Here is a 230,686-nt window from a genome sequence, read left to right as displayed (position 1 = left end):
CGCATATCGGTGCCGCGCGTGGAGAGCGAGGTCTCCACCTCCTGACCAATCACCAGCCGCGCGTTGTTTAAATCCCCGGGCTGTCCGACCAGGTGCAGCAGGTCACCCTGCTGAATAATGGTCCCGGGCGCAGGTACCATCAGCATATCGTCACGTTTAAGGCGTGAGCAGATAATATTGGCGCTGTTCAGGATCGGCACATCCTGAATCGCCATATTGTTGAGGTTGGGGTTATCGACGCGAATGTTGATGGTTTTGATCGGCATATGGCCGTTGGTGAGCGTGGTTTCGTGGTCTTTTGCCTCGTTTTCGACGTTAATGCGAAAGAGTACCCGCACCAGCCACATGGAGAGCAGAATGCCGCAAATCCCAAACGGATAGGCCATGGCGTAGCTCATCCCCATCTGGTCGACAATACCGGGAGAGATGCCAAGGTCGCGCAAAATTTGCTGCCCTGCACCCAGTGCAGGCGTATTGGTGACCGCCCCGGAGAAAATACCCAGCACCACCGGCAGCGGAATATCGAAGAGCTTATGCAGAATGGCGGTGACCAGCCCTCCCATCACCACAATGCCGAAGGCAAACAGGTTCAGCCGTAATCCGGAGACCCGAAGGGAAGCGAAAAAGCCAGGCCCCACCTGAATACCAATGGTGTAGACGAAGAGGATCAGACCGAATTCCTGGATGAAATGGAGCATTTCGGCGCTGAGTACCAGCCCAAGCTGGTCGGCAAAATGGCCGACAAAAATCCCGCCGAACAGCACCCCGCCTATCCCAAATCCGACGCCGCGGATTTTAACATTGCCAATCCACAGACCCACCACTGCGACCAGGGCCAACACGCTAACGGTTAACGCGATATCACTCATGATCCACTTCCTGTGCATAACCTTAGTTATGCTACGGATTCTCTCAGAGCCGCACGCGGTTGTATGGGCGATGGCGCACAAAAAAGCCCTGCCGGGGCAGGGCGTTATCTTTTCATCCTCTCCCTGTGGGAGAGGCAACAACCCGCAGAGGGTTAACTGTTCAGCGCAGGACGCTCGCTAATGGCGATACGCTGCGGTGCAATGGCTTCCGGCACGTTGCGGGTCAGGTCGATATGCAGCAGCCCGTTGGTAAATGTCGCACCGGACACTTCCATATGGTCAGCCAGAGTAAAGCTCAGGCTAAACGGCTGATTAACCAGGCCCTGGTGCAGCCATTTGGTCTCGGTTTCTTGTTTTTCCGGCGTACCTTTCACGGTCAGGCGCGTGCCTTCGAGCTGAATATCCAGATCGTCCTGGCGGAACCCGGCCAGCGCAAGGGTGATGCGATAGTGGTTGTCATCGCTTTTTTCGATGTTGTACGGCGGAAACGTCTGTTGCTCGGTGGTGCTTTGCAGGGCATTAGCCAGTTTGTCAAAACCAATCCACTGACGCAGCAGGGGGGATAAATCGTAGTTACGCATACTAAATCTCCTTCTGAGAAGCGAGTTCGGCACAGTTTATTTTTGTGCGCAGTTGTTCCTGCAAATCCTCATGGATTCACATATGCTCCCATTACGGCAAGCAATTCTGGGTGGGCCGCTCGCGCGACCCGCATAATCAGTTGATCTCGATACGGCGCGGTTTTTTCTCTTCCGGAATCACACGTTCCAGTTCGATAAACAGCAGGCCGTTGACCAGGTTCGCGCCTTTCACGTGAATGTTCTCGGCTAACTGGAACTTGCGTTCAAAGTTGCGCTCGGCGATACCCTGATAAAGGTAGGTACGTTCTTTCTGCTCAGCCGTATGTGAACCTTTCACCACCAGCAGGTTGTCCTGCGCGGTGATCTCCAGTTCGTTCTCTGCAAAACCGGCGACGGCAATGGCGATGCGGTAGTGGTTTTCATCAACCAGTTCAACATTGTATGGAGGGTAGCCGTTGCTCTGGCTTTGGTTATTTTCTAAATGGTTAAACAGGCGGTCAAAACCAATTGCAGAACGGTATAGCGGGGAAAGATCAAAGTTACGCATAAATAAAAGCTCCTGAAATCAGCGAGAAATTGTAGCCTTCCACCATGGACAGGCCAGTGTGCCCCTGAACACCCCGCAGGCGTGTTCGTTATCGGGTTACATTCTTAAAATGGGTCTGGAACCGGTCTTTTCAAGCGCAGCGGACGCACTTTTTTTTGCACTTTCGTGCATCTCGCTTAGACTGGGACAACAGCACAAAGGGTTAAATTGCGATGGCTGCCACAGTGCGGGGTTATCGGGCTATCCATTTTGAACGAGGCTCGCTATAACCCTGAGTTGCAGGTTTATGCAGTGCCATTAACGATGACTGAGTGATGATGAAAAATGTTCTGATAAAGCTGACGACGTTCAGCGGGGTTGTTTTACTTTGCGGGTGTTCGAGCGTGATGTCTCACACCGGCGGTAAAGAAGGAACATATCCGGGGACGCGTGCCAGCGCTGAGATGATCTCCGATGACGATACCAACTGGGGCACAAAATCCCTGGTCATCCTGGATATGCCGTTTACGGCTGTGGCCGATACGCTTTTGCTGCCGTGGGATATGTTCCGTAAGGACAGCTCCGTGCGCTCGCGGGTAGAGAAAAGCGAGCAGCAAAATCTGGCCACCAATTCCGTCATTCCACCCGCTTAACGCCAACGCGTTAACGCTGCCCGGTTTCCGTTAGCCAAAGCTGACGGAAACCTTCTGTCTCTTCCATCCATGCAATAAAACGCCCGTCCGGGGAAAACACGACCGCATCACCAGACGGTGGATTGCCGTGATCGAACGTCAAAAACGTCACCTCTCCGGTTTGCGCATCACAGCAGGCAATCCGCTCTTCCAGTACAAATCCAAGACGGTGACCGGCTGGGTGCCAGGTAAATGCCGACTGAATGTCACTTTCGTTATGCGTCAACTGGCGTAGTTCGCCGCCCTCAGGGGCGATAAGCCACAGCTGCACAATGCCCTTATCATCACGCATCAGAAACGCAATCTGCGTCCCCTGCGGGTTGCAGCGCACCCAGTGACGCGGCACGTTTACCAGCCCCGGGAATGCCCGCTGGTGGGTAAAGGTCAGCCGGCGCTGCATGACACCCGCCGGGGGCGCAGGCAGCGTCTCAGGAGTCCCCTGCAGCGGCGCATCGCCCGCGCGTTTCCATCCCTGCTCGTCGTTGGGCAGATCCACAATAAACAGTTCTGGCACTTTCTCGCCTGTCGCAGACACGGTATCGCCGATAAACGCCAGCCTGTCATTGCCCACCCAGCCCTCTTCATAGGCTCGGTTGATCTCATCGCTGCCGGGCTGAGGCGCGGGCGTCGTGCGGCTCACCAGCACGCTCCAGAAGGTGCCGGAATATTCACGTGGATGCGTCCCTTGCGGCGTCACCGGGCCAAAAGGCGCTGCGACGCCGACGTTACGTAAATCGAGCTTCGGGTCACGCTCATGCAATACATGGTCGTTGTAGGTAAAGCTCACGAACTGTCCGTCAGGGCTAAAAACGTGCACGTGGCTGCCGCCACGCAGCGCGCCTGCGGTATAAGGCGGCGTGATATCCATGGCATCCAGGTTACTCACCTGACCGTTGTGTACAACCACGCCCTGACGATGATGAAAATCGTAGTGCCAGTCTGCATCCGGGTTTTCCGGGCCGTGGATAAAGACATATTTGTCCTGCTGCGGATGAACGGTCACCACGCCAACATGCGCACCGTGACTGGCGCGATAGATCACCTCGACGTCACCCGTAATAACATTGACCCGCTCAATGGTTTCACCGGTAAACGATGCGCCGGACGGACGCACATCGTAGGCCAGCCACTGGCTGTCCGGCGTCCAGGTATTGATATTGGTAAGCTGGTGATGACGGGAGGCGAAGGTGATTTGTTTCATGGCGTTACCCTGATGCGCAGTTATCGCATCAGGGTAAAACATTGCGGGGAATTAGCCTACACGTTTGACGTCACCCACCAGCAGGATGTAGGAGAGCGCACCGAGCAAGGCCACTGCGGAGATATAGATCAGTGCCGGGCCAAAGCCATAGTCCTGAGCCAGATAACCGATGACCAGCGGAACCGTGATCCCCCCCAGGCCGCCGACAAAGTTGAACACGCCACCGGTCAGACCAATCAGGCGCATCGGGGCCAGCGAGGAGACCAGCGACCAGGTGATGGAGGCAAAACCGTTACCGAAGAACGCAATCGCCATCAGCGTCATAATCCAGACCGGATCGTTGGTGTAGTTTGCGCCCATGATGCAGGTGGAGATCAGCAGCCCGCAGATAATAGGCGTTTTACGCGCGACACCCAGCGAGAACCCTTTTTTCACCAGCCTGTCCGCCAGCCAGCCGGAAAGCAGCACACCAAAGAAGGCCGCCAGGAACGGTACGGTGGTCATAAAGCCCGCTTTCAGCGCGGTGATGCCTTTTTCCTGGGTCAGATAGTTCGGGAACCAGGTCAGGAAGAACCACAGCGTGGAGGTCACCGCGAACTGCCCCAGATAAACCCCCACCAGCTTGCGGTGGAAAACCAGCTTCCAGTCAGCTTTAGTCAGCGGCTGACGCGCCTCTTTTTTCACCGGCGCATCGCCATCCACCAGACCGCCACCGTCGCGGATATAGTCCAGTTCAGCTTTGCTGATACTTTTGGTGAGACGCGGCGGTTGATAGACCTTGAACCAGATTAACGACCAGATAATGCCGATCCCTCCGGTCACAATAAAGACCCAGTGCCAGCTCAGCAGTTCCTGGATCCAGATCAGCAGCGGCGTCAGGAACGCCAGGCCGACAAACTGCCCGGAGGTGTAGAACCCAACGGCCGAGGCGCGTTCATGCTCCGGGAACCAGCTGGTCACCATGCGGTTATTGGTCGGAAACGCCGGGGCTTCGAAAATCCCGGTGATCGCACGCAGGCCAATCAGCGACATCAACCCGGTGGCAAAGCCCTGGAACAGGGTCGCCACAGACCAGCCAAAGATGGCAATGAAATAGGTCAGGCGCGAGCCGACACGGTCAAGGAACCAGCCGCCGGGGATCTGGCACAGCGTATACAGCCAGGCAAACGCCGAAAAGACGTAGCCCATTTCCGCTTTGCTGATCCCAAACTCCTCCTGAATATGGGCTGAAGCCACGGCAAGGTTGGCGCGGTCAACGTAACAGATGACCACAGTAATAAAAATCATGACCAGCGTCAGGTAGCGCCGACGCCCGGTTTTTGCAGCAGTAACGGGAATATCCATCGCAATCTGTCTCCAGATTTTGGGCATAGCGAAGCCGCTCACCATGCCCTGTAATTTACAGAGGGTGTGTTTGTTATTGTTGAAATTACTTTTTAGTGGCGATGTGCTTTGGCTGAATTACCACTCAGCGACAGAGCCATCTTCATGACGCCATAACGGGTTGCGCCAGTCCGGCGCGTTTTTACTCAGCTCAATGACTTTGGCTTCGTCGATATCCACGCCAAGGCCCGGCTTCGTTAACGGTTTAAAGAAACCGCCTTCCATGCTGAAATCATCTTTGTTTTTCACAAAGTCGAGCAGTTCCGCGCCCTTGTTATAGTGAATGCCCATGCTCTGTTCCTGGAACACCGCGTTGCGCGAGACAAAATCGACGTGCAGACAGGCTGCCAGTGCGATCGGCCCCAGCGGACAATGCGGTGCCAGCGCCACGTCGTAGGCTTCCGCCATCCCGGCGATTTTGTAGCATTCCGTGATGCCGCCGGCATGCGACAGATCCGGCTGCAATATCGCCAGGCCGCCAGCTTCCAGCACGCGTTTGAACTCGAAGCGCGAGAACATGCGCTCACCGGCGGCAATCGGGATATGCGTCTGTGCGGCCAGTTTCGGGTAGTACTCCGCCTGCTCGGCCAACACTGGCTCTTCGATAAACAGCGGACGGTACGGCTCCAGCTCTTTAATCAGCACTTTGGCCATCGGCGCGCTGACGCGACCGTGGAAGTCCAGGCCAAACTCAATCTCGTTGCCGAACGCTTCACGGATCTGCGCCACGGTATTTACCGCGCGGTCTACCGCCCGTGCGTTGTCGATGACGCCCATCTCTTCGCAGCCGTTCAGTTTAAAGGTGTCAAAACCAATATTGCGCAACTGCCTGATACCGTCGATCACTTCCGCGGGACGGTCGCCGCCTACCCAGCTGTAGGCTTTGATTTTGTCGCGCACCAGGCCGCCCATCAGCTGCCAGACCGGCGCATTCAGCACTTTGCCTTTGATATCCCATAACGCCTGGTCGATACCGGCGATGGCGCTCATCAGAACCGGTCCGCCCCGGTAGAAACCCGCGCGGTACATCACCTGCCACAGGTCGTTGATGCGGGCAGGATCTTGTCCTGTCAGGTACTCGCCCAGCTCATGCACCGCCGCTTCCACGGTACGCGCACGCCCTTCAATGACCGGTTCGCCCCAGCCGACCACGCCTTCATCGGTTTCGATTTTCAGGAACAGCCAACGCGGCGGTAAACGGTACGTGGTGAGTTTGGTTATTTTCATTTCACTGCCTCTCGATACGCTTTCACAAATGCGGCCGCCTGCTGTGCGGTACGTTCGACGGATTGCCCGGCGCGATAGAGATCGCTGCCCAGACCCGCCCCGACACAACCTGCGTTGATCCACTGCGCCAGGTTTTCTGGCGTCACGCCCCCCACGGCAAAGACCGGTACGCTGGCGGGCAATACCGCTTTCAGCGCGCTGATATAGGCCGGACCAAAAGCCGATGACGGGAAAATTTTGAGCGACTGCGCGCCCGCATCGAGAGCCGCGAACGCTTCTGTTGCCGTTGCGCATCCCGGGCAGACGGTCATGCCGTAGCCCACTGCGCGGCGGATCACCTCAGGGTGAATATTCGGCGTCACAATCAGCCTGCAGCCCGTCTGCGCAAGCTGGTCCACCTGCTCCGGTTGCAGAACGGTGCCAGCGCCAATCAGCGCCTTATCACCAAACGCGTCCACGACCGCCGGTATGCTCTTTTCCCACTCTGGGGAATTAAGCGGTATTTCCACGGCGTCAAAACCGGCGTCGATCGCTGCGCCTACGTGCGCTAAAACCTCGTCGGGCGTGACGCCGCGCAGGATAGCGATGAGGGGAAGATTAGTTTGCCACTGCATGAGCGATGCTCCTTATTCCTGCCTGAAATGCCGTGTCGCCTTCTATCGCCGCCACATCCCGCCCGATGGCATTGAACGCCTGGCGGTAGCGAGAGGTCAGCGATGAACCCGCGACGAGGGTGATGGTCTGTTGCCCGGCGAACTGCTCGCTCAGGCTGGCGACTTCCGCGCCAATCAACAGGCCCGATAAAAATTCACTGACCTGCGTACGGGGAAGCGTGCCCAGTACATGCGAAGCGCGAACTTCAAAAAGTTGCAGCAAAACGGCAGGGCTGGCGATACCCCGCTCCAGCCCGGCGGCAAAGGCCTCAGGCGAAGCGTCCTGCTCCGGCAACCCCGCGCCCACCAGCGAGTGCGTCAGCAACAAGTGGTGCAGCTCACCGGTCATCACGGTGCGAAAATCGTGGATGTGCTCAGCGTCGGCCTGCACCCATTTACAGTGCGTGCCGGGCATGACGTAGACAGAAGAAGGAGAGAGCGTGCGCGCGCCAAGGAGCTGGGTCTCTTCGCCGCGCATCACATTGTGGTTATCGTTCCGGGAAACGCACAATCCTGGAATAATCCAGATATTGTCGCCAACGGACGTTAACTGCTCACCAATGGCAGCGAACGCGGCAGGTACGGGCAGATAAGGCGCGACCTTCCAGCCCACGTTACTGCCCACCATGCCCGCCATAACCACCGGCGTGGCGCCCTCGCGCCAGTTGTGTGTCACCTCTGCTAACACCGCCTCGGGGGATTTACCGTTCAGGCGCGTCACGCCTGCTTCTGATTGCCTGCTTTCCAGGCACTGCTCGCCCTGATACAGCCAGGCGCGCAGATTGGTCGATCCCCAGTCAATAGCGATGTAGCGAGATGTCATGTGATTTCCTTCAACCTTCGTGTCGAGCTGGCGATCATCGTAAGTGCCGCCTGCTCTGCCGCGTCGCCGTCCTGATGCCGGATAGCATCGAACAGCGCTTTATGTTCCTGGAGCGTTTTTGGCATGTTGGCCTCATCGCCCATCCAGGTTCGTTCAAATACCGCGCGCTGTAGCGAGCTGATGGCAACGCTAAGCTGCTGTAATACCGGGTTATGAACCGACTGCAGCACCGCTTCGTGATAGCGGATGTCCGCTTCGTTGAACGCATCCCGGTTCTGGTTATTGGCAATCATGTCGTTCAGGGCGGACTCAATCTGAGCCAGGTCTCCTGACGTTGCACGTTCCGCAGCCCAACGGGCGATGGCCGGCTCTACCAGGTTTCGTACCTCACTCATCGCGCCAATCAGCCTTGGGTCGTAGTCGTTTTCCAGCACCCACTGCAGGACATCGGTGTCGAGGTAGTTCCACTGATTACGCGGGGCGACAAAGGCGCCGCGGTAGCGCTTCATTTCAATCAGCCGCTTTGCCATGAGCGAGCGAAACACTTCCCGAATGATGTTGCGCGAGGTTTCAAACTCCTCACACAGCTCTGCCTCAGCAGGCAGCGGTGAACCGGGAACGTACTTTCCACCCACGATCTGGGTGCCCAGCGTGATGACGATGCGATCGGTTTTATTGAGAGTCATGGAGAGTCCTTATGCTCTGTATGTTCAGGACTACTTTACCTCGACCGCTGAATTTCGCCTCACTTTTGCAGTACAAACGTGACGCCTTTCGTCATTACCGTGGCTGTAATGTAGTACAATCAATTAATGTTGTACTACAATCCAGATCACAAAAAGAACAATTCGATAAATTCAGAGCAAAAAAAAGCCCCGGTTGATAACCGAGGCTGATGAGCGTGAAACGCTGTTACTGCAGAACAAATTTCTCGATCGCGTAGGCAACGCCGTCTTCGAGGTTAGATTTGGTCACGAAATTGGCCACGTCTTTCACCGACGGGATCGCATTGTCCATTGCCACACCCATGCCCGCATATTCAATCATCGCAATGTCGTTTTCCTGATCGCCCAGCGCCATGATCTCGTCCGGTTTGATGCCCAGCGTATCTGCCAGCGATTTCACACCTGTGCCTTTATTAACGCGTTTATCCAGGATTTCGAGGAAGTACGGCGCACTTTTCAGCACGGTGTATTTCTCTTTTACCTCAGCCGGAATGCGCGCAATCGCTTTATCCAGGATGTCAGGCTCATCAATCATCATCACTTTCAGGAACTGGGTGCCCGGATCCATTTTCTCAGCTTCGCAGAACACCAGTGGGATCGTCGCGACATAGGATTCATGTACGGTGTAATAGCTGATATCACGGTTAGCGGTATAGAGCGTATTGCGATCGAGCGCGTGGAAATGGGAACCGACCTCGCGGGACAGTTTTTCCAGGAACAGGTAATCGTCATAGTTCAGCGCGGTTTGCGCCACCGTGCTGCCATCCGCCGCCTTCTGTACCAGCGCACCGTTATAGGTAATGCAGTAATCGCCCGGCTGATTCATGTGCAGCTCTTTCAGGTAGCTGTGCACGCCCGCATACGGACGACCGGTGGTCAGTACCACATTCACGCCTTTTGCGCGCGCTGCGGCAATCGCGTTTTTAACGGCTGGAGAAATAGTGTGGTCTGGCAGCAACAGCGTGCCGTCCATGTCGATAGCAATAAGTTTGATAGCCATAGGGTCCCCGGGATAAATGAGTGCTGCCTCATGCTAACGCGATTAAGCCCACAAAAATAGAGCTACATTGCGCAACAAAAGCCCCCTTTTACGCCTGTCCCGGGGATAACGGCTTACTCGCGGGTGAGGACTATTTTGCCAAAAGCACCGCGGTCGAGGTGTACAAGCGCCTCTTCAAGCTGGTTAAAACGGTAGCGGTGTTCAATCACCGGTTTCAGCCCCGTGACATCGACCGCGCGGACAAAGTCTTCCAGCGCACGGCGGTGCCCGACACCAATCCCCTGAATCACCGGTGATTTCAGCAAGAGTTCGCTGGCAGGCAGCGAGATTTCACTCCCGGCCAACACGCCAATGACGGATATGCGCCCGTGAACGGCAACGGCCCGCAGGGAATGTCTCAGGTTCTCCCCGCCAACGGTTTCAATAATATGGTCGATACCGCGATCCTGCGTCAGCGCGTAAATCTCGTCAGCCCAGTTCCCTTTAAGCCGGTTGATGCCCCGATCGGCACCGAGCGTTTTAGCCAGCGCCAGTTTTTCATCACTGCCCGACGTCACAAAAACTTCTGCACCGTGTGCTTTGGCGATTTGCAACGCGAAGATTGCGACACCGCCTGTGCCTTGCACCAGCACCGACTGTCCGGCACGTAACTGTCCGCGCTCCACCAGCGCAAACCATGCGGTAAGCCCCGCGCAGGGTAAGGTGCTGGCCTCTGCGTCATCCAGCGTTTCCGGGGCGGCCACCAGCCAGTTTTCACGCATGATCACGTATTCAGACAGCATCCCCTGAAAGTAACCGCCCAGCGTCTGGTAGGGCAAATTGCGGGCGTCGCCTTTCGGTTTACCGTCTACCCACTCCGGAGAGAAGGTGGAGATGACGCGAGCACCGGGTTTAAAGCGGGTAACGCCTTCACCCGTACTGTCCACCACGCCTGCCATGTCAGATGCCGGAGTAAACGGGAAGGTGAGCGCGATCGGCATGTTGCCTTCGATGACCATTTTATCGCGATAGTTGAGCGCAACAGCGTTTACCCGCACGCGCACTTCACCCGGGCCCGGCTGGGGTACTGGCGCCTGAGTGAGTCTGAGGTTTTCACGCCCAAGGGCGTCCATTGACCAGCGTTGCATCATCTCTGTCATCTTTTTCTCCTGTTATCAAATGCACTTCAGTACTGACAGTCTAACGTTGACTCACGGTCGCCAGTGGCGATATCTTTTCCCACTATTGATTCCTGAATAACGACAATCCATGACCGATACGCTGAAGGATATTCCCGTTTTTGTCGCCGCCGTAGAGGCAGGCAGTTTTGCTCAGGCCGCGGTGCGTTTGCATTTGTCGCGCTCGGCGGTAGGGAAAAGCATTGCTCGCCTTGAAGCACGGCTGGGGGTACGCCTGTTTCAGCGCACAACGCGTAGCCAAAGCCTGACCGATAACGGTGCCCTTTTTTATGAACGCTGCCTGCGAGCACTCCAGGAAATCCGTGGCGCGGAGTCGCTGCTGGAAACAGGGAAACATCAGGTGAGTGGCCGTCTGCGTGTTGCCATGCCGGTGCTGTTTGGCCGCCAGTGCATCGCCCCGCTGCTGATAGCCTTGACGCAGGAGCATCCTGCCCTTGAGCTGGAAATGTCATTCAGCGATCGCGTAGTGGATATCGTCGAGGAAGGGTTTGATATGGCGGTGCGAAACGGCGCACTGCCGGACAGCACCATGCTGGTCGCCAGACGCCTGGGGGAACACCGAATGGTGCTGTGCGCCGCGCCGGAATACCTGAGGAATAACGGCCAGCCTGAAACCGTTGCCGATTTACGCCAGCATAAGGCCATTAACTACCTGCGTGCCGGCAGGGTATTACCGTGGGAACTGGCGGACCACGAAGGCACGCAGCACACCCTAATTCCCCGCTCATCCCTCAATATGGACGATCTGCAGGCTATCTGCGACGCAGCGCTGGCCGGGCATGGTATTGCATGGTTACCCTGCTGGATGGTGCGCAAAGAGCTGCAGAATGGAAGGCTCATCCCACTCTTAAAACAGGCACCGGATGTGCGTTTCGACGTTCACGCGGTCTGGCAGCAGACGCCGCATCTGCCCCTGCGAGTCAGGATTGCGGTCGACATGCTGGTCAGCCGGTTACCGTCAGTCCTGTCGCTGGAGCTGGATGCTGATAATTCTGCGCCCACAAAAAAGCCGCGCTAAATGCGCGGCCTCTGACTTGCGGTGTAACAACCCTTAGATATCGATATTCGCCGCTTTCAGGGCGTTCTCTTCGATAAAGGCACGACGTGGTTCAACCGCATCGCCCATCAGGGTTGTGAACAGCTGATCGGCTGCAATCGCGTCTTTAACGGTCACGCGCAGCATACGACGGCTTTCCGGATCCATGGTGGTTTCCCACAGCTGATCCGGGTTCATTTCACCCAGACCTTTATAACGCTGAATAGACAGACCACGACGGGACTCTTTCACCAGCCATTCCAGCGCCTGCTCGAAGCTTGCTACCGGCTGACGACGTTCACCACGTTCGATAAACGCATCGTCTTCGATAAGACCACGGAGCTTCTCACCCAGCGTACAGATACGGCGATATTCCGGACCGGTCACAAACTCGTGCTCCAGGGGGTAATCGGTATCAACGCCGTGAGTACGCACGCGCACAATCGGTTCGAACTGCTGCTGAGCGTTCTGCTGGACATCAAACTTCCACTGGCTGCCGTGCTGCTCTTTCTCGTTCAGCTCGGTTACCAGGGTGTTCACCCAGCGGGTAACAACCTGTTCATCGCTCAGATCGACTTCCGTCAGGGTTGGCTGATAAATCAGCGCCTTCAGCAGCGATTTAGGATAACGACGCTCCATACGACCAATCATTTTCTGCGCCGCGTTAAACTCGGACACCAGACGCTCCAGCGGCTCACCGGCCAGTGCAGGGGCGTGAGAGTTCGCATGCAGGGTCGCACCATCAAGCGCGATCGCGATTTGGTACTGATCCATCGCTTCGTCGTCTTTGATGTACTGTTCCTGTTTGCCTTTCTTCACTTTGTACAGCGGTGGCTGTGCAATGTAGACGTGGCCACGTTCAACAATTTCTGGCATCTGACGATAGAAGAAGGTCAACAGCAGCGTACGGATGTGCGAGCCGTCGACGTCCGCATCGGTCATGATGATGATGCTGTGGTAGCGCAGTTTGTCCGGGTTGTACTCGTCACGGCCGATGCCGCAACCGAGCGCGGTGATCAGCGTTGCCACTTCCTGAGAAGAGAGCATCTTGTCGAAACGGGCCTTCTCTACGTTGAGGATTTTACCCTTCAGCGGCAGGATAGCCTGATTCTTACGGTTACGGCCCTGCTTCGCAGAACCGCCCGCGGAGTCCCCTTCCACGAGGTACAGTTCGGACAGCGCCGGGTCGCGTTCCTGGCAGTCAGCCAGTTTGCCTGGCAGGCCAGCTAAATCCAGCGCGCCTTTACGGCGGGTCATTTCACGGGCTTTACGCGCCGCTTCACGGGCACGTGCCGCATCGATAATTTTGCCAACCACGATTTTCGCGTCTGACGGGTTTTCCAGCAGGTATTCGCTCAGCAGTTCGTTCATCTGCTGTTCAACCGCCGATTTCACCTCAGAAGAGACCAGCTTGTCTTTAGTCTGAGAGGAGAACTTCGGATCCGGTACCTTCACGGAGACAACCGCAATCAGGCCTTCACGGGCATCATCACCGGTGGCGCTGACTTTCGCTTTTTTGCTGTAGCCTTCTTTGTCCATGTAGGCATTCAGGGTACGGGTCATTGCCGCACGGAAGCCCGCAAGGTGAGTACCGCCGTCACGCTGTGGAATGTTGTTGGTGAAGCAGTAGATATTTTCCTGGAAACCGTCGTTCCACTGCAGCGCCACTTCCACGCCAATACCGTCTTTTTCGGTAGAGAAGTAGAAGATATTCGGGTGAATTGGCGTTTTGTTCTTGTTCAGATACTCAACGAACGCCCGGATACCGCCTTCGTAGTGGAAGTGGTCTTCTCTGTTGTCGCGTTTGTCACGCAGACGAATCGAGACGCCGGAGTTCAGGAACGACAGTTCACGCAGGCGTTTCGCCAGAATCTCATATTCGAACTCGGTAACGTTGGTGAACGTTTCAAGGCTCGGCCAGAAACGCACCATGGTACCGGTTTTGTCGGTGTCACCCGTAACAGCCAGCGGTGCCTGCGGCACGCCATGCGTATACAGCTGACGGTGAATTTTGCCTTCGCGCTGGATAACCAGCTCCAGTTTCTGCGACAGGGCGTTAACCACGGACACACCTACACCGTGCAGACCGCCGGAAACTTTATAGGAGTTATCATCGAACTTACCGCCTGCGTGCAGAACGGTCATGATAACTTCCGCAGCCGATACGCCCTCTTCCGGGTGAATACCGGTTGGGATGCCACGACCGTCATCGGTGACGGAGACGGAGTTGTCCGCATGGATCGTGACCACGATGTCTTTACAGTGACCCGCGAGCGCTTCGTCGATAGCGTTATCTACCACCTCGAATACCATGTGGTGCAGACCGGTGCCGTCATCCGTGTCGCCGATATACATACCCGGGCGCTTACGCACCGCATCCAGCCCTTTCAGGACTTTGATACTGGAGGAGTCATAAGAATTCGACATCAACGTTTCTCGCTCATTTCAACTTGGGTTAATCCGTTATTTTACCCTTTTCCACGGTAAACATCTTCGAATTTTCGTCCGACATGTCTATAACGTGTTCAGCGCTAATCGCACTGACGAAAACCTGTGACTGCGTGGCTTTTAAGCGGCTGGCAAGTAGCCCGCGCCGCGCGTCGTCAAGTTCCGAGGCAAAATCATCTATCAGGTACAGGCAGCGTCGCCCGCTCTCGCGGGTCAAAAACTCTCCCTGCGCCAGGCGCAGCGCACACATCAAAAGCTTGAGCTGCCCACGCGACAGCGTGTCTTCCACCGGCGCACCGTCGGCACGAATGCGGAAATCCGCCTTGTGCGGGCCATGTGCGGTGTAGGTCAGCATGCGGTCGCGCTCGAAATTTCTCTCTAACACTTCGGCATAATCTGTCTCTTTCTCCCAGCCGCGCTGGAAGGAGAAGGTGAGAGAGAATTCAGGTAAAAACTGTTTGCAGGTGTCGGCCATATCGTCGGCGATACCCGCGCTGTATTCGGCACGCCAGCAGCTGATTTGTTCCGCAAGGGGAATTAATTCCTTGTCCCACGGGCGCAGCTGGGCGTAGCGTGTCACCTGGCGCAGTGCAGCGTTACGCTGCTTAAGCAGGCGCTTCAGGTTGCTCCAGGCATTAAAGAAGCCGGCTTCGTTGTGAAAGCATCCCCAGTCAAGGAAGGCTCTTCTGTATTTGGGGCCGCCATTGAGTAAAGTAAACCCCTCCGGCGTAATCAGCTGCATCGGCATCAGCAGCGCGAGCTCAGCCACTTTGTGGCCGTCAGTACCGTCGATACGAACCTTGCTGTCGCCCTGCTTGTCTTTGGTCAGACCGATGGCCGTTTCACGCTCCTCGCCCTGCAAACGCCCGTGCAGAACAAAGGCTTCCTGTTCGTGGCGAATGACGCGGCCAATTTGCAGACTGCGAAACGCCCGGCCATGGCCGAGCGTATAGATGGCCTCAAGCACGCTGGTTTTGCCGCTGCCGTTCGCGCCAACCAGGAAATTAAAGCCAGGGGATAAAGCGAGATCCGCGTTTTCGATATTGCGGAAATCTTTAATTAAAAGGCGCGTCAGTGACATATCTGGATTTCTTCGGGCCAGGGCGTAATCGGCTCAGCCCGTTTCAACGCGGACTGCACGCAGACCCTGGCGCGTACACAAAGTACGAGACAGGGGCGAGCACAGCCCGGGTTGAAAAAGGCAAGAAAGATAGCCCGATAGCGTTCACTACAGCCTCATCGGCATGACAACATAAGCCGCACTTTGGCTGGCCGCATCTTCAATCTGTACACTCGAAACGGAGTCGGTCAGCAGAATGCGAACGTTCTCGCATTTAAGCGCGTTCAGCACATCCAGCACATAGCTGACGTTAAAGCCGATTTCCATCTCAGTCCCGGCATAGGTGACGTCCAGAATCTCTTCTGCCTCTTCCTGCTCCGGGTTGTTGGCGGTGATTTTGATCTGATTTTCGCTCACATACAGACGCACCCCGCGGAATTTCTCGTTAGAGAGAATCGCGGCGCGGGCAAAGGCCTGCTTGAGGCTGTCGCAACCGGCTTCCAGCGTTTTGTCCGGATTCTTCGGCAATACGCGGCGATAATCGGGGAAACGACCGTCAACCAGCTTCGATGTGAAGACAAAATCACCCACGTGAGCACGGATGTTATTGCTGCCGATCTGCACGCGCAGTGGTGTATCACCACCGTCGAGCATACGCATCAGCTCAATCACCCCTTTACGCGGTACGATCACCGAATGGTTTGGCAGCGAGTCGCCAATGGGCATGGAACAGACTGCCAGTCGGTGACCGTCGGTAGCCACGGTACGCAGCTCTTCACCTTCGGTTTCGAACAGCATGCCGTTTAAGTAGTAACGAACGTCCTGATGCGCCATTGAGAACTGCGTGGCTTCAATCAGACGCTTCATCGTTGCCTGCGGCAGGGTGAATTCAACTTCACTCTGCCAGTCGTCCAGGTTCGGGAAGTCCGCGGCAGGCAGCGTGGAGAGCGAGAAACGGCTGCGGCCAGAGCGCACCAGCATACGGTCGCCTTCCAGCTGCACGGCAATTTCAGCGCCTTCCGGCAGCCCGCGGCAGATATCAAAGAATTTACGTGCCGGAACAGTGGTCGCGCCCGCTTCATGCGGCTGAGACAGCGTAACGCGCGCGATCATTTCCATTTCCAGATCTGTGCCGGTCAGCGACAGCGTACCGTCCGCGACCTGAAGCAGCAGGTTTCCGAGAATTGGCAGCGTTGGGCGGCCACCTAATGGGCCACTCACCTGTTGCAGCGGTTTTAATAAATGTTCACGTTCAACGGTAAATTTCATAGCGTCACGATGATAATGTTCTGATTAAATTGGAAAAATCTTCTTTTATGTCGTGGCTTTCTTCGCGTAACTGCTCAATCTTACGACAAGCGTGCAGCACGGTCGTATGGTCACGGCCACCAAACGCATCGCCGATCTCCGGCAGACTGTGGTTGGTTAACTCCTTTGCCAGCGCCATCGCCATCTGACGCGGACGCGCCACCGAGCGGGAACGACGTTTAGACAGCAAATCTGCCACTTTGATTTTGTAGTACTCGGCCACCGTCTTTTGAATATTGTCGATAGTGACCAATTTTTCCTGCAGTGCCAGCAAATCGCGCAGCGCTTCACGCACAAAATCGATGGTGATCGCACGGCCGGTGAAGTTGGCATTGGCAATCACGCGGTTCAGTGCCCCTTCAAGCTCACGGACGTTGGAGCGCAGACGCTTGGCAATAAAGAACGCCACTTCACCCGGCAGGCGAATATCGTTTTCATCGGCTTTCTTCATCAGGATCGCGACGCGGGTTTCCAGTTCCGGTGGCTCGATCGCCACGGTCAGGCCCCAGCCAAAACGTGATTTCAGACGATCTTCAACGCCGTTGATCTCTTTTGGATAACGATCCGACGTCAAAATGATCTGCTGATTACCTTCCAGCAGCGCATTAAAGGTGTGGAAAAACTCTTCCTGGGATCGTTCTTTGTTGGCAAAGAACTGGATGTCATCGATAAGCAGTGCGTCAACAGAACGGTAGTAGCGTTTAAACTCTTCGATCGCATTGTTTTGCAGGGCTTTTACCATGTCCTGAACGAAGCGCTCGGAGTGCATATACACCACTTTCGCATTTGGCTTACGCGCCATAATGCCGTTGCCTACCGCATGCAGAAGGTGCGTTTTACCCAAACCCGTGCCGCCATAAAGGAACAGCGGGTTGTAGGCACCACCGGGGTTATCTGCAACCTGGCGTGCCGCCGCGCGCGCCAGCTGGTTCGATTTACCTTCAACGAAGTTATCGAACGTGTGTTTAACATTGACGTTAGAACGGTAGGTTTGCTCTGCCGGAGCAGGCACGTTGTCCCAGCCCGAACGGGTCGCCGGAAGGGCGCGCGGTGCCGGAGCGGGGGCTGCCTGAGCAGGTATTGCCACATTTACCGTTTCACGCACGGTCTGCGTGACCGGTTTTGTTCCCACTTCAAAGCGTAGCTGTGGCGCATCGGATCCGCAGAAATCATTCAGCAGTCCATTGATGTTATTAAGGTATTTATCCCTTACCCAATCGAGCACAAAACGGTTTGGCGCATACAAAGCCAGCGTGTTATCGCTCAGTTCCGCCTGCAAGGGGCGGATCCACATACTGAATTCTGTGGCTGGTAACTCATCCTGCAATCGGGCAAGACACTGCTGCCAAAGCGAAAGTGACACGGCGGACTCCACTCGAACAATAAAAGAAAACTATTGAATATTCATGATTGTTGGCGCACATCGACATGACCCTGTGCAAAAGGGTGATGTGCGAACCGCTATCTGCGGTTATACCCGGCCAGGATCGCTGGATCCCGATCGGGACCGCGGATCATAGCCTAAACTGAGCCAGAGATCTTCTGTTTCTCACAGATTCTTCCCGATTTATCCACAGGAAGATCGGAAACCGGGTAAGTGTAAACGATCCTGGGGCGAGTACCCTACGATTTAGCCCGCATATTGGAAAAATTAATGAGCACAGACAATTTCTTGCTTAAATGATCTAACGAAGATCCGGGACGATCCTTGCGCTTTGTTTGGGAGGCCGTATAATCCTCGACCCGGCGCGTGATGCTCATCTTCCTGCGTCGTCCGTTGCTCATTTTCCACGCGAAAACGTGCGGAAATACGCGGGAAATAAGGAAAGAGAATTGACTCCGGAGTGTACAATTATTACAATCCGGCCTCTTTAATCACCCACGCTGAGGCGTTAGTCGTTCGAAACTCGTTCGGGTATACGCAAAAGTCAGTGAATTTATTCAAGTTTAGGTAGAAATCGCCATGAAACGCACTTTTCAACCGTCTGTACTGAAGCGCAACCGTTCTCACGGCTTCCGTGCTCGTATGGCTACTAAAAATGGTCGTCAGGTTCTGGCACGTCGTCGTGCTAAAGGCCGCGCTCGTCTGACCGTTTCCAAGTAATAAAGCTAACCCCTGAGTGGTTAAGCTAGCATTTCCCAGGGAGTTACGTTTGTTAACTCCCACTCATTTCACTTTCGTCTTCCAGCAGCCACAACGGGCTGGCACGCCGCAAATCACCATCCTCGGCCGCCTGAATTCGCTGGGGCATCCCCGCATCGGTCTTACTGTCGCCAAGAAAAACGTTAAGCGTGCGCATGAACGCAATCGGATTAAACGTCTGACGCGTGAAAGCTTCCGTTTACGTCAGCACGAACTGCCTTCAATGGATTTCGTGGTGGTGGCTAAAAAAGGGGTTGCCGACCTCGATAACCGTGCTCTCTCGGAAGCGTTGGAAAAATTATGGCGCCGCCATTGTCGCCTGGCTCGCGGGTCCTGATAGCCCTCATTCGGGTCTATCAACGCCTGATTAGTCCGCTACTCGGGCCGCACTGCCGTTTCACGCCAACATGCTCAAGCTACGGAATTGAGGCATTGCGCAGGTTTGGAGTGATAAAAGGCAGTTGGTTGACGGTGAAACGCGTATTAAAATGCCACCCTTTACACCCAGGTGGAGACGATCCCGTCCCGCCAGGACCCTTTGATACCAGAGAACACTAACGATGGATTCGCAACGCAATCTTCTTATCATCGCTTTGTTGTTCGTGTCTTTCATGATCTGGCAGGCATGGGAGCAGGATAAAAATCCTCAACCCCAGCAGCAGACCACGCAGACTACGACCACCGCAGCGGGTAGCGCCGCCGACCAGGGCGTACCGGCCAGTGGCCAGGGGAAACAGATTACGGTTAAGACCGATGTGCTTGAGCTGACTATCAACACCCGTGGTGGTGATGTTGAGCAGGCGCTGCTGTTGACCTACCCAAAAGAGCTGAAGTCTAACGAACCGTTCCAGTTACTGGAAACCACGCCTGAGTTTATCTACCAGGCCCAGAGCGGCCTGACCGGTCGTGATGGCCCGGATAACCCGGCTAACGGTGCGCGTCCACTGTACAACGTCGAGAAAGAGACCTTCGTACTGGCTGATGGTCAGAACGAAATCGCTATCCCGATGACCTACACCGACGCCGCGGGCAACACCTTCACCAAAACCTTCACCCTGAAACGCGGTGAATATGCGGTGAACGTGGGCTACAGCGTTCAGAACACCGGTGCGAAACCGCTGGAACTGTCGACCTTTGGTCAGCTGAAGCAGTCCATCAATCTGCCGTCTCACCGTGACACAGGAAGCAGCAACTTTGCGCTGCATACCTTCCGTGGCGCGGCGTACTCCACGCCTGATGCGAAGTACGAGAAATACAAATTCGACACCATTGCCGATAACGAAAACCTGAACGTCAGCGCTAAAGGCGGTTGGGTGGCAATGCTGCAGCAGTATTTCGCCACTGCGTGGGTGCCAACGAACGACGGTACTAACAACTTCTATACCGCGAACCTGGGTAACGGTCTTGCAGCCATTGGCTACAAATCTCAGCCGGTTCTGGTACAGCCGGGTCAAACCGGTAAGCTGGCAAGCACCCTGTGGGTCGGTCCAGAAATCCAGGACAAAATGGCTGCCGTTGCGCCGCACCTGGATCTGACCGTGGACTACGGCTGGTTGTGGTTCATCTCTCAGCCGCTGTTTAAGCTGCTGAAGTTCATCCACAGCTTCCTGGGTAACTGGGGCTTCTCCATCATCGTTATCACCTTCATCGTACGTGGCATCATGTACCCGCTGACTAAAGCGCAGTACACCTCCATGGCGAAGATGCGTATGCTGCAGCCGAAGATTCAGGCAATGCGTGAGCGTCTGGGCGATGACAAACAGCGTCAGAGCCAGGAGATGATGGCCCTGTATAAAGCAGAGAAAGTGAACCCACTGGGTGGTTGCTTCCCGCTGCTGATTCAGATGCCAATCTTCCTTGCGCTGTACTACATGCTGATGGGTTCCGTTGAGCTGCGCCACGCGCCGTTCGCCCTGTGGATCCATGACCTGTCTGCACAGGACCCATACTACATCCTGCCGATCCTGATGGGCGTAACGATGTTCTTCATCCAGAAGATGTCGCCGACCACCGTGACCGACCCGATGCAGCAGAAGATCATGACCTTTATGCCGGTCATCTTCACCGTGTTCTTCCTGTGGTTCCCGTCAGGTCTGGTGCTGTACTATATCGTCAGCAACCTGGTGACCATTATCCAGCAGCAGCTGATTTACCGTGGTCTGGAAAAACGTGGCCTGCATAGCCGCGAAAAGAAAAAGTCCTGATTCGGTAAGTTAACGCTAAAATAAGGGCGGTCGATTGACCGCCTTTTTTATTTGTATTGAACGAGACCAACCATGAGCCATAACGACACTATCGTCGCCCAGGCAACCCCACCGGGACGCGGTGGTGTAGGCATTCTGCGTATCTCCGGCCTGAAGGCCCGCGAGGTCGCCGAAGCGGTGCTGGGTAAACTGCCAAAGCCGCGCTACGCTGATTATCTGCCGTTTAAAGACACTGACGGCACGCCGCTGGACCAGGGCATTGCGCTGTGGTTCCCGGGCCCGAACTCCTTTACCGGAGAAGACGTGCTGGAGCTGCAGGGCCACGGTGGCCCGGTCATCCTCGACCTGCTGTTAAAACGCATTCTGACGCTGCCGGGCCTGCGCATTGCAAAGCCAGGTGAGTTCTCCGAGCGTGCCTTCCTGAACGACAAGCTCGACCTCGCACAGGCAGAAGCAATTGCTGACCTGATCGACGCCAGCTCCGAGCAGGCAGCCCGCTCCGCACTGAACTCGCTTCAGGGCGCATTCTCGGCGCGCGTGAATCATCTTGTGGAAGCACTTACTCACCTGCGCATCTATGTCGAAGCGGCTATCGATTTCCCGGATGAGGAGATCGACTTCCTCTCTGACGGTAAAATTGAAGCTCAGCTGAATAGCGTGATGGCCGATCTCGATGCGGTGCGTGCCGAAGCACGTCAGGGTAGCCTGCTGCGCGAGGGGATGAAGGTCGTGATTGCGGGCCGCCCTAACGCCGGTAAATCGAGCCTGCTCAACGCCCTGGCGGGCCGTGAAGCGGCGATCGTCACCGACATCGCCGGTACCACCCGCGACGTGCTGCGTGAGCATATTCATATCGACGGTATGCCGCTGCACATCATCGACACGGCAGGTCTTCGCGACGCCAGTGACGAAGTAGAGCGCATCGGTATCGAACGTGCCTGGCAAGAGATTGAGCAGGCTGACCGCGTGCTGTTTATGGTGGACGGTACCACGACCGATGCCGTTGATCCGGCGAACATCTGGCCCGACTTTATTGCCCGCCTGCCGGCAAAACTGCCGATCACCGTGGTGCGTAACAAAGCGGATGTGACCGGCGAAACGCTGGGTATCAGTGAAGTGAATGGCCACTCACTTATTCGCCTGTCGGCCCGTACCGGTGAAGGCGTTGACGACCTGCGCAACCATCTCAAACAGAGCATGGGCTTTGATACCAGTATGGAAGGCGGCTTCCTTGCGCGCCGTCGTCACCTTCAGGCGCTGGAAGACGCGGCACGCCACCTCGATCAGGGGAAAGCGCAGCTACTTGGCGCATGGGCGGGTGAACTGCTGGCGGAAGAGCTGCGTCTGGCGCAGCAAAATCTGAGTGAGATAACCGGCGAATTTACCTCGGACGATCTGCTGGGACGGATTTTCTCGAGCTTCTGTATCGGCAAGTAATTACCGCTGATGAAGGGTGATTTCCTCCCGGGAAATCACCTTTGTCCAAATGGCAACTCGCCTAATCCCTTTTATCCCCCTATTCTGCTTGCCTGCATCTATGGGGGGTTTATGGCTCGTTTTCTGTTTTGTAGTTTTGCGCTGGTTCTGCTCTATCCATCGGGTATTGATATGTATCTGGTGGGGCTGCCGCACATTGCCCGCGATCTGGGTGCCAGCGAGGCGCAGCTGCATATTGCGTTTTCGGCCTATCTCGCCGGGATGGCATCATCGATGGTATTTGCCGGGAAAATCGCGGACAAAGCGGGTCGTCAGCCCGTGGCCATTACCTGTGCCATCATCTTCGCGCTGGCGTCAATGCTCTGCTCCCTGGCCCAGGACAGTACCCTGTTCCTGACAGGACGCTTTATTCAGGGGATAGGTGCCGGTGGCTGTTATGTAGTGGCCTTCGCCATCCTGCGCGATACCTTAAGCGCCCAGCGCCGTGCCAAAGTGCTTTCCATGCTCAACGGTATTACCTGCATCATTCCGGTGATGGCGCCGGTGGTGGGCTATCTGATCATGCTGAAATTCCCGTGGCAGAGCCTGTTCTGGACGATGGCGGCCATGGGTGCGCTGGTCTTTATCCTCTCGATCACGGTGCTGAAAGAGACCCATCCAGGCTCGCAAAACGCAGGCCATACGGCAACCCTTCATCCGGCCGAGACGCTGCTAAACCGCTTTTTCCTGAGTCGCCTGGCCATTACCACACTGAGCGTGGCGGTGATCTTGACGTATGTAAACGTTTCCCCGGTGTTGCTGATGGAGACCATGGGGTTTGATCGCGGTGAGTATTCCACCGTGATGGCACTCACCGCGATGGTCAGTATGGCCGTCTCGTTCTCGACGCCGTTCGCACTGAATATCTTCCGTCAGCGCACGCTCATGCTAACCTCTCAGGTGCTGTTCCTCGCTGCGGGGGGGATTCTGGCGACCACCAGCACACATGCGCTGATGCTGGTAGGGATTACGCTGATTTGCGCCGGCTTCTCCGTCGGCTTTGGCGTGGCGATGAGTCAGGCACTTGGCCCGTTCTCGCTGCGCGCGGGTGTGGCAAGCTCGGTACTGGGTATTGCGCAGGTCTGTGGTTCGTCGCTGTGGATATGGCTGGCGGCGGTCATCGGCCTTAATGCGCTCAATATGCTGATCGGGATTCTGATTGGTTGTAGCATGCTCTGCATCACCTTACTTATGGTCATCCAGCCCGCGGCCCATTATGAAGAAGCCAATCAGCAGTCTCGATCTTAACCTGTTGTTGTGTCTGCAGCTTTTGCTGCAGGAGCGCAGCGTAACCAAAGCCGCGAAACGGATGAACGTGACCCCGTCCGCGGTAAGTAAATCGCTGGCGAAACTGCGCGACTGGTTTGACGATCCGCTGTTTGTGAAAACACCGTTAGGCCTGCTGCCGACACCGCTGACGATGAGTCTGGAGCAGGATCTGGCCGACTGGATGCAGATTGGCAATCAGATCCTCGATAAATTCCATCATGACTCCCCGGGCGGGCTGACGTTCGTGCTGGCCGCGGAAACGCCTCTGATGCTGATCCGCTTTAATGCCCTGCTCGAGCAGGTCAATCAGCGCTATCCACAGGCCAGGGTAAAGATGCGCCACTGGGATTACGACTCGGTGGATGCCATTACGCGCGGAGAAGTCGATCTTGGCTTCACGGGCCGTGAAACGCATCCGCGCTCCCGCGAGCTGTTGAAGCTGATGCCGTGGTTTATCGACTACGAAATTCTGTTCAGCGACCGCCCCTGCGTCTATTTGCGCGAAGATCATCCGGCTCTTCAGGAAGAGTGGAACCTGGAGACTTTCCTGCGCTATCCGCATATCAGCATCTTCTGGGAGCGCAGCGACACCTGGGCGCTTGATGAGGTGCTCAGAGAGATGGGACGTGAGCGTAATATCGCCATGAGCCTGCCCGGTTTCGAACAGTCGATGTTTATGGCGGCGCAGCCAGGCCATAACTACATCGCCACGGCGCCACACTACTGCCATCACTATAATCAACTCCACCAGCGTAAGCTGATCGTCCTGCCCATTCCCATTGATGAAGCCCAGGCTGAAAAACTGACCGTTCCTTTCACGCTGATCTGGCATAAACGAAACAGCCATAATCCGAAAATCCTCTGGCTCCGTGAGACAATCAAAGCGCTATATGCCGCTCCAGCGCTTATTTTTGCCTAAGAAAATGTAAAGTTGGGTGCTCAGGCTTCTCTTACTCCCATTTACTGATTAAAACAGAAGGCAAGTTAAGCGATAATCATGTAACCGTTTAACCGAATACGACCATTATCAAGGAGCGAAAAATGGCAACGCACTTTGCAAGAGGGATACTGACAGAGGGACATCTCGTATCGGCCAGAATTTCATCCGCGTGTCACCAGGAAGCACGTAAACTGCCGGAGCATCGCCGGACGCGGTTTTTGGCATCCCGCGCGCTTCTCGCTGAGCTGATGTTCATGCTGTACGGCACCAGTGAACTGCCGGATATCCTCACCCAACCTGAAGGCCGCCCGGTCTTTGCCGACCCGGAGCTGCCGCGTTTCTCCATTGCCTACACGGGCAATATCATTGGCGTCGCGCTCACCACTGAAGGGGATTGCGGCCTGGACATGGAGCTTCAGCACGCAACCCGCGGCTTCCACGGCGCGAACCCGCACGATGACTACCCGCTTTCCAGTAATGAAAAGCTGTGGGTGCGTAACCAGAACGATCCCATCGAGGCCAGAGCTCAGCTCATTACCTTACGCCAGAGCATTCGAAAGCTCTGTGGCTGTGCATCAGACGACGCCAGCCTGCTGCAATTGCTTCCAGGCTCCGGACGTCTGCGTTCCGCTAAAGCCACGCTGGTAGAGGCGCTCAGCGATGCCGAAGACGTACTGATTTGGTCCATCGCGGTGACCCCCGCCATCGAACGATTGAAAATCTGGGAATTTGACAGTCAACACGGATGGAGTAGCCTTCCGGATGTGCCCGAGCGAGCCAACGAACCCGCCGCGCGCCTGATGAGATTAACCAGTTTACCGGCAGAAAAAGCATATACCCTTAGCTGATCCATTCAGGGTCATCATGATGAAACAGGAGTAATCATGTCTGATACGTTGAAAGTTGTTACGTTACTGGGAAGCCTGCGCAAAGGTTCATTTAACGGGATGGTTGCCCGCACGCTGCCTCAGCTGGCACCGGCAGGTATGGACATTAGCGCCCTGCCATCGATTGGCGACATTCCGCTTTACGACGCGGATGTGCAGCAGGAAGAAGGGTTTCCACAGAGCGTAGAAGCGCTTGCAGAGCAGATCCGCCAGGCAGACGGCGTGGTCATTGTTACGCCTGAATATAACTACTCCGTCCCGGGTGGCCTGAAGAACGCCATTGACTGGTTATCCCGTCTCCCGGAGCAGCCGCTGTCGGGTAAACCGGTGCTGATCCAGACCAGCTCTATGGGCGCGATTGGCGGGGCACGCTGCCAGTACCATCTGCGTCAGATCCTGGTCTTCCTGGATGCGATGGTAATGAACAAACCGGAATTTATGGGGGGCGTGATTCAGAACAAGGTCGACCCGCAGACGGGTGAAGTGGTGGATCAAAGTACGCGTGACCATCTTTCTGGCCAACTGACCGCGTTTGGTGATTATATTAAGCGAGTGAAAGCTTAAACGTAGCCTGACCCCCTCACTCTGGCCCTCTCCCACAGGGAGAGGGCGCAAACACAAAAGCCCTTTTCGACGAAAAGGGCTTTCTGTTTATTTGGCATCAATAAAAACAATCTTCAGCACAAACAGCAGCGCCACAATGATGACGCACGGGCTGAGGTCGCGGAAGCGACCGGTACCAATCTTCATGACGCAGTAGGAGATAAAGCCCAGCGCGATACCTTCGGTAATCGAGAAGCTAAACGGCATCATCACCGCGGTAATAAACGCAGGCACCGCTTCGGTTAAATCATCCCACTTCACGCGCGACAGGCTGGAGGTCATTAACACCCCCACGTAGATCAGCGCGCCGGCTGCTGCATACGGAGGCACCATGCCCGCCAGCGGCGACAGGAAGATCACCAGCAGGAACAGGATACCCACCACAACCGCCGTCAGACCGGTACGGCCACCCACAGAGACACCTGAAGAGGATTCAATGTAAGCGGTAACAGACGATGTACCGATAAACGCACCGGTGACAGAGGAGACACTGTCAACAAACAGCGCCTGCTTCATGCGCGGGAATTTCCCATTCTCATCCGCCAGGCCGGCTTTGTCGGTCACGCCAATCAGCGTACCGGAGGAGTCAAACAGGTTAACCAGCATGAAGGAGAAAATCACGCCCGCCAGACCCAGGTTCAGGGAGCCTGCCAGATCGACGTGCCCAATGACGGTAGATACGCTCGGTGGCGCGGAGACAATCCCTTTGTACTGCACATCGCCCAGCATCCAGCCCAGCAGCGTGGTGACCACGATGGAAACCAGCACGGCCGCATGAATATTGCGCGAGGCCAGGATAGCGATGATAAAGAAGCCCAGCACGCCCAGCAGCACGTTGTGCGAGGTCAGGTGACCGATGCTCACCAGCGTGTCCGGGTTAGCCACGATAACGCCTGCGTTTTTCAGACCCATCATGCCGATAAACAGACCAATACCGCTGGTAATCCCCACGCGCAGGCTCACCGGAATATTGGCTATCATCCAGTAACGTACGCGGAAAATGGTCAACAACAGCAGGCCAACCGCGCCCCAGAAGATAGCGCCCATGCCGACCTGCCATGGCAGACCCATCGCCTGGACGACCACGAACGCGAAGAAAGCGTTCAGGCCCATTGCCGGGGCCAGCGCCACGGGCAGGTTAGCGAACACGCCCATCAGGATACTGCCCAGCGCAGCGATCAGACAGGTGGTCACGAAGACGGCGCTGGTGTCCATGCCAGCAACGCCAAGAATTTGTGGGTTAACAAAAACGATATAGACCATCGTCAGGAAGGTGGTGAAACCGGCGATCACTTCGGTGCGTGCCGTTGTGCCGTGCTCACGCAGTTTAAACACGCGCTCAAGCAGACCCTGACCAGATGTCTGGGTAGTGTGTTGTTGACTCATCATCAATTTCCGAACAAGGAGGGAAAATTCGTCGCTATCCTATACCAAAATGCGACAATAGTGGCGGTTACAAGATACTTTTTTCATTGATTTTGCTTATACGGCAACGATTGCGTCTCATTAAACTGCCGTACGTAAACGTTAAACTTGTAAAAAGGGAAAGGCATGTCCGGAATTGAAGCGGTATTTTTCGACTGCGACGGTACGCTGGTCGACAGTGAGGTCATTTGTTCCCGCGCGTATGTGACCATGTTCAGGGAATTTGGCATTACGCTGGATCTCGAAGAGGTGTTTAAACGCTTTAAAGGTGTGAAGCTCTACGAGATCATCGACATCATTAACGAAGAGCACGGTGTGGATCTGGCGAAAGCAGATCTGGAGCCGGTCTACCGCGCCGAGGTCGCACGCCTCTTCGACTCCGAACTGGAGGTCATTGCCGGGGCGAATGCGCTTCTGGATGCGATGACGGTGCCCATCTGCGTGGTCTCGAACGGTCCGGTCAGCAAAATGCAGCACTCGCTGGGTAAGCTTGAAATGTTGCACCACTTCCCGGAAAAACTGTTCAGCGGCTACGATATCCAGCGCTGGAAGCCAGACCCGGCGTTGATGTTCCATGCAGCAAAAGCGATGAACGTTAACGTGGCGAACTGCATTCTGGTGGATGACTCTTCTGCGGGAGCGCAGTCGGGGATTGATGCGGGTATGGAGGTGTTTTACTTCTGCGCCGATCCGCACAACAAACCGATCGATCATCCAAAAGTGACGACCTTCACCGATCTGGCGCAGCTGCCAGAATTGTGGAAGGCTCGCGGGTGGAATATTACTCGCTAAAAAAAGCCGGATAGCGCTGACGCTTATCCGGCCTATAAGGCTCGCAGGCCCGGTAAGCTCAGCAGCACCGGGCATGTTAGCGCATCACTCTTTCGGATCTTTACCCGCCAGCAGCTTGTCCAGCTCATCGCCGCCAACGTGACGGAAATCCTGTCCTTTCACGAAGTAGAAGATGTATTCGCAAATGTTCTGGCAACGGTCACCGATACGCTCGATTGAGCGCGCGCAGAACAGCGCGGTCAGGACGCTTGGGATCGTACGGGAGTCTTCCATCATGTAGGTCATCAGCTGACGCACGATGCCTTCATACTCCTGGTCGACCTTTTTGTCTTCACGGTAGATACGTACCGCTTCGTCCAGATCCATACGCGCAAAGGCATCCAGTACGTCATGCAGCATCTGCACGGTATGACGACCCAGCGACTCGAGGCTCACCAGCAGTGGCTGGTGCTGCTGAGAGAATTTCTCCAGCGCGGTGCGGCAGATTTTATCTGCAACGTCACCAATACGCTCCAGCTCGGCGATGGTTTTGATGATCGCCATAACCAGACGCAGGTCGCTCGCCGTTGGCTGACGCTTGGCGATAATACGCACGCAGGCTTCATCAATGGCGACTTCCATCATATTGACGTTTTTATCACCTTCGATAACGCGCTTTGCCAGCTCGCTGTCCTGGTTGTGCATCGCGGTAATGGCATCGGAAAGCTGCTGCTCAACCATGCCACCCATGGTCATCACCTGAGTGCGAATACTTTCCAGCTCTGCGTTGAACTGGCCTGAAATGTGTTTGTTAAGATTGAGATTGTCCATAGCGCGCTCCTGAATCAACCGTAACGACCGGTGATATAGTCTTCTGTTTGCTTTTTAGCGGGCTTGGTGAACAGATCGTCCGTATTACTGAACTCAATCAACTCGCCCAGGTACATAAACGCCGTGTAATCGGAACAACGCGCAGCCTGCTGCATGTTGTGGGTCACGATAACCACGGTGTAATCCTGCTTCAGCTCGGTGATCAACTCTTCAATACGGCCGGTTGAGATCGGGTCCAGAGCTGAACACGGCTCATCCAGCAACAACACTTCCGGGCGAATGGCGATACCACGCGCAATGCACAGACGCTGCTGCTGACCACCGGAGAGAGAGTAACCGCTCTGGTGCAACTTATCTTTGGTTTCGTTCCATAATGCGGCCTTGGTCAAAGCCCACTGAACGCGCTCATCCATATCCGTACGGGAGAGCTTTTCAAACAGACGTACGCCAAAGGCGATGTTGTCATAGATGGACATCGGGAACGGCGTCGGTTTCTGGAACACCATCCCGACTTTCGCACGCAGCAGGGCGATATCCTGGCTGTTGGTCAGAATGTTATCGCCGTCCAGGATGATTTCACCTTCGGCACGCTGCTCCGGATAGAGCGAATACATTTTGTTAAAGGTACGCAGCAGCGTGGATTTACCACAGCCAGACGGACCGATAAATGCCGTGACCTGGTTCCTGGCGATATCCAGGTTGATGTTCTTCAGGGCATGGAATTTGCCGTAGTAGAAGTTCAAATCACGAACCTGAATCTTACCCGGGGCAGTATCAACCATACTCATTGACTCATTTCCTCATTCGGCGCCGCGATCTGCCGCGCCGTAAAAATTTAACCGTGTTTCTGCTTCGCGAAAATGACGCGCGCCAGAATGTTCAGCAACAGTACGCAAAGGGTAATGATCAGCACCCCGGCCCAGGCCAGCTGCTGCCATTCCGCGAATGGGCTCATCGCAAATTTAAAAATCGTCACCGGCAGGTTGGCGATCGGCTGCATCATGTCCGTACTCCAGAACTGGTTGGAGAGGGCAGTAAACAGCAGCGGCGCCGTTTCGCCTGCAATACGGGCAATGGCCAGCAGGATACCGGTCATGATCCCGGAGACGGAGGCTTTCAGCGTAATCGCAGAGATCATTTTCCACTTCGGCGTGCCCAGCGCGTAAGCCGCTTCACGCAGGCTATCCGGCACCAGTTTCAGCATGTTCTCGGTGGTACGAATGACGATAGGTACCTGCAGCAGCGCCAGCGCAATCACGCCGGCCCAGCCGGAGAAGTGTTCCATCTGCGCCACCACAATGGTGTAAACAAACAGACCGACCACGATAGACGGCGCAGACAGCAGGATGTCGTTAATGAAACGAATCACCTCTGCCAGCCAGGATTTACGCCCGTACTCCGCCAGATAAATCCCCGCCATAATGCCAAGCGGTGTACCAACTACCGTCGCCCAGAGGATCAGCAAACCGCTTCCCGCCAGGGCATTCGCCAGGCCGCCGCCCGCCGTATTTGGCGGCGGCGTCATCTCGGTGAACAGTGAAAGCGACATCCCGTCGATGCCGCGCACAACGGTCGAGAACAGGATCCAGACCAGCCAGAACAGACCGAACGCCATCGTTGCCATTGAGAGCGTCAACGCAACGCGGTTTTTGAAACGACGCTTCGCCTGCATTTTGCGACGGGATTCCGCCAGCGCAGTGGTGCTTTGCATTTCGAGAGTTGCCATTAGCGTGCCCCCTCATTTTTTGCGAGACGCAGGATCATCAGCTTGGAGATCGCCAGCACAATGAAGGTAATCACAAACAGGATCAGGCCCAGTTCCATCAGCGCCGCGACGTGCAGCCCGGATTCCGCTTCGGCAAATTCATTCGCCAGTGCGGAAGTAATACTGTTACCCGGCATGTAGAGGGAGGCGCTGTCGAGCTGGTAGGTGTTACCGATAATAAAGGTCACCGCCATGGTTTCACCCAAAGCACGGCCTAAACCCAGCATGACGCCGCCAATCACCCCATTTTTGGTGAACGGAAGGACGATGCGCCAGATAACTTCCCAGGTGGTGCAGCCGATGCCGTAGGCCGACTCTTTCATCATCACCGGGGTTTGTTCGAAGACATCGCGCATTACCGCCGCAATGTACGGAATAATCATAATGGCGAGGATCACCCCCGCAGCCAGAATACCGATACCGAAAGCCGGGCCAGAGAACAGGGTGCCGACAAACGGAATGGCGGAGAGAACATTACCCACCGGTTCCTGGAAGTACGTTGCGAACAGGGGAGCAAAGATAAACAGGCCCCACATGCCGTACACGATACTTGGAATAGCGGCCAGCAGTTCAATGGCGATACCCAGTGGACGACGCAGCCAGCCCGGCGCCAGTTCCGTCAGGAACAGGGCAATACCAAAGCTCACCGGCACCGCAATCAGCAGGGCGATAAACGACGTCACCAGCGTGCCGTAAATCGGCACCAGCGCACCGTAGATATCGTTCGGCGCATCCCACTCTTTGGTCCACAGGAAGGAGAAACCGAATTTCTGGATGCTCGGCCAGGAGGAGAAAATCAGGGACACGATAATGCCGCCCAGCAGCAATAGCACAATCAGCGCAGCCAGTTTGACCAGCGCGCTGAAAATCATGTCACCTTTTTTACCCGGAGGGTTAAATGCAGGCTTTGTTGCAGCCATAAATCACTCTTCTGTTAAACGCGTTTACGAAATCGGCGGGTAGCGCGAGCGCCACCCGCCATTTTCGTCAGAATACTAAATTAATACAATGCTTTACCGCTGCTGTCTTTCACGTTGGTTTTCCATGCAGCGCGAATCTGCTCAACCACGTTGTCCGGCAGGGTGGCGTAATCCAGCGCGTTAGCCTGTTTGCCGCCGTTTTTGTACGCCCAGTCGAAGAACTTCAACACTTCAGCGCCCTGCTCAGGTTTCTTCTGCTCTTTGTGAACCAGAATGAAGGTGGTAGAGGTGATTGGCCACGCACCATCGCCTTTCTGGTTAGTCAGATCCTGAGCGAAGGATTTGCTCCAGTCAGCGCCTTTTGCAGCGTTAGCAAAGTTCTCTTCAGTCGGGCTGACTGGCTTGCCATCGGCAGAAACCAGTTTGGTGTAGGACAGGTTGTTCTGCTTAGCGTACGCATACTCTACATAGCCGATAGAACCAGGCAGACGCTGTACGAACGCGGCGATACCGTCGTTACCTTTACCACCCAGACCGGTTGGCCAGTTAACGGTAGAGCCGGAACCGACTTTAGATTTCCACTCTTCGTTCACTTTCGCCAGGTAGCTGGTGAAAACGAAAGAGGTACCGGAACCATCTGCACGACGAACCACTGCGATGTTCTGCGAAGGCAGTTTGACACCCGGGTTCAGTTTGGTGATGGCTTCGTCATCCCATTTTTTGATTTTACCGAGGTAGATGTCACCCAGGGTTTTGCCGTCCAGGACCAGCTCGCCTGATTTCAGGCCTGGAATGTTAACGGCCAGCACAACACCACCGATAACGGTCGGGAACTGGAACAGGCCTTCCTGCGCCAGTTTGTCATCAGACAGTGGAGCGTCTGATGCGCCGAAATCAACGGTATTCGCGGTAATTTGTTTTACGCCACCGGAGGAGCCGATACCCTGATAGTTAACCTTGTTACCGGTTTCTTTCTGGTAGGTATCCGCCCATTTGGCATACACCGGCGCAGGGAAGGTTGCACCAGCGCCAGTCAGGCTTGCTTCTGCAAATACAGAGAACGCGCTCAGAGATAAGGTCGCGGCGACAACAGTTGCGACAGTGGTACGCATAACTTTCATAATGTCTCCTGCAAGATTTTCGTAAATCGTTGTTTAGTGGCTACGATGAGCAAAATAGGACAAACAGGTGACAGATAAATGTACGAATTATGACAGTTTTATGACAATGAAAATTTAGCTTAAATATCAGTAAAAATTCATTTAATTATCATCTAGTTAACCACTTACATGACAGCAAGTTTTCAGAAATATTTTCTTTATGTGACACTGAAAAAAGTAGCTGAAGATGACAGATTGTCATAAATAAAAATGCGGATGGGTTGATTAAAAACAAACCAGGAAGGGTAAAAAAGCTCCACCCGAAGGTGGAGCCTGAGGGGATTATTCTACGGTGACCGATTTCGCCAGGTTACGTGGCTGGTCAACGTCAGTGCCTTTGATCAGCGCGACGTGATAGGCCAGCAACTGCAGCGGAACGGTGTAGAAGATAGGGGCAATCACCTCTTCCACATGCGGCATATCGATGATGTGCATATTGTCGCTGCTCGCAAAGCCGGCGTCTTTATCGGCGAAGACGTACAGTACACCACCGCGGGCGCGGACTTCTTCGATATTGGACTTCAGTTTTTCCAGCAGTTCGTTGTTAGGTGCCACAACGATGACCGGCATGTCTGCGTCAATCAGCGCCAGCGGGCCGTGTTTCAGCTCGCCTGCTGCGTAAGCTTCCGCGTGGATGTAGGAGATCTCTTTCAGCTTCAACGCGCCTTCCAGCGCAATTGGATACTGATCGCCACGGCCGAGGAACAGGGCGTGATGTTTGTCAGAGAAATCTTCCGCCAGCGCTTCAATGCGTTTGTCCTGAGACAGCATCTGCTCAATACGGCTTGGCAGCGCCTGCAGGCCATGAACGATGTCATGCTCAACAGCCGCATCCTGTCCTTTCAGACGCGCCAGTTTCGCCACCAGCATCAGCAGAACGGTCAGTTGAGTGGTAAACGCTTTGGTGGAGGCCACACCGATTTCCGTGCCTGCGTTGGTCATCAGCGCCAGATCGGATTCACGAACCAGCGAAGAACCCGGCACGTTACAGATGGCCAGAGAGCCCAGATAGCCCAGCTCTTTAGAGAGACGCAGCGCCGCCAGGGTGTCCGCCGTTTCGCCAGACTGGGAAAGGGTGATCATCAGGCTATTACGACGCACCGCGGATTTGCGGTAGCGGAATTCTGAAGCGATTTCCACGTCACACGGAACACCGGCCAGGGATTCAAACCAGTAGCGGGAGACCATACCGGAGTTGTAGGAGGTACCGCAGGCCACGATCTGAATATGCTCAACCTTACCGAGCAGCTCATTGGCGTTGGCACCCAGTTCGCTCAGATCCACCTCGCCGTGGCTGATGCGCCCGGTCAGGGTGTTTTTGATGGCGTTCGGCTGCTCGTAAATTTCTTTCTGCATGTAGTGACGGTAAGCGCCTTTGTCGCCTGCGTCGTACTGCAGATTGGATTCGATCTCCGGGCGTTTCACCTGCTCGCCTTTGGTATCGAATACCGTCACGCTGCGACGCGTCACTTCCGCGATATCACCCTCTTCCAGGAAGATAAAGCGACGGGTAACCGGCAGAAGTGCCAGCTGGTCAGAGGCGATAAAGTTCTCGCCCATGCCCAGACCGATAACCATTGGGCTACCGGAACGTGCGGCCAGCAGCGTGGACGGATCGCGTGAATCCATGATTACCGTACCGTATGCACCGCGCAGCTGAGGGATCGCGCGCAGCACCGCTTCACGCAGTGTACCGCCCTGCTCCAGCTCCCAGTGAACCAGGTGAGCAATAACTTCGGTGTCGGTTTCAGAGACGAAGGTATAGCCGCGCGCTTTAAGTTCTTCGCGCAGCGGTTCGTGGTTTTCGATAATGCCGTTATGCACGACCACGATGTGTTCGGACACATGCGGGTGCGCATTGCCTTCAGACGGTTCGCCGTGGGTCGCCCAGCGGGTGTGCGCAATACCCGTGCCACCGTGCAGCGGATGATCTTCCGCAGCCTGGGCCAGCATCTGCACTTTACCGAGACGACGCAGACGGGTCATATGCCCTTCTGCATCCACAACTGCCAGACCGGCAGAGTCGTAACCACGGTATTCCAGACGACGTAAACCTTCGAGAAGGATTTCAGCAATATCACGCTGCGCAACTGCGCCAACAATTCCACACATAGTTTAATTTCCTGATTATGGCGTTATGCCATGCGTTGTCGCTGACCTGTATTTGCCCTTTCCGGGCACCCCGAGCCTTGTAGAGAGTGGGGTTATTGTTATAAGTACTGCCTTTGGGGGGAGGATTATGTTATCCCCTCACCCCATCCCTCTCCCCAGAGGGGCGAGGGCGAAAAACACCGCACCGAACGAGCGCTCTCCTCGCGGGAGAGAGCAGGGTGCAGGTCGTTACTTTTTCTTCACCGGGCGTTTCCAGCCCTGCTTGTGAACCTGCGGCACGCGGCTCAGCACCAGCTCATTGTCGGCAACATCGCGCGTCACGGTCGTCCCGGCGGCAATGGTTACCCCGTTCCCGACCGTCACCGGTGCCACCAGTTGTGTATCAGAACCGACAAACACATCATCACCGATGATGGTTTTAAACTTGTTGGCACCGTCATAGTTGCAGGTGATTGTTCCTGCACCAATGTTCACGTTATCGCCAATCTCTGCATCGCCCAGGTAGGTTAAATGGCCGGCTTTGGAACCTTTGCCCAGACGCGCTTTTTTCATCTCAACGAAGTTGCCAACATGGGCGCCTTCGAGCAATTCAGCGCCAGGGCGCAGGCGTGCGAACGGCCCAATGGTGCATGCCGCGTCCAGATGTGCATCTTCAACCACGCTGTACGGGCTAATGTCGCAGTCGTCACCGATGACGCTGTTTTTGATAACACAACCGGCACCAATTTTGACGCGGTGGCCAAGCGTGACGTTGCCTTCAAGGATAACGTTAGTATCGATTTCAACGTCGCGCCCGTGAGATAAGGTCCCGCGCAGATCGAAACGCGCCGGGTCGCGCAGCATAACGCCTGCCAGGAGCAGTTTTTCAGCCTGTTCGGACTGATAAACGCGTTCCAGGCGGGAAAGCTGAAGGCGGTTATTCACCCCTTCGGTTTCGCTAATCCGTGCCGGATGAACCGCCGCAATCTCACGCCCTTCCTGATAGGCCATAGCGATGATGTCGGTGATGTAGTACTCACCCTGCGCATTATTGTTGTTGAGCTTCGACAGCCAGCGCTTCAGGTCCGCGCCATTGGCAATCAGGATACCGGTGTTGATCTCCTGAATCTGACGCTGTGCGTCGCTGGCATCTTTATGCTCAACGATACCCGTTACGTTACCGTTTTCGCGGGTAATGCGGCCATAGCCGGTCGGATCGTCAAGCACGACGGTTAACAACCCGATACCACCCTGCGGTTTAGCTTCACGCAGGCGGGCAAGGGTGTCGACAGAGATCAGCGGGACGTCGCCGTAAAGCATCAGAATATCTTCGTCATCCGCAAAGAACGGGGCGGCCTGCTGCATGGCGTGTCCGGTCCCCAACTGTTCTGCCTGAAGCACCCAGTTGAGTTTGTCATCGTTCAGCGTCTTTTTAAGCAGATCGCCGCCGTGACCATAGACCAGATGGACCTGACGAGCACCCAGTTCATTAGCGGCATCAATGACATGCTGCACCATCGGCTTTCCTGCCAGCGTGTGCAGTACCTTTGGAAGATCGGAATACATGCGGGTACCTTTACCGGCGGCAAGGATGACCACGCTCATTGTATTGTTCAACATACGCGTCCTGACTGTAATTTGAGTAAGAAGTTAAACCCGTTGACGTTGAAAATTCTACATATTTTGCGTCATAAAATGGAATGGCGGTAAAACGTTCAACATCAGCCAATAATGGCTATTTGAGGCGATTTTTAGGGGCAGAGTAAACCCCTTTTTCTCTGGAAAATAGCCTTCTCGCGATAAGTCGCTAGCACACACAATAGCTTAGCTATTCTTTTGGATCATGAATAAAGATCGGTGTGATACGAAACCATAAAAAAAGCCAGCCTGGAAACCAGACTGGCTTTGTGCTTTTCAAGCCGGTGTTACATCGCTTTTTTGGTCAACTCGATAACGCGCAGTTTCGCGATCGCTTTGGCCAGCTCCGCAGACGCCTGAGCGTAATCCACGTCACCATGAGAGCTGCTAATGTGCTCTTCAGCCTTACGCTTCGATTCCAGGGCTCGTGCTTCGTCGAGATCCTGGCCACGAATAGCGGTATCGGCCAGAACGGTCACGCTGCCAGGCTGCACTTCAAGAATGCCGCCGGACAGATAGATAAACTCTTCATGACCGAACTGTTTAACGATGCGGATCATACCAGGCTTAATGGCGGTGAGCAGCGGTGCGTGACCCGGGAAAATACCCAGTTCACCTTCACTACCCGTTACCTGGATTTTCTCGACCAGACCAGAGAACATTTGTTGCTCTGCGCTGACGACGTCCAGGTGGTAAGTCATTGCCATATCACCCTCCGATTAAGGCGTTAAAGTTTTTTGGCTTTTTCCACGGCTTCGTCGATGGAACCAACCATGTAGAACGCCTGCTCCGGCAGGTGATCGTATTCGCCTTCCATGATGCCTTTAAAGCCACGGATGGTGTCTTTCAGGGAAACGTATTTACCCGGAGAACCGGTGAATACTTCCGCAACGAAGAACGGCTGGGACAGGAAGCGCTGGATCTTACGCGCACGTGCTACCACCAGTTTGTCTTCTTCAGACAGCTCATCCATACCCAGGATGGCGATGATGTCTTTCAGTTCCTGGTAACGCTGCAGCAGGGACTGTACGCCACGCGCGGTGTCGTAGTGTTCCTGACCCACAACCAGTGGATCCAGCTGACGGCTGGTGGAGTCCAGCGGGTCAACGGCCGGGTAAATACCCAGAGACGCGATCTGACGGCTCAGTACCACGGTTGCGTCAAGGTGCGCAAAGGTGGTGGCTGGGGATGGGTCAGTCAAGTCATCCGCAGGTACGTATACCGCCTGAACGGAGGTGATAGAACCGGTTTTGGTAGAGGTGATACGTTCCTGAAGAACACCCATCTCTTCCGCCAGCGTCGGCTGATAACCTACCGCTGAAGGCATACGACCCAGCAGTGCAGATACTTCAGTACCGGCCAGGGTGTAACGATAGATGTTATCAACGAACAGCAGAACGTCACGGCCTTCGTCACGGAACTTCTCAGCCATAGTCAGGCCAGTCAGCGCAACGCGCAGACGGTTTCCTGGTGGCTCGTTCATCTGGCCGTAAACCAGGGATACTTTGTCCAGAACGTTGGAGTCGGTCATTTCGTGGTAGAAGTCGTTACCCTCACGAGTACGTTCACCTACGCCCGCAAATACGGAGTAACCGGAGTGCTCGATCGCGATGTTACGGATCAGCTCCATCATGTTTACGGTTTTACCTACACCCGCACCACCGAACAGACCAACTTTACCGCCCTTCGCAAACGGACACATCAGGTCGATAACTTTGATGCCGGTTTCCAGCAGTTCCTGAGAGCTGGACAGCTCTTCGTAGGAAGGTGCTGCGCGGTGGATAGCCCAACGCTCTTCTTCACCGATGTCGCCTTTCATGTCGATTGGTTGACCCAATACGTTCATGATACGACCCAGTGTTGCTTTACCTACCGGGACTTCGATCGGGTGCTCAAGGTCTTTAACTTCCAGACCACGACGCAGACCGTCGGAAGAACCCATCGCGATGGTACGCACGATACCGCCGCCGAGCTGCTGCTGAACTTCCAGCACCAGGCTCTCGTTACCATTCTGTACCTCAAGCGCGTCGTACACGCGTGGTACGGCGTCCTGAGGGAACTCGACGTCCACCACGGCGCCGATTACCTGGACAATCTTTCCAGTAGCCATCTTGAATCCTCTACGTAATTCGTAAACCTGGTTAAACCGCGGCGGCCCCCGAGACGATCTCGGTGAGTTCCTGAGTAATGCTGGCCTGACGAGCTTTGTTGTAAACCAACTGCAGCTCTTTAATCAGGCTGCCGCCATTATCGGTCGCGGCTTTCATCGCCACCATTCGTGCGGCCTGCTCGCTGGCCAGGTTTTCTACAACGCCCTGATAAACCTGAGATTCAACGTAACGACGCAGCAGGGTATCCAACAGCGGTTTCGGATCGGGTTCATACAGGTAATCCCAGGATTTTTGCTTCAGCTCGTCATCTTCTGATGCCGGTAAAGGCAGCATCTGAGTGAGCGTTGGAACCTGAGACATGGTGTTAATAAATTTGTTGCTGACAACGTACAGTCTGTCCAGACGGCCTTCATCGTAAGCCTGCAACATCACTTTAACCGGGCCGATCAGCTCGGACAGGGAAGGGTTATCACCCATACCCGTCACCTGAGCGACAATGTTGCCACCAACGGAGTTAAAGAAAGAGACGCCTTTAGAGCCGATCATTGCGATATCGCACTGAACGCCTTTTTCAGACCATGCTTTCATATCCGCCAGCAGTTTTTTGAACAGGTTAATGTTCAAGCCGCCACACAGACCACGGTCGGTCGACACCACCAGGTAGCCCACGCGCTTAACGTCGCGTTCTTCCAGGTAAGGGTGCTTATATTCCAGATTACCGTTTGCAAGGTGACCAATCACTTTGCGCATGGTTTCTGCATAAGGACGGCTGGCCGCCATGCGATCCTGCGATTTACGCATTTTGGAAGCGGCGACCATCTCCATCGCTTTAGTGATCTTTTGCGTGTTCTGGACGCTTGCGATCTTACTACGTATCTCTTTTGCGCCGGCCATGAGCTTCTCCTCAATGCCAGGCGGCTTGTCCTGAGACAAGCCGCCGGACGATTACCAGGATTGGGTTGCTTTGAAGGAATCGAGGATAGCTTTCAGCTTGCCTTCGATTTCGTCGTTATAGCCACCGGTCTGGTTGATCTCTTGCATCAGCGGAGCGTGATCACGGTCGACGTAAGCCAGCAGAGCGGCTTCGAAGCTACCGATTTTCGCCAGTTCCACATCTTCGAGGTAACCGCGTTCAGCCGCGAACAGAACCAGGCCCTGCTGAGCAACAGACATTGGTGCGTACTGTTTTTGCTTCAGCAGCTCGGTCACTTTCTGACCGTGGCTCAGCTGTTTACGGGTTGCTTCGTCCAGATCGGATGCGAACTGAGAGAACGCAGCCAGTTCACGATACTGTGCCAGCGCGGTACGAATACCACCGGACAGTTTCTTGATGATCTTGGTCTGAGCAGCACCACCCACACGGGATACGGAGATACCCGGGTTAACTGCCGGACGAATACCGGAGTTAAACAGGTTGGTTTCCAGGAAGATCTGACCATCGGTAATGGAGATTACGTTGGTCGGAACGAACGCAGAAACGTCACCCGCCTGGGTTTCAATGATTGGCAGCGCGGTCAGAGAGCCGGTTTTACCCTTCACTTCACCTTTGGTGAAGTTCTCGACATATTCCGCGTTAACGCGGGAAGCACGCTCCAGCAGACGAGAGTGGAGGTAGAATACGTCGCCAGGGAACGCTTCACGTCCAGGTGGACGACGGAGCAGCAGGGAAACCTGACGATATGCAACGGCCTGTTTAGACAGGTCATCGTATACGATCAGCGCATCTTCACCGCGGTCACGGAAGTATTCGCCCATTGCGCAACCGGCGTATGGTGCCAGGTATTGCAGTGCAGCAGATTCAGAAGCGGTCGCCACAACAACGATGGTGTTAGACAGCGCGCCGTGCTCTTCCAGTTTACGAACCACGTTAGAAATGGTGGACGCTTTCTGGCCGATAGCCACGTACACACATTTGATGCCGGAGTCACGCTGGTTGATGATGGCGTCGATAGCCATCGCGGTTTTACCGGTCTGACGGTCACCGATGATCAGTTCACGCTGGCCACGACCGATTGGAATCATGGCATCAACGGACTTATAACCAGTCTGCACTGGCTGATCAACGGACTGACGGTCGATAACGCCTGGTGCGATAACTTCGATTGGGGAGAAGCCATCGTGCTCAACCGGACCTTTACCGTCGATTGGTGCACCCAGGGTGTTAACAACGCGACCCAGCAGGCCACGGCCAACCGGCACTTCCAGAATACGGCCAGTACACTTAACCTTCATGCCTTCGGCGAGGTCAGCGTATGGACCCATCACAACTGCACCTACGGAGTCGCGCTCCAGGTTCAGTGCGATAGCGTAACGGTTACCCGGCAGGGAAATCATCTCACCCTGCATACAATCGGCCAGGCCGTGGATGCGGATAACACCGTCACTTACAGAAACAATAGTACCTTCGTTGTGAGCTTCGCTCACAACACTGAACTGAGCAATGCGCTGCTTGATCAGTTCGCTGATTTCGGTGGAATTCAGTTGCATGCTCCAGTCCCCTTAAGACTGCAAGACGTCTGCAAGGCGTTCAAGACGGCCGCGTACGCTGCCATCAATGACCATATCACCCGAACGGATGATTACGCCTGCCATTACAGACTTATCGATTTTGCAATTCAGCTTAACTTTGCGTGACAGACGTTTTTCCATCGCGGCGGTAATTTTCGCAAGCTGTTCATCACTCAGTTCAGTCGCAGAAGTCACTTCGACTTCAGCGGTAGCTTCACTAAGGGCACGTAAGTGCTCAAACTGCTCGAGAACATCCGGGAGCACACGGAGACGACCATTTTCTGCCATTACCTTAATCAGGTTCTGACCATTGGCATCCAGTTGCTCTCCGCACACGGCGATAAACGACGCGGCGAGAGTTTCAGGCGCTAACGCACCAGAAAGCAACTCGGCCATTTGTTCGTTTTTCGTCACCTCAGCGGCAAACGCCAGCATATCCTGCCAGCGATCGACATTTTGGTGTTCGACAGCAAAGTCAAAAGCTGCTTTGGCGTAGGGGCGAGCTACCGTAACAAATTCAGACATCAGCCCCTCCCTCCTTACAGTTCAGCGACAAGTTTGTCCACGATGTCGCTGTTAGCAGCTTCATCCACGGAACGTTCGATGATCTTCTCGGCGCCAGCAACAGCCAGAATCGCAACCTGCTTACGCAGTTCTTCGCGAGCACGTTTACGCTCAGCTTCAATTTCAGCCTGAGCTTGTGTCACGATCTTAGTACGTTCCTGTTCTGCTTCAGCTTTGGCTTCGTCCAGGATCTGCGAACGGCGTTTGTTAGCCTGTTCGATGATAACCTGAGCTTCCGCTTTCGCTTTTTTCAGCTGGTCTGTCGCGTTGGCCTGTGCAAGGTCCAAATCTTTCTTAGCGCGTTCTGCAGAAGCCAGACCGTCAGCAATTTCTTTCTGACGTTTTTCGATGGCAGCCATTAAAGGCGGCCATACATACTTCATGCAGAACCAGACAAAGAGAATAAACGCGATGGCCTGGCCGAGGATTGTTGCGTTCATGTTCACAGCACAATACCTCTTTAATATCTGTGGCTTAGGGTTTTAAAACTACTACTACGCGACAGCAAACATCACGTACAGACCCAGACCTACAGCGATCATTGGGATAGCATCCACCAGACCCATAACGATAAAGAACTGAGTACGCAGCAGAGGAATCAGATCAGGTTGACGCGCTGCGCCTTCCAGGAATTTGCCCCCGAGGATGCCGATACCGATCGCAGCACCGATAGCCGCCAGACCCATCATCACAGCGGCAGCCATGTACAGCAGATCCATATTCAGGTTTTCCATGACAGTCTCCAGTTTGTTTCAATTAAAACGTAGTAGTGTTGGTAAAAAATCAGTGCTCTTCAGACGCCATCGACAGATAGACGATCGTCAGAACCATGAAGATAAAGGCTTGCAGCGTAATGATCAGGATGTGGAAAATGGCCCAAGGCACATTCAGAATCCACTGTGACCACCACGGCAGAAGACCCGCGATCAGAATGAAAATCAGCTCACCCGCATACATGTTGCCGAACAGTCGCAGACCCAGTGAAACAGGTTTGGACAGCAGGCTAACGCCTTCCAGGATCAGGTTGACCGGAATAAACGCCCAGTGGTTGAACGGCTGCAAGGTAAGCTCTTTCACGAAGCCGCTTACGCCTTTCATTTTGATGCTGTAGAAAAGAATCAGGATAAACACGCCCAGCGCCATCGACAGGGTGATGTTCACGTCAGCGGACGGCACCACGCGCAGTGCTGGCAGACCGAGGACATGTTCGCCAATCCACGGCAGGAAATCGATTGGCAGCAGGTCCATCAGGTTCATCAGGAACACCCAAACGAACACGGTCAGGGCCAGCGGAGCAATCAGCTTGCTCTTACCATGGTACATGTCTTTGACGCTGCCATGGACGAAGCCGATGATCATTTCGATGAACGTCTGGAATTTCCCTGGAACACCGCTGGTCGCTCTTTTCGCAACACCGCGGAACATGGCCAGGAACAGAAGACCCAAAACGACCGAGAAGAACATGGAGTCGATGTTGATCGTCCAGAAGGTGGCCGGGGGGTTATGCGGATCCACCAGCGAGAATGTACGCAGGTCCAGCTGAAGGTTATTCAGATGGTGACCTATGTAATCCTGCGGCGTCATATTTTCTGAAGCCATGATGCCTTTTACCCTTTGTTGTTGATTACAGCTGGAGCCAGAACTTGTACCACCAGCACCAAAACCCACGTTGCTATCAGCGGCATGAATACCACTTTCAAAACCGCCAGCGCCATCACCAGTAGAGCAAAGGTCAGCAACACCTTACACACTTCACCGAGAGCGAAGGACCAGGCCACACGGCCTTTGGCGGGTGTATGCGCCTGATGACGCCAGGCAAAAATCATAAACAATACGTTTGGCAGAACAACCGCCAAACCCCCGCACACGGCGGAGATGCCCCAGAAGGGGTCTTTGAGGCTAAACAGCAATCCACTTGCTATCACAGCCAGAAACTGAATGAACAGAAGCTTACGAGCAACGTTTCTACTCAAGAGCGACACAGACATCACGTTTTTACTCCTGCTCCCTTCGAGGTATGCCGCGTGTCGTATAAAACGTCCTTTAAGGCTCAGAGTCAAGCATCAAAAAGCGGTCAAATTATACGGTGCGCACCCGTGATTTCAAACATTAAGTAGCGAAAAGGTGAATAAATGTTTAAATATTTTTCCCCGCCGCTATTTTTTAACTTTTCCTGAAAGCCACGACCTTCGACCAAAACTGCAAACAGCGCGAAAACGTTGGCTACAAAGCGTGCACGAGATCACAAAATACACATTTGCGATAAGGGTGTATTTATCAAAGACGCAAATCGGTTTATTTCATCTTTATGAAATTAAAGACAAATTATCGTAACTATTTTCAAAACAGCCCGGTATACAATAAAAACCTTTTATTGACATTCTTAATAAATATTTAACATTCGATTCTGGTTGCCGTATTCCACTTTTAGCAGGCTGATATTTTCGATGTTGACTATCTTCATGCTGAACAATGGCTGTTACGTTAACCGTTAGAAAAACCTTAGTAACACAGAGGTTAAACTCTCTTCGGTAAAACCCGAGAATTTGTGCTGTTATTTAACATGGTCAGAACAGCACGAATTCCACAATTTTTATTAAATATTTAAAAATTGTTTGGCTTAATTATCACCAGATGGCGTTCACCCTCAAGCTGAGGAATGTTTAATTTCTCAACGGATTCGACAGCAAAACCTTCCGGAAGCTGTTCAATTTCATCGCCCGGCAACTGCCCTTTCAGGGCATAAAAGCGGCCATCTTGTGCAGGCAAGTGCTTACACCAGCTCACCATATCATTGAGCGACGCAAACGCGCGGCTGATAACACCGTCAAACGGCGGCTCCGCGGGGAACGCCTCTACCCTGCTCTGTACAGGGGCGATGTTCTCCAGTTTCAGCTCATGCTGGACCTGACGTAAAAAACGGACGCGTTTGCCAAGGCTGTCTAGCAGCGTGAAATGGCTCTCAGGGCGGACAATCGACAGCGGGATCCCCGGCAGGCCAGGACCTGTGCCCACATCGATAAAGCGCTCCCCTTTAAGATACGGCGCAACCACGATGCTATCGAGGATATGACGAACCAGCATCTCGTTGGGGTCGCGAACAGACGTCAGGTTGTACGCTTTATTCCATTTGTTCAGCATATCGACATAGGCCACCAGCTGAGTTTTCTGGTGATCGGTGAGCGAAATACCTGCCTGTTCCAGCAGACGAGAGAGTTTATTGAGCACAGTGGGTACCTGTTTAGACATAAATTGCCCGGTGGCGCTTACCGGGCCTACGAATTAGCAGGGCGGGTAGCGAAGCGCCACCCGCCAAAAGCACTGGATATTATGCGCTACGGCGCAGCATACCTTGCTTTTTCAGCCACACCAGCAGAATCGAAATCGCGGCAGGTGTGACACCGGAGATACGGGATGCCTGACCGATCGACACAGGCTTGTGATCGTTCAGCTTGGCGATCACTTCATTGGAAAGCCCCGTCACCTGACGGTAGTCCAGCATTTCCGGCAGCAGCGTATTTTCGTTGCGCTGCTGTTTTTCAATCTCATCCTGCTGACGCGCGATGTAACCTTCGTATTTGACCTGGATCTCAACCTGTTCAGCCGCTTCAGCGTCTTCAAGGCCAGGCGCGAACGCGGTCAGTTTCACCAGGTTCTCGTAGGTCACTTCAGGGCGACGCAGCAAGTCTTCGCCGCTGGCTTCGCGCGAAAGCGGCGCAGTTAAGTGAGCATTCACTTCTGCAGCGGTTTCCGCCTGTGGATTCACCCAGGTGGTTTTCAGACGCTGACGTTCCTGCTCAATGCGTTCCAGTTTTTCGTTATAGCGCGCCCAACGTTCGTCATCCACCAGACCCAGTTCACGACCCACTTCGGTCAGACGCAGGTCGGCGTTATCTTCGCGCAGCATCAGGCGATATTCCGCTCGAGAGGTAAACATACGGTACGGTTCTTTGGTACCCAGGGTGCAAAGATCGTCGACCAGCACGCCCAGATAAGCCTGAGAACGCGCAGGTGCCCAGCCCTCTTTCTCCGCAGAGAAGCGTGCTGCGTTCAGACCGGCAAGCAGACCCTGAGCGGCAGCTTCTTCGTAACCGGTCGTGCCGTTAATCTGGCCGGCGAAGAACAGACCGTGGATGAATTTGCTCTCCAGGGTTGGCTTCAGGTCACGCGGATCGAAGAAATCGTACTCAATAGCGTAGCCAGGACGAACGATTTTCGCGTTCTCCATACCCTGCATTGAGCGAACAATTTGCATCTGCACATCGAACGGCAGGCTGGTGGAGATGCCGTTCGGGTAAATTTCATTTGACGTCAGTCCTTCCGGCTCCAGGAAGATCTGGTGCTGGTTACGATCGGCAAAGCGCATCACTTTGTCTTCGATCGACGGACAGTAACGCGGGCCGATCCCTTCGATCACGCCAGCGTACATTGGGCTGCGGTCAAGGTTATTGCGGATCACATCATGGGTTTTTTCGTTGGTATGCGTGATGTAGCACGGTACCTGCTGCGGATGTTGAGCCGCATTGCCCATGAACGAGAACACCGGCATGGGGTTATCGCCGTGCTGTTGTGCCAGCACGCTGAAATCAATGGTGCGCGCATCAATACGCGGTGGCGTGCCTGTTTTCAGGCGACTGACGCGCAGCGGAAGTTCACGCAGACGACGAGACAGCGGAATGGACGGCGGATCGCCAGCACGGCCACCGCTGTAGTTATCCAGACCGATATGGATTTTGCCATCCAGGAAGGTCCCGACAGTCAGTACGACGGCTTTCGCGCGGAACTTGAGGCCCATCTGGGTTACGGCACCCACAACGCGATCGTTTTCAACGATAAGATCTTCTACCGCCTGCTGGAAGATCATCAGGTTTGGCTGATTCTCCAGGGCAGTACGTACCGCCTGACGGTAAAGCACGCGGTCTGCCTGAGCACGGGTGGCGCGCACAGCGGGACCTTTGCTCGCGTTTAGTATCCTAAACTGGATGCCGGCATGATCGATCGCTTTCGCCATCAGGCCGCCAAGTGCATCCACTTCTTTTACCAGGTGTCCTTTCCCAATGCCGCCAATCGCCGGATTACAGGACATTTGTCCCAGCGTGTCGATATTGTGTGTCAAAAGCAGGGTCTGCTGACCCATTCGCGCTGCGGCCATTGCGGCCTCAGTGCCTGCATGACCCCCGCCAATGATGATGACGTCAAAAGGATCCTGATAAAACATGGTGGTCTGCCTCGCGTAAAGCGGTATGAAAATGGATTGAAGCCCGGGCCGTGGATTCTACTCAACTTTAGTCTTTCGAGAAAGCATTGGGATCCTGGGCTATTAAAAAGAAGATCTTTTTATTTAGAGATCTGTTCTATTGTGATCTCTTATTAGGATCGAGTACCTCTGTGGATAAGCCCGATCTCACGATGAAGATCATGCAGTTAGAAAGGATCGTTTGCTGTGAATGATCGGTGATCCTGGCCAGTATAAGCTGGGATCAGATCGCGACTTTATACACAGGGCCAAAACGGCCTCAGAGTTATAACTTGGATAACTACCGCTTAATACGAGCTTTTAACCAGAGTTATCCACATCTGTTCGCGCGATCTTTAATCGTTTTTGAGTAAATTTTTCCATTCACCCAGCCAGATCTCCGCTGGATCTTCCGGAATGTCATGATCGAGGATGTTGATCTTCAGTGTTTCACCCAGCTGTTTTGCCCCACAGGCAGTCACAGCGGCTTCGACTTTCTCTATTGCACCGCAAAAGGTGTCATATTCACGACTGCCGATACCCACCGCGCCAAAACGGACGTTTGACAGGTCAGGCTGCTGTTCCAGCAGTTCGTCATATAAAGGTTGCAGATTATCCGGCAGATCGCCTGCGCCGTGCGTCGAGGTGATCAGTAGCCAGACCCCATCAGTCGGGAGATCGTCAAGCAACGGGCCGTGCAGTGTTTCGGTGGAAAAGCCCGCGTCTTCCAGCTTCTCAGCCAGATGTTCCGCAACGTATTCCGCGCCGCCCAGGGTGCTGCCACTGATAAGGGTAATGTCTGCCATTGATCGCTCGCTCAAATAAAGAGGGGCTCATTGTACGCTGTGAACGAGCTGGGATCTACCTGTGGAAAATGTGGGAATGAATTTGCCCGATCAGGGGCGGATGGTACGCATGATCGGGTTCTGCAGGGAGATCAATGTTTCAGTGGACTGAATTTCATCAATTGTTTGGATCTTGTTGATAAGTACCTGCTGGAGGGCATCAATGGAGCGGCACATCACCTTTATAAAGATACTGTAGTGCCCGGTGGTGTAGTAGGCCTCCGTGACTTCTTCAAGCGCGTTGAGCTTCGCCAGGGCTGACGGATAGTCTTTGGCGCTTTTGAGAATAATGCCAATAAAGCAGCAGACGTCATAACCCAGCTGCTTAGGGCTGACGTCGATACGTGCGCCGGTAATGATCCCCGCCTGTTTCATCTTTTCCACGCGAACGTGGATTGTGCCCGGACTGACGCCAAACTGTTTCGCCAGTTCCGCGTAGGCAGTACGTGCATTGGCCATTAAGGCCTCCAGGACGCCGCGGTCCAGATTATCGATCTGATAATTTTCCATAGCTTTTTCTTATGAACATTAATGAATCTCTCTATTCTAGCGCCTTATTTTAATGAATCAAAAGTGAAGAGGGCTTTTTGTTGATGGGTTATTGAATAACAGGCCATTTCTGTTGCTTAATCTCTATCAACAGGACGCAGGAGTATAAATAATGAAAACCGCTTACATCGCAAAACAACGCCAGATCAGCTTCGTTAAATCCCATTTTTCACGTCAGCTGGAAGACAAGCTTGGTCTGATCGAAGTCCAGGCGCCCATTCTCAGCCGCGTGGGTGACGGGACGCAGGACAACCTTTCTGGATGCGAAAAAGCGGTACAGGTGAAAGTGAAAACACTGCCAGACGCCCAGTTCGAAGTGGTGCATTCCCTTGCGAAGTGGAAACGTCAAACCCTGGGACAACACGACTTCAGCGCGGGCGAAGGGCTTTACACGCACATGAAAGCCCTTCGCCCCGATGAAGACCGTCTTACGCCAATGCACTCCGTCTACGTCGATCAATGGGACTGGGAGCGTGTCATGGGCGATGGCGAGCGTCACGTCGGTACGCTGAAATCCACCGTAGAGGCGATCTACGCCGGGATCAAAGCGACCGAAGCGGCAGTGAGCAAAGAGTTTGGTCTGGCACCGTTCCTGCCGGAATCGATCCACTTTGTCCACAGTCAGGAACTGCTGAGCCGTTATCCCGATCTGGATGCCAAAGGCCGTGAGCGTGCGATCGCCAAAGAATTGGGTGCTGTGTTCCTGATCGGGATTGGCGGCAAATTGTCTGACGGTAAACGCCATGATGTGCGTGCGCCGGATTATGATGACTGGAGCACGACGGGTGAGGGCGAACTCGCCGGTCTGAACGGCGATATTCTGGTCTGGAACCCGGTGTTGGAAGATGCGTTCGAGCTCTCTTCAATGGGGATCCGCGTGGATGCTGACGCCCTGAAGCGTCAGCTGGCACTGACCGGGGATGAAGATCGCCTCACGCTGGAGTGGCACCAGGCGCTGCTGCGCGGAGAGATGCCGCAGACCATTGGCGGTGGTATTGGCCAGTCCCGTCTGACCATGCTGCTGTTGCAGCTGCCTCATATTGGTCAGGTGCAGTGCGGTGTCTGGCCACAACAGGTACGCGATCGCGTTGAATCTCTTCTGTAATTAGCGCTGCCAGCGTCTTAGCAGGCGGCTACGTAACCCGGTATCAAAGCGCCAGATATGATCGAAGATGCGCATGATGCCGGGCTTTCCATGGGCAGACATCGCCACAGCATGGAAACGGTGCTGATGCACTCGCTGTAGCTCCTTCACTTTATTCACCACGTCATCCGGTAGCCGCTGGGCAATAAAATCGGAGATGACCACGGCGTCAGCGTCATACCAGTCTCCGCCCTGCATCCGCTCAACGATGCTTCGAAAACAGCTGGCCAGATCGGTACCGCCACGAAAGCGCTGGCTTAAAAAGCGGATCGCCTGCTCAATACCCTGCTGATGGGTCAGTTCATACCCCACAACTTCGCTGGAAAAGAGCATGATGAAGCAGCGACGTCGATCGGCGAGCGCCACGCGCATCAGAGCCAGGCAGAACGCTTTCGCGCACTGTTCGTTAAACCCTCCCATCGAGCCGGACGTATCCACGCACACAATAAAGGGCCCGCGCGGTTGCTCGTCAAAATCCTGATGGATGACCGGGCGCTGGCTGAGCTTTTCACGCCAGGCTTCGCCATGCAACCGGTAGGTCAGAAGCTGTTTTTCCACCAGCCGGCGATAAAACTCGTACTCAAGCTCAGTCATCCCCAGCGTACTCAGCTCCGTGGGCAGCAGGCGCAAAATATCGTCGCTTTGCTGGAGCCCATCCACCTGCTCAGGCACGGTGGCCGGTTCACGGACCAGGGTGCGGAAGGTCTCCATTGGGGCATCTTTCTTTGGGACCGATTTGGCCTCCCGTGAGCGACCCAGCTGTTCGGCAAGCTTCATCAGCTCTGGCTGCTGTGCCAGAAAATCGCCGTACTTGACGATGAGCTGGTAATCTCCGCGCCGCAGCTGACCGGCGCTCATATCCCAAAGACGCCCGGCGGCGTTTTCATTTTCCACCAGCACCTGCTCCAGCTGACCGCTTAAGGTCATGCGTTCCTGCACTTCGCTAAGCAGCTGTTCACGCTCCTCATCCAGCAACTGCTGGTTCAACGTTGTGGCCTGCACAACCAGGCTGAGGCGCCAGCGTTGTAAAAAGAGGGTGTGTAGCGCGGGGGTAAACGTGGCGTTATCCGTGACCAGCGCTCGCGCCTGGCTGGCAAACGGAGAGTGTACCGTGTCGAGTAACGTCAGGGTTTGCGGGAGCTGGGCGATAAACTGTGCTGTAGAGAGCCGCTGGCAGTGCTGATAGCAGGCCACCTCGTCAGTTAATTCAGGGGGGACTTCGGTCTCTTTAAACCGCTGACGCAGGTTTTCGCGCCAGCGCGGGAGATCGTCGGTCATCGCCTTTTTGAGCCGCGGGAATTTTTCAAAAAAAGCCGCCAGTTGCGGGGAGGCCAAAAGGGTGATGACCACCTCTTCGATCAACCCCTCTTCGCTGACGGCCAGCATGACGTTAAGCGTATCCAGCGTTAGCATTGACGAGCCTGTTTGATCTGCGCGCTGACATCCTGCAGGCTGGCTTCGATGCGACCTAACCAGTCGCTATGAATAAAGAGGCATTTTTGCTGCTCGCTGAAGCGCGTATGTTGCTGGTGCCATTCCGTATCCAGCGCTTCAAGCTGGTGTTTAATCTCTTCCGGCACGCTGTCAGAGGCGGTTCCCGGAAGCGCAAGACGTGATCCCTGCAGGCTGACGTCGCGGATCACCAGATGCTGGCTGCTGTCCACTTCCAGCGTCAGCGGCTGGGCAAAACCGATGCCGTTGAGTTTGCCGCGGATCTCCCCGCCCTTATCAAGCCACTGAGCCAGTGGCTCTCGCTCCACGGTGATATGGACCACCTGCATGTCATGAAGCTTAAGGGGCTGCTGAAGCAGGAGCGTCAGCGTTGTACTGGTCAGTTCGGACGGCAGCTCATAATGCGCTTTGCGGGCGAACATGCCGCCAAGGCGGTTTACTTTCAGCGCTGTTTTGTCGCTTTGTTGTTGCTGCAGCTGAATGCGCCGTTGGGCAATCGCCCCGAGCTGGTTGAGCATCGACTGCTGGCCCCAGGCGTGTCCGGTCATCAATACGTCAAGCTGCTGCTGCATCAGGTTCATGCCTTCCGCGTCGTGCCAGAGACAATCTTTTAAAAGGATCAGATCGATTGGCGCAACGGCATCGCGGCCACTGAACAGGGCGCTGGCCTGCAGCAGGCGGATCGCTTTTTTCCAGCGACGATCGGAGACATACGGCGCAGAAGGCAGTAAATCGAGCTGCTGGCGCAGCAGATAGATCAGCTCAAACACCGAATCCGGCAGTGTGATTTTGCCGATATCCTCCTGCCACTGGTAATACTCCTCATCCGTGACCTGCAGCGAAGCGGGGACCGGGTTTTCATTCTCATCCTGCTGGCTGATCAGCATTGAGCGGAAGTTGGATTTATCCTGCACTTTGTCGAGCCACAGGCGGATCAGCATGCGGTCATACAGCGCTTCAAGGCTGCTGTCGGCTTCCGGGAGTTCGTTAGAAGCCGCCACCAGCAGGCGCATCGGGATTTTCTCTTCGCTGGCACCGTTGCGGAATCGGCGTTCGTTTATCGCCGTGAGCAGGGTGTTCAGAATAGCCGGCCCCGCTTTCCAGATCTCATCAAGAAAAACAATTTCCGCTTCCGGAAGATACCCCTCAGTCAGGCGCTGATAGCGCCCCTCATCTTTTAGCGCCTGAATGGAAAGCGGGCCGAAAACTTCTTCTGGGGTGGAAAAGCGGGTCATCAGGTATTCGAAAGCGCGGGCGTTCTGAAAGGCAAATTTCAGCCGGCGGGCAATCAGGCTTTTGGCGATGCCCGGAGGACCAAGCAGAAAGACGCTTTCACCGCTCAACGCCGCCAGTAAACAGAGGCGAATGGCGTGGCTACGCTCGAAAAGGCCTTTTTCCAGCGCGCCGCTGAGGCGGGAAATTCTTTCTGCTATTAAATGTGAGTGAGCCATAATAGTTTTGCATCCTTTCGCCGTCGTGGCGGCCAATTGAAGCGAGTATAGACGTTTCAGTCAGGGCTGGTAATAGACTGAAGTGCGGCGCTATTTTCTTTGCGCTACATTAATGCGGTTGCATTTAGGGGTACGATTTTGCATTGAATCGTGCATACTGTGCGCTTTTTGTGGGCCAAGGGACTAAGCACACATTTGTTATTTAAACGAAAAGACTAGTCTATGAGCACTGATAATAAGCAATCATTACCCGCAATAACGCTTGCGGCGATCGGGGTTGTCTACGGTGATATCGGCACCAGCCCGCTTTATACGCTTCGTGAATGTCTGTCCGGTCAGTTTGGTTTTGGTGTTGAGCGCGATGCCGTCTTTGGCTTCCTGTCCCTCATCTTCTGGCTGCTGATCCTGGTGGTTTCAGTGAAATACCTCTCCTTCGTTATGCGTGCAGATAACGCCGGTGAAGGGGGGATCCTGACTCTGATGTCCCTTGCCGGGCGGAATACCTCCGCCAGAATGACGTCGGTGCTGGTCATTATCGGCCTGATTGGCGGCAGCTTCTTCTATGGGGAAGTCGTCATTACGCCCGCGATTTCGGTTCTCTCGGCGATAGAGGGGCTGGAGATTATCGCGCCACAGCTTGATTCATGGGTTGTTCCGCTGGCGATCCTTGTTCTGACGCTGCTGTTCATCATCCAGAAGCACGGCACCGGGCTGGTGGGCAAGCTGTTCGCTCCGATTATGCTGGCCTGGTTCCTGGTCCTGGCGGCACTCGGTTTACGCAGCATTATTGCTAACCCGGATGTGCTGCATGCGCTGAACCCTTACTGGGCCGTGCATTTCTTCCTGGAATACAAAGTGGTTTCCTTCGTTGCGCTCGGTGCCGTCGTGCTCTCTATCACCGGTGTTGAGGCGCTGTATGCCGATATGGGGCACTTCGGGAAACTGCCTATCCGCGTGGCGTGGTTTTTAGTGGTCCTGCCGTCGCTGGTGCTGAACTATTTCGGTCAGGGTGCGCTGCTGTTGCAAAACCCGGAGGCGATTAAGAACCCATTCTTCCTGCTGGCTCCGGACTGGGCGCTGGTGCCCATGCTGATTCTGGCGACGCTGGCGACCGTTATTGCCTCGCAGGCGGTAATTTCAGGCGTGTTCTCTCTGACGCGTCAGGCCGTGCGTCTGGGGTATCTCTCGCCTATGCGCATTATCCATACCTCCGAGATGGAGTCGGGCCAGATTTACATTCCGTTCATCAACTGGCTGCTCTATTTCGCCGTGGTGATTGTCATCGTCAGCTTCGAGCACTCCAGCAACCTGGCGGCGGCGTACGGTATTGCGGTAACCGGTACGATGGTACTGACCTCGCTGCTCTCCACCACGGTAGCGTACCGAAACTGGCACTGGAACAAATTCCTCGTGATGATGATTCTGGTCGGCTTCCTGTGCATTGACGTGCCGCTGTTCTCCGCCAACCTCGACAAGATTGTCTCCGGTGGCTGGCTGCCGCTGACGCTCGGTCTGGTGATGTTCATTGTCATGACCACGTGGAAAAGCGAACGTTTCCGCCTTCTGCGCCGTATGCATGAGCACGGTAACTCCCTGGAGGCTATGATTGCCTCGCTGGAGAAATCGCCGCCGGTACGCGTGCCGGGCACTGCGGTGTATATGTCGCGTGCGCTGAACGTTATCCCGTTTGCGCTGATGCATAACCTCAAGCACAACAAAGTGCTGCACGAGCGCGTGATCCTGCTGACCCTGCGCACCGAAGATGCCCCGTACGTCCACAATGTCCGCCGCGTGCAAATCGAGCAACTGTCGCCGACCTTCTGGCGCGTAGTGGCAAGCTACGGCTGGCGTGAGACACCAAACGTCGAAGAGGTGTTCCATCGCTGCGGTCTGGAAGGTCTGAGCTGTCGCATGATGGAGACCTCGTTCTTTATGTCCCACGAGTCGCTGATTATCGGCAAGCGCCCCTGGTATTTGCGTCTGCGCGGCAAGTTGTACCTTATCCTGCAGCGTAACGCCCTTCGCGCGCCTGACCAGTTTGAGATCCCGCCTAACCGTGTGATTGAGCTGGGAACGCAGGTCGAAATCTAGGTCCTCGTGTGGCCTGATGCCCTCTCCTGGATGGAGAGGGTGCAACCCTAAAAAAGCGGTAACCAAAGGGTTACCGTTTTTGCATTTATCGCCTTCTCATTTCACGTAGCGAAACGTTTCGACGCCGATCACAAATCTGTTATGTCATGGTGGTTTTCTGAACACCGTTAAGACTAAACTGATTTCAGCGAAACGTTTCGCTAGTGGAGCAAGAAAATGAAGAAAGGCACCGTTCTTAACGCAGAAATCTCATCGGTTATTTCCCGTCTTGGGCATACCGATACGCTGGTGGTTTGCGATGCAGGCTTACCGGTTCCACGCAGCACAACCCGTATTGATATGGCGTTAACGCAGGGCGTGCCCTCGTTTATGCAGGTACTGGACGTGGTGACGGCGGAGATGCAGGTTGAGGCGGCCATTCTCGCGACGGAAATTAAACACCATAATCCGCAACTCCACGAAACGTTGCTCAGCCACATTGAGCAACTGCAACAACACCAGGGAAACACCATAGAAATTCGTTACACAACGCACGAGCAATTCAAACAACAAACCGCAGACAGTCAGGCGGTGATTCGCAGCGGGGAGTGTTCCCCGTATGCGAATATCATTCTCTGTGCTGGCGTCACCTTCTGAGGCCATCATGGACGCATTACTGCAACTGAAAGGGATCGATAAAGCGTTCCCGGGCGTAAAAGCCCTCTCTGGCGCGGCACTGAACGTTTATCCCGGACGCGTAATGGCGCTGGTGGGCGAAAACGGGGCCGGCAAATCCACCATGATGAAAGTGCTGACCGGTATCTATCAACGCGATGCCGGCTCGCTGCTGTGGCTGGGTAAAGAGACCACGTTCAACGGCCCGAAATCTTCCCAGGATGCGGGGATCGGTATTATCCACCAGGAGCTGAACCTGATCCCGCAGCTCAGCATTGCGGAAAACATCTTCCTCGGACGCGAGTTCGTTAACCGGTTTGGCAAAATCGACTGGAAAACGATGTATGCCGAAGCGGACAAACTGCTGGCGAAGCTAAACCTGCGCTTCAAGAGCGACCGTCTGGTGGGCGACCTTTCCATTGGCGATCAGCAAATGGTTGAAATCGCGAAGGTGCTGAGCTTTGAGTCGAAGGTCATCATTATGGATGAACCGACGGACGCGCTGACCGACACCGAAACCGAATCTTTATTCCGCGTTATCCGCGAGCTGAAATCGCAGGGACGCGGGATTGTCTATATCTCTCACCGTATGAAAGAGATTTTCGAGATCTGCGACGACGTAACGGTCTTCCGCGACGGGCAATTCATTGCCGAGCGCGAAGTCGCCACGCTGACCGAAGATACCCTTATCGAAATGATGGTGGGACGTAAGCTCGAAGACCAGTATCCGCATCTGGACAAAGCACCGGGTGAGATCCGCCTTAAGGTGGATAACCTCTGTGGCCCGGGCGTGAACGATGTCACCTTTACCCTGCGCCAGGGGGAGATCCTTGGCGTGGCGGGGTTAATGGGGGCAGGCCGTACCGAGCTGATGAAAGTGCTCTATGGCGCACTGCCGCGTACCAGCGGTTATGTCACGCTCGACGGTCATGAGGTGGTGACTCGCTCTCCACAGGATGGCCTGGCAAACGGCATCGTCTATATCTCCGAAGACCGCAAGCGTGACGGCTTAGTGCTGGGGATGTCGGTAAAAGAGAACATGTCGCTTACTGCCCTGCGCTATTTCAGCCGCAGCGGTGGCAGCCTGAAGCACAAAGATGAACAGCAGGCGGTCAGCGATTTTATCCGTCTCTTCAACGTTAAAACGCCGTCGATGGAGCAGGCGATTGGCCTGTTGTCCGGTGGTAATCAGCAAAAAGTGGCCATTGCGCGCGGTCTGATGACGCGCCCGAAAGTGCTGATCCTTGATGAGCCAACCCGCGGCGTGGACGTGGGGGCCAAGAAAGAGATCTATCAGCTGATTAACCAGTTCAAGGCCGACGGCCTGAGCATCATTCTGGTCTCTTCCGAGATGCCAGAAGTATTAGGCATGAGCGATCGCATTATCGTCATGCATGAAGGGCATCTCGGTGGTGAATTCACTCGCGAGCAGGCCACCCAGGAAGTTCTGATGGCTGCCGCTGTGGGCAAGCTTAATCGCGTGAATCAGGAGTAAGAAGATGACTACCCAGGCTGTTTCTGGTCGCCGTTATTTCACAAAGGCATGGCTGCTGGAACAAAAATCGCTGATTGCCCTGCTGGTGTTGATCGCGATTGTTTCGACCATGAGCCCAAACTTTTTTACCGTTAATAACCTGTTCAATATTCTTCAGCAGACGTCGGTTAACGCCATTATGGCGGTAGGGATGACGCTGGTGATTTTGACATCGGGTATCGATCTGTCCGTCGGTTCCCTGCTGGCGCTCACCGGTGCGGTTGCGGCTTCAATTGTAGGGATTGAAGTCAACGCGCTGGTGGCCGTTGCAGCTGCGCTGGCACTTGGGGCGGCAATTGGTGCCGTGACCGGTGTGATTGTGGCGAAAGGCCGCGTTCAGGCGTTCATTGCGACGCTGGTCATGATGCTCCTGCTGCGCGGTGTCACCATGGTTTATACCAACGGCAGTCCGGTAAATACCGGCTTTACGGATAACGCCGATCTGTTTGGCTGGTTCGGTATTGGTCGTCCGCTGGGTATCCCGACGCCGGTCTGGATCATGGCTATCGTTTTCCTCGCGGCGTGGTACATGCTGCATCACACCCGTCTGGGTCGTTATATCTATGCGCTGGGCGGTAACGAAGCGGCAACGCGTCTGTCCGGGATCAGCGTCAATAAAGTCAAAATCATCGTCTATTCTCTGTGTGGTCTGCTGGCCTCTCTGGCAGGCATCATCGAAGTGGCGCGCCTCTCTTCAGCGCAGCCAACGGCGGGGACGGGGTATGAGCTGGATGCCATTGCGGCAGTCGTTCTGGGCGGTACGAGTCTTGCGGGCGGTAAAGGTCGCATTGTTGGGACATTGATCGGCGCACTGATCCTTGGTTTCCTGAATAATGGTTTGAATTTATTAGGTGTTTCCTCCTATTACCAGATGATCGTTAAAGCAGTGGTGATTTTGCTGGCGGTTCTGGTAGACAACAAAAAACAGTAACTGACGACACTACAGGACATCTTAGATATGAACATGAAAAAACTGGCTACCCTGGTTTCTGCTGTCGCGCTGAGCGCAACCGTAAGTGCTAACGCAATGGCGAAAGACACCATCGCGCTGGTTATCTCCACGCTGAACAACCCGTTCTTCGTCTCTCTGAAGGACGGAGCACAGAAAGAAGCTGACAAACTGGGCTACAACCTGGTGGTGCTGGACTCTCAGAACAACCCGGCGAAAGAGCTGGCAAACGTTCAGGACTTAACCGTACGTGGCACCAAAATCCTGCTGATCAACCCAACGGATTCTGACGCTGTGGGTAACGCCGTGAAGATGGCAAACCAGGCGAAGATCCCGGTCATCACCCTTGACCGTCAGGCGACGAAAGGCGACGTAGTCAGCCACATCGCTTCTGATAACGTACTGGGTGGCAAAATCGCGGGTGACTACATCGCGAAGAAAGCGGGTGAAGGCGCGAAAGTTATCGAACTGCAGGGTATTGCCGGTACGTCAGCGGCGCGTGAGCGTGGTGAAGGCTTCCAGCAGGCTGTTGCAGCGCACAAATTTAACGTACTGGCCAGCCAGCCTGCTGACTTCGACCGCACGAAAGGTCTGAACGTGATGCAGAACCTGCTGACCGCGCACCCTGACGTGCAGGCTGTGTTCGCACAGAACGACGAAATGGCGCTGGGCGCGCTGCGTGCTCTGCAGACCGCAGGTAAATCTGATGTGATGGTTGTCGGATTTGACGGCACGCCGGATGGTGAAAAAGCAGTAAAAGATGGCAAACTGGCGGCGACCATCGCTCAGCTGCCTGAGCAGATCGGCGCAACGGGCGTGCAGACTGCTGATAAAGTGCTGAAGGGCGAAAAAGTTCAGGCCAAATATCCTGTTGACCTGAAACTGGTCATCAAGCAGTAAAAGGCGAATCAGGCAGTTGCTGGCTGCCTGAGGGACACCCTATAAAGAAAAGTGTGGCATACGCCACCGGGTCACACCGGTGGCGCTCTCAGATGGACACCTCAACCATGAAAACCGCAGGCAATCTTGTCGTCCTTGGCAGTATCAATGCCGATCACATTCTTAACCTTGAATCGTTCCCGACACCGGGCGAAACCGTCACCGGTAATCAGTATCAGGTAGCGTTCGGCGGTAAGGGCGCCAACCAGGCCGTCGCCGCAGGACGCAGTGGGGCGAAGATCGCCTTTATTGCCTGCACGGGTGATGACGATACCGGTGAGCGCGTACGCAAACAGCTGGCCAGCGATAACATTGATATTGCGCCTGTCAGCGTTGTCGAAGGGGAGTCAACCGGCGTGGCGCTGATTTTCGTCAACGCGGAAGGTGAGAATGTCATCGGTATTCATGCGGGGGCTAACGCCGCGCTGACCACTGAGCGGGTGAACGCGCAGCGCGAGATCATCGCGAATGCCGAAGCGCTTCTGATGCAGCTGGAATCACCCGTTGAAAGCGTCCTGGCGGCCGCAGAGATAGCGCATCAAAATCATACCACTGTCGTACTCAATCCTGCGCCTGCGCGGGTATTATCAGACGAGCTGCTGGCGCTGGTGGATATCATTACCCCGAACGAAACTGAAGCGGAGAAACTGACAGGCGTTCGCGTTGAAAATGATGACGACGCCGCGCGGGCGGCGAAAGTGCTGCACGATAAAGGCATCGGCACCGTTATCATTACCCTTGGCAGTCGTGGAGTGTGGGCCAGCGTAAACGGGGAAGGCCGTCGCGTGCCGGGCTTTAAGGTTAAGGCGATTGATACCATCGCGGCGGGAGATACCTTTAACGGTGCATTGGTGACTGCGCTGCTGGAAGGCAAGAGAATGGATGATGCTATTCGCTTTGCCCATGCCGCCGCGGCGATTGCCGTAACGCGCAAAGGTGCCCAGCCTTCCGTTCCGTGGCGTAAAGAGATTGATGAATTCTTAAGTCAGCAGGGGTAACGCTTGGCCACAATGAAAGATGTCGCCCGCCAGGCGGGCGTTTCTACGTCGACAGTCTCCCACGTCATTAATAACGATCGCTTCGTTAGCGAGGCGATTCGGGAGAAAGTCGAAGCCGCGGTTAAAGATCTCAATTATGCGCCGTCCGCGCTGGCGCGCAGCCTCAAGCTCAACCAGACGCGCACCATCGGCATGCTGATCACCGCCAGTACCAACCCCTTTTATTCTGAACTTGTTCGCGGTGTCGAACGCAGCTGCTTCGAGCGTGGTTACAGCCTGGTGCTGTGCAATACCGAAGGGGATGAGCAGCGAATGAACCGCAACCTGGAGACGCTGATGCAAAAACGCGTCGACGGGTTACTGCTGCTGTGTACCGAAACACATCAGCCCTCGAAAGAGATTATTCAGCGCTACCCTTCTATTCCCACGGTGATGATGGACTGGGCGCCGTTCGACGGTACCAGCGATCTCATTCAGGATAACTCGCTGCTGGGAGGTGACATGGCCACCCAGTATCTGATCGATAAAGGCTATACCCGCATCGCCTGCATTACTGGCCCCCTGGATAAAACCCCGGCGCGTTTGCGTCTTGAGGGGTATCTTTCTGCGATGGCGCGGGCGGGGCTTACTGTTCCGGATGGCTACCGTATTACCGGTGATTTCGAATTTAACGGCGGCTTTGAAGCTATGCAGAAACTGCTGTCGCAAGCGCAGCGTCCGCAGGCTGTGTTTATCGGCAACGATGCGATGGCGTTTGGCGCGTACCAGGCGTTATATCAGGCGGGGCTGCGTGTTCCACACGATTTGGCGGTGATTGGTTACGATGACATTGAACTGGCCCGCTACATGACGCCGCCGCTCACCACGATTCATCAGCCAAAAGATGAACTGGGCGAGCTGGCCATCGATGTGCTTATCCACCGAATGGCCGAGCCCGGCCTGCAGCAGCAACGTCTGCAGCTTACTCCTGTTCTGATGGAACGGGGTTCGGTTTAGCTTTTGCTTTGTGGCGCTCTTTGATCAGGTTGCGGCCATCTTTGGGTTTTAACAGCATAAAGACCAACGCCGACACGACGGTGAGTGCGCCCATGGTAATAAAGGTATAGTGAAACTGTTCGACGGTGTTCGCACTGTCAAAACCTTCATAAAACCGCAGCACCGCCGCACTGACGGCCACCCCCAGACTGATCGACAACTGCTGAGTCACTGCCAGCACGCTGTTGCCGCTACTGGCGTTATCATCGGTCAGGTCGGCGAGGGTGATGGTGTTCATCGACGTGAACTGTGTCGACATGGCCATTCCCAGCACAAACAGGGGCAGAATCAGCATCCAGACCGGTAAAGAGGCGGATTGCAGGGAGAACTGCGCGATCATCAGCCCGATAAAGACCGTTACACCTACCAGCGTCTTACGATAGCCAAACCAGCGCAACACCTGCGTGACGGTTGATTTGGCCAGAATAGAGCCCATCGCCGTGGGGGCCATCATGCAACCGGCAATCAGAGCCGGGTAGCCGAAACCCACCTGCAGCATCAGTGGCATCAGGAATGGCACGCAGCCCGTCCCCAGGCGTGAGGCAATGTTACCCGCAATCCCCACGGAAAACGTTCGGGTGTTAAACAGCGACAGAGAAATTAACGGCGTAGGGTGACGGTGTGCATGACGTATATAAAGAAGGAACAGCAAAATACCGCCGAGGATGACGGAGAGTGCAATCCATGTCGCGACGATCTTCTCACCAAACAGCTCCATCCCGCTGGAGAAGAGCACCAGGCTCAGGCCAAACAGGAAAAAACCACGCATATCGAAACGGCGTCTTGGGGTGGTGAAGTTCGGCATATATTTGCGGGCATAAAGCAGCCCCGCGACGCCAATGGGAATATTAATCAGGAAGATCCAGTGCCAGCTTGCCCAGGTAACGAATACCCCGCCGAGAACCGGACCCAGTATGGGGCCGACCAGGCCCGGCATCGTGACGAAGTTGAGCACAGGAAGCAGTTCACTGCGCGGATAGGCGCGCAGTAACGCCAGACGCGCCACGGGCATCATCATCGCCCCGCCAACGCCCTGAAGAACACGGAAGATGACCAGCTCTGTAAGAGACGTTGACAGCGCACAGGCCAAAGAGCCGAGCGTAAAGAGCGTCACGGCCAGCATGAATATCTTGCGGGTGCCGAAGCGGTCAGCCAGCCAGCCGCTCACCGGAATGAGCATCGCGACAGTCAGGGTATAACTGATGATGGCGGACTGCATCGCCAGCGGGGATCGGTTAAGGCTTTGTGCAATCGCGGGTAGCGCTGTGTTGAGGATGGTGGCATCCAGTGCCTGCATAAAGAACGCCATGGCTGCAATCCACGGCAATCCGGCCATGCTGCGCGCTTTTCTCTCTCTCATTTATGTACCTGCTGGTGGGTTGGCGCGGCCAGCAATGCCTGGCATGCATCCTGGGCTCGCTGCCCGTCGCTCTCCTGAATGGCATCAACAATCGCCTGGTGCAAATCCAGCTTTACCACTTCGTCTTGCGTAATAGAGGTAAAGTAGGTGTGGTATACCGAATGGAATAAAGAGGCAAAGGATGTCAGGAACGGATTGGCGCTCATCATATAGATGTGTTCATGCCAGGCCATATCGACCTCAATCCAGCGTTCGCGGTTGAAGTGTTTTTTCAGGAACACCATCTCTTCCATCAGGGCATTGAGCTGCGCTTTCTGTTCTGCCGTCCCGAGCGTGGCGGCAAGGAGGCAGGCCTGAGGTTCAAGACTGCTGCGCATCACCAGGAAGTGATCGACGACCTGATGAAAGTTATCCTCCGTCATCCACCATGAGAGCAGTTCCTGATCGAGGAAGTTCCAGTTGCTCTGTGGCATCACACGCGTACCAATGCGAGGACGCGGAAGCACCATGCCTTTTGCCGTTAAGGTTTTCACCGCTTCGCGAACGGCGGTACGGCTCACCCCAAACTGCTCACCCAACTCCATTTCACCCGGCAGGATGCTCCCCGGGGCATATTTACCCGCTAAAATCAGCTGAGCCAGTTTTTCTGCCAGCACATACGACAGGTTTTTTTGGGCAGCCAGTTGTTGTGCGCTTAATGGCATCGCGTTTATTCCTTAAAGATTCATGCTGATAATTATGCCACCTCGGGTGTTATTGTGGTTGCAGATACATCAAATAGAACAATTTGTAGCTTGATTTCACCCCTGTTGGTGAAAAAAAACACGGACAGAAACTTTTTTTGAATTTCCTCTTGTCACTTCAGAATAACTCCCTATAATGCGCCTCCACTGACACGGAACAACGGCACACACGCCGCCGGGTCAGCAGAGATAAGCGAAAATAAATGCTTGACTCTGAAGCGGGAAAGCGTAATATGCACACCCCGCGCCGCAGCGAAAACGAAGCGGCACTGCTCTTTAACAATTTATCAGACAATCTGTGTGGGCACTCAAAGTGACATGGATTCTTAATGTCTTCGGACAAAAAATGAATACCAAGTCTCTGAGTGAACATACGTAATTCATTACGAAGTTTAATTCACGAGCATCAAACTTAAATTGAAGAGTTTGATCATGGCTCAGATTGAACGCTGGCGGCAGGCCTAACACATGCAAGTCGAACGGTAGCACAGAGAGCTTGCTCTCGGGTGACGAGTGGCGGACGGGTGAGTAATGTCTGGGAAACTGCCTGATGGAGGGGGATAACTACTGGAAACGGTAGCTAATACCGCATAACGTCGCAAGACCAAAGAGGGGGACCTTCGGGCCTCTTGCCATCAGATGTGCCCAGATGGGATTAGCTAGTAGGTGGGGTAACGGCTCACCTAGGCGACGATCCCTAGCTGGTCTGAGAGGATGACCAGCCACACTGGAACTGAGACACGGTCCAGACTCCTACGGGAGGCAGCAGTGGGGAATATTGCACAATGGGCGCAAGCCTGATGCAGCCATGCCGCGTGTATGAAGAAGGCCTTCGGGTTGTAAAGTACTTTCAGCGGGGAGGAAGGTGTTGTGGTTAATAACCGCAGCAATTGACGTTACCCGCAGAAGAAGCACCGGCTAACTCCGTGCCAGCAGCCGCGGTAATACGGAGGGTGCAAGCGTTAATCGGAATTACTGGGCGTAAAGCGCACGCAGGCGGTCTGTCAAGTCGGATGTGAAATCCCCGGGCTCAACCTGGGAACTGCATTCGAAACTGGCAGGCTAGAGTCTTGTAGAGGGGGGTAGAATTCCAGGTGTAGCGGTGAAATGCGTAGAGATCTGGAGGAATACCGGTGGCGAAGGCGGCCCCCTGGACAAAGACTGACGCTCAGGTGCGAAAGCGTGGGGAGCAAACAGGATTAGATACCCTGGTAGTCCACGCCGTAAACGATGTCGACTTGGAGGTTGTGCCCTTGAGGCGTGGCTTCCGGAGCTAACGCGTTAAGTCGACCGCCTGGGGAGTACGGCCGCAAGGTTAAAACTCAAATGAATTGACGGGGGCCCGCACAAGCGGTGGAGCATGTGGTTTAATTCGATGCAACGCGAAGAACCTTACCTACTCTTGACATCCAGAGAACTTTCCAGAGATGGATTGGTGCCTTCGGGAACTCTGAGACAGGTGCTGCATGGCTGTCGTCAGCTCGTGTTGTGAAATGTTGGGTTAAGTCCCGCAACGAGCGCAACCCTTATCCTTTGTTGCCAGCGGTCCGGCCGGGAACTCAAAGGAGACTGCCAGTGATAAACTGGAGGAAGGTGGGGATGACGTCAAGTCATCATGGCCCTTACGAGTAGGGCTACACACGTGCTACAATGGCGCATACAAAGAGAAGCGAACTCGCGAGAGCAAGCGGACCTCATAAAGTGCGTCGTAGTCCGGATTGGAGTCTGCAACTCGACTCCATGAAGTCGGAATCGCTAGTAATCGTAGATCAGAATGCTACGGTGAATACGTTCCCGGGCCTTGTACACACCGCCCGTCACACCATGGGAGTGGGTTGCAAAAGAAGTAGGTAGCTTAACCTTCGGGAGGGCGCTTACCACTTTGTGATTCATGACTGGGGTGAAGTCGTAACAAGGTAACCGTAGGGGAACCTGCGGTTGGATCACCTCCTTACCTTAAAGAACCTGCCTTTGTAGTGTCCACACAGATTGTCTGATGAAAAGTAAATAGCAAGGCGTCTTGCGATTGAGACTTCAGTGTCCCCTTCGTCTAGAGGCCCAGGACACCGCCCTTTCACGGCGGTAACAGGGGTTCGAATCCCCTAGGGGACGCCACTTGCTGGTTCGTGAGTGAAAGTCACCTGCCGACATATCTCAAAACTCATCTTCGGGTGACGTTTGAGATATTTGCTCTTTAAAAATCTGGATCAAGCTGAAAATTGAAACGACACACATGTTATGTGTGTTCGAGTCTCTCAAATTTTCGCAAGCCGGTGATGAATCGAAAGAAACATCTTCGGGTTGTGAGGTTAAGCGACTAAGCGTACACGGTGGATGCCCTGGCAGTCAGAGGCGATGAAGGACGTGCTAATCTGCGAAAAGCGCCGGCGAGGTGATATGAACCTTTGACCCGGCGATGTCCGAATGGGGAAACCCAGTGTGTTCCGACACACTATCGTTAACTGAATACATAGGTTAACGAGGCGAACCGGGGGAACTGAAACATCTAAGTACCCCGAGGAAAAGAAATCAACCGAGATTCCCCCAGTAGCGGCGAGCGAACGGGGAGCAGCCCAGAGTCTGAATCAGCTTGTGTGTTAGTGGAAGCGTCTGGAAAGTCGCACGGTACAGGGTGAAAGTCCCGTACACGAAAGCACACAGGCTGTGAACTCGAAGAGTAGGGCGGGACACGTGGTATCCTGTCTGAATATGGGGGGACCATCCTCCAAGGCTAAATACTCCTGACTGACCGATAGTGAACCAGTACCGTGAGGGAAAGGCGAAAAGAACCCCGGCGAGGGGAGTGAAAAAGAACCTGAAACCGTGTACGTACAAGCAGTGGGAGCCTCTTTTATGGGGTGACTGCGTACCTTTTGTATAATGGGTCAGCGACTTATATTCTGTAGCAAGGTTAACCGTATAGGGGAGCCGAAGGGAAACCGAGTCTTAACTGGGCGTTAAGTTGCAGGGTATAGACCCGAAACCCGGTGATCTAGCCATGGGCAGGTTGAAGGTTGGGTAACACTAACTGGAGGACCGAACCGACTAATGTTGAAAAATTAGCGGATGACTTGTGGCTGGGGGTGAAAGGCCAATCAAACCGGGAGATAGCTGGTTCTCCCCGAAAGCTATTTAGGTAGCGCCTCGTGAACTCATCTTCGGGGGTAGAGCACTGTTTCGGCTAGGGGGCCATCCCGGCTTACCAACCCGATGCAAACTACGAATACCGAAGAATGTTATCACGGGAGACACACGGCGGGTGCTAACGTCCGTCGTGAAGAGGGAAACAACCCAGACCGCCAGCTAAGGTCCCAAAGTCATGGTTAAGTGGGAAACGATGTGGGAAGGCACAGACAGCCAGGATGTTGGCTTAGAAGCAGCCATCATTTAAAGAAAGCGTAATAGCTCACTGGTCGAGTCGGCCTGCGCGGAAGATGTAACGGGGCTAAACCATGCACCGAAGCTGCGGCAGCGACGCTTATGCGTTGTTGGGTAGGGGAGCGTTCTGTAAGCCGTTGAAGGTGTCCTGTGAGGGGTGCTGGAGGTATCAGAAGTGCGAATGCTGACATAAGTAACGATAAAGCGGGTGAAAAGCCCGCTCGCCGGAAGACCAAGGGTTCCTGTCCAACGTTAATCGGGGCAGGGTGAGTCGACCCCTAAGGCGAGGCCGAAAGGCGTAGTCGATGGGAAACAGGTTAATATTCCTGTACTTGGTGTTACTGCGAAGGGGGGACGGAGAAGGCTATGTTAGCCGGGCGACGGTTGTCCCGGTTTAAGCATGTAGGCGGAGGTTCCAGGTAAATCCGGTTCCTTGTTAACGCTGAGGTGTGATGACGAGGCACTACGGTGCTGAAGTAACAAATGCCCTGCTTCCAGGAAAAGCCTCTAAGCATCAGGTAACATCAAATCGTACCCCAAACCGACACAGGTGGTCAGGTAGAGAATACCAAGGCGCTTGAGAGAACTCGGGTGAAGGAACTAGGCAAAATGGTGCCGTAACTTCGGGAGAAGGCACGCTGATATGTAGGTGAAGTCCCTGCGGATGGAGCTGAAATCAGTCGAAGATACCAGCTGGCTGCAACTGTTTATTAAAAACACAGCACTGTGCAAACACGAAAGTGGACGTATACGGTGTGACGCCTGCCCGGTGCCGGAAGGTTAATTGATGGGGTTAGCGGCAACGCGAAGCTCTTGATCGAAGCCCCGGTAAACGGCGGCCGTAACTATAACGGTCCTAAGGTAGCGAAATTCCTTGTCGGGTAAGTTCCGACCTGCACGAATGGCGTAATGATGGCCAGGCTGTCTCCACCCGAGACTCAGTGAAATTGAACTCGCTGTGAAGATGCAGTGTACCCGCGGCAAGACGGAAAGACCCCGTGAACCTTTACTATAGCTTGACACTGAACACTGGTCCTTGATGTGTAGGATAGGTGGGAGGCTTTGAAGCGTGGACGCCAGTCTGCGTGGAGCCAACCTTGAAATACCACCCTTTAATGGCTGGTGTTCTAACGTAGACCCGTGATCCGGGTTGCGGACAGTGTCTGGTGGGTAGTTTGACTGGGGCGGTCTCCTCCCAAAGAGTAACGGAGGAGCACGAAGGTTAGCTAATCCTGGTCGGACATCAGGAGGTTAGTGCAATGGCATAAGCTAGCTTGACTGCGAGAGTGACGGCTCGAGCAGGTGCGAAAGCAGGTCATAGTGATCCGGTGGTTCTGAATGGAAGGGCCATCGCTCAACGGATAAAAGGTACTCCGGGGATAACAGGCTGATACCGCCCAAGAGTTCATATCGACGGCGGTGTTTGGCACCTCGATGTCGGCTCATCACATCCTGGGGCTGAAGTAGGTCCCAAGGGTATGGCTGTTCGCCATTTAAAGTGGTACGCGAGCTGGGTTTAGAACGTCGTGAGACAGTTCGGTCCCTATCTGCCGTGGGCGCTGGAGAATTGAGGGGGGCTGCTCCTAGTACGAGAGGACCGGAGTGGACGCATCACTGGTGTTCGGGTTGTCATGCCAATGGCACTGCCCGGTAGCTAAATGCGGAAGAGATAAGTGCTGAAAGCATCTAAGCACGAAACTTGCCCCGAGATGAGTTCTCCCTGAGACTTTAAGTCTCCTGAAGGAACGTTGAAGACTACGACGTTGATAGGTCGGGTGTGTAAGCGCAGCGATGCGTTGAGCTAACCGATACTAATGAACCGTGAGGCTTAACCTTACAACGCCGAAGATGTTTTGGCGATGAGAGACGATTTTCAGCTGATACAGATTACAGAATTTGCCTGGCGGCTTTAGCGCGGTGGTCCCACCTGACCCCATGCCGAACTCAGAAGTGAAACGCCGTAGCGCCGATGGTAGTGTGGGGTCTCCCCATGTGAGAGTAGGGAACTGCCAGGCATCAATTAAAAGAACCCCGTACCGTATGGTGCGGGGTTTTTTGCTTTGGTTTTTTCCCGCCGCCGGAGAGAGCATCAGACAGCACACCAATTCAAAATAAACGCGGCGATCTCCTCAACGTTATTCAAATCCAGTACCGGTACCTCCAGATCCAGGGCTACGTCACTGGCGACTGCAATCACATGCTCATCGAGCGTCAGCTCGTGAACATCATGCCCGGCATGGCTTCTGAACAGTAGGATCTTTGCCACCGCGTCATGCTTAAACCCCTCAACCAGCACCAGATCCAGAGTAGAGTGATCCATCCGGCTAACCAGATACATGAGATCCAGCGGCGCTTCATCCGGTGTTTCAGTCATCAATGCCCAGCGCTGATCACTCGCCACCATCGTTTGGGCTGCTCCCGCCTTACGCAGCTCATAGCTGTCTTTTCCCGGCTTATCGACATCCATATTGTGATGCGTATGCTTAATTAATCCGGGGCGAACACCTTTAGCACAAAGCGCAGGGATCAGTTTTTTCAGCAGCGTCGTTTTCCCGGTACCACTCCAGGCTGAAATGGCCAAAACAGGTATCATTTTTTCTCCTGCATCATCTGCAAATCTTCTGTGGTATTGACGTTCATAAACGCCGATTTCAGATCGCTAAAATCGACGGGATGGCCGCCTGACTGGCGCATAAAAGCCATCACCCTGCGCTCTCCTGCCGTCAGGTACTCCTGTAACGCCGGAACTAACGAACGGTGGATCAACGCAACAGCAGGGTGGTCGCGCTCACCGTCATGGGCCCAGACAACGGGTGCGCTACCACGAAGCCGTACCATGCGTTCGACAAGACAAGACGGAATAAACGGGGTATCACACGGACAGAAGATAAACCACTCCCCGTGCGACTGCTGCATAACCGAAAGCATACCGGCCAGTGGCCCGGGGTAATTCTCCTGCGTATCCTCGTAAACGGGATACCCGCTACGCTGATAAACATCTCTATGCCTGTTAGCGCTGATGGCCATTGTCATGACCTGGTCCGCAAGCGTATCAGCGACATGCTGCCAGAGTGGCTTACCGTTAAGGAGCTGAAGACCTTTATCTTTCCCCCCCATTCGGGTTGCCTTGCCACCCGCCAGAACAACGCCGATTATTTGCTGGCCATGATTCATGAATATCGCCTCTTTTATTGTGGGATTGACCCTGCTAACGTGTCACTCTCAATGAAAGGAGCACCACCATGAAATGTAAACGTCTGAATGAAGTCATTGAACTCCTCCAGCCGGCCTGGCAAAAAGAGCCAGAGCTTAATCTGATGCAATTTTTACAGAAACTGGCGAAAGAGTCAGGTTTTGACGGTGAACTGACAGACCTTTCTGACGATATCCTGATCTACCATCTCAAAATGCGCGACTCTGCCAAAGACGCTGTTATTCCTGGTATTCAGAAAGATTATGAGGAAGATTTTAAAACCGCGTTGCTGCGCGCACGTGGCGTAATTAAAGAGTAAAAGCTTGTAAGCGGCGGCACCGAAATCGCCACAAGATGATATCCTGAATCATTCGTATAATTTCCGGATGATCGGATGAACGACCAGGCTTTTACTTTCCAGACATTACACCCGGATACCATTATGGATGCGCTGTTTGAACAGGGTATTCGGGTGGATTCCGGGTTAACTCCCTTAAATAGCTACGAAAACCGCGTCTATCAGTTTCAGGACGAGGATCGTCAGCGCTTCGTCGTAAAGTTCTATCGCCCTCAACGTTGGTCCGCAGAACAAATTCAGGAAGAGCACCAGTTTGCTCACGATCTGCTGGATGATGATGTTCCCGTTGCCGCGCCGCTTAAATTTAATAACCAAACGCTGCTCACCCACGAAGGGTTTTACTACGCCGTATTCCCAAGCCTGGGGGGCCGCCAGTTTGAAGCGGATAATATCGATCAGATGGAGTGGGTTGCCCGATATCTGGGACGCATTCACCAGACGGGACGCAAAGAAGACTTTATTGCCCGTCCGACAATCGGTATTCAGGAATACCTGCTTGAACCTCGTCAGGTATTTGAAACCTCGGCGCTAATCCCCAAAGCGCTTAAGGATAATTTCCTCAACGCGACCGATAAACTTATTGATGCGGTGAAAACCTGCTGGCGCGATGATATTTCCGTTCTGCGTCTGCACGGCGATTGTCACGCTGGTAATATTCTCTGGCGTGATGGCCCGCTGTTCGTCGATCTCGATGATGCACGTATGGGGCCTGCGGTTCAGGACCTGTGGATGCTGCTCAATGGCGATAAAGCTGAGCAACGGATGCAGCTTGAAACGATTATTGAGGCCTATGAAGAGTTTAGCCCTTTTAATTCAGACGAAATTGTCCTGATTGAACCTTTACGCGCGATGCGTTTTGTTTATTATCTCGCATGGTTAATCAGGCGTTGGGACGATCCTGCATTTCCCCGTAATTTCCCGTGGCTTACCGGAGAGGATTACTGGCGCAGCCAGATATCCACATTTACTGAGCAGGTTAAGGTTCTTAAGGAGCCCCCTCTGCAATTAACGCCGATGTATTAATTGGACACACCCAGGAGAGAGTTAATCATGAAAAAAATTTGGCTGGCGCTGGCAGGTATGATTCTGGCATTTAGCGCTTCTGCTGCGCAGTTTACCGACGGCAAACAGTATACGACACTGGAAAAGCCAGTCGCTGGCGAGCCTCAGGTTCTGGAGTTCTTCTCGTTCTATTGCCCACATTGCTATCAGTTCGAGCAGGTGCTGCATGTTTCCGATAACGTGAAGAAAAAGCTGCCAGAAGGCACCAAAATGACCAAGTATCACGTTGAGTTCCTGGGCCCATTGGGTAAAGACCTGACTCAGGCATGGGCGGTAGCTATCGCGCTGGGCGTGGAAGATAAGATCACTGCACCAATGTTTGAAGCAGTCCAGAAAACCCAGACAGTTCAGACGACTGCAGATATCCGTAAAGTCTTCGTGGATGCCGGTGTGAAAGGTGAAGAATACGACGCGGCATGGAACAGCTTTGTGGTGAAATCTCTGGTAGCCCAGCAGGAAAAAGCCGCCGCAGACCTTCAGCTGCAGGGCGTTCCGGCGATGTATGTTAACGGCAAATATCAGCTGAACACGCAGGGCATGGACACCAGCAGCATGGATATCTTCGTACAGCAGTACGCGGATACCGTGAAATATCTGGTCGAGAAGAAGTAAGATCAATAAAGAAAAAAACGCCGGTCACTGACCGGCGTTTTTGTATGAAGATTTAATCTTTTCTATCTGTTCATCTTTCTCATTCCAGAGCGTATTGAGCCAACGCTGGAAAAGACGTTTGAAATTCTTATCGTTAACGTAATCCCCGTGCAACCCGTCATCAACCGGCACCAGCTCGATGCGTACAACGATCCGCGTCAGCTTGCCGCTGAGCATATCGAAGAAGGGTGTCCTGTCGTTTTCCGGATAGCAGAGCGTGACGTTGAGTAATTTATCGAACTGCGCGCCCAACACGTTAAGCGCCATCGCAATGCCCGCAGCCTTGGGCGGCAGCAGGTGCTGATAAGGAGAGCGAGTTTGTTGACGCTTCTCTTCCGTAAAGCGCGAGCCTTCCACGAAGTTCACAATGGTTGTCGGATGCGCGCGAAATTTTTCGCAGGAACGGCGCGTGGTTTCCACATCTTTACCACGACGCTCCGGATGACGAAGCAAATAGCTGCGCGAATAGCGTTTCATAAACGGCATATCGAGCGCCCAGCAGGCCAGACCGATAAAAGGTACCCAGGCGAGCTGCTGTTTCAGGAAGTATTTGTTCATCGGGATATGTTTGCGGAAAAGCACGCATAACACCACGATGTCAGCCCAGCTGTGGTGGTTGCAGATAAGCAGGTACCAGTTCTTTTTGTTGAGGCCTTCAAGCCCTTCCACATCCCACTTCAGGTGTGGGTTCAGGTACAACAGGAACGCCAGTCCTTCACACCAGCAGTACATCATAAAATTACAAAATGCGGATACGGCTCGCCATACCACGGGCACGGGCAGCAGCAACTTAATGATGCCGGCAATAATGATCGGCACAGAACAGGCGACAGTCACCAGAATAGTTAAAATGATGCTTAAAGGTAATGTTATTGCTGCGAGCAATCTCGACATGATGAGCTTTTTCAGATGGTTAGCTGTAAGTGAGCGGCCGGCTATCCGGTGCAGGGCGCTGATTTTATCAGAAATCAGACAAAATAAGGGTGCTTTCATGCCAGGCGTTGCGGGATAACGCCCGGGAGCAGAAGATTTCGCTATAACGGCATGCGGCCCTGGGCTTATATCCACATAGACTAAATTGTCATCAATTGGCCATGAAGATCAAATGAAACATAATAACTCTATGATATATAGCATCTATTTATTATGAGGTATGTACTTTTAGCGTCTGTTATTCCTGTGACGTAAAAGTATGCACAAACTTATCCACAGATTTATTTTTGCGAGCGATCCTCACGATCGCAAAATCTTTTCCTGTATCTGGCGCTAATAACTGATGTTTTCATCCTTCTGTGGCATCCTTTACGCATAAATTGATTAAAGGCACGGACATTATGGTTCAGATCCCAGAAAACCCTCTTATTCTCGTCGACGGCTCTTCTTACCTGTATCGGGCGTATCATGCGTTTCCTCCTCTGACCAATAGCGCAGGGGAACCTACCGGCGCAATGTACGGCGTGCTAAACATGCTGCGCAGCCTGATTCTTCAGTACCAGCCAACCCATGCGGCAGTGGTGTTTGATGCGAAAGGTAAAACCTTCCGCGACGAGCTTTTTGAGCATTACAAATCTCACCGTCCGCCAATGCCTGACGATCTGCGTGCGCAGATTGAACCGCTGCACGCGATGGTAAAAGCGATGGGCTTGCCGCTGCTGGCCGTCTCTGGGGTCGAAGCCGATGACGTAATAGGTACGCTGGCACGTGAAGCAGAAAAAATGGGTCGTCCGGTACTGATCAGTACAGGGGATAAAGATATGGCGCAGCTGGTAACGCCAGGTATCACCCTGATTAACACCATGACCAACACCATCCTGGGGCCTGAAGAGGTGGTCACAAAATATGGCGTGCCGCCAGAGCTGATTATCGACTTCCTCGCGCTGATGGGCGACTCCTCGGATAACATCCCAGGTGTACCTGGCGTGGGTGAAAAGACCGCACAGGCGCTGCTTCAGGGATTGGGCGGGCTGGATACGCTGTACGCGGAGCCGGACAAAATCGCCGGGCTCTCCTTCCGTGGTGCAAAAACCATGGCCGGAAAGCTGGAAGAGAACAAAGAGGTGGCTTATCTCTCCTATAAGCTGGCAACCATTAAAACCGATGTTGAACTGGAACTGGGTTGTGAGCAGCTGGAAGTGCAGCAGCCTTCCGCAGACGAACTGCTAAGCCTGTTTAAGAAATACGAATTCAAGCGCTGGACCACGGACGTGGAAGCCGGTAAATGGCTGCAGGCAAAAGGGGCCAAACCGGCTGCTAAGCCAAAGGAGACGATTGTCGTTGATGCCGAAGAGCTGGCAGAAGAAGAGGCCATCGCGCTCTCTTTCGACAATTACGAAACCCTCCTTGAAGAGTCACAGCTGGTGGCGTGGATTGAGAAACTCAAAAAAGCGCCGTTCTTTGCCTTCGATACGGAAACCGACAGCCTCGATAACATCTCCGCCAATATGGTCGGCCTGTCATTTGCGACGGAGCCGGGAATGGCGGCCTATGTGCCCGTTGCACATGATTACCTCGATGCACCTGATCAGATCCCGCGTGAGCGTGTGCTGGAGCTGCTGAAGCCGATTCTGGAAGATGACAAGGCGCTTAAGGTTGGGCAAAACCTCAAATATGATCGCGGCATTCTGCAAAACTATGGTATTGAGCTGCGCGGCATTGCGTTCGATACCATGCTGGAATCTTACATTCTCGACAGCGTGGCGGGTCGTCATGATATGGACTCCTTATCCGACCGTTGGCTCAAGCATAAGACCATTACCTTTGAAGAGATTGCCGGAAAAGGTAAAAACCAGCTCACCTTCAATCAGATTGCCCTGGAAGAAGCGGGTCGCTACGCGGCCGAAGACGCCGATGTCACGCTGCAACTGCACCTGAAGATGTGGCCAAAACTGCAGAAGCACGAAGGTCCGCTGAACGTGTTCCAGCACATTGAGATGCCGCTGGTACCTGTGCTCTCGCGCATTGAGCGCAACGGCGTAAAAATTGATCCGACGGTGCTGCATAACCACTCCGGAGAACTGGCGCAGCGGTTGACCGAGCTTGAGCAGAAGGCGCATGAGCTTGCCGGCGAACCGTTTAACCTTTCGTCTCCGAAACAGCTTCAGACCATCCTGTTTGAAAAACAGGGAATTAAGCCGCTGAAGAAAACCCCTGGCGGCGCGCCATCAACGTCTGAAGAAGTGCTTGAGGAACTGGCGCTGGATTACCCGCTGCCAAAAGTGATTCTCCAGTACCGTGGTCTGGCGAAGCTGAAGTCTACCTATACCGATAAACTTCCGCTGATGATCAACCCTAAAACGGGCCGCGTGCATACCTCGTATCATCAGGCTGTGGCGGCGACCGGTCGTCTCTCCTCGACCGATCCAAATCTGCAGAACATTCCGGTACGTAATGAAGAAGGCCGTCGTATCCGTCAGGCGTTTATCGCGCCAGACGACTACCTGATCGTCTCGGCCGACTACTCGCAAATTGAGCTGCGTATTATGGCGCACCTGTCACGCGACAAGGGGCTGCTGACGGCCTTTGCGGAAGGAAAGGATATCCACCGTGCAACGGCGGCTGAAGTCTTTGGGCTGCCGCTGGACAGCGTGACTCACGAGCAACGTCGCAGTGCGAAGGCGATCAACTTCGGTCTGATCTACGGCATGAGCGCCTTTGGCCTTTCGCGCCAGCTCAACATTCCGCGTAAAGAGTCGCAGAAGTATATGGATCTCTACTTCGAGCGTTATCCGGGCGTGCTGGAATATATGGAGCGCACCCGTGCGCAGGCGAAGGAGAAAGGCTACGTCGAAACCCTGGATGGTCGTCGCCTTTATCTGCCGGACATCAAATCAAGCAACGCCGCGCGTCGTGCCGGTGCAGAACGTGCTGCCATCAACGCCCCGATGCAGGGGACGGCGGCAGACATTATTAAGCGCGCGATGATTGCGGTTGATGCCTGGCTGGAAAAAGAGAAGCCACGCGTGAAGATGATCATGCAGGTACACGATGAACTGGTATTCGAAGTCCACAAAGATGATCTGGACACCGTGTCGAAGAAGATCCACGAACTGATGGAAAGCAGCATGACGCTTGACGTGCCGTTGCTGGTGGAAGTGGGCAGCGGTGAAAACTGGGATCAAGCTCACTAAAGGTTCTGCCAATAACGCGCTTTTTATGTAAGTTAGCAACATAACAAAGTGCGTTTTGTGACGATCATTAGAATTCCCTATGTAAAGAATGAAAAAAAACTACAAAAAGTGCTTTTTCTACAGCAAAAAAAGGGGTAGAGTTATTCGCGTAGGGTACAGAGGTAAGATGTTCTATCTTTCAGACCTTTTACTTCACGTAATCGGATTTGGCTGAATATTTTAGCCGCCCCAGTCAGTAATGACTGGGGCGTTTTTTATTGCGGCAAAGAAAAATCCAGGCAAAAAAAAGCGCGGACATCGCCGCGCTCGGTATTACTCTTCTTCCGCTTCCGTCGCGGGTTCCAGCTCGTTGAACCAGCTATCGAGCTTCTGACGCAGCTTGTCGACACCCTGCTTTTTCAGCGAGGAGAACGGCTCTACCTGTACGTCGCCGTTAAAAGCCAGCACCGCTTCGCGAACCATATTCACCTGCGCTTTACGCGCGCCGCTCGCCAGCTTATCCGCTTTAGTCAGCAGTACCAGCACGGCTATCTCACTTGAGACAGCCCAGTCGATCATCTGCTGATCGAGATCTTTCAGGGGATGGCGGATATCCATCAGCACCACCAGACCTTTCAGGCACTGGCGTTTTTCCAGGTATTCACCCAGCGCACGCTGCCATTTGATCTTCATCTCTTCCGGTACTTGCGCGTAACCATATCCCGGTAAGTCGACCAGGCGTTTGCCTTCTGCCACTTCAAACAGGTTAATCAGCTGAGTACGGCCAGGTGTTTTTGAGGTACGCGCCAGGCTCTTCTGATTGGTCAGCGTATTCAGGGCGCTGGATTTCCCCGCGTTAGAGCGGCCAGCAAAAGCCACTTCAATGCCAGTATCAGAAGGAAGGTGGCGGATATCGGGCGCACTGGTGACAAAATGCGTCTGTTGGTAGTTCCAGGTAGTCACGTGGTCGTCTCCAAAATCGTAATCTGAGGGGGATTATACCTGAATGCCGGCAAAAGACTTTTTTGATTGCACAGTGCCTGTAGGTTAAAACCCTGGCGGTTGTGAGAGATCGGCTATGAATACTATGGGAGATTTCAGAGAATTCGCAGGCGTTAAAAAAGCCAAATTGTTTTAAATCATAAGTTTATTCTCGGGTAATTATCTGAAAATCCGTTTTTGTGCCGTTTCGTTGCTTGTCAGTTTAACTGAACAGGGTAAAGTGTGCGTCAGGGCGAGGAAGCCAACAGGAAACAGACTTAAGGATTAGGGTCAGGAGCGCCAGGAGGCGAAGACGCAGGATTGTCAGGATGACCAACGCCTGGAGGCGTTTTAACAGGAAACGGAACCGTATCACGGATGGTATTAGCCAAGGGATAAACAGGGTTTGTTGTTGGCAAACACGGAATGTCTGACCCGTTAAGGGTTGTGAGTCAGGAAAAAAGGCGACAGATTGCTCTGTCGCCTTTTTTCTTTGCTTGCTTTCTGCTAGATTTCGCCGCAATTCTATACTGAAGAAAACGACTTAAAGATAAAACATCATGAAAAAACCGACCTCCGCTGCGGGCGCTAAACGCCCTGCAAAAGCACACCGCAAAACGCGCGAAGAACTGAACCAGGAATCGCGCGATCGCAAACGCGATAAAAAACATCGCGGTCATGCTGCGGGTAGCCGTGCAAACGGTGGTGATGCTTCTGGCGCTTCTGCGAAAAACAAGCAGCAGAAAGACCCACGTATTGGCAGTAAAACACCTGTTCCACTGGGCGTGACAGACACCCCGGTCACTAAGCAGCACAAACCAAAGAGCGAGAAACCTATGCTTTCACCGCAGGCTGAGCTGGATTTGCTGGAGAACGATGAGCGCCTGGACGCGCTGCTGGAACGTCTTGAAGAGGGTGAAACCCTGACCGCCGAAGAGCAGTCATGGGTTGATGCCAAACTGGACCGCATTGATGAGCTGATGCAGAAGCTGGGTCTGTCCTACGACGATGACGAAGACGAAGAAGAAGACGAAAAGCAGGAAGATATGATGCGTCTTCTGAAGGGTGGAAACTAGCATTTGCATCCGGCAGGGACGATAGTCCTGCTAATAACCCTTCCGGTTATATGTTATCTGGTGTGGTTATTCGTTAAACTACGGCGGTTGTCGCGGCGACAGAAGTGGCTGCGCACCCGAGTGATGGCCCGCGATGGGGCCAGAACGGGCCGCCGTATGCGAACGCGACACCAACGGAAGGAGTGAGCATGTCTGTACCAACTATCGACTGGGATTTGGCCCTAATCCAGAAATATAACTATTCCGGGCCGCGTTATACGTCATACCCCACTGCGCTGGAGTTCTCCGATAGTTTCGGCGAAGCGGCGTTTCAGCAGGCTGTCGCGCGCTACCCCGAGCGCCCGCTGTCGCTCTATGTCCATATTCCGTTCTGCCACAAGCTCTGCTACTTCTGCGGCTGCAATAAAATCGTTACCCGTCAACAACATAAAGCCGATCAGTATCTGGATGCGCTTGAGCAGGAAATTCTGCACCGTGCCCCGCTGTTTGCCGGCCGTCACGTCAGCCAGCTTCACTGGGGTGGGGGGACGCCAACGTATTTGAATAAAGCGCAGATCAGCCGTTTAATGACGCTCCTGCGCAACAACTTCCGGTTTAACGACGATGCTGAAATCTCGATCGAGGTCGATCCGCGCGAAATTGAGCTGGATGTACTGGATCACTTACGCGCTGAAGGTTTCAATCGCCTGAGCATGGGCGTGCAGGACTTCAACAAAGAGGTGCAGCGGCTGGTGAACCGTGAGCAGGATGAAGAGTTTATCTTTGCCTTACTCAACCACGCCCGCGATATCGGCTTTACGTCGACCAATATCGACCTGATTTACGGCCTGCCTAAGCAAACGCCGGAGAGCTTCGCCTTCACGCTGAAACGCGTGGCCGAACTCAACCCGGACCGCCTGAGCGTCTTTAACTATGCGCATCTGCCGACGCTGTTTGCCGCTCAGCGCAAAATCAAAGATGCCGACCTGCCTTCTGCCCAACAGAAGCTGGATATTCTGCAGGAAACCATCGCCTCGCTGACCGAAGCCGGTTATCAGTTCATCGGCATGGATCACTTTGCTCGTCCGGATGACGAGCTGGCTATTGCCCAGCGCGAAGGCGTACTGCACCGAAATTTCCAGGGCTACACCACCCAGGGCGACACCGATTTGCTGGGGATGGGCGTCTCCGCCATCAGCATGATCGGTGACTGCTACGCGCAGAACCAGAAAGAGCTGAAGCTTTACTATCAGCAGGTAGATGACGCGGGCAACGCTCTGTGGCGCGGTATCGCATTAACGCGCGATGACTGCATCCGTCGTGATGTGATTAAGGCGCTCATCTGTAACTTCCGTCTTGATTTCAGCGAGGTGGAAACGCAGTGGGATCTGCATTTCAGCGATTACTTTGCTGATGACCTGAAGCTGTTAGCGCCTCTGGCAAAAGATGGGCTGGTGGATGTTTCAGAACGTGCAATTGACGTGACACCCAAAGGGCGCCTGTTGATTCGTAATATCTGCATGTGCTTCGACGCCTATCTGCGTCAGAAAGCGCGTCTGCAGCAGTTCTCACGCGTCATTTAAGACGTGCCAAAATATTTGGCCGGGTAAGGCGAAGCCGCTACCCGGCTTTTTTGTTAGCGACTCTCTAGCTAAACAGCCCAACCAGCGCCGCGCACAGCACAGCAGCAACGGCTGTTTGTGGCGTGTGGCTTTCAGCTGCTCCACTTGAGAGCATATTCACTAATGTTTCCAGCATGATGATCACCCTCACTTTCCGGGCACGATCATACAAAAATCATTGATACAGTAAAGCGCAAAATAGCAGCAATTTGCGCTCAATTAATAACCTTTACACAAGGGTAAAGATCACTCCATGCCAAGCTCTTTCAGCTTACGCGTCAGGGTATTACGTCCCCATCCCAGCAGGCGTGCCGCTTCCTGCTTATGGCCCTGTGTATGGCGGAGTGCGGTGGTCAACAGCGTGCGCTCCATCTCGGGCTGGGCCTCAGACAGCAAGTTTTGATGACCGGAACGCAGCGCGCGATCGGCCCACTGTGCCAGCAGCGTCGCCCAGCTGTCCGGCAATGTATGTCCGGTGCTGCTTTCTGGCGCAGTCGCTTCAAACAGTTCAGCCGGTAAATCCTGAATCAGGACTTCCTGTCCGGCGGCCATTACGGTCAACCAGCGACAGGTGTTTTCCAGCTGACGCACGTTGCCCGGCCACGCCAGGCGGGTGAGGGCGGCATCGGTTTCCGGGTGCAACTGCTTGGCTTCCACGCCCAGCTCACGGGCAGCGACCTGCAGAAAATGACGAGCCAGGCGGGGAATATCTTCACGGCGTTCACGTAGCGGTGGCAAATGAACGCGGATCACGTTCAGGCGATGGAATAAATCCTCACGGAATTTACCTTCCTGGACGCGCTGCTCCAGATTCTGGTGCGTCGCGGCAATAATGCGTACATCGACCTTCACCGGCGCATAGCCACCTACGCGATAAAACTGTCCGTCGGCCAACACGCGCAGCAGACGGGTCTGGACATCCAGCGGCATATCGCCGATTTCATCCAGGAAGAGTGTTCCACCGTCAGCCTGCTCGAAGCGACCCTGGCGAATGGTATTCGCGCCGGTAAAAGCCCCTTTCTCATGGCCAAACAGTTCGGATTCAATTAAATCCTTTGGGATGGCGGCCATATTGAGGGCGATAAACGGTGCTTTTGCCCGCGGGCTGTGGCGATGTAAGGCATGCGCTACCAGCTCTTTACCGGTTCCCGATTCGCCATTAATCAGTACGCTGATGGACGAGCGTGACAGACGGCCAATGATACGAAACACATCCTGCATGGCTGGCGCTTCGCCAATGATGTCCGTCGTGGGCCCGAAGTCAGGCGTGTGACGAGGCTGCTGCTGCTCCTGGTAGTGGCTGATCGCGCGCTCAACCAGGGCGACCGCTTCGTCGATATCAAACGGTTTGGGCAGGTAATCGAACGCCCCTTGCTGATAGGCGCTCACCGCGGCGTCCAGGTCGGAATGCGCCGTCATTATGATGACCGGAAGCATAGGATGGCGTTGTTTGATCTGCTTTAAAAGCGCCAGCCCGTCCATTCCCGGCATGCGAATATCCGAAAGCAGCACATCCGGCGTTTTGGTGGTGAGTGCGTCGAGCACTTCGCTGCCGCTCTCAAACGTCGTGCAGCTTAATCCTGCCCCTGTGAGCGCGCGTTCAAGCACCCAACGGATGGAGCTATCGTCATCGACTACCCAGACTATCCCTCGTTGCATAAACGTCACCTTTATTTTTTAATCGGCAGGAAAACCGAAAACTCGGTATGTCCCGGCCAACTGGTAAATTCAATTTTTCCAGAGTGTTGATCGATCAAACTACGGGCAATGGATAACCCCAGGCCGGTACCGCCTTCGCGACCGCTGACCATCGGGTAGAACAGGGTGTCCTGAAGATGCGACGGAATACCCGGCCCGTTGTCCTCAACGTCGATGCGGGCAGCCAGACGATAGCGCACGCCGTGCAGTGTGAGCTGGAACGCGGTGCGGGTGCGCAAAATAATTTCGCCCCCTTCCGGCCCCAGTGCCTGCAGGGCATTACGCACAATATTCAGCAAGACCTGCTCAATCTGATCCGGGTCGTGCGCCAGTTCCGGCAGGCTTGGGTCGTAATCACGGACCAGCGTGACGTTCTCCGGCAGCTCCATTGAGACGAGTTTCACAACCCGCTCAGCCACTTTATGAATACTTTCTGAAACATGCATGCCGGGCTGTTGCGGCCCGAGCAGACGGTCAACCAGGTTACGCAGGCGGTCTGCCTGCTCAATGATGACGTTGGTGTACTCCGCCAGCGCAGGGTCGGGCAGCGCTTTGGTCAGGAGTTGTGCCGCACCGCGTAAGCCACCCAGCGGGTTCTTGATTTCATGCGCCAGGCCTCGCACCAGGTCACGGGCGGCAATTTGCTGAGCATGTTGAAGTTGTTCCTGGCTCAGGCGGCGCTGATTATCCATCGGCGCCATTTCAAGCAGGATCAGCCCTTCTGGAAGCCGTTGTGCGGTAAGCGATAAAATATGTGAGCGCCCGTCGATCACCAGCGTGACTTCGTTATCGGTAAAGCCCTGACCGGCCTGCAGACTTTCCTGCATCAGGCCAATATTCAGCGAGAAATAGCTCAATAATTCCGGAAGCGGGGTGCCAAACAGTTTGCGTGAGCTCTGGGCGAGCAGCTGCTGCGCCGCCGGGTTGGCGTAATGTACGGCCAGCTCGTCGTCGACCAGCAAAATACTGTTAATCAAAGAATTGAGGATCTGCCCAGCATCGGGCAGCGTGCCAGTTGCCATTCAGCAGTCTCCTGGTGTTGGTTGCACTAATTTAGTGCAGTATAGCTTTTTCGTCGTAAAAAGCGCGTGAGATCAGTTTGTTGGTGGAGAAAAAAGCCCATCCGGAGATGGGCTGAAAGTTTCCACGGCAACAAATAAAAGCTTGTGAGATCGCGCGTAAAAGGGCGCGCGAAACTCATTGAAACTTAAACGCTGTAGTACAGTTCGAACTCAACCGGGTGTGGCGTCATACGCACACGGTCGTTCTCTTCAGTACGCAGGGCGATGTAAGCATCGATAGCGTCGTCAGTGAACACGCCACCCGCAGTCAGGAACTCGCGGTCTGCGTCCAGCGCCTGCAGGGCTTCTTCCAGAGAGCCTGCAACCTGTGGGATCTCTTTCGCTTCTTCTGGCGGCAGATCGTACAGGTTTTTGTCCATAGCTTCGCCTGGGTGGATCTTGTTCTTGATACCGTCCAGACCCGCCATCAGCAGTGCTGCGAAGCACAGGTATGGGTTAGCAGCTGGATCCGGGAAGCGAACTTCGATACGACGCGCTTTAGGAGACGCCACCACCGGGATACGGATAGAAGCAGAACGGTTACGGGCAGAGTACGCCAGCATTACCGGTGCTTCGTAGCCTGGGACCAGACGCTTGTAGGAGTTAGTGGTTGGGTTCGCCAGGGCGTTGATCGCTTTAGCGTGTTTGATTACGCCGCCAATGTAATACAGAGCCTGCTCAGACAGACCGGCATATTTGTCACCAGAGAACAGGTTGGTTCCGTTCTTGGACAGAGACATGTGGCAGTGCATACCGGAACCGTTATCGCCAAACATTGGTTTTGGCATGAAGGTCGCGGTTTTACCGAAACGGTGCGCAACGTTGTGCACAACGTATTTGTAGATCTGAATTTCGTCTGCTTTTTTGGTCATGGTGTTGAAGCGGGTTGCCACTTCGTTCTGACCCGCAGTCGCCACTTCGTGGTGGTGAGCTTCAACCACCAGGCCCATCTCTTCCATCACCAGACACATGGTGGAACGGATGTCCTGAGCGGAGTCGACCGGAGGAACCGGGAAGTAACCGCCTTTAACGCCAGGACGGTGACCTTTGTTACCACCTTCGTATTTGGTGGAGGAGTTCCATGCACCTTCGATATCGTCGATGGCAACGTGGGAGCCAGAAATAGAGGCACCGAAACGGATGTCATCAAACAGGAAGAATTCTGGCTCTGGCCCGAACAGTACGGTGTCTGCGATACCGGTTGAACGCAGGTACTCTTCAGCGCGTTTCGCGATGGAGCGTGGGTCGCGGTCGTAGCCCTGCAGTGTGCCTGGCTCGAGGATGTCGCAACGGATGATCAGGGTTGGTTCTTCGAAGAACGGATCAATGACCGCAGTGGAAGCGTCAGGCATCAGAACCATGTCAGATTCGTTGATACCTTTCCAGCCGCCAATGGAGGAGCCGTCAAACATTTTGCCTTCTTCAAAGAATTCGGCGTTTACCTGATGAGCAGGAATAGTGACGTGCTGTTCTTTACCTTTGGTATCGGTGAAGCGCAGATCAACAAACTTCACTTCATGTTCGTTCAGCATCGTCAAAACGTGTTCAGCGGACATACTTAACTCTCCAGATTGGTCATTGTCGTCGTGGTAACGAGGTCTTCAATTTCTGTCTTGGGCTGGCTGTGTGCCATTTTTTTGCCGTATTTTTATAAAGCGAAATCTGTGCCAACTTTTAAAACACCCCAAAAAGGCGTTATCATGCGCACCATAGTGCAAAAGTGCTGCACCACAATGGTTATGTTGCACCAGTATAGTGCTTCAGTGTGAACACTGAGCACCATATTGGTGCAATTTTCGTTAAAGTGCCCTTTTTACGCTCCGTGAAAGCGATCACAAAGCATCTCTGCAATACTTGTTTGCGGGGGATGTTTGTGATCCTGTTTTGTAGTGCGATTAATCCGTGTACAATAACGCGCTATTTCTAATGCCTGAGGCAAAGTTGTGATCGAAAATTTGCGTAACATCGCCATCATCGCGCACGTCGACCATGGTAAAACCACCCTGGTTGATAAGCTGCTGCAGCAGTCCGGTACGTTTGATGCTCGTGCCGAAACTCAAGAGCGTGTGATGGACTCCAACGATTTGGAGAAAGAGCGTGGGATTACTATCCTCGCGAAAAACACCGCTATCAAATGGAATGACTACCGTATCAACATCGTTGATACCCCAGGGCACGCCGACTTCGGTGGTGAAGTTGAGCGCGTGATGTCCATGGTGGATTCCGTGCTGCTGGTAGTTGACGCATTTGACGGCCCAATGCCGCAAACGCGCTTCGTGACCAAAAAAGCATTTGCCCATGGCCTGAAACCTATTGTTGTTATCAACAAGGTTGACCGTCCGGGCGCGCGTCCTGACTGGGTTGTTGATCAGGTGTTCGACCTATTCGTTAACCTCGACGCGACCGACGAGCAGCTGGACTTCCCTATCATTTACGCTTCGGCGCTGAATGGTATCGCGGGTCTGGATCACGAAAATATGGCGGAAGACATGACTCCGCTGTATCAGGCGATTGTCGATCACGTACCGGCTCCGGATGTTGATCTTGATGGTCCGCTGCAGATGCAGATCTCCCAGCTGGACTACAACAACTACGTTGGCGTTATCGGTATCGGCCGCATCAAACGCGGTAAAGTGAAGCCGAACCAGCAGGTTACTATCATCGATAGCGAAGGCAAAACCCGTAACGGTAAAGTGGGCAAAGTGCTGACTCACCTGGGTCTGGAGCGTATCGACAGCGAACTGGCTGAAGCAGGCGACATCATCGCGATTACCGGTCTGGGCGAGCTGAACATCTCTGACACCATCTGCGACCCGCAGAATGTGGAAGCGCTGCCAGCCCTGTCTGTTGATGAACCAACGGTAACCATGTTCTTCAACGTCAACACCTCTCCGTTCTGTGGCAAAGAAGGTAAATTCGTTACCTCTCGTCAGATCCTTGACCGCCTGAACAAAGAGCTGGTGCACAACGTTGCGCTGCGCGTTGAAGAAACTCAGGATGCTGACGCATTCCGCGTTTCTGGTCGTGGTGAGCTGCACCTGTCTGTTCTGATCGAAAACATGCGTCGTGAAGGTTTCGAAATGGCGGTTTCCCGTCCGAAAGTTATCTTCCGCGAAATCGACGGCCGTAAACAAGAGCCGTTCGAGAACGTAACGCTGGACGTTGAAGAGCAGCATCAGGGTTCTGTTATGCAGGCTCTGGGTGAGCGTAAAGGCGACCTGAAAAACATGAATCCAGATGGCAAAGGCCGCGTACGTCTCGACTACGTGATCCCAAGCCGTGGTCTGATCGGTTTCCGTTCAGAGTTCATGACCATGACGTCCGGTACCGGTCTGCTGTACTCCACCTTCAGCCACTACGACGACGTTCGTCCAGGTGAAGTTGGTCAGCGTAACAACGGCGTTCTGATCTCCAACGGTCAGGGTAAAGCGGTTGCGTTTGCGCTGTTCGGTCTGCAGGATCGCGGTAAGCTGTTCCTGGGTCACGGTGCTGAAGTTTATGAAGGCCAGATCATCGGTATTCACAGTCGTTCTAACGACCTGACTGTAAACTGCCTGACCGGTAAGAAACTGACCAACATGCGTGCGTCCGGTACTGACGAAGCAACGGTTCTGGTTCCACCGATCAAGATGACCCTGGAGCAAGCTCTGGAGTTCATCGATGACGACGAACTGGTAGAAGTGACCCCACTGTCTATCCGTATCCGTAAACGTCACCTGACCGAGAACGATCGTAAACGTGCAATGCGCGGTGCGAAAGAAGAGTAATACGGTCAATCCGTAGGCCGGGTAAGCGCATGCGCCACCCGGCACGTAAAAAGCCGCTGAGCGATCAGCGGCTTTTTTTATTATCAGAACGAATACCTTAACCCCAGGCGGATACGGTACTGCTCGCGGTTGTAATCATTCCATCTGTCCAGCCACTGGAGCTCGAGATAGGGCAGCCAGTTTTTATCGATTTTATAGCTAAATTTGTGAGTGATTTCCCAGTGATGGTCTTTGCCATTTTTGCTGTGGTAATCGTTCACGCGCTGGAAAAAATGCGGTTCAAAGGTATAGAAAAACGCATCCGTGACCTTGAAATTCCAGTAGTTAGCGAATTCGTGGGTGTCGTTTTTATCCATCTGGCCGTTGTAGTCCGGCGTATCGTAATTGTTGTGGTTATAGCGATAGCGGAAGGTCAGGTTAAACCAGTCGAGAAATTTATAATTGGTATCCAGATAGATAGCGCCTCCGGACCCGGCGCTGCTGTCATTCAGTAAACCGCCAGGCTGAAAGGTGAGTTTATCGGTCGGTTTAAAAAGCGGATACCACCCTTCAATTTCGTTATAGCTGTGCTTAAGCTCGTCCCATTTGCCCACGTTATAGGCGTTAGTGAACATCAGCCCCGCGCCCTTATCGAAGTTATAGCCGGCACGCAGGATCACTTCGTGCAGTTCAGAGGCCGTATTATAGGCTTCGCGCGTTTCGACATAGGCGCCGGCAACTGCCGAGCAGGACACAGACGACACAACCAGTGCAGTAACGATTCTTTTCATAATCAGTCCATGTATGAGGTACAGAAAGGCCCCCCTCCTGTTACACAGGAAGGGAATTAGGGCCGGATTTATTGTTATAAAGTGACTGCTGACGCTTTATTGTTGGTGGTTAACTCAGGGGGTTTTGCGGGTTGTTTTTTCCGTTTTCCAATCTCCTCAATAATAAAGGCGAAGCGTGCTTCGTTGAGTTTATAAAAGAGTCCCATGATTATCGCGGCAACGATCGCCAGGCCGCACGGCCAGAGAAAAATTAGCTGACGGAGCCCCAGTAGCGTGCCCGCACTCTGCACGGCGTGTGGAATGTAGCCAATCTGCGTCAACATAATGCCCGGCAGGAAACCGGCGAGGGCGGCGGAGATTTTGCGTGAGAAGGTATAACCGGTATAAACCGACCCTTCGGCGCGAATGCCTGTTTTCCACTCGCCATAATCCACGGTATCGGGCACCAGCGCCCAGTTGAGGCTGTTTACGAATGCCGTACCGAAAAAGGCCATGCAGGAAAAGAGCACAAAGAGCAGGGAGCTGGTTCCCCAGAGGAAGTTCATCACGTCGCCCACGGCCCACAGCGTCAGCCCGCCAAGGTAGACCGGCTTCTTGCCGAAGCGCTTAACCGCGCCAGGCACCAGAAACACGCCAACCAGAATGCAGCCCATACTGAAAAAACCCATCCACGACAGCAGATGCAGATCGTTTAGCACGTACTGGGTGTAGTAGACCTGAATCGCCAGTTTGATATTAAACGCGGCGAGGGTGCAGAGGTTGGCGATACACAACACCAGCAACGGCGGGTTGCGGAAAATGGCACAGAAGGATTTCAGGATACCAGGCTTATGATGATCGGGCGTAACCTCCACATAGCGCTCTTTCACACCGCTGTAGCACCACCACATGCAGAACAGACCACCGGTGACGAACACCAGTGCGGCCACCAGATAGCCGAGGGAGGGCTGGCTGACAAACAGCGCCTGAATTGGCATAAACCCCACGGTGCAGAGCAACAACCCAACCGTTGCGCCACCCTGACGCCAGGCCGCAAGCTGCGCCCGCTCGTTCGGATTTTTAGTGATGGCGGGAACCATCGCGCCATAAGAGCAGTTCATCAGGCTATAACAGAGGCCAAACATCATGAAGAGCAGGGTGGCAATAGCGGTTTTCACCGTCAGGCTAAAATCGGTGGCCACAAACTGCGCCGTGGCCACCAGGGCAACCGGCACCGAGGCATAAAGAATAAACGGCCTGAATTTGCCTCTGGCACCGATGTTACGCCGCGAATCCAGCAACACCCCGGTCAGCATGTCGGTGAATGCGGTAAAGAACTTCGCCACCAGGAAAATAATGCCGCCATAAAAAGCGGGCATGCCCAGTTCATCAGTATAAAACTTCAGCAGATACAGCGTGCCAATACAGAGCATCAGGTTAGAGCCAAAATCGCCCATCCCGTAGGCGCACTTTTCGCGCAGGCTCAGCTTCAGGGTTAACGGATCACTCTTGTGTGTCATGGTCGATCCTCACAGCGCCCCGCAGGGCGCTCTCTCAAGTCAGTTATGCTGTACGTTTGCGCAGTTCAATTTCTTCCACGATGCGCACATACATCTTCTCGTTGAGGTTGTAGAAACAGCCCATCGCCACGATGGTGATGACGGCCAGCAGACTGGGGTAGATAAATATCAGCTGCCGCAGCCCTTCAACCGTTCCGGCGGATTGCACCACGTTTGGCACATAGCCGATTTGCGTGAGCATGATGCCGGGGAAGAAGCCGGCCAGCGCCTGTGAGACCTTCCGGAAGTAGGTAAAGCCGGTATAGACCGTCCCTTCGGATCGCACGCCGGTGCGCCACTCGCCGTACTCCACGGTATCGGACACCAGCGCCCAGTTGAGGCTGTTCACGAAGGCTGAGCCGAAGAAGGCCAGACAGGAGAACGCCACAAAGCTCACCGAACCACCGCCAAAGAAGTAGTTGAGCAGGTCGCCTGCCACCCAAATCAGCAGCCCGCTGATATAGACCTTTTTCTTGCCGAAGCGACGCACCGCGCCGGGCATCATAAAGACGCCGATGAAAATGCAGCCCATGCTGAAAAAGCCCATGTAGGACAACAGAATAGGGTCGTTCAGCACGTACTGCGTGTAGTAAACCTGAATGGCGAGCTTGACGTTAAAGGCCCCCAGCGTGCACAGGTTGGCGATGCAGAGAATAAACAGCGGTCGGTTACCGGCGATGGCGCGAAACGACTGCAGCAGGCCGGGCTTCTGGGCTGGATTGGCGGGCTGCATCTCAACGTAACGCTCGGTCACGCCCTTATAGCACCACCACATAAAGAACAGCCCGAACAGCGAGAAGAGGGTCGCGGCAAAGATATACCCAAGCTGGTCATTGCCTTCAATCAGGTTCATTACCGGCACAAACCCGACGGTACAGAGCAGCAGGCCAAGCGTGGCGCCGCCCTGACGCCAGGCGGCCAGCGAAGCGCGCTCGTCCGGGTTTTTGGTAATGGCCGGCACCATCGCACCGTAGGAGCAGTTCATCATGCTGAAGAACAGGCCGTAAAGCATGAACAGCACGGTTGCCATCACCGTTTTGCCGGTGATTTCAAACGGCGTGCCGACAAAGTTTGCGATGGCCAGTAACGTCACCGGGAACGCCGCATACAGCACGAACGGGCGGAATTTGCCCTTAGGACCGATCTTGCGTCGGGAATCAAGCATGATACCCGTGCCCATATCGGTGAAGGCGGTGAAGAACTTGGCAATCAGGAAGATGATCCCGCCGTAGGTACCAGGCAGGCCAAGAACGTCGGTGTAGAACTTCAGCAGATACAACGTGCCGATATCCAGAAGGATGTTAGAGCCGAGATCGCCCATCCCGTAGGCGAGTTTCTCTTTAAACGGCAGGCGTAGCGTTGCCGGATCGGAAGCGTGTTGACGCATTATTGTTCTCCATCTGCCCGCAGGTTTCCCTGCGGGCGAGCCTTATCAGATATGACGTAAGGTGCTAAACAGGTCTGCCCATTCGCTTTGCTGGCGATAAAACACCGGCGGTTTGCCGAGCGGAGCGTCAACGGTGATGTCACCGCCCTCATGCGTTTCACCCGTCCAGGCATTCACCCAGGTGTCCTCAGGCAAATAGAGCGTCCAGTCACGACGGCCTTCTTCATGGACCGGTGCCACCAGCAGATCGCGGCCAAACAGATACTGGTATTTCAGCGTGTAGCTGCGCGCATCGTTTTCGTAATGCAGGAACAGCGGGCGCATCACCGGCAGGCCGCTTTTCGCGTTCTGCGCAACGGCGGCTTTGATGTAGGGCTTCAGGGTAGTGAAGACGGTCGTCATACGCGCAAAGTGGGCGATGGTTTCGCCGTCGCCATCAAACTGCCAGTTATCGCCAGGGCGGTTGCCCTCGTGGGTACGCATCATCGGTGTGAAGGCGCTGAAGTCGCACCAGCGCAGCAGCAGCTCTTTGCTGCGTTTCATCTCAAACAGCGTGGTATAACCGCCGATGTCGCTGTGATGCAGCCCGTGCCCGGTCATTGCCAGTGAGAGTGCCGCAGGAACCACTGACGCCAGACCGTCGTCCAGGCTCCAGTCGACGTTCTGATCGCCGGCCCACATCATCACCGAGTGTTTCTGGCTGCCGGTATAACCCGCGCGCATAAAGAACAGGATCTCGCCGAGCTTGCCGGTCTCTTCCAGCGCCTCGTAGTTACATTTCGCCCATAGCGCAGGCCAGGCGTTGTGCATGATTTCCGCGCTCACGCCGTTGTGCAGGAAGGTATCAGTCGGCAAATATTCACCAAAATCAGCCATCCAGCCGCCACAGCCCAGTTCTATCAGGTTCTTTTTGATGATCTCTTTGTACCAGTCGTAGGCTTCCGGATTCGTCAGGTCGATAACGCCCGCATAGAACTCGCCGAACTCGACGTGATAGTCCTGACCGTCGGCGTTTTTGGTCAGATAACCGCGTTTCGCCGCCTCTTCACAGAGGTCTCTGTCGCTCGCCACGTAAGGGTTGATATAGGAGAGGAACTGCACGCCTTCCTGCTTCCACTGCGGGATACGTGTATCCAGCTGCGGATACAGATCGCTGTTCCACTTCCAGTTCCACATCACGCGTTTGCCAAAGGAGGTCATCCGGATGCCGGACCAGTCCTGCGCCCAGATACCGTTCACCTTCACACCGCCGTTGCGCATGGTGTCGAGCTTTTGCTGGCACACGTCGGTGCCGCCCTGAACGCCCAGCGTTACCCCGTCGTAAACCCAGTCCGGCAGTTCGGGCTGGCGGCCCAGTAACCCGGTCAGTTTTTCCAGCAGATCGACATACGTTTGGGCACATTCGAAGCGCAGCGTGGCGTTATCTTCCCAGAAGGCCAGCTCATGGAACGCCGGCGCGCTGAAGTCGAAATTCATATAACAGCTGTTATCCACGTGGCAGTAGTACTTCTGGGTACTCACAAAGGTGGGTTGCGGGAAGAAGGTCCAGTAGTAATCGCCGCCCGCGTTCTCTTTGCAGTCTGCCTGCCAGGTGACGTAGGTCTGCTTATTACGGCCCACGCCCTGCTCGCTGGTCCACAACGGGAACGGCTTGCCGCGCAGGTCGAAGTAGGAGAACTGCTCTCCGCAACCATAGATATGATCCTCGGGCTGGGCCGCCAGCCGCAGCCAGATGCGGTTATGGCTGGAGGCATCATTTTTGAGTTTCAGCTCCAGGCGTCCTTCGGCATCCACACCCACCAGTAGCGTGGCGCTGACGGCGTCACCCCGGGTAAAGCGAATCGCCCAGCCCGCATTTTGCGGCGCGACGGTGGCCTCGGTCAGGGCAATTTTTTCGTTGAGTTTGTCTTTGATGCTGAAGTTGCCGCGAAACATCTCGATATCGGCTTCACCTGCGCCGATCCACAGGCACGGGGTGTCGGCGGTGTGGGACAGAATCAGACGATCCTGCCAGCTCAGGGTGAAACCATGTTCACTGCTTTTAAGAATAATATTGTGTAGGGTACGCATAAGATCTCCGTTTTTATTATTTGGCCTGGCTATCCAGTAATCCGGCGGCAACGGCCGGGGCTAACCCTGGCGCCAGCGGTAAGCGAGGGATCACCAGGCAATGCAGCAGATGATAAATATCCTGCTTGCCGTCCCAGACTTTGGTGGTCACTTCGTTATGGATATCCAGCTCCTGCCACCATGAACCGTTCTCGTAGTCGATCAGGTATTTGATGCAGTAATCCCACCATTTCTGATACCAGGCTTCGTACTGCGCCTCGCCGGTGACGGTATAGAGCGCATAGGCCGTTCCCATCGCTTCGACAATCGGCCAGCGCACGCGCTCGCGAACGATGGGTTTACCATCCCAGCCAACGGAATAGACAAAACCGTCGGCACCATCGGGTGCCCAGGCGTCGCGGATTGTGGCGTGGAACAACCCTTTTGCATCTTCCAGCAGCCATGCGGGGGGTGTTTCAAAACGCGCTTCCAGCGCAGCGCGCAGGTGCAGCATCAGGCGGCCCCACTCGATCCAGTGGCCTGGCGTACCGCCGTAGGCGCGAAAACGGTGAGCGGGGTTATCAATGTTGTAATCGCGGATGGGGTTCCATTGCGTATCGAAATGCTCATTAACCCGGTACTCGCCCTTGCGTGCCACGTCGTGAATGATCACCGAGGCAATGCGCAGGGCGCGGTCGAGCCATTTACGGTCATGCGTCACGTCATACACAATCAGGAAGGCTTCGACAGCGTGCATATTGGCGTTGCCACCACGGTACTCTTCGGTTTTGCTGAAGGCCTCATCCCAGGATTCCAGGCACATCTGTTCCTGTTCGCTCCAGAAATAACGCTCAATCACCTCGATGGCATCGTCCAGTAACTTGCGAGCCTGTGGATGGCCGGTGGTGACGGCGCTGGCCGCGCCCAGCAAAACAAAGAAGTGCTGATAGCCCTGCTTGGAGGCATCCATAACGCCTTCATCGTTAATACAGGCGTACCAGCCGCCATATTGCGGGTCACGCAGCGGACCGTTCAGGGCGTTGATGCCATGCTCCACCAGGGCATATGCGCCGGGACGCCCCATGTTTGCCGCCACGGCATAAACGTGCAGCATACGGGCGGTGATCCACAGATGCGTGCCCATATCGCTGCGCACCTGACCGTTATTGCCCAGCCAGCCAAAGCCGGTCGGCACGGCGGCGTTTTTACCGAAATCGAGAATGCGGTCAGTCTCTTGTTCAAGCCAGCGGTTATGGCTCAGGGTGTTAAACCATTTCATGTTCGGGTCCTTTCTTAACGGCGAGCCATCATTTCGTCGACGATCTCACCCAAACGCTGCAGTTTCGGCACAGAAATATCACGGAGCATCAGTTCCGTGTCCGGCAGGCCAATCACTGATGACCAGACGGCGCGGCCAGCTAAAAAGCCGGATGCACCCGCCTGCATCGCAACACTCACCGCCCTTGGGAACAACTTATCGTCCACGCCGGATGAGAGGATCACCCACGGCATGGCGATGTTCTCGTTCAGTTTTTGCGAGGCAGTCAGCAATTCCTGCTGAGAGCCTTTGCCGAACAGGGGCATCTCCACTTTGTAAAGGTCAGCTCCGCTGTCTCCCAGTTCTTTTGCCGCGTCGATAATGGCCTGTTCACGATTAAACGTCGCGCCGCGACGCGGCGGGCGGACTACCGGCTCAATAATGCTGAGCAGTCCATTGTCATGGCACAGCTGATTGAACGCTTTCACCATCTCCAGACGCTGCTGCGGATCTTCGTCGCTACGCCACAGCACCAGTAGCTTCAGCGCTTTACCGCCATCGCGCCTGACCGCCTGGGCATCAACGTTTTTATCGATGACGACGCTATCAACGGGGATCCCGTTTCCCGGAATAAATTCGTCTGCTGCCACAATCATCGCGCAGCTTTTGGCAACGGCCTGTTGCTCAACGATCTGCTGGTAGCAAAACTGCTGATCGACAAGAATGGCGGAGGCATACGGCGACAGAATCTTGGCCGCGTTGACCTTAAAGTCGGTGAGATGCCGATCGGTGACCGGCACCGGTGCGCCAGCCGCAGCAAACATCAGGCGCATCGCTTCGCGCTGGTCAACGGCCAGCATCGCAAAACCGCCGGAAGGTCGGGTGATATCTTTCAGGGTGTACATCGTCATTCCTCAGTCCTTTCGTATCAGTGTGTTTTTTTCAGCCCGGCGGATGCGCGAACCTGTTCAAGAATGGCTGTCCAGTCTTCGCGCCCGCGTCCGGCGGCCCGCGCCTGGTTGTAGACTTCACGGGAGGCGGCGCCCAGCGGCATCGGGACGTGGAGCTGGTTTGCCACGTCCAGCGCGATCCCCAGATCTTTATGCGCGAGGTCGATCATAAAGGCCGGTGTAAGATCGCCTTTGAGCACCTTGTTAGGCCATGAGGTGGTGAAGTGGCCTTTGCCTGCTGGCGTACCGCTCATGACGCTGAGCGCCACATCGAAAGAGAGGCCGAGGGCTTCACACAGCACGGCGGCTTCAGCGGACAGCGCGTTCAGGGCAATGCTCATGTAGTTGTTAATAAGCTTCACGCGGATGCCCATGCCTGGCCCACCTGCGTTTATCAGTTCATTGCCCATCGCCATCAACACCGGCGTGGCACGTTCAACCTGCTGCGCGGTGCCGCCAGCCAGAAGGAGTAATGTTCCGGCGACGGCATGGTCCGATGTGCGTCCGACAGGCACATCCATCATGCTGAAACCACGTTCAGCCATGTCGCGGATCAGGGCATCGGTCTGTAGCGGGTGAATGGTGGACATATCAATGACCAGCCCTTCGCGGGATAACCCTTCGCAGACGCCCTGCTCACCAAACAAGACTGTGCGAACCAGGTCTCCGTTTGGCAGCATGGTAATGACAAATTCGGCCTCCTTTACTGCCTGTGCAGGCGTGGCTGCAGCCCGGGCTCCACGCGCCACCAGAGCCTGTATCGCCTGCGGGTTTACATCAAAAACGTGAAGCTGGTGGCCCTGTTTAAGCAGATTCGTTGCCATGGGCGCACCCATCTGTCCTAACCCGATAAAGGCAATTGCTGACATGCTTCTCTCCTGTCACATCGTGTCAATTATTGAGCGTTTGCGTTGTCTGTTTTTGATCGTATTTGTAATTTATAGTCAAAAAATTGACAGGGGTCACTTTTTAAACATTTCGTGAAATTAAAATGAGAGCATCAGAAAACGCAGAAGGAATCACCATGACTCGCATCGTTTGTGTCGGCATTACCGTGCTGGATCGCATCTGGTATCTCGATGATTTACCGAAAGAAGGTGGCAAATATGTCGCAAAAGACTATACGGAGGTGGGCGGTGGTCCCGCGGCGACTGCGGCGGTGGCGGCAGCGAAACTGGGGGCTGAGGTGGACTTTATTGGCCGGGTGGGTGATGACGATACCGGCAGAAGACTGCTCGCGGAGCTGGAGTCCCTGGGGGTAAACACGCGCTATACGCGGATGGTGAAAGGAGCCCGTTCATCGCAATCGGCCGTGCTGGTGGATGGCCACGGGGAGCGAGTTATTGCTAACTACCCCAGCCCCGATCTCCCGGCTACGGCGGCATGGCTGCAGGATATCGATTTTTCGCAATGGGATATCGTATTAGCCGACGTGCGCTGGCACGAAGGGGCTAAACAGGCGTTCACCCTTGCCCGCCAGCAGGGCGTCAGCACGCTGCTTGATGCCGATGTCACCCCGCAGGACATTGCTGAGCTGGTCGCCTTAAGCGATCACGCGGCCTTCTCCGCGCCGGGTTTGCGGCGTTTAAGCCAGCTGGACGATACGGAAAACGCACTGAGAAAAGCACAAACGCTCACAAATGGACATGTCTACGTCACGCAAGGGTGTGAAGGGTGTTACTGGCTGGAGCAGGGCGCGCTGCGTCATCAGCCGGGATTTGCGGTCGACGTGGTGGATACCACAGGTGCAGGGGATGTCTTTCACGGCGCGCTGGCGGTGAGTCTGGCGCAGCAGGGGGATGCAACAGACGCGGTACGTTTCGCGAGTGCGGTTGCGGCACTGAAATGTACCCGGACCGGAGGACGGGCGGGTATACCTGACTGTGATCAAACCCGCTCTTTTTTGTCACTTTTTGTATAAAATGCGGGGCGTGATGGTTTTCAGAGGACAGCCCATGAGCCTTACCGAACTGACCGGCAACCCGCGGCACGATCAACTGCTTACGTTGATTGCTGACCGCGGCTATATGAACATTGATGAACTGGCGCAACTGCTGGACGTCTCAACGCAAACCGTGCGCCGGGATATCCGCAAGCTGAGTGAGCAGGGGCTGATCACGCGTCATCATGGCGGCGCGGGCAGGGCATCCAGCGTGGTGAACACCGCATTTGAGCAACGTGAAGTCTCCTTGACCGAAGAGAAGCGGGCCATTGCCGAAGCGATTGCCGACTACATTCCCGATGGTTCAACCATCTTCATTACTATCGGGACGACGGTGGAGCACGTTGCCCGGGCGCTGCTCAACCATAATCATCTGCGCATCATCACCAACAGCCTGCGGGTGGCGCATATTCTGTATAAGAACCCGCGCTTTGAAGTGATGGTGCCTGGCGGTACGCTGCGTCCGCATAACGGAGGCATTATCGGGCCTGCAGCGACGGCGTTCGTGTCAGGCTTCCGTGCCGATTACCTGGTGACCAGCGTCGGAGCAATTGAACACGACGGCGCGATGATGGAGTTTGACGTTAATGAAGCCAGCGTGGTGAAAACCATGATGGCCCACGCGCGACATATTTTACTGGCGGCCGATCATACGAAATACCACGCCTCTGCTGCCGTTGAAATTGGTAACGTGTCGCAGGCAACCGCGCTCTTCACCGATGAGCTACCGGGATCTGCGCTGCACAATCATCTCAAATCCAGCAAGGTTGAAGTCGTTGAGGTGAATTCAGGCGACGAACAGCAGGCAGGCTAACCCTTCTTAATGGCCCGATATTCAGGCTCGGGCCTTTCCTTTCTGTAAGCTGAATCTGGCGCATAGCCAAACCTTATCTTTCCCGCTACAGTTACTTTTCCACGGCGAGCAGGAGATAAAAAATGCTTTATATCTTTGACTTAGGAAATGTAATCGTCGATATCGATTTTAATCGGGTGCTGGGCGCATGGAGCGACTTTAGCCGTGTCCCGCTGGCGACGTTAAAGCAGAGTTTCGCCATGGGCGAGACCTTCCATCAGCACGAGCGCGGCGAAATTAGCGATGAAGAATTTGCTGAACGTCTGTGTCATGAAATGGATGTGCCGTTAAGTTACGAGCAATTTTCCCATGGCTGGCAGGCAGTGTTCGTCGCGATCCGCCCGGACGTGATCGCCATTATGCATAAACTCCGCGAGCAGGGGCATCGGGTTGTGGTGCTGTCGAATACTAACCGTCTGCATACCACGTTCTGGCCTGACGAGTATCCTGAGGTGCAGGCGGCGGCCGATAAAATCTACCTCTCCCAGGAGATGGGGATGCGTAAACCCGAAGCGCGTATCTATCAGGCGGTTCTGCAGGCGGAAGGATTCACCGCGGCCGATGCGGTCTTTTTCGACGACAATGCCGATAATATAGAGGGAGCTAACCAGTTGGGTATTACGTCAATTCTGGTGACCGGAAAGGAGACGATACCAAACTATTTTGCGAAGCAGTTATGCTAAAAACCGTTCATCAAAAAGCCACGCATCATACTCGTCCGCTCAGGGCGTGGCTGAAACTGCTCTGGCATCGCATTGATGAGGACAACATGACCACGCTGGCGGGTAACCTCGCCTACGTGTCACTGCTCTCGCTTGTGCCGCTGGTGGCCGTCATTTTTGCGCTATTTTCCGCTTTTCCAATGTTTGCAGATGTCAGCCTGCAGCTTCGCCACTTTGTCTTTGCGAATTTTATTCCCGCCACCGGGGATGTCATACAGAACTACATTGAACAGTTTGTCGCTAACTCCAGCAAAATGACGGCGGTCGGGGCGTGCGGCCTGATCGTCACGGCGCTGTTATTGATGTACGCCATAGATAACGCGCTGAATGCCATCTGGCGGAGTAAAAAGGCGCGGCCCAAGGTTTATTCCTTTGCGGTGTACTGGATGATCTTAACGCTGGGGCCCTTGCTGGCCGGTGCGAGTCTGGCTATCAGTTCGTATCTGCTTTCGCTGCGCTGGGCCAGCGATCTCAACGGCGTTATCGATAACCTGTTGCGTATCTTCCCGCTGATTTTATCGTGGCTCTCTTTCTGGCTGCTGTACAGCGTGGTACCGACCACGCGCGTGCCTAACCGCGATGCGGTCGTGGGCGCGCTGGTCGCGGCATTGCTCTTTGAACTGGGCAAAAAAGGGTTTGCCCTTTACATCACCATGTTCCCGTCTTATCAGCTGATTTACGGCGTGCTGGCGGTGATCCCCATTTTATTTGTCTGGGTCTACTGGACCTGGTGTATCGTCTTGCTTGGTGCCGAAATAACTGTCACTCTCGGCGTATACCGCGAACTTAAAAAAGCAGCAGAAGCTGAAAAACAACAAGAAGCAGACCAACCATGATTGCATTGATACAGCGCGTAACCCGTGCCAGCGTCACCGTGGAGGGAGAGGTGACGGGTGAAATTGGCCCAGGACTTTTAGTGTTGTTAGGTGTCGAAAAGGATGATGACGAACAGAAAGCCAACCGCTTGTGCGAGCGCGTGCTGGGCTACCGCATTTTCAGCGATGCGGAAGGTAAGATGAACCTGAACGTTCAGCAGGCGGGTGGCAGCGTGCTGGTGGTCTCCCAGTTTACGCTGGCGGCCGATACCGAGCGCGGCATGCGCCCGGGTTTCTCTAAAGGTGCCGCACCGGATCGTGCAGAAGCCCTTTACGAGTACTTTGTGGCGCGTTGTCGTCACCAGGACATGAATACGCAAACCGGACGATTCGCTGCAGATATGCAGGTATCGCTGGTGAACGATGGCCCCGTCACATTCTGGCTCCAGGTATGAGCCAACTGGCGGCGTGGCCGCGGGTAACAAGAGAGAGTACAGCTATGTATCACCTTCGAGTACCGCAAACGGAAGAAGAGTTAGAAGCCTATTACCAGTTCCGTTGGGAAATGTTACGCAAGCCATTACATCAGCCAAAAGGGTCTGAGCGCGACGCCTGGGATGCGATGGCCCATCACCAGATGGTGATGGACGAAGAGGGTAACCTCGTCGCCGTCGGGCGTTTGTACATCAATGCCGATAACGAAGCTTCAATCCGCTTTATGGCGGTTCATCCTTCCGTGCAGGATAAAGGCCTCGGCACCTTGATGGCGATGACCCTCGAGTCCGTCGCCCGTCAGGAAGGGGTTAAGCGCGTCACCTGTAGCGCCCGCGAAGACGCCGTCGAATTCTTCGCCAAACTCGGTTTTGTTAACCAGGGGGAAATCACCGCCCCGCAAACCACGCCGATTCGTCACTTTTTGATGATCAAACCCATCGCTACGCTGGATGATATTCTCCATCGCGCCGACTGGTGTGGGCAGCTCCAGCAGGCCTGGTATCAGCACATTCCCCTGAGTGAAAAAATGGGCGTGCGTATTCAGCAGTACACCGGGCAAAAATTCATTACCACCATGCCGGAAATCGGCAATCAGAACCCCCATCACACCCTGTTTGCCGGCAGCCTGTTTTCACTCGCCACGCTGACCGGCTGGGGGCTTATCTGGCTGATGCTCCGCGAACGCCATCTTGGCGGCACCATTATTCTGGCCGATGCCCATATACGTTACAGCGCGCCGATCAGTGGTAAGCCGAGCGCCGTTGCCGATCTTGGCGCACTTGGTGGCGATCTCGACCGCCTGGCGCGCGGGCGTAAAGCGCGCGTACAGATGCGCGTTGAGCTGTTCGGCGATGAAACGCCGGGTGCCGTCTTTGAAGGTACCTACATCGTTCTTCCTGCGAAGCCGTTTGGCGCGTTTGAAGAGGGTGGAAACGAAGAAGAGTAGGCTCCGGCGTCCCGGCATGATTGCCGGGCTAATTCCCCGCGCCGATCCGTCTGGCAATATCCCTCAGAAGATCGCGCGCAGACGGGCTGACCCCGCCAAGCTGGAAAAATCCATGGATAACCCCCAGCCACCGCTGAGCCGTACACGTGACGCCTTGCTCAGTCAGGCGCTGATATAGCGCTTCACCTTCGTCGCAAAGCGGATCAAACTCGGCAGTAATGATGTGCACGGGAGGCAGGCCGCTAAAATCCTTTCGCCAGAGCGGGCTCGCTTCAGGATGCTGGCGTTCCGTGTGGGCCAGATAGAGCTCATATCCGCTCAGCAGCGTATCGCGGGTGATGACGTAATCCGCGCCGTTACGGGTATAACTTTCAAAAGAGGCCGTGGCATCCAGCATTGGGTAGATAAGAATGAGCTGCGCCGGCTGCCAGAGTCCGGAAGACGTGAGCCGCAGGGCAGTCACCAATGCCAGATGGCCTCCTGCGCTGTCCCCGCACAGGGTGATACGGTTTTTATCCACGCCAAACATATCCGCGTATTGCCAGACCAGATGTGCGCCTCTTTCTGCATCATCATGGGCGGCAGGGTAGGTATGTTCAGGAGCAAGTCTGTACTGGATCGCAATGACGCGGCAGTTGCCATAAAACGCTAACTGGCGCAGTTGATTATCGTGAGTATCGAAGCCGCCGCTTATGAAGCATCCCCCGTGGTAGTAGATAACGGTCGGCAGCTTTTCAGCAGCATCTGGCGGAGAGAAGACGCGATATGTGATGCCTTCGAGGTTCAGCGTTTCTACGTCAACGCGCGTTTCTGTCTCACCGGCAAGCGCCGTGCTGGCAATATAGCCTGCTCTCCGGTCATCAATACTTTGGCTACGCGCAGAAGGACGTCCTGCTGCGATGAACGCCTGAACCAGCGTATCAATCCCTTTTTCGAGTGCCATGTGGGTCCCTTTAATCTGTATAAATATACAGTGTTATAACTCAGTTTGTTGTCGAGTGAAACAGGGAAAACGAGGCTGAAAACGATTCTGGAAAGCGGCTCGCAAAAGTAAACATGGATATTAAATTTGGCTTTAGTCCTGAATAACGCACGTGTAGTTTGCCTGAACAGTGATGCTGGAAGATATGCGAGAGGAAGGCGAGGATGTTGCAGTCAACCAGATACAGGCCGGGCAAACCAACGTTGCCCGGCACTGTGAGTGGGGATTACTCCCCTTCACCCGGGAACAGGAACGGGTTAATAGAGCTGCGGGCAAAGCCCTCTTGCTCCATTTTGGCGTCCAGAATCAGCGAGGCGAGATCGTCGGCGACGGCTTCGACTTTCGGGTCTTTTTCCTGATAAAGGATCTTCAGGTAGGTACCGCAGTCACCGCAGCTTTCAGCTTTGACCGCCGCGTCTTCATTTTCCAGCGACCAGTAGTTGAGATCGCGCGTCTGTTCGCAGTTGCTGCATTTAATGCGCACCACGTGCCACTCGGTTTCACACAGGTTGCAGTGCAGATAACGCAGCCCCTGAGTGGTACCGATCTGCACCATGCTGGACACCGGCATTGAGCCGCATACCGGGCAGAATTGACGCGCTTCGCCGTATTCGGCGCGGGCTTTACCCGGGATCAGGCTGGCCATTTGCGCCCAGTAAAGCGACAACGCCGCCCAGATGAACGGCGCTTTGTCGCTGCTGACCAGGGAGAAATCGGACGCAAACAGCGCGCTCGCCATCTCTTCCAGCTCCTGATCGGAGGCTTTTTCCAGATTCTCAATGACCGCCAGCGCGGTACCGCTCATCTCGGGTTTCAGCTCGGCAATCAGGGAGTGCAGCAGCGTATGCCAGTGCTTATCGCGCGGCAGAACGTGAATATCCAGCGGAGGCTTACCCTGCTCGCTGGCCTCTTTGATGCGCGCGGTCAGGTCAATTTGCAGCGGGTGGTCGTAGAGCACCACTTCCTGCGCATGGGCAACCAGCGCGGCAAAACGCAGAAAATCACCCAGTGGGTTGTTCTCTGCCAGCTCGCGCAGACGCTCTGCGCGGCGGTTATAGAGGTTCTTGAGTCTGGGGAATAACAACGGCGGAATATAATCCGCCGTGCGTTTCTCGCTCGAACCCAGCTCATCTTGCGGGATTATGCGAATACTCATTCAGATGACTTTTCCTGTTTCTGGCGGACCTCTCGGTACCAGCGCGGGTGATGTTTCTTCGCCCACGTACTGGTTACCCAGCCTTCCACCATCGCGGTAATGGTGCCTTTCACCCAAAGGGCGGCGTAAATATGCACCATGATAACCACAATTAACGCCACTGCGGCAAATGAATGCAGCATCAGCGCGAATCGGATCACCGGGATTGAGAAAGCAGGCGCAAAATACGGACGCCAGATGATCACGCCGCTCACCAGCAACAGGACCAGGAAGATAATCGCCGCCCAGAATACGCACTTCTGGCCGAAGTTATAACGCCCGGTATCACCCACTTCCTCGTTGACGACGATCTTACGAATATTCTTCGCCCAAAAGATATCATCCCGATTGATTAGGTTATGGTGCCAGTATCGGAAAAACATGATGATGAACGACGCGAACATGATGACGCCAACAAACGGGTGCAGTATACGCGCCAGCTGTGGTGTCCCCATGATCTGCATCAGCCAGTTGAAGGAGGGGAAGAAGAACCCCAGCCCGCTTATCGCCGCCAGCATGAAGCAGAAGGCGGTGACCCAGTGGTTGATGCGTTCCGGCGCGGTATAGCGCACGATGGTGTCACGTTTTTTCATTTGCGCACCTCGTCTTTCTCTTCATGCAGGTTGTCGTCTTCCTCTTCCGCGCGGTTCGGACCGACACCGACATAGTGGAAAATGCTCGCTGCGAAGGTGGCAGCAAAACCCACCGCTGCCAGCGGTTTCCAGATGCCTTTCCAGAACTTCACGGTCGCGCTGATTTCCGGGTTCTCCGGCAGGCCGTGATACAGATTCGGCTTGTCTGCGTGGTGCAGCACATACATCACGTGCGTGCCGCCCACGCCGGCCGGATCGTACAGGCCTGCGTTGTCGTAGCCACGGGTTTTCAGTTCGCCCACGCGTTCAGCCGCCAGCGTTTTCATATCCTCTTTGGAACCAAAGTGGATAGCGCCCGTCGGACAGGTTTTCACGCACGCAGGCTCCTGGCCGACGTTTACGCGGTCTACGCACAGCGTGCATTTGTAGACGCGGTTGTCTTCCGGGTTCATGCGAGGGACATCGAACGGGCAGCCCGCTATGCAGTAGCCGCAGCCAATGCACTGCTCGGACTGGAAGTCGACGATACCGTTAGCATACTGAATGATAGCCCCTTCTGACGGACATGCCTTCAGGCAGCCCGGATCCGCACAGTGCATACAGCCATCTTTGCGGATAAGCCATTCCAGTTTGTCGTTCTGTTCCACTTCCGAGAAACGCATCACCGTCCAGGACTTGGCGGTCAGGTCAGCCGGGTTGTCGTACACCCCGACGTTGTGACCCACTTCATCACGGAGGTCGTTCCACTCAGAACAGGCCACCTGGCAGGCTTTACAGCCGATACAGGTGGTCACGTCGATAAGCTTCGCCACTTCCTGCTGGTGGTCCCGCGCCTGAGGCGCGGGCGTGAAACCGTTAGTCGCGGAACGACGGATAATGTCTTGAGATTGATAAGCCATAAGTCGTCTCCGTTACACCTTTTCCACGTTCACGAGGAAGGCCTTAAACTCCGGCGTCTGCGTGTTCGCATCACCGACGAACGGCGTCAGGGTGTTCGCAATGAACCCTTTCTTCGCCACGCCCTCATAACCCCAGTGAATCGGAATACCGATGGTATCCACCTGCTGACCGTGAACGTTCAGCGTGCGAATACGCTTGGTCACCACCGCCTTGGCCTTGATGTAGCCACGGTTAGAAGAGACCTTCACGGTATCGCCATGGGCAATGCCGAGCTTGTTCGCCAGCTTCTCGCCGATCTCCACAAACTGTTCCGGCTGCGCGATAGCGTTAAGCAGCGCGTGCTTGGTCCAGTAGTGGAAGTGTTCGGTCAGACGGTAAGTGGTGCCCACATACGGGAACTTGTCTTTTTTACCCAGCGCGTCGAAATCGCCCTTAAAGATGCGGGCTGCCGGGTTAGAGACCACGTTCGGGTGCAGCGGGTTGGTGCCCAGCGGCGTCTCAAACGGCTCGTAGTGTTCCGGGAATGGCCCTTCCGCCATCTTATCGATAGCAAACAGGCGTCCCATCCCTTCAGGCTGCATGATAAACGGCCCGACATCGCTGCCTGGAGGGGCAGTACTGTAGTCCGGAATATCCACACCGCCCCATTTCGCGCCGTCCCATTTCAGCAACTGACGCTTCGGATCCCACGGATTACCCTGCGGGTCAGCGGAAGCACGGTTGTAGAGAATGCGGCGGTTCAGCGGCCATGCCCAGGCCCAGCCCAGCGTATTGCCGAGTCCTGACGGGTCAGCATTATCGCGGTTGGCCATCTGGTTACCTTTCGGCGTCCAGCTACCGGCAAAGATCCAGCAGCCACTGGCGGTCGTGCCGTCATCACGCAGGTGCGCGAAGGTACTGAGCTGATCGCCTTTCTTCGCCAGCACCGTTCCGGTGGCCGGGTCGATAACATCTGCCAGCGCTTTACCGTTGCTCTCCATCGCCACTTCTTCCGGCGCTGGGTTTTCCGGCGTCGAGTAGTTCCAGGTCATGTTCAGCACCGGTTCCGGGTTCGCACCGCCTTCTGCCGCATACATCTTACGCAGGCGTAAGAAGATACCGGCCAGGATCTCGCCGTCGTTCATGGCGATGCCCGGGGCGTCCGCACCTTTCCAGTGCCACTGCAGCCAGCGGCCAGAGTTCACGATGGAACCGTTCTCTTCCGCGAAGCAGGTAGAAGGCAGACGGAACACTTCAGTCTGAATCTTCGATGGGTCAACGTCATTCGACTCACCGTGGTTCTGCCAGAAGGTCGACGTCTCGGTGTTGAGTGGGTCAATCGTCACCAGGAACTTCAGTTTCGACAGCGATTCAACCACCTTGTTCTTGTTCGGGAATGAGGCGACCGGGTTAAAGCCCTGGCACAGATAGCCATTCACCTTGCCCTGATGCATCATCTCGAAGTACTGCAGAACGTCGTAACCTTTGTCCCACTTCGGCAGCCAGTCAAAGCCCCAGCTGTTTTCCGCTGTCGCTTTGTCACCGAAGAAGGCTTTCATCATCGAGACGAAGAACTTCGGATAGTTGCCCCAGTAGTTCACCTGACCTTCGAGCAGCGGTTTAGGCGTACTGGCTGTGAGGTAGGTTTGCAGGTCGGTCTGTTTTTCGCTTGGCAGGTTCATGTAACCTGGCAGGCTTTGAGACAGCAGACCAAGGTCGGTCAGACCCTGAATGTTGGAGTGACCACGCAGGGCGTTCACGCCGCCGCCTGCCATCCCCATGTTGCCGAGCAGCAGCTGAACCATCGCCATGGTACGGATGTTCTGCGCGCCGACAGAGTGTTGGGTCCACCCGAGTGCGTAGAGGAACGACGCCGTTTTGTCTTTCGCGCTGGTTTCGGCGATAAGCTCGCACACCTTCAGGAAGTCTTCCTTCGGCGTACCACAGATGTTTTCGACAACGTCCGGCGTGTAGCGGGAAACGTGCTCTTTCAGCAGGTTCCACACGCAGCGCGGATGCTGCAGCGTCGTATCACGCTTCGCAAAGCCTTTCTCGTCCAGCTCATAGTTCCAGCTGGTCTTGTCGTATTTGCGTTTTTCGGCGTCATAACCGCTGAACAGTCCATCTTCGAAGTGGTAATCCTCACGCACGATCAGGCTGGCGTTGGTATAGGCTTCGGTGTATTCGCGGTTATATTTTTCGTTGGTCATCAGGTACAGCAATACGCCTGACAGGAAAGTGATGTCAGTACCTGAACGAATAGGGGTGTAGAAATCCGCCACTGACGCAGTACGCGTAAAGCGGGGATCGATCACAATCAGTTTCGCACCGTTGTGGATTTTGGCTTCCATCGCCCAGCGGAACCCGACAGGGTGCGCTTCAGCGGCGTTACCGCCCATCACCACAATAAGGTTGGCGTTCTTGATGTCGACCCAGTGGTTGGTCATCGCACCGCGACCAAATGTTGGAGCAAGACTTGCTACCGTTGGTCCGTGTCAGACACGCGCCTGGTTGTCGACCGCGAGCATACCGAGTGCACGCGTAAATTTCTGGGTTAAATAGCCGGTTTCGTTACTGGAAGCAGACGCACACAGCATCCCGGTGGAGAGCCAGCGGTTGACGGTGACGCCTTCAGCGTTCTTCGCAATAAAGTTGGCATCGCGGTCTTCTTTAATCAGTTTAGCGATGCGGTCAAATGCGTCTTCCCAGCTGATTTGCTGCCATTTATCGGAACCTGGCGCACGATATTCAGGGAATTTCAGGCGGCTTTCGGAGTGGATAAAGTCAACCAGGCCGGCACCTTTCGGGCACAGCGCACCGCGGTTGACCGGATGGTCCGGGTCACCTTCGATATGGAAGATAGACGCTTTGGCGTTTTTAGCACCGTCGCCGAGGCTATACATCAACAGCCCGCAACCGACAGAGCAGTACGTACAGGTATTACGGGTTTCACGGGTGCGCAGCAGTTTATATTGCCGCGTCTCCGCCAGCGCTACACCGGGTGCAAAACCCAGTGCCGCCGCCGTGGTGCCTGCCATACCGCCAGCGCAGATCTTAAAGAACTGCCTTCTGCTGACCTGCATGGGTCACTCCTTGTTTCGACATTGCTTACATATGTAGTTTTGACTTCGCGGTTGAACGGTGACCGCAAAGGAGAAAAATTTGCGTTAATCCCTCAGTTCTACGAGGGATATCATCAGAATACCACAATGTCGGTACGCCTGTTCCAATGGCGTTAATACAAAGTGAACGTATTATCACTGTGTTGATTATAAAGTGTGACACGAGTCACATTATTGCCCCGGCATGTTAAAGGGCTGTATCACCGCCTCGGTTGCGCCTCTCCCAAATGAGTAGGTAAACTTGATGAGAATGGGTGCTGAAAAGTTGATCCATACTATGCGTATGGCCTGTGGTTTGTGATGCAATAGCAGGCTCACCTCCGTGGTTGTTCAGGAATACCGCTGTGTCTAAACAAAACCGTGTTACCCACTCGTCGCCACTGCCTGCCGGTATCGTGGAACTGTCGGTACACAGACCGCCCCACATTACCCACACCACGCCTGATTTTCTGGCGGAGGAAGTGCCCGTTGCTCTGGTTTACAACGGTATTTCCCATGTGGTGATGATGGCCTCGCCGAAAGATCTGGAGCTGTTCGCGATTGGTTTTTCCCTCTCGGAAGGCATCATTGAGCACCCGCAAGAAATTTACGGTATGGATGTGGTGAAGGCCTGCAACGGCCTTGAAGTGCAAATCGAACTCTCAAGCCGCCGCTTTATGGGGCTCAAAGAGCGGCGACGCGCGCTGGCCGGGCGTACCGGATGCGGGGTTTGCGGGGTAGAGCAGCTCAATGATATCGGTAAGCCTGTCGCACCTCTGCCGTTTACCCAGACCTTCAATCTGGCCCATCTCGACCATGCCCTTGAACATCTGAATGACGTGCAACCTGTCGGCCAGCTGAGCGGATGCACGCATGCGGCGGCATGGGTTCTGCCATCGGGCGATATTGCCGGCGGACATGAGGATGTCGGCCGCCATGTGGCGCTGGATAAACTGATGGGCCGCCGGGCGCGCGAAAGCGACCTCTGGCAGCAGGGGGCGGCACTGGTCTCCAGCCGCGCCAGCTACGAGATGGTGCAAAAGTCGGCGATGTGCGGCGTTGAAATCCTTTTTGCCGTATCGGCCGCGACCACGCTGGCGGTAGAAGTGGCGGAGCGCTGTAACCTGACGCTGGTGGGGTTCTGTAAGCCGGGAAGGGCGACGATTTATACCCATCCGCAGCGATTAATAGTTAATCAGTAAATTTGAAAAAGAATAGCAAATCCTTCCGCTTTTAGTTGTTCATGATGAGGTCTACTATTTACCTCATCAAGGCACGGTGCCTTAAAAAAACAACTAATTGAAAGGGTTTATATCATGAAAAGCATCAAAATTTTTGTCGCAGTAATCGCTCTGGCTACGTCTTTCGGTTCTTTCGCTGCACAAACTGTGACCGCAACCGCCACTACCATTGATGGCGCAGAAGCCAAAATTGCTGCACAGGCTCAGGAAGCGGGCGCGTCATCTTACAAAATTACGCAGGCGTTTACCGGTAACCGCGTACACATGACCGCTGAACTGAACAAATAAGCTGCCACACCGTCGAAAGAGCGCCCCCGGGGCGCTTTTTTTTATTGGATACCCGCCAGACGCAGCAATGCAGTCACGACCGCTGCCGCCACGATCACCACAATTAACGGCATTTTTCGCCATGCCAGAAACACTGCAAACGCCACGCCCAGTACGCGCGCCATACCGGCAAAATGCTCACCTTCATAGAAGGTGGTCGCCAGCGCGACGGAAAACAGCAAAACCGTTGCCGCATCTGAAAGCAGAGCCTGAGAGCGGTCTGACAGCGCCAGTCGGTTGCCGAGTTTTGCCCCGCCGAGACGCATTAAATAGGTTCCCACAGAAAGAAGGGCGATACCGAGAATAAAGACCGTCATATTCCCCATTATTTTTTCCTCGCAGCAAGACCCAGTAAAGAGAGCAGAACCGGTAAACCCACCGGGGCAAACGGCACGGCGGCCAGTGACAATGCAGCACCGCTGCAGGCGCGGATCAGGGTGGTGCGATTTTTAAAAGCCGGCACCACTAACGCCAGTAAAATCGCCGGGAATACCGCATCCAGCCCGATGGTTTCAAGGTCCGGCAACAGTTTGCCAACCATGGTGCCCAGCAATGTACCCAGCGGCCAGACGATCGCCACGCCTAATCCGCATAACCAGTATGCCGCCTTACGCTGTTCGGGCGTTTTTTGCGACAACCCGAATACCACGCTTTCGTCGTTCATGATGTGGCAACCCAGAAAACTCAGGCCACGTTTACCCACCAGTTCACGCACCGTCACCCCAAACGGTACATGGCGTGCATTAACCAGTAATCCGGCAGCAGCCGCCGCCAGAGGGTTACCGCCGCTTGCCACAATGCCGATAAACATAAATTCAGAGGCACCCGCCAGCACGGTAATGGAGAGTAAAAACGGGACCCAGACCGGGAAACCGTAGGCCATTGCCAGCGAGCCATAGGACATCCCGACGACGCCTACCGCGAGACACACCAGGATGATTGCTTTTATCGTGTCGCCTTTCAGGGTTGAGAGATGATGCTTCATACAATTTTAGCCATATCGAACGTATTTCCATTATAATGAACGCATCAGAACCGTTTTTCAAGACGAACGATTCGTTCGATTTATAGAACAAAGGGGCCGTTTTTATGACGCAGCCAATCAGCGTGATCGCTAAAAGTCTGGTGCGAGAACGCCTGCGAACCGGACTTTCACTGGCGGAAATCGCGCGCCGTGCCGGGATCGCTAAATCCACGCTGTCGCAGCTGGAGTCCGGCAACGGGAATCCCAGCCTGGAGACGCTCTGGTCACTCTGTGTGGCGCTGGACATTCCTTTTGCCCGTTTGCTCGAACCGCAGCAGCCGACCACTCAGGTGATCCGCCGTGGAGAAGGAACGAAGGTGGTTGCCGGACAGGCCAACTATGAAGCCATTTTGCTGGCGGCGTGCCCGCCGGGCGCGCGTCGTGACATCTACCTGTTACTCACCCAGCCGGGTGCCGACCGCATTTCTCAGCCACATCCGGCAGGCTCAGTGGAGCATATTATTGTGACGCAGGGTAGAGCGCTGGTTGGTCTGATCGACGCGGCGGAAGAGCTTGGCCCGGGGGATTACATTTGCTATCCCGCTGACCAGCCGCATATCTTTAAGGCCCTGGAGCCGGATACGCACGCGCTTCTGGTGGCTGAACAAAATTAACGCAGATACGGAAAATCATGTCGCTTAAAGCCATTGCCAAAGAACTGGGGCTGTCTGTTACCACCGTCAGCCGCGCCCTTAACGGGTATGACGATGTCTCCCGCGAGACGCGCGCCCGCGTCGAAGCGGAGGCTCAGCGCCGTGGCTACCGGCCAAACACCTTTGCGCGTCGCCTGAAGATGGGCAAAATCGACGCCGTGGGTCTGGTTTTTCCGGTGCATCCTGTTCCGCTCAATAACAGCGTCTTTATGGACATGGTCGGCGAAATTAGCCACGAACTGGCGCGACATGAAATCGATCTCCTGCTGATTGCCGATGACGATCTGGCGGACAAGCACAGCTATATGCGTATGGTGCAAAGTCGTCGCGTGGATGCGCTGATTGTGGCGCACACGCTGGATCATGACCCGCGGCTGGAACAGCTTCAGGCCGCCGGTTTTCCCTTTCTCGCGCTCGGGCGCAGCCAGCTGCCGCAGCCCTATGCGTGGTTTGATTTCGACAACTATGCCGGCACGTATAATGCCACCCGCTGGCTGATTGAAAAGGGACATCGCCGTATCGCCTTGTTGGGCGAAAGCAACAATCAGGCCTTCATCACCCAGCGCCGCCAGGGTTTTCTGGATGCGCTACGCGAAGCCGGGTTATCCAGCGAATGGCTGCGCGCCATGCCGCCTTCGCGCCGCGTGGGTTACGCCACGACGAATGAACTTCTCTCCTTGCCGCAGCCCCCCACGGCCATCATTACCGACTGCAACACTCACGGCGACGGCGCGGCCATGGCGCTGGCGCAGCGGGGTCTTCTCTGCGGTGAAAACGCCGTTTCGCTGGTGGTTTACGACGGCTTACCGCAGGACAGCATTGTCGATGTTGATGTGGCGGCGGTTATTCAGTCCACCCGCCAGGGTGTCGGGAAACAGATCGCTGACATGGTGCGTCAGTTGATTAACGGCGACGATATCGCTCAGCTTCAGGTGCTCTGGCAGCCAGAGTTCTTCCCGGGCCAGACGGCCTAAACACAGCAAAATTCCAAAGCCGATCACAGATCCGAAACGTTTTGGTTTGTATCCGAAACGTTTCGGATCAACACTCAGATCATCCCGATGACAGGAGAGGTCTGATGCACGATTCCATTTTTCGACTCGAAAGTAAGGCGGTTGACCTGGTGATAACCACGCACCCGTTCGCCGAAATTCTCTACTGGGGGCCGCACCTTCACCACTTTTCACCGCAAGATGTGGTAAGTCTGTCTCGTCCTGTGGCGAACGGCAGGCTCGACGTTGACGCCCCGGTGACGCTGATGGCGGAGCTGGGACACGGTCTGTTTGGTTCGCCCGGTATTGAAGGGCACCGCCAGGGGCTGGACGGGTCGCCTGTCTTTAAAACCACCCATGTGCAGCACCAGGGACAAACCCTGACCTTAACGGCGGAAGATGAACATGCCGGGTTGCGTCTGACCAGCGAGCTGGCACTGGATGCAAGCGGGGTACTGGTGGTGCGTCACGGTTTAACTAACCTACGGGCGCAGGCGTGGCAGGTTGATCGTTTTGCCGTGACGCTACCGGTCGCTGAACGCGCGCAGGACGTGATGGCGTTCCACGGACGCTGGATCCGTGAGTTCCAGCCGCATCGCGTGAAGCTTGAACACGACAGCGTTGTGATTGAAAACCGCCGCGGCAGGACCTCTCACGAACACTTCCCGGCGCTGATCGCCGGTACGTCCTCATTTAACGAAATGCACGGCGACGTCTGGGGCGTGCATCTGGGCTGGAGCGGCAACCACCGCCTGCGTGCGGAAGTCAAAACCGACGGACGCCGCTATCTGCAGGCCGAAGCCCTCTACCTGCCGGGAGAAATGGCGATTGAAGAGGGGGAAACGCTCTGGACACCACGCCTGTATGCGAGCTACTCCGCACGGGGTCTGAACGGCATGAGCCAGTCGTTCCACCGGTATCTGCGCGACAACGTTATCCGCTTCCCTGAAAACAAACCGCGCCCGGTACATCTCAATACCTGGGAGGGGATCTACTTCAGCCATGACCCGGCGTACATCATGCGCATGGCCGATGAGGCTGCGGCGCTGGGCGTGGAGCGTTTTATCATCGACGACGGCTGGTTCAAAGGCCGTAACGATGACCACGCGGCGCTGGGTGACTGGTACCTGGACGAGAAAAAATACCCGGACGGGCTGACGCCGGTGATTAACCATGTGAAAAAGCGCGGCATGGAATTTGGTATCTGGATTGAGCCGGAGATGATTAACCCGGACTCAGATCTGTATCGTGCCCATCCCGACTGGGTGCTGGCGCTGCCGGGCTACACCCAGGCAACGGGCCGTCATCAACTGGTGCTCAACCTGAATATTCCGCAGGCTTTTGATTATCTGGTCGAGCGCATGAGCTGGCTGCTGGGCGAACATGACATCGACTACGTTAAGTGGGATATGAACCGCGAACTGGTACAGCCCGGGCACCACGGCAAAGCCGCTGCGGATGCGCAGACGCGGCAGTTTTATCGTCTGTTAGACGTGCTGGGCGAGCGTTTCCCGCACATTGAATTTGAGTCCTGCTCCTCGGGCGGCGGGCGAATCGATTATGAAGTCCTGACCCGCAGCCACCGCTTCTGGGCCTCTGACAACAACGACGCGCTGGAGCGCAATACCATCCAGCGTGGCATGAGTTACTTCTTCCCGCCGGAAGTGATGGGCGCGCATATCGGTCATCATAAATGTCACGCCACATTCCGCCAGCACAGCATTGCTTTCCGCGGCCTGACGGCACTGTTTGGCCACATGGGACTGGAGCTTGACCCGCTCACCGTCGATGCTCAGGAGCGTGAAGGCTATCGCCATTACGCCGCGCTGCACAAGCAGTGGCGGGAAGTCATCCATCACGGTACCCAGTGGCGCGTGGATATGCCGGATGCCAGCACGCTGGCGCAGGGTATAGTGAGCGAAGACAAAACGCAGGGGTTGTTTATGGTCAGCCAACTGGCCATGCCGGATTACACGCTCATGATGCCGCTGCGCATGCCGGGGCTCGACGCGCAGGCGCAGTACCGCATCACGCTGCTCGACCACCCCAACATTCGACTCACCGGTGAGGGCGGGCACACCATGCGCAAGCTACCGGCGTGGATGGAAACGTCCCAGACGGCCAGCGGTGAGTGGCTGATGCAGGCGGGGATCGCACTGCCGATTCTGGACCCGGAAACCGCCATTCTGATTGGCGTTGAACGCGTGTAAGGGTGATGGGCCGGGAGACTGGCCCTCCGTTGAGGATAAAAATAATGAACACAACAACCTGTACCCACAAAGACAACCCTAACTTCTGGATCTTCGGGCTGTTCTTCTTTCTCTACTTCTTCATTATGGCCACCTGCTTTCCGTTTCTGCCGATCTGGCTGTCGGATGTCATCGGCCTGAACAAAACCCATACCGGGATCGTATTCTCCTGTATCTCGCTTTCGGCCATCGCCTTCCAGCCCGTACTTGGGGTCATTTCGGATAAGCTGGGGCTGAAAAAACACCTGCTGTGGATTATCACGGTGCTGCTGTTTCTGTTCGCGCCGTTCTTCCTGTATGTCTTTGCGCCACTGCTGAAAAGCAGTATCTGGCTGGGGGCATTGAGCGGCGGTCTGTATATCGGTTTTGTCTTCTCCGCAGGTTCAGGCGCGATTGAGGCCTACATCGAACGCGTGAGCCGTAACAGCGTGTTTGAATACGGCAAGGCGCGCATGTTCGGCTGTCTCGGCTGGGGGCTGTGCGCTTCAACGGGCGGTATTCTGTTTGGCATCGACCCGTCGTATGTCTTCTGGATGGGATCAGCGGCTGCGCTGCTGCTGATGCTGTTGCTGGTGGTTGCGAAACCGAAGCCAAACCAGACTGCGCAGGTGATGAATGCGCTGGGGGCCAACCAGCCGCAGATCACCGCCAGGACGGTCTTTAACCTGTTCCGTCAGCGTAGAATGTGGATGTTCATTCTGTACGTCATCGGTGTGGCCTGCGTGTATGACGTTTTTGACCAGCAGTTTGCCACCTTCTTTAAAACCTTCTTCGCAACGCCGCAGGAGGGAACGCGAGCCTTTGGTTTTGCCACCACGGCAGGGGAAATTTGCAACGCGATCATCATGTTCTGCTCGCCGTGGATCATCAACCGTATCGGCGCGAAGAATACGCTGCTGATTGCCGGGCTGATTATGGCGACGCGCATTATCGGCTCGTCGTTCGCCACCACCGCGGTGGAGGTCATTGCCCTGAAGATGCTGCACGCGCTGGAGGTTCCGTTCCTGCTGGTGGGGGCGTTCAAATACATCACCGGCGTGTTCGATACCCGTCTGTCGGCCACTATCTATCTGATTGGCTTCCAGTTTTCCAAACAGTCGGCGGCGATTTTCCTCTCTGCTTTAGCCGGGAATATGTATGACCGGATCGGTTTCCAGGAGACCTACCTGATGCTGGGCTGTTTTGTACTGGCGATTACGGTGGTCTCGGCCTTTACGCTGAGCAGTAAGCAGGAGATTGCGGCGCGCCGCGCTGCGGTGGAGGCAAACTAACGCAGGACGCTGCCGCGGATGCGGCAGCGTTAACGCTTTAGGGCAGGTAAAACACCGCTTTCAGTTCGGCACTCACCGGGCTGTTGTCGGGGTTCGAGGGCATTACCTCACCCATGTATTTCCACCAGCGCTGACAAACGTCGGTCTTTGCCACCGCGTTCCAGCGCGCTTCCGATTCAATCTCAACGCTCGCAAACAGCAGGTTACGCGCCTCATCGAGATAGATAGCGTAGTGGTGCGCACCGTGGTCTTTTAATACCGCCTCCAGCTCTGGCCAGATGGGGTTATGGCGACGCGCGTACTCGTCGTGCGCGTCAGGGTTCACCTGCATCACAAATGCTTTGCGGATCATCATGCCTCCAGCCGCTTTCGCGGGCCGCTATGGGTACAAATCCAGTGCCGACTGCATCGGCGTGACGCCAAAGCGTTTACCGAGTGCAATCAGCTCTTCCCGGGTGATGGTCTGCTTCATGCCGCCCATCGACAGAACCTTCACCAGCACCTCGGCGGACTTCTCGGCGGTATCAATCAGACCAAACGTTTCGTCGAGCGTCGGCCCGCTGCCGAATACCCCGTGGAACGGCCACAGCACCAGGGAGTGGGACTGCATTTCGATGGCGGTGGCCTGGCCGATTTCGTCGGTACCCGGCACCATCCACGGCAGAATGCCGACCCCGTCGGGGAAGACCACCAGACATTCGGTGCTGCCTTCCCACAGCTTCCGCGTGAGGTAGTCGCTACTGTTTTCCAGCACGTAGGTCAGGGCGATCAGGTTGGTGGCGTGACAGTGCATGATCACCCGGTCTTTGCCGTGGGTTGCCTTGATACGCTCACAGTGAGAGAGGAAGTGCGCCGGGAGTTCAGACGTGGGCACTGCATCGTCCGTCAGCCCCCAGAGGATGTGATAGCCTGCGCCGTCGCTGTCCACTCTCACCACCCCGAGGTTGGCCTGCGGGTCGAGCTGCACGTTACGGAAGAATTTACCGGAACCGGTGACGATAAACGGCGTACTGGCGAGCTGCGGCATTGGCTGGCTCAGGGCGATATAGCGCGGCTTCTGATGGAACTCGGCGGCGAACGGTTCAATGTCGGCATCATCCAGGCGCAGCGTCAGGTTACCGCCGTTGCGCTCGTCCCAGCCTTTTAGCCAGGCGTCGGAGGTGGCTTTAATCATGCCCTGGACGAACCAGGCGTTAGTGATGGTCTGCATAGTGTTTCATTTCCCGTGATCGCGGTGAGCGTTTCCCTCACCCCGGCCCTCTCACACAGGGAGAGGGGGTAAAAGTGGCCTCTTCCACAGGAAGAGGGTGAGGGCATATTTATCCGCGCTGACTCAGCACGTCTTTCTCATACATCCGCACGTTATCCAGCCACTGACTGCCCGCTGGGGTGTCGTTACGCTGGCAGTACATCTCCCACACCGCCTGCCATGGCAGGGTTTTCTGCTCTTCCAGCAGCACCAGGCGCGCGGTGTAATCGCCGTTCTCTTCCAGCTGTTTCAGGGCGCTGGTGGGCTCCAGCAGCGCACGCAGCAGGGCTTTTTTCATGTTGCGGGTGCCAATCACCCAGGCTGCGATGCGGTTGATGGAGGCGTCAAAGAAGTCGAGGCCAATGTGCACGCGGTCAAACAGATCGTGGCGAATGATTTCGCTGGCAATGGCCTGGGTTTCGTCATCCAGCAGCACCACGTGGTCGCTGTCCCAGCGTACGGGACGGCTCACGTGCAGCAGCAGGCGGGGTACGTAGAGCATGGCGGCGGAGATTTTGTCGGAGATCACCTCCGTCGGGTGGAAGTGGCCGGCATCCAGGCACAGCGCGGTCTGGCGGCTGGTGGCGTACCCCATGTAAAACTCGTTCGAGCCCACGGTGTAGCTCTCCGCACCAATACCGAACAGCTTGCTCTCTACGGCGTCGATGTGGTGCGCCGGGTTCAGTTTTTCGCTGATGGCTTCATCCAGCGCCGCCAGCAGGCGTTGACGCGGGGCCAGACGGTCAACGGTGATGTCTTTCATGCCGTCCGGGATCCAGATGTTCATCACCGACGGCGTGCCGAGCTGCTCGCCAAAGTACGCGGAGACGCGGCGGCTGGCTTTTACGTGGTCAATCCAGAACTGGCGGATGTCGTCGTTCGCGTGGGCAAGGGTAAAACCGTCGGCGCTCAGCGGGTGCGAGAAGCAAGATGGGTTGAAATCCAGGCCCAGCTGGTTGGCTTTCGCCCACGCCACCCAGTTTTTAAAATGCGCAGGTTTGATCTCGTTACGCGCGACCGGCGTGTCAGATTCCAGATAGATAGCATGCAGGTTCAGCCGCTTAGGCCCCGGGATCAGGCTCAGCGCCAGCTCCAGGTCGGCGCGCAGCTCGGTGGCGTTACGCGCTTTGCCCGGATAGTTGCCGGTGGCCTGAATGCCCCCCGTCAGCGAGCCGCCCGGGTTTTCAAAACCGGCAACGTCGTCGCCCTGCCAGCAGTGCATGGAGACCGGCAGACGATCGAGCTGGCGCAGCGCCTCATCGACATCCACGCCGACGGCGGCGTAACGCTGTTTAGCCAGGTCCCAGGCTTGTTCAAGTTGAGTGGTCATGCGCAAAGCTCCTTAGTCAGTCGGTTTTGCTGAAACTGCGCCCGATAGCGGGCAATTTCATGGCAGGGATTGGGGATGAACGTGGTCAGCGTGGCGTTCGCCGACACCACCGTGCGGAAATCGTCCACGCTGGCGAGTTCGTCCAGGGTCATGAGCTGAATGCCAATATTGCCGAGCGTCGACGCTTCAATCGGGCCCGCCACCACGGTGATCCCGCAGGCATCGGCGCAGAGCTGGTTCAGAAGCTGGTTCTGGCAGCCGCCGCCGACAATATGCAGCTGAGTGAACGGCCGGCCGCGAAGGTCGGCCAGCTCGCTCAGGATCTCGGCATACAGCAGGGCGAGGCTGTCGAAAATACAGCGTGCCAGTTCTGCCGGTTTCGATGGCACGGGCTGCCCGGCGTCGACGCAGGCGGCCTGGATTTCGGCGCTCATGTCCGCCGGGTTGATAAAGCGGTCATCATTGGGATTGATCAGGAAACTGCAGGCTTTCAGTCTTTCGGTGTCGGCAATAAGCGCAGGCAGGTCGGTAATGTTCTGCTCTTTAAGCACGCGCTGGAGCAGCCACAGACCCATGATGTTCTTCAGCACGCGGTAGCGCCCCTCGGCACCGCCTTCGTTGGTGATGTTCGCGGCCAGCGCGGCATCGCTGGTGTAGGGGGTTTTGCTCTCAAAGCCCATCAGCGACCAGGTCCCGGAAGAGAGGTAGGCCGCGTCGTTACCGGCAAGCGGTGACGCAATGACGGCGCTGGCGGTATCGTGACTCGCAACCGCCACCACCGGGATCGCATTACCCTGCGGGCACATCCATTGCCCGATCACATTGCCAGGATGCGTCGGCGTGTCGAACCAGGAGGGTGAAGCCCCGGTCCAGGCCAGCAGGTGTTCATCCCAGTTATCGGAGTTGATGTTCACCAGTTGCGTGGTGGTGGCGTTGGTGTATTCCCAGTTCATGTTGCCGGTCAGGCGGTAGCTGAAGTAGTCCGGGATCAGCAGTGCATGCGCCACGCGGGGAACCAGCGCCGGCTGCTGTTCGACCAGCGCGCGCAGTTGATAGAGCGTATTGAATGGCAGGAACTGAATGCCGCTGCGGCCATAAATATTCTCTTTGCCAAGCCCGGCAATCGCACGCGCCATCAGGCCGTCGGTGCGGCTGTCGCGATAGGCTATCGGCAAACCAACGCGTTCACCGTTGCTGTCCAGCAGTACATAATCGACGCCCCAGGTATCGATGCCGATACTGTCGATACGGATCCCCGCATCGCAGACCTTCTGCAGTCCGGTGCGGATCGCTGCCTCAAGGCTGTCGATATCCCACACCTCACAGCCGTCCTGCTTTTGCAGGCAGTTAACAAAGCGGTGCATCTCGCGAAGCGAAAGCGTCTGCCGCTTGCCGTCATAAGTGGCCAGCATTACACGGCCGCTGGATGCACCGAGATCTACAGCCACGCAATGGCGAAAAGTCATGGTTGTGTCCTTCTTAAAGTCATTAGCGGTGAGTGTAAAAAAAGGAACCCATCACCACCTTCTCGCCAGTGACAGCGGTTTTCCGGGGCTGGCAAGAAAGCAAAGATGAACGTGAGGGAGTTCACAGTTTCCAGGCGTGACGGGGTTTGCAGGCAGTGTGACGCTTACCGCATTTCCTGATCTTTCAGCCTGTTTCTTGAAAAACGGACAGTTTTTGCGAGGTTTACGGTCGAAAATTTAAGGTGAGGGGGCGGGGCCTTAATTACTATTTTGAGAACATTTCTCATTGGTGGGGGCCGTTATGACCGTACTGCACAGCGTGGATTTTTTTCCTTCGGGTGGGTCGTCTGTCGCGATTGAACCGCGACTCCCTCAGGTGGCGTTTCCTGAGCATCATCATGATTTTCACGAAATTGTGATTGTTGAACACGGAACGGGGATCCATGTGTTTAACGGCCAGCCGTATACCATCAGTGGTGGGACGGTCTGCTTTGTGCGCGATCATGACCGGCACTTATATGAACATACCGACAACCTGTGCCTGACTAACGTGCTTTACCGTTCGCCCGATGCGTTCCAGTTCCTGTCCGGGCTGAACCATCTCCTGCCGCAGGAGAAGGACGGCATCTATCCTTCGCACTGGCGGGTGAATCAGTCCACGCTGCAGCAGGTGCGTCAGCTGGTGAGCCAGATGGAACAGCGCGACGAGGGACAGGAGACCCACGTCATCGCCACGCGTGAGCTGCTGTTTATGCAGCTGCTGGTGCTGCTGCGGCGCAGTAGCATGGTGGCCGGGCTGGGGAATAACGATGCGCGTTTGACTCAACTGATGGCCTGGCTGGAGGACCATTTCGCCGAGGATGTCTGCTGGGAAACGCTGGCGGATGATTTTTCGCTGTCGCTCCGGACCTTGCATCGTCAGCTGAAGCAGCAAACCGGGCTGACGCCCCAGCGCTATCTGAACCGTCTGCGCCTGATTAAAGCGCGCCATCTGCTGCGTCATACCGATGAGAGCGTCACGGATATCGCCTATCGTTGCGGTTTCGGCGACAGTAACCACTTTTCGACCCTGTTTCGCCGGGAATTTAGCTGGTCACCGCGCGATATTCGCCAGGGAAAGGACGCGTCACTGCAGTAACGCGAGGGTTGTCACCGTTTCCCGTGGGCAAAAACGCTAATAATGTCAGGTTATTTGCTGTCGAGGTGGTGTCGTGGTTGCTCAGCTAATGCTTCGCAAAGTGGATTTTTTTGCCTCCGCCGGCCAGGCCGTCGCGGTGGCGGATCGCTATCCGCAAAACGTCTTTGCCGAGCACACTCATGAGTTCTGCGAGCTGGTGCTGGTGTGGCGGGGCAATGGCTTGCATATCCTCAACGACCGGCCCTACCGCATTACGCGTGGGGATCTGTTTTACATCCGTGCTGAAGACAAACACGCCTACGCTTCGGTCAACGACCTGGTCCTGCAGAACGTGATTTACTGCCCCGACAGGCTGAAACTCAACGTCGACTGGGCGGCTTACATTCCGGGTTTTAATGATACGAAGTGCGCGGCGCACTGGCGACTGAGCAGTAACGGCATGACGCAGGTGCGACAGGTGATTTCTCAGCTGGAGCAGGAGAGCCAGAAAAGCGATCCTGAGGCTCACCAGATGGCAGAACTGCTTTTCGCCCAGCTGGTCATGACGTTGACGCGCCATCGCTACGCCATTGATAACCCGTCGGCTACCGCGCAGGAAGCCCTGCTCGATAAGCTCATTACCACCCTGGCGGGCAGCCTTAACAAAAGCTTTGTGCTGGAGAAATTCTGTGAGCAGGCGCAGTGCAGCGAGCGCGCGTTGCGCCAGCAATTCCGCACCCAGACCGGGATGACGGTGAACCACTATCTGCGCCAGCTGCGCATCTGCCATGCCCAGTACCTGCTTCAGCATACGGAACTGATGGTCAGCGATGTGGCGATGCGCTGCGGCTTTGAGGACAGTAACTATTTTTCGGTGGTCTTTAACCGCGAGGTGGGGATGACGCCGGTTCAGTGGCGTCATCGCAGTCGTAACGCGGCGTAATCAGTTCGCCATGCCGAGACCCACAATGTTGGCCGCAATAATGATCACCACGCACCCCAGACTCAGCACGCCCACCGGGCGACGCCCGGCGTTGTTCCACTCTTTCAGAAGCAGACCAACCAGCCCACCGCACAGCACGTAGAAGCTCATGTGCAGCATCCAGCTCATATAGTCATACTGCGCCGGAATACTGGCGTGACCCCACGCGTAGAAGAAGAACTGGAGATACCACATCAGCCCGCCGAGCGCCGAGAGCAGCACGTTCCCGATAATCATCTGTTTAGCCAGCGAGAAGTCGGCTTTCAGCGACAAGGTCTTCACGTTTGCCAGACGGAAAAAACAGAAACCGAGGTTAACCACCGCTCCGCCACCCATGATCACCACGTAGCTTGGCAGTGCCACGTACAGCGGGTCTACGCCCAGTGCGGCAGCAGCTTCATGCATCGGTTTGGCGGCGTTCATCGCGAATGACATGCCTGCGGAGAAGATCCCGCACATCACCGCCAGCAGCAGGCCTTTCTTCAGGTTAAACTCTTCGGCTCTGATGCCCATTTTGCGCTCTTTCAGCTGCCCTGCGCGGGTGACAATGCCCACGCCAATGACGGCCACCAGCACGCCCAGCAGCGTCATCTGGCCGCCTTTGGTGTTGATCAGCACGTCGACGTTACCGTTGAGGATCGGCGTCATCAGAGTGCCAACAATCAGCGTAATACCAATCGCGATGCCAATGCCCATCGACATGCCGAGGTAGCGCATGGTGAGGCCATAGTTAATGTTACCGACGCCCCACATGGCGCCAAAAAGAAAGACCGGCAGCAGGGTGGAGGCGTTAAAGGAGGAGAAGTAGCCCCAGAAATCCGGGAGCAGCATGGCGCTGATGGTCCAGGGAAGAATTATCCACGAGACCACACCGCCGACGGACCACATGGTTTCCCATGACCACTGTTTGACCTGTTTAAACGGGGCATAGAAACAGGCTGCACTGGCCGCGCCTATCAGATGCCAGAAAATACCCATCGTAATCGCATGATTCATGTTTACATCCTCATCGTTTTTATATGCCGGTGGCTTCCCACCAACCCGATGAGTGTAAAAATTAAGCAGTCGGGTAACCTTCGGAAGGTTGCCGCACTTTGGTTTTGAATGGCAATCAACGCGTTAACCGGGTGAGCAGACTCACAATTTCAGCAATAACCGAAAACCGAATAACCTTATAAAAACTACGGCATTGATAATCATTTTCAATATCATTTAATTAACTATAATGAACCAACTGCTTACGCGGCATTAACAGCTGTGCCGCCCGACAATAATGGAGAGGATTATGAGTTATACACTGCCATCCCTGCCGTATGCCTACGACGCACTGGAACCGCATTTCGACAAGCAGACGATGGAAATCCATCACACTAAACACCACCAGACCTATGTGAACAACGCGAACGCCGCGCTGGAAAGCCTGCCAGAGTTCGCTAGCCTGCCTGTTGAAGAGCTGATCACTAAACTGGACCAGCTGCCAGCTGACAAGAAAACCGTTCTGCGTAACAACGCAGGTGGTCACGCTAACCACAGCCTGTTCTGGAAAGGCCTGAAAACCGGTACCACGCTGCAGGGCGACCTGAAAGCGGCTATCGAGCGCGATTTCGGTTCTGTAGACAACTTCAAAGCGGAATTCGAAAAAGCCGCTGCGACCCGTTTCGGCTCTGGCTGGGCGTGGCTGGTTCTGAAAGGTGACAAACTGGCGGTTGTTTCAACGGCTAACCAGGACTCCCCGCTGATGGGTGAAGCAATCTCTGGCGCATCCGGTTTCCCTATCCTGGGTCTGGACGTGTGGGAACACGCTTACTATCTGAAATTCCAGAACCGTCGCCCGGACTACATCAAAGCCTTCTGGGACGTGGTGAACTGGGACGAAGCAGCAGCGCGTTTCGCCGCGAAAAAATAAGGTTGCATTGACGCCTGTGAGAAGCGAGTCTGATGACTCGCTTTTTTTGTATCTGCAGAAAGGAGCAGCGATGCATTTTCCGGTGAATGTCTTTACAGGCAAGGTAAGGGAGTACGACGGCAGCCGCCCGAGCGCCATCGCCAAAATTCAGGTCGACGGCGAGTTGACGTTAACCGACCTCGGGCTGGTGGGCGATGAGCAGGCCGAAAAGAAAATCCATGGCGGGCCTGACCGCGCGCTGTGCCACTATCCGCGGGAACACTATCAGCACTGGATAACCGAGTTTCCCGAACAGGCGGATATGTTTGTCGCGCCCGCGTTTGGTGAGAATCTCTCAACGGAAGGGCTGACCGAGAAAAACGTCTTTATCGGCGATATCTACCGCTGGGGCGATGCCCTGATTCAGGTGACGCAGCCGCGCTCGCCGTGCTTCAAACTAAACTATCATTTCGGCATCAGCGACATGTCTGCCCGGCTGCAGAGCGCGGGTAAAACGGGCTGGTTATATCGGGTGGTGCTGGCAGGTCAGGTATCGGCAGATGCGCCGCTGGTGCTGGCATCGCGCCTGAGTGATGTCTCGGTATATGACGCCTGCGCGATCGCCTGGCATATGCCGTTTGATGACGACCAGTACCATCGGCTTTTGTCCGCTGCAGGGCTGTCCACGAGCTGGACCCGAACGATGCAGAAACGCCGTTTAAGTAGCAAGATCGAAGATAATTCGCGGAGATTGTGGGGGAAATAGTTTCCCCGCAGAAGAGGCAAGCCGGGTCAGCGATACCGCCGCCCGGCTAAACGGCTACGAACGTTTATACAACGGCAGCCACAGCGTTAACCGCAACCCACCCAGCGGGCTGTCGTCGGCTTTCACCCAGCCGCGATGCTGCTGCATGGCGGTTTCCACAATCGCCAGACCCAACCCCGTGCCGCCAGATTCACGGTCACGCGCCTCATCGGTACGGTAGAACGGACGGAAAATCTGTTCGCGGTCTTCCGGGCTTACCCCAGGACCATCGTCATCAACGATGATGGTGATCCCGTCTTTATCCACCGAGAAGGCTACTTCAATCTTCGTGTGCGAATAGCGCAGGGCGTTACGCACGATGTTCTCCAGCGCGCTTTCCAGCGTGTTGGGGTTACCGTACAGCGGCCATGGCCCTGGCGGGAAGTTGACGGTAAAGGATTTCCCCATCTGCTCCGCTTCGAACGCCGCGTTATCCAGCACTTCATGCCATAGGTGGTTGGCTTTCACCGTTTCGCTCACCAGCGCATTTTTCTGCTGATTGCGCGACATGACCAGCAGGTCGTTAATCATGCTGTCCAGACGATGCGCTTCCGTTTCAATACGTTCCAGCTCTTTGCTCTCACCGCTGCGGCGACGCAGCAGCGCGGTACCGAGCTGTAAGCGCGTGAGCGGCGTGCGCAGCTCGTGCGAGATATCCGACAGCAGGCGTTGCTGTGCCGTCATCATGCGGTCGAGGGCGCTCACCATCTGGTTAAAACTGGTCCCGGCGGCAAGGAACTCCTGTGGACCGGCTTCCAGTTCAGGGTGTTGTCGCAGGTTACCCTGCGCCACTTCGTCCGCCGCGTTTTTCAGCTTACGCGCCGGTTTCGCCAGACTCCACGCCAGCCACAGCAGCAGCGGTGAGCTAACCAGCATGGTGACAATCAGCAGCAGCAGCGGACGGTCAAACAGCAGGTTGATGAAATCGGACTGGGAGTTGCTCGCCGGGCGGATCAGGTAAAGCTGGTAATTATCCTCGCCATCTCTGACGGAGAAGGGGCCCACCATCTCAACCCGACCGTATTTTTTCTTCTGAGGATGGTCGGCGTTATCCGCCTGACCAATGAAGTTACGGATGATCTGCATTTCATTGCGATCGGCGCCAATCACGCGCCCTTCGCTGGTCACCAGCAACAGGCGCTGGCCTGGCGGTGCCCATTTGTCGATAGCGCGAAACAGCCTGCGCCACCACATTAAATCGTTCGGCGGGTCGTTTGCCAGCTCGGCTTCCACGTGCTGCTCGATCATCACGCCCTGACGTTGCTCGCTGTCGAGAAGCTCCGTCATCTGGCGTGAGTCGAGTTTTGGCAACATCAAAACGAGCATTAAAACCAGTGCCAGCGTCAGCCAGAAAATGGCGAAGATGCGGGCTGTTAAGCTTCCTATCATGAAGCGGAAACCATCAGATAACCGCGACCACGCAGGGTTTTAAACCACGGGTGCCCGTCCTTGCGTTCCGGCAGCTTGCGGCGCAGGTTCGAGATATGCATATCGATGGCGCGATCAAACGGAGTGAGGCGTTTGCCAAGCACTTCCTGGCTCAAATGTTCACGCGATACCACCTGGCCGAGGTGCTGGGCCAGCAGATACAGCAGGGTGAACTCGGTGCCAGTCAGTTCCAGCGTTTCACCGTCAAAACTCGCTTCCTGACGGCCCGGATTCAGGCTCAGGGAGTCGACTTCCAGCGTCGGTGAACTGTTGTCGCTGTTCTGCTGCTGTTCGCTCCAGTGAGAACGACGCAGGATAGCGCGAATACGGGCAACCAGTTCACGGTCGTTAAACGGCTTTGGTAAATAGTCATCCGCGCCCAGCTCAAGGCCAAGTACACGGTCAAGTTCGCTGCCGCGAGCGGTCAGCATAATTACGGGCGTCTGGTGTGTCTGGCGAAGCTCTTTCAACGTATCAATGCCGTTTTTCTTCGGCATCATAACGTCGAGCAAAAGTAAATCGATGCTGTCGTCAAGGAGACTCAGCGCCTGCTCGCCATCATGGGCAACCAGAACGTTGAAACCTTCCATGTCGAGCAACTCCTTTAAAAGGGATGTGAGCTCTCGGTCATCATCAACTAACAGGATTTTATTCATTGTTTAAATACCTCCGAGGCAGAAATTACGACATCAAGGCTATCTAATCCATGACTTTACGTTGTTTTACACCCCCTGACGCATGTTTGCAGCCTGAATCGTAGACTGTCTCTCGTTGAATCGCGACACGAAAGATTTTGGGAGCAAGTGATGCGCAAAGTTACCGCTGCCGTCATGGCCTCAACGCTGGCGTTCAGTACATTAAGCCAGGCCGCTGTAGCTATCCCCGGCGATAACGGGCCCTCAACGGAGGGGGCAACGCAGCACAGCAGCCAAAGCCATATGTTTGATGGCATAAGTTTAACCGAACATCAGCGTCAACAGATGCGAGATCTGATGCAGAGGGCACGACACGACCAGCCCCCTGTTAGTGTTAGCGAAATGGAGACAATGCACCGTCTTGTCACCGCAGAAAAATTTGACGAAAGCGCTGTACGCGCTCAGGCCGAAAAAATGGCACAGGAGCAGGTTGCCCGCCAGGTAGAGATGGCGAAGGTCCGCAACCAGATGTTCCACCTGCTAACGCCCGAGCAGCAAGCGGTTTTGAACACAAGACATCAGCAGCGAATGGACCAGTTGCGTGAGGTTGCACGGATGCAGCGAAGCTCAGAAACAACGTTTTTCAGTAGCAATAGCAGTACCCGTAGTAACCAGTAAACCCTGTTTTCCTTGCCATAGACACCATCCCTGTCTTCCCCCACATGATGTGGGGGTTTTTTTGCCCTTCATTCTGCTTCGTTAACCGTTTATTCATCCTTTGACTCCCCATGCTTCCGTTATACTAGCGGCATGACATGACAGGAGCGTTTATGAATCAATCCTATGGAAGACTGGTAAGTCGGGCAGCGATTGCAGCGACGATCGTGGCTTCAAGCCTGTTAGTGATTAAAATTTTTGCGTGGTGGTATACCGGCTCAGTCAGTATTCTCGCGGCGCTGGTGGACTCGTTGATGGATATTGCCGCCTCGCTGACGAACCTGCTGGTTGTGCGTTACTCGTTGCAACCGGCAGATGAAGAACACACGTTTGGGCACGGGAAAGCCGAATCGCTGGCCGCGCTGGCGCAAAGCATGTTTATTTCCGGCTCCGCGCTGTTTCTGTTTTTAACCGGTATTCAGCATCTCGTCTCGCCGTCACCGATGAACGATCCCGGCGTGGGCGTGGTCGTGACGATTGTGGCACTTATATGCACACTTGTTCTGGTAACGTTCCAGCGCTGGGTTGTTCGCAAAACGCAAAGCCAGGCTGTACGGGCGGATATGCTTCATTATCAATCTGATGTTATGATGAATGGCGCTATTCTTATTGCGCTCGGTCTGGCCTGGTATGGCTGGCATCGGGCCGATGCGTTGTTTGCGTTAGGGATTGGCATCTATATTTTATATAGCGCCTTACGGATGGGGTATGAAGCGGTGCAATCGCTTCTGGACCGCGCCCTCCCGGACTCAGAACGTAATGAAATTTTTTCTATCGTGACCTCCTGGCCTGGTGTCAGAGGTGCACACGATCTTCGAACGCGGCAGTCAGGGCCGACCCGCTTTATTCAGATTCATATTGAAATGGAAGACAACCTGCCACTGGTTCAGGCTCACATTATTGCTGAGCAGGTCGAGCAGGCGATTTTGCAGCGTTTTCCTGGTTCAGACGTCATTATTCACCAGGATCCCTGCTCGGTTGTACCCGGACATGTTGAGCTTTCGTAATTGGTTGTAAAAAAGTGAGCCAGGCCAGCATTTTGTGTATAAATTACCGCCATTTGGTCTGACCTGAATCAATTCAGCTGGAAGTGATTGATATACTATTTGCAGTATTCGTTGGTCGATAAATTCTTCCGGCAACAGATTTCAATTTTGCATTCCTAAGTTCAGAGGTAGTCATGATTAAGAAAATCGGTGTGTTGACAAGCGGCGGTGATGCGCCGGGCATGAACGCGGCAATTCGTGGGGTTGTCCGTTCAGCGCTGACGGAAGGCCTGGAAGTTTTTGGTATCTATGATGGTTATCTGGGCCTGTATGAAGATCGCATGGTTCAGCTCGACCGTTACAGCGTGTCCGACATGATCAACCGTGGCGGTACCTTCCTCGGTTCTGCGCGCTTCCCGGAATTCCGTGATGAACACGTCCGTGAAGTGGCTATTGAGAACATGAAAAAACGTGGCCTCGACGCACTGGTTGTTATTGGTGGTGACGGCTCGTACATGGGTGCAAAACGTCTGACTGAAATGGGCTTCCCGTGCATCGGGCTGCCGGGTACGATCGACAACGACATCAAAGGCACTGACTACACCATCGGTTATTTCACCGCACTGGGCACCGTTGTTGAAGCGATTGACCGCCTGCGCGACACCTCTTCTTCCCACCAGCGTATCTCCATCGTGGAAGTGATGGGCCGTTACTGTGGTGACCTGACGCTGGCTGCGGCCATCGCCGGCGGTTGTGAGTTCGTGGTGGTTCCGGAAGTGGAATTCAGCCGTGAAGATCTGGTGGCTGAAATCAAAGCGGGTATCGCAAAAGGCAAGAAACACGCCATCGTAGCCATCACCGAGCATATCTGTGACGTTGACGAGCTGGCGAAGTACATCGAAACCGAAACCAAACGTGAAACGCGTGCTACCGTTCTGGGCCACATCCAGCGTGGGGGTTCCCCGGGTCCATACGACCGCATCCTGGCATCACGTATGGGTGCATACGCCATTGAACTGCTGCTGCAGGGTCATGGCGGTCGTTGCGTGGGTATTCAGAACGAAAAACTGGTTCACCATGACATCATCGACGCCATTGAAAACATGAAGCGTCCGTTCAAGGGTGACTGGCTGGACTGCGCAAAAAAACTGTACTGAGCGGTGACTTTCCCCCGGTCGCGCTGAGTTAACCGGGTCCGCAGTCCACGCTCATAAAGACCGGGTAAGGCGATATCGCCACCCGGTTTTTTTATGCCTGCTCGTTTTTTATTCCTCTACGTTATAGCCAATCTTTTTTTATTCTTTAATCATTGGTTAGCTTTCTGGCACGCTGCAAGCATCAAAACACTACACAAGAGATCCGGGCGATGAATAAATGGGGCGTGGGGTTAACATTATTGCTGGCATCGACCAGCGTTCTGGCTAAGGACATCCAGTTACTGAACGTGTCATACGACCCGACGCGTGAGCTGTACGAGCAGTACAACAAAGCCTTCGCGGCACACTGGAAACAGGAAACCGGCGACAACGTGGTGGTGCGTCAGTCTCATGGTGGCTCCGGTAAGCAGGCGACCTCAGTCATCAACGGGATTGAGGCCGACGTGGTTACCCTGGCGCTGGCCTATGACGTCGACGCCATCGCCGAGCGTGGGCGTATCGATAAAAACTGGATCAAACGCCTGCCGGACAACTCAGCGCCTTACACCTCGACCATTGTTTTCCTGGTGCGTAAGGGCAACCCAAAACAAATTCATGACTGGAACGATTTGGTTAAGCCGGGCGTTTCCATTATCACCCCGAACCCGAAAAGCTCGGGTGGCGCACGCTGGAACTACCTGGCGGCCTGGGGCTACGCGCTGCATCACAACAACGGTGACCAGGCAAAAGCCCAGGCGTTCGTGAAAGCGCTGTATAAAAACGTTGAGGTGCTGGACTCGGGCGCACGCGGTGCCACGAACACCTTCGTTGAGCGTGGGATTGGCGACGTGCTGATCGCATGGGAAAACGAAGCCCTGCTCGCCACCCACGAACTGGGTAAAGACAAGTTCGAGATCGTTACGCCAGGCGAATCTATCCTCGCCGAACCTACCGTTTCTGTGGTTGATAAAGTGGTTGAGAAGAAAGAGACCAAAGCGGTGGCGGAAGCGTACCTGAAGTATCTCTACTCGCCAGAAGGCCAGGAAATTGCGGCGAAAAACTACTATCGTCCACGCGATCCGGCAGTGGCGAAGAAATATGAAAGCGTCTTCCCGAAACTGAAGCTTTTCACCATTGATGAAGAGTTCGGCGGCTGGGCGAAAGCGCAGAAAGAGCACTTCTCTAACGGCGGAACTTTCGACCAGATCAGCAAGCGCTAAACGTTAGCAGGACAGACACGGTGACCCGGCGCGAGAAATCCGCCGGGTTTTTTATTTGGTCATCATTTTGCGTTACTCTTTCGCCACTATCGAAAACAGGGAACGCATTGTGAAAAAAATACTATTACTGATTCTGGTTGTCATCATTCTTGCCGCGGGTGGCTGGTACTGGATGAAAGCGGGTAATCCGAATGCGTTGCGTCATATCGTTCTCGACCAGTGTCTGCCGAATCAACTCCAGCACCGTAACCCGGCCCCGTGCGCGCAGGTGAAGCCTGATGCGGGTTATGTGGTGTTTAAAGACCGCAACGGGCCGCTGCAGTATCTCCTGATGCCGACTTACCGTATCAAAGGAACCGAAAGCCCGCTGTTGACCGAACCGAATACGCCCAACTTCTTCTGGCTGGCCTGGCAATCACGCAACTTTATGAGCATGAAGCGCGGGACCGAGGTGCCGGACAGCGCAATTTCGCTCACCATTAACTCCCCGACAGGCCGTACGCAGAACCATTTTCATATCCATATCTCCTGCCTGCGCCCGGACGTGCGCGAGAAGCTTAATGCCGCGCAGGGGCAAATCAGTACACAGTGGTTACCGTTCCCGGGCGGGCTGGAAGGGCATGAGTACCTCGCCCGTCGCGTGACGGAAAATGAGCTGGTACAGCGCAGTCCGTTTATGATGCTGGCTGAAGAGCTGCCGGAAGCGCGTGACCATATGGGGCGCTTCGCGCTGGCCATGGTGCAGCAGTCGGATGGATCGTTTGTCTTACTGGCGACCGAACGTAACTTGCTGACCCTGAATCGCGCGTCGGCTGAGGAATTGCAGGATCATCAATGCGATATCCTGAAGTGACATCACCATAAATAGCGTTTACTCGTCCTGCCTGTCGCCGTAGACTTGCTGAAAAAAACGACAGGAGACAGGAATGTCGCTCTGGTTAACGCATCCTCTGTTTGTGCCCTCATTGATAGTCGGCGTCACCATCGTGCTGTGGGCGACGTCGCTATTGCCGGAATTTATCACCGCGCTGCTGTTTTTCACGGCGGCGATGGCCGCCAGAATCGCCCCGGCGGAGGTGATTTTTGGTGGTTTTGCCTCGTCTGCATTCTGGTTAGTGTTTAGCGGCTTCGTGCTGGGGGTGGCAATCCGTAAAACCGGTCTGGCGGACAGGGCCGCACGGGCGTTGTCGGCAAAACTCACTGATTCGTGGGTATTGATGGTGGCAAGCGTGGTGGGGCTGAGCTACGCGCTGGCGTTTGTGATGCCGTCGAATATGGGCCGTATCGCGCTGCTGATGCCGATTGTCGCCGCCATGGCCAAAAGGGCCGCCATCCCCGACGGTTCCCGCGCGTGGTATGGCCTGGCGCTGGCCGTCGGGTTCGGAACCTTCCAGCTCTCGGCGACCATCCTGCCTGCCAACGTGCCGAATCTGGTGATGAGTGGCGCCGCGGAGGGCTCGTACGGGATCCATCTGAACTATGTCCCGTATCTGCTGCTGCATACACCCGTCCTCGGGATCCTGAAAGGGGGCATTCTGATCGGCCTGATCTGCTGGTTGTTCCCCGGCAGCCCGAAACCGGCCACCGATCTTACGCCGTCTGAACCGATGGGGCGGGATGAAAAACGTCTCGCCTGGCTGCTGGCGGTGGTGCTGGGGATGTGGGTGACAGAGAGCTGGCACGGCGTTGGACCGGCGTGGACGGGTCTTGCGGCATCGGTCATCGTCATGCTGCCACGCGTTGGGTTTATCACCGGTGAAGAGTTTTCTGCGGGAGTGAACATGCGCACCTGCATTTACGTGGCGGGGATTCTCGGGCTGGCGATTGTAGTGACCCAAACGGGTATCGGTTCCGCGGTGGGGGAGGCGTTATTGCGGATTATGCCGCTTGATGCCAGCAGACCGTTCACCAGCTTCCTGGCGCTTACCGGTATTACCACGGCGCTCAACTTCATTATGACCGCGAACGGTGTACCTGCGTTGTACACCACGCTGGCACAGAGTTTTTCGGACGCCACCGGTTTCCCGCTGTTGTCGGTGATCATGATTCAGGTACTGGGGTATTCCACGCCGCTGCTGCCGTATCAGGCGTCGCCGATTGTGGTGGCAATGGGTTTAGGGAAGGTGCCTGCAAAGGCGGGGATGTTGCTCTGTCTGGCGCTGGCGATTGCAACGTATCTGGTGCTGCTGCCGCTGGATTATCTGTGGTTTAGCGTGCTGGGGAAAGTGTAATTTCCCTCCCCGGTGGGGGAGGGAAGTCGGTTTTTACGCCTGTTTAGCCGCTTCTGCTGCTTTAACGATCACCGCGAAAGCGTCAGCTTTCAGGGATGCACCGCCAACCAGCGCGCCATCGATGTCTGGCTGGGTGAACAGCTCAGCAGCGTTGGATGCGTTAACGGAACCGCCGTACTGAATAATTACCTGCTCAGCCACTTTCGCGTCCGCTTTAGCAATGTGGTCACGGATAAATTTGTGAACCGCCTGTGCCTGCGCAGGGGTCGCTGATTTGCCGGTACCGATCGCCCAGACTGGTTCGTACGCGATAACCGCGCCTTCGAATGCGGCAGCACCCTGTGTTTTCAGCACGGCGTCGATCTGACGAGCACACACTTCTTCCGTTTTGCCTGCTTCGTTTTCGGCTTCGGTTTCACCGATGCACAGAACCGGGATCAGACCCTGCTCTTTCAGCACCGAGAATTTCTTCGCGATAAATTCGTCGGATTCTTTGTGGTAAGTGCGACGCTCAGAGTGGCCGATGATGATGTATTTCGCGCCGATATCTTTCAGCATTTCAGCAGAGGTTTCACCGGTGAATGCGCCTGACAGGTTAACGTCAACGTTCTGTGCGCCCAGAATGATGTGGCTGCCGTCAGCGGCATGTTTAGCCAGATCCAGGTACATATCCGGCGGAGCGATAGCAACCGCGCAGCCCGTCACGCCCGCCAGCTCTTTACGCAGGTTCGCAACCAGTTCGTTTACCATGTGGCGGCTGCCGTTCAGTTTCCAGTTACCCATCACTAAAGGATGTCGCATTTCAATTCTCCACGCTAAATTAGCGAATTAAGGAATATGGCCGCCCTGTCGGGCAGCATGGTCTGTGAATCAGTATAGAGATTTTCCCTCGAAAGGCTTTGCTTTTTGTCATTAATTCGCCCCGCCGAGTGTGTCTGATAGTGCCAGCTTAATCGGTTCAACAGCGAAGGTCAGTCCTTTTTCACCGTTATCTGCCACCACATAGCGTATGGCCCCTTCGGTATCGGCGTAGTAACGCTTGTTTTTACCGGCGGTGAGAAGTTTTTGCAGCTTTTGCTGGCTTTGCTTTTTGGTCAGCGCGGGCGTAAAAGCCTGCAGTATCGCGCTCATGTACTCGAGCGCTTTTGCCTTAGCGGCTTTCTGCTCTGGCCCCTGAATCGGCAGCCAGGTTATCTGCATGCTTTTGATTTTTAGCGTGCCGCGCTCCAGCGCAGTGGAGGCATATAAATTCTCGTTAATCTTGCTCGCAGCCCGGGTCAGGGTTGGCGTATCCCGGGAGCTGTCAATGGCGCGGAATTCATCCAGCGGTAGCGTGGGGTTGGTTTTATTGAAGGTTTCACGAAACTGGCTGATTGACTGATCGAACGAGGGCGCACCTGCCAGCAGATAGGGGGCTGTCGTCGGGGCAGTGGTTTCGGCGGCGTGCAGGGGAACACCCGCGATGAGCATCGCTAAACACAGGAAAAGAGAACGTGCCGAACTTTTCATCAACATTGCCCCTGGCCGTAAGTGTTCATGATTAAATCGATATCTGGTCGGCTTGTCAAAAGGTCACAACTCCAGGGTAAAATGCGCGCTATATGATAATAAGGAACCTTACATGACCATACAGCAGTGGTTGTTTTCATTCAAAGGGCGTATTGGACGCCGTGACTTCTGGATCTGGATGGCGACGTGGATCGTTGCCATGCTGCTTCTGTTTTTCGTGGCCTTCAACGCATGGCTCAGCACACAAACGGCGGCGTTTGCGCTGGTCTGTTTACTGTGGCCAACTGCGGCCGTGGTGGTGAAACGTCTGCACGATCGCGGCCGTTCCGGCGCGTGGGCTTTTCTGATTATTCTGGCGTGGATGCTGGTGGCCGGGAACTGGTCGATACTTCCGTCCATCCTTCCCTGGGTGGTGGGCAGACTGCTACCAACCATTATTTTTGTCATGATGGTGGTCGATCTGGGCGCGTTTATCGGCACCCAGAGCGAAAACAAATACGGCAAAGACACCCTTGAGGTGAAATACCGCTGATCACCAGTAGTGTTCGGCAGTCATATGGCCCGGCCGGCGGCGAAGATGTTTCGTCATCTGCCGGGTATCCTTCAGAAGCTGCTGCGTGTCGCGAACCATCTGCGGGTTGCCACACAGCATGACGTGGCTGGTTTCAGCGCTCATCGGCAAGCCAATTGCGTCTTCCAGTGCACCACTCTCAATCAATGCCGGCACGCGGCCCGTCAGTGAACCTGCTGCGGTTTCGCGGCTGACCACGGTCTGAATTTTCAGTTTCCCGCCGTACTGCTTTTCCAGCGCCTGCATCTGCGGAAGATAGCTCAAGTCTGCGGCATAGCGCGCGGCGTGAACCAGCACGATGTTTTTAAAGCGCTCAAGGTCTTTGCCGTACTGCAAAATAGAGAGATAGGGGCCAATGGCCGTGCCGGTTGCCAGCATCCAGAGGGTGTCGCAGTCCGGGATTTCGTCCAGCACGAAGAAACCGGCCGCTTCACTCACAATTTGCACATCGTCACCGGGCTTAAGCGCGGCAAGGCGTGGGCTGAGTTTGCCGTCCGGGACGGTGACCAGATAGAACTCGAGATCCGGGTTATCGGGGGCATTAACGTAGGAATAGGCGCGCTGCACGCGCTCGCCGTCAACATCCAGTCCCAGCTTCGCAAATTGCCCGGCCGTAAACGGGTGGACGGGAGCATGCAGGGTGAGACTAAATAGCGCATCGGTCCAGAACTGTATCTTTGTGACTTTACCTGTTACCCAGTCCGCCATGATCTTCTCCTGTGCTTTTTCTCTGTTCTATCTTCCGGACTTGTGGTGAAGATTTCCAGCCCATATGGGCCGGAAAGCTCTATCGATCAAACGGTTTTACAGAATGTGCGCCTGCACGTCAGGGTCTTTACGATCCAGATAGTGAACAGACCGAATGCGGCGAATGGTGCGCGATTTACCGCGGATCAGCAGGGTTTCGGTGGTGGCCATATTGCCCTTACGGGTGATGCCATCCAGCAGGTCACCTTTGGTGATGCCGGTTGCGGAGAAGACAACGTTGTCGCTGCGCGCCATGTCATCCAGCGCAAGCACCTTGTTGGCTTCAATACCCATCGCTTCGCAGCGTTTCAGCTCTTCTTCGCCAATACGGCGATTCTCTTCGCTGTCGCCTTTGACTTCATGACGGGGCAACAGACGGGCCTGCATGTCGCCATCCAGAGCGCGGATCACCGCGGCGGAGACCACACCTTCCGGCGCGCCGCCGATGCCGTAAAGGACATCCACTTCGCTGTCTGGCATGCAGGTCAGGATAGACGCTGCTACGTCGCCATCCGGGATGGCAAAGACGCGAACGCCGAGCTGTTGCAACTGGGCAATGGTGGCATCGTGGCGCGGTTTCGCCAGAATGGTCACGGTGAGCGCGCTAAGCGGTTTTTCCAGCGCCCTGGCAACGTTACGCAGATTCTCTTCCAGCGACAGGCTCAGGTCGATAGCCCCTTTGGCGCCGGGGCCGACAATCAGCTTTTCCATGTACATATCCGGTGCGTTGAGGAAACAGCCTTTGTCCCCTACCGCCAGCACGGCCAGCGCGTTGGCCTGGCCCATTGCCGTCATGCGGGTACCCTCAATCGGGTCAACCGCGATATCCACGGCATCACCTTTGCCGGTGCCCACTTTCTCACCGATATAGAGCATTGGCGCTTCGTCGATCTCGCCTTCGCCAATGACGATGGTGCCATCGATATTGACCTGGTTAAGCACAATGCGCATGGCATGGACAGCCGCACCGTCTGCGGTATTTTTGTCGCCACGGCCGAGCCATTTATAGCCCGCCAGTGCGGCAGCTTCGGTGACGCGGGAAAACTCGATAGCCAGTTCACGTTTCATGAGGTACTCGTGCAATCAAAAGGAATTGCACGAAGTTTATCACAGAGTGGGGGTGGGTGCGGTCGGTCCCCTCTCCCCGGCGGGGTGAGGGGACGGGTGAGAGGAGAAATTACTGCTCGTGCTCTTCCCACGCCAGGGCGCGTTTCACCGCTTTCTTCCAGCCGCTGTAGCGGTAGTTACGCTCAGTGGTTTCGATGCCAGGGCGGAATTCGCGTTCGATAACCGCTTTTTCCTGCAGTTCATCCAGATTCTGCCAGAAGCCGACAGCCAGACCCGCGAGATACGCCGCACCCAGCGCGGTGACTTCACGTACTTCCGGGCGCTCTACGCGGGTGCCCAGAATGTCGGACTGGAACTGCATCAGGAAGTTGTTGGCAACGGCGCCGCCGTCCACGCGCAGGGCGTGCAGACGAATGCCGGAGTCAGCCTGCATCGCTTCCAGTACGTCGCGCGTCTGATAAGCGATGGATTCCAGCGTAGCGCGGATAATGTGGTTCGAGTTTACCCCACGGGTCAGGCCGAAAATCGCGCCGCGTGCATACGGGTCCCAGTAGGGTGCGCCCAGACCGGTAAAGGCCGGAACCACATACACACCGTTGGTGTCCTTCACTTTGGTTGCGAAATACTCGGAGTCAAACGCATCGCTGATGAGTTTCATCTCGTCACGCAGCCACTGAATAGACGCACCTGCCATGAACACCGCACCTTCCAGCGCATAGTTCACTTCACCGCGTGGGCCGCAGGCGATGGTGGTCAGCAAGCCGTTTTCTGATTTCACCGCTTTCTCACCGGTGTTCATCAGCATAAAGCAGCCGGTACCGTAGGTGTTTTTCGCCATCCCTTCCTTAACGCACAGCTGGCCAAACAGCGCCGCCTGCTGGTCACCGGCAATACCGGCAATTGGAATACGCGTGCCGCCTTTGCCGCCGATATTGGTCTGACCGTAAACTTCAGAAGATTTACGGACTTCTGGCAACATCGCGCGCGGGATATCCAGCGCGTCCAGCATCTTGTCATCCCACTCCAGGGTATTGATGTTGAACAGCATGGTGCGCGAGGCGTTGGTGTAATCAGTGACGTGGACACGCCCCTGGGTCATCTTCCAGATAAGCCAGGTGTCGACGGTACCGAACAGCAGCTCACCGCGTTTTGCACGTTCACGTGAACCCTCAACGTGGTCGAGGATCCATTTCACTTTGGTACCGGAGAAATACGGGTCAACGACCAGACCGGTTGCGCTACGCACATAGTCTTCCATACCGTCGCGCTTCAGCTGTTCGCAGATTTCTGACGTACGGCGGCACTGCCAGACGATGGCATTGTAAATGGGCTTACCGGTTTCGCGCTCCCAGACGATAGTGGTTTCACGCTGGTTGGTAATACCGATAGCGGCAATCTCGTCGGAACTGATATCGGCTTTCGCCAGCACTTCTACCAGCGTGGAGCTTTGTGAAGCCCAGATCTCCATAGGATCGTGTTCAACCCAGCCTGGACGAGGATAGATTTGCTCAAATTCGCGCTGTGACACGCTGACGATATTCGCGTCATGATCCATTACGACAGCGCGGGAGCTGGTAGTGCCCTGGTCGAGCGCAACGATATATTTTTTTTCGGTCATGGTATGTGTCCCGTAGTCAGATTACAGCGAAGCTTTTTGTTGTGCGGTAGAAGTCGTTTCCTTCTCCTCTTCCACACAGGTGTCGCACGGTAAATGGCGACCAATTAATTTGCGGTAGCTAAATGCACCCAGCGCAGCCCCGACAACCGGTGCAAACAGCGGTACCAGGAAGTAAGGGATATCTTTACCGCCGGTGAAGGCCACGTCGCCCCATCCTGCGATAAAGGCAAAAGCTTTAGGTCCGATATCACGCGCCGGGTTCATCGCAAACCCGGTCAGCGGGCCCATGGATGCGCCGATCACCGCAATCAGCAGGCCAATCAGCAGCGGTGCCAGCGGGCCGCGCGGAATGCCGTTTCCGTCGTCGGTCAGCGCCAGGATAACGCCCATCAGAATAGCGGTAATCACCATTTCAACTGCGAACGCCTGCACAAAATTGATATGCGGGTTGGGATAGGTTGAGAAAATGCCTGCCAGATCCAGACTTTCGACACTGCCACGCACCATATGATGTGTCTGTTCGAAGTCGATGAAAAGATTGTAATAAAGCCCGTAAACTAACGCCGCTGCGCAAAACGCGCCGGCAAACTGAGAAAGGATGAAGGGAACAACTTTGCGTCCGTCGAAGCACGCGAACAGCCACAGCGCGATGGTCACCGCCGGGTTAAGATGTGCGCCGGAAACCCCTGCGGTCAGGTAGATGGCCATCGCCACGCCCAGACCCCAGATAATACTGATTTCCCACTGACCGAAACTGGCACCCGCCACTTTCAGTGCAGCAACACAGCCCACTCCGAAGAATATCAACAACCCGGTACCAAGGAACTCGGCAATGCACTGGCCTTTTAAGGTTGATGTCTGACTCATAATCGGAATCCTGAAGAAATTGATGTTTATTGTTAGCATGACCGCCCGTGACAGCCACGATGCCCTGTAGACATAGTGTTAATTTATCGTTAACGAGCAAAAACGAGAAATATCGAAATCAAAATGTGTGGTCTGCGTCAATAAAATGAGCGTTTTCGCGCCATAAAGCGCATTTTTACACCAATAGCAAAATGTGAGCTGAATCATTTCATTAACGAATCAGTTAACAATTTAGGGGTATATGCCGCGAACGCACCAGGACGAGGCCGAAAAGTGTTGCAAACCACGATCTGCGCGGTCTGCCGCTGGACAGGGGCGACGGGGCTTCATACAATCGGCATATCTGTTGTGCGCGTTTACGTTAAAGCGTCGCCTTGCAATTCAGGAGAGGTAGGATCATGTCTTTAGAAGTGTTTGAGAAACTGGAATCGAAAGTACAGCAGGCGATTGACACCATCACGCTGCTGCAGATGGAAATTGAAGAGCTGAAAGAGAAGAACAACAGCCTGGCGCAGGAAGTTCAGAACGCCCAGCACAGCCGTGAAGAACTGGAGCGCGAAAACAACCAGTTGCGTGAACAGCAGAATGGCTGGCAGGATCGTCTGCAGGCGCTGCTGGGGCGTATGGAAGAAGTGTAATTTCTTTCGGGAAATGCAGAACAGGCCGGGTAAGGCGTCGCCGCCACCCGGCTTTTTTATTACTCGATATCCAGCGGATCTTCGGAAAGGATAATCCCGGTGTTATCGGCATAGAGATGGTCACCGGAGAAGAAGGTCACGCCGCCGAAATTGACGCGCACGTCGCTTTCGCCGATACCTTCACCCGCAGCACCCACCGGAATGGCCGCGATAGCCTGAATGCCAATGTCCAGGTCTTCGAGATCGTCCACCTGGCGCACTGAGCCATACACCACAATGCCTTCCCACTCGTTCTGTACGGCAAGACGGGCGAGCTCAGCATCAATGAGGGCACGACGTACGGAGCCCCCGCCATCAACCAGCAGAACGCGGCCACGGCCGTTCTGTTCGAGCAGATCATAGAGCAACCCGTTATCCTCGAAACATTTCACCGTGACGATTTGTCCGCCAAACGACGACCGCCCACCAAAGTTGGAGAACAGCGGTTCAACGACGTTGACATCTTCCTGGTAGATGTCACAAAGCTCGGAGGTATCGTATTTCATAGGTTTAACGCTCAGTTGCTGCGAATGTGTTCAGTATATCGTGCTAAATGCGTTGTTGGCAAAATCATCAATTGTTAATTGATATTTGTCAGTTAACCCAGCGTCTGACTTAAGACAATCCCGATGACGAACAACAGGTTAGTCAGCAGTGCCCCTTTTACCGTACGCTCCAGCATTGGCGGCATGGCCGCAGGGCTGAGTTCACGCATGACGAATCGCGCCTGCTTAATCAGCAGCGGTGCGGCGAGTACAAACAGCCAGCCCCATATGCTGTGCAGCGAGATAACGTTAAACAGCGCCAGGCACAGCAGAGCGCCCAGCAGCAGACACGCATGATAACGGCGTGCATTAACGGGCCCCAGACGCACGGCCAGCGTGTTTTTGCCGTTCTCACGGTCGCTGTCGATATCGCGCAGGTTGTTGATGTTAAGCACCGCCGTCGCCAGCATGCCGCAGGCGGTTGCCGGCAGGAACAGGGCCGGGATCAGGGTATGTGCCTGTAAGTACCCGCTCCCCATCACGCTCAGCCAGCCGAAGAACACCAGCACGGAGATATCACCCAGCCCAATATACCCGTAAGGGCGGGTACCGACGGTATAGGTAATGGCGGCAATAATGGCGAGCAAACCCAGTACCAGGAAACCAATGAAATCGCTGGGGGTTTTAGACGCGACCGTTACCAGCGCCAGGCCGGAAAGACAAATCAGCGCCACGGTGATGATCAGCGCGCGCTTCATCTGCGCCTGGGTAATGACCCCTTTCTGCATACCGCGCAGTGGCCCGATACGGTCGGGTTTGTCGCTGCCTTTAACCGCATCGCCATAGTCGTTGGCGAGATTGGAGAGAATTTGCAGCAGACCGGCGGTAATCAGTGCCAGCCCGGCAACCAGCGGATCGAAATAGCCTTGCCACCAGGCAAGCGCCGTACCGACGATAATGGCGGCAAAGGCCAGAGGAAGAGTTTTAGGGCGCAGACTTTCGAGCCACGCCTGAGTACGGCTGATGTCAGTCATAGTAATTTAGCCAATAAAAATGGGGGCATTAGCCCCCATTAAACGTGATGAGAATGCAGTAACCGCGATTATAGGATAAAACGGCTCAGATCTTCATCTGCCACTAACGCATCCAGGTGTTTACCCACATATTCTGCGTCAATGGTAATGCTTTGACCGTTCAGGTCGCTCGCATCATAAGAGATATCTTCCATCAGGCGCTCCAGCACGGTGTGCAGACGACGAGCACCGATGTTCTCGGTGGTTTCGTTGACCTGCCAGGCGGCCTGGGCGATGCGTTTGATACCGTCTTCAGTGAACTCGATGTTCACACCTTCGGTTGCCATCAGCGCTTTGTACTGTACGGTCACAGAGGCATTTGGCTCGGTCAGGATGCGTTCGAAATCTTCAGTGGTCAGCGCCTGCAGCTCCACGCGAATCGGCAGACGACCCTGCAGCTCTGGGATCAGGTCAGACGGTTTCGCCACCTGGAATGCGCCAGAGGCGATAAACAGGATGTGGTCCGTTTTGACCATACCGTGTTTGGTGGAGACGGTGCAGCCTTCAACCAGCGGCAGCAGGTCGCGCTGAACGCCTTCACGGGAGACATCCGGGCCTGAGGATTCGCCACGCTTACAGATTTTGTCGATTTCGTCGATAAACACGATACCGTGCTGCTCAACCGCGTCGATAGCATCCTGCTTCAGCTCTTCCGGGTTCACCAGTTTCGCCGCTTCTTCTTCGATCAGCAGCTTCATCGCGTCTTTGATTTTCAGCTTACGCGCTTTCTGCTTCTGGCCGCCCAGGTTCTGGAACATGGACTGCAGCTGGCTGGTCATCTCTTCCATGCCAGGCGGTGCCATGATTTCCACACCCATAGGGGCAGCAGCAAGATCGATCTCAATCTCTTTGTCGTCCAGCTCGCCTTCACGCAGTTTTTTGCGGAACGCCTGACGCGCCGCTGACGGCTCAGCCTGCTGTTCAGCCTGGCCCCAGTTGTTTTTCGCCGGTGGGATCAGGACGTCAAGAATGCGCTCTTCCGCCATCTCTTCGGCACGGTAGCGGTTTTTCTCAATCGCCTGGACGCGCACCATTTTGATCGCCGAGTCGGTCAGATCGCGAATGATGGAGTCCACTTCTTTACCCACATAGCCCACTTCGGTGAACTTGGTGGCTTCGACTTTGATGAACGGGGCGTTAGCCAGTTTCGCCAGACGACGGGCGATTTCGGTTTTACCGACACCGGTCGGGCCGATCATCAGAATGTTTTTTGGCGTCACTTCATGGCGCAGCTCTTCTTCGAGCTGCATGCGGCGCCAGCGGTTACGCAGGGCAATAGCCACGGAACGCTTGGCGTTGTCCTGGCCGATAATATGTTTGTCCAGTTCGCTGACAATTTCGCGTGGGGTCATTTCAGACATGGGAGATCCTTACGCTTTAGACGGTAATTCTTCGATGGTGTGGTTGTGGTTGGTATAGATGCAGATATCACCTGCAATATCCAACGCCTTCACCGCGATATCGCGCGCGTTCATGTCGGTATTTTCCAACAGCGCACGGGCTGCAGCCTGGGCGTACGGGCCACCAGAGCCAATAGCAATCAGATCGTTTTCAGGCTGAATGACGTCACCGTTACCGGTGATGATAAGCGAAGCGGTTTCATCGGCCACCGCCAGCAGCGCTTCAAGTTTGCGCAGCATGCGATCGGTACGCCAGTCTTTCGCCAGCTCAACGGCGGCTTTCACCAGGTGACCCTGGTGCATTTCCAGTTTGCGTTCAAACAGTTCGAACAGCGTGAAGGCGTCAGCCGTGCCGCCTGCAAAACCGGCGATCACTTTGTCGTTGTATAAACGACGAACTTTCTTCACGTTGCCTTTCATTACGGTATTACCCAGCGTGGCCTGGCCATCACCGGCGATTACCACGTGGCCGTTACGGCGTACACTTACTATTGTTGTCACGAGCAGACCCCCTGGTTACAGAATCGGGAAACAGAAGCCCTGAGCCTGTGCTCAGGGCTGAATAGAATGATAGATGGGGGGGAATTTGGGGGTTTCAACCCCCGGTAGCGAGTCGAATGCAGTTTGTGTGTCCCGCCACTTTCAAACGGGAAATGGTTCCGTCAGCATTTTCTTTGCCTTTGACCGGGCCAATCACCACGCGATTCCAGCCGTTATTGGTGGTAATGCGTGAATCAAATCCTTCAAAAGCCAGCTGTGCGCGCACCGTTTCCGCCTGCTCAGCACCTTTGAATGAACCACATTGGACCATCCAGCGGCGTTCGTCTTTTTTCTCAGCAGTCTGCTTCGGCGCATCGGTCTCTTTAGTTACCGGTGCGGCCTGCTGCGTTTTCGGCTGCTGCGCAGTGGTATGCGCCGGCGTCTGCAGCAGATCCTGGTACGGCTGAGCCGCCTGTTTCTGCGGCTGGGCCTTCGGCGGTTGCTGCACTGGCTGGGACTGCGCCGTTCGCGTTTGCTGCTGATACGGCTGTTCCGTCACCCGCGGCTGCGTTTTAGGCTGCTGCACTGGCTGGGTTTGCGCCCACTGCTGTTGTTGCTGTTGTTGCTGCTGTTGCTGTTGGAGCTGCTGCTGCGCCTGACGACGCTGCAGCGTTTGCTGGCGCTGTTCCGGCGTCTGCTCGTTCCACGGCACTTCGTTCAGCTGCGTAGGCTGCTGGCGCATATCGGCCTGCATTTGTGCCAGCAACTGACGCTGTTCATCCGTCAACTGGCTGGCATTTTGCACTTCACCACCCGCTGAAGGTTCGGTCGGCGCACGTACGCCAGGCTGACGGCTTTCCAGCTCTTTGATATAGCGCCAGCGCTCTTCAGGCTTCGGCGGGAGGCCGTTTCCGGCAACCTTGCTGGCCTGAAGCGCCTCGGACTCTTCTTTTTTATGGTGCGTGATAAAGTACAGACCACCAATAAAGGCCACGACTACAGCCGCAGCAATAGCGACCATCGCTGGCGAGACAGCAGGCAGGTTACGTTGCTTTTTCCTTGAGCTACTCTTTTTGCGTCGCGAAGGTGCCGGCTGGCCGCGACGTACATAATCTCGTTGTGCCACTATCGTTTCGCTGTATTTATTCGTTCGTCAGCCCGCCATGTTACTTAAGCGGCGGGGCTTTGACCAGATAAGGGTGTCTGAAAGACATTTACTTTAAGTCAATGCCTGGGTAGAACCGCGCACAATCAATTCACAGTCCAGCAACCGCGAGCCGCTGTTAACTGTTTGACCATGCAGCTGATCCAGCAGAAGAAGCATCGCTTCACGCCCAATATCATAGCGCGGCTGCGCCACGGTCGAGAGTGGAGGATCGCAAAATTCTGACAGCGAAATATTATCGAATCCGATGATCGACAAATCTTTCGGTATGCGCAGGCCGCGGCGCTTCGCATACGATAATGCCCCCAGTGCCATCACATCGCTGTGACAGAACACCGCGGTCGGCGGCTCGGGCAGATCCAGCAGCTTCTCCAGCGCCTGTCCACCGGCTTCAAAGGTGAAATCCCCGCGAGCAATGTAGTGCGGATCGACGGTGACGCCGGTACGGCGCAGCGCCTGAACGTAGCCCTGCAGGCGGTAGTGGCACAATGGCATCTCTTCCGGCCCGGCAATGCAGCCAATACGCTTGTGCCCCAGCTCCTGAAGATAGTTGACGGCGTTGAACGCGGCGGTCAGGTTATCAATATGTACCGTCGGCAGCTCCAGCTCGGGTGCAAACTCGTTGGCCATCACCATCGGCGGTAAATTGCGCTGCTCTTCAATGCTGGCATCAAACGGCAGGCGAGACCCAAGCAGCAACATGCCGTCGATCTGCTTGGTGATAATGAGGTCGATAAAGGTTTTTTCCTGCTGGTTCTGGTGAGCACAGTCGCCAATCAGCACCAGATAACCTTGTTCTGCCGCCGTCACTTCGATACCGCGAATAATCTCGCTGAAGAAGGGATCGCAGATGTCCGGCACAATCACCAGGATGGTGCGCGACTCATTGCGTTTAACGTTTCGTCCCATCGCCTGCGGGAAATAGCCCACTTCCAGCGCAGCCTGCTCTACCCGGTTACGGGTCGCCTGGGAGACTTTATCCGGGTTCATTAATGCGCGGGACACGGTTGCCGTAGAGACTTGTGCTTTCTGGGCAACGTCTTTCATGGTCGCCGTGGCAACCTCTTTCCTGGACTTCAACGTCTTCTCCTCGCCTGAACACCGAACTTCTGACGCCACCATTTTTACAGATAGTTAATGGAATCGGTTACAGAATTTTCATAAAAAGTGTGAGGAGCGTTAAATTTTTCGATCCGTCTTCAGCCTTCGATAGGATCAACGTCCAGCACCCACTTCACTTTGCGCGCTTCCGGTAGGGTATTGATCAGCACCAGCGCGCCGCTGACGATATGTTGCAGGCGGATGCGCGAAGGGTGCTGGAGCAAAATCTGCCAGCGGAAACGTCCACCACGCTTTGGTGCCAGCGCCGGCACCGGCCCCAGTATCCACAGCGGGTTATCCACCAGCGGACTGGCCTGCAGGAGGTTTCTCAACTGCTGCAGGAAAAGCGGTGCCTGCTGGTTGTTGTGATCTTCTGCGCGAATGATGACGTGGCTGGTCCACGGCGGAAGCTGCATCGTCTGGCGTTCTGCCAGCGCCTGCTCCGCAAACGCGTCATAGCCTTTATGCAGCAGGGTTTGCAGTAACGGATGTTCAGGATGGTGGGTCTGTAAAACCACCTCACCCTGTTTGCCTGCGCGACCGGCACGTCCGGCAACCTGGGTATAAAGCTGGGCAAAACGTTCTGCTGAGCGAAAATCGGCCGAAAACAGCGCGCCGTCTACGTCCAGCAGGGCGACCAGCGTTACGTCCGGGAAGTGGTGCCCTTTGGCCAGCATCTGCGTGCCAATCAGAATGCGTGCGCCACCGCGATGCACTTCCGCCAGCTGCTGTTCCAGCGCCCCTTTGCGGCTGGTGGTGTCACGGTCGATGCGGGAAAGAGGAACGTCAGGGAAGAAAGGCTTAAGGGCCTCCTCCAGTTGCTCCGTCCCCAGACCGACCGGCACGATATGCGTTGAGCCACATGACGGACACTGGCGTGGTACCGGCCGCTGGCTGTCGCAGTGGTGGCAGCGCAAATGGCGCTGGGCCTGATGGAACGTGTAGTAGTGGTCGCAGCGCGGGCATTCGGCAATCCAGCCGCAGTCGTGACACAGCAGCGCCGGGGCAAACCCGCGGCGGTTAAGGAACAAAATGACCTGATTACCGGCCTGCAAATGCTGGCGCATCCGGGTGATAAGCGCAGGCGCTAACCCCGCCTGCACCTGCTGGCCTTTTAGATCCAGCACATGCTGAATAGCAGGGCGTGCGTTCCCTGCGCGCCGCGTCAGGCGCAGCATGTGGTATTTACGCTGGCGAACGTTATGCAGCGTTTCGAGGGCGGGCGTCGCGGAGCCAAGAATAATCGGGATTTGCTCGCTATGGGCGCGATAAACGGCCAGATCGCGGGCGTGATAGCGCCAGCCTTCCTGTTGCTTATAGGAGCTGTCATGCTCTTCATCGATGACGATAACGCCGAGGTTTTTAAACGGCGTAAACAGCGAGGAACGGGTGCCAATCACAATCGCCGCTTCGCCGTTTTTGGCTTTCAGCCAGGCGCTGAGGCGCTCGCTGTCGTTCAGGCCCGAGTGTAACACTTCAACCGGCGCATTAAACCGCTCGCGAAAACGGGCGATGGTTTGTGGCGTGAGGCCGATTTCCGGAACCATCACCAGCGCCTGTTTACCCTGCGCAAGCACGTTTTCCAGTACGCTGAGATACACTTCTGTTTTGCCGGAGCCGGTGACCCCTGCCAGTAGCCAGGCGGAGAAATGATCGGAGGCGCTGTGAATGGCTCCTACGGCGGTGGCCTGCTCGGTGTTGAGTCGCAGACGATCCCCTGAAACGGAGAAACTGTCCCGCCAGTCATAAAGGGCAGGCGCCTCGCTTGCCAGTTCGCTCAGCCCTTTTTTGCGCAGGGCCTGTAGCGCCGTTTCACTCACCTCAAGCTCGTCAACCTGATGTCGCCAGATTTTTCCCTGACGCAGGGCCGCCAGCGCCTGCTGCTGTTTCTGCGAGCGTTTCAGGCTATTGATATCGACCGCCTGGCCCTCTTCAGTGGCAAACCAGTACCAGAGGGGAGCGTGGCTGGCACTTTTACCCTGACGAAGCATAATAGGCAGGGCGTGGAACAGGACATCGCCGATAGGGTGATGGTAGTAATCTGCCGCCCACAGCAGGAGCCGCCAGATGCTGGTGGAGAAAACGGGCTCGCTGTCCAGTACCTCTGCGACGGCTTTCAGCTCATTGAGTGGCAATTCGCTCTTATCGCTCACCGACACCACAATCCCAATACGCTGCTGTTTGCCAAATGGCACGGTCACGCGACAGCCCGCTTTGGCGCTCATGCTGTCAGGCAGCAGATAGTCAAAGGTGCGGGGAAGCGGAACGGGCAGGGCAACGTGAGCGACGGGCATCGAATCTTCCTGACTTGAAAAGTGGCGCGTTAGTATACACATTAGTGAAAGCGGCGTGCGGATCAGTTTGCATACGTTGGTCAAATTCTGTATGATTCGCCGCCTTTGGTGTACTTTACGCCAAAGAACTTACATTCAACATCGCGTGGTGTCTGGCGTTAGGGCTGGAAGAGCGACGCGGCCTTAACTGAGGTTCTCCCATGAAAAAAGATATTCACCCGAAATACGAAATGATTACTGCAAACTGTTCTTGCGGTAACTCTATCCAGATCCGCTCTACCGTGGGTCACGATCTGAACCTGGACGTGTGCGGCAAATGCCACCCGTTCTACACTGGTAAGCAGCGTGATGTTGCAACCGGTGGCCGTGTTGACCGCTTCAACAAGCGTTTCAGCATCCCGGGCGCTAAGTAAGTTTCCCGAAAAAAAGGCACCGCAAGGTGCCTTTTTTGTATCCGCTTCTCAGTATTCCCACGTATCCGGGTCGATACCCAGTTCACGCATGATCACCTTCGCCTCTTCCGGAATTTCATCACTACGCTCTTTGCGCAGATCTTCATCGTTTGGCAACGGTTGACCGGTAAACGCATGCAGAAACGCTTCGCACAGCAGTTCGCTGTTGGTTGCGTGGCGCAGGTTGTTCACCTGACGACGCGTACGTTCATCGGTGAGGATCTTCAACACCTTCAGAGGAATGGAAACCGTAATTTTCTTTACTTGCTCACTCTTCTTACCGTGCTCAGCGTATGGGCTGATATATTCGCCGCTCCATTCAGCCATGAGATACCTTTAATCCTCTCAGTCATTAATCTAAAGGTGCAAAACCCGTCATCGCCAGTTTTGACCGTAATCCAGCGTAGTTTACCGTAGAGACGATACCGTGGCACGGATATTGCCGCTGCAGCGTGCACTAAAGCATATAATTTTAACGGCTATTTGCGCATTGCTCAATCTATACGCAAAGAAGTTTAGATGTCCAGATGTATTGACGTCCATACTTTCAGTGTTTACTCTGGTGCCTGACTTTTCACCTCTTTTAGCCAGGAAGCCTTCACCATGACGCGTAAACAGGCCACCATCGCAGTGCGTAGCGGATTAAATGATGACGAGCAGTACGGCTGTGTTGTCCCGCCAATTCATCTTTCCAGTACTTACAATTTTACCGGTTTTAATGAACCCCGTGCGCATGACTACTCCCGTCGCGGCAATCCGACGCGTGACGTAACCCAGCGCACGCTGGCGGAGCTGGAAGGCGGAGCAGGCGCCGTGTTAACCAACACCGGGATGTCTGCGATTCACCTGGTGACGACGGTATTTCTGAAGCCGGGCGACCTGCTGGTGGCACCGCACGACTGTTACGGTGGTAGCTATCGTCTGTTTGACAGCCTCGCAAAACGCGGGTGCTACCGCGTGCTGTTTGTCGATCAAAACGACGAACAGGCGCTGAAACAGGCGCTGGCAGAGAAACCGAAGCTGGTGCTGGTGGAAAGTCCAAGCAATCCATTGTTGCGCGTCGTCGATATTGCGAAAATTTGTCAGCGCGCAAGGGATGCGGGAGCGATAAGTGTAGTGGATAATACCTTCCTCAGTCCGGCCCTTCAGAACCCGCTTGCGCTGGGTGCCGATCTGGTATTGCATTCATGCACAAAATATCTGAACGGTCATTCTGATGTGGTAGCGGGCGTGGTGATTGCAAAAGATCCCGACGTTGTCACCGAACTGGCATGGTGGGCCAATAACATTGGCGTCACTGCGAGCGCTTTCGACAGCTACCTGTTGTTGCGCGGTATCCGCACGCTGTCGCCGCGCATGGAAGTGGCGCAGCGCAATGCTCAGGCGATTGTCGATTTCCTGAAGACCCAGCCGCTGGTGAAAAAGCTCTATCACCCGTCGCTGCCGGAAAACCAGGGGCACGAGATTGCCGCGCGTCAACAAAAGGGATTTGGCGCGATGTTAAGTTTTGAACTGGACGGTGACGAGCAAACGCTGCGTCGCTTCCTGAGCGGGCTGTCATTGTTTACGCTGGCGGAATCATTAGGTGGGGTTGAAAGCTTGATCTCCCACGCCGCGACCATGACGCACGCAGGTATGGCACCAGAAGCACGTGCCGCCGCCGGTATTTCTGAGACGCTGCTGCGTATCTCGACCGGTATTGAAGATTCTGAAGATTTAATTGCCGATCTGGAAAATGGCTTCCGGGTCGCAGCCAAGGGGTAATCATGAGTGTGATAGCGCAGGCAGGGGCGAAGGGTCGTCAACTGCACAAGTTTGGTGGTAGTAGTCTTGCTGATGTGAAGTGTTACCTGCGTGTCGCAGGGATCATGACAGAGTATTCGCAGCCGGGGGACATGATGGTTGTCTCCGCGGCTGGCAGCACCACCAACCAGTTGATTAGCTGGCTCAAACTGAGTCAGACCGATCGCCTCTCTGCGCATCAGGTGCAACAGTCCTTACGTCGTTACCAGAGTGAGCTGATTGCCGGCTTACTGCCTGCGGACGTCGCGGACGGATTGATTAGCGCCTTTACGCATGACCTTGAGCGTCTGGCTGCCCTGCTGGACAGCGGTATTACCGACGCGGTGTATGCCGAGGTGGTCGGCCACGGTGAAGTGTGGTCTGCGCGCCTGATGGCGGCCGTGCTGCAACACCTGGGCGTGGATGCGGCCTGGCTTGACGCGCGTGACTTCCTGCGCGCCGAACGCGCCGCTCAGCCGCAGGTGGATGAAGGTTTGTCATATCCGCTGCTGCAACAGCTGCTGGTTCAGCATCCGGGCAAACGTATTGTGGTGACCGGCTTTATCAGCCGCAGCAGTGCCGGTGAAACCGTGCTGCTGGGACGTAACGGCTCTGACTACTCAGCGACGCAAATTGGTGCGCTGGCAGGCGTTTCCCGCGTCACCATCTGGAGCGACGTGGCCGGTGTCTACAGTGCTGACCCGCGTAAAGTGAAAGATGCCTGCCTGCTGCCGCTGCTGCGTCTGGACGAGGCCAGCGAGCTGGCACGCCTGGCGGCACCGGTTCTGCATGCGCGTACGCTACAGCCGGTTTCCGGGAGCGACATCGACCTGCAGCTGCGCTGTAGTTACACCCCGGATCAAGGCTCTACCCGTATCGAACGCGTCCTGGCGTCCGGTACGGGGGCGCGAATTGTGACCAGCCATGACGACATCTGCCTGATTGAGTTCCAGGTCCCGGCGGGCCAGGATTTCAAACTGGCACACAAAGACATCGACCTGATCCTCAAACGCGCCCAGGTGCGTCCGCTCGCCGTTGGCGTGCATAACGATCGCCAGCTGCTGCAGTTCTGCTACACCGCTGAAGTGGCGGACAGCGCCCTGAAAATTCTTGATGAAGCGGGCCTGCCGGGCGAGCTTCGCCTGCGTCAGGGTCTGGCGCTGGTGGCGATGGTGGGGGCGGGCGTTACCCGCAACCCGCTGCACTGCCACCGTTTCTGGCAGCAGCTGAAAGGCCAGCCGGTTGAATTCACCTGGCAGTCGGAAGAGGGCATCAGCCTGGTGGCCGTACTGCGTAAAGGACCCACCGAGAGTCTGATTCAGGGGCTGCATACCTCTCTGTTCCGTGCGGAGAAACGCATTGGACTGGTGCTGTTTGGCAAAGGAAACATCGGCTCACGCTGGCTGGAGCTGTTCGCTCGCGAGCAGGTGACCCTCTCAGCGCGTACCGGGTTTGAATTTATTCTCGCGGGCGTGGTGGACAGCCGCCGCAGCCTGTTGAACTACGAAGGGCTGGACGCCAGCCGGGCGCTGGCCTTCTTTAACGATGAAGCGGTTGAACAGGACGAAGAGTCGCTGTTCCTCTGGATGCGCGCGCACCCGTATGACGATCTGGTGGTACTGGACGTGACCGCCAGTGAACAGCTTGCCGATCAGTATCTTGATTTCGCCAGCCACGGTTTCCATGTTATTAGCGCCAATAAGCTGGCGGGGGCGAGCAGCACGGACAAGTACCGTCAAATCCACGACGCGTTTGAAAAGACAGGCCGTCACTGGCTGTATAACGCCACGGTGGGCGCTGGCTTGCCGGTTAACCATACCGTGCGTGATTTGATTGAAAGCGGCGACAGCATTCTGGCGCTGAGTGGCATCTTCTCCGGCACGCTCTCCTGGCTGTTCCTGCAGTTTGATGGCACCGTACCGTTCACTGACCTGGTGGATCAGGCATGGCAGCAGGGCTTAACGGAGCCTGACCCACGCGTTGACCTCTCCGGTAAAGACGTTATGCGTAAGCTGGTGATCCTGGCGCGTGAAGCCGGTTATGACATCGAACCTGATGCCGTCCGCGTTGAGTCGCTGGTGCCTGCTGGCTGTGAGGACGACTCTGTCGACCATTTCTTCGAGAACGGCGAAGAGCTGAACGAGCAGATGGTGCAACGTCTGGAAGCGGCAAACGAGATGGGCCTGGTGCTGCGCTACGTGGCGCGTTTCGAAGCGAACGGAAAAGCACGTGTGGGTGTCGAGGCGGTTCGTCCTGAACATCCGCTGGCGGCACTGCTGCCGTGCGATAATGTTTTCGCCATTGAAAGCCGCTGGTACCGTGATAACCCACTGGTGATCCGTGGCCCGGGTGCGGGGCGCGATGTGACCGCCGGGGCCATCCAGTCCGACATCAACCGTCTGGCTAAACTGCTGTAATCTTTCTTGTTCCCTCTCCCGGTGGGAGAGGGACAGAGTGAGGGCATCAGACCGCACTCACCCGCCATCATGAACTCCCTTCATCTTCCCTGAGCATTCCTCACCATTCCTGGCGATTATTTCTGTTGACGTCCCTCCGCTTTTCCGTCATTTTTACATCTGGACGTCTAAACGTATAGAAGTTCGAAACACAACACACAATGACACGCGATTGATGAGGTAAGGTATGAGCTTTTTTCACGCCAACCAGCGGGAAGCCCTGAATCAGAGCCTGGCCGAAGTAAATGGTCAGATTAACGTCTCTTTTGAATTTTTCCCGCCGCGCACCAGTGAAATGGAGCAAACCCTCTGGAGCTCTATCGATCGCCTGAGCAGCCTGAAACCGAAGTTTGTCTCCGTCACCTACGGTGCCAACTCCGGTGAGCGTGACCGTACGCACAGCATCATTAAAGGCATTAAGGACCGTACGGGTCTGGAAGCGGCTCCGCACCTGACCTGTATCGACGCGACGCGCGATGAGCTGCGTGCCATTGCCCAGGACTACTGGAACAACGGTATTCGCCATATCGTCGCCCTGCGCGGTGACCTGCCGCCGGGGAGCGGTAAACCGGACATGTACGCCACCGATCTGGTCGCGCTGCTGAAAGAGGTCGCAGACTTCGACATTTCCGTTGCTGCTTATCCTGAAGTTCACCCGGAAGCGAAAAGCGCCCAGGCGGATCTGCTTAACCTGAAGCGTAAAGTGGACGCCGGTGCGAACCGCGCCATTACCCAGTTCTTCTTTGATGTGGAAAGCTACCTGCGCTTTCGTGACCGCTGTGTGTCCGCGGGCATAGACGTCGAAATTATCCCGGGAATTTTGCCGGTCTCTAACTTCAAACAGGCGAAGAAATTTGCCGATATGACCAATGTGCGCATTCCGCACTGGATGTCTAAAATGTACGAAGGGCTGGACGATGATCCGGAAACACGCAAGCTGGTGGGCGCAAACATCGCGATGGACATGGTGAAGATCTTGAGTCGTGAAGGAGTGAAGGATTTCCACTTCTATACGCTCAACCGCGCGGAAATGAGTTACGCCATTTGCCATACGCTGGGTGTTCGGCCTGGCGCATAATAAATAGAAGCCCTCTTCGGAGGGTTTTTTGATTTATAAGGGTTTTATTTCCCCGCCATATCAGCAATGCTGCCTTTGACGTACAGAACGCACATACTTTCAATGGGAAATTAAACGGAATTAACTATCGAATCTGTGGGTTATCTCAACTATACCTTATCAACAAGGGCGTATATCGTAACGGTAACACTGTAAAAGGGAGCATAGCGATGAGCACGTCAGACGACAGCAATAATGCGGCATCAATCGGCAAGTGCCCGTTCCATCAGGGCAGCGTCGATCACAGCGCGGGGGCAGGCACAGGCAGCCGCGACTGGTGGCCAAAACAACTCCGCGTCGATCTTCTTAATCAACATTCCAACCGTTCTAACCCTCTGGGTGAAGACTTTGACTACCGCAAAGAATTCAGCAAACTTGATTACTCAGCGCTCAAGGGCGATCTCAAAGCACTTCTGACCGACTCTCAGCCGTGGTGGCCAGCCGACTGGGGCAGCTATGCGGGCCTGTTTATCCGTATGGCCTGGCACGGCGCAGGTACCTATCGCTCCGTTGACGGTCGCGGTGGCGCAGGGCGCGGTCAACAGCGCTTTGCCCCCCTGAACTCCTGGCCAGATAACGTAAGTCTGGATAAAGCGCGCCGTCTCCTGTGGCCTATCAAGCAAAAATACGGTCAAAAAATTTCCTGGGCTGACCTCTTCATCCTTGCCGGTAACGTGGCGCTGGAGAACTCTGGTTTCCGTACCTTTGGTTTTGGGGCCGGGCGTGAAGATGTCTGGGAACCGGATATGGACGTGAACTGGGGTGATGAAAAAGCCTGGCTCACCCACCGTGACCCGGAAGCACTGGCGAAGCGCCCACTGGCAGCCACCGAAATGGGGCTGATTTACGTTAACCCGGAAGGGCCAAACGCCAGCGGTGAACCGCTGTCAGCGGCCGCGGCGATCCGTGCCACCTTTGGCAACATGGGGATGAACGACGAAGAGACCGTTGCGTTGATTGCAGGCGGTCATACCCTCGGTAAAACCCACGGTGCAGGTGAAGCGACCCATGTCGGTGCCGACCCGGAAGCCGCGCCAATTGAAGCGCAGGGTCTGGGCTGGACCAGTACGCACGGTACCGGTGTTGGCGCAGATGCGATCACCTCCGGGCTGGAAGTCATCTGGTCGCAAACGCCGACCCAGTGGAGTAACTACTTCTTCGAGAACCTGTTCAAATACGAGTGGGTGCAGACCCGCAGCCCGGCGGGTGCGATTCAGTTCGAAGCCGTGGATGCACCAGACATTATGCCTGATCCGTTCGACCCGTCGAAAAAGCGCAAACCGACGATGCTGGTCACCGATCTGACGCTGCGTTTTGACCCCGAGTTCGAGAAAATCTCCCGCCGCTTCCTGAACGATCCGCAGGCCTTTAACGAAGCCTTTGCGCGCGCGTGGTTCAAGCTGACCCACCGTGATATGGGGCCAAAAGCGCGTTACATTGGTCCGGAAGTGCCGAAAGAAGATCTCATCTGGCAGGATCCACTGCCGCAGGCGGTGTTCAACCCGACCAAAGAGGACATCGAGAGTCTGAAAGCGGAAATCATTGCCTCGGGTCTGTCCGTGAGCGACCTGGTTTCCGTTGCCTGGGCATCTGCATCGACCTTCCGCGGTGGCGATAAGCGTGGCGGCGCCAACGGTGCGCGTCTGGCACTGGCACCCCAGCGCGACTGGGAAGTTAACGCCGCAGCGGTTCGCGCGTTACCCGCCCTGGAAGCTATTCAGCGTACCACCAACAAAGCGTCACTGGCCGATATCATCGTGCTGGCAGGTGTGGTGGGTGTTGAACAGGCGGCGAAAGAGGCCGGCGTTTACGTCAATGTACCGTTCACGCCGGGCCGCGTTGATGCGCGCCAGGATCAGACGGATATCGAGATGTTTAACCTGCTCGAACCGATTGCCGATGGCTTCCGTAACTACCGTGCACAGGTTGATGCCTCCACTACCGAGTCTCTGTTGATTGATAAGGCCCAGCAGCTGACGCTCACTGCACCAGAACTGACGGTGCTGATTGGCGGTCTGCGCGTACTGGGGGCGAACTTCGATGGCAGTCAGAACGGCGTGTTCACCCATCGTGAAGGCGTGCTGAGCAACGATTTCTTCGTGAACCTGCTGGACATGAATACCCAGTGGAAAGCGACCGATGAATCAAACGAGCTGTTTGCCGGCAGCGATCGCGCCAGCGGTGAAGTGAAATACACCGCCACGCGTGCCGATCTGGTATTCGGTTCGAACGCCGTGCTGCGCGCGCTGGCCGAGGTTTACGCCAGCAGCGACGCCCATGAGAAATTCGTCCGCGACTTTGTTGCCGCTTGGGCGAAGGTGATGGATTTGGATCGGTTTGATCTGCAGTAAATACAATCCCCGCTTCGGCGGGGATTTTTTTACCATCCGGAAATACCGGTTACGCCCACTCCCGCAGGAACCGTTGCCCGTACTGATCGGCCACCAGCAGCGCCGCGTAAACCTGATCCGGTGACACCCCGCCTGGCATGTTGTGAATGGTTTCACCCTCTGCGCAGGCAGCCTCGGCAATCAGCCGCATTTTAAGCGGAATATCCTCTTTAATGTTCAGTTGTGCCAGCGTGATGGGCAAACCTACGCTGTGACACAGCGCTGCGACGGTTTCAATTTCCTCTACCGGGGCATTTTCCAGCACCAGTTGCGTCAGCGTCCCAAACGCCACTTTTTCACCGTGATAGAACGAATGTGCCTCCGGCACGGCGGTCATTCCGTTGTGAATGGCGTGCGCGGCCGCCAGTCCACCGCTTTCAAATCCAACGCCGCTCAGATAGGTATTGGCTTCAATGATGCGCTCCAGCGCCGGTGTGACCACGTGCTGCCCGGCCGCGAGCATCGCTTTCTCACCCTCTTCAATTAACGTGTTGTAGCACAACTCGGCGAGGGCTAGCGCAGCCTGGGTACATTTTCCGCCCGCCATGGTGATCGCGCCACTACGGGAACAGGCGCGCGCTTCAAACCAGGTGGCAAGGGCATCGCCTATCCCGGCGGCCAGCAGACGCGGCGGAGCGCCAGCCACCACCCGGGTGTCGACAATCACCATGTTCGGGTTATGCGGCAGCATCAGGTAGCGATCGAATTCACCGCTGTCGGTATAAATGACAGAAAGGGCGCTGCACGGGGCGTCGGTGGAGGCGATAGTCGGGGCGATGGCAACGGGCACGTCCATAAAATGCGCCAGCGCTTTGGCGGTATCCAGCGTTTTCCCGCCGCCGATACCGAGCACCGCCATACAGTCGGCGCCGTCGGCCCGTTTTTTCAGGCGATCGATTTCGTTTTGCGAACATTCGCCACCGAAGGGCGCGATTTCAGCATGAATTTCCGCTTTTTTGAAACTCTCAAGCAAGGTCTCTTGTGCAAAACCCAGCACAAACTTATCGCCCACAACCAACCAGCGTGTTGCCAGTGGTTTTAGATAGTCGCCGAGACGGGTGAGAACATCAGCGCCCTGGATATATTTCCCCGGCGATTGAATGATACGGTCCATAACAGATCTCCCTTAGAGGTTGAGGTTACCAAACGCGTTTTTCCAGTCGTGCTCAAACTTCTCTATGGCTGACTCTACCGCCGGGGTGCCGAGCATTTGTTGCGCTACATCTAAAGGAAGCGTGATTGCTTCACATCCGGCGAGCAGGCAGTCCAGCGCCTGACGTGGTGTTTTGAAGCTGGCGGCCAGCACGCTGCTTTCTGGGGCGTGCCGTTCGAGCAGGGATTGCAGCTCCTGTACCATACGAATGCCGTCCCCGCCCTGAGCGTCGACGCGGTTAACATACGGTGCGACATATTTCGCTCCCGCCAGCGCGGCCAGTAAACCCTGGGCGGCGCTGTAAACGGCCGTGCCCAACGTGGTTATGCCCTCTTTTTTCAGCATTTTTATCGCTATAAGGCCCTGCGCGGTCACCGGGATTTTCACCACGATGTCAGGAATGGCGTTACTCAGGCGTTTGGCTTCTGCCACCATCCCTTCGGCTTCACGGCTCATGGTCTGGGCAAACAGCGTACCCTGTGGCCCGATGGCGTTTTGCAGACGCGGCAGTACATTCCAGAGGGTTTCGCCGCTGGCGGCTACAATGCTCGGGTTGGTGGTGACGCCGGCAATCGGAAAAATGCGCGCCAGGCGCTCAACCTCTGCCACGTTGGCGGTATCCAGATACAGTTCCATTATTTTTCCTTAAGTCAGAAAGGTTAACCTAAGGATAAGGTGGGGCTGCTGGCCGGGGATACAGGTCAATTTTGCCAAATACTGGACAAATGTAATGTGCTTAGTGAAGTGAGAGGGCGATCACAATGCTAGTTTTTGGCAGTCAGCTGGCTGTGATACTGGCGGCGGTACTCGGAAGGGGAGCGTTCGGTATGTTTACGAAAGAGGCGGCAGAAGTAGTTGCTGTCTGTAAAGCCGCAGCGGGCGGCAATGTCTTTGATTTTTAGGTCATAACCCTTGAGCAACTGGCGCGCGTGTTCCAGACGCGTTTGGGTCAGGTATTCATTGAACCCCACGTTCCCGGTCTTCTGAAACAGATGTGAAAGGTAGTTGGGTGAAATATAAAACGCCCGTGCCACGGAATCGCGGGTCAGCGGTGAGGCGTGATGTTCATCGAGATAGCGCCGGATGGCTTCAAACAAAGCACGACTGCGGCTGTCAGTATGAATGTCGCTGCCAAGAAGATCGCGACAGTGGCTGAGCATACTCAGTACCACTAGTCTGGCCGTTTCCTGTTCATCAGGCTGCATCTGCAGTTCGGCCAGCGTTTGCAGGAGAAACGCTCCGGTTCGGGGGCCGCGCCGGGCAACCTGCTGGTGCTGTATAAGCACGTTATCCCGATAAAGACGAAGCGACAGCTGCTGTTTACCGAAGCTGATGCTGAGCGCGTGTCCGGTATGAAGTAACCCCTCTGCAGAGTAAGAAAACCACGCTTCGCAGGCATTATCGAGGTTAATGACCAGGCAAGGCGATGTGCGGGAGTGTGGGTCGGGCGGGGTGAAAAACCGTACGTCACGTAGCGCTACGGTGCCATTAATGAGGTCGGTCAGAAGGGGGCTGATGTCGTGGTGCATGGCGTGAATACCGGATATCGGCCGGCAGCGTTAGCGCTGCCGGGCCTGTATGAAGCCAATGGATTAGCCTGTGTTACGCATACCTGCCGCAACGCCTGCAATCGTCACCATCAACGCCTGTTCGACGCGTGGATCCGGCTCTTTACCTTCTTCTTCCGCCAGACGTGAACGGTGCAGCAGCTCCGCCTGCAGGACGTTCAGGGGGTCGGTGTAGATGTTACGCAGCTGGATGGACTCGGCAATCCACGGCAGATCCGCCATCAGGTGCGAGTCGTTAGCTATGTCCAGCACCACTTTGATGTCGTCTTCCAGCAGTTCGCGCAGCTCTTTACCCAGCGTCCACAGCTCAGGCTTCACCAGACGCTGATCGTAGTATTCCGCCAGCCACAGGTCTGCTTTCGAGAAGACCATCTCCAGCATACCCAGACGGGTGGAGAAGAATGGCCAGTCGCGGCACATGGTTTCCAGTTCGTTCTGTTTGCCATCTTCCACCACTTTCTGCAGCGCCGCACCTGCGCCCAGCCAGGCGGGCAGCATCAGACGGTTCTGGGTCCAGGCGAAGATCCACGGGATGGCACGCAGAGACTCTACGCCACCGGTCGGGCGGCGCTTAGCCGGACGTGAACCCAGCGGCAGTTTACCCAGCTCCTGCTCAGGGGTAGCTGAACGGAAGTAAGGCACAAAATCTTTGTTTTCACGCACGTAGCCGCGGTACAGATCGCAGGAGATATCTGATAGCTCGTCCATGATATGGCACCAGGACTCTTTCGGCTCTGGCGGTGGCAGCAGGTTCGCTTCCAGAATTGCACTGGTGTAGAGCGACAGGCTGCTGATGGTCACTTCCGGCAGGCCGTACTTAAAGCGGATCATTTCACCCTGTTCGGTCACGCGCAGGCCGCCTTTCAGGCTTCCCGGCGGTTGTGACAGCAGTGCCGCATGCGCTGGCGCGCCACCACGGCCAATCGAGCCGCCGCGTCCGTGGAACAGCGTCAGTTCGATGCCCGCTTTTTCACAGGTTTTGATCAACGCATCCTGTGCCTGATACTGCGCCCAGGATGCCGCCATGACGCCCGCGTCTTTTGCGGAGTCGGAATAGCCAATCATCACCATCTGTTTGCCCTGAATAAAGCCGCGGTACCAGTCGATATTCAGCAGCTGCGTCATGACGTCGTTAGCGTTGTTCAGGTCATCAAGGGTTTCAAACAGCGGTGCAACCGGAAGGGCATAGTCGATACCGGCTTCTTTGAGCAGAAGGTGAACGCCCAGCACGTCAGACGGCGTTTTCGCCATGGAGATCACATAGGCAGCCACCGATCCTTTTGGCGCATCAACGATCGCTTTACAGGTGTTGAGCACCTCGCGGGTTTCGTTGCTTGGCTCCCAGTTACGTGGCAGCAGGGGGCGCTTGGAGTTCAGTTCGCGGATCAGGAAGGCTTGTTTGTCCGCTTCAGACCAGCTTTCATAGTCGCCGATGCCGAGATAGCGGGTCAGTTCGCCCAGCGCTTCGGTATGACGGGTGCTTTCCTGACGGACGTCAATACGCACCAGCGGCACGCCGAAACACTTCACGCGGCGCAGGGTGTCGAGCAGTTCGCCATTCGCGATGATGCCCATTCCGCAGGCCTGCAGTGATTTATAGCAGGCATACAGCGGCTCCCAGAGCTGCTCGTTCTGGCTCAGCAGGCCTTCCGGCTTTGGCAGGCGCTGGCCTTTCAGACGCGCTTCCAGCCAGGCCTGCGTCGCCATCAGTTGGCCACGCAGTTTTTTCATCAGGAAACGATACGGCTCGCTGGCACCTTCTTCGCCGGCCAGCGCGCGCAGTTCAGGCGTGGCCTCTACCATCGACAGCTCGGAGATCAATACCTGAATATCTTTCAGGAACAGGTCGGTTGCTTTCCAGCGGCTCAACAGGAGCACGTGGCGGGTAATTTCCGCGGTGACGTTCGGGTTGCCGTCACGGTCGCCGCCCATCCAGGAGGTGAAGCGCACCGGCACAAAATCGACCGGCAGGCGGTAATCCAGATTCGCTTCCAGCTGCTCGTTCAGCTCACGCAGGTAGTTCGGCACCCCTTCCCACAGGCTATTTTCCACCACCGCAAAGCCCCATTTGGCTTCGTCGACCGGGCTTGGACGATGCTTACGAATTTCATCGGTGTGCCAGGACTGGGCAATCAGCTGGCGCAGACGGCGCATCAGCTGGTTGCGCTCGTAGTCAGCAATGTCTTTGTTATCCAGCTGCTTGAGGCAGTTGTTCACTTCCACCATTTTGTGGATCAGGGTGCGGCGAGTGATTTCGGTTGGGTGAGCGGTCAGAACCAGCTCCAGCGAAAGGGACTCCACCGCTTTTTTGATGATGTCTTCGTTGAGGTCTGGCTGGTCTTTCAGTTTACGAAGCGTACGGGCAATGACTTCCGGGTTGCTGGCAGCTTCGCCATTCGGCGAAATGCTGTGGTATTGCTCAGCGGTGTTTGCCAGGTTCAGAAACTGGCTGAAGGCGCGGGCAACGGGCAGCAGCTCATCGTTAGAAAGGTTCTGCAAGGTGGTGAGCAGCTCCTGACGACTGGCCTCGTTACCTGCACGGGAAGATTTTGACAGCTTGCGGATGGTTTCAACGCGGTCGAGGATGTTTTCCCCCAACGCATCTTTGATGGTATCTCCAAGCACTTTGCCGAGCATACTGACATTACTACGCAACGCGGAATATTGTTCGTTCATAAAAACCCAGTCACCCCATCATTTTTGTTTATGCCCAATCGAAAATCTTTTGGACAATATTTTGTCATCTCCCTTTATAAAGCCACGTAAAACCCCCGTCGTCAATTGCTGCGAAAACGGTTCAGCAAACGAATAAATGTGGGTAATTTACGAAATTTAATTCGCTTTGCGTCAGATAAGAGATGCTTATGGGAATGTGACGAAGATCGCGGGATTTGTTGCCCTTACCCTGACCCTCTCCCACCGGGAGAGGGAACCCTCAGGGGCATTTTAATGCCAGCAGAAGTGATGCACGACCTGGGTAATCAGTTCACGGGTCGGTTTGATAAAGCGCGTTTCCAGATATTCATCCGGCTGGTGAGCCTGGTTGATGGAACCCGGGCCAAGCACCAGCGTAGGACACAGGGTCTGAATAAACGGTGCTTCGGTGCAATAGTTCACCACGTCGGTTTTCTCGCCGAGCAGCTTTTCCACGACTTCAACCAGTTGATGATCCGGTGGACATTCGTAGCCAGGGATCGGCGGATGAAGCTCGGAGACCGTCAGGCGGCCCGGCCAGCGCTCGCTGACCGGCGCCAGCGCTTCGGTCAACAGGCCGTCGAGATCGCTCAGCGTCATGCCCGGCAGCGGACGGATATCCATATGCAGTTCGCAGCAGGCGCAGATACGGTTGGATGCATCGCCACCGTGCAGGCTGCCGAGGTTCAGCGTCGGGTAAGGCACGGTGAATGCGTCGTAGTGATAACGCTCTTTCAGCGAGTCGCGCAACTGCATGATGCGGCCGATGGCGTCGTGCATCAGTTCGATGGCGTTGACGCCGCGCGCCGGATCGCTGGAGTGGCCTGACTGGCCCAGCACGCGCACCGCCGTGGAGATATGGCCCTTGTGGGCGCGGATTGGCTGCAGTGACGTTGGTTCACCAATAATGGCGCAATCCGGGCGAATTGAGGTGTTTTCAGAGAAGTAGCGCGCCCCGGCCATGCTGGTCTCTTCATCGGCAGTGGCCAGAATGTAGAGCGGTTTCTTCAGCGTTGTCACGTCCACGTCACGCAGCGCATCGAGGATAAAAGCAAAAAAGCCTTTCATGTCGGCGGTGCCCAGACCGTAAAGCTTGTTGTCATGCTCGGTCAGGGTGAACGGATCGCGCGTCCAGCGACCATCGTCAAAGGGAACGGTATCGGTATGACCGGCCAGCAGCAGGCCGCCGGCACCCTGTCCGGTACTGGCGAGCAGGTTAAATTTATGGCGTGTTCCGGGGACGGGCTGAACCTCAACGTTAAACCCAATATCGCTAAACCAACCTGCCAGCAGATTGATTAAAGACTCATTGCTCTGATCCAGCGCTTCTTCGGTCGCACTGATGGAGGGTGTGGCAATCAGGGCGCGGTAAATCTCGATAAATGGCGGTAAGTTCATTTTCATTGTTGACACACCTTAGGTCGTGATAGTATCAATATTCATGCAATAAATGTGAATAAAAATACATTAACGTTGAGCATAAAGGAACCCGATGTTGAATACGCTGATTGTAGGCGCTAGCGGTTATGCGGGCGCAGAGCTTGTAAGCTACGTGAATCGCCATCCTCATATGACCATAACCGCTTTGACCGTGTCAGCGCAAAGCAATGATGCAGGAAAGTTAATTTCCGATTTGCATCCGCAACTTAAAGGCATTGTTGATCTGCCGCTGCAGCCAATGTCTTACATCCGCGCGTTCACCGACGGCGTCGACGTGGTGTTTTTAGCTACCGCGCACGAAGTCAGCCACGACCTGGTTCCGCACTGTCTGGCGGCCGGCTGTGTGGTGTTCGACCTCTCCGGCGCCTTCCGTGTGAATGACGGCGCGTTCTACGAAAAATATTACGGTTTCACCCATCAACACCCTGAGCTGCTGGAAAAAGCGGTATACGGCCTGGCGGAGTGGAGCACAGATAAACTGAAGGAAGCGGATCTGGTTGCCGTGCCGGGCTGTTATCCGACGGCGGCACAGCTTTCTCTGAAGCCGCTGATCGACGCAGACCTGCTGGATCTGAACCAGTGGCCGGTGATCAACGCCACCAGTGGTGTCAGCGGCGCGGGGCGTAAAGCCGCTATCGCTAACAGCTTCTGCGAAGTGAGCCTTCAGCCGTATGGCGTGTTCAATCACCGCCATCACCCTGAAATCACGACGCATCTGGGTGCGGATGTCATCTTCACGCCGCATCTGGGCAGCTTCCCGCGTGGGATCCTCGAAACCATCACCTGCCGCCTGAAACCCGGCGTGACCCACGAACAGGTGAGCGAAGCCTTTACGCAGGCCTATGCGGACAAACCGCTGGTGCGCCTGTACGACAAAGGCGTGCCGGCGCTGAAAAACGTGGTTGGCCTGCCATTCTGCGACATTGGCTTTGCCGTGCAGGGTGAGCACCTGATTGTGGTGGCTGCGGAAGATAACTTACTTAAAGGCGCTGCCGCGCAGGCAATGCAGTGTGCAAATATTCGTTTCGGTTTCCCGGAAACCCAGGCTCTTATTTAAGGTGTGATGATGAACCCATTAATTATCAAACTCGGTGGTGTACTGCTGGACAGCGAAGAAGCGCTGGAGCGTCTTTTTACCGCGCTGGTGAACTATCGCGAATCACACCAACGTCCGCTGGTGATTGTGCACGGCGGCGGCTGCGTGGTTGATGAGCTGATGAAAGGGCTCAACCTGCCGGTGAAAAAGAAAAATGGCCTGCGCGTCACGCCTGCTGACCAGATTGATATTATTACCGGTGCCCTGGCGGGGACGGCGAACAAAACGCTGCTGGCGTGGGCGAAGAAACACCATATCGCCTCTGTCGGCCTGTGTCTGGGCGATGGTGACAGCGTAAAAGTGACCCAGCTCGACGAAGAGCTCGGACACGTTGGACTGGCACAGCCTGGTTCGCCTAAGCTGATTAACATGCTGCTGGAAGGAGGATTCCTGCCGGTGGTGAGCTCTATCGGGGTGACCGAAGAGGGCGAGCTGATGAACGTCAATGCAGACCAGGCGGCAACGGCTCTGGCGGCTACGCTGGGCGCGGACCTGATTCTGCTCTCTGACGTAAGCGGTATTCTCGACGGCAAAGGCCAGCGTATTGCGGAAATGACCGCAGCGAAAGCCGAACAGCTTATCGAGCAGGGCATTATTACCGACGGCATGATCGTCAAAGTCAATGCGGCGCTGGATGCCGCGCGTACGCTTGGACGTCCGGTGGACATCGCGTCCTGGCGCCATGCGGAGCAACTCCCGGCGTTGTTTAACGGCACGCCGATTGGCACGCGTATTCTGGCGTAAGCAATTTACCGATTCTGCAGGCCCGGTCAGCGCAGCGCAGCCGGGCAATGAAATTCAAAGATATTAAGGAAGCATGTTATGGCACTTTGGGGTGGGCGTTTTACACAGGCAGCGGATCAGCGGTTCAAACAGTTCAACGACTCTTTGCGCTTCGACTACCGCCTGGCCGAGCAGGATATCGTCGGCTCTGTGGCCTGGTCCAAAGCGCTGGTCACCGTGGGCGTCCTGACCGCAGACGAACAGCTGCAGCTGGAAGAGGCGCTGAATAACCTGCTGGAAGAGGTGCGTCTGGACCCGCAGCAGATCCTCGCCAGCGATGCGGAAGATATTCACAGCTGGGTGGAAGGGAAACTCATCGATAAAGTCGGCCAACTGGGTAAAAAACTGCATACCGGGCGTAGCCGTAACGACCAGGTCGCGACTGATCTGAAATTGTGGTGTAAAGATACCGTTGGTGAACTGCTGGCAGCCAACCGTCAGCTGCAGGGCGCGCTGGTGGAAACCGCGCAGAACAACCAGGATGCGGTGATGCCGGGTTATACCCACCTGCAGCGTGCGCAGCCGGTAACCTTTGCGCACTGGTGTCTGGCCTACGTTGAGATGCTGGCGCGTGATGAAAGCCGTCTGCAGGATACCCTGAAGCGTCTGGACGTGAGCCCGCTGGGCAGCGGTGCGCTGGCAGGGACGGCCTATGAAATCGACCGTGATCAGCTGGCAGGCTGGCTGGGCTTTGCTTCAGCCACCCGTAACAGCCTGGACAGCGTCTCTGACCGTGATCACGTGCTGGAGCTGCTTTCCAATGCGTCTATCGGCATGGTGCATCTGTCGCGCTTTGCCGAAGACCTGATTTTCTTCAACTCCGGTGAAGCCGGGTTTGTTGAGCTGTCTGACCGCGTGACGTCAGGCTCCTCTCTGATGCCACAGAAGAAAAACCCGGATGCGCTGGAGCTTATCCGCGGTAAGTGTGGCCGTGTGCAGGGCGCGCTGACCGGCATGATGATGACCCTGAAAGGGCTGCCGCTGGCGTATAACAAAGATATGCAGGAAGACAAAGAAGGGCTGTTCGACGCGCTCGATACCTGGCTGGACTGCCTGCATATGGGCGCGCTGGTGCTGGATGGCATTCAGGTGAAACGCCCGCGTTGTCAGGAAGCGGCGCAGCAGGGCTATGCAAACTCGACCGAGCTTGCCGATTACCTGGTGGCGAAAGGCGTACCGTTCCGTGAAGCGCACCATATTGTCGGTGAAGCGGTGGTTGAAGCCATTCGTCAGGGTAAGGCACTGGAAGCGTTGCCGCTGACCGACCTGCAGAAATTCAGTGCGGTTATCGGTGATGATGTGTATCCGATTCTGGCGTTACAGTCTTGTCTGGATAAGCGTGCAGCGAAAGGCGGCGTGTCACCGAAGCAGGTCGCGCAGGCGATTGCGGATGCGAAAAACCGGCTGGTTTGATGAGTGCGGGCTGGTGCCCTCATCCCGGCCCTCTCCCACCGGGAGAGGGAGTAAACACTAAAAATGGCAACTTCGGTTGCCATTTTGCTTTTATCCCCGGGCTTTTTTACGCAAAAAAAAAGCGGACCACGGGGTCCGCAAAAGTTCACGTTGGCTTTAGTTGTTCGAGTTTTGAGAGAAACTCGCTGACGGTGCGGGGACGTCAAGGGTCAAACACGTGCCCCCTCGTCTATGTGGTGTATTATTCAACAGAATGCTTGATAGGGATAATCGTTCGTTGCTATGCTATCTATCGCCATGAACTATCGTGGCGACGGAGGATGAATAATGAATATTCGTGATCTTGAATACCTGGTAGCGCTAGCCGAGCACCGCCATTTTCGCCGCGCGGCAGATTCCTGCCACGTCAGCCAGCCTACCCTGAGCGGCCAGATCCGCAAGCTGGAAGACGAGCTGGGCGTGATGCTGCTGGAGCGCACCAGTCGTAAGGTACTGTTCACCCAGGCAGGTCTGCTGCTGGTGGATCAGGCGCGCACCGTGCTGCGCGAGGTCAAAGTGCTCAAGGAAATGGCAAGCCAGCAGGGGGAGGCGATGTCCGGCCCGTTGCATATTGGCCTGATCCCAACCGTTGGCCCGTACCTGTTGCCGCACATCATTCCAATGCTGCATCAGACGTTCCCGAAACTCGAAATGTATCTGCATGAAGCGCAAACCCATCAGCTGCTGGCGCAGTTAGACAGCGGCAAGCTCGACTGTGCCATTTTGGCGCTGGTCAAAGAGAGCGAAGCTTTTATTGAGGTGCCACTGTTTGATGAGCCCATGATGCTGGCGATCTATGAAGATCACCCGTGGGCGAACCGCGATCGCGTGCCGATGGCCGATCTGGCCGGTGAAAAACTGCTGATGCTGGAAGATGGTCACTGCCTGCGCGATCAGGCGATGGGCTTCTGCTTCGAAGCGGGTGCTGACGAGGATACCCATTTCCGCGCAACCAGCCTTGAAACGCTGCGTAATATGGTGGCGGCGGGCAGTGGGATCACATTGCTGCCGGCACTGGCCGTGCCGCGCGAACGTAAACGTGACGGCGTGGTTTATCTGCCATGCATTAAACCAGAGCCACGTCGTACCATTGGTCTGGTTTATCGTCCGGGTTCACCACTGCGCAGCCGCTATGAGCAGCTGGCAGAGGCCATCCGTGGTTCGATGGATGGCCATTTTGACAATGCGTTAAAACAGGCGGTTTAAACCGTTCAGTGCCGCGACCCGATAGGCTTCCGCCATGGTCGGGTAGTTGAAGGTGGTGTTAACGAAGTACTCGATGGTGTTACCACCACCTTTTTGCTCCATGATCGCCTGGCCGATATGAATAATCTCCGCCGCGCGTTCACCAAAGCAGTGAATACCGAGGATCTCTTTCGTCTCGCGATGGAACAGGATCTTCAGCGTACCCACGCTCATTCCCACGATTTGCGCCCTCGCCAGATGTTTAAACTGTGCGCGACCCACCTCGTAAGGCACCTTCATTGACGTCAGCTGCTGCTCGGTTTTCCCGACGGAGCTGATTTCCGGGATGGTATAAATACCTGTCGGAATATCTTCGATCAGATGTGCCGTCGCTTCGCCTTTCACCAGCGCCTGCGCCGCGATGCGTCCCTGATCGTATGCTGCAGAAGCCAGGCTTGGATAACCGATAACATCACCGACAGCATACACATGCGGCAGGGCTGTCTGGTACATGCTGTTCACCTTCAGCTGACCGCGGCTGTCGGTTTCGAGCCCGATATTTTCCAGAGCCAGAGAATCGGTGTTACCGGTACGGCCGTTGGCGTACAGCAGGCAGTCTGCTTTCAGCTTCTTGCCCGATTTCAGATGCATGATCACACCGTCGTCGCAGCCTTCAATTTTCTCGTACTCTTCGTTGTGGCGAATCACCACGCCGCTGTTCCAGAAGTGGTAAGAGAGCGAGTCTGACATTTCCTGATCGAGGAAGGCCAGCAGGCGGTCGCGGGTGTTGATCAGATCAACTTTCACGTCCATGCCCCGGAAGATCGACGCATATTCGCAGCCAATCACCCCTGCGCCATAGATAATCACATGACGGGGTTCGTGGTGCAGGCTCAGGATGGAATCGCTGTCGTAAATGCGCGGGTGGGAGAAGTCCACGTCTGCCGGATGGTACGGGCGTGAACCACAGGCGATGACAAATTTTTCCGCCGTGATGGTTTCGACCGACCCGTCGTGGCATTCGAGTGCCAGGGTGTGTTCATCAACAAAGTGCGCATTGCCCTGCAAAATTTCACAGTGGTTACGCTCATAAAACCCCTGGCGCATCCGTGTCTGCTGGTTAATAACGGTATCCGCATGATTCAGGATGTCAGCAAAGGAGGAACGAAGAAGTCGGGAGTGGTCGCTGTAAAGAGGGTTCTGGTTAAATTCAATAATGCGGCTAACGGCATGGCGGAGGGCTTTGGAAGGGATGGTGCCCCAATGGGTGCAACCGCCGCCAACGTTATGGTAGCGCTCTATCACCGCTACTCTGGCTCCCTGTTTCACCAGTCCCATAGCAGCGCCTTCGCCGCCGGGGCCGGAACCTATCACAATTGCGTCGTAATCGTAGGAATGTGGCATGGTAAGGCTTACCTGTTCTTATACATAAAAGCAACAGAATCATAACATCATTGCCCGAGTAACCCAATTATCGTTGTGCTTTTTTCCGGCAGTGGAGCACAAACCGTACGTAAACAATCATTCACAAAGCCAGGCAAACAGATTAATTTTATTCTCTGGTATAGTGCCATCAGGCCTTTGGAAGGATTCAACTATCGTGATGGGCGTAAGAGCACAACAAAAAGAGAAAACCCGGCGTTCGCTGGTGGAAGCCGCATTCAGTCAACTGAGTGCCGAGCGTAGTTTTGCCAGTTTAAGCCTGCGTGAAGTTGCGCGCGAGGCCGGGATTGCGCCAACGTCCTTCTATCGTCATTTCCGTGATGTGGATGAACTGGGTCTGACCATGGTCGACGAGAGCGGGCTGATGCTGCGTCAGCTTATGCGCCAGGCGCGGCAGCGTATCGCTAAAGGGGGGAGCGTGATCCGCACCTCTGTGTCGACCTTTATGGAATTTATTGGCAATAACCCCAACGCGTTTCGCCTGCTGTTGCGGGAACGTTCCGGAACATCAGCCGCGTTCCGTGCCGCTGTGGCGCGTGAAATTCAGCATTTTATCGCGGAACTTGCCGACTATCTTGAACTCGAAAACCATATGCCGCGTGCGTTCACTGAAGCACAGGCTGAGGCGATGGTGACGATTGTTTTCAGCGCGGGTGCCGAAGCGCTGGATGTCAGCATCGAACAACGCAAGCAGCTCGAAGAGCGACTGGTATTACAGCTCAGGATGATCTCCAAAGGCGCGTACTACTGGTATCGCCGTGAACAAGAGAAACTGGCACATCAAACCGAAGAGTGAAGGTGAGTAATGAAACAGTCAGGTCAGGATAAGGGTACGCTGTTGCTGGCATTGATCGCTGGCTTATCAATTAATGGCACGTTTGCGGCTGTGTTCAGCTCGATCGTTCCATTTTCTATTTTCCCGCTCATTGCGCTGGTGCTGACGGTGTACTGTCTGCATCAGCGTTACCTGAACCGCACCATGCCGGTCGGGTTGCCTGGGCTGGCCGCGGCCTGCTTTATTCTTGGCGTGTTGCTGTATAGCACCGTGGTGCGTGCAGAGTATCCGGATATCGGTTCTAACTTCCTGCCGGCGGTACTCTCTGTGGCACTGGTGTTCTGGATTGGCTCGCGCATGCGTAGCCGCAAGCACGAGCTGCCGGAGTAAGAGAGTGGGGTTGCAGGCAGGTTGACCGGCCTGCCATCACGTTACTTCGCGGTAAGAAGTACGCCGCACTCCATATGGTGCGTATACGGGAACTGATCGAAGAGAGCCAGACGTTCAACATTGTGCGTCTGGCTTAATGTTTCGAGATTCTTGCACAGCGTTTCCGGGTTACAGGAAATGTACAAAATACGCGGGTACGCCTGCACCATCTTCTCGGTTTCGCTGTCCAGGCCACTGCGCGGCGGATCGACAAAAATCGTCTCACACTGGTAGCTCTTCAGATCGATCCCCTCCAGGCGATTAAACTGACGTACACCATTCATGGCCTGCGTGAACTCTTCTGCAGACATACGAATGATCTGCACATTGTCGATGTGATTGGCGGCAATGTTGTACTGTGCAGCGGCAACGGACGGCTTGGCAATCTCCGTCGCCAGGACGCGCTCAAAGTTACGCGCCAGCGCCAGGGAGAAGTTGCCGTTCCCGCAGTACAGCTCTAGCAGATCGCCCTTTGACCCTTCAGTCGCCTTCAGCGCCCAGTCCAGCATCTGTACATTCATTGCTGCGTTTGGCTGGGTAAAGCTGTTCTCAACCTGGCGGTACACCATCTCTTTTCCCGCCACCGACAGACGTTCGTCGATGAAATCCTGATCCAGCATGATTTTGGTTTTTGTCGCACGACCAATCAGGTGAACGTTGATGTTCTGCGCGCGCAGGGCATCGCGCAGCGCTTCTGCCTGCTCGCGCCATTCGTCATTCAGCGCTTTGTGATACAGCAGAGAGACGATCGCCTGGTTGCTTTGTGTGGTCAGATAATCAATCTGGAACAGCTTGTGGCGCAGCACAGGGTTGTTGCGTACGCCGTCGATCATCAGCGTCATGAGCTGGTTGATGAGTTCACTCGCCGCCGGGAAACTGTCAACCCGAATGCGGGACTTCGTCTGCTGATCGAAAATGATGTGGTACAGGTCGTCACCGTCGTGCCAGATGCGGAACTCCGCACGCATGCGGTAGTGGCTAACGGGCGAGCGGAACACCTCAGGAACGGGCGCGTTGAAAGGCGTCATCATACTTTGCAGGCGGACAACTTTCTCTGCCAGCTGTGCGTCGTACTGTTCTGTTGGGAGGTGTTCGGGGGTCATGATGCGTCCTGAGTGATAAAGAATTACGCGGGGATTGTAGGGATTGTGCAGTGGATGTCCAGATTTAATGGCCAATAGCTATCTGGACATCTATACGTGTCTAATTGTAGCATTCTGTTTCCGGTCTCCTGAGAGTGAAAAGGGAATCCAGTGAAAATCTGGAGCTGACGCGCAGCGGTAAAGACTGGCGGGATGAGAATTGTAGACACTGTGAAAATGGGAAGTCTTCATCCGCAAAACGCCACCTAGCCCGAAGACCTGCCGGGATCACGTCGCATTTGGTTTCGTCATCGCGTGCTATAGATGAAGCCTGCGGCATCCTTCTTATATTGTGGATGCTTTAACAATGATTAAAAAAGTATCGCTGTTGACGGCGTTGTCCGTCACGGCATTTTCGGGCTGGGCGCAGGATAGCGACGACTCGTTGGTGGTGACAGCAAACCGTTTTGAGCAACCTGTTAATACCGTTCTTGCACCAACGTCTGTGGTGACGCGCGAGGATATTGATCGCTGGCAGGCAAACACCGTCATTGACGTTATGCGTCGCTTGCCTGGCGTGGATACCGCCCAAAACGGCGGAATGGGGCAACTTTCCTCTCTTTTTATTCGGGGAACTAATTCCAGTCATGTTCTTATTCTTGTCGACGGGATCCGTCTTAACCAGGCTGGGGTAACGGGGTCGTCCGATCTCAGTCAGTTCCCGATCGCCCTGGTGCAGCGCATTGAATATATTCGCGGGCCACGCTCTGCAGTCTATGGTTCTGATGCGATTGGTGGCGTAGTGAACATTATTACTACCCGCGCGAAGGACGGCACGACGTTGAATGCGGGCGTAGGCTCGCATGGCTACCAAAATTACGGCGGCAGCACTCAGCAAACCCTGGGTGACAGCACGCGCGTGACGCTGGCGGGTGATTATACCTATACCAAAGGCTTTGACGTGGTCGCGGATGGCAACAACGGTGGTCTGGCCCAGACCGATCGTGACGGCTTTATGAATAAAACCCTCTACGGTGCGCTGGAGCATGCTTTCTCTGATCAGTGGAGCGGGTTCGTTCGCGGCTATGGCTACAGCAACCGTACCGCCTATGACGGCTATTACAGTTCATTTACGCCTGATGTTTTGGTTGATACCCGTCAGCTCTATAGCCAGACCTGGGACGCTGGACTGCGCTTTAATAATGACATCGTCCATTCACAACTTCTCACCAGCTACAGCCACAGCAAAGATTATAACTACGACCCGCATCTGGGACGTTATGATTCCAATGCCACGCTGGATGAGATCAAACAGTACAACGTGCAGTGGACTAACTCCGTTGAGGTGGGCCATGGCAATATTGGCGCAGGTGTCGACTGGCAGAAGCAGAGCACCGAACCAGGAACAAGCTATGTCACAAACGGCTATGACCTGCGTAACACCGGCGTCTACCTGACTGCGCTGCAGCAGTTTGGCGACTTTACCCTGGAAGGGGCAGCGCGTAGCGACGATAACTCTCAGTTTGGTCGCCATGGCACCTGGCAGAGCAGTGCGGGCTGGGAGTTCATTGAAGGTTATCGATTCATTGCCTCGTATGGCACTGCCTATAAAGCACCCAACCTCGGGCAGCTGTATGGTTTCTATGGCAACGACCATCTTGATCCTGAGGAGAGTAAACAGTGGGAAGGCGCGTTCGAAGGCCTGACGGCTGGCGTAAACTGGCGCGTATCGGCCTATCGCAATGACGTTGATAACCTGATCGACTTTAATAACAACCTTCAGGAATACTACAACGTAGGCAAGGCGCGTATTAAAGGGGTTGAAGCCACAGCGTCCTTTGATACAGGTCCACTGACTCATACGGTCGGTTACGATTACGTGGATGCACGCAATGCGGCAACAAACCAGCTTTTGGATCGCCGGGCTAAGCAGCAGGTGAAGTATCAGCTTGATACGCGGGTCTATGAATTCGACTGGAGCCTGACTTACCACTACCTGGGGACACGTTACGACACTGACTTTGGTACCTACCCGTCTGAAAAGGTGAAAATGGGCGGCGTAAGCCTGTGGGATGTCGCAGTTTCATATCCTGTCACCTCTCACCTTACAGTTCGTGGTAAAATAGCCAACCTGTTCGATAAAGATTACGAGACAGTTTATGGCTACCAAACTGCAGGACGGGAATACACCTTGTCTGGCAGCTACACCTTCTAATCCGCGTCCCACCGTGCTGGTATTTGATTCCGGCGTCGGTGGGCTTTCGGTCTATGATGAGATCCGACATCTCCTGCCGGATCTCCATTACATTTACGCCTTTGATAACGTCGCGTTCCCGTATGGGGAAAAGAGTGAAGACTTTATTGTTGAGCGTGTGGTTGAAATCGTCACCGCGGTACAAAAGCGTTATCCCCTCTCGCTGGCGGTCATCGCCTGTAACACGGCCAGTACAGTATCGCTTCCTGCATTGCGCGAAAAATTCCAGTTCCCGGTTGTGGGCGTTGTTCCTGCAATAAAGCCTGCCGCGCGTCTGACGGCAAACGGCATTGTTGGTTTACTGGCAACGCGAGGCACGGTGAAGCGACCTTATACGCGCGAGTTAATCGACCGCTTTGCCAACGAATGCCAGATTGCGATGCTCGGTTCGGCGGAACTGGTCGAGCTCGCCGAAGCGAAGCTACACGGAAAGGCAGTGCCGCTCGAAGAGTTGCGCCGTATTCTCCGCCCGTGGCTGCGGATGCCGGAGCCACCGGACACCGTTGTGCTGGGGTGTACCCATTTCCCTCTATTACAGGAAGAGTTATTAGAAGTTCTGCCTGAGGGCACGCGGCTGGTGGATTCGGGGGCGGCTATAGCCCGACGTACGGCCTGGTTGCTGGAACATGAAGCCCCGGATGCAAAATCTGCCGATGCAAACATCGCTTTTTGTATGGCCATCACTAACGAGACCGAGCAACTTTTGCCCGTTTTACGCCGTTATGGCTTTGAAACGCTCGAAAAACTGGCGCTGTAGCACGATTTTGAGCAAAAAAGAGACGGTTGAACGTTTTTTTTAAAAGAGGGGTTGTCAACGTCTGAGAACTCCCTATAATGCGCCTCCACTGACACGGAACAACGGCTTACAAGCCGCCGGGTTAGCGGGGTTCAGAGATGAACACCAACAGAGAAAAGCAAAAATAAATGCTTGACTCTGAATGAGGAAAACGTAATATACGTGACCTCGCGACGGTGAGCTGTAAGCCGCGTCGCAACTGCTCTTTAACAATTTATCAGACAATCTGTGTGGGCACTCAAAGTGACATGGATTCTTAATGTCTTCGGACACTAAATGAATACCAAAGTCTCTGAGTGAACATACGTAATTCATTACGAAGTTTAATTCATGAGCATCAAACTTAAATTGAAGAGTTTGATCATGGCTCAGATTGAACGCTGGCGGCAGGCCTAACACATGCAAGTCGAACGGTAGCACAGAGAGCTTGCTCTCGGGTGACGAGTGGCGGACGGGTGAGTAATGTCTGGGAAACTGCCTGATGGAGGGGGATAACTACTGGAAACGGTAGCTAATACCGCATAACGTCGCAAGACCAAAGAGGGGGACCTTCGGGCCTCTTGCCATCAGATGTGCCCAGATGGGATTAGCTAGTAGGTGGGGTAACGGCTCACCTAGGCGACGATCCCTAGCTGGTCTGAGAGGATGACCAGCCACACTGGAACTGAGACACGGTCCAGACTCCTACGGGAGGCAGCAGTGGGGAATATTGCACAATGGGCGCAAGCCTGATGCAGCCATGCCGCGTGTATGAAGAAGGCCTTCGGGTTGTAAAGTACTTTCAGCGGGGAGGAAGGTGTTGTGGTTAATAACCGCAGCAATTGACGTTACCCGCAGAAGAAGCACCGGCTAACTCCGTGCCAGCAGCCGCGGTAATACGGAGGGTGCAAGCGTTAATCGGAATTACTGGGCGTAAAGCGCACGCAGGCGGTCTGTCAAGTCGGATGTGAAATCCCCGGGCTCAACCTGGGAACTGCATTCGAAACTGGCAGGCTAGAGTCTTGTAGAGGGGGGTAGAATTCCAGGTGTAGCGGTGAAATGCGTAGAGATCTGGAGGAATACCGGTGGCGAAGGCGGCCCCCTGGACAAAGACTGACGCTCAGGTGCGAAAGCGTGGGGAGCAAACAGGATTAGATACCCTGGTAGTCCACGCCGTAAACGATGTCGACTTGGAGGTTGTGCCCTTGAGGCGTGGCTTCCGGAGCTAACGCGTTAAGTCGACCGCCTGGGGAGTACGGCCGCAAGGTTAAAACTCAAATGAATTGACGGGGGCCCGCACAAGCGGTGGAGCATGTGGTTTAATTCGATGCAACGCGAAGAACCTTACCTACTCTTGACATCCAGAGAACTTTCCAGAGATGGATTGGTGCCTTCGGGAACTCTGAGACAGGTGCTGCATGGCTGTCGTCAGCTCGTGTTGTGAAATGTTGGGTTAAGTCCCGCAACGAGCGCAACCCTTATCCTTTGTTGCCAGCGGTCCGGCCGGGAACTCAAAGGAGACTGCCAGTGATAAACTGGAGGAAGGTGGGGATGACGTCAAGTCATCATGGCCCTTACGAGTAGGGCTACACACGTGCTACAATGGCGCATACAAAGAGAAGCGAACTCGCGAGAGCAAGCGGACCTCATAAAGTGCGTCGTAGTCCGGATTGGAGTCTGCAACTCGACTCCATGAAGTCGGAATCGCTAGTAATCGTAGATCAGAATGCTACGGTGAATACGTTCCCGGGCCTTGTACACACCGCCCGTCACACCATGGGAGTGGGTTGCAAAAGAAGTAGGTAGCTTAACCTTCGGGAGGGCGCTTACCACTTTGTGATTCATGACTGGGGTGAAGTCGTAACAAGGTAACCGTAGGGGAACCTGCGGTTGGATCACCTCCTTACCTTAAAGAACCTGCCTTTGTAGTGTCCACACAGATTGTCTGATGAAAAACAGCAGTAAAAAACCTCTACAGGCTTGTAGCTCAGGTGGTTAGAGCGCACCCCTGATAAGGGTGAGGTCGGTGGTTCAAGTCCACTCAGGCCTACCAAATCTGTCATGCAGATTTGAAGAGGTTGGTCATACGATGGGGCTATAGCTCAGCTGGGAGAGCGCCTGCTTTGCACGCAGGAGGTCTGCGGTTCGATCCCGCATAGCTCCACCATCTTTTACTGCGAAAACAAGAAAACTTCAGAGTGAACCTGAAAAGGTGCACTGCGAAGTTTTGCTCTTTAAAAATCTGGATCAAGCTGAAAATTGAAACGACACACATGTTATGTGTGTTCGAGTCTCTCAAATTTTCGCAAACCGGTGATGAATCGAAAGAAACATCTTCGGGTTGTGAGGTTAAGCGACTAAGCGTACACGGTGGATGCCCTGGCAGTCAGAGGCGATGAAGGACGTGCTAATCTGCGAAAAGCGCCGGCGAGGTGATATGAACCTTTGACCCGGCGATGTCCGAATGGGGAAACCCAGTGTGTTCCGACACACTATCGTTAACTGAATACATAGGTTAACGAGGCGAACCGGGGGAACTGAAACATCTAAGTACCCCGAGGAAAAGAAATCAACCGAGATTCCCCCAGTAGCGGCGAGCGAACGGGGAGCAGCCCAGAGTCTGAATCAGCTTGTGTGTTAGTGGAAGCGTCTGGAAAGTCGCACGGTACAGGGTGACAGTCCCGTACACGAAAGCACACAGGTTGTGAACTCGAAGAGTAGGGCGGGACACGTGGTATCCTGTCTGAATATGGGGGGACCATCCTCCAAGGCTAAATACTCCTGACTGACCGATAGTGAACCAGTACCGTGAGGGAAAGGCGAAAAGAACCCCGGCGAGGGGAGTGAAAAAGAACCTGAAACCGTGTACGTACAAGCAGTGGGAGCCTCTTTTATGGGGTGACTGCGTACCTTTTGTATAATGGGTCAGCGACTTATATTCTGTAGCAAGGTTAACCGTATAGGGGAGCCGAAGGGAAACCGAGTCTTAACTGGGCGTTAAGTTGCAGGGTATAGACCCGAAACCCGGTGATCTAGCCATGGGCAGGTTGAAGGTTGGGTAACACTAACTGGAGGACCGAACCGACTAATGTTGAAAAATTAGCGGATGACTTGTGGCTGGGGGTGAAAGGCCAATCAAACCGGGAGATAGCTGGTTCTCCCCGAAAGCTATTTAGGTAGCGCCTCGTGAACTCATCTTCGGGGGTAGAGCACTGTTTCGGCTAGGGGGCCATCCCGGCTTACCAACCCGATGCAAACTACGAATACCGAAGAATGTTATCACGGGAGACACACGGCGGGTGCTAACGTCCGTCGTGAAGAGGGAAACAACCCAGACCGCCAGCTAAGGTCCCAAAGTCATGGTTAAGTGGGAAACGATGTGGGAAGGCACAGACAGCCAGGATGTTGGCTTAGAAGCAGCCATCATTTAAAGAAAGCGTAATAGCTCACTGGTCGAGTCGGCCTGCGCGGAAGATGTAACGGGGCTAAACCATGCACCGAAGCTGCGGCAGCGACGCTTATGCGTTGTTGGGTAGGGGAGCGTTCTGTAAGCCGTTGAAGGTGTCCTGTGAGGGGTGCTGGAGGTATCAGAAGTGCGAATGCTGACATAAGTAACGATAAAGCGGGTGAAAAGCCCGCTCGCCGGAAGACCAAGGGTTCCTGTCCAACGTTAATCGGGGCAGGGTGAGTCGACCCCTAAGGCGAGGCCGAAAGGCGTAGTCGATGGGAAACAGGTTAATATTCCTGTACTTGGTGTTACTGCGAAGGGGGGACGGAGAAGGCTATGTTAGCCGGGCGACGGTTGTCCCGGTTTAAGCATGTAGGCGGAGGTTCCAGGTAAATCCGGTTCCTTGTTAACGCTGAGGTGTGATGACGAGGCACTACGGTGCTGAAGTAACAAATGCCCTGCTTCCAGGAAAAGCCTCTAAGCATCAGGTAACATCAAATCGTACCCCAAACCGACACAGGTGGTCAGGTAGAGAATACCAAGGCGCTTGAGAGAACTCGGGTGAAGGAACTAGGCAAAATGGTGCCGTAACTTCGGGAGAAGGCACGCTGATATGTAGGTGAAGCCCCTGCGGGTGGAGCTGAAATCAGTCGAAGATACCAGCTGGCTGCAACTGTTTATTAAAAACACAGCACTGTGCAAACACGAAAGTGGACGTATACGGTGTGACGCCTGCCCGGTGCCGGAAGGTTAATTGATGGGGTTAGCGGCAACGCGAAGCTCTTGATCGAAGCCCCGGTAAACGGCGGCCGTAACTATAACGGTCCTAAGGTAGCGAAATTCCTTGTCGGGTAAGTTCCGACCTGCACGAATGGCGTAATGATGGCCAGGCTGTCTCCACCCGAGACTCAGTGAAATTGAACTCGCTGTGAAGATGCAGTGTACCCGCGGCAAGACGGAAAGACCCCGTGAACCTTTACTATAGCTTGACACTGAACACTGGTCCTTGATGTGTAGGATAGGTGGGAGGCTTTGAAGCGTGGACGCCAGTCTGCGTGGAGCCAACCTTGAAATACCACCCTTTAATGGCTGGTGTTCTAACGTAGACCCGTAATCCGGGTTGCGGACAGTGTCTGGTGGGTAGTTTGACTGGGGCGGTCTCCTCCCAAAGAGTAACGGAGGAGCACGAAGGTTAGCTAATCCTGGTCGGACATCAGGAGGTTAGTGCAATGGCATAAGCTAGCTTGACTGCGAGAGTGACGGCTCGAGCAGGTGCGAAAGCAGGTCATAGTGATCCGGTGGTTCTGAATGGAAGGGCCATCGCTCAACGGATAAAAGGTACTCCGGGGATAACAGGCTGATACCGCCCAAGAGTTCATATCGACGGCGGTGTTTGGCACCTCGATGTCGGCTCATCACATCCTGGGGCTGAAGTAGGTCCCAAGGGTATGGCTGTTCGCCATTTAAAGTGGTACGCGAGCTGGGTTTAGAACGTCGTGAGACAGTTCGGTCCCTATCTGCCGTGGGCGCTGGAGAATTGAGGGGGGCTGCTCCTAGTACGAGAGGACCGGAGTGGACGCATCACTGGTGTTCGGGTTGTCATGCCAATGGCACTGCCCGGTAGCTAAATGCGGAAGAGATAAGTGCTGAAAGCATCTAAGCACGAAACTTGCCCCGAGATGAGTTCTCCCTGAGACTTTAAGTCTCCTGAAGGAACGTTGAAGACTACGACGTTGATAGGTCGGGTGTGTAAGCGCAGCGATGCGTTGAGCTAACCGATACTAATGAACCGTGAGGCTTAACCTTACAACGCCGAAGGTGTTTTGGCGTGAGAGAGACGATTTTCAGCTGATACAGATTAACAGAATTTGCCTGGCGGCTTTAGCGCGGTGGTCCCACCTGACCCCATGCCGAACTCAGAAGTGAAACGCCGTAGCGCCGATGGTAGTGTGGGGTCTCCCCATGTGAGAGTAGGGAACTGCCAGGCATCAAATTACGTAGTAAGCCGGTGCATAAATCCGGTGGTTACAGCAGTCTTCGGTGGAGCGGTAGTTCAGTCGGTTAGAATACCTGCCTGTCACGCAGGGGGTCGCGGGTTCGAGTCCCGTCCGTTCCGCCACTTATTAAGACATTAAGCCTGCCTACCCGGCAGGCTTAATGGCAAAAGACTTTAGGGGCGTAGCTCAGTTGGTAGAGCACCGGTCTCCAAAACCGGGTGTCGCGAGTTCGAGTCTCTCCGCCCCTGCCATATATAATCCTTTGCTTCGGCAAAGGATTTTTTTTACCTGAAAGACGCCAGTCCCCTCTTCAGACGTTGCCGCCAGCATTTCTGCTGGCGCGTGCATCAATCCATAATATTAATTTTTAGAAGATCTTTTATCTGCGATTGCTTATCGCTGTTCTGGAGCCAGATGGCATACAGCGGTCTGGAAAGCGTGGTGGAGTCCACAACGGTATGCAACCCGGGTTTTGTGTCTGCCCAGCGAACAGGTAACCAGGTGCACCCCTTCAGCAAGGAGAGCTGCTGACAGGCGATCTCCGCAGAGCTGGTTGTTAACTGTGGCACATCATCCGGAGCAATCAATCCCGCCTCGTGTTGCTGGAAATCTGGCCCCCACTCCAGACGCAGATAGGTCAGGTCGGCTTTCATCATGGAAGGCTCGGAGGCATAAAGCGCAAGGCCAAACTGGCCAACAATCTGGCTGCTAAATTCGTCCATTTTGGGGGCTTCGGTCGTGATCAGAAGATCCAGCTGGCGCTCGTGCAGTTGCTTAACGAGCGACTGACGTTGCGCAATCCGCGCTTCAAATTGCAAATGGTTGTGGGAAGGGTAGAGCCGGGTAAGCCACTGACTGAGCATACATTCCCACAACGATGCGCTGGCCCCAATGGAGAACTCGTTATGCCTCGAGGTGTGCGCAACCTCTTTACGTGCCGCCTGCCAGGTATTCATCAGGGTCTCTGCATACGGCAGCAGTTTTTCACCGGCTGGCGTGAGGCGTATGTTGTTGCGGTGGCGGGTAAAAAGATTCACACCCAGTTGATTTTCCAGCTGTCGAATACGAAAACTGACCGCTGACTGCGTCAGGTAAAGGGCTTCCGCTGCTCGCCCAAAGTGGCGCGTTCTGCTCACTTCCAGGAAAGTTTTTAGCAATTCCGTATCCACATCTTTCTCCGCAAAATAATTTGTCGTTATGATTTAAATGTTTTGTTTTACACTCTGTCAAGCGTAACTAATACTCCGCGCCATAAATAGCTCGGCCAAAGAATTAGGAGCGTGTAGGATGGCGGAAAGCTTTACGACGACTAATCGTTTTTTCGACAATAAAAATTATCCACGCGGGTTCTCTCGTCACGGCGATTTCACCATCAAAGAGGCGCAGATGCTTGAGCGTCATGGTTATGCCTTTAACGAGCTGGATCTGGGTAAACGTGAGCCTGCAACTGAAGACGAAAAACAGTTTGTCGCAGTCTGCCGTGGCGAGCGTGAGCCACAGTCTGAAGCAGAACGTGTATGGATCAAGTATATGGCACGCATTAAGCGTCCAAAGCGTTTCCATACGCTGTCTGGCGGTAAGCCGCAGATGGAAGGTGCTGAAGACTACACTGAGTCTGACGACTAACAAGAAAAGGGGCTGTGGCCCCTTTTTTTATGCCAGTAACTTTTGCAGGTGCAGGAGCAAGCGATCGATCGCACGATAGCTTAACGCTTCCTGCAGATGCCGCGTCTCAATGTCAGGGCACTTTTCCACATCGGCGATGGTGCGGGCGACTTTTATAAGACGCTGCCATGCGCGAATGGAAAGCCCAAAGCGCGTCAACGTATCCTCCAGCCAGCATGAATCTTCAGTCTTAAGAGGACAAAACTGCCGAATCTCAGCGTTATCCAGACGGGCATTCAGCTTATGTTGACGCATATACTGCCGGGCCTGCGCGGCGATAACCCGCTCGCGAACCTCCACCGTACTCTCTCCTCTGGCGCTGCTCTGGCTGAGCAGGCCGGGAGGAGGCAAGGGGATTTCCAGCGACAAATCGAAACGATCCAGGAAAGGACCAGATAACTTCCCCAGGTAGCGCAGCGTCTGTTCAGGCGTGGAGCGATTGTGGTTTCCCTGATAATGGCCCGATGGGCTGGGGTTCATTGCCGCTACCAGCTGGAACCGCGCGGGATAGCTTATTTTGGCGCGTGCACGGGAGATATGGATCTCACCCGATTCGATGGGCTCCCTCAGCGCATCCAGAACGCGGCGTTCAAATTCAGGCAGTTCATCCAGAAACAGGATGCCGTTGTGCGCCAGAGAGATCTCTCCCGGCCCTGGTATGGTGCCACCGCCGACCATGGCCGCCAGTGAGGCACTGTGGTGCGGAGAGCGAAACGGGCGACGTCGCCACTGTTTTTGCAATGACACTGAACCCACCAGACTAAATATCGCCGCGCTTTCCAGCGCTTCATGGTTATTAAGTGGAGGCAGTAAACCATTCAACCTGCTCGCCAGCATCGTTTTTCCTGTACCCGGTGGGCCAATCAGCAACAGGTTATGTCCGCCAGCAGCAGTGATCTCCAGCGCCCGCTTCCCCTGCTCCTGGCCGTAAATATCGCTCAGATCGTCCGGGCTTTCTGCCAGGGGATCGCCTGATTCTTCCGGCTCTGACAGCACATGTTGCCCCTCAAGATACGCGCACACTTCCTGTAAATGCCCGGCTAGCAGACATCCTCTCTCGGCTATCAGGCTCACTTCTGCACCATTTTCATTGGCAACAATGATTTGTCGACCTGCGCGAATGGCCTCCAGCGCACCCGAGATGGCACCAGGAACGCCCCTCAGCGCGCCTGTGAGCGCCAGTTCACCGATGAACTCATATGCGCCTAGTCTGCAGCTGTTAAGCTGCTCAGAGGCGGCGAGGAGCGCTATAGCGATAGGTAAATCATATCGCCCTCCCTCTTTAGGCAAGTCTGCAGGCGCAAGGTTGATGGTGATTTTCTTTGCCGGAAAGGTATAACCGCTATTAATAATCGCACTGCGCACCCGATCTCTGGCTTCCTTTACCGTGGTCTCCGGCAATCCAACCAGCGTCAGCCCGGGCAGCCCGTTGCTGAGATGAACTTCTACCGAAATAAGCGGTGCTTTTACTCCAATGGCCGCACGGGTATAAACAACTGACAGTGACATAAGCACCTCCTTAAGTGATGACTATGCCCGTGACCGATATGCATGTTTAGCCACATTTAGCGGATTTACGCATCCTCTTCCGAGGTTTTAACGTCAAGATGTAACCTTTTCTTTTCTGTGGAACCCTGCTCGCAAAAAAATGAACAGGCGACATGCCGCTCTGTCCGTGCTGAAAAAATGAAAAATATTCACTATCTAATTTCTTCATATAAAACAATACGTTCAGAAAATATGATTCGCAGACTAACGAAACCAGCCATAAATAAATCTTGTGTTTGATTTAAAAACTGTGATACCTCTTTAGGTATTCCTTCGAACAAGATGCAAAAAGAACTGAAAATGACAGCCCTTCTACGAGTGATTAGCCTGGTCGTGATTAGCGTGGTGGTGATTATTATCCCACCGTGCGGGGCTGCACTTGGACGAGGAAAGGCTTAGAAATCAAGCCTTAACGAACTAAGACCCCCGCACCGAAAGGTCCGGGGGTTTTTTTATGACTAAAAAACTTACACGAGGAGCAGAGAATGACTAATAGCACAAAATTCTGTTTCTCCCGATTTATGACGGGGAACTAACTATGAATGGTGCACAGTGGGTAGTACATGCGTTGCGCGCACAGGGAGTCGACACTGTCTTCGGTTATCCGGGGGGCGCAATAATGCCGATTTACGATGCATTGTATGACGGCGGCGTGGAACACCTCTTGTGCCGACACGAGCAGGGCGCAGCGATGGCCGCCATTGGCTATGCACGTGCCACCGGTAAAACCGGTGTCTGCATGGCAACCTCAGGGCCGGGTGCCACAAACCTGATCACCGGCCTGGCGGATGCACTGCTTGATTCCGTTCCCGTTGTCGCCATCACCGGTCAGGTGGCCTTGCCCCTCATTGGTACTGATGCCTTCCAGGAAGTGGACGTGCTCGGCTTGTCACTGGCCTGCACCAAACACAGCTTCCTCGTTCAGTCTCTGGAAGAGCTGCCGCGTGTGATGGCAGAGGCGTTTGAGGTGGCAAACTCTGGTCGCCCTGGACCGGTTCTGGTTGATATCCCGAAAGATATCCAGGTTGCTCTGGGCGATCTGGAACCGCACTTCTCCACCGTTGAAAGCGACGATGCATTCCCGCACGCCGCGGTGGAAGAGGCGCGGCAGATGATTGCCCACGCTAAACAACCGATGTTGTACGTAGGGGGTGGGGTTGGTATGGCACAGGCCGTTCCCGCCCTGCGCGAATTCATCGCGGTTACGCAAATGCCCGCCACCTGTACGTTGAAAGGTCTTGGCGCGGTAGATGCTGACTATCCTTACTATCTGGGAATGCTGGGGATGCACGGTACCAAAGCGGCGAACCTGGCCGTGCAGGCGTGTGACTTGCTGATCGCCGTAGGTGCCCGTTTTGATGATCGTGTCACCGGCAAGCTGAATACCTTCGCGCCGAATGCTAACGTGATCCACATGGATATCGACCCGGCGGAGATGAACAAACTGCGTCAGGCGCATGTGGCCCTGCAGGGCAATCTCAACACGTTATTACCGGCTTTACAGCAGCCTCTGAAAATCGACGCATGGCGTCAGCACACCGCCGATATGCGCGTTGAACATGCCTGGCGTTACGACCATCCTGGTGACGCCATCTATGCGCCACTGCTGTTAAAGCAATTGTCCGACCGTAAACCGGCAGACTGTGTGGTCACGACGGATGTAGGCCAACACCAGATGTGGTCAGCACAGCACATGACTTACACGCGCCCGGAAAACTTCATTACCTCCAGCGGCTTAGGGACGATGGGCTTCGGTCTCCCTGCCGCGGTTGGGGCGCAGGTTGCCCGCCCAAACGATACGGTTATCTGTATCTCCGGTGACGGCTCTTTCATGATGAACGTGCAGGAGCTGGGCACCGTTAAGCGCAAGCAGTTACCGTTGAAAATCGTCTTGCTCGATAACCAGCGTTTAGGAATGGTTCGTCAGTGGCAACAGCTGTTTTTCCAGGAACGCTACAGTGAGACTACCCTGACGGATAACCCCGATTTCCTCATTCTGGCCAGCGCCTTTGGTATCCCTGGCCAGCACATCACCCGTAAAGACCAGGTTGAAGCGGCACTCGACACCATGCTGTCAAGCGAAGGGCCGTACCTGCTTCATGTCTCAATCGACGAGCTTGAGAATGTCTGGCCGTTGGTACCGCCAGGTGCCAGTAACTCACAAATGCTGGAGAAATTATCATGATGCAACATCAGGTCGCCGTGCAGGCTCGCTTCAATCCAGAGACATTAGAACGCGTTTTGCGTGTGGTGCGTCACCGTGGCTTTCAGATTTGCTCTATGAATATGGAGACGGCCACTGATGCTCAAAATATCAGTATCGAATTAACCGTTGCCAGCCCGCGGTCGGTCGACTTACTGTTTAGTCAGTTAACAAAACTGGTAGACGTTGCACATGTTGCCATCTGCCAGAGCACAACCACATCACAACAGATCCGTGCTTAAGCGCGACAGGAAGAGAAAATGACGACAAAAAAAGCTGATTACATTTGGTTCAATGGTGAGATGGTTCGCTGGGAGGACGCGAAAGTCCACGTTATGTCCCACGCGCTGCATTACGGTACCTCTGTCTTCGAAGGCATCCGTTGCTACGACTCACACAAAGGGCCAGTGGTGTTCCGTCATCGCGAACACATGCAGCGTCTGCATGACTCAGCCAAAATTTATCGTTTCCCGGTTTCTCAGAGCGTGGATGAGCTGATGGAAGCCTGCCGCGACGTGATTCGTAAGAACAACCTCACCAGTGCCTATATTCGTCCGCTGGTGTTTGTAGGTGATGTGGGCATGGGCGTGAACCCGCCAGCCGGTTATACCACCGATGTGATCATTGCTGCGTTCCCGTGGGGTGCTTATCTGGGGGCTGAAGCCCTGGAGCAGGGGATCGACGCAATGGTTTCTTCCTGGAACCGCGTGGCACCAAACACGATCCCGACGGCGGCAAAAGCGGGCGGTAACTACCTCTCCTCACTGCTGGTCGGTAGCGAAGCGCGCCGTCACGGTTATCAGGAAGGTATCGCGCTGGACGTGAATGGCTATATCTCTGAAGGTGCAGGTGAAAACCTGTTCGAAGTGAAAGACGGCATTCTGTTTACGCCGCCATTTACCTCTTCCGCTCTGCCGGGCATTACCCGTGACGCCATCATCAAGCTGGCAAAAGATTTGGGTATCGAAGTCCGTGAGCAGGTCCTGTCCCGCGAATCCCTGTACCTGGCCGATGAAGTGTTCATGTCCGGTACCGCGGCGGAAATTACGCCGGTTCGTAGCGTAGACGGTATTCAGGTTGGTGCTGGCCGCTGTGGTCCGGTCACCAAACGTATTCAGCAAGCCTTCTTTGGCCTCTTCACCGGTGAAACGGAAGATAAATACGGCTGGCTGGATCAGGTTAATCAATAAGCATAAATATGGGACGGCACGCACCGTCCCATTCAATAGTCAGACGGGAGTAAATAAAGCATGCCTAAGTATCGTTCCGCCACCACCACTCATGGCCGTAACATGGCGGGTGCCCGCGCACTGTGGCGCGCCACCGGGATGACCGACGCCGATTTCGGTAAGCCTATTATCGCCGTGGTGAACTCCTTCACCCAGTTTGTGCCGGGCCACGTGCACCTGCGCGATCTCGGCAAACTCGTTGCCGAGCAAATCGAAGCCTCCGGCGGTGTGGCGAAAGAGTTCAACACCATTGCGGTGGATGACGGTATCGCGATGGGTCACGGGGGTATGCTCTATTCACTGCCGTCGCGTGAGCTGATCGCCGACTCGGTGGAGTATATGGTGAACGCCCACTGCGCGGATGCCATGGTTTGTATCTCCAACTGCGACAAAATTACCCCGGGGATGCTGATGGCTTCCCTGCGTCTGAACATTCCGGTGATCTTCGTCTCCGGCGGTCCAATGGAAGCGGGTAAAACCAAGCTTTCCGATAAAATCATCAAGCTCGACCTGGTCGATGCGATGATTCAGGGCGCGGATCCAAAAGTTTCTGATGAGCAAAGCGATCAGGTTGAACGTTCTGCGTGTCCAACCTGTGGCTCCTGCTCAGGTATGTTCACCGCGAACTCCATGAACTGTCTGACCGAAGCGCTGGGTCTGTCTCAGCCGGGCAACGGCTCGCTGCTGGCGACCCACGCCGACCGTAAACAGCTGTTCCTCAATGCCGGTAAACGCATCGTTGAGCTGACCAAACGCTACTACGAGCAAGATGATGAAAGCGCGCTGCCGCGTAATATCGCCAGCAAAGCCGCGTTTGAAAATGCCATGACGCTGGATATCGCCATGGGCGGTTCCACCAACACCGTTCTCCACCTGCTGGCCGCTGCGCAGGAAGCTGAAATCGACTTCACCATGAGCGATATCGACAAGCTGTCCCGCAAAGTACCGCAGCTCTGTAAAGTTGCGCCGAGTACTCAGAAATACCACATGGAAGATGTCCACCGTGCGGGTGGCGTACTGGGTATTCTCGGTGAGCTGGATCGCGCCGGGCTGCTGAACCGCAACGTCAAAAACGTGCTCGGCCTGACGCTGCCGGAGTCGCTGGACAAATACGACGTCATGCTCACGAAAGACGATGCGGTGAAAAAGATGTTCCGCGCCGGCCCGGCAGGTATTCGTACCACCCAGGCCTTCTCACAGGATTGCCGCTGGGACACGCTGGATGACGATCGTGCAGAAGGCTGTATTCGCTCACTGGAACATGCCTACAGCAAGGACGGCGGTCTGGCCGTGCTCTACGGTAACTTTGCAGAAAACGGCTGTATTGTAAAAACCGCAGGCGTGGATGACAGTATTCTCAAATTCACCGGCCCGGCAAAAGTGTACGAAAGCCAGGACGACGCGGTAGAGGCTATTCTCGGTGGTAAAGTGGTGGAAGGCGACGTGGTTGTCATTCGCTACGAAGGGCCGAAAGGCGGGCCGGGCATGCAGGAGATGCTCTATCCCACCACCTTCCTGAAATCCATGGGCCTCGGTAAAGCCTGTGCGCTGATCACCGACGGACGTTTCTCTGGCGGTACGTCTGGTCTCTCCATTGGCCACGTGTCACCGGAAGCGGCAAGCGGCGGCAACATTGCGATTATTGAAGATGGCGATTTGATCGAAATTGATATCCCGAATCGCGGTATTCAGTTGAAACTGAGCGACCAGGACATTGCGGCGCGTCGTGAAGCCCAGGAAGCTCGCGGTGACAAAGCCTGGACGCCAAAAGATCGCCAGCGCGACGTCTCCTTCGCCCTGCGTGCCTATGCGAGCCTTGCCACCAGTGCAGATAAAGGCGCGGTGCGCGACAAATCGAAACTTGGGGGCTAATGATGGCCGAGTCGCAACCGTTATCCGCCGCCCCTGAGGGGGCGGAATACCTCAGGGCGGTGCTACGTGCACCGGTCTATGAAGCCGTGCAGGTTACGCCGCTGCAGAAGATGGAGAAACTCTCCTCGCGCCTCGACAACGTGATTCTGGTGAAACGCGAAGACCGTCAGCCGGTACACAGCTTCAAGCTGCGTGGCGCCTACGCGATGATGGCCGGGTTGACCGATGAGCAAAAAGCGCGGGGGGTGATTACCGCCTCTGCGGGCAACCACGCGCAGGGCGTCGCGTTCTCCTCTGCGCGCCTGGGGCTGAAAGCGCTGATTGTTATGCCGGTTGCTACTGCCGATATCAAAGTGGATGCCGTACGCGGTTTCGGCGGTGAAGTGTTGCTCCACGGCGCAAACTTTGACGAAGCCAAAGCCAAAGCGATAGAGCTGGCGCAGCAACAGGGGTTTACCTGGGTGCCGCCGTTCGATCATCCGATGGTCATTGCCGGACAGGGGACGCTGGCGCTTGAGCTGCTGCAACAGGATGCACATCTCGACCGCGTCTTCGTGCCGGTTGGCGGTGGCGGCCTCGCGGCGGGCGTAGCGGTGCTGATCAAACAGCTGATGCCGCAAATCAAAGTGATTGCCGTTGAGGCGGAAGACTCGGCCTGTCTGAAAGCGGCGCTGGATGCCGGTCATCCGGTGGACTTACCACGCGTCGGGCTGTTTGCTGAAGGCGTGGCGGTTAAACGCATTGGCGATGAAACCTTCCGTCTTTGCCAGGAGTATCTTGACGATATTATCACCGTCGACAGCGACGCCATTTGCGCCGCAATGAAAGATCTGTTCGAAGATGTGCGTGCGGTAGCGGAACCTTCCGGCGCGCTGGCGCTGGCGGGGATGAAGAAATACATCGCGCAGCACAACATCCGCGGCGAGCGTCTGGCGCATGTCCTTTCTGGTGCCAACGTGAACTTCCACGGTCTGCGCTATGTTTCCGAACGCTGCGAGCTGGGTGAGCAACGCGAAGCGCTGCTGGCGGTTACCATCCCGGAAGAGAAGGGCAGCTTCCTGAAGTTTTGTCAGCTGTTGGGCGGCCGTTCAGTCACGGAGTTTAACTACCGTTTTGCCGACGCCCGAGATGCCTGCATTTTTGTCGGCGTACGGTTAAGCCGTGGTCTGGAAGAGCGTAAAGAGATCCTCCACCTGCTCCACGAAGGTGGCTACAGCGTCGTGGATCTCTCCGACGATGAGATGGCGAAACTGCACGTGCGTTACATGGTGGGCGGGCGTCCGTCGAAGCCGCTGCAGGAACGTCTCTATAGCTTCGAGTTCCCGGAGTCACCGGGCGCGTTGCTCAAGTTCCTGCATACGCTGGGCACGCACTGGAACATCTCTCTGTTCCACTACCGCAGCCACGGTACCGATTATGGACGCGTGCTGGCCGCCTTCGAACTGGGCGAGCACGAGCCTGATTTCGAAACGCGGCTGAACGAGCTGGGCTATGAGTGTCACGATGAAACCCATAACCCGGCGTTCAGGTTCTTCCTGGCAGGCTAGTGGTTAGGCAGTATCTGCCAGAAGGCATCAATAAGCGGCTCCTGCAGCCGCTTTTTTTGTGCGCATACGCCAAGCTCAAACGGCGTTTTTTCGTCGCTGCGCTCCAGAATCATCACGCGATTACGCACCGGTTCCGGGCTGTTCTCCAGGACCACTTCCGGCAGCAGTGCCACGCCGCAACCCAGCGCCACCATTGACACCATCGCCTCATGCCCGCCAACCGTCGCGTAAATCGACGGGTTGCTGATCTTCTGGCGACGAAACCAGAGCTCAATACGACGGCGCACCGGCCCCTGATCGGCCATGATAAAAGGCACCGTGGACCAGTCCGGTTTTTCCACCGACACCTGATTACGCACCGGGCAGGGTAACGCGGGGGCAATCAACACGACCGCCAGGTTCTCCAGCATTGAGAACGCGACAGCGCCCGGCAGGGTTTCGGGTTTCCCGGCAATGGCGAGATCCGCCTCGCCTGTCACCACTTTTTCCATTGCGTCGGCAGCATCACCGGTGGTGAGTTTAATTTCCACCGACGGTTGTTCTGCGCGAAAGCGGTCAAGAATCGGCGGCAGATGGCTATAGGCCGCGGTCACGGAGCAGAAAATATGCAGCTCGCCGGACAGCGATGGCCCTTTCTGGTCAATGGTGTGTCGCAGCTGCTGATACTGCAGCAGCGTTTGTTGGGCAAAGACCCGTAACTCCTCACCGGCCTCCGTCAGGGTGACGGTACGGTTGTCGCGTACAAACAGAGGCTGGCCGAGGTCTTCCTCAAGGCGCTGGATCTGGCGCGAAAGCGTGGAGGGACTGACGTGCATCGCCCGGGCGCTGCGCCCAAAGTGACGGCTTTCCGCCAGATGCAGGAACATTTTCAGATCGCGTAAATCCACTGATTTCACTCCCCCTTTTTACATTGCAAATATTGCAACGTGACGTTGTGAATATATCAATTTCCGCAATAAATTTCCTGTCATATAGTAAGTTCATTCTCGCAAAAGCGAACCGAACAATAAGCACAACAACACAACATCACGGAGTCCATTATGGCTAACTACTTTAATACACTGAATTTGCGCCAGCAGCTGGCGCAGCTGGGCAAATGCCGCTTTATGGCGCGCGACGAATTTGCCGATGGCGCGAGCTACCTTCAGGGTAAAAAAGTGGTCATCGTTGGCTGCGGCGCCCAGGGTCTGAACCAGGGCCTGAACATGCGTGACTCCGGTCTGGATATTTCCTACGCCCTGCGTAAAGAAGCGATTGCTGAGAAGCGTGCGTCCTGGCGCAAAGCGACCGAAAACGGTTTTAAAGTCGGTACCTACGAAGAACTGATCCCCCAGGCAGACCTGGTGGTTAACCTGACGCCAGACAAACAGCACTCTGACGTTGTGCGTTCCGTGCAGCCGCTGATGAAAGACGGTGCGGCGTTGGGTTACTCCCACGGCTTTAACATCGTTGAAGTGGGCGAGCAGATCCGTAAAGACATCACCGTTGTGATGGTGGCACCGAAGTGCCCGGGTACAGAAGTACGTGAAGAGTACAAACGTGGCTTCGGCGTACCAACGCTTATCGCCGTTCACCCGGAAAACGATCCGAAAGGCGAAGGTATGGCGATCGCCAAAGCATGGGCTGCAGCAACGGGTGGCCACCGTGCGGGCGTTCTGGAATCGTCTTTCGTCGCGGAAGTTAAATCTGACCTGATGGGTGAGCAAACCATCCTGTGCGGTATGCTGCAGGCGGGCTCTCTGTTGTGCTTCGACAAGCTGGTGGAAGAGGGGACAGACCCGGCATACGCAGAAAAACTGATTCAGTTCGGCTGGGAAACGATCACCGAAGCGCTGAAGCAGGGCGGTATCACGCTGATGATGGACCGTCTGTCCAACCCGGCGAAACTGCGTGCTTACGCGCTGTCTGAACAGCTGAAAACGATCATGGCACCGCTGTTCCAGAAACATATGGATGACATTATCTCCGGCGAGTTCTCTTCCGGCATGATGGCGGACTGGGCTAACGACGATAAGAAACTGCTGACCTGGCGTGAAGAGACCGGTAAAACCGCTTTTGAAACCGCCCCACAGTTTGAAGGTAAAATCGGCGAGCAGGAGTACTTCGATAAAGGCGTTCTGATGATTGCGATGGTGAAAGCTGGCGTTGAGCTGGCGTTCGAAACCATGGTGGATTCCGGCATCATCGAAGAGTCTGCCTACTATGAATCACTGCACGAGCTGCCGCTGATTGCGAACACCATCGCCCGTAAGCGTCTGTATGAAATGAACGTGGTTATCTCTGATACCGCCGAGTATGGCAACTACCTGTTCTCTTACGCTTGCGTACCGCTGCTGAAAGAGTTCATGACAACCCTGCAGCCGGGCGATCTGGGCAAAGCGATTGCGGAAGGTGCTGTGGATAACGCGCAGCTGCGCGATGTAAACGAAGCCATTCGCGGCCATGAAATCGAGAAAGTGGGTCAGAAACTGCGTGGCTACATGACCGATATGAAACGTATCGCGGTAGCAGGTTAATAACCGGGCGGGCTGATGCCCTGACCTGACTAAACGTACAAGGCCTTCTCTCAGAGAAGGCCTTGCTGTTATTTGCGGTACAGAACCTTAATTACATGGTAGCCAAACTGCGTATGCAGTGGGCCAGTGGGTTCCAGCACCGGGCAGGAAAAGACCACTTTATCGAACGCCGGAACCATTTGACCCTGACGGAATTCACCTAAATCACCGCCGCGTTTACCTGACGGACAAATAGAGTGTTTCTTCGCCAGTTTGCCGAAGTCGGCGCCGTTTTTGATCTGCTCGAGAAGATCCAGAGCCAGTTTTTCTTCTTTTACAAGGATATGCAGTGCTGCCGCGGTTTTTGCCATGATCGTGCCTTGAGTGGTATGGATTAGGCTCGCTATACTACCACGCTGTTATTCTCCCCTCCTGACTTTCATTGAGTGATCATTTATGCGTTTAAACCCCGGACAACAACAAGCCGTCGAATTTGTCACTGGACCCTGTCTGGTGCTGGCGGGCGCGGGATCCGGCAAAACGCGCGTCATCACCAATAAGATTGCCCACCTGATCCGCGGCTGCGGATATCAGGCTCGCCACATCGCGGCGGTGACGTTTACTAACAAAGCAGCGCGCGAGATGAAAGAGCGTGTCGGCCAGACGCTGGGGCGTAAAGAGGCGCGCGGTCTGATGATTTCCACCTTCCATACGCTGGGGCTGGATATCATCAAACGTGAATACGCCGCGCTGGGGATGAAATCCAACTTCTCACTGTTTGACGATACCGACCAGGTGGCCCTGCTCAAGGAGCTCACCGAGGGGCTGATCGAAGATGATAAGGTTCTGCTGCAGCAGCTGATCTCAACGATCTCCAACTGGAAAAACGATCTGATGACCCCGGCCCAGGCCGCGGCAATCGCCAAAGGCGAGCGGGATCGGATCTTCGCCCACTGCTACGGTCTGTACGATGCGCATATGAAAGCCTGTAACGTACTGGATTTCGACGACTTGATCCTGCTTCCCACGCTACTGCTGCAGCGTAATGAAGAGGTGCGTGAGCGCTGGCAGAATAAAATCCGCTACCTGCTGGTGGATGAGTATCAGGACACCAATACCAGCCAGTATGAACTGGTGAAACTGCTGGTGGGACAGCGCGCGCGTTTCACGGTGGTCGGTGATGACGATCAGTCCATTTACTCCTGGCGCGGTGCGCGTCCGCAAAACCTGGTCCTGCTGAGCAAAGATTTCCCGGCGCTGCAGGTGATCAAACTGGAGCAGAACTACCGTTCCTCCGGGCGTATCCTTAAAGCCGCGAATATCCTGATCGCCAACAACCCGCATGTGTTCGAAAAACGCCTGTTCTCCGAACTGGGTTACGGTACAGAGCTAAAAGTGCTCAGCGCCAACAATGAAGAGCACGAAGCGGAGCGGGTCACAGGCGAACTCATCGCCCACCACTTCGTCAATAAAACCGAATACAAAGACTACGCGATCCTCTATCGCGGCAACCACCAGTCACGCGTCTTTGAAAAGATGCTGATGCAAAACCGCATCCCGTACAAAATTTCGGGCGGGACCTCCTTTTTCTCGCGGCCCGAAATCAAAGATCTTCTGGCCTACCTGCGTGTGCTCACTAACCCGGATGATGACAGCGCGTTTCTGCGTATCGTGAATACCCCGAAACGGGAAATTGGCCCGGCGACGCTACAAAAGCTTGGCGAGTGGGCGATGACGCGTAATAAGAGTCTGTTTACCGCCAGCTTCGATATGGGGCTGAGTCAGACGCTCACCGGACGCGGCTACGATTCATTAACCCGCTTTACCCACTGGCTTGGTGAAGTGCAGCGGCTGGCAGAGCGCGAACCTATCGCCGCCGTGCGCGACCTTATCCACGGTATCGACTACGAGTCCTGGCTGTATGAAACCTCCGCCAGTCCGAAAGCGGCCGAGATGCGCATGAAAAACGTTAACCAGCTGTTCAGCTGGATGACTGAAATGCTGGAAGGCTCGGAGATTGATGAACCGATGACCCTGACGCAGGTCGTTACCCGCTTTACCCTGCGCGATATGATGGAGCGCGGCGAGAGCGAAGAAGAGGCCGATCAGGTTCAGCTGATGACGCTGCATGCATCAAAAGGTCTGGAATTCCCGTATGTCTATCTGGTTGGCATGGAAGAGGGGTTACTGCCGCACCAGAGCAGCATTGATGAAGATAACGTCGATGAGGAGCGCCGTCTGGCCTATGTAGGCATCACGCGCGCTCAGAAAGAGCTGACCTTCACGCTGTGCAAAGAGCGTAGACAATATGGTGAACTGGTGCGCCCGGAGCCGAGCCGTTTCCTGCTGGAACTTCCGCAGGACGACCTCATCTGGGAGCAGGAGCGTAAAGTGATTACGGCTGAAGAGCGGATGCATAAGGGGCAGGCGAACGTCGCTAACATCCGCGCCATGCTGGCGAAAGCCAAAGAGAAGGGATAGGTTGTTACACGCCCGGCAAGCGTAGCGCTACCGGGCATGTCCGCCCTGTTATTTCACCTCAAGCACCCAGTGTACGTAGCTCTGCCACTGACACTCCTGCTCGACCATCTCCGCCCCAAGCGGATGATTATCCAGCCAGTTTTCCGGCAACGTCAGCGAAAGTTTCTCGTCATCCGCCACCAGATTGAGTGCCGGCAGCAAATCATCGCGGCGGCGGCTGGCAAACAAAATAGCCAGACGCAGCAGGCGGCACATATGCTCGGCCACGCGCGGCGGTACGGCGTTTTGCTGATGCAAAGAGGAGAGGTCAACGGCATTGGTCTGGTTCAGCAGCAGCGTTGCCAGCAACTTTTTCTGCGCAGGGGTATAGCCGGGTAAATCGAGGTTACGCACCAGATAAGCGGCATGAGCCGGGGCCTGTTTGAAATCAATGCTCAGCCCGATTTCATGCAGTGCACAGGCACTTAGCAGCAGATCACGACTCAAAGGGTCCAGATCCCAGGCGTTAGCCACATGATCGGCGAAGCGTGACGCCAGCTGTGCCACGCGGCCTGCCTGATCGATATCAACCAGGAAACGACGCTGCACGTTTCGCAGGGTACGGCTGCGAATGTCCTGATCGACCGACAGGTGCAACATCCCGTAGACCAGACCTTCACGCAGCGCGCCACCCGCCAGCGTCATACATTTGATGTTCAGCTCGGTGAAAATGGCGATCAGGATCGCGAGCCCGCTCGGGAATACCAGCGCGCGTTCAAGCGTCAGGCCTTCAATTTCCAGCTCTTCCAGACGCCCGCACTGAATGGCCCGCTGTTTAAGCTGCTGAAGCTTGGCAAGCGTGATTCGCTCATCCATGCCCTGCGCCATCATAATTTCCTGCAATGCCTGCACGGTACCGGAGGCCCCCACGCAGACTTTCCAGCCGTGGTAGCGCAGTTCGTCCATCACCGGGCGTAACACCTCGCGTGCGGCAGTTTCCGCCTCGTCGAAGTTCTCCTGACCCAGATTGCGGTCAGTAAAGTAGCGCTCAAGCCAGGTTACGCAACCCATCGACAGGCTGAATAGCGACGTTGCCTGCGCACCGGTGCCGGTCACGAGTTCGGTACTGGCGCCCCCGATATCCACAACCAGACGACGATCGTCGCCTCCCGTGGTGTGCGCAACGCCCTGATAAATCAGGCGCGCTTCTTCTTCACCGCTGATAACCTGCACCGGACAACCGAGAATTTCCTGCGCTTTGGCAATAAAATCCACGGCGTTAACCGCCAGGCGGAGTGTTGCAGTGGCGACGACGGTGATTTGGGAATGCGGGATATCCTGCAGACGCTCTGCAAAGAGTCGCAGGCACTGCCAGCCACGTTCCATGGCTTCAGGAGAGAGGTGATTATCGCTGCTCAGGCCCGCCGCGAGGCGGACCTTGCGCTTAATGCGCGTCAGCGTTTGTATGCTTCCCGCCACCTCGCGCACAACCAGCATATGAAAACTATTCGAACCGAGATCAATTGCCGCATAAAGCGAGGTGGAGCTGAGCATAATTTTTTAACCTGAGCGACGACGATTACGCGGCGCGCCAGATCGACGCGGGCCATTGCCGGAGCGGGCGCGGGTAAGGCGCTTAGCCGGCGGCAGTTCGCTTAATAGCGCATCCGGGTTGTACTTACTCACCGGAATAGAATGGCCGATGTACGTCTCAATCGCCGGCAGGTTCAGCGCATACTCTTCACACGCGAGGCTGATAGAGTGGCCGCTTGCACCCGCACGACCGGTACGACCGATACGGTGTACATAGTCTTCACAGTCATCCGGCAGGTCATAGTTAAAGACGTGCGTAACGGCTGGAATGTGCAGGCCGCGCGCTGCGACGTCGGTGGCGACCAGAATATCGAGATCGCCACGGGTGAATTCTTCAAGAATACGCAGGCGTTTTTTCTGCGCAACATCGCCCGTCAGCAGGCCAACACGGTGACCGTCTGCAGCCAGATGGCCCCAGATATCTTCACAGCGGTGCTTGGTGTTCGCGAAGATAATGGCGCGGTCTGGCCATTCTTCTTCGATCAGCGTTTGCAGCAGACGCATTTTCTCTTCATTGGAAGGATAGAAGAGTTCTTCTTTGATACGGTGGCCGGTTTTCTGCTCGGGTTCCACTTCCACATATTCGGCGTTGTTCATCTGCTCGAATGCCAGTTCGCGTACGCGATACGACAGGGTCGCAGAGAACAGCATGTTGAGGCGCTGATTCGCGGGTGGCATGCGGCGGAACAGCCAGCGGATATCTTTAATGAAGCCCAGATCGTACATACGATCAGCTTCATCCAGCACCACAACCTGGATGGCACCAAGGTTAATGTGGTTCTGTTTTGCGTAGTCGATAAGACGGCCGGTGGTACCGATCAGGATATCCACACCGCTTTCCAGCACTTTCAGCTGCTTATCGTAACCATCGCCGCCATAAGCCAGGCCGATTTTCAGGCCCGTAGCCTGCATCAGGGGTTCAGCGTCTGCGTGGATCTGTACCGCCAGTTCTCGCGTCGGGGCCATAATTAGCGCGCGCGGCTGGTTAACTTTGCGGTCTGCAATCGCTGGATGAGAAAGTAAATAATGAAACGTTGACGTTAAAAACGCCATCGTTTTGCCAGTACCGGTTTGCGCCTGCCCTGCTACGTCACGTCCCGCCAGCGTCAGCGGCAGGGCGAGAGCCTGAATGGGCGTGCAGTTATGAAACCCTTTATTTTCAAGGGCTTCGATCACTTTTGGGTGCAGGGCGAAGTCGGAAAACTTCTGTTCTGTTAAATGTGTTTTGCTCATAGTGTGGTAGAATATCAGCTTACTATTGCTTTACGAAAGCGTATCCGGTGAAATAAAGTCAACCTTTAGTTGGTTAATGCGACATCAACACGTCGTTGATGAGGGCGAAACCAACGCACCAGGCTTATTCCTGTGGAGTTATATATGAGCGATAAAATTATTCACCTGACTGACGACAGTTTTGACACGGACGTACTTAAGGCTGACGGGCTGACACTCGTCGATTTCTGGGCTGAATGGTGTGGTCCTTGCAAAATGATCGCCCCGATTCTGGATGAGATCGCTGACGAATATCAGGGCAAACTGACCGTTGCCAAGCTGAACATCGACCAGAACCCGGGCACCGCACCAAAATACGGTATCCGTGGCATTCCGACCCTGCTGCTGTTCAAAAACGGCGAAGTGGCAGCGACCAAAGTGGGCGCACTGTCCAAAGGTCAACTGAAAGAGTTCCTCGACGCTAACCTGGCGTAAGGTTTCTTTGCTGCGCGTCCAGAGCGCCTAAATTATGTGGAACTCTGGACGCCCGGCTGAAGTCGTGCTAAGTTAGCTATGACTTCGTTTTAAACATATCTTGTTGTTTGAATCTTGTTTTACCCGATACTTCCCGTTGTTGACACAAACAGTGCGTGAAGTTGCTAAATTCCGGGCTTGTCACTCAATCCGTCTTGTCGTTTCAGTTCTGCGTTTTTTCCCTGTGACCAGACAGCGAACAGACATGAGTTGATGGCCGCTAAACAGGCATGGATGACCCTGCCATACCATTCACAACATTAAGTTCGAGTATCACCCCGAGTTTAAGAACCCACACCATTATGAATCTTACCGAATTAAAGAATACGCCGGTTTCTGAGCTGATCACTCTCGGCGAAAATATGGGGCTGGAAAACCAGGCTCGTATGCGCAAGCAGGACATCATTTTCGCCATCCTGAAGCAGCACGCTAAGAGTGGCGAAGATATCTTTGGCGACGGTGTGCTGGAGATATTGCAAGACGGATTTGGTTTCCTCCGCTCTGCAGACAGCTCCTACCTCGCCGGCCCTGACGACATCTACGTATCCCCTAGCCAAATCCGCCGTTTCAACCTCCGCACTGGTGACACCATTTCAGGTAAGATTCGTCCTCCAAAAGAGGGTGAACGCTACTTTGCGCTGTTGAAAGTGAATGAAGTTAACTTCGACAAACCGGAAAACTCCCGTAATAAGATCCTGTTTGAGAACTTAACGCCGCTGCACGCGAACTCTCGCCTGCGCATGGAGCGTGGTAACGGCTCAACTGAAGATTTAACCGCTCGCGTCCTGGATCTGGCATCGCCTATCGGTCGTGGCCAGCGTGGTCTGATCGTCGCACCGCCAAAAGCGGGTAAAACCATGCTGCTGCAGAATATCGCGCAGAGCATCGCTTATAACCACCCAGACTGCGTACTGATGGTACTGCTGATTGACGAACGTCCGGAAGAAGTGACCGAGATGCAGCGTCTGGTTAAAGGTGAAGTGGTTGCTTCCACCTTTGACGAACCCGCATCTCGCCACGTTCAGGTTGCGGAAATGGTTATCGAGAAGGCGAAACGCCTGGTTGAACACAAGAAAGACGTGATCATCCTGCTCGACTCCATCACCCGTCTGGCGCGTGCCTACAACACCGTCGTTCCGGCTTCCGGTAAAGTGCTGACGGGGGGGGTGGACGCTAACGCCCTGCATCGTCCAAAACGCTTCTTCGGTGCGGCACGTAACGTGGAAGAGGGCGGCAGCCTGACCATCATCGCTACGGCGCTGATCGATACGGGTTCCAAAATGGACGAAGTTATTTACGAAGAGTTTAAAGGTACAGGTAACATGGAACTGCACCTCTCTCGTAAAATTGCTGAGAAACGCGTCTTCCCGGCTATCGACTACAACCGTTCCGGTACCCGTAAAGAAGAGTTGCTCACCACCCAGGAAGAGCTGCAGAAAATGTGGATCCTGCGCAAAATCATCCATCCAATGGGTGAAATCGACGCAATGGAGTTCCTCATTAACAAACTGGCGATGACCAAAACTAACGACGATTTCTTCGATATGATGAAACGCTCGTAACGCAAATAAAGCCAGCAAGCGCCACGTTTTTACGTGGCGTTTTTCTTTTATGGCTTATACGCTATTAATGCAGACTCCCATTTCAGACCAGTCAGTGCGACAATAAGATAATTCGCACAGTTAAAAATATTAATAGCCTGAATAATAAACAAATGGGGTTGTAAGAGGTATGCTTTATGCCTTCTGGCTTGGCGCCAACATGGTTATACTTCGTTGCCTGACATTTGTTGAGAACATCCATTGTGAACCTACTCGATACGTTTACTGAACTAACCAGTATTTTTTTGTTTACCACTTGCTTTTTGTTTCTTGCACGCAAGGTAGCAAAATATCTGGGCTTAGTGGATAAACCCAACTTCCGTAAGCGCCATCAGGGTATGATCCCACTGGTGGGTGGCATCTCCGTCTTTGCAGGCATCTGTTTTACTTTCGCTATCGCCGACTACTACATTCCCCATGCCAGACTGTATCTGATCTGCGCCACGGTACTGGTTTTCGTTGGGGCACTTGATGATCGCTATGATATAAGCGTAAAAATTCGCGCTTTCGTTCAGGCTGCAGTCGGCATTGCTATGATGGCCGTGGCAAAACTTCATCTAAGTAGCCTGGGGTACATTTTTGGTTCGTGGGAGATGGTTCTTGGGCCATTTGGTTACTTCCTGACCCTCTTTGCCGTATGGGTCGCGATAAACGCGTTTAATATGGTAGATGGAATTGATGGTCTGCTAGGTGGCTTATCGTGTGTTTCGTTTGCAGCTATTGGGATCATTTTATGGTTTGATGGTCAATACAGCCTCGCGATGTGGTGTTTTGCCATGATCGCCGCCATTCTTCCATACATCCTTTTGAATCTAGGCGTTTTGGGTCGTCGCTATAAAGTCTTTATGGGCGATGCGGGTAGCACGTTTATAGGCTTTACCATCATTTGGATCTTGCTCGAAACCACCCAAGGTAAAACACACCCCATTAGCCCGGTGACTGCACTGTGGGTTATTGCTATTCCACTTATGGATATGGTGGCGATTATGTATCGTCGACTGCGCAAAGGGATGAGTCCTTTTTCGGCCGACCGCCAGCATATCCATCATCTCATTATGCGAGCGGGTTTCACTTCCCGACAGGCCTTTGTTCTGATTACGCTGGCGGCTGCTATTCTGGCCGCAATTGGAGTTGCAGCGGAATATGCCCACTTTATTCCCGAATGGGTAATGTTGGTACTGTTCTTGCTAGCATTTTCCCTTTACGGCTATTGTATTAAACGCGCCTGGAAAGTAGCGCGTTTCATTAAGCGTATAAAACGCAGGATGCGTCGAGATAGTGACAACAATCCAACTTTAACTAAATAAAATGGGACTGTGATGACTCAACCGTTGGCGGGAGCAAAATCAGAGATGACCGAGAATGAGCTGGATATCCGTGGCTTGTTTCGCGTTCTATGGGCAGGCAAGCTTTGGATAATAGGCATCGCATTAGGATTCGCGCTCCTCGCGCTCGCATACACTTTCTTTGCAAAACAAGAGTGGAGCGCTACGGCAATCACAGATAAACCAACGGTTAACATGCTCGGGGGGTTCTATTCCCAGCAGCAGTTCCTGCGTAATCTGGATATCAAAGCCAGTCTGGGCACTCCAGACCAGACTTCCGTCATGGATGAGGCCTATAAAGAGTTTGTGATGCAGCTGGCTTCATGGGATACGCGCCGTGATTTCTGGAGCCAGACGGATTATTACAAGCAACGAATGGTGGGCAACAGTAAAGCCGATGCCGCGCTGCTGGATGACATGATTAACAACATTCAGTTTATGCCGGGAGATGCGCTGCGTAACGTCAACGACAGCGTCAAGCTGATTGCCGAAACCGCGCCGGATGCCAATAACCTGTTGCGGCAGTATGTTGCCTTCGCCAGCCAGCGTGCGGCAAGCCACCTGAATGAAGAGCTGAAAGGTGCCTGGGCTGCCCGTACTATCCAGATGAAAGCGCAGGTTAAACGTCAGGAAGAGGTGGCTAAAGCCATCTTCGCCCGCCGTGTACACAATATTGAGCAGGCGCTGAAAATTGCCGAACAGCACAATATTTCCCGCACTGAGACGGACGTGCCGGCAGATGAACTGCCGGATTCCGAAATGTTCCTTCTCGGGCGCCCAATGCTGCAGGCTCGACTGGAAAACCTCCAGGCCGTTGGCCCTGATTTTGACCTCGACTACGATCAAAACCGCGCGATGCTGAACACCCTGAATGTCGGTCCAACAATGGATCCGCTTTTTCAGACCTATCGTTATTTGCGAACGCCTGAAGAGCCTGTAAAACGCGATAGTCCGCGCCGCGCATTCCTGATGATCATGTGGGGGATTGTGGGTGCACTGACTGGCGCTGGCGTGGCGTTAACGCGTCGTCGCACTAACTAAAACGCCGTCTACGATGAAGGCTGCGGCCTTCATCGTCTAATCGAAGAGAATCGATGTGAAAGTACTTACCGTATTTGGCACCAGGCCGGAGGCCATAAAGATGGCGCCTCTGGTTCATGCGCTGGCCAGTGATCCTGATATTGAAGCGAAGGTGTGTGTTACTGCCCAACACCGTGAGATGCTCGATCAGGTCTTAACTCTCTTTTCTATCGTCCCGGATTACGATCTCAATATTATGAAGCCGGGGCAGGGGTTAACGGAGATAACCTGCCGTATTCTGCAAGAGCTCAAGCCGATTCTGGAGTCCTTCAAACCTGACGTGGTTCTGGTGCATGGCGATACCACCACCACGGTGGCAACCAGCCTGGCTGCGTTTTACCAGCGAATTCCTGTCGGCCACGTTGAGGCGGGTCTGCGTACCGGCAACCTTTATTCGCCGTGGCCCGAAGAGGCCAACCGCACACTCACCGGCCATCTGGCGATGTACCATTTTGCGCCCACCGAAAATTCACGACAGAACCTGCTGCGTGAAAATATTGCCGACAACAAAATCTTTGTCACCGGGAATACGGTGATTGATGCCCTGATTTGGGTTCGTGACCGCGTGCTGTCAAACAACGATCTTCAGAAAGAACTCGCCGCACGCTACCCCTTCCTGGACAATGGCAAAAAAACCATTCTGGTCACCGGCCACCGTCGCGAGAGCTTTGGACGCGGCTTTGAGCAAATCTGCCATGCCCTGGCGGAAATCGCCGCGCAGAATCAAAATGTGCAGATTGTCTACCCGGTACACCTTAATCCTAACGTCAGCGAGCCGGTCAACCGTATCCTTGGGCATATAGAAAACGTCCTGCTGATTGAACCGCAGGACTACTTGCCGTTTGTCTGGTTGATGAACCACGCCTGGCTGATCCTGACCGATTCCGGTGGTATTCAGGAAGAGGCACCGTCTCTCGGCAAGCCTGTGCTGGTCATGCGTGAAACGACCGAACGCCCGGAAGCGGTGAAAGCGGGCACGGTACGTCTGGTCGGCACCAATGCACAGCTGATCGTCGAAGAGGTGACGCGCCTGCTGCACGACGACGAAGAGTATCAGGCGATGAGCCGGGCCCATAACCCGTATGGTGATGGGCAGGCTTGTGGCCGTATTTTGCATGCACTTAAACACAATCGGGTATCGCTATGAGTTTTACTACCATCTCTGTCATTGGTCTTGGCTACATTGGCTTGCCCACAGCGGCAGCGTTTGCCTCCCGTCAAAAACAGGTTGTGGGCGTGGATATCAACGCGCGTGCGGTGGAAACCATTAACCGTGGCGAAATTCATATCGTGGAGCCCGATCTCGACCGCGTGGTGAAAGAGGCGGTTGATGGCGGATTCCTGCGTGCCAGCACGACGCCGGTCGAGGCGGATGCATATCTGATTGCGGTGCCAACCCCCTTTAAAGGTGACCATGAACCCGACATGGCTTACGTCGAAGCGGCGGCAAAATCGATTGCACCGGTCCTGAAAAAAGGAGCTCTGGTGATCCTGGAGTCCACTTCGCCCGTCGGTGCTACCGAACAGATGGCGCAGTGGCTGGCGCAAGCCCGACCTGACTTACGCTTCCCGCAGCAGGCGGGCGAGCAGGCTGATATCAATATTGCTTACTGTCCTGAGCGCGTGCTGCCAGGTCAGGTGATGGTAGAGCTGATTAAAAACGATCGCGTGATCGGCGGCATGACGCCAGCCTGTTCTGCACGCGCCAGCGCGCTTTACAAGATTTTCCTTGAAGGCGAATGTGTGGTGACCAACTCCCGCACCGCCGAAATGTGCAAGCTCACGGAAAACAGTTTCCGGGACGTGAATATCGCCTTTGCGAATGAACTGTCGCTGATTTGCGCCGATCAGGGGATTAACGTCTGGGAGTTGATTCGCCTGGCGAATCGCCATCCGCGCGTGAATATCCTCCAGCCTGGCCCGGGCGTGGGCGGTCACTGTATCGCTGTCGACCCGTGGTTTATTGTGGCGCAAAACCCGGCGCAGGCCCGCCTGATCCGCACCGCGCGTGAAGTGAATGACAGCAAGCCACACTGGGTGCTCAGTCAGGTGAAAGCCACCGTAGCGGACTGTCTGGCTGAGAGCGGCAAACGCGCCAGTGAGCTGAAAATTGCCTGCTTTGGTCTGGCATTCAAACCGAATATTGACGACTTACGCGAAAGCCCGGCGATGGAGATTGCAGAGATGATCGCTGGCTGGCACACCGGCGAAACGCTGGTGGTTGAACCCAATATTCATGAACTGCCGGCAAAACTGGCGGGCCACTGTACGTTGACCGCGCTGGATGAGGCGCTGGCGACGGCGGATGTGCTGGTGCTGCTGGTGGATCATAAAGAATTTAAAGCGACGTCCGGTGATGCCGTACGCCAACAGTATGTGGTTGATACGAAAGGTGTCTGGCGTTGAGCCACCTGAAGGGGGTTCTCGAGTCCCTTGAGTGGGAGAGTGCCTTTTTTGGTCTGCCATCAGCCATCGTACGCCTGCGCGACGATGCGCCGGTTCTGACTGAGGCCGACTTCACCGCCTGGCCGCGGGTACAGGCCAGGATCCCCGCAGACCGTGCCGACCTGCTCGATGCGCTCCAGCAACAAGGTTTTCAGCTGGTTGAAGGCGAGGTTGATCTGTCCATTACGCTCGTCTGCCATGATTCGCCCGGTGCGGAAGTGGCAACGGAGCAGGATATCCCCGCGCTGCGTCAGATGGCGGCGCAGGCGTTTGCCCGGAGCCGTTTTCGCGCACCGTGGTATGCACCGGACGACAGCGGGCGTTTCTACGCCCAGTGGATAGAGAACGCGGTAAAAGGCACCTTTGACCATGTGTGCCTGGTGTTTCGCACTGCAGACGGCCAGATTGAGGGATTTGTCTCGCTTCGTAAGCTCAACGCGAATGAGGGGCGTATTGGTTTATTAGCCGGGCGCGGCATGGGCGAAAAACTCATGCAGGCGGCGCTTCACTGGGCGCAGCAGCAACAGCTTTTGACTCTGCGGGTGGCAACCCAGATGGGCAACACCGCCGCGCTTAAACGTTATATCGCGAGTGGTGCCAACATCGACGCCACCGCTTACTGGTTATACAGGTGACAAGATGATTCCATTTAACGCACCACCCGTCGTGGGCACCGAACTCGACTATATGCAGTCTGCTATGGGCAGCGGCAAACTCTGTGGTGACGGTGGTTTTACCCGTCGCTGCCAGCAGTGGATGGAGCAGCGGTTTCACAGCGCTAAAGTCCTGCTGACCCCGTCCTGTACCGCATCGCTGGAAATGGCGGCGTTGTTGCTGGATATCCAGCCGGGCGATGAAGTGATCATGCCGAGCTACACCTTCGTCTCTACAGCGAATGCCTTTGTCCTGCGTGGTGCGAAAATCGTCTTTGTGGATATTCGCCCGGATACCATGAACATCGATGAGACGCTGATTGAAGCGGCAATCACGGACAAAACGCGCGCGATTGTACCGGTTCACTACGCGGGTGTGGCGTGTGAGATGGACACCATCATGGCGATCGCCAAAAAACATGACCTGTTCGTGGTTGAAGATGCCGCTCAGGGCGTGATGTCGACCTATAAAGGGCGAGCGCTGGGAACGATCGGCCATATCGGCTGCTTTAGCTTCCACGAAACCAAAAACTATACCGCCGGTGGCGAAGGTGGTGCGACGCTGATTAACGACCGTGCGCTGGTCGAGCGCGCGGAAGTGATCCGTGAAAAAGGCACCAACCGCAGCCAGTTCTTCCGGGGGCAGGTAGACAAATATACCTGGCGCGATATTGGCTCAAGCTATCTGATGGCCGATCTGCAGGCGGCATACCTGTGGGCGCAGCTGGAGGCAGCGGACCGCATTAATCTTCAGCGCTTGTCCCTGTGGCAAACTTATTACGACGCGCTGCAACCGCTGGCCCAAGCCGGGCGAATAGAGCTGCCGACCCTTCCGGCTGATTGCGTCCATAATGCCCATATGTTCTATATCAAACTGCGCGATAACGACGATCGCAGCAAGTTGATTGCCTGGCTAAAAGAAGCCGAAATTCTGGCGGTGTTCCACTATATCCCGCTGCATTCCAGCCCGGCAGGAGAGGCATTTGGGGTATTCGCGGGTGAAGATCGCTACACCACGAAAGAAAGTGAGCGTTTGCTTCGTTTGCCACTGTTCTACAACCTCGCGCCTGTTAACCAGCGTACGGTGATTAACACCCTTCTGAGTTATTTCGGCTGATATGTCTCTGGCAAAAGCATCGGTGTGGACCGCCGCGTCCACACTTGTCAAAATTGGCGCCGGGCTACTGGTCGTCAAGCTGCTGGCCGTCTCATTCGGCCCTTCAGGCGTCGGGCTGGCAGGCAATTTCCGTCAGCTTGTGACCGTCCTTGGGGTACTGGCTGGCGCAGGGATTTTCAACGGCGTCACGAAATACGTTGCGCAGTACCATGATGATGCGGCCCAGCTTCGCCGTGTTGTCGGTACATCCTCGGCGATGGTCACCGGCTTTTCGACCCTGATGGCGGTTATTTTCCTGCTGGCAGCGGCACCCATAAGCCAGGGGTTATTTGGTCACAACCATTATCAGGGGCTGGTTCGTCTGGTCGCGCTGGTTCAGCTGGGTATTGCCTGGGCTAACCTGCTGCTGGCGCTGATGAAAGGCTTTCGTGATGCGGCCGGGAACGCACTGGCGTTAATCCTCGGCAGCGTCATCGGCGTGATTGCCTACTATTTTTGCTATCGGCTGGGCGGCTATGAAGGCGCGTTGCTGGGGCTGGCGCTGGTACCGGCATTAGTGGTCGTTCCGGCGGTGTTCATGCTAATGCGTCGGGGCACCATTCCGTTGAGTTACCTGAAACCTCAATGGGATAAGGTGCTGGCAAGCCAGCTGGGAAAATTTACCCTGATGGCGCTCATCACCTCCGTCACGCTCCCTGTCGCCTACGTGATGATGCGAAACCTGCTGGCGGCGCATTACAGCTGGGACGAAGTTGGGATTTGGCAAGGGGTGAGCAGTATTTCCGATGCCTACCTCCAATTTATAACGGCTTCCTTTAGCGTCTATTTGCTGCCAACCTTATCGCGCCTGACCTCCAGGCAGGATATCACGCGCGAAATTTCCCGCTCACTGCGGTTTGTCCTTCCCGCCGTTGCGGCAGCCAGTTTAACCGTATGGCTATTGCGCGATGTCGCCATCTGGCTGCTCTTCTCCGCGAAGTTTACCGCCATGCGCGATCTGTTTGCCTGGCAACTGGTGGGCGACGTACTGAAAGTGGGGGCTTACGTTTTTGGTTATCTGGTGATTGCGAAAGCCTCGCTACGGTTGTATATCCTGGCGGAAATCAGCCAGTTTGCATTACTGACCGCATTCTCACACTGGTTGATCCCGTCACACGGTGCGCTGGGGGCGGCTCAGGCCTATATGGCAACCTATATCGTTTATTTCGCTGCCTGTTGCGGCGTATTTTTACTTTGGCGTAAACGCGCATGACTGCACTGATTCACATACTGGGATCGGATATCCCACACCATAACCAGACCGTGTTACGGTTCTTCAATGATGAACTGGCATCGGGGGATCCCGACGCTCGTGAGTTTATGGTTGCCGGTCAGGATAATGGCCTGAGCGTGGCGTGTCCGGCGCTGACTCTCTCTTTCTGGCCGGACAAGGCTGCGCTGGCGAAGGCGGTTGTTGCCAAAGCCAAAGCGGATCGTGAGCAACGTTTCTTTTTCCATGGGCAGTTTAATACCGGCCTGTGGCTGGCGCTCCTGAGCGGGGGGATCAAACCTTCGCAGTGCAGCTGGCATATCTGGGGAGCCGATCTTTACGAAGTCTCCAGCGGCTGGAAATTCCGTCTTTTCTACCCGTTGCGGCGCATGGCGCAGGGGCGTGTGGGATGCGTTTTCGCGACCCGTGGCGATCTCAATTATTTTGCTAAACGCCACCCTGACGTACGCGGTGAGCTACTCTATTTCCCGACCCGAATGAACCCGGCGCTGAACAACATGGCGAATGATACGCCGCGCGAGGGTAAACTGACGATTCTGGTGGGTAATTCAGGCGATCGCAGCAATGAACATCTTGCCGCGCTCAGGGCGGTACATCAGCAGTTTGGCGACACCGTGAACGTGATTGTGCCGATGGGGTATCCGGCCAATAACGATGCCTATATCGATGAGGTCCGCCAGCAGGCACTCGCGTTATTTAGCGCCGGGAATGTGCACATTCTCCACGATAAGCTGGAATTTGATGAGTATCTTGCGCTGCTGCGTCGGTGCGATCTGGGCTATTTCATCTTTGCGCGTCAGCAAGGAATTGGCACGCTGTGTCTGCTGATTCAGGCGGGTGTGCCCTGCGTACTCAATCGCGAAAACCCATTCTGGCAGGACATGGCGGAGCAGCATCTGCCGGTGCTGTTTACTTCCGATGTGCTTAACGAAGAGGTGGTCCGCGAAGCGCAGAGACAACTGGCGCTGGTGGACAAAAGTGCCATCGACTTCTTTAGCCCGAACTACCTCACGCCGTGGCACCGCGCGCTGCGTATCGCTGCAGGAGACAAAGCATGAGCCAGTTGCAATTCAGCGGCTTACTGATCGTTTGGCTTCTGAGCACTTTATTCATCGCCACGCTTACCTGGTTCGAGTTTCGCCGGGTGCGTTTTAACTTTAACGTCTTCTTCTCGTTACTGTTTCTTCTGACCTTCTTTTTCGGATTCCCGCTTACCAGCATTCTGGTCTTCCGGTTTGACGTGAGCGTTGCCCCGCCCGAGATCCTGCTCCAGGCGATCCTGGCAGCGACCTGCTTCTACGCCGTCTACTACGCCACCTATAAAACGCGCCTGCGTTCAGCGCAATCCACCGCGCCGCGCCGGGCGCTCTTCACCATGAACCGGGTGGAGACGCACCTGACGTGGGTGATGCTGATGACGATCGCGCTGGTAAGCGTGGGTATCTTCTTCATGCACAATGGTTTTCTGCTGTTCAAGCTCCAGTCCTACAGCCAGATTTTTTCTGCCGAAGTGTCGGGCGTGGCGCTTAAGCGCTTCTTCTACTTCTTCATTCCGGCGATGCTGGTGATCTTTTTCCTGCGTCAGGACAGCAAAGCCTGGCTGTTTTTCCTGGTGAGTACCGTCGCCTTCGGTTTCCTGACCTACATGATTGTGGGAGGGACGCGTGCAAATATCATCATCGCTTTCGCAATCTTCCTGTTTATCGGCATCATCCGCGGGTGGATCTCTTTATGGATGCTGGTGGCTGCTGGGGTGTTTGGCATTGTTGGTATGTTCTGGCTTGCCCTGAAGCGCTACGGGCTCAACGTAGCCGGTGACGAGGCGTTTTACACGTTCCTCTATCTCACGCGCGACACCTTCTCGCCGTGGGAAAACCTGGCGTTGTTGCTGCAAAACTACGACAAAATCGATTTCCAGGGCCTTGCGCCTATTGTGCGCGACTTTTATGTCTTTATCCCAACCTGGCTGTGGCCAGACCGCCCCGGCGTCGTACTCAACACGGCAAACTATTTTACCTGGGAAGTGCTGAACAACCACTCAGGCCTTGCGATCTCACCTACGTTGATTGGCTCGCTGGTGGTGATGGGGGGAAGCTGGTTTATCCTGCCGGGGGCGGTGGTGGTGGGGCTGATCATCAAGTGGTTTGACTGGCTCTACGTGCGCGGCAACGAAGAAACAAACCGCTATAAGGCGGCTATTTTGCACAGTTTCTGCTTTGGTGCCATTTTCAATATGATCGTTCTGGCGCGTGAAGGGCTGGATTCATTCGTGTCGCGCGTGGTTTTCTTCATGGTCGTTTTTGGCATCTGCCTGTTACTGGCCAAACTGTTGTACTGGCTGTTTGACAGTGCAGGGCTTGTGCATAAGCGCGAGCCGCAGGGCAGCACAACGCTGTCGCAAGTGTGAGTAGGGAAAGTCATGACGGATAAAACTTCTGCACCGCGCTATACGCTGCGCGGTCTGCAGCTTATTGGCTGGCGCGATATGCAACACGCGCTGGATTTTCTGTTCGCTGGTGGTCAGATGAAATCCGGTACGCTGGTCGCCATCAATGCGGAAAAGATGCTGGCGGTGGAAGACAACGCCGAAGTGAGAAGCCTGATAGAAGCGGCTGAATTTAAATATGCCGACGGTATCAGCGTGGTGCGTTCAATCCGCAAAAAGTATCCTGGCGCTAATGTATCTCGCGTGGCAGGGGCCGATCTCTGGGAGCAACTGATGGCACGCGCAGGGGCGGAAGGCACGCCGGTATTCCTGATTGGCGGTAAGCCGGAGGTGCTGGCGCAGACCGAAGCGAAATTGCGCAGTCAATGGAATGTTAACATCGTGGGCAGCCAGGATGGCTACTTCAAACCAGAGGCCCGGCAGGCGCTGTTTGAACGCGTTCGCGACAGTGGCGCGAAAATCATCACCGTGGCGATGGGCTCCCCACGCCAGGAGATCCTGATGCGTGACTGCCGTCAGGTGTGTCCGGATGCCCTTTATATGGGCGTCGGCGGAACGTATGACGTCTTTACCGGCCACGTTAAGCGCGCGCCCAAAGTCTGGCAAAACCTGGGGCTGGAGTGGCTGTATCGCCTGCTATCTCAGCCGACGCGGATTACACGACAGATCCGTCTGCTTCGCTACCTTACCTGGCACTACACCGGGAAAATGTAATCAAAATGTAGCGCGATATGCTGTTCGCGCTGCAACTCCCCTGCAAAACTGCTGCGAATCTGTGCAATGCATTCATTTTTTTTATGCATCGTTTGCCATTTGCCGCATTTTAAGAAACCATTCGCCCCGTATTTTAGTACCCCTAAAAAACAATACCCGGCCTTAAGTCGGGAAACAGCAAACACAATCGAGGATCTATGGCAGAGAAAAAACCGGAGCTACAGCGTGGGCTGGAGGCTCGTCATATTGAACTGATAGCGCTGGGCGGCACTATCGGCGTGGGCCTGTTTATGGGCTCCGCAAGCACGCTCAAATGGGCAGGACCTTCGGTCTTGCTGGCTTATATCATTGCGGGATTGTTCGTTTTCTTCATCATGCGTTCGATGGGCGAAATGCTCTTCATGGAGCCCGTCACGGGTTCCTTCGCCGTTTACGCGCACCGATATATGAGCCCGTTCTTTGGCTACCTGACGGCCTGGTCATACTGGTTTATGTGGATGGCGGTCGGCATCTCTGAAATCACGGCGATAGGGGTCTACGTGCAGTTCTGGTTCCCGGACATGGTCCAGTGGATACCGGCGCTGATTGCCGTGGGGCTGGTGGCACTGGCAAACCTTGCTGCCGTTCGTCTTTATGGTGAAATCGAATTCTGGTTTGCGATGATCAAAGTCACCACCATCATCGTGATGATTGTGGTCGGGCTGGGCGTTATCTTCTTCGGCTTTGGCAACGGCGGGCACGCCATTGGCTTTGGTAACCTGACCGAAAACGGCGGCTTCTTTGCGGGCGGCTGGAAGGGCTTCCTGACGGCACTGTGTATCGTTGTGGCCTCTTATCAGGGGGTCGAGCTTATCGGTATTACCGCGGGTGAAGCGAAAAACCCGCAGGTTACGCTGCGCAGCGCCGTAGGCAAGGTGCTGTGGCGTATCCTGATTTTCTATGTGGGGGCGATCTTCGTTATCGTAACCATCTTCCCGTGGAATGAAATTGGCACGACCGGTAGCCCGTTTGTCTTGACCTTCGCGAAGATTGGCATCACGGCAGCAGCAGGCATCATTAACTTTGTGGTTCTGACGGCGGCGTTGTCAGGCTGCAACAGCGGGATGTACAGTTGCGGACGTATGCTCTACGCGCTGTCCAGAAACAATCAGCTGCCAGCGGCAATGGCGAAAGTTTCGCGTGCGGGCGTACCGGTTGCGGGTGTGGCGGTGTCGATTGTGATCCTGCTGATTGGCTCTTGCCTGAACTACATCATCCCGAATCCGCAGCGCGTGTTCGTTTATGTCTACAGCGCCAGCGTGCTGCCAGGCATGGTGCCCTGGTTTGTTATCCTGATTAGCCAGCTGCGTTTCCGCCAGGCACATAAAAAGGCCATCGCCAGCCATCCGTTCCGTTCCATTCTGTTCCCGTACGCCAACTATTTGACGATGGCGTTCCTGGTTTGCGTATTAATCGGAATGTACTTTAATGAAGATACGCGCATGTCGCTGTTTGTCGGGATGATCTTCCTGGCGGCGGTGACCGCGGCGTATAAGCTTTTTGGTCTGGGCCGCCGCGCTACCTCGCAGAAAGTGGAGGAATAAGCGGCAAAATGTGCAAACCATAACCAAACGCGCATTTTTTTCAAAAAAGCACTAGACAGCGGGGTCGGAGGTACGTAATATCCAGCCCCGCAACGGCGCTAAGCGCCCGTAGCTCAGCTGGATAGAGCGCTGCCCTCCGGAGGCAGAGGTCTCAGGTTCGAATCCTGTCGGGCGCGCCATTTTAGTCCCGGCGCTAGAGCTGCGGTGGTCTGAGAAGTAGTCAGTACCGCGTGAAAGAATACAGTGGTGGCTATAGCTCAGTTGGTAGAGCCCTGGATTGTGATTCCAGTTGTCGTGGGTTCGAATCCCATTAGCCACCCCATTATTGAAAGAGTTGTGAATTGCGAAGGTGGCGGAATTGGTAGACGCGCTAGCTTCAGGTGTTAGTGTTCTTACGGACGTGGGGGTTCAAGTCCCCCCCCTCGCACCACGACTTTTTAATGAATTGAACTAAAAATTCAAAAAGCAGTACATCGGCGAGTAGCGCAGCTTGGTAGCGCAACTGGTTTGGGACCAGTGGGTCGGAGGTTCGAATCCTCTCTCGCCGACCAATTTTGAACCCCGCTTCGGCGGGGTTTTTTGTTTTCTGCGCCTTTCCCCCTCTGTAGTGATTCCACGACAACACTGGCTTCCTTGTCGCGATTCAGCGACACATAACACACTGAAAGTAAAAGATATAATAATTTGGCGGCTTTCGTGTCTCCTCCAGACGACATTTCGTCGTGTTTATCAGCAGGTTGTAGGGTCTAAGATACCGCTCAACAACATAATTTCCTTTTATCTTAAAATGTTGCGCGATGTAAAAGTTCTGCGTGTCAAGTTGGCACGTTACGTGCAATAATATACGTGTAGATGCTCATTCCATCTCTTATGTTCGCCTTAGTGCCTCATAAACTCAGGAATGACGCAGAGCCATTTACGGTGCTTATCGTCCACTGACAGATGTCGCTTCGGCCTCATCAGACACCATGGGCATAACGTTGAGTGAAGCACCAAATATGTTGTCTTACAGACCTGTTTTAACGCCTGCTTTTATAGCAGGCGTTTTTTTATGCCTTATTCCCGGTAAACGTACATGATCAGGGCGACAAGTATCAGAGCGGCTGACGAAACGCTGTAAAGCGCTTGTATGGAGCCAAATCCTGCCGCCGCCATCGCGGCAATACCGGTGAAAAGCGAGGCACTGAGCGTTTGCCAGCGCCAGGCTTTACTGCTGGCCGAAGCCATGTGCGTGGTTTGAAAACTGCTGAGTACGGCAAATGTGCCAGCCGCAAAGAGAACATTTGAGGCCAGGTGTGCGACAAAAATCATCCCCAGCGCGCATGCCATCCACCCGGACAACAGCGGGAGCATCCCATACGCAGCAAGGAAGATGCCGAGACACAGTAAAATCCGTGGCGTGCGTGCTGCAAAACGCGTCAGGCTGTCTCTTTTTAGCAGCAGGGGACCGCAAAGTTGTCCCATGCTTCTTGCAAAAAGCAGTGGCAAAGCAAGGCTGGCCGCATCCTGAGGATGGATCTGCTGTGCCATTGCCGGAAGAAGCGCCATGGCCGGTGAACCGACGGCGGCCAGCGCAGGCAAAATCAGCAAACTGCGTTTCTGCCGGATGGTCAACATCTGCCAGCGTAAAGTCGCAGGCGCTTTCTCTTCAGCGGGGACTGCCAGTGTGGGCGCTAAATATACACGACCCGCCAGCCAGAGCATGAACAGCGATCCGAGAAAGCTGGTGGCATCAATGGCCAGCAAGGCGAGGATGGCGATCTTCTGGAAAAGTACCATCCCCAGCCCGGTGCCTAACAAAACCTGAGCGGCAAAAATCACATTCTCAAGGCAGGTTGCGGCAGGCAGTTCTGCTTCTCTGAGTCCGCGTTTAAAGAGCAGCGTCAGGGCAGGCCAGCTCATTCCGCTGAGCAGTGCTTCGGTGGACTGCACGGCCAGTAACGCAGGGATACTGTGATAGTGCACGCCGAGCAGGGGAAAGAGCAGGGCCAGTAAGCCAAGCCCCTCGGTGAGTATCAACAGGGGTATCGGAGAATAGCGCGCGCACAGCTTTTCACTGATGAGGCTGCCGACAAAACCAGGTAACGTGGCGAAAAGAAAGGCGAGGGTAAGCAGCGCGGGCGGGGCGGACCATGCTAACAGTAAGCCGAAGACCACCACCTGGGTTACGCCATTTCCCAGTGATGTAAAGATAAAGGCACAGGCCAGCAGGCGCAGCCAGCGGTGGCAGCGCAGCGCTTCAATAAGCGCGTACAAAAGGGAGTTCATGACGATTTCCTTTCAAAAACGATTCAGTCCACGCGGCACTCGTCGCGTGTATGGAAAAAAGTTAATGAAAAGACGTCGTTACATTGGCGGGTTCGTTTTCAGATGACGTGGTAAAGAATGTAGCAGGCGAAGGGGAATAAAAAAAGGAGGCCGTCTGGCCTCCTTGTTATTTATTGCTGGCTGCCATTATTTTGCAGCGTTAATAACAGCCCATCGCGGCGCATGGCGGCAGCCTCTTCCGGCTTGTGCTGCTTGTCCAGCGAATCGGCAAGCCACGCGTAGTCAAATGCGTCCGGGCGCTGTTTCAGCGCTGCACGGAAGGCGAGACTCGCTTCCTGCCATTCACCGTGCTTCATCAGCGACTGGCCCAGCGTACTCCACAGCAGTGGACGGTCGCCGACGGCTTTAATCTGCTGACGCAGCATTTTTTCAATTTGCTCAGGGTTATTGGTTTTCAGACGCGGGATCACCATAACCAGGCGATCGTCATACTGTCGCTTCAGTCCGTCGAGGAGGATCTCCTGCGCCGTGTCATGATCGTCACATTCAATCAGATGTTCTGCCATCGCAACCTGCAACGGAACCTGCTGACGCGTTTTCCGGCTCTGATTCTTCCACCATGTTTTCAGGCCATCGCTGCCGAGATCGGCACGCGCCTGATCCATCAGGCCAATCCATGCCAGACGCTGAAGTTCATCACGATGTTCATCATCACCGACGTCGGCTTTGGCCATCGACGGAATGATATCCAGCAGTGAACCCCAGGCACCGGTGCGAATATAGGCCTGCTCGGCAAGACGCAGCACTTCCGGGTGGCGTGGCGAGACTTCCAGCAGACGGTCGATACCGTGACGCGCGGCGTGGTTTTCGTTGCGGGCCAGCTGCAGGCGAACGCGGGTGATCTCAACGGGAATCGGGTCTTTCGGAGAAAGTTCTGACGCGCGTTCCAGATGCTGGTTGGCGCGGGCTTCGTCACCGCGCTGTTGCGCTGCCTCGGCGGCCAGCAGATAGTTCACCACCGGCTGTTCGGCATGGTCAGCATTTTTCGACATCAGCTTTTCAACCTGCTGATAGTCACCCTCGGCCAGCTTAAGCAGTGCCTGCTCAGTCTGCTTACGGGCGCGGCGGCGTTTACGGCCAACGAACCAGCCACGCGTATGCGCACCGGTACGGAAAATTCGGCGCAGGATCCACTCAACCGCAAGGAGCACCACCACACCGAGGATCAGAATGATCACCAGACCCGTTACGCTGGTTTCGATGTTGTAGTTATCGGTCTGGATCAGGACGTAACCCTGATGACCGGCAAGCATCGGCCCCAGGACGATCCCGGCGATCAGCAGGATGAAGAGTAAGAGTACTTTAAGCATCATTACTCTCCTTGTGGCGCGCTTTCAGGCGCTGGCGCGGCGGCAGGGGCCTGGGCGTGAGGTTCTGCCGGAACGCCCGGCTGCGCCAGCAGGTTGCGCACGCGCGTCTGCATCAGCTTCTCCAGAATCGGCTGGCTTTCCAGCTTATCCGGCACGTTCATGGTGATGTTCTGCTGGCTCAGTTTATCAATGTCATCGAGGAAAGCCGTGGTCGTGGCATCATCGGTATTGTAGTAAGCACGTACCCATGTCGAGACGTTATCAAGCGCCTGTTTGTAGGTTTCTTCCTGATGACGCGGCACGGCCTGAGCCGCCACCAGCAGGCGGGAGCGAATGTTTTCGCGCAGATAAATGTCCTGATTCGGCGCTAACAGCGGAACGGCGGTTTCGTCGCGGCGGCGGATAGTAATGAAGCTATCCATAAAGTTCTGCCAGCTTTTTTGCAGGTTCACGCGCCATTCGCTCAGGGAGCTGGAAAGCTCGGTGCCGTCAGAATCCATCGGGGAGTCATCGTCGTTGTTATCCGCCAGCTGCAGGTTATCAATCTGGTTTGAAAGCTGATTGACCTTCAGGATGATGCCATCGTAGTCCACCTGCGAAACGGCAGAGAGGCTGGCGATATCTTCGGTAATGGCACGACGCGCGGTAATGAGGCTCGGATCGTTCATGTCTGCCAGGCTCGCATCAGCGCTTTTCAACAGCGCGGCGGCGGTGGTGACGTCCTGATCGCTCCAGAGCTTACGTCCGGCCAGCTTCACCAGGAAATCGGCCTGCGAGAGCAGCCAGGTTTTGGCATCGGTACCGGAAATCGTGGCGACTTTCTGCTGCACGTCGTCCAGCTGTTTGGTCAGCTCTTCCTGTTTGCTGTTCGCCTCAGCGAGCGCCGCGGACTGCTGTTTAATCACCGTTTCCAGTTCAGTTTTCTGCGTCTCCTGCGCTTTTTGCAGGGCGGTAAGCTGATTGACCAGCGTGTCGTTGGTCGCCGTCTGGCTGGAACCTTGCTGTTTCACCAGGCCATAGAGGCCAACGCCTGCGGCCAGCGCAATGGCGATGGCTATCGCGCTCAGCGCGAGGCTGGTTTTATTGCTGCCGTTCTTCTTCTCAACGGTTTTCTCAGTCGTTTCTGACTGCGGCGTGATGTCCACAGTCTCCCTGGTCTCTTCAACCACGGCGGAGGATTTATCGTGTTCCGTCATTATGGCTTCCCATTATGAGAGTTATTGTAATGCGCGCAGCAGCGCATCGTTGTCAGCGTTATCAGCGATCCGAATATCTTGCCAGCCCAGTTCCCGGGCCTGGTTCGCCAGACGCTCACTGACGACCAGAAGCCGGCAGTGGAGTAACCAGTTTTCACGATACCAAAGGGGCACCAGCGACCAGAGCTGCTGCAGCATTTCACCGCTGGTCACCACCAGGGTCGTAATGCCGCGCATATGCCAGCGCATCGCCTCTTCCGCACCATCGTAATGTTTTGCACAACGCTGATAGCATTCGCAGAACGTGACCTCAGCCCCGCGTTCCCGCAGCGTTTCGCCCAACAGTTCGCGCCCACCGTTACCGCGTAAAATGAGTGCACGCTTTCCGGCAATAGTTTGTAATTCAGGTAATTGTAGCAAGACTTCGCTGATTTCCCGATCTAACGGGTAACGAACGTCTGTTCCGCTTACGGTATGCAACGCCAGTGCCGTTGTACGACCAATCGCAAAATAGTGAGGGGCGGTTGGCCAGTTAAGCCCCTGCTGTTGCAGCTGCGCCTGGGCAAATTCCACCGCATGTTGCGACAGCGCAAACAGCAAGTCGCCCTGCTGGAGGGTATTCATATGGTCGGCAAGCGCGGACAGCTCCCGACCGGGGGAGAATTCAATGAGCGGAAAACTCCAGGCCACCTGCCCCAGTGCGCGCAGACGGCTCACTAATTGCTCTCCTGCGGGAGAAGGGCGGGTGACAAGAATACTCATGCAGGGGGTTCTCCATTATAAACCTCAGCCAGGATCTCACGGGCGCCGTTATCCAGCAGCTCTTCTGCCAGCGACACGCCAAGCTGTTCGGCATCTTGCGCTTTACCGCGACGTTCACCGCGGACCATCTGTGAACCGTCCGGTGCGCCAACCAGCGCTCGCAGCCACAGTTCACCGTTAATTAATTCAGCATAGCTGCCAATCGGCACCTGACACCCTCCTTCGAGGCGGGTGTTCATGGCGCGCTCGGCGTTAACGCGGATAGCGGTCTCGTCATGGTTCAGCGGGGCAAGCAGCGCGCGGGTACGCTCATCATCCAGACGGCATTCAATGCCGACGGCCCCCTGACCCACAGCCGGCAGCGACAGCTCAGGCGGCAACGCGACGCGAATGCGCGACGTCAGCCCCAGGCGCTTCAGACCCGCAACCGCGAGGATAATGGCATCGTAATCGCCGTTATCCAGCTTGCTCAGACGCGTACCAACGTTACCGCGCAGCGAACGAATGATCAGGTCCGGACGACGTTCTGCCAGCTGACACTGACGACGTAAACTGGACGTGCCAACCACGCTGCCTCCTGGCAACGCATCGAGCGAATCATAGTGATTGGAGACAAACGCATCGCGCGGATCTTCACGCTCGCAAATGGTCACCAGCCCCAGCCCTTCCGGGAACTCGACGGGCACATCTTTCATCGAATGTACGGCGATATCGGCGCGGTTCTCAAGCAATGCCAGTTCCAGTTCTTTGACAAACAGGCCCTTGCCGCCCACTTTAGCCAGTGGCGTATCAAGGATCACGTCACCGCGCGTGACCATCGGCACCAGCTCGACGCACAATCCACTGTGGCAGGCTTCAAGGCGCTGCTTAACATAATGTGCCTGCCAGAGCGCAAGAGGGCTTTGGCGTGTGGCAATTCTCAAAACATTGTCTAACATGCTTGTTACCGTCATTATCAATCGCTAACCATCCTAACATTGTTGACTCTGGGATGGCAGTTTTACGGTGATGAAGAAGAGAGGGACAGGGCGGGGTTCTCGTCAGCCACAGCCGTATTAAGGAATTTACACGTACAGAACGGTGCTACACTGTATGTAGCGCATCTTTCTTTACGGTCAACCGGCAAGGTGTTAAATTGATCACGTTTTAGACCATTTTTTCGTCGGCACCACCATAATGATAAGGGCGAAAAAAGGTAACGGTTCTCTTTTTGTAATACTGCGGGTCCGCTGTTATTTCTGTTTTGAATAGCGTGCGACACCCGGAAACATCAGGCGATACGTCTTGTACCTCTATATTGAGACTCTGAAACAGAGACTGGATGCCATAAACCAACTGCGTGTCGATCGCGCGCTTGCTGCTATGGGCCCTGCTTTCCAGCAGGTATACAGTCTTCTGCCGACATTATTGCACTATCACCATCCGCTGATGCCTGGCTACCTTGACGGTAACGTTCCCAGAGGCATCTGTCTTTTCACGCCTGATGAAACCCAACAACACTACCTGACCGAACTTGAACTCTACCGTGGCATGCCGCCGCAGGAATCACCGAAAGGTGAACTGCCGATTACAGGCGTTTACACCATGGGCAGCACCTCCTCGGTTGGGCAAAGCTGTTCTTCGGACCTGGACATCTGGGTCTGTCATCAGTCCTGGCTCGATAACGACGAGCGTCAGCTGCTGCAACGAAAGTGCAGCCTGCTGGAAAGCTGGGCCGCGTCGCTTGGCGTGGAAGTCAGTTTCTTCCTGATTGATGAAAACCGTTTCCGTCATAACGAAAGTGGCAGTCTGGGGGGTGAAGACTGCGGCTCAACCCAGCACATCTTACTGCTGGACGAGTTTTACCGTACTGCCGTTCGCTTGGCCGGTAAGCGTATTCTGTGGAATATGGTGCCGTGCGACGAAGAAGAGCATTACGACGATTACGTAATGTCGTTGTACTCCCAAGGTGTGCTGACACCAAATGAATGGCTGGATCTGGGTGGCCTCAGTTCGCTTTCCGCCGAAGAGTACTTTGGCGCGAGCCTCTGGCAGCTCTATAAAAGCATTGATTCGCCGTATAAGGCCGTGCTGAAAACCCTGCTGCTGGAAGCCTATTCCTGGGAATACCCCACGCCGCGTTTGCTGGCGAAAGATATCAAGCAGCGTCTGCACGACGGAGAAATTGTCTCTTACGGGCTGGATGCTTACTGCATGATGCTTGAACGCGTCACCGAATACCTGAAAGCCATTGATGACACCACGCGTCTCGATCTGGTGCGTCGATGTTTCTATCTCAAAGTCTGTGAAAAACTCAGCCGCGAACGCGCATGCGTGGGCTGGCGTCGTGAAGTGGTCAGTCAGTTGGTTAAAGAGTGGGGATGGGACGAAGAACGTCTGTCGATGCTTGATAACCGCGCTAACTGGAAAATCGATCAGGTGCGTGAAGCGCACAACGAACTGCTCGACGCCATGATGCAAAGCTACCGCAACCTTATCCGCTTTGCGCGTCGTAACAATCTCAGCGTTTCCGCCAGCCCGCAGGATATCGGGGTGTTGACGCGTAAACTGTACGCGGCGTTTGAAGCATTGCCGGGTAAAGTCACGCTGGTTAACCCGCAGATTTCACCGGACCTGTCAGAACCGAACCTGACCTTTATCTATGTGCCGCCGGGCCGCGCAAACCGCACCGGGTGGTACCTGTACAACCGTGCGCCAAGCATGGACTCGATCATCAGCCATCAGCCGCTGGAATATAACCGCTACCTGAACAAGCTGGTGGCCTGGGCCTGGTTCAACGGCCTGCTGACCTCGCGTACCCGACTGTTTATCAAAGGCAACGAGGTTGTCGATTTAGCCAAACTGCAGGAGATGGTGGCGGATGTCTCCCACCACTTCCCGCTGCGTCTGCCGGCACCGACGCCAAAAGCGCTCTACAGTCCGTGTGAAATTCGCCATCTGGCGATCATCGTCAACCTGGAATATGACCCGACGGCGGCCTTCCGCAATCAGGTGGTCCATTTTGATTTCCGCAAGCTGGATGTCTTTAGCTTTGGCGAGCAGCAAAACTGCCTGGTGGGCAGCGTAGACCTGCTGTACCGCAACTCGTGGAACGAAGTGCGTACTCTGCACTTCAATGGCGAGCAGGCGATGATCGAAGCGCTGAAAACGATTCTTGGCAAGATGCACCAGGACGCTGCGCCGCCGGACAGCGTTGAGGTGTTCTGCTATAGCCAGCATCTGCGCGGTCTGATCCGTACCCGTGTGCAGCAGCTGGTTTCAGAGTGCATCGAACTGCGCCTCTCCAGTACCCGTCAGGAAACCGGTCGCTTTAAAGCGCTGCGCGTCTCCGGACAGACCTGGGGCCTGTTCTTCGAGCGCCTGAATGTTTCAGTACAGAAGCTGGAAAACGCCATCGAGTTCTACGGTGCCATTTCGCACAACAAGCTGCATGGCCTGTCAGTGCAGGTGGAAACCAACCACGTGAAACTGCCACAGGTCGTGGATGGCTTTGCGAGCGAAGGGATTATTCAGTTCTTCTTTGAAGAGTCGGGTGACGACGCCGGTTTCAACATCTACATCCTGGATGAGACGAACCGCGCTGAGGTTTATCACCACTGTGAAGGCAGTAAAGAGGAGCTGGTGCGCGACGTCAGCCGCTTCTATTCGTCCTCACATGACCGCTTTACCTACGGCTCCAGCTTCATCAACTTTAACCTGCCGCAGTTCTACCAGATTGTGAATGTAGACGGACGTTCGCAGGTGATTCCGTTCCGTACGCAGGCCGTTACGCCAGCGGTTCCCGCCAGCCAGGACACTACCCCGCTGTTGCAGCAGTATTTCTCCTGACAGTTTTTGCCCGGTATGCAGCGTACCACCGGGCAAAACAGACTCAACGAAAACGCACGTCTTCGCCTGCCTGCGCGGTCGCCGCCTGTTCCAGCAGATCCCAGAACGTTTCGCCGCTACGGTCACACACCCATTCGCCCTCTTTCAGATCGAAATGGTAGCCACCCTGTTTGGCGGCCAGCCAGACCTGGTGAAGCGGCTCCTGGCGGTTAATAATAATTTTGCTGCCGTTTTCGAAGCTCAGGGTCAGAATGCCGCCGTTGATCTCACAATCGATATCGCTGTCGCCGTCCCAGTCGTCAAGCCGCTCTTCGATGGTCATCCATAAGGTGTCTGCAAGGCGATGGAATTCACTGTCGTTCATGGTTTTGTTCCTGTTTTTCGTGATGCCGGCAGTATAACGCTAAATAATTCCCGTTGCAGGAAAGCGGCAAACTCTTGCTTTTGTGTCTTCTCCTGCGATGATAGAAACAGATTTGAACTTACGGGCAACTTTATAATGAAAAACGTTTTCCGAACGCTTGCCGTTCTCATCACGCTGTTTAGTCTGACGGGCTGTGGACTGAAGGGACCGCTTTACTTCCCGCCAGCGGATAAAACGGCGCCGCCGCCGACGAAACCTGTGCAAAGCGGTATTGAGTCTTCCACGCCAGACACGAACGATCGTGGCAATAATGGTGGTCCGACTCAGGTTAATCTCTGACGATTACGTTCTGTACCCGCGCAATGGAGCGAATGATGCAGTTCTCTAAGATGCATGGCCTTGGCAACGATTTTATGGTCGTCGACGCGGTAACGCAGAATGTCTTTTTCTCCCCGGAACTGATCCGCCGCCTGGCGGATCGGCATCTGGGCGTGGGGTTCGATCAGCTGCTGGTGGTTGAGCCGCCGTACGATCCTGACCTCGATTTCCACTACCGTATTTTTAACGCTGACGGCAGTGAAGTCTCCCAGTGCGGCAACGGTGCGCGCTGTTTTGCCCGCTTTGTCCGCCTGAAAGGGCTGACGAACAAGCGCGATATCCGCGTCAGTACCGCGAATGGTCGCATGGTGCTCAGCGTCACCGATGACGATCTGGTTCGCGTGAATATGGGCGAGCCGAACTTTGAACCTTCCGCCGTGCCGTTTCGCGCAAACAAAGCGGAAAAGACCTATATTATGCGTGCGGCCGAGCAGACAGTATTGTGTGGCGTCGTCTCGATGGGAAACCCGCACTGCGTGATTCAGGTTGATGATGTGGAGACCGCCGCCGTTGAAACCCTCGGCCCGGTGCTGGAAAGCCATGAACGCTTTCCGGAACGCGCGAACATTGGTTTTATGCAGGTGGTTAAGCGTGAACACATCCGTCTGCGGGTGTATGAACGCGGCGCGGGCGAAACCCAGGCCTGCGGAAGCGGTGCCTGCGCGGCAGTGGCCGTCGGCATCGCTCAGGGGTTACTGGCAGAAGAGGTTCGCGTGGAGTTACCAGGCGGTCGTCTTGATATCGCCTGGAAAGGACCGGGTCATCCGCTGTTTATGACTGGCCCGGCGGTACATGTCTATGACGGGTTTATCCATCTATGAAGCAACCAGGGGAAGAACTGCAGGAAACGGTGACGGAACTGGACGACAGTGCTGTTGTTGATTATCTGCTGAACAATCCCGCGTTTTTTATTCGCAATGCACGTCTTGTCGAACAGATGCGGGTGCCGCATCCGGTGCGCGGGACCGTGTCGCTGGTCGAATGGCACATGGCTCGCGCGCGCAACCACATCAATCAGCTTGAAGAGAACATGACGCTGCTCATGGAACAGGCGAACAATAACGAAAGCCTGTTCTATCGACTGCTGCATCTGCAGGCGCGTCTGGCCTCGGCCCACAGCCTTGACGAGTTTCTCAGCCGTTTCCACCGCTGGGCGCGAGAACTGGGGCTTGCAGGCGCAACCCTTCGTCTCTTCCCCGACCGCTGGCGCATTGGTGCACCGTCTGGTTTCACCCATCTGGCACTGAGCCGTCAGGCGTTTGAGCCGCTACGTATTCAGCGCCTGGGTCATCAACATCATTATCTGGGGCCGCTGAACGGACCTGAATTGCTGGTGGTATTGCCAGAAGCCAAAGCGATTGGCTCGGTGGCCATGTCATTGATGGGGCGCGATGGCGACTTAGGCGTGATGTTATTTACCAGTCGCGACGCGCATCACTATGAGCAGGGGCAAGGTACGCACCTGTTGCAGGAGATCGCCCTGATGCTGCCTGAGCTGCTGGAGCGCTGGATTGAGCGCGTATGACGGACGGACTTCTTGCCACTGACGTCGCGCGCTTTCTGCGCTACCTGGGGGTTGAACGTCAGCTCAGCCCCATAACGCTGCTGAACTATCAGCGTCAGCTTGATGCCATCATGCAGATTGCCGATGAAATCGGCCTGAAAAGCTGGCAACAATGTGACGCTGCGACGGTTCGTGGCGTCGTCGTGCGTAGCCGCAGGAAAGGGTTAGGCCCGGCGAGTCTGGCGCTCAGGCTCTCTGCCCTGCGCAGTTTCTTCGACTGGCTGGTGAGCCAGGGCAGCCTTAAAGCCAACCCGGCGAAAGGCATTGCCACGCCAAAAGCACCGCGTCATCTGCCTAAAAATATCGACGTCGATGATGTCAATCGCCTGCTGGATATCGATCTTAACGATCCGCTGGCGGTGCGTGACCGCGCGATGCTGGAGGTGATGTACGGTGCCGGACTGCGTCTGTCTGAACTGGTCAATCTCGATATAAAACATCTCGATCTGGATACCGGCGAAGTGTGGGTGATGGGCAAGGGCAGCAAAGAGCGCCGCCTGCCGATTGGTCGCAACGCTGTCGCCTGGATTGAGCACTGGCTTGACCTGCGCGGGCTGTTTGGCGCGGAAGAAGATGCGCTGTTCCTGTCGAAACTCGGCAAGCGGATCTCGGCGCGTAACGTGCAGAAGCGTTTTGCGGAGTGGGGCATTAAGCAGGGGCTGAACAGCCATGTTCACCCGCACAAGCTGCGCCACTCTTTTGCGACCCACATGCTTGAATCAAGCGGCGATCTGCGCGGCGTGCAGGAACTGCTCGGCCACGCGAATTTGTCCACCACCCAAATTTATACCCACTTAGACTTCCAGCACCTTGCCTCGGTGTATGACGCGGCGCATCCACGCGCCAAACGGGGGAAATAATGCGTTTTTACCGCCCACTGGGTCAGATATCAGCCCTTACCTTTGACCTTGATGACACCCTTTATGATAACCGCCAGGTGATCCTGCGTACCGAGCAGGAGTCGCTGGCGTTTGTGCAGAACTATCACCCGGCGCTGAAGACGATGCAGAACAAGGACTTCCAGCAGCTGCGTCAGTCCCTGCGGGAGACCGAGCCGGACATTTACCATGACGTGACCGAATGGCGTCGACGTGCGGTTGAACAGGCGATGCTGAATGTTGGCATGAGCGCGCGTGATGCGGCGATAGGGGCTGAAGCGTCCATGGAAAACTTCGCCAAATGGCGCAGCCGTATTGATGTGCCACAGGAGACCCACGATACGCTGGCCGTGCTGGCAGAGAAGTGGCCGCTGGTGGCGATTACCAATGGCAATGCCCAGCCTGAGCTGTTTGGTCTTGGCGATTATTTTGAGTTTGTGCTGCGCGCGGGCCCGCACGGGCGCTCGAAACCGTTTAACGATATGTATCACCTGGCGGCGGAAAAACTGAACCTGCCGCTCGGCGAAATGTTGCATGTGGGTGATGACCTGACCACGGACGTGGCCGGGGCGATCCGCTGCGGCATGCAGGCCTGCTGGATCAAGCCGGAAAACGCTGACCTGATGACAACGCCGGACAGCCGTCTTCTGCCGCACGTGGAAATTTCACGGTTGGCATCCCTCACGACGCTGATATAATCATCAATTGTTCTGTATAAATTAACAGGGTTTTGGCGAAGGAATCACATTCGCCTGCCTGACATTACGTGACGGTGCCAATGGACGTTTCTTACCTGCTCGACAGCCTTAATGACAAACAGCGTGACGCGGTTGCCGCTTCGCGCACCAACATGCTGGTGCTGGCTGGGGCGGGCAGTGGTAAGACGCGCGTGCTGGTACACCGTATTGCGTGGCTGCAGAGCGTGGAAAACTGCTCGCCGTACTCCATTATGGCGGTGACGTTTACCAACAAGGCGGCGGCAGAGATGCGCCACCGAATCGCACAGCTGATGGGCACCAGCCAGGGCGGCATGTGGGTGGGTACTTTCCACGGTCTGGCGCATCGCCTGCTGCGGGCGCACCATATGGACGCTAACCTGCCGCAGGATTTCCAGATCCTCGACAGCGAAGATCAGCTGCGTCTGCTGAAGCGTCTTATCAAGGCGATGAATCTCGACGAGAAGCAGTGGCCGCCGCGTCAGGCAATGTGGTACATCAACGGCCAGAAAGACGAAGGGCTGCGTCCGCACCATATTCAGAGCTTCGGCAACCCGGTCGAGCAAACCTGGCAGAACGTTTATAAAGCCTACCAGGAGGCGTGCGATCGCGCAGGTCTGGTGGACTTTGCTGAGCTGCTGCTGCGTGCGCACGAGCTGTGGCTCAACAAACCGCATATCCTGCAGCACTATCGTGAACGCTTCACCAATATTCTGGTGGACGAATTCCAGGATACCAACAACATCCAGTATGCATGGATCCGCCTGCTGGCCGGTGATACCGGCAAGGTGATGATCGTCGGTGATGACGATCAGTCCATCTATGGCTGGCGTGGGGCGCAGGTGGAAAACATTCAGCGCTTCCTCAATGATTTCCCCGGTGCTCAGACCATCCGTCTGGAGCAGAACTACCGTTCGACCAGCAACATTCTGAGCGCCGCCAACGCCCTGATTGAGAACAACAACGGGCGTCTCGGTAAAAAGCTGTGGACCGATGGCGTTGACGGTGAACCGATCTCTATCTACTGCGCATTCAACGAACTTGATGAAGCGCGCTTTGTGGTTAACCGTATTAAAACCTGGCAGGACAACGGTGGCGCGCTGGAGCAGTGTGCCATTCTCTATCGCAGCAACGCCCAGTCGCGCGTGCTGGAAGAGGCGTTGCTGCAGGTGAGTATGCCGTACCGTATTTACGGCGGCATGCGCTTCTTTGAACGTCAGGAGATCAAAGACGCGCTCTCGTATCTGCGTCTGATCGCAAACCGTAATGACGATGCGGCGTTTGAGCGCGTGGTGAACACCCCAACCCGCGGCATCGGTGACCGTACCCTGGACGTGGTGCGCCAGGCCTCCCGCGATCGCCAGCTGACACTCTGGCAGGCGTGCCGCGAGCTGTTGCAGGAGAAAGCGCTCGCCGGACGTGCAGCCAGCGCCTTACAACGCTTCCTGGAGCTGATTGATGCCCTGGCACAGGAAACGGCCGATATGCCTCTGCACGTACAGACCGACCGGGTGATTAAAGACTCCGGTCTGCGCACCATGTATGAGCAGGAGAAAGGCGAAAAGGGCCAGACCCGTATTGAGAACTTAGAGGAACTGGTGACGGCAACGCGCCAGTTCAGCTACAACGAAGAAGACGAAGATTTGATGCCGCTGCAGGCGTTCCTCTCCCACGCGGCGCTGGAAGCGGGTGAAGGGCAGGCAGACACCTGGCAGGATGCGGTTCAACTTATGACCCTGCACTCCGCCAAAGGTCTGGAGTTTCCGCAGGTGTTTATCGTCGGGATGGAAGAGGGGATGTTCCCGAGCCAGATGTCGCTGGATGAAGGTGGGCGTCTGGAGGAGGAGCGTCGTCTGGCCTATGTTGGCGTGACGCGCGCGATGCAAAAGCTGACGTTGACCTATGCCGAAACCCGACGCCTGTACGGTAAAGAGGTGTATCACCGTCCGTCGCGCTTTATCGGCGAACTGCCGGAAGAGTGCGTGGAAGAGGTACGCCTGCGCGCCAGTATCAGCCGCCCGGTCAGCCATCAGCGTATGGGCTCGCCGATTGCTGAAACGGACACCGGCTACAAGCTGGGTCAGCGCGTGCGTCATGCTAAGTTTGGTGAAGGCACCATCGTCAATCTGGAAGGTAGCGGCGAGCACAGCCGCCTGCAGGTGGCGTTCCAGGGGCAAGGTATCAAATGGCTGGTGGCAGCCTACGCCAGGCTGGAAACTGTGTAACTTTCAGAAAAATATCATTATTTTGTAATAATCTGCTAGCCTTATACGTTGAAGGTCAATTAATGCCCTTCAGCGTTCCGTTGCGTGTTGACGCCACTATTACTGCTGGCGTAACATGCGCGCACGATTACGCTAAGAGGACATTCGCCTTGGACACACCCAGTAGATACTGGCTCAATTCCCTGTCATCCAGGAACAACTCCTAAGGCTATCTCCTCTTGCTGATGGCCTTAGTGGTTGTCAGCGACCTGCATTATTCCCGTCGCGCTGAGTCAGGCTGTTTAATGGTCTGAAACCCAATTTGTTTCTGTGTGCCCACCGAACTGTCCGATATTTTTTGCATTGGGAGTCCCGGTCATGTTGAGCGCATTTCAACTCGAAAATAACCGACTGACTCGGCTTGAAGCCGAAGAGTCACAGCCCCTCATTGATGCCGTATGGGTGGATCTGGTCGAGCCGGACGACGATGAGCGCCTTCGCGTACAATCTGAGCTGGGGCAAAGCCTGGCAACCCGCCCGGAACTGGAAGACATCGAAGCATCTGCTCGTTTTTTTGAAGATGAAGACGGTCTGCATATTCACTCCTTCTTCTTCTTTGAAGACGCCGACGATCACGCGGGTAACTCCACCGTGGCGTTTACCATTCGTGACGGTCGCCTGTTTACCCTGCGCGAGCGTGAGCTGCCCGCGTTTCGTCTCTACCGCATGCGCGCCCGTAGCCAGGCGATGGTCGACGGTAATGCCTACGAACTGCTGCTGGACCTGTTTGAAACCAAAATCGAACAGCTGGCGGATGAAATTGAAAACATCTACAGCGACCTGGAAAAGCTGAGCCGCGTCATCATGGAAGGGCATCAGGGCGATGAATACGACGAAGCGCTCTCGACGCTGGCAGAGCTGGAAGATATCGGCTGGAAGGTGCGTTTGTGTCTGATGGATACCCAGCGCGCGCTGAACTTCCTGGTGCGTAAGGCGCGTCTGCCGGGCGGTCAGCTGGAGCAGGCGCGTGAGATCCTGCGCGATATCGAATCCCTGCTGCCGCACAATGAATCGTTGTTCCAGAAGGTCAACTTCCTGATGCAGGCGGCGATGGGCTTTATCAATATCGAGCAGAACCGCATCATCAAGATCTTCTCGGTGGTCTCGGTGGTCTTCCTGCCACCAACGCTGGTGGCCTCGAGCTACGGGATGAACTTTGAGTTTATGCCGGAGCTTAAGTGGAGCTTTGGCTACCCTGGCGCGATTATCTTTATGATCCTCGCCGGGCTGGCGCCGTACCTCTACTTCAAGCGCCGTAACTGGCTGTAAACTTCAGGCGGGTGGCGTTGTGCCAGCCCGCCTCATCACCGCTTACAATCCTTTGCGCGTTCTGCGCTGGGTATAAAGGGCGTCTGCAACAAAAATCGCCAGCGCCACCCAGATAAAGGCAAACGTCACCATCTTATCTGCGCCCGGTACTTCGCCGTAAAACACTACTGCCAGCAGGAACATCAGCGTCGGACCGATGTACTGAAAGAAGCCCAGCGTGGAGAGACGCAGGCGCGTTGCGGCACCGGTGAAGCACAGCAGAGGAATGGTGGTTACCACACCGGCCGCCATCAGCATCAGATTCAACGACAACGGGTTACTGCCCATATGGCTGGTAGCGCTGTCGGCAATACCAAACAGGTAAATCGCAGCGACCGGCAATAGCCACAGGGTTTCAAACAGCATCCCGGTCTGCGCTTCAACGGCTATTTTCTTCCGGACCAGCCCGTAAAACGCAAAGCTGAACGCCAGGCCCAGAGCGATCACGGGCAGCGAACCGAAGGTCCACAGCTGGACCAGCACGCCGCAAAAAGCGAGGATGACCGCCAGCCACTGCATGCGACGGAAACGCTCGCCCAGGAAAATCATGCCCAGAACAATGTTGACCAGGGGATTAATAAAATAGCCCAGGCTCGCTTCGAGCATGTGATGGTTATTGACTGCCCAGATAAAGAGCAGCCAGTTGCCGCCTATCAGCACGGCTGAGAGGGCCAGCAGGAACACCTTTTTCGGCGTTTTCAGCAGCGTTTTGACGCCAGACCACTGACGGCTAACGCTCATCAGTGCGATCATAAAGAAAAACGACCAAATCACACGGTGTGTGAGGATCTCGTCAGCGGGTACGTAAGCGATAAACTTGAAGTACGCCGGTGCGATACCCCAAATAAAATAAGCGGCAAGGGCGAGTAGTACGCCCTGCCGCGTTTGTTTAGCATCCATCGGGATAATCCGTTACAAAAAAGTGAATTAATTTTACCCGATTTTAGGGTTTCAACCCACCATATAAGTGGCAGTTGCGCTGGCGATATAGACCTGCTCTTCGTTATGCAATTCAACGCGGGCGACGGCAACCTTATTCCCGGCGCGCAGCAGGCTGCTGGTGGCGGTAAAACGGTTTCCGCGCCCGGGACGCAGGTAATCGACGCGTAAATCGATGGTGCCCATACGCGACAAACGCTGGCGCAACTCGTCTTCATTGATGGTGTCATGGCGCGTCAGCGTACTGCCCACACAAACCAGGCCCGCTGCCACATCCAGCGCTGAGGCAATCACCCCGCCGTGCAAAATACTCTGCGCCCAGTTGCCTACCATCATCGGCTGGTTGTTGAAGCTGAGCTGGGCAAACGCTTTTTCGTAGCGCTCGAGTTCCAGACCCAGTGCACGGTTAAACGGCATATGGTAAACAAAAATCTCGCCCACGAGTTTTAACGCTTCTTCGGCGGTAAGCATGGCTGACATGAGACATCACATCCTTATTGTTAATAAAATGTTGATTTTATGCTTCAGCAATAAGGAATTCCACTTTCAGAAACGAGGATGCAGCAGTTGTCGCAGAAGTATGTAGAATATCCGCCACATAACAATTCAACTAATTAACTCTTTGCAGGAGAACACCACCGATGCGGACGTATCTGGCCTGGTTACTGGCGGCGGTTGCGCTGCCCCTCACAGCATATGCCCAGGAAGCGACGATTAAAGAAGTTCACGATCAACCTGCCGTGCAGGGCAGCATTATCGCGAACCTTCTTCAGGAACATGATAATCCGTTCACGCTGTATCCGTATGACACCAACTACGTGATATACACGCAGACCAGCGATCTCAACAAAGAGGCGATAAGCTCCTATAACTGGTCCGATAATGCGCGTAAAGACGAAGTGAAGTTCCAGTTAAGTCTCGCGTTCCCGTTCTGGCGCGGCATTCTGGGACCGAATTCGGTGCTCGGCGCCTCTTACACGCAGAAATCCTGGTGGCAGCTTTCCAACAGTGGCGAATCTTCACCGTTCCGTGAAACCAACTATGAGCCGCAGCTGTTCCTCGGTTTTGCGACCGATTATGAATTCGCGGGCTGGACGCTGCGTGACATCGAGGTGGGCTTTAACCACGATTCAAACGGACGCTCCGACCCTACCTCGCGCAGCTGGAACCGTGCCTATACGCGACTGATGGCGCAAAACGGCAACTGGATGGCGGAAGTGAAGCCGTGGTTTGTGGTGGGCGATACCGACGACAACCCGGATATCACCAAATATATGGGTTACTATCAGCTCAAAATCGGCTATCAGTTGGGTGACGCGGTGCTGAGCGCCAAAGGCCAGTACAACTGGAACACCGGTTACGGTGGCGCGGAACTGGGCCTCAGTTATCCGGTGAGCAAGCACGTTCGCCTCTATACTCAGGTTTACAGCGGTTACGGCGAGTCGCTTATCGATTACAACTTCAACCAGACCCGTGTAGGTGTGGGCGTGATGCTGAACGATATTTTCTAGGCAGCTCGAATGTTTTTTCGTTAAACGTTGAAGTTTCTCTCTCAGGCGCTGAAAATAGCGCCTGTTTTATTTCTGGCAAATGGGGTTAACGTGGCGCAGGCGGAAGTATTGAATCAGGAATCGCTGGCTAAACAGGTTTTGCATGAAACCTTTGGCTACCAGCAGTTCCGCCCTGGCCAGGAAACCATCATTGAAACCGTGCTGGAAGGCCGCGATTGTCTGGTGGTCATGCCTACCGGCGGCGGTAAATCCCTCTGCTATCAGGTGCCCGCGCTGGTGCTCAACGGCCTGACGGTCGTGGTATCGCCTCTTATTTCCCTGATGAAAGATCAGGTCGATCAGCTCCTTGCCAACGGCGTGGCGGCGGCCTGTCTTAACTCCAGCCAGACCCGCGAGCAGCAGCAAGAGGTCATGGCCGGTTGCCGTACCGGGCAGGTTCGCCTGCTGTATATCGCGCCGGAACGTCTGATGCTGGATAACTTCCTCGATCATCTGTCGCACTGGAATCCGGTCCTGCTGGCGGTGGATGAAGCCCACTGTATCTCCCAGTGGGGACATGATTTCCGCCCGGAATA

At 55.1% G+C, this 230,686-nt stretch carries 203 protein-coding genes, 9 tRNA genes, 6 rRNA genes, 1 riboswitch and 1 other annotated feature (2 of these 220 cut by a window edge); of the genes, 114 read left to right on the top strand and 104 right to left on the bottom strand.

What is annotated here, in order from left to right; translation table 11 throughout:
* From AM379_RS08150 to ibpA, 3 genes are all read right to left on the bottom strand, one after another.
* Positions 1-869, bottom strand: the 5' portion of a protein-coding gene (locus AM379_RS08150; RefSeq protein WP_020882744.1) for a putative transporter. 793 nt of this gene lie to the left of the window's left edge; 869 of the gene's 1,662 nt are visible here — the first part of the coding sequence; it begins with the start codon at positions 867-869; its stop codon lies beyond the left edge, outside the window.
* Positions 870-1,021: 152 nt separating this feature from the next.
* A complete protein-coding gene (ibpB, locus tag AM379_RS08145; RefSeq protein WP_025202652.1) occupies positions 1,022-1,450 on the bottom strand; it encodes a small heat shock chaperone IbpB in 429 nt (142 codons plus the stop codon).
* Positions 1,451-1,586: 136 nt separating this feature from the next.
* Positions 1,587-1,997 carry a small heat shock chaperone IbpA gene (gene ibpA, locus AM379_RS08140; protein WP_008500162.1) on the bottom strand — a complete coding sequence of 137 codons (411 nt, stop codon included), beginning with the start codon at positions 1,995-1,997 and terminating at the stop codon, positions 1,587-1,589.
* Positions 1,991-2,063: a sequence feature (ROSE (Repression Of Heat Shock gene Expression) occurs in the 5'-region of heat shock genes and acts as an RNA thermometer to modulate expression.), on the bottom strand. It overlaps the preceding gene by 7 nt.
* Before the next feature lie 248 nt (positions 2,064-2,311).
* Between ibpA and AM379_RS08135 the strand changes: the two genes are divergently transcribed.
* Positions 2,312-2,629: a YceK/YidQ family lipoprotein gene (locus AM379_RS08135; RefSeq protein WP_025202651.1), complete on the top strand. Its 318-nt coding sequence runs from the start codon at positions 2,312-2,314 to the stop codon at positions 2,627-2,629.
* 10 nt (positions 2,630-2,639) lie between these two features.
* Here the strand turns inward: AM379_RS08135 and AM379_RS08130 are convergent, their stop codons facing one another.
* The 8 genes from AM379_RS08130 to AM379_RS08095 all read right to left on the bottom strand — a co-directional run bounded on the left by AM379_RS08130 (position 2,640) and on the right by AM379_RS08095 (position 10,819).
* Positions 2,640-3,869, bottom strand: a complete 1,230-nt coding sequence (locus AM379_RS08130; protein WP_181010278.1) for a DUF3748 domain-containing protein — start codon at positions 3,867-3,869, stop codon at positions 2,640-2,642.
* A gap of 51 nt (positions 3,870-3,920) precedes the next feature.
* A complete protein-coding gene (locus tag AM379_RS08125; protein ID WP_080271857.1) occupies positions 3,921-5,258 on the bottom strand; it encodes an MFS transporter in 1,338 nt (445 codons plus the stop codon).
* A 72-nt stretch (positions 5,259-5,330) separates the two neighbouring features.
* The gene (gene dgoD / locus AM379_RS08120) at positions 5,331-6,479 is read right to left on the bottom strand and encodes a galactonate dehydratase (RefSeq protein WP_014167964.1); all 1,149 of its coding nucleotides are present in this window, start codon (positions 6,477-6,479) and stop codon (positions 5,331-5,333) included.
* The gene (locus tag AM379_RS08115; RefSeq protein ID WP_106503587.1) at positions 6,476-7,093 is read right to left on the bottom strand and encodes a 2-dehydro-3-deoxy-6-phosphogalactonate aldolase; all 618 of its coding nucleotides are present in this window, start codon (positions 7,091-7,093) and stop codon (positions 6,476-6,478) included. Before AM379_RS08115 ends, dgoD begins: the two co-directional genes overlap by 4 nt.
* The gene (locus AM379_RS08110; RefSeq protein WP_106503586.1) at positions 7,077-7,955 is read right to left on the bottom strand and encodes a 2-dehydro-3-deoxygalactonokinase; all 879 of its coding nucleotides are present in this window, start codon (positions 7,953-7,955) and stop codon (positions 7,077-7,079) included. Before AM379_RS08110 ends, AM379_RS08115 begins: the two co-directional genes overlap by 17 nt.
* Positions 7,952-8,641, bottom strand: coding sequence for a D-galactonate utilization transcriptional regulator DgoR (dgoR, locus tag AM379_RS08105; RefSeq protein WP_006177594.1), 690 nt, complete (start codon positions 8,639-8,641; stop codon positions 7,952-7,954). Before dgoR ends, AM379_RS08110 begins: the two co-directional genes overlap by 4 nt.
* Before the next feature lie 226 nt (positions 8,642-8,867).
* Positions 8,868-9,680, bottom strand: a complete 813-nt coding sequence (gene yidA / locus AM379_RS08100; protein WP_020882751.1) for a sugar-phosphatase — start codon at positions 9,678-9,680, stop codon at positions 8,868-8,870.
* 113 nt (positions 9,681-9,793) lie between these two features.
* The gene (locus tag AM379_RS08095; RefSeq protein ID WP_014167960.1) at positions 9,794-10,819 is read right to left on the bottom strand and encodes a zinc-dependent alcohol dehydrogenase family protein; all 1,026 of its coding nucleotides are present in this window, start codon (positions 10,817-10,819) and stop codon (positions 9,794-9,796) included.
* Positions 10,820-10,928: 109 nt separating this feature from the next.
* On the opposite strand from AM379_RS08095, the gene AM379_RS08090 reads away from it, so the two are divergent.
* A complete protein-coding gene (locus AM379_RS08090) occupies positions 10,929-11,876 on the top strand; it encodes a LysR family transcriptional regulator (protein ID WP_050737667.1) in 948 nt (315 codons plus the stop codon).
* Positions 11,877-11,909: 33 nt separating this feature from the next.
* Here the strand turns inward: AM379_RS08090 and gyrB are convergent, their stop codons facing one another.
* The 4 genes from gyrB to dnaA form a co-directional block, all read right to left on the bottom strand.
* Positions 11,910-14,321, bottom strand: coding sequence for a DNA topoisomerase (ATP-hydrolyzing) subunit B (gyrB, locus tag AM379_RS08085; RefSeq protein ID WP_106503585.1), 2,412 nt, complete (start codon positions 14,319-14,321; stop codon positions 11,910-11,912).
* A 28-nt stretch (positions 14,322-14,349) separates the two neighbouring features.
* Positions 14,350-15,423 (bottom strand): DNA replication/repair protein RecF, encoded by a 1,074-nt coding sequence (gene recF, locus AM379_RS08080; protein ID WP_025202644.1) that lies wholly within the window; start codon positions 15,421-15,423, stop codon positions 14,350-14,352.
* Between the two features lie 147 nt (positions 15,424-15,570).
* On the bottom strand, positions 15,571-16,671 hold the full coding sequence (gene dnaN / locus AM379_RS08075; protein WP_014167956.1) for a DNA polymerase III subunit beta: 1,101 nt from the start codon (positions 16,669-16,671) through the stop codon (positions 15,571-15,573).
* Between the two features lie 4 nt (positions 16,672-16,675).
* Entirely contained in the window at positions 16,676-18,073 is a 1,398-nt protein-coding gene (gene dnaA, locus AM379_RS08070; RefSeq protein ID WP_020882755.1) for a chromosomal replication initiator protein DnaA, read from the bottom strand.
* A 600-nt stretch (positions 18,074-18,673) separates the two neighbouring features.
* Between dnaA and rpmH the strand changes: the two genes are divergently transcribed.
* From rpmH to AM379_RS08020, 9 genes are all read left to right on the top strand, one after another.
* Positions 18,674-18,814, top strand: a complete 141-nt coding sequence (gene rpmH, locus AM379_RS08060; RefSeq protein ID WP_000831330.1) for a 50S ribosomal protein L34 — start codon at positions 18,674-18,676, stop codon at positions 18,812-18,814.
* Between the two features lie 16 nt (positions 18,815-18,830).
* Positions 18,831-19,190, top strand: a complete 360-nt coding sequence (gene rnpA / locus AM379_RS08055) for a ribonuclease P protein component (RefSeq protein ID WP_014172301.1) — start codon at positions 18,831-18,833, stop codon at positions 19,188-19,190.
* The gene (gene yidD, locus AM379_RS08050) at positions 19,154-19,411 is read left to right on the top strand and encodes a membrane protein insertion efficiency factor YidD (protein WP_001307474.1); all 258 of its coding nucleotides are present in this window, start codon (positions 19,154-19,156) and stop codon (positions 19,409-19,411) included. Before rnpA ends, yidD begins: the two co-directional genes overlap by 37 nt.
* Before the next feature lie 2 nt (positions 19,412-19,413).
* Positions 19,414-21,057 (top strand): membrane protein insertase YidC, encoded by a 1,644-nt coding sequence (gene yidC / locus AM379_RS08045; protein ID WP_014172300.1) that lies wholly within the window; start codon positions 19,414-19,416, stop codon positions 21,055-21,057.
* Between the two features lie 72 nt (positions 21,058-21,129).
* Positions 21,130-22,494: a tRNA uridine-5-carboxymethylaminomethyl(34) synthesis GTPase MnmE gene (mnmE, locus tag AM379_RS08040; RefSeq protein WP_032679283.1), complete on the top strand. Its 1,365-nt coding sequence runs from the start codon at positions 21,130-21,132 to the stop codon at positions 22,492-22,494.
* Positions 22,495-22,605: 111 nt separating this feature from the next.
* The gene (locus tag AM379_RS08035; protein ID WP_020882757.1) at positions 22,606-23,781 is read left to right on the top strand and encodes an MFS transporter; all 1,176 of its coding nucleotides are present in this window, start codon (positions 22,606-22,608) and stop codon (positions 23,779-23,781) included.
* A complete protein-coding gene (gene yidZ / locus AM379_RS08030) occupies positions 23,750-24,721 on the top strand; it encodes an HTH-type transcriptional regulator YidZ (RefSeq protein WP_106503584.1) in 972 nt (323 codons plus the stop codon). Before AM379_RS08035 ends, yidZ begins: the two co-directional genes overlap by 32 nt.
* 122 nt (positions 24,722-24,843) lie before the next feature.
* A complete protein-coding gene (locus AM379_RS08025) occupies positions 24,844-25,590 on the top strand; it encodes a 4'-phosphopantetheinyl transferase family protein (protein WP_014172296.1) in 747 nt (248 codons plus the stop codon).
* A 36-nt stretch (positions 25,591-25,626) separates the two neighbouring features.
* Positions 25,627-26,193 (top strand): NADPH-dependent FMN reductase, encoded by a 567-nt coding sequence (locus AM379_RS08020; RefSeq protein ID WP_020882759.1) that lies wholly within the window; start codon positions 25,627-25,629, stop codon positions 26,191-26,193.
* Positions 26,194-26,280: 87 nt separating this feature from the next.
* Here the strand turns inward: AM379_RS08020 and AM379_RS08015 are convergent, their stop codons facing one another.
* Complete coding sequence (locus tag AM379_RS08015; RefSeq protein ID WP_138614807.1) at positions 26,281-27,618, bottom strand: NCS2 family permease; 1,338 nt, start codon at positions 27,616-27,618, stop codon at positions 26,281-26,283.
* Between the two features lie 165 nt (positions 27,619-27,783).
* Between AM379_RS08015 and yieH the strand changes: the two genes are divergently transcribed.
* On the top strand, positions 27,784-28,449 hold the full coding sequence (gene yieH / locus AM379_RS08010) for a 6-phosphogluconate phosphatase (RefSeq protein ID WP_014172293.1): 666 nt from the start codon (positions 27,784-27,786) through the stop codon (positions 28,447-28,449).
* An 84-nt stretch (positions 28,450-28,533) separates the two neighbouring features.
* On the opposite strand, the gene phoU is transcribed toward yieH, so the two are convergent.
* The 20 genes from phoU to asnC all read right to left on the bottom strand — a co-directional run bounded on the left by phoU (position 28,534) and on the right by asnC (position 48,607).
* Positions 28,534-29,259, bottom strand: a complete 726-nt coding sequence (gene phoU / locus AM379_RS08005; RefSeq protein WP_008500182.1) for a phosphate signaling complex protein PhoU — start codon at positions 29,257-29,259, stop codon at positions 28,534-28,536.
* A gap of 14 nt (positions 29,260-29,273) precedes the next feature.
* Positions 29,274-30,047 carry a phosphate ABC transporter ATP-binding protein PstB gene (gene pstB / locus AM379_RS08000; protein WP_014172291.1) on the bottom strand — a complete coding sequence of 258 codons (774 nt, stop codon included), beginning with the start codon at positions 30,045-30,047 and terminating at the stop codon, positions 29,274-29,276.
* Positions 30,048-30,094: 47 nt separating this feature from the next.
* A complete protein-coding gene (gene pstA / locus AM379_RS07995) occupies positions 30,095-30,985 on the bottom strand; it encodes a phosphate ABC transporter permease PstA (RefSeq protein ID WP_014172289.1) in 891 nt (296 codons plus the stop codon).
* On the bottom strand, positions 30,985-31,944 hold the full coding sequence (pstC, locus tag AM379_RS07990; protein WP_014172288.1) for a phosphate ABC transporter permease PstC: 960 nt from the start codon (positions 31,942-31,944) through the stop codon (positions 30,985-30,987). The genes pstA and pstC overlap by 1 nt, the downstream gene beginning before the upstream one ends.
* An 80-nt stretch (positions 31,945-32,024) precedes the next feature.
* Positions 32,025-33,065 (bottom strand): phosphate ABC transporter substrate-binding protein PstS, encoded by a 1,041-nt coding sequence (gene pstS, locus AM379_RS07985; RefSeq protein ID WP_014172287.1) that lies wholly within the window; start codon positions 33,063-33,065, stop codon positions 32,025-32,027.
* A 321-nt stretch (positions 33,066-33,386) separates the two neighbouring features.
* A complete protein-coding gene (glmS, locus tag AM379_RS07980) occupies positions 33,387-35,216 on the bottom strand; it encodes a glutamine--fructose-6-phosphate transaminase (isomerizing) (protein WP_032679281.1) in 1,830 nt (609 codons plus the stop codon).
* Between the two features lie 228 nt (positions 35,217-35,444).
* Positions 35,445-36,815 carry a bifunctional UDP-N-acetylglucosamine diphosphorylase/glucosamine-1-phosphate N-acetyltransferase GlmU gene (glmU, locus tag AM379_RS07975; protein ID WP_032679280.1) on the bottom strand — a complete coding sequence of 457 codons (1,371 nt, stop codon included), beginning with the start codon at positions 36,813-36,815 and terminating at the stop codon, positions 35,445-35,447.
* 305 nt (positions 36,816-37,120) lie between these two features.
* Positions 37,121-37,540 carry a F0F1 ATP synthase subunit epsilon gene (locus AM379_RS07970; protein ID WP_006177560.1) on the bottom strand — a complete coding sequence of 140 codons (420 nt, stop codon included), beginning with the start codon at positions 37,538-37,540 and terminating at the stop codon, positions 37,121-37,123.
* A gap of 20 nt (positions 37,541-37,560) precedes the next feature.
* Complete coding sequence (atpD, locus tag AM379_RS07965; RefSeq protein ID WP_006177559.1) at positions 37,561-38,943, bottom strand: F0F1 ATP synthase subunit beta; 1,383 nt, start codon at positions 38,941-38,943, stop codon at positions 37,561-37,563.
* 31 nt (positions 38,944-38,974) lie between these two features.
* A complete protein-coding gene (gene atpG, locus AM379_RS07960) occupies positions 38,975-39,838 on the bottom strand; it encodes a F0F1 ATP synthase subunit gamma (RefSeq protein WP_020882764.1) in 864 nt (287 codons plus the stop codon).
* Positions 39,839-39,889: 51 nt separating this feature from the next.
* The gene (atpA, locus tag AM379_RS07955; RefSeq protein WP_006808751.1) at positions 39,890-41,431 is read right to left on the bottom strand and encodes a F0F1 ATP synthase subunit alpha; all 1,542 of its coding nucleotides are present in this window, start codon (positions 41,429-41,431) and stop codon (positions 39,890-39,892) included.
* A 12-nt stretch (positions 41,432-41,443) separates the two neighbouring features.
* Positions 41,444-41,977 (bottom strand): F0F1 ATP synthase subunit delta, encoded by a 534-nt coding sequence (gene atpH / locus AM379_RS07950; protein WP_014172281.1) that lies wholly within the window; start codon positions 41,975-41,977, stop codon positions 41,444-41,446.
* Between the two features lie 14 nt (positions 41,978-41,991).
* On the bottom strand, positions 41,992-42,462 hold the full coding sequence (atpF, locus tag AM379_RS07945) for a F0F1 ATP synthase subunit B (protein ID WP_003862370.1): 471 nt from the start codon (positions 42,460-42,462) through the stop codon (positions 41,992-41,994).
* A 48-nt stretch (positions 42,463-42,510) separates the two neighbouring features.
* Positions 42,511-42,750 carry a F0F1 ATP synthase subunit C gene (gene atpE / locus AM379_RS07940; RefSeq protein WP_000429386.1) on the bottom strand — a complete coding sequence of 80 codons (240 nt, stop codon included), beginning with the start codon at positions 42,748-42,750 and terminating at the stop codon, positions 42,511-42,513.
* A 49-nt stretch (positions 42,751-42,799) separates the two neighbouring features.
* Complete coding sequence (gene atpB / locus AM379_RS07935; RefSeq protein ID WP_014172280.1) at positions 42,800-43,615, bottom strand: F0F1 ATP synthase subunit A; 816 nt, start codon at positions 43,613-43,615, stop codon at positions 42,800-42,802.
* A gap of 8 nt (positions 43,616-43,623) precedes the next feature.
* Entirely contained in the window at positions 43,624-44,004 is a 381-nt protein-coding gene (gene atpI / locus AM379_RS07930; protein ID WP_008500194.1) for a F0F1 ATP synthase subunit I, read from the bottom strand.
* 616 nt (positions 44,005-44,620) lie between these two features.
* Positions 44,621-45,244, bottom strand: coding sequence for a 16S rRNA (guanine(527)-N(7))-methyltransferase RsmG (gene rsmG, locus AM379_RS07925; RefSeq protein ID WP_032679279.1), 624 nt, complete (start codon positions 45,242-45,244; stop codon positions 44,621-44,623).
* Positions 45,245-45,344: 100 nt separating this feature from the next.
* Positions 45,345-47,234 carry a tRNA uridine-5-carboxymethylaminomethyl(34) synthesis enzyme MnmG gene (gene mnmG / locus AM379_RS07920; protein WP_032679278.1) on the bottom strand — a complete coding sequence of 630 codons (1,890 nt, stop codon included), beginning with the start codon at positions 47,232-47,234 and terminating at the stop codon, positions 45,345-45,347.
* Positions 47,235-47,608: 374 nt separating this feature from the next.
* Positions 47,609-48,058 (bottom strand): FMN-binding protein MioC, encoded by a 450-nt coding sequence (mioC, locus tag AM379_RS07915; RefSeq protein ID WP_020882767.1) that lies wholly within the window; start codon positions 48,056-48,058, stop codon positions 47,609-47,611.
* A gap of 90 nt (positions 48,059-48,148) precedes the next feature.
* Positions 48,149-48,607 (bottom strand): transcriptional regulator AsnC, encoded by a 459-nt coding sequence (gene asnC, locus AM379_RS07910; protein WP_106503583.1) that lies wholly within the window; start codon positions 48,605-48,607, stop codon positions 48,149-48,151.
* A gap of 151 nt (positions 48,608-48,758) precedes the next feature.
* Here asnC and asnA point away from each other — a divergent pair, with 151 nt between their 5' ends.
* Positions 48,759-49,751 (top strand): aspartate--ammonia ligase, encoded by a 993-nt coding sequence (asnA, locus tag AM379_RS07905; RefSeq protein ID WP_068795370.1) that lies wholly within the window; start codon positions 48,759-48,761, stop codon positions 49,749-49,751.
* Here the strand turns inward: asnA and viaA are convergent, their stop codons facing one another.
* Positions 49,752-51,203, bottom strand: coding sequence for an ATPase RavA stimulator ViaA (viaA, locus tag AM379_RS07900; protein ID WP_106503582.1), 1,452 nt, complete (start codon positions 51,201-51,203; stop codon positions 49,752-49,754).
* Positions 51,197-52,693, bottom strand: a complete 1,497-nt coding sequence (ravA, locus tag AM379_RS07895; protein ID WP_106503581.1) for an ATPase RavA — start codon at positions 52,691-52,693, stop codon at positions 51,197-51,199. The genes viaA and ravA overlap by 7 nt, the downstream gene beginning before the upstream one ends.
* Positions 52,694-52,915: 222 nt before the next feature.
* Between ravA and kup the strand changes: the two genes are divergently transcribed.
* The 7 genes from kup to rbsR all read left to right on the top strand — a co-directional run bounded on the left by kup (position 52,916) and on the right by rbsR (position 60,854).
* A complete protein-coding gene (kup, locus tag AM379_RS07890; protein ID WP_014172271.1) occupies positions 52,916-54,784 on the top strand; it encodes a low affinity potassium transporter Kup in 1,869 nt (622 codons plus the stop codon).
* A 216-nt stretch (positions 54,785-55,000) separates the two neighbouring features.
* Positions 55,001-55,420 (top strand): D-ribose pyranase, encoded by a 420-nt coding sequence (gene rbsD / locus AM379_RS07885; RefSeq protein WP_020882770.1) that lies wholly within the window; start codon positions 55,001-55,003, stop codon positions 55,418-55,420.
* Positions 55,421-55,427: 7 nt separating this feature from the next.
* On the top strand, positions 55,428-56,933 hold the full coding sequence (gene rbsA, locus AM379_RS07880) for a ribose ABC transporter ATP-binding protein RbsA (RefSeq protein ID WP_020882771.1): 1,506 nt from the start codon (positions 55,428-55,430) through the stop codon (positions 56,931-56,933).
* 4 nt (positions 56,934-56,937) lie between these two features.
* On the top strand, positions 56,938-57,903 hold the full coding sequence (gene rbsC, locus AM379_RS07875) for a ribose ABC transporter permease (RefSeq protein ID WP_020882772.1): 966 nt from the start codon (positions 56,938-56,940) through the stop codon (positions 57,901-57,903).
* Between the two features lie 27 nt (positions 57,904-57,930).
* The gene (rbsB, locus tag AM379_RS07870) at positions 57,931-58,821 is read left to right on the top strand and encodes a ribose ABC transporter substrate-binding protein RbsB (RefSeq protein WP_014172267.1); all 891 of its coding nucleotides are present in this window, start codon (positions 57,931-57,933) and stop codon (positions 58,819-58,821) included.
* A 107-nt stretch (positions 58,822-58,928) separates the two neighbouring features.
* On the top strand, positions 58,929-59,858 hold the full coding sequence (gene rbsK, locus AM379_RS07865; protein ID WP_020882773.1) for a ribokinase: 930 nt from the start codon (positions 58,929-58,931) through the stop codon (positions 59,856-59,858).
* A gap of 3 nt (positions 59,859-59,861) precedes the next feature.
* Positions 59,862-60,854 (top strand): ribose operon transcriptional repressor RbsR, encoded by a 993-nt coding sequence (gene rbsR / locus AM379_RS07860; protein ID WP_106503580.1) that lies wholly within the window; start codon positions 59,862-59,864, stop codon positions 60,852-60,854.
* Here the strand turns inward: rbsR and mdtD are convergent.
* A complete protein-coding gene (mdtD, locus tag AM379_RS07855; RefSeq protein WP_032679274.1) occupies positions 60,820-62,253 on the bottom strand; it encodes a multidrug transporter subunit MdtD in 1,434 nt (477 codons plus the stop codon). The genes rbsR and mdtD overlap by 35 nt on opposite strands.
* Positions 62,250-62,957 (bottom strand): FadR/GntR family transcriptional regulator, encoded by a 708-nt coding sequence (locus tag AM379_RS07850; RefSeq protein WP_020882776.1) that lies wholly within the window; start codon positions 62,955-62,957, stop codon positions 62,250-62,252. Before AM379_RS07850 ends, mdtD begins: the two co-directional genes overlap by 4 nt.
* 453 nt (positions 62,958-63,410) lie before the next feature.
* Here AM379_RS07850 and AM379_RS07845 point away from each other — a divergent pair.
* The 4 genes from AM379_RS07845 (at position 63,411) to rrf (AM379_RS07830) (ending at position 68,389) form a co-directional block, all read left to right on the top strand.
* Positions 63,411-64,950 (top strand): 16S ribosomal RNA (locus AM379_RS07845).
* A gap of 85 nt (positions 64,951-65,035) precedes the next feature.
* Positions 65,036-65,111 (top strand) — tRNA-Glu (locus AM379_RS07840).
* A 192-nt stretch (positions 65,112-65,303) separates the two neighbouring features.
* Positions 65,304-68,210 (top strand): 23S ribosomal RNA (locus AM379_RS07835).
* A gap of 63 nt (positions 68,211-68,273) precedes the next feature.
* Positions 68,274-68,389: ribosomal RNA gene (gene rrf / locus AM379_RS07830) — 5S ribosomal RNA — on the top strand.
* The 16S, 23S and 5S rRNA genes sit together here with 1 tRNA gene alongside, the layout of an rRNA operon.
* Positions 68,390-68,463: 74 nt before the next feature.
* Here rrf (AM379_RS07830) and mobB read toward each other — a convergent pair.
* Entirely contained in the window at positions 68,464-68,967 is a 504-nt protein-coding gene (mobB, locus tag AM379_RS07825) for a molybdopterin-guanine dinucleotide biosynthesis protein MobB (RefSeq protein WP_032679273.1), read from the bottom strand.
* Positions 68,964-69,548 carry a molybdenum cofactor guanylyltransferase MobA gene (mobA, locus tag AM379_RS07820; RefSeq protein ID WP_032679272.1) on the bottom strand — a complete coding sequence of 195 codons (585 nt, stop codon included), beginning with the start codon at positions 69,546-69,548 and terminating at the stop codon, positions 68,964-68,966. The genes mobB and mobA overlap by 4 nt, the downstream gene beginning before the upstream one ends.
* 68 nt (positions 69,549-69,616) lie before the next feature.
* On the opposite strand from mobA, the gene AM379_RS07815 reads away from it, so the two are divergent.
* The 3 genes from AM379_RS07815 to dsbA all read left to right on the top strand — a co-directional run bounded on the left by AM379_RS07815 (position 69,617) and on the right by dsbA (position 71,599).
* The gene (locus AM379_RS07815; RefSeq protein WP_010436801.1) at positions 69,617-69,886 is read left to right on the top strand and encodes a YihD family protein; all 270 of its coding nucleotides are present in this window, start codon (positions 69,617-69,619) and stop codon (positions 69,884-69,886) included.
* A 75-nt stretch (positions 69,887-69,961) separates the two neighbouring features.
* Complete coding sequence (locus AM379_RS07810; protein ID WP_020883991.1) at positions 69,962-70,948, top strand: serine/threonine protein kinase; 987 nt, start codon at positions 69,962-69,964, stop codon at positions 70,946-70,948.
* Between the two features lie 27 nt (positions 70,949-70,975).
* The gene (gene dsbA / locus AM379_RS07805) at positions 70,976-71,599 is read left to right on the top strand and encodes a thiol:disulfide interchange protein DsbA (protein WP_020883990.1); all 624 of its coding nucleotides are present in this window, start codon (positions 70,976-70,978) and stop codon (positions 71,597-71,599) included.
* Between the two features lie 24 nt (positions 71,600-71,623).
* Here the strand turns inward: dsbA and AM379_RS07800 are convergent, their stop codons facing one another.
* The gene (locus AM379_RS07800; protein WP_032679750.1) at positions 71,624-72,532 is read right to left on the bottom strand and encodes an acyltransferase; all 909 of its coding nucleotides are present in this window, start codon (positions 72,530-72,532) and stop codon (positions 71,624-71,626) included.
* A gap of 440 nt (positions 72,533-72,972) precedes the next feature.
* Between AM379_RS07800 and polA the strand changes: the two genes are divergently transcribed.
* Together polA and AM379_RS24605 are read left to right on the top strand one after the other, a co-directional pair.
* Positions 72,973-75,765 carry a DNA polymerase I gene (gene polA / locus AM379_RS07795; protein ID WP_032679270.1) on the top strand — a complete coding sequence of 931 codons (2,793 nt, stop codon included), beginning with the start codon at positions 72,973-72,975 and terminating at the stop codon, positions 75,763-75,765.
* 166 nt (positions 75,766-75,931) lie between these two features.
* The gene (locus tag AM379_RS24605) at positions 75,932-75,979 is read left to right on the top strand and encodes a spot 42 RNA, inhibition of DNA synthesis (protein WP_071892919.1); all 48 of its coding nucleotides are present in this window, start codon (positions 75,932-75,934) and stop codon (positions 75,977-75,979) included.
* A gap of 98 nt (positions 75,980-76,077) precedes the next feature.
* On the opposite strand, the gene yihA is transcribed toward AM379_RS24605, so the two are convergent.
* On the bottom strand, positions 76,078-76,707 hold the full coding sequence (gene yihA, locus AM379_RS07790; protein ID WP_014172255.1) for a ribosome biogenesis GTP-binding protein YihA/YsxC: 630 nt from the start codon (positions 76,705-76,707) through the stop codon (positions 76,078-76,080).
* Between the two features lie 578 nt (positions 76,708-77,285).
* Here yihA and yihI point away from each other — a divergent pair.
* A complete protein-coding gene (gene yihI / locus AM379_RS07785) occupies positions 77,286-77,801 on the top strand; it encodes a Der GTPase-activating protein YihI (RefSeq protein WP_014172254.1) in 516 nt (171 codons plus the stop codon).
* 188 nt (positions 77,802-77,989) lie between these two features.
* Positions 77,990-79,363: an oxygen-independent coproporphyrinogen III oxidase gene (hemN, locus tag AM379_RS07775; protein ID WP_041162917.1), complete on the top strand. Its 1,374-nt coding sequence runs from the start codon at positions 77,990-77,992 to the stop codon at positions 79,361-79,363.
* Between the two features lie 64 nt (positions 79,364-79,427).
* Here hemN and AM379_RS07770 read toward each other — a convergent pair whose 3' ends face one another.
* From AM379_RS07770 to glnA, 4 genes are all read right to left on the bottom strand, one after another.
* The gene (locus tag AM379_RS07770) at positions 79,428-79,538 is read right to left on the bottom strand and encodes a YshB family small membrane protein (RefSeq protein ID WP_032670298.1); all 111 of its coding nucleotides are present in this window, start codon (positions 79,536-79,538) and stop codon (positions 79,428-79,430) included.
* A gap of 110 nt (positions 79,539-79,648) precedes the next feature.
* Positions 79,649-81,061: a nitrogen regulation protein NR(I) gene (gene glnG, locus AM379_RS07765; protein ID WP_032679268.1), complete on the bottom strand. Its 1,413-nt coding sequence runs from the start codon at positions 81,059-81,061 to the stop codon at positions 79,649-79,651.
* A gap of 11 nt (positions 81,062-81,072) precedes the next feature.
* Positions 81,073-82,122 carry a nitrogen regulation protein NR(II) gene (gene glnL / locus AM379_RS07760; protein WP_014172250.1) on the bottom strand — a complete coding sequence of 350 codons (1,050 nt, stop codon included), beginning with the start codon at positions 82,120-82,122 and terminating at the stop codon, positions 81,073-81,075.
* Between the two features lie 185 nt (positions 82,123-82,307).
* Entirely contained in the window at positions 82,308-83,717 is a 1,410-nt protein-coding gene (gene glnA / locus AM379_RS07750; protein WP_014172249.1) for a glutamate--ammonia ligase, read from the bottom strand.
* Positions 83,718-84,104: 387 nt separating this feature from the next.
* Here glnA and typA point away from each other — a divergent pair, with 387 nt between their 5' ends.
* Positions 84,105-85,928, top strand: coding sequence for a ribosome-dependent GTPase TypA (typA, locus tag AM379_RS07740; RefSeq protein ID WP_014172248.1), 1,824 nt, complete (start codon positions 84,105-84,107; stop codon positions 85,926-85,928).
* Between the two features lie 83 nt (positions 85,929-86,011).
* Here typA and ompL read toward each other — a convergent pair whose 3' ends face one another.
* From ompL to yihU, 7 genes are all read right to left on the bottom strand, one after another.
* The gene (gene ompL, locus AM379_RS07735) at positions 86,012-86,698 is read right to left on the bottom strand and encodes a porin OmpL (RefSeq protein ID WP_020883984.1); all 687 of its coding nucleotides are present in this window, start codon (positions 86,696-86,698) and stop codon (positions 86,012-86,014) included.
* Positions 86,699-86,772: 74 nt separating this feature from the next.
* Positions 86,773-88,197: an MFS transporter gene (locus tag AM379_RS07730; protein WP_032679267.1), complete on the bottom strand. Its 1,425-nt coding sequence runs from the start codon at positions 88,195-88,197 to the stop codon at positions 86,773-86,775.
* A 43-nt stretch (positions 88,198-88,240) separates the two neighbouring features.
* A complete protein-coding gene (locus AM379_RS07725; RefSeq protein ID WP_106503579.1) occupies positions 88,241-89,623 on the bottom strand; it encodes an MFS transporter in 1,383 nt (460 codons plus the stop codon).
* A 45-nt stretch (positions 89,624-89,668) separates the two neighbouring features.
* Positions 89,669-91,693 (bottom strand): alpha-glucosidase, encoded by a 2,025-nt coding sequence (locus AM379_RS07720; RefSeq protein ID WP_032679266.1) that lies wholly within the window; start codon positions 91,691-91,693, stop codon positions 89,669-89,671.
* Between the two features lie 16 nt (positions 91,694-91,709).
* The gene (gene yihS / locus AM379_RS07715) at positions 91,710-92,951 is read right to left on the bottom strand and encodes a sulfoquinovose isomerase (protein WP_014172243.1); all 1,242 of its coding nucleotides are present in this window, start codon (positions 92,949-92,951) and stop codon (positions 91,710-91,712) included.
* Between the two features lie 14 nt (positions 92,952-92,965).
* Complete coding sequence (yihT, locus tag AM379_RS07710) at positions 92,966-93,841, bottom strand: sulfofructosephosphate aldolase (protein ID WP_025202734.1); 876 nt, start codon at positions 93,839-93,841, stop codon at positions 92,966-92,968.
* A gap of 17 nt (positions 93,842-93,858) precedes the next feature.
* On the bottom strand, positions 93,859-94,749 hold the full coding sequence (gene yihU, locus AM379_RS07705) for a sulfolactaldehyde 3-reductase (RefSeq protein WP_032679264.1): 891 nt from the start codon (positions 94,747-94,749) through the stop codon (positions 93,859-93,861).
* A gap of 155 nt (positions 94,750-94,904) precedes the next feature.
* Between yihU and AM379_RS07700 the strand changes: the two genes are divergently transcribed.
* The 6 genes from AM379_RS07700 (at position 94,905) to fabY (ending at position 99,653) form a co-directional block, all read left to right on the top strand.
* Positions 94,905-95,801 carry a sugar kinase gene (locus AM379_RS07700; RefSeq protein WP_032679262.1) on the top strand — a complete coding sequence of 299 codons (897 nt, stop codon included), beginning with the start codon at positions 94,905-94,907 and terminating at the stop codon, positions 95,799-95,801.
* 34 nt (positions 95,802-95,835) lie between these two features.
* Positions 95,836-96,636, top strand: a complete 801-nt coding sequence (locus AM379_RS07695) for a DeoR/GlpR family DNA-binding transcription regulator (RefSeq protein WP_032679260.1) — start codon at positions 95,836-95,838, stop codon at positions 96,634-96,636.
* Between the two features lie 122 nt (positions 96,637-96,758).
* Entirely contained in the window at positions 96,759-97,358 is a 600-nt protein-coding gene (gene yihX / locus AM379_RS07690) for a glucose-1-phosphatase (RefSeq protein WP_014172238.1), read from the top strand.
* Positions 97,352-98,233, top strand: coding sequence for a virulence factor BrkB family protein (locus AM379_RS07685; protein WP_014172237.1), 882 nt, complete (start codon positions 97,352-97,354; stop codon positions 98,231-98,233). The genes yihX and AM379_RS07685 overlap by 7 nt, the downstream gene beginning before the upstream one ends.
* Entirely contained in the window at positions 98,230-98,667 is a 438-nt protein-coding gene (gene dtd, locus AM379_RS07680) for a D-aminoacyl-tRNA deacylase (RefSeq protein WP_032679259.1), read from the top strand. The genes AM379_RS07685 and dtd overlap by 4 nt, the downstream gene beginning before the upstream one ends.
* 44 nt (positions 98,668-98,711) lie before the next feature.
* The gene (fabY, locus tag AM379_RS07675; RefSeq protein ID WP_020883976.1) at positions 98,712-99,653 is read left to right on the top strand and encodes a fatty acid biosynthesis protein FabY; all 942 of its coding nucleotides are present in this window, start codon (positions 98,712-98,714) and stop codon (positions 99,651-99,653) included.
* Positions 99,654-99,681: 28 nt separating this feature from the next.
* Here fabY and AM379_RS07670 read toward each other — a convergent pair whose 3' ends face one another.
* The 5 genes from AM379_RS07670 to fdnG all read right to left on the bottom strand — a co-directional run bounded on the left by AM379_RS07670 (position 99,682) and on the right by fdnG (position 106,385).
* Positions 99,682-100,596, bottom strand: coding sequence for an alpha/beta hydrolase (locus tag AM379_RS07670; protein WP_032679257.1), 915 nt, complete (start codon positions 100,594-100,596; stop codon positions 99,682-99,684).
* A gap of 265 nt (positions 100,597-100,861) precedes the next feature.
* The gene (gene fdhE / locus AM379_RS07665) at positions 100,862-101,791 is read right to left on the bottom strand and encodes a formate dehydrogenase accessory protein FdhE (protein ID WP_014172233.1); all 930 of its coding nucleotides are present in this window, start codon (positions 101,789-101,791) and stop codon (positions 100,862-100,864) included.
* Positions 101,788-102,423 carry a formate dehydrogenase cytochrome b556 subunit gene (gene fdoI, locus AM379_RS07660; RefSeq protein WP_014172232.1) on the bottom strand — a complete coding sequence of 212 codons (636 nt, stop codon included), beginning with the start codon at positions 102,421-102,423 and terminating at the stop codon, positions 101,788-101,790. The genes fdhE and fdoI overlap by 4 nt, the downstream gene beginning before the upstream one ends.
* The gene (gene fdxH, locus AM379_RS07655) at positions 102,420-103,322 is read right to left on the bottom strand and encodes a formate dehydrogenase subunit beta (RefSeq protein ID WP_014172231.1); all 903 of its coding nucleotides are present in this window, start codon (positions 103,320-103,322) and stop codon (positions 102,420-102,422) included. The genes fdoI and fdxH overlap by 4 nt, the downstream gene beginning before the upstream one ends.
* A gap of 12 nt (positions 103,323-103,334) precedes the next feature.
* Positions 103,335-106,385 carry a formate dehydrogenase-N subunit alpha gene (gene fdnG, locus AM379_RS07650; RefSeq protein ID WP_088202997.1) on the bottom strand — a complete coding sequence of 1,017 codons (3,051 nt, stop codon included), beginning with the start codon at positions 106,383-106,385 and terminating at the stop codon, positions 103,335-103,337.
* 383 nt (positions 106,386-106,768) lie between these two features.
* On the opposite strand from fdnG, the gene fdhD reads away from it, so the two are divergent.
* Together fdhD and AM379_RS07635 are read left to right on the top strand one after the other, a co-directional pair.
* Positions 106,769-107,605: a formate dehydrogenase accessory sulfurtransferase FdhD gene (gene fdhD, locus AM379_RS07640; protein WP_020883973.1), complete on the top strand. Its 837-nt coding sequence runs from the start codon at positions 106,769-106,771 to the stop codon at positions 107,603-107,605.
* A gap of 114 nt (positions 107,606-107,719) precedes the next feature.
* The gene (locus AM379_RS07635) at positions 107,720-107,932 is read left to right on the top strand and encodes a DUF1471 domain-containing protein (RefSeq protein WP_047742326.1); all 213 of its coding nucleotides are present in this window, start codon (positions 107,720-107,722) and stop codon (positions 107,930-107,932) included.
* A gap of 41 nt (positions 107,933-107,973) precedes the next feature.
* Here the strand turns inward: AM379_RS07635 and AM379_RS07630 are convergent, their stop codons facing one another.
* A complete protein-coding gene (locus tag AM379_RS07630; protein WP_020883971.1) occupies positions 107,974-108,297 on the bottom strand; it encodes an AzlD domain-containing protein in 324 nt (107 codons plus the stop codon).
* Positions 108,297-108,956 (bottom strand): AzlC family ABC transporter permease, encoded by a 660-nt coding sequence (locus tag AM379_RS07625; protein WP_014172226.1) that lies wholly within the window; start codon positions 108,954-108,956, stop codon positions 108,297-108,299. Before AM379_RS07625 ends, AM379_RS07630 begins: the two co-directional genes overlap by 1 nt.
* Positions 108,957-109,060: 104 nt before the next feature.
* On the opposite strand from AM379_RS07625, the gene AM379_RS07620 reads away from it, so the two are divergent.
* From AM379_RS07620 to AM379_RS07605, 4 genes are all read left to right on the top strand, one after another.
* Positions 109,061-109,609, top strand: coding sequence for a helix-turn-helix domain-containing protein (locus AM379_RS07620; protein WP_014172225.1), 549 nt, complete (start codon positions 109,061-109,063; stop codon positions 109,607-109,609).
* 17 nt (positions 109,610-109,626) lie between these two features.
* On the top strand, positions 109,627-110,622 hold the full coding sequence (locus tag AM379_RS07615) for a substrate-binding domain-containing protein (RefSeq protein WP_032679253.1): 996 nt from the start codon (positions 109,627-109,629) through the stop codon (positions 110,620-110,622).
* A gap of 104 nt (positions 110,623-110,726) precedes the next feature.
* Complete coding sequence (locus AM379_RS07610) at positions 110,727-112,850, top strand: alpha-galactosidase (protein ID WP_032679251.1); 2,124 nt, start codon at positions 110,727-110,729, stop codon at positions 112,848-112,850.
* Positions 112,851-112,894: 44 nt separating this feature from the next.
* The gene (locus AM379_RS07605) at positions 112,895-114,160 is read left to right on the top strand and encodes an MFS transporter (protein ID WP_032679249.1); all 1,266 of its coding nucleotides are present in this window, start codon (positions 112,895-112,897) and stop codon (positions 114,158-114,160) included.
* A gap of 37 nt (positions 114,161-114,197) precedes the next feature.
* On the opposite strand, the gene rhaM is transcribed toward AM379_RS07605, so the two are convergent.
* The 4 genes from rhaM to rhaB all read right to left on the bottom strand — a co-directional run bounded on the left by rhaM (position 114,198) and on the right by rhaB (position 118,205).
* Positions 114,198-114,512 (bottom strand): L-rhamnose mutarotase, encoded by a 315-nt coding sequence (gene rhaM, locus AM379_RS07600; protein ID WP_032679248.1) that lies wholly within the window; start codon positions 114,510-114,512, stop codon positions 114,198-114,200.
* 27 nt (positions 114,513-114,539) lie between these two features.
* Complete coding sequence (rhaD, locus tag AM379_RS07595; protein ID WP_014172220.1) at positions 114,540-115,370, bottom strand: rhamnulose-1-phosphate aldolase; 831 nt, start codon at positions 115,368-115,370, stop codon at positions 114,540-114,542.
* Positions 115,371-115,479: 109 nt separating this feature from the next.
* Complete coding sequence (gene rhaA / locus AM379_RS07590) at positions 115,480-116,739, bottom strand: L-rhamnose isomerase (RefSeq protein ID WP_020883965.1); 1,260 nt, start codon at positions 116,737-116,739, stop codon at positions 115,480-115,482.
* The gene (rhaB, locus tag AM379_RS07585; RefSeq protein ID WP_032679247.1) at positions 116,736-118,205 is read right to left on the bottom strand and encodes a rhamnulokinase; all 1,470 of its coding nucleotides are present in this window, start codon (positions 118,203-118,205) and stop codon (positions 116,736-116,738) included. Before rhaB ends, rhaA begins: the two co-directional genes overlap by 4 nt.
* 301 nt (positions 118,206-118,506) lie before the next feature.
* Here rhaB and rhaS point away from each other — a divergent pair, with 301 nt between their 5' ends.
* Together rhaS and rhaR are read left to right on the top strand one after the other, a co-directional pair.
* On the top strand, positions 118,507-119,343 hold the full coding sequence (rhaS, locus tag AM379_RS07575) for an HTH-type transcriptional activator RhaS (protein WP_025202747.1): 837 nt from the start codon (positions 118,507-118,509) through the stop codon (positions 119,341-119,343).
* Positions 119,344-119,416: 73 nt separating this feature from the next.
* Positions 119,417-120,265, top strand: a complete 849-nt coding sequence (rhaR, locus tag AM379_RS07570; RefSeq protein WP_014172216.1) for an HTH-type transcriptional activator RhaR — start codon at positions 119,417-119,419, stop codon at positions 120,263-120,265.
* On the opposite strand, the gene rhaT is transcribed toward rhaR, so the two are convergent.
* On the bottom strand, positions 120,266-121,300 hold the full coding sequence (gene rhaT / locus AM379_RS07565) for an L-rhamnose/proton symporter RhaT (protein WP_020883962.1): 1,035 nt from the start codon (positions 121,298-121,300) through the stop codon (positions 120,266-120,268).
* 289 nt (positions 121,301-121,589) lie between these two features.
* On the opposite strand from rhaT, the gene sodA reads away from it, so the two are divergent.
* Both sodA and yiiM read left to right on the top strand, forming a co-directional pair.
* Positions 121,590-122,210 (top strand): superoxide dismutase [Mn], encoded by a 621-nt coding sequence (sodA, locus tag AM379_RS07560; protein WP_014833772.1) that lies wholly within the window; start codon positions 121,590-121,592, stop codon positions 122,208-122,210.
* A gap of 70 nt (positions 122,211-122,280) precedes the next feature.
* Positions 122,281-122,955 (top strand): 6-hydroxyaminopurine reductase, encoded by a 675-nt coding sequence (gene yiiM / locus AM379_RS07555; RefSeq protein ID WP_032679245.1) that lies wholly within the window; start codon positions 122,281-122,283, stop codon positions 122,953-122,955.
* A 54-nt stretch (positions 122,956-123,009) separates the two neighbouring features.
* Here the strand turns inward: yiiM and cpxA are convergent, their stop codons facing one another.
* A complete protein-coding gene (gene cpxA, locus AM379_RS07550) occupies positions 123,010-124,383 on the bottom strand; it encodes an envelope stress sensor histidine kinase CpxA (protein WP_010436910.1) in 1,374 nt (457 codons plus the stop codon).
* On the bottom strand, positions 124,380-125,078 hold the full coding sequence (gene cpxR / locus AM379_RS07545; RefSeq protein ID WP_014172213.1) for an envelope stress response regulator transcription factor CpxR: 699 nt from the start codon (positions 125,076-125,078) through the stop codon (positions 124,380-124,382). The genes cpxA and cpxR overlap by 4 nt, the downstream gene beginning before the upstream one ends.
* Positions 125,079-125,228: 150 nt before the next feature.
* On the opposite strand from cpxR, the gene cpxP reads away from it, so the two are divergent.
* The 6 genes from cpxP to AM379_RS07515 all read left to right on the top strand — a co-directional run bounded on the left by cpxP (position 125,229) and on the right by AM379_RS07515 (position 131,347).
* A complete protein-coding gene (gene cpxP / locus AM379_RS07540; RefSeq protein ID WP_106503578.1) occupies positions 125,229-125,735 on the top strand; it encodes a cell-envelope stress modulator CpxP in 507 nt (168 codons plus the stop codon).
* A 152-nt stretch (positions 125,736-125,887) separates the two neighbouring features.
* Complete coding sequence (gene fieF / locus AM379_RS07535; RefSeq protein WP_106503577.1) at positions 125,888-126,781, top strand: CDF family cation-efflux transporter FieF; 894 nt, start codon at positions 125,888-125,890, stop codon at positions 126,779-126,781.
* Positions 126,782-126,954: 173 nt separating this feature from the next.
* Positions 126,955-127,917, top strand: a complete 963-nt coding sequence (pfkA, locus tag AM379_RS07530) for a 6-phosphofructokinase (protein ID WP_014172210.1) — start codon at positions 126,955-126,957, stop codon at positions 127,915-127,917.
* Between the two features lie 209 nt (positions 127,918-128,126).
* Complete coding sequence (locus AM379_RS07525; protein ID WP_032680073.1) at positions 128,127-129,116, top strand: sulfate ABC transporter substrate-binding protein; 990 nt, start codon at positions 128,127-128,129, stop codon at positions 129,114-129,116.
* Positions 129,117-129,225: 109 nt separating this feature from the next.
* Positions 129,226-129,969 (top strand): CDP-diacylglycerol diphosphatase, encoded by a 744-nt coding sequence (locus tag AM379_RS07520; protein ID WP_047742302.1) that lies wholly within the window; start codon positions 129,226-129,228, stop codon positions 129,967-129,969.
* Between the two features lie 73 nt (positions 129,970-130,042).
* The gene (locus AM379_RS07515; RefSeq protein ID WP_047742296.1) at positions 130,043-131,347 is read left to right on the top strand and encodes an SLC13 family permease; all 1,305 of its coding nucleotides are present in this window, start codon (positions 130,043-130,045) and stop codon (positions 131,345-131,347) included.
* Between the two features lie 33 nt (positions 131,348-131,380).
* Here the strand turns inward: AM379_RS07515 and tpiA are convergent, their stop codons facing one another.
* The gene (gene tpiA / locus AM379_RS07510) at positions 131,381-132,148 is read right to left on the bottom strand and encodes a triose-phosphate isomerase (protein WP_032679242.1); all 768 of its coding nucleotides are present in this window, start codon (positions 132,146-132,148) and stop codon (positions 131,381-131,383) included.
* 111 nt (positions 132,149-132,259) lie between these two features.
* Positions 132,260-132,856, bottom strand: a complete 597-nt coding sequence (locus tag AM379_RS07505) for a DUF1454 family protein (RefSeq protein WP_020883954.1) — start codon at positions 132,854-132,856, stop codon at positions 132,260-132,262.
* A gap of 112 nt (positions 132,857-132,968) precedes the next feature.
* Here AM379_RS07505 and AM379_RS07500 point away from each other — a divergent pair, with 112 nt between their 5' ends.
* A complete protein-coding gene (locus AM379_RS07500; protein WP_025202755.1) occupies positions 132,969-133,388 on the top strand; it encodes a DUF805 domain-containing protein in 420 nt (139 codons plus the stop codon).
* On the opposite strand, the gene fpr is transcribed toward AM379_RS07500, so the two are convergent.
* From fpr to AM379_RS07480, 4 genes are all read right to left on the bottom strand, one after another.
* Positions 133,389-134,135, bottom strand: a complete 747-nt coding sequence (fpr, locus tag AM379_RS07495) for a ferredoxin--NADP(+) reductase (protein ID WP_014172203.1) — start codon at positions 134,133-134,135, stop codon at positions 133,389-133,391.
* Positions 134,136-134,231: 96 nt separating this feature from the next.
* Positions 134,232-135,242 carry a class II fructose-bisphosphatase gene (gene glpX / locus AM379_RS07490; RefSeq protein WP_032679241.1) on the bottom strand — a complete coding sequence of 337 codons (1,011 nt, stop codon included), beginning with the start codon at positions 135,240-135,242 and terminating at the stop codon, positions 134,232-134,234.
* A gap of 109 nt (positions 135,243-135,351) precedes the next feature.
* Complete coding sequence (glpK, locus tag AM379_RS07485) at positions 135,352-136,860, bottom strand: glycerol kinase GlpK (protein ID WP_014172201.1); 1,509 nt, start codon at positions 136,858-136,860, stop codon at positions 135,352-135,354.
* A 21-nt stretch (positions 136,861-136,881) separates the two neighbouring features.
* Positions 136,882-137,727, bottom strand: a complete 846-nt coding sequence (locus AM379_RS07480; RefSeq protein ID WP_014885705.1) for an MIP/aquaporin family protein — start codon at positions 137,725-137,727, stop codon at positions 136,882-136,884.
* A gap of 398 nt (positions 137,728-138,125) precedes the next feature.
* Between AM379_RS07480 and zapB the strand changes: the two genes are divergently transcribed.
* The gene (zapB, locus tag AM379_RS07475; RefSeq protein ID WP_008501806.1) at positions 138,126-138,365 is read left to right on the top strand and encodes a septal ring assembly protein ZapB; all 240 of its coding nucleotides are present in this window, start codon (positions 138,126-138,128) and stop codon (positions 138,363-138,365) included.
* Positions 138,366-138,424: 59 nt separating this feature from the next.
* Here zapB and rraA read toward each other — a convergent pair whose 3' ends face one another.
* From rraA to priA, 7 genes are all read right to left on the bottom strand, one after another.
* Entirely contained in the window at positions 138,425-138,910 is a 486-nt protein-coding gene (gene rraA / locus AM379_RS07470; RefSeq protein ID WP_014172197.1) for a ribonuclease E activity regulator RraA, read from the bottom strand.
* A 92-nt stretch (positions 138,911-139,002) separates the two neighbouring features.
* The gene (gene menA / locus AM379_RS07465; RefSeq protein ID WP_014172196.1) at positions 139,003-139,923 is read right to left on the bottom strand and encodes a 1,4-dihydroxy-2-naphthoate polyprenyltransferase; all 921 of its coding nucleotides are present in this window, start codon (positions 139,921-139,923) and stop codon (positions 139,003-139,005) included.
* Between the two features lie 68 nt (positions 139,924-139,991).
* Positions 139,992-141,323 (bottom strand): HslU--HslV peptidase ATPase subunit, encoded by a 1,332-nt coding sequence (gene hslU, locus AM379_RS07460; RefSeq protein WP_014172195.1) that lies wholly within the window; start codon positions 141,321-141,323, stop codon positions 139,992-139,994.
* 9 nt (positions 141,324-141,332) lie between these two features.
* Positions 141,333-141,863, bottom strand: a complete 531-nt coding sequence (gene hslV, locus AM379_RS07455; RefSeq protein WP_014172194.1) for an ATP-dependent protease subunit HslV — start codon at positions 141,861-141,863, stop codon at positions 141,333-141,335.
* Positions 141,864-141,957: 94 nt separating this feature from the next.
* Positions 141,958-142,968 carry a cell division protein FtsN gene (gene ftsN / locus AM379_RS07450; protein WP_047356277.1) on the bottom strand — a complete coding sequence of 337 codons (1,011 nt, stop codon included), beginning with the start codon at positions 142,966-142,968 and terminating at the stop codon, positions 141,958-141,960.
* A 93-nt stretch (positions 142,969-143,061) separates the two neighbouring features.
* Positions 143,062-144,087, bottom strand: a complete 1,026-nt coding sequence (gene cytR, locus AM379_RS07445; protein ID WP_020883949.1) for a DNA-binding transcriptional regulator CytR — start codon at positions 144,085-144,087, stop codon at positions 143,062-143,064.
* A gap of 119 nt (positions 144,088-144,206) precedes the next feature.
* Positions 144,207-146,402, bottom strand: a complete 2,196-nt coding sequence (priA, locus tag AM379_RS07440; protein WP_106503576.1) for a primosomal protein N' — start codon at positions 146,400-146,402, stop codon at positions 144,207-144,209.
* A gap of 200 nt (positions 146,403-146,602) precedes the next feature.
* Between priA and rpmE the strand changes: the two genes are divergently transcribed.
* On the top strand, positions 146,603-146,815 hold the full coding sequence (gene rpmE / locus AM379_RS07435; RefSeq protein WP_003862040.1) for a 50S ribosomal protein L31: 213 nt from the start codon (positions 146,603-146,605) through the stop codon (positions 146,813-146,815).
* A gap of 48 nt (positions 146,816-146,863) precedes the next feature.
* On the opposite strand, the gene metJ is transcribed toward rpmE, so the two are convergent.
* Positions 146,864-147,181 carry a met regulon transcriptional regulator MetJ gene (gene metJ, locus AM379_RS07430; protein ID WP_007369220.1) on the bottom strand — a complete coding sequence of 106 codons (318 nt, stop codon included), beginning with the start codon at positions 147,179-147,181 and terminating at the stop codon, positions 146,864-146,866.
* Positions 147,182-147,457: 276 nt separating this feature from the next.
* On the opposite strand from metJ, the gene metB reads away from it, so the two are divergent.
* The 4 genes from metB (at position 147,458) to katG (ending at position 154,560) form a co-directional block, all read left to right on the top strand.
* Entirely contained in the window at positions 147,458-148,618 is a 1,161-nt protein-coding gene (metB, locus tag AM379_RS07420) for a cystathionine gamma-synthase (protein ID WP_014172189.1), read from the top strand.
* Positions 148,619-148,620: 2 nt separating this feature from the next.
* Positions 148,621-151,053: a bifunctional aspartate kinase/homoserine dehydrogenase II gene (locus AM379_RS07415; RefSeq protein ID WP_020883947.1), complete on the top strand. Its 2,433-nt coding sequence runs from the start codon at positions 148,621-148,623 to the stop codon at positions 151,051-151,053.
* Positions 151,054-151,279: 226 nt separating this feature from the next.
* A complete protein-coding gene (gene metF, locus AM379_RS07410; RefSeq protein WP_014172187.1) occupies positions 151,280-152,170 on the top strand; it encodes a methylenetetrahydrofolate reductase in 891 nt (296 codons plus the stop codon).
* A gap of 209 nt (positions 152,171-152,379) precedes the next feature.
* The gene (gene katG, locus AM379_RS07405; RefSeq protein ID WP_025202761.1) at positions 152,380-154,560 is read left to right on the top strand and encodes a catalase/peroxidase HPI; all 2,181 of its coding nucleotides are present in this window, start codon (positions 152,380-152,382) and stop codon (positions 154,558-154,560) included.
* Between the two features lie 49 nt (positions 154,561-154,609).
* On the opposite strand, the gene gldA is transcribed toward katG, so the two are convergent.
* The 5 genes from gldA to argE all read right to left on the bottom strand — a co-directional run bounded on the left by gldA (position 154,610) and on the right by argE (position 161,418).
* Positions 154,610-155,713, bottom strand: coding sequence for a bifunctional L-1,2-propanediol dehydrogenase/glycerol dehydrogenase (gene gldA, locus AM379_RS07400; protein WP_032679239.1), 1,104 nt, complete (start codon positions 155,711-155,713; stop codon positions 154,610-154,612).
* A 12-nt stretch (positions 155,714-155,725) separates the two neighbouring features.
* Positions 155,726-156,388, bottom strand: a complete 663-nt coding sequence (gene fsa, locus AM379_RS07395) for a fructose-6-phosphate aldolase (RefSeq protein WP_032679238.1) — start codon at positions 156,386-156,388, stop codon at positions 155,726-155,728.
* 128 nt (positions 156,389-156,516) lie between these two features.
* A complete protein-coding gene (locus tag AM379_RS07390; RefSeq protein ID WP_032679235.1) occupies positions 156,517-157,281 on the bottom strand; it encodes a helix-turn-helix transcriptional regulator in 765 nt (254 codons plus the stop codon).
* 63 nt (positions 157,282-157,344) lie between these two features.
* Positions 157,345-159,996 carry a phosphoenolpyruvate carboxylase gene (gene ppc, locus AM379_RS07385; protein ID WP_014172182.1) on the bottom strand — a complete coding sequence of 884 codons (2,652 nt, stop codon included), beginning with the start codon at positions 159,994-159,996 and terminating at the stop codon, positions 157,345-157,347.
* A 270-nt stretch (positions 159,997-160,266) separates the two neighbouring features.
* Positions 160,267-161,418: an acetylornithine deacetylase gene (gene argE, locus AM379_RS07380; protein WP_020883942.1), complete on the bottom strand. Its 1,152-nt coding sequence runs from the start codon at positions 161,416-161,418 to the stop codon at positions 160,267-160,269.
* Between the two features lie 88 nt (positions 161,419-161,506).
* Here argE and argC point away from each other — a divergent pair, with 88 nt between their 5' ends.
* The 4 genes from argC to oxyR all read left to right on the top strand — a co-directional run bounded on the left by argC (position 161,507) and on the right by oxyR (position 165,991).
* Positions 161,507-162,511, top strand: a complete 1,005-nt coding sequence (gene argC, locus AM379_RS07375) for an N-acetyl-gamma-glutamyl-phosphate reductase (protein ID WP_106503575.1) — start codon at positions 161,507-161,509, stop codon at positions 162,509-162,511.
* Positions 162,512-162,517: 6 nt separating this feature from the next.
* A complete protein-coding gene (argB, locus tag AM379_RS07370; protein WP_086462987.1) occupies positions 162,518-163,294 on the top strand; it encodes an acetylglutamate kinase in 777 nt (258 codons plus the stop codon).
* A 78-nt stretch (positions 163,295-163,372) separates the two neighbouring features.
* The gene (gene argH, locus AM379_RS07365) at positions 163,373-164,746 is read left to right on the top strand and encodes an argininosuccinate lyase (RefSeq protein WP_014172177.1); all 1,374 of its coding nucleotides are present in this window, start codon (positions 163,373-163,375) and stop codon (positions 164,744-164,746) included.
* 327 nt (positions 164,747-165,073) lie between these two features.
* A complete protein-coding gene (oxyR, locus tag AM379_RS07360) occupies positions 165,074-165,991 on the top strand; it encodes a DNA-binding transcriptional regulator OxyR (protein WP_014172176.1) in 918 nt (305 codons plus the stop codon).
* On the opposite strand, the gene sthA is transcribed toward oxyR, so the two are convergent.
* A complete protein-coding gene (gene sthA, locus AM379_RS07355) occupies positions 165,974-167,374 on the bottom strand; it encodes a Si-specific NAD(P)(+) transhydrogenase (RefSeq protein WP_014172175.1) in 1,401 nt (466 codons plus the stop codon). The genes oxyR and sthA overlap by 18 nt on opposite strands.
* 196 nt (positions 167,375-167,570) lie before the next feature.
* On the opposite strand from sthA, the gene fabR reads away from it, so the two are divergent.
* Complete coding sequence (fabR, locus tag AM379_RS07350) at positions 167,571-168,209, top strand: HTH-type transcriptional repressor FabR (protein WP_008501784.1); 639 nt, start codon at positions 167,571-167,573, stop codon at positions 168,207-168,209.
* 9 nt (positions 168,210-168,218) lie between these two features.
* Entirely contained in the window at positions 168,219-168,578 is a 360-nt protein-coding gene (locus tag AM379_RS07345; RefSeq protein WP_020883939.1) for a YijD family membrane protein, read from the top strand.
* 41 nt (positions 168,579-168,619) lie between these two features.
* Here AM379_RS07345 and trmA read toward each other — a convergent pair whose 3' ends face one another.
* On the bottom strand, positions 168,620-169,720 hold the full coding sequence (trmA, locus tag AM379_RS07340) for a tRNA (uridine(54)-C5)-methyltransferase TrmA (protein ID WP_032679233.1): 1,101 nt from the start codon (positions 169,718-169,720) through the stop codon (positions 168,620-168,622).
* A gap of 104 nt (positions 169,721-169,824) precedes the next feature.
* A riboswitch (cobalamin riboswitch) is annotated at positions 169,825-170,000 on the top strand.
* Positions 170,001-170,066: 66 nt separating this feature from the next.
* Here trmA and btuB point away from each other — a divergent pair.
* The 9 genes from btuB to AM379_RS07295 all read left to right on the top strand — a co-directional run bounded on the left by btuB (position 170,067) and on the right by AM379_RS07295 (position 178,424).
* A complete protein-coding gene (btuB, locus tag AM379_RS07335; protein WP_106503574.1) occupies positions 170,067-171,914 on the top strand; it encodes a TonB-dependent vitamin B12 receptor BtuB in 1,848 nt (615 codons plus the stop codon).
* Positions 171,859-172,710 (top strand): glutamate racemase, encoded by an 852-nt coding sequence (gene murI / locus AM379_RS07330; RefSeq protein ID WP_106503573.1) that lies wholly within the window; start codon positions 171,859-171,861, stop codon positions 172,708-172,710. Before btuB ends, murI begins: the two co-directional genes overlap by 56 nt.
* Before the next feature lie 384 nt (positions 172,711-173,094).
* Positions 173,095-174,634, top strand: a 16S ribosomal RNA gene (locus AM379_RS07325).
* Positions 174,635-174,704: 70 nt separating this feature from the next.
* Positions 174,705-174,781: transfer RNA gene (locus AM379_RS07320), tRNA-Ile, on the top strand.
* 38 nt (positions 174,782-174,819) lie between these two features.
* Positions 174,820-174,895: transfer RNA gene (locus tag AM379_RS07315), tRNA-Ala, on the top strand.
* 180 nt (positions 174,896-175,075) lie between these two features.
* Positions 175,076-177,982, top strand: a 23S ribosomal RNA gene (locus tag AM379_RS07310).
* A 65-nt stretch (positions 177,983-178,047) separates the two neighbouring features.
* Positions 178,048-178,163, top strand: a 5S ribosomal RNA gene (gene rrf / locus AM379_RS07305).
* A gap of 55 nt (positions 178,164-178,218) precedes the next feature.
* Positions 178,219-178,295: transfer RNA gene (locus AM379_RS07300), tRNA-Asp, on the top strand.
* Positions 178,296-178,348: 53 nt separating this feature from the next.
* Positions 178,349-178,424: transfer RNA gene (locus AM379_RS07295), tRNA-Trp, on the top strand.
* Positions 178,425-178,520: 96 nt separating this feature from the next.
* On the opposite strand, the gene hdfR is transcribed toward AM379_RS07295, so the two are convergent.
* Complete coding sequence (hdfR, locus tag AM379_RS07290) at positions 178,521-179,342, bottom strand: HTH-type transcriptional regulator HdfR (protein ID WP_014172169.1); 822 nt, start codon at positions 179,340-179,342, stop codon at positions 178,521-178,523.
* A gap of 118 nt (positions 179,343-179,460) precedes the next feature.
* Between hdfR and AM379_RS07285 the strand changes: the two genes are divergently transcribed.
* Positions 179,461-179,799: a DUF413 domain-containing protein gene (locus tag AM379_RS07285; protein ID WP_014172168.1), complete on the top strand. Its 339-nt coding sequence runs from the start codon at positions 179,461-179,463 to the stop codon at positions 179,797-179,799.
* 27 nt (positions 179,800-179,826) lie between these two features.
* Here the strand turns inward: AM379_RS07285 and AM379_RS07280 are convergent, their stop codons facing one another.
* Positions 179,827-181,347, bottom strand: a complete 1,521-nt coding sequence (locus AM379_RS07280) for a YifB family Mg chelatase-like AAA ATPase (protein WP_106503572.1) — start codon at positions 181,345-181,347, stop codon at positions 179,827-179,829.
* Between the two features lie 339 nt (positions 181,348-181,686).
* Here AM379_RS07280 and ilvL point away from each other — a divergent pair, with 339 nt between their 5' ends.
* The 7 genes from ilvL to ilvA all read left to right on the top strand — a co-directional run bounded on the left by ilvL (position 181,687) and on the right by ilvA (position 188,237).
* Positions 181,687-181,785 carry an ilv operon leader peptide gene (gene ilvL / locus AM379_RS07275; protein ID WP_001311244.1) on the top strand — a complete coding sequence of 33 codons (99 nt, stop codon included), beginning with the start codon at positions 181,687-181,689 and terminating at the stop codon, positions 181,783-181,785.
* Positions 181,786-181,871: 86 nt separating this feature from the next.
* Positions 181,872-181,922, top strand: coding sequence for a peptide IlvX (ilvX, locus tag AM379_RS07270; RefSeq protein WP_102046757.1), 51 nt, complete (start codon positions 181,872-181,874; stop codon positions 181,920-181,922).
* A gap of 2 nt (positions 181,923-181,924) precedes the next feature.
* Positions 181,925-183,571, top strand: a complete 1,647-nt coding sequence (gene ilvG, locus AM379_RS07265) for an acetolactate synthase 2 catalytic subunit (protein WP_106503571.1) — start codon at positions 181,925-181,927, stop codon at positions 183,569-183,571.
* Positions 183,568-183,831, top strand: coding sequence for an acetolactate synthase 2 small subunit (gene ilvM, locus AM379_RS07260; RefSeq protein WP_014172166.1), 264 nt, complete (start codon positions 183,568-183,570; stop codon positions 183,829-183,831). Before ilvG ends, ilvM begins: the two co-directional genes overlap by 4 nt.
* 18 nt (positions 183,832-183,849) lie before the next feature.
* Complete coding sequence (gene ilvE, locus AM379_RS07255; RefSeq protein WP_025202772.1) at positions 183,850-184,779, top strand: branched-chain-amino-acid transaminase; 930 nt, start codon at positions 183,850-183,852, stop codon at positions 184,777-184,779.
* Positions 184,780-184,839: 60 nt separating this feature from the next.
* Positions 184,840-186,690 (top strand): dihydroxy-acid dehydratase, encoded by a 1,851-nt coding sequence (gene ilvD / locus AM379_RS07250; RefSeq protein ID WP_014172164.1) that lies wholly within the window; start codon positions 184,840-184,842, stop codon positions 186,688-186,690.
* A gap of 2 nt (positions 186,691-186,692) precedes the next feature.
* On the top strand, positions 186,693-188,237 hold the full coding sequence (gene ilvA, locus AM379_RS07245; protein WP_025202773.1) for a threonine ammonia-lyase, biosynthetic: 1,545 nt from the start codon (positions 186,693-186,695) through the stop codon (positions 188,235-188,237).
* On the opposite strand, the gene ilvY is transcribed toward ilvA, so the two are convergent.
* Positions 188,234-189,124 carry an HTH-type transcriptional activator IlvY gene (gene ilvY / locus AM379_RS07240; protein ID WP_020882896.1) on the bottom strand — a complete coding sequence of 297 codons (891 nt, stop codon included), beginning with the start codon at positions 189,122-189,124 and terminating at the stop codon, positions 188,234-188,236. The genes ilvA and ilvY overlap by 4 nt on opposite strands.
* A gap of 153 nt (positions 189,125-189,277) precedes the next feature.
* On the opposite strand from ilvY, the gene ilvC reads away from it, so the two are divergent.
* Complete coding sequence (ilvC, locus tag AM379_RS07235; protein WP_014172161.1) at positions 189,278-190,753, top strand: ketol-acid reductoisomerase; 1,476 nt, start codon at positions 189,278-189,280, stop codon at positions 190,751-190,753.
* A gap of 68 nt (positions 190,754-190,821) precedes the next feature.
* Here the strand turns inward: ilvC and ppiC are convergent, their stop codons facing one another.
* Entirely contained in the window at positions 190,822-191,103 is a 282-nt protein-coding gene (gene ppiC / locus AM379_RS07230; RefSeq protein ID WP_008501570.1) for a peptidylprolyl isomerase PpiC, read from the bottom strand.
* An 85-nt stretch (positions 191,104-191,188) separates the two neighbouring features.
* On the opposite strand from ppiC, the gene rep reads away from it, so the two are divergent.
* Positions 191,189-193,213 (top strand): DNA helicase Rep, encoded by a 2,025-nt coding sequence (gene rep, locus AM379_RS07225; RefSeq protein ID WP_014172160.1) that lies wholly within the window; start codon positions 191,189-191,191, stop codon positions 193,211-193,213.
* Between the two features lie 48 nt (positions 193,214-193,261).
* Here the strand turns inward: rep and gppA are convergent, their stop codons facing one another.
* Together gppA and rhlB are read right to left on the bottom strand one after the other, a co-directional pair.
* A complete protein-coding gene (gppA, locus tag AM379_RS07220) occupies positions 193,262-194,746 on the bottom strand; it encodes a guanosine-5'-triphosphate,3'-diphosphate diphosphatase (RefSeq protein ID WP_014172159.1) in 1,485 nt (494 codons plus the stop codon).
* 6 nt (positions 194,747-194,752) lie between these two features.
* Positions 194,753-196,018, bottom strand: coding sequence for an ATP-dependent RNA helicase RhlB (rhlB, locus tag AM379_RS07215; RefSeq protein ID WP_014172158.1), 1,266 nt, complete (start codon positions 196,016-196,018; stop codon positions 194,753-194,755).
* A 144-nt stretch (positions 196,019-196,162) separates the two neighbouring features.
* Between rhlB and trxA the strand changes: the two genes are divergently transcribed.
* The 17 genes from trxA (at position 196,163) to AM379_RS07130 (ending at position 211,316) form a co-directional block, all read left to right on the top strand.
* Positions 196,163-196,492: a thioredoxin TrxA gene (trxA, locus tag AM379_RS07210; RefSeq protein WP_004386384.1), complete on the top strand. Its 330-nt coding sequence runs from the start codon at positions 196,163-196,165 to the stop codon at positions 196,490-196,492.
* A gap of 341 nt (positions 196,493-196,833) precedes the next feature.
* Complete coding sequence (gene rho / locus AM379_RS07205) at positions 196,834-198,093, top strand: transcription termination factor Rho (protein WP_008501566.1); 1,260 nt, start codon at positions 196,834-196,836, stop codon at positions 198,091-198,093.
* A 242-nt stretch (positions 198,094-198,335) separates the two neighbouring features.
* Positions 198,336-199,439 (top strand): UDP-N-acetylglucosamine--undecaprenyl-phosphate N-acetylglucosaminephosphotransferase, encoded by a 1,104-nt coding sequence (gene wecA, locus AM379_RS07200; protein WP_032679228.1) that lies wholly within the window; start codon positions 198,336-198,338, stop codon positions 199,437-199,439.
* A gap of 12 nt (positions 199,440-199,451) precedes the next feature.
* On the top strand, positions 199,452-200,498 hold the full coding sequence (gene wzzE, locus AM379_RS07195) for an ECA polysaccharide chain length modulation protein (RefSeq protein WP_106503570.1): 1,047 nt from the start codon (positions 199,452-199,454) through the stop codon (positions 200,496-200,498).
* 55 nt (positions 200,499-200,553) lie between these two features.
* On the top strand, positions 200,554-201,684 hold the full coding sequence (gene wecB / locus AM379_RS07190; RefSeq protein ID WP_040019196.1) for a non-hydrolyzing UDP-N-acetylglucosamine 2-epimerase: 1,131 nt from the start codon (positions 200,554-200,556) through the stop codon (positions 201,682-201,684).
* Positions 201,681-202,943, top strand: a complete 1,263-nt coding sequence (gene wecC, locus AM379_RS07185; protein ID WP_106503569.1) for a UDP-N-acetyl-D-mannosamine dehydrogenase — start codon at positions 201,681-201,683, stop codon at positions 202,941-202,943. The genes wecB and wecC overlap by 4 nt, the downstream gene beginning before the upstream one ends.
* Positions 202,940-203,617, top strand: a complete 678-nt coding sequence (rffC, locus tag AM379_RS07180) for a dTDP-4-amino-4,6-dideoxy-D-galactose acyltransferase (protein WP_106503568.1) — start codon at positions 202,940-202,942, stop codon at positions 203,615-203,617. The genes wecC and rffC overlap by 4 nt, the downstream gene beginning before the upstream one ends.
* 4 nt (positions 203,618-203,621) lie before the next feature.
* The gene (rffA, locus tag AM379_RS07175) at positions 203,622-204,752 is read left to right on the top strand and encodes a dTDP-4-amino-4,6-dideoxygalactose transaminase (RefSeq protein ID WP_020882890.1); all 1,131 of its coding nucleotides are present in this window, start codon (positions 203,622-203,624) and stop codon (positions 204,750-204,752) included.
* A 1-nt stretch (position 204,753) separates the two neighbouring features.
* Complete coding sequence (wzxE, locus tag AM379_RS07170) at positions 204,754-206,004, top strand: lipid III flippase WzxE (protein WP_106503567.1); 1,251 nt, start codon at positions 204,754-204,756, stop codon at positions 206,002-206,004.
* Positions 206,001-207,080, top strand: a complete 1,080-nt coding sequence (locus AM379_RS07165; RefSeq protein ID WP_047356049.1) for a TDP-N-acetylfucosamine:lipid II N-acetylfucosaminyltransferase — start codon at positions 206,001-206,003, stop codon at positions 207,078-207,080. Before wzxE ends, AM379_RS07165 begins: the two co-directional genes overlap by 4 nt.
* Complete coding sequence (gene wzyE / locus AM379_RS07160; RefSeq protein ID WP_020882888.1) at positions 207,077-208,429, top strand: ECA oligosaccharide polymerase; 1,353 nt, start codon at positions 207,077-207,079, stop codon at positions 208,427-208,429. Before AM379_RS07165 ends, wzyE begins: the two co-directional genes overlap by 4 nt.
* Positions 208,430-208,441: 12 nt before the next feature.
* Positions 208,442-209,182 carry a lipopolysaccharide N-acetylmannosaminouronosyltransferase gene (wecG, locus tag AM379_RS07155; protein WP_020882887.1) on the top strand — a complete coding sequence of 247 codons (741 nt, stop codon included), beginning with the start codon at positions 208,442-208,444 and terminating at the stop codon, positions 209,180-209,182.
* Positions 209,183-209,379: 197 nt separating this feature from the next.
* Positions 209,380-210,765: a bifunctional threonine/serine APC transporter ThrP gene (gene thrP, locus AM379_RS07150; protein ID WP_014172144.1), complete on the top strand. Its 1,386-nt coding sequence runs from the start codon at positions 209,380-209,382 to the stop codon at positions 210,763-210,765.
* A 102-nt stretch (positions 210,766-210,867) separates the two neighbouring features.
* Positions 210,868-210,944: transfer RNA gene (locus tag AM379_RS07145), tRNA-Arg, on the top strand.
* A gap of 67 nt (positions 210,945-211,011) precedes the next feature.
* Positions 211,012-211,087: transfer RNA gene (locus AM379_RS07140), tRNA-His, on the top strand.
* Positions 211,088-211,108: 21 nt separating this feature from the next.
* Positions 211,109-211,195: transfer RNA gene (locus AM379_RS07135), tRNA-Leu, on the top strand.
* A gap of 44 nt (positions 211,196-211,239) precedes the next feature.
* Positions 211,240-211,316: transfer RNA gene (locus AM379_RS07130), tRNA-Pro, on the top strand.
* A 505-nt stretch (positions 211,317-211,821) separates the two neighbouring features.
* Here AM379_RS07130 and AM379_RS07120 read toward each other — a convergent pair.
* The 5 genes from AM379_RS07120 to hemC all read right to left on the bottom strand — a co-directional run bounded on the left by AM379_RS07120 (position 211,822) and on the right by hemC (position 217,299).
* A complete protein-coding gene (locus AM379_RS07120) occupies positions 211,822-213,033 on the bottom strand; it encodes an MFS transporter (RefSeq protein ID WP_106503566.1) in 1,212 nt (403 codons plus the stop codon).
* A 170-nt stretch (positions 213,034-213,203) separates the two neighbouring features.
* Positions 213,204-214,403, bottom strand: a complete 1,200-nt coding sequence (hemY, locus tag AM379_RS07115) for a protoheme IX biogenesis protein HemY (RefSeq protein WP_032680089.1) — start codon at positions 214,401-214,403, stop codon at positions 213,204-213,206.
* A gap of 2 nt (positions 214,404-214,405) precedes the next feature.
* Positions 214,406-215,599 carry a uroporphyrinogen-III C-methyltransferase gene (gene hemX, locus AM379_RS07110; RefSeq protein ID WP_014172141.1) on the bottom strand — a complete coding sequence of 398 codons (1,194 nt, stop codon included), beginning with the start codon at positions 215,597-215,599 and terminating at the stop codon, positions 214,406-214,408.
* 21 nt (positions 215,600-215,620) lie between these two features.
* Positions 215,621-216,361, bottom strand: a complete 741-nt coding sequence (hemD, locus tag AM379_RS07105) for a uroporphyrinogen-III synthase (RefSeq protein ID WP_014172140.1) — start codon at positions 216,359-216,361, stop codon at positions 215,621-215,623.
* Positions 216,358-217,299, bottom strand: coding sequence for a hydroxymethylbilane synthase (hemC, locus tag AM379_RS07100; protein WP_158701851.1), 942 nt, complete (start codon positions 217,297-217,299; stop codon positions 216,358-216,360). Before hemC ends, hemD begins: the two co-directional genes overlap by 4 nt.
* A gap of 346 nt (positions 217,300-217,645) precedes the next feature.
* On the opposite strand from hemC, the gene cyaA reads away from it, so the two are divergent.
* Positions 217,646-220,189, top strand: a complete 2,544-nt coding sequence (gene cyaA / locus AM379_RS07090) for a class I adenylate cyclase (protein WP_014172138.1) — start codon at positions 217,646-217,648, stop codon at positions 220,187-220,189.
* A 43-nt stretch (positions 220,190-220,232) separates the two neighbouring features.
* Here cyaA and cyaY read toward each other — a convergent pair whose 3' ends face one another.
* Positions 220,233-220,553, bottom strand: coding sequence for an iron donor protein CyaY (gene cyaY / locus AM379_RS07085; protein ID WP_014172137.1), 321 nt, complete (start codon positions 220,551-220,553; stop codon positions 220,233-220,235).
* 135 nt (positions 220,554-220,688) lie between these two features.
* Between cyaY and lptM the strand changes: the two genes are divergently transcribed.
* From lptM to corA, 8 genes are all read left to right on the top strand, one after another.
* Positions 220,689-220,892: an LPS translocon maturation chaperone LptM gene (gene lptM, locus AM379_RS07080; protein WP_025202779.1), complete on the top strand. Its 204-nt coding sequence runs from the start codon at positions 220,689-220,691 to the stop codon at positions 220,890-220,892.
* A gap of 35 nt (positions 220,893-220,927) precedes the next feature.
* Positions 220,928-221,752, top strand: a complete 825-nt coding sequence (dapF, locus tag AM379_RS07075; RefSeq protein WP_020882883.1) for a diaminopimelate epimerase — start codon at positions 220,928-220,930, stop codon at positions 221,750-221,752.
* Positions 221,749-222,456, top strand: a complete 708-nt coding sequence (locus tag AM379_RS07070) for a DUF484 domain-containing protein (protein ID WP_014172135.1) — start codon at positions 221,749-221,751, stop codon at positions 222,454-222,456. Before dapF ends, AM379_RS07070 begins: the two co-directional genes overlap by 4 nt.
* Positions 222,453-223,355 (top strand): tyrosine recombinase XerC, encoded by a 903-nt coding sequence (gene xerC, locus AM379_RS07065; RefSeq protein WP_014172134.1) that lies wholly within the window; start codon positions 222,453-222,455, stop codon positions 223,353-223,355. The genes AM379_RS07070 and xerC overlap by 4 nt, the downstream gene beginning before the upstream one ends.
* Positions 223,355-224,071 (top strand): 5-amino-6-(5-phospho-D-ribitylamino)uracil phosphatase YigB, encoded by a 717-nt coding sequence (yigB, locus tag AM379_RS07060; protein ID WP_047356054.1) that lies wholly within the window; start codon positions 223,355-223,357, stop codon positions 224,069-224,071. The genes xerC and yigB overlap by 1 nt, the downstream gene beginning before the upstream one ends.
* Positions 224,072-224,151: 80 nt before the next feature.
* On the top strand, positions 224,152-226,314 hold the full coding sequence (gene uvrD / locus AM379_RS07055; RefSeq protein WP_020882882.1) for a DNA helicase II: 2,163 nt from the start codon (positions 224,152-224,154) through the stop codon (positions 226,312-226,314).
* A 149-nt stretch (positions 226,315-226,463) separates the two neighbouring features.
* Positions 226,464-226,520 (top strand): YsgD/CorL family protein, encoded by a 57-nt coding sequence (gene ysgD / locus AM379_RS24250; RefSeq protein WP_212743980.1) that lies wholly within the window; start codon positions 226,464-226,466, stop codon positions 226,518-226,520.
* Between the two features lie 151 nt (positions 226,521-226,671).
* On the top strand, positions 226,672-227,622 hold the full coding sequence (corA, locus tag AM379_RS07045; protein ID WP_020882881.1) for a magnesium/cobalt transporter CorA: 951 nt from the start codon (positions 226,672-226,674) through the stop codon (positions 227,620-227,622).
* Positions 227,623-227,664: 42 nt separating this feature from the next.
* Here the strand turns inward: corA and rarD are convergent, their stop codons facing one another.
* Positions 227,665-228,561 (bottom strand): EamA family transporter RarD, encoded by an 897-nt coding sequence (gene rarD, locus AM379_RS07040; RefSeq protein WP_014172130.1) that lies wholly within the window; start codon positions 228,559-228,561, stop codon positions 227,665-227,667.
* A 51-nt stretch (positions 228,562-228,612) separates the two neighbouring features.
* Positions 228,613-229,080, bottom strand: coding sequence for an acyl-CoA thioesterase YigI (gene yigI / locus AM379_RS07035; RefSeq protein WP_014172129.1), 468 nt, complete (start codon positions 229,078-229,080; stop codon positions 228,613-228,615).
* A 161-nt stretch (positions 229,081-229,241) separates the two neighbouring features.
* On the opposite strand from yigI, the gene pldA reads away from it, so the two are divergent.
* Both pldA and recQ read left to right on the top strand, forming a co-directional pair.
* Positions 229,242-230,111 (top strand): phospholipase A, encoded by an 870-nt coding sequence (pldA, locus tag AM379_RS07030; RefSeq protein ID WP_020882880.1) that lies wholly within the window; start codon positions 229,242-229,244, stop codon positions 230,109-230,111.
* Positions 230,112-230,201: 90 nt separating this feature from the next.
* Positions 230,202-230,686, top strand: the 5' portion of a protein-coding gene (recQ, locus tag AM379_RS07025) for an ATP-dependent DNA helicase RecQ (protein ID WP_025202782.1). Its footprint extends 1,345 nt past the window's final position; only the first 485 of its 1,830 coding nucleotides appear in the window; its start codon is at positions 230,202-230,204; its stop codon lies beyond the right edge, outside the window.

This window comes from Enterobacter cloacae complex sp. FDA-CDC-AR_0132, from assembly GCF_003010695.1.
GTDB classification, from domain to species: Bacteria; Pseudomonadota; Gammaproteobacteria; order Enterobacterales; family Enterobacteriaceae; genus Enterobacter; species Enterobacter ludwigii.
Note: the sequence above shows the minus strand (reverse complement) of the source record. Positions and strands in the feature narration are given on the sequence as shown.

What these genes read in the sequence shown, in the direction of transcription:
- ibpB (WP_025202652.1), bottom strand. Translation starts at nt 1,450, where the DNA reads ATGCGTAACTACGATTTATCCCCCCTGCTGCGTCAGTGGATTGGTTTT.
- ibpA (WP_008500162.1), bottom strand. Translation starts at nt 1,997, where the DNA reads ATGCGTAACTTTGATCTTTCCCCGCTATACCGTTCTGCAATTGGTTTT.
- AM379_RS08135 (WP_025202651.1), top strand. Translation starts at nt 2,312, where the DNA reads ATGATGAAAAATGTTCTGATAAAGCTGACGACGTTCAGCGGGGTTGTT.
- AM379_RS08130 (WP_181010278.1), bottom strand. Translation starts at nt 3,869, where the DNA reads ATGAAACAAATCACCTTCGCCTCCCGTCATCACCAGCTTACCAATATC.
- AM379_RS08125 (WP_080271857.1), bottom strand. Translation starts at nt 5,258, where the DNA reads ATGGTGAGCGGCTTCGCTATGCCCAAAATCTGGAGACAGATTGCGATG.
- dgoD (WP_014167964.1), bottom strand. Translation starts at nt 6,479, where the DNA reads ATGAAAATAACCAAACTCACCACGTACCGTTTACCGCCGCGTTGGCTG.
- AM379_RS08115 (WP_106503587.1), bottom strand. Translation starts at nt 7,093, where the DNA reads ATGCAGTGGCAAACTAATCTTCCCCTCATCGCTATCCTGCGCGGCGTC.
- AM379_RS08110 (WP_106503586.1), bottom strand. Translation starts at nt 7,955, where the DNA reads ATGACATCTCGCTACATCGCTATTGACTGGGGATCGACCAATCTGCGC.
- dgoR (WP_006177594.1), bottom strand. Translation starts at nt 8,641, where the DNA reads ATGACTCTCAATAAAACCGATCGCATCGTCATCACGCTGGGCACCCAG.
- yidA (WP_020882751.1), bottom strand. Translation starts at nt 9,680, where the DNA reads ATGGCTATCAAACTTATTGCTATCGACATGGACGGCACGCTGTTGCTG.
- AM379_RS08095 (WP_014167960.1), bottom strand. Translation starts at nt 10,819, where the DNA reads ATGACAGAGATGATGCAACGCTGGTCAATGGACGCCCTTGGGCGTGAA.
- AM379_RS08090 (WP_050737667.1), top strand. Translation starts at nt 10,929, where the DNA reads ATGACCGATACGCTGAAGGATATTCCCGTTTTTGTCGCCGCCGTAGAG.
- gyrB (WP_106503585.1), bottom strand. Translation starts at nt 14,321, where the DNA reads ATGTCGAATTCTTATGACTCCTCCAGTATCAAAGTCCTGAAAGGGCTG.
- recF (WP_025202644.1), bottom strand. Translation starts at nt 15,423, where the DNA reads ATGTCACTGACGCGCCTTTTAATTAAAGATTTCCGCAATATCGAAAAC.
- dnaN (WP_014167956.1), bottom strand. Translation starts at nt 16,671, where the DNA reads ATGAAATTTACCGTTGAACGTGAACATTTATTAAAACCGCTGCAACAG.
- rpmH (WP_000831330.1), top strand. Translation starts at nt 18,674, where the DNA reads ATGAAACGCACTTTTCAACCGTCTGTACTGAAGCGCAACCGTTCTCAC.
- yidD (WP_001307474.1), top strand. Translation starts at nt 19,154, where the DNA reads ATGGCGCCGCCATTGTCGCCTGGCTCGCGGGTCCTGATAGCCCTCATT.
- yidC (WP_014172300.1), top strand. Translation starts at nt 19,414, where the DNA reads ATGGATTCGCAACGCAATCTTCTTATCATCGCTTTGTTGTTCGTGTCT.
- mnmE (WP_032679283.1), top strand. Translation starts at nt 21,130, where the DNA reads ATGAGCCATAACGACACTATCGTCGCCCAGGCAACCCCACCGGGACGC.
- AM379_RS08035 (WP_020882757.1), top strand. Translation starts at nt 22,606, where the DNA reads ATGGCTCGTTTTCTGTTTTGTAGTTTTGCGCTGGTTCTGCTCTATCCA.
- yidZ (WP_106503584.1), top strand. Translation starts at nt 23,750, where the DNA reads ATGAAGAAGCCAATCAGCAGTCTCGATCTTAACCTGTTGTTGTGTCTG.
- AM379_RS08025 (WP_014172296.1), top strand. Translation starts at nt 24,844, where the DNA reads ATGGCAACGCACTTTGCAAGAGGGATACTGACAGAGGGACATCTCGTA.
- AM379_RS08020 (WP_020882759.1), top strand. Translation starts at nt 25,627, where the DNA reads ATGTCTGATACGTTGAAAGTTGTTACGTTACTGGGAAGCCTGCGCAAA.
- AM379_RS08015 (WP_138614807.1), bottom strand. Translation starts at nt 27,618, where the DNA reads ATGAGTCAACAACACACTACCCAGACATCTGGTCAGGGTCTGCTTGAG.
- yieH (WP_014172293.1), top strand. Translation starts at nt 27,784, where the DNA reads ATGTCCGGAATTGAAGCGGTATTTTTCGACTGCGACGGTACGCTGGTC.
- phoU (WP_008500182.1), bottom strand. Translation starts at nt 29,259, where the DNA reads ATGGACAATCTCAATCTTAACAAACACATTTCAGGCCAGTTCAACGCA.
- pstB (WP_014172291.1), bottom strand. Translation starts at nt 30,047, where the DNA reads ATGAGTATGGTTGATACTGCCCCGGGTAAGATTCAGGTTCGTGATTTG.
- pstA (WP_014172289.1), bottom strand. Translation starts at nt 30,985, where the DNA reads ATGGCAACTCTCGAAATGCAAAGCACCACTGCGCTGGCGGAATCCCGT.
- pstC (WP_014172288.1), bottom strand. Translation starts at nt 31,944, where the DNA reads ATGGCTGCAACAAAGCCTGCATTTAACCCTCCGGGTAAAAAAGGTGAC.
- pstS (WP_014172287.1), bottom strand. Translation starts at nt 33,065, where the DNA reads ATGAAAGTTATGCGTACCACTGTCGCAACTGTTGTCGCCGCGACCTTA.
- glmS (WP_032679281.1), bottom strand. Translation starts at nt 35,216, where the DNA reads ATGTGTGGAATTGTTGGCGCAGTTGCGCAGCGTGATATTGCTGAAATC.
- glmU (WP_032679280.1), bottom strand. Translation starts at nt 36,815, where the DNA reads ATGTTGAACAATACAATGAGCGTGGTCATCCTTGCCGCCGGTAAAGGT.
- AM379_RS07970 (WP_006177560.1), bottom strand. Translation starts at nt 37,540, where the DNA reads ATGGCAATGACTTACCACCTGGACGTCGTCAGCGCAGAGCAACAAATG.
- atpD (WP_006177559.1), bottom strand. Translation starts at nt 38,943, where the DNA reads ATGGCTACTGGAAAGATTGTCCAGGTAATCGGCGCCGTGGTGGACGTC.
- atpG (WP_020882764.1), bottom strand. Translation starts at nt 39,838, where the DNA reads ATGGCCGGCGCAAAAGAGATACGTAGTAAGATCGCAAGCGTCCAGAAC.
- atpA (WP_006808751.1), bottom strand. Translation starts at nt 41,431, where the DNA reads ATGCAACTGAATTCCACCGAAATCAGCGAACTGATCAAGCAGCGCATT.
- atpH (WP_014172281.1), bottom strand. Translation starts at nt 41,977, where the DNA reads ATGTCTGAATTTGTTACGGTAGCTCGCCCCTACGCCAAAGCAGCTTTT.
- atpE (WP_000429386.1), bottom strand. Translation starts at nt 42,750, where the DNA reads ATGGAAAACCTGAATATGGATCTGCTGTACATGGCTGCCGCTGTGATG.
- atpB (WP_014172280.1), bottom strand. Translation starts at nt 43,615, where the DNA reads ATGGCTTCAGAAAATATGACGCCGCAGGATTACATAGGTCACCATCTG.
- atpI (WP_008500194.1), bottom strand. Translation starts at nt 44,004, where the DNA reads ATGTCTGTGTCGCTCTTGAGTAGAAACGTTGCTCGTAAGCTTCTGTTC.
- mnmG (WP_032679278.1), bottom strand. Translation starts at nt 47,234, where the DNA reads ATGTTTTATCAGGATCCTTTTGACGTCATCATCATTGGCGGGGGTCAT.
- mioC (WP_020882767.1), bottom strand. Translation starts at nt 48,058, where the DNA reads ATGGCAGACATTACCCTTATCAGTGGCAGCACCCTGGGCGGCGCGGAA.
- asnC (WP_106503583.1), bottom strand. Translation starts at nt 48,607, where the DNA reads ATGGAAAATTATCAGATCGATAATCTGGACCGCGGCGTCCTGGAGGCC.
- asnA (WP_068795370.1), top strand. Translation starts at nt 48,759, where the DNA reads ATGAAAACCGCTTACATCGCAAAACAACGCCAGATCAGCTTCGTTAAA.
- viaA (WP_106503582.1), bottom strand. Translation starts at nt 51,203, where the DNA reads ATGCTAACGCTGGATACGCTTAACGTCATGCTGGCCGTCAGCGAAGAG.
- ravA (WP_106503581.1), bottom strand. Translation starts at nt 52,693, where the DNA reads ATGGCTCACTCACATTTAATAGCAGAAAGAATTTCCCGCCTCAGCGGC.
- kup (WP_014172271.1), top strand. Translation starts at nt 52,916, where the DNA reads ATGAGCACTGATAATAAGCAATCATTACCCGCAATAACGCTTGCGGCG.
- rbsD (WP_020882770.1), top strand. Translation starts at nt 55,001, where the DNA reads ATGAAGAAAGGCACCGTTCTTAACGCAGAAATCTCATCGGTTATTTCC.
- rbsA (WP_020882771.1), top strand. Translation starts at nt 55,428, where the DNA reads ATGGACGCATTACTGCAACTGAAAGGGATCGATAAAGCGTTCCCGGGC.
- rbsC (WP_020882772.1), top strand. Translation starts at nt 56,938, where the DNA reads ATGACTACCCAGGCTGTTTCTGGTCGCCGTTATTTCACAAAGGCATGG.
- rbsB (WP_014172267.1), top strand. Translation starts at nt 57,931, where the DNA reads ATGAACATGAAAAAACTGGCTACCCTGGTTTCTGCTGTCGCGCTGAGC.
- rbsK (WP_020882773.1), top strand. Translation starts at nt 58,929, where the DNA reads ATGAAAACCGCAGGCAATCTTGTCGTCCTTGGCAGTATCAATGCCGAT.
- mdtD (WP_032679274.1), bottom strand. Translation starts at nt 62,253, where the DNA reads ATGAGAGAGAGAAAAGCGCGCAGCATGGCCGGATTGCCGTGGATTGCA.
- AM379_RS07850 (WP_020882776.1), bottom strand. Translation starts at nt 62,957, where the DNA reads ATGCCATTAAGCGCACAACAACTGGCTGCCCAAAAAAACCTGTCGTAT.
- mobB (WP_032679273.1), bottom strand. Translation starts at nt 68,967, where the DNA reads ATGATACCTGTTTTGGCCATTTCAGCCTGGAGTGGTACCGGGAAAACG.
- mobA (WP_032679272.1), bottom strand. Translation starts at nt 69,548, where the DNA reads ATGAATCATGGCCAGCAAATAATCGGCGTTGTTCTGGCGGGTGGCAAG.
- AM379_RS07815 (WP_010436801.1), top strand. Translation starts at nt 69,617, where the DNA reads ATGAAATGTAAACGTCTGAATGAAGTCATTGAACTCCTCCAGCCGGCC.
- AM379_RS07810 (WP_020883991.1), top strand. Translation starts at nt 69,962, where the DNA reads ATGAACGACCAGGCTTTTACTTTCCAGACATTACACCCGGATACCATT.
- dsbA (WP_020883990.1), top strand. Translation starts at nt 70,976, where the DNA reads ATGAAAAAAATTTGGCTGGCGCTGGCAGGTATGATTCTGGCATTTAGC.
- AM379_RS07800 (WP_032679750.1), bottom strand. Translation starts at nt 72,532, where the DNA reads ATGTCGAGATTGCTCGCAGCAATAACATTACCTTTAAGCATCATTTTA.
- polA (WP_032679270.1), top strand. Translation starts at nt 72,973, where the DNA reads ATGGTTCAGATCCCAGAAAACCCTCTTATTCTCGTCGACGGCTCTTCT.
- yihI (WP_014172254.1), top strand. Translation starts at nt 77,286, where the DNA reads ATGAAAAAACCGACCTCCGCTGCGGGCGCTAAACGCCCTGCAAAAGCA.
- hemN (WP_041162917.1), top strand. Translation starts at nt 77,990, where the DNA reads ATGTCTGTACCAACTATCGACTGGGATTTGGCCCTAATCCAGAAATAT.
- AM379_RS07770 (WP_032670298.1), bottom strand. Translation starts at nt 79,538, where the DNA reads ATGCTGGAAACATTAGTGAATATGCTCTCAAGTGGAGCAGCTGAAAGC.
- glnG (WP_032679268.1), bottom strand. Translation starts at nt 81,061, where the DNA reads ATGCAACGAGGGATAGTCTGGGTAGTCGATGACGATAGCTCCATCCGT.
- glnL (WP_014172250.1), bottom strand. Translation starts at nt 82,122, where the DNA reads ATGGCAACTGGCACGCTGCCCGATGCTGGGCAGATCCTCAATTCTTTG.
- glnA (WP_014172249.1), bottom strand. Translation starts at nt 83,717, where the DNA reads ATGTCCGCTGAACACGTTTTGACGATGCTGAACGAACATGAAGTGAAG.
- ompL (WP_020883984.1), bottom strand. Translation starts at nt 86,698, where the DNA reads ATGAAAAGAATCGTTACTGCACTGGTTGTGTCGTCTGTGTCCTGCTCG.
- AM379_RS07730 (WP_032679267.1), bottom strand. Translation starts at nt 88,197, where the DNA reads ATGACACACAAGAGTGATCCGTTAACCCTGAAGCTGAGCCTGCGCGAA.
- AM379_RS07725 (WP_106503579.1), bottom strand. Translation starts at nt 89,623, where the DNA reads ATGCGTCAACACGCTTCCGATCCGGCAACGCTACGCCTGCCGTTTAAA.
- AM379_RS07720 (WP_032679266.1), bottom strand. Translation starts at nt 91,693, where the DNA reads ATGCGTACCCTACACAATATTATTCTTAAAAGCAGTGAACATGGTTTC.
- yihS (WP_014172243.1), bottom strand. Translation starts at nt 92,951, where the DNA reads ATGAAATGGTTTAACACCCTGAGCCATAACCGCTGGCTTGAACAAGAG.
- yihT (WP_025202734.1), bottom strand. Translation starts at nt 93,841, where the DNA reads ATGACGATGTACACCCTGAAAGATATCACCCGACCTTCCGGCGGTTTT.
- yihU (WP_032679264.1), bottom strand. Translation starts at nt 94,749, where the DNA reads ATGTCAGCAATTGCCTTTATCGGGTTAGGACAGATGGGTGCGCCCATG.
- AM379_RS07700 (WP_032679262.1), top strand. Translation starts at nt 94,905, where the DNA reads ATGACTCGCATCGTTTGTGTCGGCATTACCGTGCTGGATCGCATCTGG.
- AM379_RS07695 (WP_032679260.1), top strand. Translation starts at nt 95,836, where the DNA reads ATGAGCCTTACCGAACTGACCGGCAACCCGCGGCACGATCAACTGCTT.
- yihX (WP_014172238.1), top strand. Translation starts at nt 96,759, where the DNA reads ATGCTTTATATCTTTGACTTAGGAAATGTAATCGTCGATATCGATTTT.
- AM379_RS07685 (WP_014172237.1), top strand. Translation starts at nt 97,352, where the DNA reads ATGCTAAAAACCGTTCATCAAAAAGCCACGCATCATACTCGTCCGCTC.
- dtd (WP_032679259.1), top strand. Translation starts at nt 98,230, where the DNA reads ATGATTGCATTGATACAGCGCGTAACCCGTGCCAGCGTCACCGTGGAG.
- fabY (WP_020883976.1), top strand. Translation starts at nt 98,712, where the DNA reads ATGTATCACCTTCGAGTACCGCAAACGGAAGAAGAGTTAGAAGCCTAT.
- AM379_RS07670 (WP_032679257.1), bottom strand. Translation starts at nt 100,596, where the DNA reads ATGGCACTCGAAAAAGGGATTGATACGCTGGTTCAGGCGTTCATCGCA.
- fdhE (WP_014172233.1), bottom strand. Translation starts at nt 101,791, where the DNA reads ATGAGTATTCGCATAATCCCGCAAGATGAGCTGGGTTCGAGCGAGAAA.
- fdoI (WP_014172232.1), bottom strand. Translation starts at nt 102,423, where the DNA reads ATGAAAAAACGTGACACCATCGTGCGCTATACCGCGCCGGAACGCATC.
- fdxH (WP_014172231.1), bottom strand. Translation starts at nt 103,322, where the DNA reads ATGGCTTATCAATCTCAAGACATTATCCGTCGTTCCGCGACTAACGGT.
- AM379_RS07635 (WP_047742326.1), top strand. Translation starts at nt 107,720, where the DNA reads ATGAAAAGCATCAAAATTTTTGTCGCAGTAATCGCTCTGGCTACGTCT.
- AM379_RS07630 (WP_020883971.1), bottom strand. Translation starts at nt 108,297, where the DNA reads ATGGGGAATATGACGGTCTTTATTCTCGGTATCGCCCTTCTTTCTGTG.
- AM379_RS07625 (WP_014172226.1), bottom strand. Translation starts at nt 108,956, where the DNA reads ATGAAGCATCATCTCTCAACCCTGAAAGGCGACACGATAAAAGCAATC.
- AM379_RS07620 (WP_014172225.1), top strand. Translation starts at nt 109,061, where the DNA reads ATGACGCAGCCAATCAGCGTGATCGCTAAAAGTCTGGTGCGAGAACGC.
- AM379_RS07615 (WP_032679253.1), top strand. Translation starts at nt 109,627, where the DNA reads ATGTCGCTTAAAGCCATTGCCAAAGAACTGGGGCTGTCTGTTACCACC.
- AM379_RS07610 (WP_032679251.1), top strand. Translation starts at nt 110,727, where the DNA reads ATGCACGATTCCATTTTTCGACTCGAAAGTAAGGCGGTTGACCTGGTG.
- AM379_RS07605 (WP_032679249.1), top strand. Translation starts at nt 112,895, where the DNA reads ATGAACACAACAACCTGTACCCACAAAGACAACCCTAACTTCTGGATC.
- rhaM (WP_032679248.1), bottom strand. Translation starts at nt 114,512, where the DNA reads ATGATCCGCAAAGCATTTGTGATGCAGGTGAACCCTGACGCGCACGAC.
- rhaD (WP_014172220.1), bottom strand. Translation starts at nt 115,370, where the DNA reads ATGCAGACCATCACTAACGCCTGGTTCGTCCAGGGCATGATTAAAGCC.
- rhaA (WP_020883965.1), bottom strand. Translation starts at nt 116,739, where the DNA reads ATGACCACTCAACTTGAACAAGCCTGGGACCTGGCTAAACAGCGTTAC.
- rhaB (WP_032679247.1), bottom strand. Translation starts at nt 118,205, where the DNA reads ATGACTTTTCGCCATTGCGTGGCTGTAGATCTCGGTGCATCCAGCGGC.
- rhaS (WP_025202747.1), top strand. Translation starts at nt 118,507, where the DNA reads ATGACCGTACTGCACAGCGTGGATTTTTTTCCTTCGGGTGGGTCGTCT.
- rhaT (WP_020883962.1), bottom strand. Translation starts at nt 121,300, where the DNA reads ATGAATCATGCGATTACGATGGGTATTTTCTGGCATCTGATAGGCGCG.
- sodA (WP_014833772.1), top strand. Translation starts at nt 121,590, where the DNA reads ATGAGTTATACACTGCCATCCCTGCCGTATGCCTACGACGCACTGGAA.
- yiiM (WP_032679245.1), top strand. Translation starts at nt 122,281, where the DNA reads ATGCATTTTCCGGTGAATGTCTTTACAGGCAAGGTAAGGGAGTACGAC.
- cpxA (WP_010436910.1), bottom strand. Translation starts at nt 124,383, where the DNA reads ATGATAGGAAGCTTAACAGCCCGCATCTTCGCCATTTTCTGGCTGACG.
- cpxR (WP_014172213.1), bottom strand. Translation starts at nt 125,078, where the DNA reads ATGAATAAAATCCTGTTAGTTGATGATGACCGAGAGCTCACATCCCTT.
- cpxP (WP_106503578.1), top strand. Translation starts at nt 125,229, where the DNA reads ATGCGCAAAGTTACCGCTGCCGTCATGGCCTCAACGCTGGCGTTCAGT.
- fieF (WP_106503577.1), top strand. Translation starts at nt 125,888, where the DNA reads ATGAATCAATCCTATGGAAGACTGGTAAGTCGGGCAGCGATTGCAGCG.
- pfkA (WP_014172210.1), top strand. Translation starts at nt 126,955, where the DNA reads ATGATTAAGAAAATCGGTGTGTTGACAAGCGGCGGTGATGCGCCGGGC.
- AM379_RS07525 (WP_032680073.1), top strand. Translation starts at nt 128,127, where the DNA reads ATGAATAAATGGGGCGTGGGGTTAACATTATTGCTGGCATCGACCAGC.
- AM379_RS07515 (WP_047742296.1), top strand. Translation starts at nt 130,043, where the DNA reads ATGTCGCTCTGGTTAACGCATCCTCTGTTTGTGCCCTCATTGATAGTC.
- tpiA (WP_032679242.1), bottom strand. Translation starts at nt 132,148, where the DNA reads ATGCGACATCCTTTAGTGATGGGTAACTGGAAACTGAACGGCAGCCGC.
- AM379_RS07505 (WP_020883954.1), bottom strand. Translation starts at nt 132,856, where the DNA reads ATGAAAAGTTCGGCACGTTCTCTTTTCCTGTGTTTAGCGATGCTCATC.
- AM379_RS07500 (WP_025202755.1), top strand. Translation starts at nt 132,969, where the DNA reads ATGACCATACAGCAGTGGTTGTTTTCATTCAAAGGGCGTATTGGACGC.
- fpr (WP_014172203.1), bottom strand. Translation starts at nt 134,135, where the DNA reads ATGGCGGACTGGGTAACAGGTAAAGTCACAAAGATACAGTTCTGGACC.
- glpX (WP_032679241.1), bottom strand. Translation starts at nt 135,242, where the DNA reads ATGAAACGTGAACTGGCTATCGAGTTTTCCCGCGTCACCGAAGCTGCC.
- glpK (WP_014172201.1), bottom strand. Translation starts at nt 136,860, where the DNA reads ATGACCGAAAAAAAATATATCGTTGCGCTCGACCAGGGCACTACCAGC.
- AM379_RS07480 (WP_014885705.1), bottom strand. Translation starts at nt 137,727, where the DNA reads ATGAGTCAGACATCAACCTTAAAAGGCCAGTGCATTGCCGAGTTCCTT.
- zapB (WP_008501806.1), top strand. Translation starts at nt 138,126, where the DNA reads ATGTCTTTAGAAGTGTTTGAGAAACTGGAATCGAAAGTACAGCAGGCG.
- rraA (WP_014172197.1), bottom strand. Translation starts at nt 138,910, where the DNA reads ATGAAATACGATACCTCCGAGCTTTGTGACATCTACCAGGAAGATGTC.
- menA (WP_014172196.1), bottom strand. Translation starts at nt 139,923, where the DNA reads ATGACTGACATCAGCCGTACTCAGGCGTGGCTCGAAAGTCTGCGCCCT.
- hslU (WP_014172195.1), bottom strand. Translation starts at nt 141,323, where the DNA reads ATGTCTGAAATGACCCCACGCGAAATTGTCAGCGAACTGGACAAACAT.
- priA (WP_106503576.1), bottom strand. Translation starts at nt 146,402, where the DNA reads ATGCCCGTCGCTCACGTTGCCCTGCCCGTTCCGCTTCCCCGCACCTTT.
- rpmE (WP_003862040.1), top strand. Translation starts at nt 146,603, where the DNA reads ATGAAAAAAGATATTCACCCGAAATACGAAATGATTACTGCAAACTGT.
- metJ (WP_007369220.1), bottom strand. Translation starts at nt 147,181, where the DNA reads ATGGCTGAATGGAGCGGCGAATATATCAGCCCATACGCTGAGCACGGT.
- metB (WP_014172189.1), top strand. Translation starts at nt 147,458, where the DNA reads ATGACGCGTAAACAGGCCACCATCGCAGTGCGTAGCGGATTAAATGAT.
- AM379_RS07415 (WP_020883947.1), top strand. Translation starts at nt 148,621, where the DNA reads ATGAGTGTGATAGCGCAGGCAGGGGCGAAGGGTCGTCAACTGCACAAG.
- metF (WP_014172187.1), top strand. Translation starts at nt 151,280, where the DNA reads ATGAGCTTTTTTCACGCCAACCAGCGGGAAGCCCTGAATCAGAGCCTG.
- katG (WP_025202761.1), top strand. Translation starts at nt 152,380, where the DNA reads ATGAGCACGTCAGACGACAGCAATAATGCGGCATCAATCGGCAAGTGC.
- gldA (WP_032679239.1), bottom strand. Translation starts at nt 155,713, where the DNA reads ATGGACCGTATCATTCAATCGCCGGGGAAATATATCCAGGGCGCTGAT.
- fsa (WP_032679238.1), bottom strand. Translation starts at nt 156,388, where the DNA reads ATGGAACTGTATCTGGATACCGCCAACGTGGCAGAGGTTGAGCGCCTG.
- AM379_RS07390 (WP_032679235.1), bottom strand. Translation starts at nt 157,281, where the DNA reads ATGCACCACGACATCAGCCCCCTTCTGACCGACCTCATTAATGGCACC.
- ppc (WP_014172182.1), bottom strand. Translation starts at nt 159,996, where the DNA reads ATGAACGAACAATATTCCGCGTTGCGTAGTAATGTCAGTATGCTCGGC.
- argE (WP_020883942.1), bottom strand. Translation starts at nt 161,418, where the DNA reads ATGAAAATGAACTTACCGCCATTTATCGAGATTTACCGCGCCCTGATT.
- argC (WP_106503575.1), top strand. Translation starts at nt 161,507, where the DNA reads ATGTTGAATACGCTGATTGTAGGCGCTAGCGGTTATGCGGGCGCAGAG.
- argB (WP_086462987.1), top strand. Translation starts at nt 162,518, where the DNA reads ATGATGAACCCATTAATTATCAAACTCGGTGGTGTACTGCTGGACAGC.
- argH (WP_014172177.1), top strand. Translation starts at nt 163,373, where the DNA reads ATGGCACTTTGGGGTGGGCGTTTTACACAGGCAGCGGATCAGCGGTTC.
- oxyR (WP_014172176.1), top strand. Translation starts at nt 165,074, where the DNA reads ATGAATATTCGTGATCTTGAATACCTGGTAGCGCTAGCCGAGCACCGC.
- sthA (WP_014172175.1), bottom strand. Translation starts at nt 167,374, where the DNA reads ATGCCACATTCCTACGATTACGACGCAATTGTGATAGGTTCCGGCCCC.
- AM379_RS07345 (WP_020883939.1), top strand. Translation starts at nt 168,219, where the DNA reads ATGAAACAGTCAGGTCAGGATAAGGGTACGCTGTTGCTGGCATTGATC.
- trmA (WP_032679233.1), bottom strand. Translation starts at nt 169,720, where the DNA reads ATGACCCCCGAACACCTCCCAACAGAACAGTACGACGCACAGCTGGCA.
- btuB (WP_106503574.1), top strand. Translation starts at nt 170,067, where the DNA reads ATGATTAAAAAAGTATCGCTGTTGACGGCGTTGTCCGTCACGGCATTT.
- murI (WP_106503573.1), top strand. Translation starts at nt 171,859, where the DNA reads ATGGCTACCAAACTGCAGGACGGGAATACACCTTGTCTGGCAGCTACA.
- AM379_RS07285 (WP_014172168.1), top strand. Translation starts at nt 179,461, where the DNA reads ATGGCGGAAAGCTTTACGACGACTAATCGTTTTTTCGACAATAAAAAT.
- AM379_RS07280 (WP_106503572.1), bottom strand. Translation starts at nt 181,347, where the DNA reads ATGTCACTGTCAGTTGTTTATACCCGTGCGGCCATTGGAGTAAAAGCA.
- ilvL (WP_001311244.1), top strand. Translation starts at nt 181,687, where the DNA reads ATGACAGCCCTTCTACGAGTGATTAGCCTGGTCGTGATTAGCGTGGTG.
- ilvG (WP_106503571.1), top strand. Translation starts at nt 181,925, where the DNA reads ATGAATGGTGCACAGTGGGTAGTACATGCGTTGCGCGCACAGGGAGTC.
- ilvM (WP_014172166.1), top strand. Translation starts at nt 183,568, where the DNA reads ATGATGCAACATCAGGTCGCCGTGCAGGCTCGCTTCAATCCAGAGACA.
- ilvE (WP_025202772.1), top strand. Translation starts at nt 183,850, where the DNA reads ATGACGACAAAAAAAGCTGATTACATTTGGTTCAATGGTGAGATGGTT.
- ilvD (WP_014172164.1), top strand. Translation starts at nt 184,840, where the DNA reads ATGCCTAAGTATCGTTCCGCCACCACCACTCATGGCCGTAACATGGCG.
- ilvA (WP_025202773.1), top strand. Translation starts at nt 186,693, where the DNA reads ATGGCCGAGTCGCAACCGTTATCCGCCGCCCCTGAGGGGGCGGAATAC.
- ilvC (WP_014172161.1), top strand. Translation starts at nt 189,278, where the DNA reads ATGGCTAACTACTTTAATACACTGAATTTGCGCCAGCAGCTGGCGCAG.
- ppiC (WP_008501570.1), bottom strand. Translation starts at nt 191,103, where the DNA reads ATGGCAAAAACCGCGGCAGCACTGCATATCCTTGTAAAAGAAGAAAAA.
- rep (WP_014172160.1), top strand. Translation starts at nt 191,189, where the DNA reads ATGCGTTTAAACCCCGGACAACAACAAGCCGTCGAATTTGTCACTGGA.
- gppA (WP_014172159.1), bottom strand. Translation starts at nt 194,746, where the DNA reads ATGCTCAGCTCCACCTCGCTTTATGCGGCAATTGATCTCGGTTCGAAT.
- rhlB (WP_014172158.1), bottom strand. Translation starts at nt 196,018, where the DNA reads ATGAGCAAAACACATTTAACAGAACAGAAGTTTTCCGACTTCGCCCTG.
- trxA (WP_004386384.1), top strand. Translation starts at nt 196,163, where the DNA reads ATGAGCGATAAAATTATTCACCTGACTGACGACAGTTTTGACACGGAC.
- rho (WP_008501566.1), top strand. Translation starts at nt 196,834, where the DNA reads ATGAATCTTACCGAATTAAAGAATACGCCGGTTTCTGAGCTGATCACT.
- wzzE (WP_106503570.1), top strand. Translation starts at nt 199,452, where the DNA reads ATGACTCAACCGTTGGCGGGAGCAAAATCAGAGATGACCGAGAATGAG.
- wecC (WP_106503569.1), top strand. Translation starts at nt 201,681, where the DNA reads ATGAGTTTTACTACCATCTCTGTCATTGGTCTTGGCTACATTGGCTTG.
- rffA (WP_020882890.1), top strand. Translation starts at nt 203,622, where the DNA reads ATGATTCCATTTAACGCACCACCCGTCGTGGGCACCGAACTCGACTAT.
- wzxE (WP_106503567.1), top strand. Translation starts at nt 204,754, where the DNA reads ATGTCTCTGGCAAAAGCATCGGTGTGGACCGCCGCGTCCACACTTGTC.
- AM379_RS07165 (WP_047356049.1), top strand. Translation starts at nt 206,001, where the DNA reads ATGACTGCACTGATTCACATACTGGGATCGGATATCCCACACCATAAC.
- wzyE (WP_020882888.1), top strand. Translation starts at nt 207,077, where the DNA reads ATGAGCCAGTTGCAATTCAGCGGCTTACTGATCGTTTGGCTTCTGAGC.
- wecG (WP_020882887.1), top strand. Translation starts at nt 208,442, where the DNA reads ATGACGGATAAAACTTCTGCACCGCGCTATACGCTGCGCGGTCTGCAG.
- thrP (WP_014172144.1), top strand. Translation starts at nt 209,380, where the DNA reads ATGGCAGAGAAAAAACCGGAGCTACAGCGTGGGCTGGAGGCTCGTCAT.
- AM379_RS07120 (WP_106503566.1), bottom strand. Translation starts at nt 213,033, where the DNA reads ATGAACTCCCTTTTGTACGCGCTTATTGAAGCGCTGCGCTGCCACCGC.
- hemY (WP_032680089.1), bottom strand. Translation starts at nt 214,403, where the DNA reads ATGCTTAAAGTACTCTTACTCTTCATCCTGCTGATCGCCGGGATCGTC.
- hemX (WP_014172141.1), bottom strand. Translation starts at nt 215,599, where the DNA reads ATGACGGAACACGATAAATCCTCCGCCGTGGTTGAAGAGACCAGGGAG.
- hemD (WP_014172140.1), bottom strand. Translation starts at nt 216,361, where the DNA reads ATGAGTATTCTTGTCACCCGCCCTTCTCCCGCAGGAGAGCAATTAGTG.
- hemC (WP_158701851.1), bottom strand. Translation starts at nt 217,299, where the DNA reads ATGTTAGACAATGTTTTGAGAATTGCCACACGCCAAAGCCCTCTTGCG.
- cyaY (WP_014172137.1), bottom strand. Translation starts at nt 220,553, where the DNA reads ATGAACGACAGTGAATTCCATCGCCTTGCAGACACCTTATGGATGACC.
- lptM (WP_025202779.1), top strand. Translation starts at nt 220,689, where the DNA reads ATGAAAAACGTTTTCCGAACGCTTGCCGTTCTCATCACGCTGTTTAGT.
- dapF (WP_020882883.1), top strand. Translation starts at nt 220,928, where the DNA reads ATGCAGTTCTCTAAGATGCATGGCCTTGGCAACGATTTTATGGTCGTC.
- AM379_RS07070 (WP_014172135.1), top strand. Translation starts at nt 221,749, where the DNA reads ATGAAGCAACCAGGGGAAGAACTGCAGGAAACGGTGACGGAACTGGAC.
- xerC (WP_014172134.1), top strand. Translation starts at nt 222,453, where the DNA reads ATGACGGACGGACTTCTTGCCACTGACGTCGCGCGCTTTCTGCGCTAC.
- yigB (WP_047356054.1), top strand. Translation starts at nt 223,355, where the DNA reads ATGCGTTTTTACCGCCCACTGGGTCAGATATCAGCCCTTACCTTTGAC.
- uvrD (WP_020882882.1), top strand. Translation starts at nt 224,152, where the DNA reads ATGGACGTTTCTTACCTGCTCGACAGCCTTAATGACAAACAGCGTGAC.
- corA (WP_020882881.1), top strand. Translation starts at nt 226,672, where the DNA reads ATGTTGAGCGCATTTCAACTCGAAAATAACCGACTGACTCGGCTTGAA.
- rarD (WP_014172130.1), bottom strand. Translation starts at nt 228,561, where the DNA reads ATGGATGCTAAACAAACGCGGCAGGGCGTACTACTCGCCCTTGCCGCT.
- yigI (WP_014172129.1), bottom strand. Translation starts at nt 229,080, where the DNA reads ATGTCAGCCATGCTTACCGCCGAAGAAGCGTTAAAACTCGTGGGCGAG.
- pldA (WP_020882880.1), top strand. Translation starts at nt 229,242, where the DNA reads ATGCGGACGTATCTGGCCTGGTTACTGGCGGCGGTTGCGCTGCCCCTC.